This window comes from Shinella sedimenti, assembly GCF_022601905.1.
GTDB classification, from domain to species: Bacteria; Pseudomonadota; Alphaproteobacteria; order Rhizobiales; family Rhizobiaceae; genus Shinella; species Shinella sedimenti.
This window is the reverse complement of record NZ_JAKVIN010000004.1, coordinates 1-228,316: the sequence shown is the minus strand read 5'-3', so window position 1 is coordinate 228,316 and position 228,316 is coordinate 1. Positions and strand designations below refer to the sequence as shown.

The 228,316-nt window shown below is 63.8% G+C and carries 206 protein-coding genes, 1 tRNA gene, 3 pseudogenes and 1 riboswitch (1 of these 211 cut by a window edge); of the genes and pseudogenes, 100 read left to right on the top strand and 110 right to left on the bottom strand.

Annotated features, from left to right (window positions below; all coding sequences use genetic code 11):
* The 4 genes from MKI86_RS11260 to ispG form a co-directional block, all read left to right on the top strand.
* A protein-coding gene (locus MKI86_RS11260; protein WP_241600989.1) for a Bax inhibitor-1/YccA family protein crosses the window boundary here: on the top strand, positions 1-415 show its 3' portion. The gene continues 329 nt to the left of window position 1, outside the view; 415 of the gene's 744 nt are visible here — the last part of the coding sequence; its start codon lies off the left edge, out of view; it ends in the stop codon at positions 413-415.
* Positions 416-574: 159 nt separating this feature from the next.
* A complete protein-coding gene (locus tag MKI86_RS11255) occupies positions 575-1,345 on the top strand; it encodes a DeoR/GlpR family DNA-binding transcription regulator (RefSeq protein ID WP_241600988.1) in 771 nt (256 codons plus the stop codon).
* Positions 1,346-1,375: 30 nt separating this feature from the next.
* The gene (locus MKI86_RS11250; RefSeq protein WP_241600987.1) at positions 1,376-2,569 is read left to right on the top strand and encodes an MFS transporter; all 1,194 of its coding nucleotides are present in this window, start codon (positions 1,376-1,378) and stop codon (positions 2,567-2,569) included.
* 138 nt (positions 2,570-2,707) lie between these two features.
* Entirely contained in the window at positions 2,708-3,961 is a 1,254-nt protein-coding gene (gene ispG / locus MKI86_RS11245; RefSeq protein WP_241600986.1) for a flavodoxin-dependent (E)-4-hydroxy-3-methylbut-2-enyl-diphosphate synthase, read from the top strand.
* A 15-nt stretch (positions 3,962-3,976) separates the two neighbouring features.
* On the opposite strand, the gene MKI86_RS11240 is transcribed toward ispG, so the two are convergent.
* The 3 genes from MKI86_RS11240 to MKI86_RS11230 all read right to left on the bottom strand — a co-directional run bounded on the left by MKI86_RS11240 (position 3,977) and on the right by MKI86_RS11230 (position 6,746).
* Complete coding sequence (locus MKI86_RS11240; RefSeq protein WP_241600985.1) at positions 3,977-4,621, bottom strand: LysE family translocator; 645 nt, start codon at positions 4,619-4,621, stop codon at positions 3,977-3,979.
* Positions 4,622-4,768: 147 nt separating this feature from the next.
* A complete protein-coding gene (gene hisC / locus MKI86_RS11235; protein WP_241600984.1) occupies positions 4,769-5,824 on the bottom strand; it encodes a histidinol-phosphate transaminase in 1,056 nt (351 codons plus the stop codon).
* Between the two features lie 4 nt (positions 5,825-5,828).
* The gene (locus MKI86_RS11230) at positions 5,829-6,746 is read right to left on the bottom strand and encodes a polyprenyl synthetase family protein (protein ID WP_241600983.1); all 918 of its coding nucleotides are present in this window, start codon (positions 6,744-6,746) and stop codon (positions 5,829-5,831) included.
* Positions 6,747-6,882: 136 nt separating this feature from the next.
* Here MKI86_RS11230 and mtgA point away from each other — a divergent pair, with 136 nt between their 5' ends.
* The 4 genes from mtgA (at position 6,883) to MKI86_RS11210 (ending at position 9,268) form a co-directional block, all read left to right on the top strand.
* Positions 6,883-7,638 (top strand): monofunctional biosynthetic peptidoglycan transglycosylase, encoded by a 756-nt coding sequence (gene mtgA / locus MKI86_RS11225; RefSeq protein WP_241600982.1) that lies wholly within the window; start codon positions 6,883-6,885, stop codon positions 7,636-7,638.
* Positions 7,639-7,708: 70 nt separating this feature from the next.
* Positions 7,709-8,356 carry a glutathione S-transferase family protein gene (locus tag MKI86_RS11220; protein ID WP_241600981.1) on the top strand — a complete coding sequence of 216 codons (648 nt, stop codon included), beginning with the start codon at positions 7,709-7,711 and terminating at the stop codon, positions 8,354-8,356.
* A 147-nt stretch (positions 8,357-8,503) separates the two neighbouring features.
* Entirely contained in the window at positions 8,504-8,689 is a 186-nt protein-coding gene (gene rpmF / locus MKI86_RS11215; RefSeq protein ID WP_134648268.1) for a 50S ribosomal protein L32, read from the top strand.
* Positions 8,690-8,860: 171 nt separating this feature from the next.
* Positions 8,861-9,268: a hypothetical protein gene (locus MKI86_RS11210; RefSeq protein ID WP_241600980.1), complete on the top strand. Its 408-nt coding sequence runs from the start codon at positions 8,861-8,863 to the stop codon at positions 9,266-9,268.
* Positions 9,269-9,303: 35 nt separating this feature from the next.
* On the opposite strand, the gene phaR is transcribed toward MKI86_RS11210, so the two are convergent.
* Positions 9,304-9,882 (bottom strand): polyhydroxyalkanoate synthesis repressor PhaR, encoded by a 579-nt coding sequence (gene phaR, locus MKI86_RS11205; RefSeq protein ID WP_241600979.1) that lies wholly within the window; start codon positions 9,880-9,882, stop codon positions 9,304-9,306.
* Between the two features lie 294 nt (positions 9,883-10,176).
* Here phaR and MKI86_RS11200 point away from each other — a divergent pair, with 294 nt between their 5' ends.
* From MKI86_RS11200 to MKI86_RS11180, 5 genes are all read left to right on the top strand, one after another.
* Positions 10,177-11,358: an acetyl-CoA C-acetyltransferase gene (locus tag MKI86_RS11200; RefSeq protein WP_241600978.1), complete on the top strand. Its 1,182-nt coding sequence runs from the start codon at positions 10,177-10,179 to the stop codon at positions 11,356-11,358.
* Between the two features lie 86 nt (positions 11,359-11,444).
* A complete protein-coding gene (locus tag MKI86_RS11195) occupies positions 11,445-12,170 on the top strand; it encodes a beta-ketoacyl-ACP reductase (protein ID WP_241600977.1) in 726 nt (241 codons plus the stop codon).
* A 72-nt stretch (positions 12,171-12,242) separates the two neighbouring features.
* Positions 12,243-12,551, top strand: a complete 309-nt coding sequence (locus MKI86_RS11190) for a 4a-hydroxytetrahydrobiopterin dehydratase (RefSeq protein WP_241600976.1) — start codon at positions 12,243-12,245, stop codon at positions 12,549-12,551.
* A gap of 71 nt (positions 12,552-12,622) precedes the next feature.
* Entirely contained in the window at positions 12,623-13,012 is a 390-nt protein-coding gene (locus tag MKI86_RS11185; protein ID WP_241600975.1) for a YkvA family protein, read from the top strand.
* 315 nt (positions 13,013-13,327) lie between these two features.
* Entirely contained in the window at positions 13,328-13,831 is a 504-nt protein-coding gene (locus MKI86_RS11180) for an invasion associated locus B family protein (RefSeq protein ID WP_241601205.1), read from the top strand.
* A gap of 53 nt (positions 13,832-13,884) precedes the next feature.
* Here the strand turns inward: MKI86_RS11180 and MKI86_RS11175 are convergent, their stop codons facing one another.
* On the bottom strand, positions 13,885-15,297 hold the full coding sequence (locus tag MKI86_RS11175; protein ID WP_241600974.1) for an MFS transporter: 1,413 nt from the start codon (positions 15,295-15,297) through the stop codon (positions 13,885-13,887).
* 126 nt (positions 15,298-15,423) lie between these two features.
* Here MKI86_RS11175 and MKI86_RS11170 point away from each other — a divergent pair, with 126 nt between their 5' ends.
* Both MKI86_RS11170 and rlmN read left to right on the top strand, forming a co-directional pair.
* A complete protein-coding gene (locus MKI86_RS11170) occupies positions 15,424-16,344 on the top strand; it encodes a LysR family transcriptional regulator (protein ID WP_241600973.1) in 921 nt (306 codons plus the stop codon).
* 138 nt (positions 16,345-16,482) lie between these two features.
* Positions 16,483-17,712, top strand: a complete 1,230-nt coding sequence (rlmN, locus tag MKI86_RS11165) for a dual-specificity RNA methyltransferase RlmN (RefSeq protein ID WP_370879957.1) — start codon at positions 16,483-16,485, stop codon at positions 17,710-17,712.
* 49 nt (positions 17,713-17,761) lie between these two features.
* On the opposite strand, the gene MKI86_RS11160 is transcribed toward rlmN, so the two are convergent.
* From MKI86_RS11160 to ccmA, 5 genes are all read right to left on the bottom strand, one after another.
* Positions 17,762-18,376: a DsbE family thiol:disulfide interchange protein gene (locus MKI86_RS11160; RefSeq protein WP_241600971.1), complete on the bottom strand. Its 615-nt coding sequence runs from the start codon at positions 18,374-18,376 to the stop codon at positions 17,762-17,764.
* Entirely contained in the window at positions 18,373-18,540 is a 168-nt protein-coding gene (gene ccmD / locus MKI86_RS11155) for a heme exporter protein CcmD (RefSeq protein ID WP_241600970.1), read from the bottom strand. The genes MKI86_RS11160 and ccmD overlap by 4 nt, the downstream gene beginning before the upstream one ends.
* On the bottom strand, positions 18,537-19,298 hold the full coding sequence (locus MKI86_RS11150) for a heme ABC transporter permease (protein WP_134648294.1): 762 nt from the start codon (positions 19,296-19,298) through the stop codon (positions 18,537-18,539). The genes ccmD and MKI86_RS11150 overlap by 4 nt, the downstream gene beginning before the upstream one ends.
* Positions 19,299-19,371: 73 nt before the next feature.
* Positions 19,372-20,031, bottom strand: a complete 660-nt coding sequence (gene ccmB, locus MKI86_RS11145) for a heme exporter protein CcmB (RefSeq protein ID WP_241600969.1) — start codon at positions 20,029-20,031, stop codon at positions 19,372-19,374.
* A 205-nt stretch (positions 20,032-20,236) separates the two neighbouring features.
* Positions 20,237-20,878 carry a heme ABC exporter ATP-binding protein CcmA gene (ccmA, locus tag MKI86_RS11140; protein WP_241600968.1) on the bottom strand — a complete coding sequence of 214 codons (642 nt, stop codon included), beginning with the start codon at positions 20,876-20,878 and terminating at the stop codon, positions 20,237-20,239.
* A 267-nt stretch (positions 20,879-21,145) separates the two neighbouring features.
* On the opposite strand from ccmA, the gene acnA reads away from it, so the two are divergent.
* The 3 genes from acnA (at position 21,146) to MKI86_RS11125 (ending at position 25,523) form a co-directional block, all read left to right on the top strand.
* On the top strand, positions 21,146-23,839 hold the full coding sequence (gene acnA, locus MKI86_RS11135; RefSeq protein WP_241600967.1) for an aconitate hydratase AcnA: 2,694 nt from the start codon (positions 21,146-21,148) through the stop codon (positions 23,837-23,839).
* 266 nt (positions 23,840-24,105) lie between these two features.
* Positions 24,106-24,819, top strand: a complete 714-nt coding sequence (locus MKI86_RS11130) for a DUF1223 domain-containing protein (RefSeq protein WP_241601204.1) — start codon at positions 24,106-24,108, stop codon at positions 24,817-24,819.
* A gap of 329 nt (positions 24,820-25,148) precedes the next feature.
* On the top strand, positions 25,149-25,523 hold the full coding sequence (locus tag MKI86_RS11125) for a DUF2794 domain-containing protein (RefSeq protein ID WP_241600966.1): 375 nt from the start codon (positions 25,149-25,151) through the stop codon (positions 25,521-25,523).
* 27 nt (positions 25,524-25,550) lie between these two features.
* Here MKI86_RS11125 and MKI86_RS11120 read toward each other — a convergent pair whose 3' ends face one another.
* The 3 genes from MKI86_RS11120 to MKI86_RS11110 all read right to left on the bottom strand — a co-directional run bounded on the left by MKI86_RS11120 (position 25,551) and on the right by MKI86_RS11110 (position 30,563).
* A complete protein-coding gene (locus MKI86_RS11120) occupies positions 25,551-26,102 on the bottom strand; it encodes a GNAT family N-acetyltransferase (protein ID WP_241600965.1) in 552 nt (183 codons plus the stop codon).
* Positions 26,103-26,248: 146 nt separating this feature from the next.
* The gene (gene pyc / locus MKI86_RS11115) at positions 26,249-29,707 is read right to left on the bottom strand and encodes a pyruvate carboxylase (protein WP_241600964.1); all 3,459 of its coding nucleotides are present in this window, start codon (positions 29,705-29,707) and stop codon (positions 26,249-26,251) included.
* A 115-nt stretch (positions 29,708-29,822) separates the two neighbouring features.
* A complete protein-coding gene (locus MKI86_RS11110) occupies positions 29,823-30,563 on the bottom strand; it encodes a helix-turn-helix transcriptional regulator (protein ID WP_241600963.1) in 741 nt (246 codons plus the stop codon).
* 304 nt (positions 30,564-30,867) lie between these two features.
* On the opposite strand from MKI86_RS11110, the gene MKI86_RS11105 reads away from it, so the two are divergent.
* Positions 30,868-32,628, top strand: a complete 1,761-nt coding sequence (locus MKI86_RS11105; RefSeq protein ID WP_241600962.1) for a glucan ABC transporter ATP-binding protein/ permease — start codon at positions 30,868-30,870, stop codon at positions 32,626-32,628.
* Between the two features lie 6 nt (positions 32,629-32,634).
* On the opposite strand, the gene MKI86_RS11100 is transcribed toward MKI86_RS11105, so the two are convergent.
* Together MKI86_RS11100 and MKI86_RS11095 are read right to left on the bottom strand one after the other, a co-directional pair.
* On the bottom strand, positions 32,635-33,807 hold the full coding sequence (locus MKI86_RS11100; protein WP_241600961.1) for an OpgC family protein: 1,173 nt from the start codon (positions 33,805-33,807) through the stop codon (positions 32,635-32,637).
* Positions 33,808-33,831: 24 nt separating this feature from the next.
* Complete coding sequence (locus tag MKI86_RS11095) at positions 33,832-42,345, bottom strand: glycoside hydrolase family 94 protein (RefSeq protein ID WP_241600960.1); 8,514 nt, start codon at positions 42,343-42,345, stop codon at positions 33,832-33,834.
* 405 nt (positions 42,346-42,750) lie between these two features.
* Positions 42,751-42,978: riboswitch (cobalamin riboswitch) on the top strand.
* A 96-nt stretch (positions 42,979-43,074) separates the two neighbouring features.
* On the opposite strand from MKI86_RS11095, the gene MKI86_RS11090 reads away from it, so the two are divergent.
* Positions 43,075-43,290: a hypothetical protein gene (locus MKI86_RS11090; RefSeq protein ID WP_241600959.1), complete on the top strand. Its 216-nt coding sequence runs from the start codon at positions 43,075-43,077 to the stop codon at positions 43,288-43,290.
* 82 nt (positions 43,291-43,372) lie between these two features.
* Entirely contained in the window at positions 43,373-47,164 is a 3,792-nt protein-coding gene (gene metH, locus MKI86_RS11085; RefSeq protein WP_241600958.1) for a methionine synthase, read from the top strand.
* Between the two features lie 6 nt (positions 47,165-47,170).
* Here metH and MKI86_RS11080 read toward each other — a convergent pair whose 3' ends face one another.
* On the bottom strand, positions 47,171-48,205 hold the full coding sequence (locus MKI86_RS11080) for a YeiH family protein (protein WP_241600957.1): 1,035 nt from the start codon (positions 48,203-48,205) through the stop codon (positions 47,171-47,173).
* A 78-nt stretch (positions 48,206-48,283) separates the two neighbouring features.
* Here MKI86_RS11080 and MKI86_RS11075 point away from each other — a divergent pair, with 78 nt between their 5' ends.
* Entirely contained in the window at positions 48,284-49,138 is an 855-nt protein-coding gene (locus MKI86_RS11075; RefSeq protein ID WP_241601203.1) for a LysR substrate-binding domain-containing protein, read from the top strand.
* Here MKI86_RS11075 and cobM read toward each other — a convergent pair.
* Both cobM and cbiE read right to left on the bottom strand, forming a co-directional pair.
* A complete protein-coding gene (cobM, locus tag MKI86_RS11070; RefSeq protein ID WP_241600956.1) occupies positions 49,135-49,896 on the bottom strand; it encodes a precorrin-4 C(11)-methyltransferase in 762 nt (253 codons plus the stop codon). The two genes, MKI86_RS11075 and cobM, sit on opposite strands and share 4 nt — an antisense overlap.
* Before the next feature lie 3 nt (positions 49,897-49,899).
* Positions 49,900-51,165, bottom strand: a complete 1,266-nt coding sequence (gene cbiE, locus MKI86_RS11065; RefSeq protein ID WP_370879949.1) for a precorrin-6y C5,15-methyltransferase (decarboxylating) subunit CbiE — start codon at positions 51,163-51,165, stop codon at positions 49,900-49,902.
* On the opposite strand from cbiE, the gene MKI86_RS11060 reads away from it, so the two are divergent.
* Complete coding sequence (locus MKI86_RS11060) at positions 51,149-51,919, top strand: cobalt-precorrin-6A reductase (RefSeq protein ID WP_241600954.1); 771 nt, start codon at positions 51,149-51,151, stop codon at positions 51,917-51,919. The two genes, cbiE and MKI86_RS11060, sit on opposite strands and share 17 nt — an antisense overlap.
* Here the strand turns inward: MKI86_RS11060 and MKI86_RS11055 are convergent.
* From MKI86_RS11055 to MKI86_RS11030, 6 genes are all read right to left on the bottom strand, one after another.
* On the bottom strand, positions 51,883-52,647 hold the full coding sequence (locus MKI86_RS11055; protein ID WP_241600953.1) for a precorrin-3B C(17)-methyltransferase: 765 nt from the start codon (positions 52,645-52,647) through the stop codon (positions 51,883-51,885). The genes MKI86_RS11060 and MKI86_RS11055 overlap by 37 nt on opposite strands.
* Positions 52,644-53,378, bottom strand: a complete 735-nt coding sequence (locus MKI86_RS11050) for a precorrin-2 C(20)-methyltransferase (protein WP_241600952.1) — start codon at positions 53,376-53,378, stop codon at positions 52,644-52,646. The genes MKI86_RS11055 and MKI86_RS11050 overlap by 4 nt, the downstream gene beginning before the upstream one ends.
* Positions 53,375-54,007: a precorrin-8X methylmutase gene (locus MKI86_RS11045; protein WP_241600951.1), complete on the bottom strand. Its 633-nt coding sequence runs from the start codon at positions 54,005-54,007 to the stop codon at positions 53,375-53,377. The genes MKI86_RS11050 and MKI86_RS11045 overlap by 4 nt, the downstream gene beginning before the upstream one ends.
* Positions 54,004-55,359: a precorrin-3B synthase gene (gene cobG, locus MKI86_RS11040; RefSeq protein WP_241600950.1), complete on the bottom strand. Its 1,356-nt coding sequence runs from the start codon at positions 55,357-55,359 to the stop codon at positions 54,004-54,006. Before cobG ends, MKI86_RS11045 begins: the two co-directional genes overlap by 4 nt.
* A complete protein-coding gene (gene cobF / locus MKI86_RS11035; RefSeq protein WP_241600949.1) occupies positions 55,356-56,135 on the bottom strand; it encodes a precorrin-6A synthase (deacetylating) in 780 nt (259 codons plus the stop codon). Before cobF ends, cobG begins: the two co-directional genes overlap by 4 nt.
* A 127-nt stretch (positions 56,136-56,262) precedes the next feature.
* Positions 56,263-57,084 (bottom strand): AraC family transcriptional regulator, encoded by an 822-nt coding sequence (locus MKI86_RS11030; protein ID WP_241600948.1) that lies wholly within the window; start codon positions 57,082-57,084, stop codon positions 56,263-56,265.
* A 108-nt stretch (positions 57,085-57,192) separates the two neighbouring features.
* On the opposite strand from MKI86_RS11030, the gene MKI86_RS11025 reads away from it, so the two are divergent.
* Positions 57,193-58,395, top strand: a complete 1,203-nt coding sequence (locus MKI86_RS11025) for an MFS transporter (RefSeq protein ID WP_241600947.1) — start codon at positions 57,193-57,195, stop codon at positions 58,393-58,395.
* Positions 58,396-58,454: 59 nt separating this feature from the next.
* On the opposite strand, the gene MKI86_RS11020 is transcribed toward MKI86_RS11025, so the two are convergent.
* Together MKI86_RS11020 and MKI86_RS11015 are read right to left on the bottom strand one after the other, a co-directional pair.
* Complete coding sequence (locus MKI86_RS11020) at positions 58,455-59,738, bottom strand: NAD(P)/FAD-dependent oxidoreductase (protein WP_241600946.1); 1,284 nt, start codon at positions 59,736-59,738, stop codon at positions 58,455-58,457.
* A gap of 117 nt (positions 59,739-59,855) precedes the next feature.
* Complete coding sequence (locus MKI86_RS11015; RefSeq protein ID WP_241600945.1) at positions 59,856-60,752, bottom strand: LysR family transcriptional regulator; 897 nt, start codon at positions 60,750-60,752, stop codon at positions 59,856-59,858.
* Positions 60,753-60,920: 168 nt separating this feature from the next.
* Here MKI86_RS11015 and hglS point away from each other — a divergent pair, with 168 nt between their 5' ends.
* The 5 genes from hglS to MKI86_RS10990 all read left to right on the top strand — a co-directional run bounded on the left by hglS (position 60,921) and on the right by MKI86_RS10990 (position 67,649).
* On the top strand, positions 60,921-62,318 hold the full coding sequence (gene hglS / locus MKI86_RS11010) for a 2-oxoadipate dioxygenase/decarboxylase HglS (RefSeq protein WP_241600944.1): 1,398 nt from the start codon (positions 60,921-60,923) through the stop codon (positions 62,316-62,318).
* 11 nt (positions 62,319-62,329) lie between these two features.
* Positions 62,330-63,748 (top strand): FAD-binding oxidoreductase, encoded by a 1,419-nt coding sequence (locus MKI86_RS11005; RefSeq protein ID WP_241600943.1) that lies wholly within the window; start codon positions 62,330-62,332, stop codon positions 63,746-63,748.
* Positions 63,749-63,768: 20 nt separating this feature from the next.
* On the top strand, positions 63,769-65,292 hold the full coding sequence (gene amaB / locus MKI86_RS11000) for an L-piperidine-6-carboxylate dehydrogenase (RefSeq protein WP_241600942.1): 1,524 nt from the start codon (positions 63,769-63,771) through the stop codon (positions 65,290-65,292).
* A gap of 6 nt (positions 65,293-65,298) precedes the next feature.
* Complete coding sequence (locus tag MKI86_RS10995) at positions 65,299-66,531, top strand: pyridoxal phosphate-dependent aminotransferase (RefSeq protein WP_241600941.1); 1,233 nt, start codon at positions 65,299-65,301, stop codon at positions 66,529-66,531.
* Positions 66,532-66,662: 131 nt separating this feature from the next.
* Positions 66,663-67,649 carry a MerR family transcriptional regulator gene (locus MKI86_RS10990; protein WP_241600940.1) on the top strand — a complete coding sequence of 329 codons (987 nt, stop codon included), beginning with the start codon at positions 66,663-66,665 and terminating at the stop codon, positions 67,647-67,649.
* A gap of 138 nt (positions 67,650-67,787) precedes the next feature.
* Here MKI86_RS10990 and MKI86_RS10985 read toward each other — a convergent pair whose 3' ends face one another.
* Positions 67,788-68,888 carry a saccharopine dehydrogenase family protein gene (locus MKI86_RS10985; protein WP_241600939.1) on the bottom strand — a complete coding sequence of 367 codons (1,101 nt, stop codon included), beginning with the start codon at positions 68,886-68,888 and terminating at the stop codon, positions 67,788-67,790.
* 112 nt (positions 68,889-69,000) lie between these two features.
* Between MKI86_RS10985 and MKI86_RS10980 the strand changes: the two genes are divergently transcribed.
* Positions 69,001-69,441, top strand: coding sequence for an Lrp/AsnC family transcriptional regulator (locus tag MKI86_RS10980; RefSeq protein ID WP_241600938.1), 441 nt, complete (start codon positions 69,001-69,003; stop codon positions 69,439-69,441).
* A 6-nt stretch (positions 69,442-69,447) separates the two neighbouring features.
* Here MKI86_RS10980 and MKI86_RS10975 read toward each other — a convergent pair whose 3' ends face one another.
* Both MKI86_RS10975 and MKI86_RS10970 read right to left on the bottom strand, forming a co-directional pair.
* Positions 69,448-70,701 carry an NAD(P)/FAD-dependent oxidoreductase gene (locus MKI86_RS10975; protein WP_241600937.1) on the bottom strand — a complete coding sequence of 418 codons (1,254 nt, stop codon included), beginning with the start codon at positions 70,699-70,701 and terminating at the stop codon, positions 69,448-69,450.
* Between the two features lie 38 nt (positions 70,702-70,739).
* Entirely contained in the window at positions 70,740-71,435 is a 696-nt protein-coding gene (locus MKI86_RS10970; protein WP_134648363.1) for a GntR family transcriptional regulator, read from the bottom strand.
* Between the two features lie 138 nt (positions 71,436-71,573).
* On the opposite strand from MKI86_RS10970, the gene MKI86_RS10965 reads away from it, so the two are divergent.
* Together MKI86_RS10965 and MKI86_RS10960 are read left to right on the top strand one after the other, a co-directional pair.
* Positions 71,574-72,923: a glutamine synthetase family protein gene (locus MKI86_RS10965; protein WP_241600936.1), complete on the top strand. Its 1,350-nt coding sequence runs from the start codon at positions 71,574-71,576 to the stop codon at positions 72,921-72,923.
* Positions 72,923-74,227, top strand: coding sequence for an NAD(P)/FAD-dependent oxidoreductase (locus MKI86_RS10960; RefSeq protein WP_241600935.1), 1,305 nt, complete (start codon positions 72,923-72,925; stop codon positions 74,225-74,227). Before MKI86_RS10965 ends, MKI86_RS10960 begins: the two co-directional genes overlap by 1 nt.
* A 54-nt stretch (positions 74,228-74,281) precedes the next feature.
* Here MKI86_RS10960 and purU read toward each other — a convergent pair whose 3' ends face one another.
* Entirely contained in the window at positions 74,282-75,166 is an 885-nt protein-coding gene (gene purU / locus MKI86_RS10955; RefSeq protein ID WP_241600934.1) for a formyltetrahydrofolate deformylase, read from the bottom strand.
* A 212-nt stretch (positions 75,167-75,378) separates the two neighbouring features.
* Positions 75,379-76,614: a TIGR03862 family flavoprotein gene (locus MKI86_RS10950; protein WP_241600933.1), complete on the bottom strand. Its 1,236-nt coding sequence runs from the start codon at positions 76,612-76,614 to the stop codon at positions 75,379-75,381.
* A 112-nt stretch (positions 76,615-76,726) separates the two neighbouring features.
* Here MKI86_RS10950 and MKI86_RS10945 point away from each other — a divergent pair, with 112 nt between their 5' ends.
* Complete coding sequence (locus MKI86_RS10945) at positions 76,727-77,131, top strand: (R)-mandelonitrile lyase (RefSeq protein ID WP_241600932.1); 405 nt, start codon at positions 76,727-76,729, stop codon at positions 77,129-77,131.
* Positions 77,132-77,158: 27 nt separating this feature from the next.
* On the opposite strand, the gene MKI86_RS10940 is transcribed toward MKI86_RS10945, so the two are convergent.
* From MKI86_RS10940 to lsrA, 10 genes are all read right to left on the bottom strand, one after another.
* Entirely contained in the window at positions 77,159-78,781 is a 1,623-nt protein-coding gene (locus tag MKI86_RS10940) for an ABC-F family ATP-binding cassette domain-containing protein (protein ID WP_241600931.1), read from the bottom strand.
* A 98-nt stretch (positions 78,782-78,879) separates the two neighbouring features.
* Positions 78,880-79,506: a class I SAM-dependent methyltransferase gene (locus MKI86_RS10935; RefSeq protein WP_241600930.1), complete on the bottom strand. Its 627-nt coding sequence runs from the start codon at positions 79,504-79,506 to the stop codon at positions 78,880-78,882.
* A gap of 10 nt (positions 79,507-79,516) precedes the next feature.
* Complete coding sequence (locus MKI86_RS10930; RefSeq protein WP_241600929.1) at positions 79,517-80,185, bottom strand: RluA family pseudouridine synthase; 669 nt, start codon at positions 80,183-80,185, stop codon at positions 79,517-79,519.
* Between the two features lie 63 nt (positions 80,186-80,248).
* The gene (locus MKI86_RS10925; protein WP_241600928.1) at positions 80,249-80,533 is read right to left on the bottom strand and encodes a YciI family protein; all 285 of its coding nucleotides are present in this window, start codon (positions 80,531-80,533) and stop codon (positions 80,249-80,251) included.
* Positions 80,534-80,543: 10 nt separating this feature from the next.
* On the bottom strand, positions 80,544-81,134 hold the full coding sequence (locus tag MKI86_RS10920; protein ID WP_241600927.1) for a TetR/AcrR family transcriptional regulator: 591 nt from the start codon (positions 81,132-81,134) through the stop codon (positions 80,544-80,546).
* A gap of 134 nt (positions 81,135-81,268) precedes the next feature.
* Positions 81,269-82,522, bottom strand: coding sequence for a class II aldolase (locus tag MKI86_RS10915; protein ID WP_241600926.1), 1,254 nt, complete (start codon positions 82,520-82,522; stop codon positions 81,269-81,271).
* Positions 82,523-82,588: 66 nt separating this feature from the next.
* On the bottom strand, positions 82,589-83,620 hold the full coding sequence (lsrB, locus tag MKI86_RS10910; RefSeq protein WP_241600925.1) for an autoinducer 2 ABC transporter substrate-binding protein LsrB: 1,032 nt from the start codon (positions 83,618-83,620) through the stop codon (positions 82,589-82,591).
* 2 nt (positions 83,621-83,622) lie between these two features.
* The gene (locus MKI86_RS10905) at positions 83,623-84,636 is read right to left on the bottom strand and encodes an ABC transporter permease subunit (RefSeq protein WP_241600924.1); all 1,014 of its coding nucleotides are present in this window, start codon (positions 84,634-84,636) and stop codon (positions 83,623-83,625) included.
* Positions 84,633-85,664: an autoinducer 2 ABC transporter permease LsrC gene (lsrC, locus tag MKI86_RS10900; RefSeq protein WP_241600923.1), complete on the bottom strand. Its 1,032-nt coding sequence runs from the start codon at positions 85,662-85,664 to the stop codon at positions 84,633-84,635. The genes MKI86_RS10905 and lsrC overlap by 4 nt, the downstream gene beginning before the upstream one ends.
* Complete coding sequence (gene lsrA / locus MKI86_RS10895) at positions 85,657-87,159, bottom strand: autoinducer 2 ABC transporter ATP-binding protein LsrA (protein ID WP_241600922.1); 1,503 nt, start codon at positions 87,157-87,159, stop codon at positions 85,657-85,659. The genes lsrC and lsrA overlap by 8 nt, the downstream gene beginning before the upstream one ends.
* A 237-nt stretch (positions 87,160-87,396) precedes the next feature.
* On the opposite strand from lsrA, the gene MKI86_RS10890 reads away from it, so the two are divergent.
* Genes MKI86_RS10890 through MKI86_RS10880 form a run of 3 tightly spaced genes read left to right on the top strand, consistent with a single transcriptional unit; the run spans position 87,397 to position 90,257 of the window.
* Positions 87,397-88,344, top strand: coding sequence for a sugar-binding transcriptional regulator (locus tag MKI86_RS10890; RefSeq protein ID WP_241600921.1), 948 nt, complete (start codon positions 87,397-87,399; stop codon positions 88,342-88,344).
* A 3-nt stretch (positions 88,345-88,347) separates the two neighbouring features.
* Entirely contained in the window at positions 88,348-89,910 is a 1,563-nt protein-coding gene (lsrK, locus tag MKI86_RS10885) for an autoinducer-2 kinase (protein WP_241600920.1), read from the top strand.
* 41 nt (positions 89,911-89,951) lie between these two features.
* Complete coding sequence (locus tag MKI86_RS10880) at positions 89,952-90,257, top strand: antibiotic biosynthesis monooxygenase (RefSeq protein WP_241600919.1); 306 nt, start codon at positions 89,952-89,954, stop codon at positions 90,255-90,257.
* Between the two features lie 38 nt (positions 90,258-90,295).
* Here MKI86_RS10880 and MKI86_RS10875 read toward each other — a convergent pair whose 3' ends face one another.
* Both MKI86_RS10875 and MKI86_RS10870 read right to left on the bottom strand, forming a co-directional pair.
* Complete coding sequence (locus tag MKI86_RS10875; RefSeq protein WP_241600918.1) at positions 90,296-90,886, bottom strand: alpha/beta hydrolase; 591 nt, start codon at positions 90,884-90,886, stop codon at positions 90,296-90,298.
* Positions 90,887-90,950: 64 nt separating this feature from the next.
* Positions 90,951-91,907, bottom strand: coding sequence for a VOC family protein (locus tag MKI86_RS10870; RefSeq protein ID WP_241600917.1), 957 nt, complete (start codon positions 91,905-91,907; stop codon positions 90,951-90,953).
* 164 nt (positions 91,908-92,071) lie between these two features.
* Here MKI86_RS10870 and MKI86_RS10865 point away from each other — a divergent pair, with 164 nt between their 5' ends.
* Positions 92,072-93,064, top strand: coding sequence for a LysR family transcriptional regulator (locus MKI86_RS10865; protein ID WP_241600916.1), 993 nt, complete (start codon positions 92,072-92,074; stop codon positions 93,062-93,064).
* Positions 93,065-93,135: 71 nt separating this feature from the next.
* Here MKI86_RS10865 and MKI86_RS10860 read toward each other — a convergent pair whose 3' ends face one another.
* Genes MKI86_RS10860 through MKI86_RS10820 form a run of 9 tightly spaced genes read right to left on the bottom strand, consistent with a single transcriptional unit; the run spans position 93,136 to position 102,385 of the window.
* Complete coding sequence (locus MKI86_RS10860) at positions 93,136-94,020, bottom strand: intradiol ring-cleavage dioxygenase (protein ID WP_241600915.1); 885 nt, start codon at positions 94,018-94,020, stop codon at positions 93,136-93,138.
* 7 nt (positions 94,021-94,027) lie between these two features.
* Positions 94,028-95,782 (bottom strand): FAD-dependent oxidoreductase, encoded by a 1,755-nt coding sequence (locus MKI86_RS10855; RefSeq protein ID WP_241600914.1) that lies wholly within the window; start codon positions 95,780-95,782, stop codon positions 94,028-94,030.
* Positions 95,782-96,867: a branched-chain amino acid ABC transporter permease gene (locus MKI86_RS10850; protein WP_241600913.1), complete on the bottom strand. Its 1,086-nt coding sequence runs from the start codon at positions 96,865-96,867 to the stop codon at positions 95,782-95,784. The genes MKI86_RS10855 and MKI86_RS10850 overlap by 1 nt, the downstream gene beginning before the upstream one ends.
* A gap of 1 nt (position 96,868) precedes the next feature.
* Positions 96,869-97,732 (bottom strand): branched-chain amino acid ABC transporter permease, encoded by an 864-nt coding sequence (locus MKI86_RS10845; RefSeq protein WP_241600912.1) that lies wholly within the window; start codon positions 97,730-97,732, stop codon positions 96,869-96,871.
* Entirely contained in the window at positions 97,729-98,439 is a 711-nt protein-coding gene (locus tag MKI86_RS10840; RefSeq protein WP_241600911.1) for an ABC transporter ATP-binding protein, read from the bottom strand. Before MKI86_RS10840 ends, MKI86_RS10845 begins: the two co-directional genes overlap by 4 nt.
* The gene (locus MKI86_RS10835; RefSeq protein ID WP_241600910.1) at positions 98,439-99,158 is read right to left on the bottom strand and encodes an ABC transporter ATP-binding protein; all 720 of its coding nucleotides are present in this window, start codon (positions 99,156-99,158) and stop codon (positions 98,439-98,441) included. The genes MKI86_RS10840 and MKI86_RS10835 overlap by 1 nt, the downstream gene beginning before the upstream one ends.
* A gap of 3 nt (positions 99,159-99,161) precedes the next feature.
* Positions 99,162-100,439, bottom strand: a complete 1,278-nt coding sequence (locus tag MKI86_RS10830) for an ABC transporter substrate-binding protein (RefSeq protein WP_241600909.1) — start codon at positions 100,437-100,439, stop codon at positions 99,162-99,164.
* 24 nt (positions 100,440-100,463) lie between these two features.
* Entirely contained in the window at positions 100,464-101,528 is a 1,065-nt protein-coding gene (locus tag MKI86_RS10825) for a maleylacetate reductase (RefSeq protein ID WP_241600908.1), read from the bottom strand.
* Complete coding sequence (locus tag MKI86_RS10820; protein WP_241600907.1) at positions 101,525-102,385, bottom strand: dioxygenase family protein; 861 nt, start codon at positions 102,383-102,385, stop codon at positions 101,525-101,527. The genes MKI86_RS10825 and MKI86_RS10820 overlap by 4 nt, the downstream gene beginning before the upstream one ends.
* A gap of 80 nt (positions 102,386-102,465) precedes the next feature.
* Here MKI86_RS10820 and MKI86_RS10815 point away from each other — a divergent pair, with 80 nt between their 5' ends.
* Entirely contained in the window at positions 102,466-103,416 is a 951-nt protein-coding gene (locus MKI86_RS10815) for a LysR family transcriptional regulator (protein WP_241600906.1), read from the top strand.
* 36 nt (positions 103,417-103,452) lie between these two features.
* Here MKI86_RS10815 and MKI86_RS10810 read toward each other — a convergent pair whose 3' ends face one another.
* From MKI86_RS10810 to MKI86_RS10765, 10 genes are all read right to left on the bottom strand, one after another.
* A complete protein-coding gene (locus MKI86_RS10810; RefSeq protein WP_241600905.1) occupies positions 103,453-104,067 on the bottom strand; it encodes a flavin reductase family protein in 615 nt (204 codons plus the stop codon).
* The gene (locus tag MKI86_RS10805; RefSeq protein ID WP_241600904.1) at positions 104,064-105,290 is read right to left on the bottom strand and encodes an acyl-CoA dehydrogenase family protein; all 1,227 of its coding nucleotides are present in this window, start codon (positions 105,288-105,290) and stop codon (positions 104,064-104,066) included. The genes MKI86_RS10810 and MKI86_RS10805 overlap by 4 nt, the downstream gene beginning before the upstream one ends.
* A gap of 59 nt (positions 105,291-105,349) precedes the next feature.
* Positions 105,350-106,129, bottom strand: a complete 780-nt coding sequence (locus MKI86_RS10800) for an alpha/beta fold hydrolase (protein ID WP_241600903.1) — start codon at positions 106,127-106,129, stop codon at positions 105,350-105,352.
* A 24-nt stretch (positions 106,130-106,153) separates the two neighbouring features.
* Entirely contained in the window at positions 106,154-107,167 is a 1,014-nt protein-coding gene (locus MKI86_RS10795) for a zinc-dependent alcohol dehydrogenase (protein ID WP_241600902.1), read from the bottom strand.
* Positions 107,164-108,207: a branched-chain amino acid ABC transporter permease gene (locus MKI86_RS10790; RefSeq protein WP_241600901.1), complete on the bottom strand. Its 1,044-nt coding sequence runs from the start codon at positions 108,205-108,207 to the stop codon at positions 107,164-107,166. Before MKI86_RS10790 ends, MKI86_RS10795 begins: the two co-directional genes overlap by 4 nt.
* Before the next feature lie 4 nt (positions 108,208-108,211).
* The gene (locus MKI86_RS10785) at positions 108,212-109,069 is read right to left on the bottom strand and encodes a branched-chain amino acid ABC transporter permease (protein ID WP_241600900.1); all 858 of its coding nucleotides are present in this window, start codon (positions 109,067-109,069) and stop codon (positions 108,212-108,214) included.
* Positions 109,056-109,787, bottom strand: coding sequence for an ABC transporter ATP-binding protein (locus MKI86_RS10780; protein ID WP_241600899.1), 732 nt, complete (start codon positions 109,785-109,787; stop codon positions 109,056-109,058). Before MKI86_RS10780 ends, MKI86_RS10785 begins: the two co-directional genes overlap by 14 nt.
* On the bottom strand, positions 109,784-110,479 hold the full coding sequence (locus tag MKI86_RS10775; RefSeq protein WP_241600898.1) for an ABC transporter ATP-binding protein: 696 nt from the start codon (positions 110,477-110,479) through the stop codon (positions 109,784-109,786). Before MKI86_RS10775 ends, MKI86_RS10780 begins: the two co-directional genes overlap by 4 nt.
* A 157-nt stretch (positions 110,480-110,636) precedes the next feature.
* A complete protein-coding gene (locus tag MKI86_RS10770) occupies positions 110,637-111,935 on the bottom strand; it encodes an ABC transporter substrate-binding protein (protein ID WP_241600897.1) in 1,299 nt (432 codons plus the stop codon).
* Between the two features lie 79 nt (positions 111,936-112,014).
* The gene (locus tag MKI86_RS10765; protein WP_241600896.1) at positions 112,015-112,833 is read right to left on the bottom strand and encodes an SDR family NAD(P)-dependent oxidoreductase; all 819 of its coding nucleotides are present in this window, start codon (positions 112,831-112,833) and stop codon (positions 112,015-112,017) included.
* 222 nt (positions 112,834-113,055) lie between these two features.
* Between MKI86_RS10765 and MKI86_RS10760 the strand changes: the two genes are divergently transcribed.
* Positions 113,056-113,856: an endonuclease/exonuclease/phosphatase family protein gene (locus tag MKI86_RS10760; RefSeq protein WP_241601202.1), complete on the top strand. Its 801-nt coding sequence runs from the start codon at positions 113,056-113,058 to the stop codon at positions 113,854-113,856.
* Positions 113,857-113,928: 72 nt separating this feature from the next.
* On the opposite strand, the gene MKI86_RS10755 is transcribed toward MKI86_RS10760, so the two are convergent.
* A tRNA-Ser gene (locus tag MKI86_RS10755) sits at positions 113,929-114,018 on the bottom strand.
* Positions 114,019-114,357: 339 nt separating this feature from the next.
* Here MKI86_RS10755 and rplU point away from each other — a divergent pair.
* The 4 genes and pseudogenes from rplU to MKI86_RS10735 form a co-directional block, all read left to right on the top strand.
* Positions 114,358-114,669 (top strand): annotated as a pseudogene (rplU, locus tag MKI86_RS10750) (50S ribosomal protein L21); the annotation flags it as partial.
* Between the two features lie 88 nt (positions 114,670-114,757).
* Entirely contained in the window at positions 114,758-115,027 is a 270-nt protein-coding gene (rpmA, locus tag MKI86_RS10745; protein ID WP_134648437.1) for a 50S ribosomal protein L27, read from the top strand.
* Between the two features lie 126 nt (positions 115,028-115,153).
* Positions 115,154-115,786, top strand: coding sequence for a GNAT family N-acetyltransferase (locus tag MKI86_RS10740; RefSeq protein ID WP_241600895.1), 633 nt, complete (start codon positions 115,154-115,156; stop codon positions 115,784-115,786).
* Positions 115,783-116,373 (top strand): GNAT family N-acetyltransferase, encoded by a 591-nt coding sequence (locus tag MKI86_RS10735; RefSeq protein ID WP_241600894.1) that lies wholly within the window; start codon positions 115,783-115,785, stop codon positions 116,371-116,373. Before MKI86_RS10740 ends, MKI86_RS10735 begins: the two co-directional genes overlap by 4 nt.
* Positions 116,374-116,404: 31 nt before the next feature.
* Here MKI86_RS10735 and MKI86_RS10730 read toward each other — a convergent pair whose 3' ends face one another.
* The gene (locus MKI86_RS10730) at positions 116,405-117,265 is read right to left on the bottom strand and encodes an endonuclease/exonuclease/phosphatase family protein (protein ID WP_241600893.1); all 861 of its coding nucleotides are present in this window, start codon (positions 117,263-117,265) and stop codon (positions 116,405-116,407) included.
* 85 nt (positions 117,266-117,350) lie between these two features.
* On the opposite strand from MKI86_RS10730, the gene obgE reads away from it, so the two are divergent.
* The 10 genes from obgE (at position 117,351) to MKI86_RS10680 (ending at position 127,248) form a co-directional block, all read left to right on the top strand.
* Positions 117,351-118,361 carry a GTPase ObgE gene (gene obgE, locus MKI86_RS10725; RefSeq protein WP_134648445.1) on the top strand — a complete coding sequence of 337 codons (1,011 nt, stop codon included), beginning with the start codon at positions 117,351-117,353 and terminating at the stop codon, positions 118,359-118,361.
* Position 118,362: 1 nt separating this feature from the next.
* On the top strand, positions 118,363-119,535 hold the full coding sequence (gene proB, locus MKI86_RS10720) for a glutamate 5-kinase (protein ID WP_241600892.1): 1,173 nt from the start codon (positions 118,363-118,365) through the stop codon (positions 119,533-119,535).
* Positions 119,528-120,805 carry a glutamate-5-semialdehyde dehydrogenase gene (locus tag MKI86_RS10715; protein WP_241600891.1) on the top strand — a complete coding sequence of 426 codons (1,278 nt, stop codon included), beginning with the start codon at positions 119,528-119,530 and terminating at the stop codon, positions 120,803-120,805. Before proB ends, MKI86_RS10715 begins: the two co-directional genes overlap by 8 nt.
* Positions 120,806-120,842: 37 nt before the next feature.
* Positions 120,843-121,451, top strand: a complete 609-nt coding sequence (locus tag MKI86_RS10710; RefSeq protein ID WP_241601201.1) for a nicotinate-nucleotide adenylyltransferase — start codon at positions 120,843-120,845, stop codon at positions 121,449-121,451.
* A 23-nt stretch (positions 121,452-121,474) separates the two neighbouring features.
* Complete coding sequence (rsfS, locus tag MKI86_RS10705; RefSeq protein ID WP_241600890.1) at positions 121,475-121,963, top strand: ribosome silencing factor; 489 nt, start codon at positions 121,475-121,477, stop codon at positions 121,961-121,963.
* A gap of 136 nt (positions 121,964-122,099) precedes the next feature.
* Entirely contained in the window at positions 122,100-122,582 is a 483-nt protein-coding gene (rlmH, locus tag MKI86_RS10700) for a 23S rRNA (pseudouridine(1915)-N(3))-methyltransferase RlmH (protein WP_241600889.1), read from the top strand.
* Between the two features lie 122 nt (positions 122,583-122,704).
* Positions 122,705-124,135, top strand: coding sequence for a murein hydrolase activator EnvC family protein (locus MKI86_RS10695; protein ID WP_241600888.1), 1,431 nt, complete (start codon positions 122,705-122,707; stop codon positions 124,133-124,135).
* Positions 124,125-125,447, top strand: coding sequence for a S41 family peptidase (locus MKI86_RS10690; RefSeq protein WP_241600887.1), 1,323 nt, complete (start codon positions 124,125-124,127; stop codon positions 125,445-125,447). Before MKI86_RS10695 ends, MKI86_RS10690 begins: the two co-directional genes overlap by 11 nt.
* A 70-nt stretch (positions 125,448-125,517) precedes the next feature.
* Positions 125,518-126,711, top strand: a complete 1,194-nt coding sequence (locus MKI86_RS10685) for a divergent polysaccharide deacetylase family protein (protein ID WP_241600886.1) — start codon at positions 125,518-125,520, stop codon at positions 126,709-126,711.
* Between the two features lie 9 nt (positions 126,712-126,720).
* On the top strand, positions 126,721-127,248 hold the full coding sequence (locus MKI86_RS10680; protein WP_241600885.1) for an RNA pyrophosphohydrolase: 528 nt from the start codon (positions 126,721-126,723) through the stop codon (positions 127,246-127,248).
* A gap of 60 nt (positions 127,249-127,308) precedes the next feature.
* Here MKI86_RS10680 and bfr read toward each other — a convergent pair whose 3' ends face one another.
* Together bfr and MKI86_RS10670 are read right to left on the bottom strand one after the other, a co-directional pair.
* A complete protein-coding gene (bfr, locus tag MKI86_RS10675; RefSeq protein ID WP_241600884.1) occupies positions 127,309-127,794 on the bottom strand; it encodes a bacterioferritin in 486 nt (161 codons plus the stop codon).
* On the bottom strand, positions 127,760-128,071 hold the full coding sequence (locus tag MKI86_RS10670; protein WP_241601200.1) for a (2Fe-2S)-binding protein: 312 nt from the start codon (positions 128,069-128,071) through the stop codon (positions 127,760-127,762). Before MKI86_RS10670 ends, bfr begins: the two co-directional genes overlap by 35 nt.
* A 366-nt stretch (positions 128,072-128,437) precedes the next feature.
* Between MKI86_RS10670 and MKI86_RS10665 the strand changes: the two genes are divergently transcribed.
* Positions 128,438-128,881 (top strand): metallopeptidase family protein, encoded by a 444-nt coding sequence (locus MKI86_RS10665; RefSeq protein ID WP_134648461.1) that lies wholly within the window; start codon positions 128,438-128,440, stop codon positions 128,879-128,881.
* A 93-nt stretch (positions 128,882-128,974) separates the two neighbouring features.
* On the opposite strand, the gene MKI86_RS10660 is transcribed toward MKI86_RS10665, so the two are convergent.
* Positions 128,975-129,181 carry a DUF1737 domain-containing protein gene (locus MKI86_RS10660; protein WP_241600883.1) on the bottom strand — a complete coding sequence of 69 codons (207 nt, stop codon included), beginning with the start codon at positions 129,179-129,181 and terminating at the stop codon, positions 128,975-128,977.
* The gene (locus MKI86_RS10655; protein ID WP_241600882.1) at positions 129,178-130,086 is read right to left on the bottom strand and encodes an HpcH/HpaI aldolase/citrate lyase family protein; all 909 of its coding nucleotides are present in this window, start codon (positions 130,084-130,086) and stop codon (positions 129,178-129,180) included. The genes MKI86_RS10660 and MKI86_RS10655 overlap by 4 nt, the downstream gene beginning before the upstream one ends.
* 109 nt (positions 130,087-130,195) lie before the next feature.
* Here MKI86_RS10655 and MKI86_RS10650 point away from each other — a divergent pair, with 109 nt between their 5' ends.
* The 6 genes from MKI86_RS10650 (at position 130,196) to MKI86_RS10625 (ending at position 134,021) form a co-directional block, all read left to right on the top strand.
* Positions 130,196-130,450: a hypothetical protein gene (locus tag MKI86_RS10650; protein WP_241600881.1), complete on the top strand. Its 255-nt coding sequence runs from the start codon at positions 130,196-130,198 to the stop codon at positions 130,448-130,450.
* 150 nt (positions 130,451-130,600) lie between these two features.
* The gene (gene leuD / locus MKI86_RS10645) at positions 130,601-131,206 is read left to right on the top strand and encodes a 3-isopropylmalate dehydratase small subunit (protein WP_241600880.1); all 606 of its coding nucleotides are present in this window, start codon (positions 130,601-130,603) and stop codon (positions 131,204-131,206) included.
* A gap of 4 nt (positions 131,207-131,210) precedes the next feature.
* The gene (locus MKI86_RS10640; RefSeq protein ID WP_241600879.1) at positions 131,211-131,591 is read left to right on the top strand and encodes a RidA family protein; all 381 of its coding nucleotides are present in this window, start codon (positions 131,211-131,213) and stop codon (positions 131,589-131,591) included.
* A gap of 108 nt (positions 131,592-131,699) precedes the next feature.
* Positions 131,700-132,809, top strand: a complete 1,110-nt coding sequence (leuB, locus tag MKI86_RS10635; RefSeq protein WP_241600878.1) for a 3-isopropylmalate dehydrogenase — start codon at positions 131,700-131,702, stop codon at positions 132,807-132,809.
* 119 nt (positions 132,810-132,928) lie between these two features.
* Positions 132,929-133,642, top strand: a complete 714-nt coding sequence (locus MKI86_RS10630; RefSeq protein ID WP_241601199.1) for a phosphatase PAP2 family protein — start codon at positions 132,929-132,931, stop codon at positions 133,640-133,642.
* Positions 133,643-133,736: 94 nt separating this feature from the next.
* Positions 133,737-134,021 (top strand): hypothetical protein, encoded by a 285-nt coding sequence (locus tag MKI86_RS10625; protein WP_241600877.1) that lies wholly within the window; start codon positions 133,737-133,739, stop codon positions 134,019-134,021.
* A 148-nt stretch (positions 134,022-134,169) separates the two neighbouring features.
* On the opposite strand, the gene MKI86_RS10620 is transcribed toward MKI86_RS10625, so the two are convergent.
* Positions 134,170-136,050: an MFS transporter gene (locus MKI86_RS10620; protein WP_241601198.1), complete on the bottom strand. Its 1,881-nt coding sequence runs from the start codon at positions 136,048-136,050 to the stop codon at positions 134,170-134,172.
* A 626-nt stretch (positions 136,051-136,676) separates the two neighbouring features.
* On the opposite strand from MKI86_RS10620, the gene MKI86_RS10615 reads away from it, so the two are divergent.
* Positions 136,677-137,711, top strand: a complete 1,035-nt coding sequence (locus tag MKI86_RS10615) for an aspartate-semialdehyde dehydrogenase (protein WP_241600876.1) — start codon at positions 136,677-136,679, stop codon at positions 137,709-137,711.
* A 207-nt stretch (positions 137,712-137,918) separates the two neighbouring features.
* On the top strand, positions 137,919-138,740 hold the full coding sequence (locus MKI86_RS10610) for a lytic murein transglycosylase (protein ID WP_241601197.1): 822 nt from the start codon (positions 137,919-137,921) through the stop codon (positions 138,738-138,740).
* A gap of 88 nt (positions 138,741-138,828) precedes the next feature.
* Here MKI86_RS10610 and MKI86_RS10605 read toward each other — a convergent pair whose 3' ends face one another.
* Both MKI86_RS10605 and pdxY read right to left on the bottom strand, forming a co-directional pair.
* Entirely contained in the window at positions 138,829-139,470 is a 642-nt protein-coding gene (locus MKI86_RS10605) for a carbonic anhydrase (RefSeq protein ID WP_241600875.1), read from the bottom strand.
* 92 nt (positions 139,471-139,562) lie between these two features.
* The gene (pdxY, locus tag MKI86_RS10600; RefSeq protein WP_241600874.1) at positions 139,563-140,438 is read right to left on the bottom strand and encodes a pyridoxal kinase PdxY; all 876 of its coding nucleotides are present in this window, start codon (positions 140,436-140,438) and stop codon (positions 139,563-139,565) included.
* A gap of 288 nt (positions 140,439-140,726) precedes the next feature.
* Here pdxY and MKI86_RS10595 point away from each other — a divergent pair, with 288 nt between their 5' ends.
* Both MKI86_RS10595 and MKI86_RS10590 read left to right on the top strand, forming a co-directional pair.
* Entirely contained in the window at positions 140,727-145,496 is a 4,770-nt protein-coding gene (locus MKI86_RS10595) for an NAD-glutamate dehydrogenase (protein WP_241600873.1), read from the top strand.
* Between the two features lie 89 nt (positions 145,497-145,585).
* Positions 145,586-146,965: an MFS transporter gene (locus tag MKI86_RS10590; protein ID WP_241600872.1), complete on the top strand. Its 1,380-nt coding sequence runs from the start codon at positions 145,586-145,588 to the stop codon at positions 146,963-146,965.
* Positions 146,966-147,022: 57 nt separating this feature from the next.
* Here MKI86_RS10590 and purH read toward each other — a convergent pair whose 3' ends face one another.
* From purH to htpX, 4 genes are all read right to left on the bottom strand, one after another.
* Positions 147,023-148,633 carry a bifunctional phosphoribosylaminoimidazolecarboxamide formyltransferase/IMP cyclohydrolase gene (purH, locus tag MKI86_RS10585; RefSeq protein WP_241600871.1) on the bottom strand — a complete coding sequence of 537 codons (1,611 nt, stop codon included), beginning with the start codon at positions 148,631-148,633 and terminating at the stop codon, positions 147,023-147,025.
* A 97-nt stretch (positions 148,634-148,730) separates the two neighbouring features.
* Positions 148,731-150,413 (bottom strand): heparinase II/III family protein, encoded by a 1,683-nt coding sequence (locus MKI86_RS10580; protein WP_241600870.1) that lies wholly within the window; start codon positions 150,411-150,413, stop codon positions 148,731-148,733.
* 103 nt (positions 150,414-150,516) lie between these two features.
* Positions 150,517-151,929 (bottom strand): RsmB/NOP family class I SAM-dependent RNA methyltransferase, encoded by a 1,413-nt coding sequence (locus MKI86_RS10575; protein ID WP_241601196.1) that lies wholly within the window; start codon positions 151,927-151,929, stop codon positions 150,517-150,519.
* On the bottom strand, positions 151,920-152,885 hold the full coding sequence (gene htpX, locus MKI86_RS10570) for a zinc metalloprotease HtpX (RefSeq protein ID WP_241600869.1): 966 nt from the start codon (positions 152,883-152,885) through the stop codon (positions 151,920-151,922). Before htpX ends, MKI86_RS10575 begins: the two co-directional genes overlap by 10 nt.
* 158 nt (positions 152,886-153,043) lie before the next feature.
* On the opposite strand from htpX, the gene MKI86_RS10565 reads away from it, so the two are divergent.
* On the top strand, positions 153,044-153,241 hold the full coding sequence (locus MKI86_RS10565) for a DUF1674 domain-containing protein (protein WP_241600868.1): 198 nt from the start codon (positions 153,044-153,046) through the stop codon (positions 153,239-153,241).
* Positions 153,242-153,441: 200 nt separating this feature from the next.
* Here MKI86_RS10565 and acs read toward each other — a convergent pair whose 3' ends face one another.
* Complete coding sequence (gene acs, locus MKI86_RS10560) at positions 153,442-155,397, bottom strand: acetate--CoA ligase (protein WP_241600867.1); 1,956 nt, start codon at positions 155,395-155,397, stop codon at positions 153,442-153,444.
* Positions 155,398-155,628: 231 nt separating this feature from the next.
* On the opposite strand from acs, the gene MKI86_RS10555 reads away from it, so the two are divergent.
* A complete protein-coding gene (locus MKI86_RS10555) occupies positions 155,629-156,330 on the top strand; it encodes a DUF1013 domain-containing protein (RefSeq protein ID WP_241600866.1) in 702 nt (233 codons plus the stop codon).
* 109 nt (positions 156,331-156,439) lie between these two features.
* Here MKI86_RS10555 and MKI86_RS10550 read toward each other — a convergent pair whose 3' ends face one another.
* Positions 156,440-158,338, bottom strand: a complete 1,899-nt coding sequence (locus tag MKI86_RS10550; protein WP_241600865.1) for a propionyl-CoA synthetase — start codon at positions 158,336-158,338, stop codon at positions 156,440-156,442.
* A gap of 133 nt (positions 158,339-158,471) precedes the next feature.
* Positions 158,472-159,131 carry a YggS family pyridoxal phosphate-dependent enzyme gene (locus tag MKI86_RS10545; protein WP_241600864.1) on the bottom strand — a complete coding sequence of 220 codons (660 nt, stop codon included), beginning with the start codon at positions 159,129-159,131 and terminating at the stop codon, positions 158,472-158,474.
* A gap of 232 nt (positions 159,132-159,363) precedes the next feature.
* On the opposite strand from MKI86_RS10545, the gene leuS reads away from it, so the two are divergent.
* From leuS to holA, 3 genes are read left to right on the top strand one after another with little or no spacing between them, the layout of a single operon-like run.
* Positions 159,364-162,021, top strand: coding sequence for a leucine--tRNA ligase (gene leuS / locus MKI86_RS10540; RefSeq protein WP_241600863.1), 2,658 nt, complete (start codon positions 159,364-159,366; stop codon positions 162,019-162,021).
* Positions 162,008-162,532, top strand: a complete 525-nt coding sequence (gene lptE / locus MKI86_RS10535; RefSeq protein WP_241600862.1) for an LPS assembly lipoprotein LptE — start codon at positions 162,008-162,010, stop codon at positions 162,530-162,532. The genes leuS and lptE overlap by 14 nt, the downstream gene beginning before the upstream one ends.
* A 7-nt stretch (positions 162,533-162,539) precedes the next feature.
* The gene (holA, locus tag MKI86_RS10530; protein WP_241600861.1) at positions 162,540-163,574 is read left to right on the top strand and encodes a DNA polymerase III subunit delta; all 1,035 of its coding nucleotides are present in this window, start codon (positions 162,540-162,542) and stop codon (positions 163,572-163,574) included.
* A gap of 15 nt (positions 163,575-163,589) precedes the next feature.
* On the opposite strand, the gene MKI86_RS10525 is transcribed toward holA, so the two are convergent.
* The 8 genes from MKI86_RS10525 to hemE all read right to left on the bottom strand — a co-directional run bounded on the left by MKI86_RS10525 (position 163,590) and on the right by hemE (position 172,367).
* A complete protein-coding gene (locus MKI86_RS10525; protein WP_241600860.1) occupies positions 163,590-164,480 on the bottom strand; it encodes a ParB/RepB/Spo0J family partition protein in 891 nt (296 codons plus the stop codon).
* 24 nt (positions 164,481-164,504) lie between these two features.
* The gene (locus MKI86_RS10520) at positions 164,505-165,299 is read right to left on the bottom strand and encodes a ParA family protein (RefSeq protein ID WP_241600859.1); all 795 of its coding nucleotides are present in this window, start codon (positions 165,297-165,299) and stop codon (positions 164,505-164,507) included.
* A gap of 14 nt (positions 165,300-165,313) precedes the next feature.
* Entirely contained in the window at positions 165,314-165,949 is a 636-nt protein-coding gene (gene rsmG / locus MKI86_RS10515; RefSeq protein WP_241600858.1) for a 16S rRNA (guanine(527)-N(7))-methyltransferase RsmG, read from the bottom strand.
* Positions 165,946-167,835 (bottom strand): tRNA uridine-5-carboxymethylaminomethyl(34) synthesis enzyme MnmG, encoded by a 1,890-nt coding sequence (gene mnmG / locus MKI86_RS10510; protein WP_241600857.1) that lies wholly within the window; start codon positions 167,833-167,835, stop codon positions 165,946-165,948. Before mnmG ends, rsmG begins: the two co-directional genes overlap by 4 nt.
* 67 nt (positions 167,836-167,902) lie before the next feature.
* Positions 167,903-169,225: a tRNA uridine-5-carboxymethylaminomethyl(34) synthesis GTPase MnmE gene (mnmE, locus tag MKI86_RS10505; protein ID WP_241600856.1), complete on the bottom strand. Its 1,323-nt coding sequence runs from the start codon at positions 169,223-169,225 to the stop codon at positions 167,903-167,905.
* 119 nt (positions 169,226-169,344) lie between these two features.
* The gene (gene rho, locus MKI86_RS10500; RefSeq protein ID WP_134648524.1) at positions 169,345-170,610 is read right to left on the bottom strand and encodes a transcription termination factor Rho; all 1,266 of its coding nucleotides are present in this window, start codon (positions 170,608-170,610) and stop codon (positions 169,345-169,347) included.
* 186 nt (positions 170,611-170,796) lie between these two features.
* Complete coding sequence (gene hemJ, locus MKI86_RS10495) at positions 170,797-171,336, bottom strand: protoporphyrinogen oxidase HemJ (protein WP_241600855.1); 540 nt, start codon at positions 171,334-171,336, stop codon at positions 170,797-170,799.
* Positions 171,333-172,367 (bottom strand): uroporphyrinogen decarboxylase, encoded by a 1,035-nt coding sequence (hemE, locus tag MKI86_RS10490; protein ID WP_241600854.1) that lies wholly within the window; start codon positions 172,365-172,367, stop codon positions 171,333-171,335. Before hemE ends, hemJ begins: the two co-directional genes overlap by 4 nt.
* 406 nt (positions 172,368-172,773) lie before the next feature.
* On the opposite strand from hemE, the gene MKI86_RS10485 reads away from it, so the two are divergent.
* From MKI86_RS10485 to dnaQ, 5 genes are read left to right on the top strand one after another with little or no spacing between them, the layout of a single operon-like run.
* Complete coding sequence (locus MKI86_RS10485; RefSeq protein ID WP_241600853.1) at positions 172,774-173,595, top strand: pyruvate, water dikinase regulatory protein; 822 nt, start codon at positions 172,774-172,776, stop codon at positions 173,593-173,595.
* Between the two features lie 25 nt (positions 173,596-173,620).
* Positions 173,621-174,220: a Maf-like protein gene (locus MKI86_RS10480; RefSeq protein ID WP_241600852.1), complete on the top strand. Its 600-nt coding sequence runs from the start codon at positions 173,621-173,623 to the stop codon at positions 174,218-174,220.
* The gene (locus tag MKI86_RS10475; protein WP_241600851.1) at positions 174,213-175,070 is read left to right on the top strand and encodes a shikimate dehydrogenase; all 858 of its coding nucleotides are present in this window, start codon (positions 174,213-174,215) and stop codon (positions 175,068-175,070) included. Before MKI86_RS10480 ends, MKI86_RS10475 begins: the two co-directional genes overlap by 8 nt.
* Complete coding sequence (gene coaE, locus MKI86_RS10470) at positions 175,070-175,651, top strand: dephospho-CoA kinase (protein WP_241600850.1); 582 nt, start codon at positions 175,070-175,072, stop codon at positions 175,649-175,651. The genes MKI86_RS10475 and coaE overlap by 1 nt, the downstream gene beginning before the upstream one ends.
* Before the next feature lie 60 nt (positions 175,652-175,711).
* Complete coding sequence (gene dnaQ / locus MKI86_RS10465) at positions 175,712-176,416, top strand: DNA polymerase III subunit epsilon (RefSeq protein WP_241600849.1); 705 nt, start codon at positions 175,712-175,714, stop codon at positions 176,414-176,416.
* Between the two features lie 77 nt (positions 176,417-176,493).
* Here the strand turns inward: dnaQ and secB are convergent, their stop codons facing one another.
* Entirely contained in the window at positions 176,494-176,970 is a 477-nt protein-coding gene (gene secB / locus MKI86_RS10460; protein ID WP_241600848.1) for a protein-export chaperone SecB, read from the bottom strand.
* A gap of 70 nt (positions 176,971-177,040) precedes the next feature.
* Positions 177,041-177,499, bottom strand: a complete 459-nt coding sequence (locus MKI86_RS10455) for an FxsA family protein (protein ID WP_370879945.1) — start codon at positions 177,497-177,499, stop codon at positions 177,041-177,043.
* A 143-nt stretch (positions 177,500-177,642) separates the two neighbouring features.
* On the opposite strand from MKI86_RS10455, the gene MKI86_RS10450 reads away from it, so the two are divergent.
* The 6 genes and pseudogenes from MKI86_RS10450 to gyrB all read left to right on the top strand — a co-directional run bounded on the left by MKI86_RS10450 (position 177,643) and on the right by gyrB (position 182,964).
* Positions 177,643-178,344 (top strand): Tim44/TimA family putative adaptor protein, encoded by a 702-nt coding sequence (locus MKI86_RS10450; protein WP_241600846.1) that lies wholly within the window; start codon positions 177,643-177,645, stop codon positions 178,342-178,344.
* Between the two features lie 9 nt (positions 178,345-178,353).
* A complete protein-coding gene (mltA, locus tag MKI86_RS10445) occupies positions 178,354-179,469 on the top strand; it encodes a murein transglycosylase A (RefSeq protein ID WP_241600845.1) in 1,116 nt (371 codons plus the stop codon).
* Positions 179,456-179,558: pseudogene (locus MKI86_RS23875) on the top strand (Smr/MutS family protein); the annotation flags it as partial. The gene mltA and the pseudogene MKI86_RS23875, both read left to right, overlap by 14 nt.
* Positions 179,559-179,677: 119 nt before the next feature.
* Positions 179,678-180,022 (top strand): annotated as a pseudogene (locus MKI86_RS23870) (Smr/MutS family protein); the annotation flags it as partial.
* Positions 180,019-180,396 (top strand): helix-turn-helix domain-containing protein, encoded by a 378-nt coding sequence (locus MKI86_RS10435; RefSeq protein ID WP_241600843.1) that lies wholly within the window; start codon positions 180,019-180,021, stop codon positions 180,394-180,396. The pseudogene MKI86_RS23870 and the gene MKI86_RS10435, both read left to right, overlap by 4 nt.
* Before the next feature lie 135 nt (positions 180,397-180,531).
* A complete protein-coding gene (gyrB, locus tag MKI86_RS10430) occupies positions 180,532-182,964 on the top strand; it encodes a DNA topoisomerase (ATP-hydrolyzing) subunit B (protein WP_241600842.1) in 2,433 nt (810 codons plus the stop codon).
* A 58-nt stretch (positions 182,965-183,022) separates the two neighbouring features.
* On the opposite strand, the gene MKI86_RS10425 is transcribed toward gyrB, so the two are convergent.
* The gene (locus MKI86_RS10425; RefSeq protein WP_241600841.1) at positions 183,023-183,616 is read right to left on the bottom strand and encodes a nitroreductase family protein; all 594 of its coding nucleotides are present in this window, start codon (positions 183,614-183,616) and stop codon (positions 183,023-183,025) included.
* 159 nt (positions 183,617-183,775) lie between these two features.
* Between MKI86_RS10425 and gabD the strand changes: the two genes are divergently transcribed.
* Both gabD and MKI86_RS10415 read left to right on the top strand, forming a co-directional pair.
* A complete protein-coding gene (gene gabD / locus MKI86_RS10420; RefSeq protein ID WP_241600840.1) occupies positions 183,776-185,227 on the top strand; it encodes an NADP-dependent succinate-semialdehyde dehydrogenase in 1,452 nt (483 codons plus the stop codon).
* Positions 185,228-185,297: 70 nt separating this feature from the next.
* On the top strand, positions 185,298-186,098 hold the full coding sequence (locus MKI86_RS10415) for an aldolase/citrate lyase family protein (RefSeq protein ID WP_241600839.1): 801 nt from the start codon (positions 185,298-185,300) through the stop codon (positions 186,096-186,098).
* Between the two features lie 131 nt (positions 186,099-186,229).
* Here the strand turns inward: MKI86_RS10415 and MKI86_RS10410 are convergent, their stop codons facing one another.
* Complete coding sequence (locus tag MKI86_RS10410) at positions 186,230-187,108, bottom strand: GntR family transcriptional regulator (protein ID WP_241600838.1); 879 nt, start codon at positions 187,106-187,108, stop codon at positions 186,230-186,232.
* 181 nt (positions 187,109-187,289) lie between these two features.
* Between MKI86_RS10410 and MKI86_RS10405 the strand changes: the two genes are divergently transcribed.
* From MKI86_RS10405 to MKI86_RS10365, 9 genes are all read left to right on the top strand, one after another.
* The gene (locus tag MKI86_RS10405; RefSeq protein ID WP_241600837.1) at positions 187,290-188,309 is read left to right on the top strand and encodes an aldo/keto reductase; all 1,020 of its coding nucleotides are present in this window, start codon (positions 187,290-187,292) and stop codon (positions 188,307-188,309) included.
* An 18-nt stretch (positions 188,310-188,327) separates the two neighbouring features.
* Entirely contained in the window at positions 188,328-188,774 is a 447-nt protein-coding gene (locus tag MKI86_RS10400) for an RbsD/FucU family protein (RefSeq protein ID WP_241600836.1), read from the top strand.
* Positions 188,775-188,983: 209 nt separating this feature from the next.
* Positions 188,984-189,973 carry an ABC transporter substrate-binding protein gene (locus tag MKI86_RS10395; RefSeq protein ID WP_241600835.1) on the top strand — a complete coding sequence of 330 codons (990 nt, stop codon included), beginning with the start codon at positions 188,984-188,986 and terminating at the stop codon, positions 189,971-189,973.
* Between the two features lie 84 nt (positions 189,974-190,057).
* Complete coding sequence (locus MKI86_RS10390; protein WP_241600834.1) at positions 190,058-191,611, top strand: sugar ABC transporter ATP-binding protein; 1,554 nt, start codon at positions 190,058-190,060, stop codon at positions 191,609-191,611.
* Positions 191,612-191,695: 84 nt separating this feature from the next.
* Positions 191,696-192,670 carry an ABC transporter permease gene (locus tag MKI86_RS10385; RefSeq protein ID WP_241600833.1) on the top strand — a complete coding sequence of 325 codons (975 nt, stop codon included), beginning with the start codon at positions 191,696-191,698 and terminating at the stop codon, positions 192,668-192,670.
* Between the two features lies 1 nt (position 192,671).
* A complete protein-coding gene (locus tag MKI86_RS10380; RefSeq protein ID WP_241600832.1) occupies positions 192,672-193,688 on the top strand; it encodes a zinc-binding alcohol dehydrogenase family protein in 1,017 nt (338 codons plus the stop codon).
* 182 nt (positions 193,689-193,870) lie between these two features.
* Entirely contained in the window at positions 193,871-195,169 is a 1,299-nt protein-coding gene (phaZ, locus tag MKI86_RS10375) for a polyhydroxyalkanoate depolymerase (RefSeq protein ID WP_241600831.1), read from the top strand.
* A 128-nt stretch (positions 195,170-195,297) separates the two neighbouring features.
* On the top strand, positions 195,298-195,732 hold the full coding sequence (locus MKI86_RS10370; RefSeq protein ID WP_241600830.1) for a DUF2852 domain-containing protein: 435 nt from the start codon (positions 195,298-195,300) through the stop codon (positions 195,730-195,732).
* Positions 195,733-195,876: 144 nt separating this feature from the next.
* Complete coding sequence (locus tag MKI86_RS10365; RefSeq protein ID WP_241600829.1) at positions 195,877-196,638, top strand: M48 family metallopeptidase; 762 nt, start codon at positions 195,877-195,879, stop codon at positions 196,636-196,638.
* Between the two features lie 22 nt (positions 196,639-196,660).
* Here the strand turns inward: MKI86_RS10365 and MKI86_RS10360 are convergent, their stop codons facing one another.
* Positions 196,661-196,855, bottom strand: a complete 195-nt coding sequence (locus tag MKI86_RS10360) for a YqaE/Pmp3 family membrane protein (protein WP_241600828.1) — start codon at positions 196,853-196,855, stop codon at positions 196,661-196,663.
* A 129-nt stretch (positions 196,856-196,984) separates the two neighbouring features.
* Here MKI86_RS10360 and MKI86_RS10355 point away from each other — a divergent pair, with 129 nt between their 5' ends.
* From MKI86_RS10355 to MKI86_RS10335, 5 genes are all read left to right on the top strand, one after another.
* A complete protein-coding gene (locus tag MKI86_RS10355) occupies positions 196,985-197,659 on the top strand; it encodes a phosphoribosylanthranilate isomerase (protein ID WP_241600827.1) in 675 nt (224 codons plus the stop codon).
* Positions 197,656-198,876: a tryptophan synthase subunit beta gene (gene trpB / locus MKI86_RS10350; RefSeq protein WP_241600826.1), complete on the top strand. Its 1,221-nt coding sequence runs from the start codon at positions 197,656-197,658 to the stop codon at positions 198,874-198,876. Before MKI86_RS10355 ends, trpB begins: the two co-directional genes overlap by 4 nt.
* Before the next feature lies 1 nt (position 198,877).
* A complete protein-coding gene (gene trpA, locus MKI86_RS10345; RefSeq protein ID WP_241600825.1) occupies positions 198,878-199,717 on the top strand; it encodes a tryptophan synthase subunit alpha in 840 nt (279 codons plus the stop codon).
* 87 nt (positions 199,718-199,804) lie between these two features.
* Positions 199,805-200,713: an acetyl-CoA carboxylase, carboxyltransferase subunit beta gene (gene accD, locus MKI86_RS10340; RefSeq protein WP_241600824.1), complete on the top strand. Its 909-nt coding sequence runs from the start codon at positions 199,805-199,807 to the stop codon at positions 200,711-200,713.
* Position 200,714: 1 nt separating this feature from the next.
* A complete protein-coding gene (locus MKI86_RS10335) occupies positions 200,715-202,058 on the top strand; it encodes a bifunctional folylpolyglutamate synthase/dihydrofolate synthase (protein ID WP_241600823.1) in 1,344 nt (447 codons plus the stop codon).
* 54 nt (positions 202,059-202,112) lie between these two features.
* On the opposite strand, the gene trxA is transcribed toward MKI86_RS10335, so the two are convergent.
* The 12 genes from trxA to MKI86_RS10275 form a co-directional block, all read right to left on the bottom strand.
* Positions 202,113-202,433, bottom strand: a complete 321-nt coding sequence (gene trxA / locus MKI86_RS10330) for a thioredoxin (RefSeq protein WP_134648592.1) — start codon at positions 202,431-202,433, stop codon at positions 202,113-202,115.
* A gap of 108 nt (positions 202,434-202,541) precedes the next feature.
* Positions 202,542-206,102, bottom strand: a complete 3,561-nt coding sequence (gene addA, locus MKI86_RS10325) for a double-strand break repair helicase AddA (protein WP_241600822.1) — start codon at positions 206,100-206,102, stop codon at positions 202,542-202,544.
* Positions 206,095-209,283 carry a double-strand break repair protein AddB gene (gene addB / locus MKI86_RS10320; protein ID WP_241600821.1) on the bottom strand — a complete coding sequence of 1,063 codons (3,189 nt, stop codon included), beginning with the start codon at positions 209,281-209,283 and terminating at the stop codon, positions 206,095-206,097. Before addB ends, addA begins: the two co-directional genes overlap by 8 nt.
* Complete coding sequence (locus MKI86_RS10315; RefSeq protein WP_241600820.1) at positions 209,280-210,014, bottom strand: nucleotidyltransferase family protein; 735 nt, start codon at positions 210,012-210,014, stop codon at positions 209,280-209,282. The genes addB and MKI86_RS10315 overlap by 4 nt, the downstream gene beginning before the upstream one ends.
* A gap of 13 nt (positions 210,015-210,027) precedes the next feature.
* Positions 210,028-211,524 carry a tRNA (adenosine(37)-N6)-threonylcarbamoyltransferase complex ATPase subunit type 1 TsaE gene (gene tsaE, locus MKI86_RS10310; RefSeq protein ID WP_241600819.1) on the bottom strand — a complete coding sequence of 499 codons (1,497 nt, stop codon included), beginning with the start codon at positions 211,522-211,524 and terminating at the stop codon, positions 210,028-210,030.
* A 1-nt stretch (position 211,525) separates the two neighbouring features.
* Positions 211,526-214,072, bottom strand: coding sequence for an ATP-binding protein (locus tag MKI86_RS10305; protein WP_370879944.1), 2,547 nt, complete (start codon positions 214,070-214,072; stop codon positions 211,526-211,528).
* A 203-nt stretch (positions 214,073-214,275) separates the two neighbouring features.
* Entirely contained in the window at positions 214,276-215,676 is a 1,401-nt protein-coding gene (ahcY, locus tag MKI86_RS10300; RefSeq protein ID WP_241600817.1) for an adenosylhomocysteinase, read from the bottom strand.
* A gap of 109 nt (positions 215,677-215,785) precedes the next feature.
* Positions 215,786-216,058, bottom strand: coding sequence for an HPr family phosphocarrier protein (locus tag MKI86_RS10295; RefSeq protein ID WP_241600814.1), 273 nt, complete (start codon positions 216,056-216,058; stop codon positions 215,786-215,788).
* A gap of 15 nt (positions 216,059-216,073) precedes the next feature.
* The gene (locus MKI86_RS10290) at positions 216,074-216,475 is read right to left on the bottom strand and encodes a PTS sugar transporter subunit IIA (RefSeq protein ID WP_241600812.1); all 402 of its coding nucleotides are present in this window, start codon (positions 216,473-216,475) and stop codon (positions 216,074-216,076) included.
* 150 nt (positions 216,476-216,625) lie between these two features.
* Positions 216,626-217,093 (bottom strand): HPr kinase/phosphorylase, encoded by a 468-nt coding sequence (locus MKI86_RS10285; protein ID WP_241600810.1) that lies wholly within the window; start codon positions 217,091-217,093, stop codon positions 216,626-216,628.
* The gene (locus tag MKI86_RS10280; protein WP_241601195.1) at positions 217,090-218,835 is read right to left on the bottom strand and encodes a sensor histidine kinase; all 1,746 of its coding nucleotides are present in this window, start codon (positions 218,833-218,835) and stop codon (positions 217,090-217,092) included. The genes MKI86_RS10285 and MKI86_RS10280 overlap by 4 nt, the downstream gene beginning before the upstream one ends.
* 132 nt (positions 218,836-218,967) lie before the next feature.
* On the bottom strand, positions 218,968-219,699 hold the full coding sequence (locus MKI86_RS10275) for a response regulator transcription factor (protein WP_241600808.1): 732 nt from the start codon (positions 219,697-219,699) through the stop codon (positions 218,968-218,970).
* 314 nt (positions 219,700-220,013) lie between these two features.
* Here MKI86_RS10275 and MKI86_RS10270 point away from each other — a divergent pair, with 314 nt between their 5' ends.
* The 4 genes from MKI86_RS10270 (at position 220,014) to MKI86_RS10255 (ending at position 223,356) form a co-directional block, all read left to right on the top strand.
* The gene (locus tag MKI86_RS10270; RefSeq protein ID WP_241600807.1) at positions 220,014-221,624 is read left to right on the top strand and encodes a phosphoenolpyruvate carboxykinase; all 1,611 of its coding nucleotides are present in this window, start codon (positions 220,014-220,016) and stop codon (positions 221,622-221,624) included.
* Positions 221,625-221,741: 117 nt separating this feature from the next.
* A complete protein-coding gene (gene arfB, locus MKI86_RS10265) occupies positions 221,742-222,176 on the top strand; it encodes an alternative ribosome rescue aminoacyl-tRNA hydrolase ArfB (RefSeq protein ID WP_241600798.1) in 435 nt (144 codons plus the stop codon).
* A gap of 96 nt (positions 222,177-222,272) precedes the next feature.
* Positions 222,273-222,731, top strand: a complete 459-nt coding sequence (lysM, locus tag MKI86_RS10260) for a peptidoglycan-binding protein LysM (protein ID WP_241600796.1) — start codon at positions 222,273-222,275, stop codon at positions 222,729-222,731.
* A gap of 1 nt (position 222,732) precedes the next feature.
* Positions 222,733-223,356 (top strand): alpha-ketoglutarate-dependent dioxygenase AlkB family protein, encoded by a 624-nt coding sequence (locus MKI86_RS10255; protein ID WP_241600794.1) that lies wholly within the window; start codon positions 222,733-222,735, stop codon positions 223,354-223,356.
* Positions 223,357-223,375: 19 nt separating this feature from the next.
* Here MKI86_RS10255 and coaA read toward each other — a convergent pair whose 3' ends face one another.
* From coaA to hisB, 7 genes are all read right to left on the bottom strand, one after another.
* Entirely contained in the window at positions 223,376-224,371 is a 996-nt protein-coding gene (gene coaA, locus MKI86_RS10250; protein ID WP_241600792.1) for a type I pantothenate kinase, read from the bottom strand.
* Positions 224,371-224,691, bottom strand: coding sequence for a phosphoribosyl-ATP diphosphatase (locus tag MKI86_RS10245; RefSeq protein ID WP_241600790.1), 321 nt, complete (start codon positions 224,689-224,691; stop codon positions 224,371-224,373). Before MKI86_RS10245 ends, coaA begins: the two co-directional genes overlap by 1 nt.
* A 10-nt stretch (positions 224,692-224,701) precedes the next feature.
* On the bottom strand, positions 224,702-225,478 hold the full coding sequence (hisF, locus tag MKI86_RS10240) for an imidazole glycerol phosphate synthase subunit HisF (protein ID WP_241600788.1): 777 nt from the start codon (positions 225,476-225,478) through the stop codon (positions 224,702-224,704).
* A 106-nt stretch (positions 225,479-225,584) separates the two neighbouring features.
* A complete protein-coding gene (gene hisA, locus MKI86_RS10235) occupies positions 225,585-226,328 on the bottom strand; it encodes a 1-(5-phosphoribosyl)-5-[(5-phosphoribosylamino)methylideneamino]imidazole-4-carboxamide isomerase (protein ID WP_241600765.1) in 744 nt (247 codons plus the stop codon).
* A 13-nt stretch (positions 226,329-226,341) separates the two neighbouring features.
* Complete coding sequence (hisH, locus tag MKI86_RS10230) at positions 226,342-226,983, bottom strand: imidazole glycerol phosphate synthase subunit HisH (RefSeq protein ID WP_241600763.1); 642 nt, start codon at positions 226,981-226,983, stop codon at positions 226,342-226,344.
* A 1-nt stretch (position 226,984) separates the two neighbouring features.
* Positions 226,985-227,455: a DUF2628 domain-containing protein gene (locus MKI86_RS10225; protein ID WP_241600753.1), complete on the bottom strand. Its 471-nt coding sequence runs from the start codon at positions 227,453-227,455 to the stop codon at positions 226,985-226,987.
* A gap of 72 nt (positions 227,456-227,527) precedes the next feature.
* Entirely contained in the window at positions 227,528-228,121 is a 594-nt protein-coding gene (gene hisB / locus MKI86_RS10220) for an imidazoleglycerol-phosphate dehydratase HisB (RefSeq protein WP_241600751.1), read from the bottom strand.
* Positions 228,122-228,316 lie beyond the last annotated feature (195 nt).

The window sequence follows — 228,316 nt, the reverse complement described above, 5'->3', positions numbered from 1 at the left end:
GATGGGCCTGTCGCTCTCGTCGATCTTCCTGGTCTACACGGGCGCCAGCATCGCGCAGACCTTCTTCGTCTCGGCCGCCGCCTTCGGCGCCCTGTCGCTGTTCGGCTACACGACGAAGCGTGATCTCTCCGCGATGGGTTCGTTCCTGATCATGGGCCTCTTCGGCCTGATCATCGCCTCGCTCGTCAACCTGTTCCTGCAGTCTTCGGCTCTCGACTTCGCCATCTCCGCGATCGGCGTTCTCGTCTTCGCCGGCCTGACCGCCTGGGACACGCAGAAGATCAAGGAAATGTACTTCGAAGCCGACGACGTCGCCGTGGCCGGCCGCAAGGCCATCATGGGTGCGCTGACGCTCTACCTCGACTTCATCAACCTCTTCCTCTTCCTGCTGCGCTTCCTCGGTAACCGCGATTAAGCACGGCAGCCGAAGGGCTGGTCATGGAAACCCCGCTGGAAACGGCGGGGTTTTTGTTTGTCCGCATGGCAACCGGACCGGAACCAGATCGCTGCAACCATTGACGGCTTTGCCGAATCATGCATATTCTCACGCGATTATGCATGATTGGTAAAGATGATGTCGATACAAGACCTATTGCTGGGCGAGCGACAGGCGCTGATCCGGACACGGCTCGATCTGTCGGGGCGGGTGATCGCGGCGGATCTGGCTCAGGAACTTGGCGTGTCCGAAGACACGATCCGGCGGGACTTGCGCGAGATGGCATCCGCCGGGCTGTGCCGCCGCGTCTATGGCGGGGCGCTGCGCCTCTCCCCGTCGACGACCTCGATGAACGAGCGGATCGGCATTGCCGGTGAGAGCAAGGCCGCGCTGGCGCGCACGGCGGCGGGGCTACTGCCAGCTGGCGCGACCGTCTTCCTTGATGCGGGCAGCACCAATCTCGCGCTCGCGCGCGCCTTGCCGACGGGTGCAGACCTGACGGTCGCGACCAATGCGCCGGCCATCGCCGCCGCGCTGCTCGAGCGCGACATCGCCACGATCCAGCTCGGCGGCATGGTCGATGCGCGCGTCGGCGGCGTGATCGGCACCAGCGCGATCCGCGATGCAGAGGCGCTGAGACCGGATATCCTCGTGCTTGGCGTCTGCGGCATCGACCAGGACGCCGGGGTGACCTGCTATTCCTTCGAGGACGCTGAATTCAAGCGCTTCGTCGCCCAGCGCAGCAGGAGCGTGCTGATCTCGGTGACCAACGACAAGCTTTCCATTGCCGCGCCCTATTCGGTGCTGCCGCTGTCGCGCGTTTCGCGCGCGATCATCGAGGCGGATGCGGACGTAACACAGGCGGCGGCGCTGGCCGCTGCCGGCATCGATATCCTGCGCGCCGTCTAGGCACGTACTTTCCGCAATGATGGACCTTCCATGACGACGCCCGACCAAGCTCTTGCCGCCAGATCCTTCTTCGGCAGCTATTTCCCGCCAACCCGGCGCGCCATTTCCGGCCTGTTCCTGCTGAACGGGCTCTATGCGGGTGCCTGGGCGCCGAAGATCCCCGAATTCGCCGGCCGACTCGACATTTCCGAAATGCAGCTCGGCCTGATGATCATGTGCTTCGGCATCGGCTCGCTGATCCTCATGCCGATTGCCGGCGTGCTGATCGCCCATTTCGGCTCGGCGCGCACGGTGAAGGGCGCAGCGCTGTTGTTTCTGCCGACGCTTCTCCTGCTGTCGTTGGCGCCGAACATAGCGCTCGGCGTCGCCGCGATCTCGCTGTTCGGCGGCCTGCTCGGCACGATGGACGTGGCCATGAACGGCAATGCCGTGGAGGTGGAGAAATCCATGCGCCGCGCGATCATGTCTTCCTGCCACGCCTTCTGGAGCCTCGGCGCCTTCATCGGCGCCACGACCGGCGGCTATCTCATCGAGACCATCGGCGTCATTGGCCACGCGGCCCTGCTCACCGTTTTCGCCGCCGTCGCGCTCGCCTTCATCTGGCCTTTCGTGCTGCGCGACGCACCGCACCGGACCGAGGAGCGCGAGAAGGTGGGTCTTCCCATCACGCCGCTGCCCTGGCTGATCGGCCTGATGGCATTGTTCTGCATGGTGCCGGAAGGCGCGATCCTCGACTGGAGCGCGCTCTACATGCGCAATGAGCTTGGCGCGCCGCTGGCACTCTCCGGCTTCGCCTTCGGCACCTTCTCGCTGACCATGGCGGCGATGCGCTTTGCCGGCGACCATGTGCGCGACCGCTTCGGCGCTGTGAAGACGTTGCGCTATTGCACGGTCATCGCGATGGCCGGCATGATCATCGCGGGCACCGCGCCGCACGGCTATGTGGCGGTGCTGGGCTTTGCGCTGTGCGGCGTGGGCATTTCCAACATGGTGCCCATCGCCTTTTCCGCCGCCGGCAACCTGCCGGGCTATGCGCAGGGCGTGGCGCTGTCTGTTGCGACCGTCATGGGCTATTCCGGCTCGCTCTTCGCGCCTTCCGTCATCGGCTTCATCGCCGAGCATACGGGCTTTGCCATCATCTTCGCGCTGCTGCCGGTGCTTTTCATCGTCGTTCTCCTGCTCTCGCACCACGCGGTCCATGCGGATGTGCGCGAGCGGCACTGACAGCCATGGGCGGTAAGGGCGATCAAATCGTCGCGCCTGCCCGCGCCTGCGGTTGACAAGCCCCTTTTCCTGCGCCACCTGAGGGCAAAGGCCGCGCTGCAAGCCCCGCGCGGCCGCGTTCGCGCAAGAGGCCCCAAGATGTCCTTCTCCTTCGACTTTGAACCGAAGCCGCGGCGTCAGTCCGTCGGTGTCGATGTCGGCGGCGTGCTGGTGGGCGGCGGTGCGCCTGTCGTCGTCCAGTCGATGACCAATACAGACACGGCCGATATCGACGGTACCGTGGCGCAGGTCGCAGCCCTGCACCGCGCCGGTTCGGAAATCGTGCGCATCACCGTCGACCGCGACGAGAGTGCCGCCGCCGTGCCGAAGATCCGCGAGCGCCTCGAGCGTCTGGGTCTCGACGTGCCTTTGGTCGGCGACTTCCACTATATCGGCCACAAGCTGCTGGCCGATCACCCGGCCTGCGCCGAAGCGCTTGCGAAGTACCGCATCAATCCGGGCAATGTCGGCTTCAAGGACAAGAAGGACAAGCAGTTCTCGGCCATCGTTGAGACCGCCATCCGCTATGACAAGCCGGTGCGCATCGGCGTCAACTGGGGCTCGCTCGACCAGGAGCTCCTGACCCGGCTGATGGACGAGAACCAGGACAGGGGCTCGCCGCTCACCGCCCAGCAGGTGATGCGCGAGGCGATCTGCCAGTCGGCGCTGCTTTCGGCTGAGATGGCCGAGGAAATCGGCCTGCCGCGCAGCCGCATCATCCTCTCGGCCAAGGTGTCCGCCGTGCAGGATCTCATCGCCGTCTACGCCATGCTTTCCTCGCGCTCCGACCATGCGCTGCATCTCGGCCTCACCGAAGCCGGCATGGGCACCAAGGGAGTCGTGGCCTCCTCCGCCTCGCTCGGCATTCTCATGCAGCAGGGCATCGGCGATACGATCCGTATCTCGCTGACACCCGAGCCCGGCGGAGACCGCACCCGCGAGGTGCAGGTGGCGCAGGAACTGCTGCAGGTCATGGGCTTCCGCCAGTTCATTCCCGTGGTCGCCGCCTGTCCGGGATGCGGCCGCACCACCTCCACGGTGTTTCAGGAACTGGCGCAGAAGATCCAGGACGACATCCGCAAGAACATGCCGGTGTGGCGCGAGAAATATCCCGGCGTCGAGGGCCTCAAGGTCGCCGTCATGGGCTGCATCGTCAACGGGCCGGGCGAGAGCAAGCACGCCGATATCGGCATCTCGCTGCCCGGCACCGGCGAACTGCCGATCGCGCCCGTCTATGTCGACGGCAAGAAGGCCATGACGCTGCGCGGCACCAACATCGCCGGCGAATTCGAGACGCTGGTCAACGATTACATCGAGAAACGCTACGGTCAGGGCCAGGCTGCGGCGGAATAGGCGTTCCGGCGCGGCTCAGAGCCGCGTCGTCAGGAGCTTGAAGCCGGCAAAGGCGAAGAAGGCGGCCATGACGCCCTCGATGGCGCGGCGTGACTTGAGATAGGCGCGATGCACCGGGCCAAGCGAAAAGACCAGCGCGAAGCCGAGGAACACGCAAACGCCTATAATCATGCAGCCGGCGATGAAGGTTGCCATGACCCCGCCGGGCGCGCCCGGCGGCATGCCGAGCGATGTCAGCATGATCCAGGCAAAGATCGCCTTGGGATTGGTCAGGTGGATGCCGAGGCCCTTGAGATACTGCCGCCGCAGCGACAGCGCCGGCATGGCGATCATGCGCGCACGGTGGCTCTCATCGCTCCGGCACGCGGAACGCCAAGCGTTCCAGGCAAGGTATAGCAGATAGCAGCCGCCGACGATCTTCAGCACGATGATCGCCTCGCCATAGGTGCGGATGAGGGCGGAAAGGCCAGAGGCGGTGAGGATCGCCCAGATATACGAGCCGGTGAGGACTCCAAGCGCAAGTGCCACGCCCGCCTGCCGGCCGCGGCTGACCGAGGTCGCGATGATGGCGAGGATCGCCGGCCCCGGCGAGGCCGTCGCGATGAAATAGGCCGTCCAGGCGACGGCAAGCTGCGGCAGATAGGGCGTAAGATCGGTCATGGGGTCACCGGATGGATTTCCGGAAACGATATCCGATCCTTTCGCCGTCTCACAGCCGGAGAATTGCACCACATGTCCCTGTCGGGCCGCGGTTGACGCATCCCCTCATCCGACTGCCGGCAGGCGGATGAGGGGGCTTGCGAAAATTCAGAGGATCTCTTCGAGCGCCGCGATCAGGCGGTCGCATTCTTCCGGCGTGCCGATGGTGATGCGCAGGAAATCCGAGATGCGGGGCTTGGCGAAGTGGCGCACGAGCACCGCCCGCTCGCGCAGGCCGCTGGCGAGCGCCTCGCCGCTGTGATCGGGATGGCGGGCGAAGACGAAATTGGCCTGCGAGGGCAGCACCTCGAAGCCGCGCTGGCGTAGCGCGCCGGTCACGCGCTCGCGGCTCTCGATGACCTTGCCGCGCGTCTCGTCGAACCATGCGCGGTCGTCGATGGAGGCGGTCGCGCCAGCCTGGGCGATACGGTCGAGCGGATAGGAGTTGAAGCTGTCCTTGACGCGCTCCAGCGCATCGATCAGCGGGCGCTGGCCGATGGCGTAGCCGACGCGCAGGCCGGCAAGCGAGCGCGACTTGGACAGCGTGTGCACCACGAGCAGGTTATCGTACTTCTTTGTCAGCGGGATCGCGCTTTCGCCGCCGAAATCGATATAGGCCTCGTCGATCACCACCGGCTGGTCGGGATGGGCGGCGACCAGCGCCTCGATGGCGGAAAGCGGCAGGCCGATGCCCGTCGGCGCGTTCGGATTGGCGATGATGATGGCGCCGCAGGGGCGCTCGTAATCCTTCAGGTCGACGGTGAAATCGTCCTTCAGCGCGACCTCCTCCGCCTCGATGCCGAACAGGCGGCAATAGGTCGGGTAGAAGCTGTAGGTGATGTCGGGGTAGAGGAGCGGCTTCTCGTGCTTGAGCAGGGCGGCGAAGACATGCGCCAGCACCTCGTCGGAACCGTTGCCGACAAAGACCTCGTCCTCCGCCACGTTATAAAAGCGGGCGATCGACCGGCGCAACGCCAGCGCCGACGGGTCGGGATAGAGCCTCAGGCTGTCGGCGACGACCGCCTGCATGGCGGCGATGGCCTTGGGCGACGGCCCGTAGGGATTTTCATTGGTGTTGAGCTTGATGAGGTTTTGAATGCGCGGCTGTTCGCCCGCGACATAGGGCTTGAGCGTGGCGACGATCGGCGACCAGAATTTGCTCATGGCGTCAGTTCCTGCGATTGGCGATGAAGTGGGCGGTTTCGACGAGGATTCCGGCCCGATGGTTGAACGGCGCAAGAAGCGCCTCGGCCTCCTTCACAAGCGCCTGGAGGCGATCTTCCGCCCAGGCCTGTCCGCGGCGCGCCACCAGCGTCGCCTTGCCGCGCTCCGGATCCTTGCCCGTCGCCTTGCCCATGGTGGCGGCATCGGCGGTGAGATCGAGCAGGTCGTCGGCGATCTGGAACGCCAGACCGACGGTTTCGCCGTAGCGGCGCAACGTCTCGCGATCGGCCTGCGACGCGCCCGCGATGATCGCGCCGGCCTCGCAGGCAAAGCGCAGGAGCGCGCCTGTTTTCATCGCCTGCAATGTGACGATGCCGGCCTCGTCCGGCGCCGCCTTTTCCGCATCGAGATCGAGCGCCTGGCCGCCGGCCATGCCGCCGATGCCGGCCGCGCGTGAAAGTGCCAGCACAAGCGCCGTTTTCGTGGCGTCGGGCAGCCGCGTCTTGGGCGACGCCACGATATCGAAGGCAAGCGTCAGCAGGCTGTCGCCGGCAAGGATCGCGGCGGCTTCGTCGAAGGCGATGTGCACGGTGGGCTGGCCGCGGCGCAGGTCGTCGTCGTCCATGGCCGGCAGGTCGTCATGCACCAGCGAATAGCAGTGGATGCACTCCAGAGCGGCACCGACGCGCACCGCCGTTTCGCGCTCGACCCCGTCGAACAGCGCGGCCGCCTCGATGACGAGGAACGGGCGCAGGCGCTTGCCGCCGTTCAGCACGCCGTGGCGCATGGCGGCGAGAAGCCGCGCAGGGCGCGCGATCTCGCCCGGCTGCACATCCGCAGAGAGCAGCGTGGCCAGGACGGTCTCCACCGCCTCGCCGTTGCTCTTCAAGAGGGACAGAAATTCCTGATGACGCTCGCTCATGGCCGCTCTTTGGCATGGCCCCCCGGCCGAAGCAACGGGAAGGACGGGATGGCGACAAAGAATCGCGGCGCAGTGCTGGTTTTTGGCGCGCCGGAACGGTATGAAGTCGCAACACTGGAAGGACGGGCGCCGACACTTGGACATCGTACCTGAGACGCGGGAAGACACGATCGAAAGAAAGGCTGAGCCCGATGCCAGGGATGGCTGGATGACCCGCCTCCGCAGGAACTGGCGTCGCCTCTGTCTGGCGCTCCTAGCCTTCATTGCCCTGCCCTATGTGCTGATCGTGCTCTACACCGTGGAATTCGTCCGCCCGGTTTCCACCCTCATGCTGCGCGACGTCGTGCTGCTGCGCGGCTATGACCGGCAATGGGTGGATTTCGAGGACATCTCGCCCAATGTGGTGCGCGCCGTGATGATGTCGGAGGACGGGCAATATTGCCGTCATGCCGGCGTCGACTGGGGTGCCATGCGCGAGGTCGTCAATGAGGCGCTGGCCGGTGAACAGACGCGCGGCGCAAGCACCATCCCTATGCAAACCGCCAAGAACCTCTTCCTGTGGAACGGCCGTTCCTTCGTGCGCAAGGCGATGGAGGTGCCACTTGCCGTGGTCGCCGATTTCGTCTGGAGCAAGCGCCGCTTGATGGAAATCTATCTCAACGTCGCCGAATGGGGGCCGGGCATCTACGGAATCGAGGCGGCGGCGCAGTACCATTTTAACGTTTCCGCCGGCAAGCTCTCGCGCCGCCAGGCAGCGCTGCTCGCGGTTTCGCTGCCCAATCCCTATACCCGCAATGCCGGCAAGCCCGGTCCCGGCCTGCAAAGCCTCGCACGGCTGATCGACCGGCGGGCGGGCCGCTCCGGCGATTACATCAAATGCCTTTATGACTGACGTCACGGCTTTTCATTGGTGCCGGCACCGCTGAGCGCGTTACCATGCGGCCTCTCACGGAGCCCATGCCATGTCCGACCTCATCCTCTATATCGGCAACAAGAACTACTCGTCCTGGTCGCTGCGGCCGTGGATCGCCATGGAGGCAGCCGGCGTGCCCTTCACCGACCATGTGATCCCCTTCGATTTCCCGGCGGGCAACCCGAAGTTCAAGCCGATTTCGCCGACGGGGCGCGTGCCGGTGCTGCATCACGGCGATGTGCGCGTGTGGGAATCGCTCGCCATCATCGAATATGTCGCCGAGCTGTTTCCCGATGCCGGCATCTGGCCCAGGGATGCGGGCGCCCGCGCCCAGGCCCGCGCGATTTCAATGGAAATGCTGTCCGGCTTCCGCGCGCTGCGCAATGCCTGCCCGATGAACATTCGCCGCCAACCGCGCGCCATTGCGCTTCCCGAAGGCGTGATGGACGACGTGGCGCGCATCGAGACGATCTGGAAGGAAACGCTGGCGCGCTCGGGCGGGCCGTTCCTGTTCGGCGCCTTCTCGGCGGCGGATGCGATGTATGCGCCGGTGGTCAACCGGCTGGAAACCTACCGCCTCACGCAGGACGATGCCGTGCTCGCCTATATCGCGCGCGTGAAGGCGCATCCGGCATGGCAGACGTGGCAGACGGCCGCGCTGGCCGAACCGTGGATCGTACCGGAGGACGAGGCATAGGCGGCTTATTCGAAAAAAACCGGCCGGGGACTGGTCAAGCAGGGTTTTGCTGTGTATAAGCCGGCCCAATTTCCGAGATAACGACATGTTCTTGTCAGCCATTCGGTGGCGCGAGAATGTGTTTGCCTGATAAGTGGAGTTAGTCAAATGGCTGTACCGAAAAGAAAAGTGAGCCCGTCCAAGCGCGGTATGCGCCGTTCGGCAGATGCTCTGAAGGGTTCGACCTACGTCGAAGACAAGAATTCGGGCGAACTGCGCCGTCCGCACCACATCGACCTGAAGACCGGCATGTACCGCGGGCGCCAGGTTCTGACGCCGAAGGAAAGCGCGTAATCCGCGTTTCCAGCGTCAGCTGAGATCAGGGGCCGGGCGACCGGCCCTTTTCTTTTGCCGGCTTTTTCTGGCCTGCCTGCCCATTCCGGCACGTCGCCGTTTCCTTGCGGCCGAACTTCGGCTAAGAGGGCCCGGACGCCGCCATGACGCGCGGCCACCGGGAGTTTGCCGATGCTGCTGGCCATACCGCTGCTGATCCTGCCCTTCGCGCTCTACAACCTCGCCATGACGGGCCTGTTCGGCACCGGCGGCACCGCCGTTCTCGACAGCGAGGTCATATCGGTCAACATGCTCTCAGGCGCGACCTGGACGCTGGCCTTCGGCGACCTCATCATCCTCATCGCGCTGGCACTGCTGTTCGTGGAAATCCTGAAAGCCACGCGGCCCGGCTCGCGGGCGCTGCTCGATCACATGCTGTCGATGGTGCTGTTCGTCGTCGCACTCGTCGAATTCCTGCTGGTGCAGGGCGCGGCGACGCAGATCTTCTTCATCCTGATGACCATCATCTTCATCGATGTGGTCGCCGGTTTCGCGGTTTCGATCCGCACGGCAAGCCGCGATCTTTCCATCGGGCTTTGACGGCGCGGGTCAGACCCGCGCCCTTCTCTTCTGCTTCAGCCGAGATTGTCGAGCTTCGTCTGGAGCGCGCGCAGCTGCTCCTTCAGCTCATCGATATCCTTGGCCTCGGCCTTGCGCGTTTCCTTGGCCGGCGCGGCATTGGCGAAGGGCGAGAACATCTTCATCGCCTGCTGGAACATCTCCGTGTTGCGCCGCACCGTTTCCTCGACGAGCGCTATCGGCACCTGAAGATTCTTGCCGAGCGGCGTATCGCCGAAGGTCTTGTTGATCTGCTCGCGCATCTGCACCTGCTGGTCGGTGAAGGCCTGCATGGAATGCTCGAGATAGCTCGGCACGACCATCTGCATCTGGTCGCCGTAATAGGAGATCAGCTGGCGGAGGAAGGAAATCGGCAGAAGCGTGTTGCCCGTCTTCGATTCCTGCTCGAAGATGATCTGCGTCAGCACCGAATGGGTGATGTCGTCACCCGACTTGGCGTCCTGCACGGTGAAGTCCTCGCCCTTCTTCACCATGACCGCGAGATCGTCGAGCGTCACATAGGTGCTCGTGCCCGTGTTGTAGAGCCGGCGGTTCGCATATTTCTTGATGACGATCTGACCGTCGTTTCTGGCCATTAGGGTCTCCTCATCCCCGTCTTCCCATTTTCTTTTTGGTCGTTTCGAGTATCGGCAAAAACACCTCGCCTGACAATCGAATTGTGCGATGCGGCGAGGAATGCTGCGCAACATGAATTTTCATGCTGCATGTCGTGCCGATGAAATTTTAGCGAGGCCAGATATCGGGTTTGACTCTCCCCCTCCGCTTTGCCAGTTTTGACATCGGGAGAACCGCCGGGCCTGCGTCCTTCGCGCGCTGGGGCCCGGTTCCAAGGCCGCAAGCCCGGTCGCAGACCTGAGGAAGAACACACCATGAGCACCTCGTCCATCGTCATCGCCAGTGCCGCCCGTACAGCGGTCGGTGCATTCAACGGCGCCTTCGCCAACACGCCCGCCCACGAACTCGGAGCCGCGGCGATCTCGGCGGTGCTGGAGCGCGCGGGCGTGGAGGCCGGCGAGGTGAATGAAGTGATTCTCGGCCAGGTTCTGCCGGCCGGCGAAGGCCAGAACCCGGCTCGCCAGGCCGCCATGAAGGCCGGCGTGCCGCAGGAGGCGACCGCCTGGGGCCTGAACCAGCTCTGCGGCTCGGGCCTGCGCGCCGTCGCGCTCGGCATGCAGCAGATCGCCACCGGCGACGCCGACATCATCGTGGCCGGCGGCATGGAATCCATGTCCATGGCGCCGCACTGCGCGCATCTGCGCGGCGGCGTGAAGATGGGCGACTTCAAGATGATCGACACGATGATCAAGGACGGCCTGACCGACGCCTTCTACGGCTACCATATGGGCATCACGGCCGAGAACGTCGCCCGGCAGTGGCAGCTGTCGCGCGACGAGCAGGACGCCTTTGCCGTCGCCTCGCAGAACAAGGCCGAGGCCGCCCAGACGCAAGGCCGTTTCAAGGACGAGATCGTTCCCTTCATCGTCAAGGGCCGCAAGGGCGACGTGACCGTCGATGCCGACGAATATATCCGCCATGGCGCCACGCTCGATTCCATGACGAAGCTGCGCCCCGCCTTCGACAAGGAAGGCACGGTGACGGCCGGCAACGCCTCCGGCATCAATGACGGCGCGGCCGCAGCACTGCTGATGAGCGAGGCGGAAGCCTCGCGTCGCGGCATCCAGCCGCTTGCCCGCATCGTTTCCTGGGCGACCGCCGGCGTCGACCCCAAGATCATGGGCACCGGACCCATCCCGGCCTCGCGCAAGGCGCTGGAGCGCGCCGGCTGGTCGACCGGCGACCTCGATCTCGTGGAGGCCAACGAGGCCTTCGCCGCCCAGGCCTGCGCGGTCAACAAGGACCTCGGCTGGGATCCAGCGATCGTCAACGTCAATGGCGGCGCCATCGCCATCGGTCATCCGATCGGCGCTTCGGGCGCCCGCATCCTCAATACGCTGCTCTTCGAAATGAAGCGCCGCGGCGCATCCAAGGGCCTTGCCACGCTCTGCATCGGCGGTGGCATGGGCGTGGCGATGTGCGTCGAGCGCCTGTAAGCGCCGGCTTGCACGCTGCTTTGTAATGACCCGCCGCCAGCGGGGCGTCGGGTCTCACTGAAAAAAACACAAGGGGAGTGAGCCAAATGAGCAGGGTAGCACTGGTAACGGGCGGATCGCGGGGCATCGGCGCGGCCATTTCGGTGGCGCTGAAGGCAGCCGGATACAGGGTGGCCGCCAACTATGCCGGCAATGACGAGGCTGCCGAAGCTTTCAAGGCCGAGACCGGAATTGCGGTCTACAAGTGGGACGTCTCGAGCTACGAGGCCTGCGTCGAGGGCATCGGCAGGGTAGAGGCGGACCTCGGCCCGGTCGACGTTCTCGTCAACAATGCGGGCATCACGCGCGATGCCATGTTCCACAAGATGACGCCTGAGCAATGGGGTGCGGTGGTCGGCACCAACCTGACCGGCCTCTTCAACATGACTCATCCGATCTGGTCGGGCATGCGCGACCGCAATTTCGGCCGCGTCATCAACATCTCCTCGATCAATGGCCAGAAGGGCCAGATGGGCCAGGCGAACTATTCGGCCGCCAAGGCCGGCGATCTCGGCTTCACCAAGGCGCTGGCGCAGGAAGGGGCTGCAAAGGGCATCACCGTCAACGCCATCTGCCCCGGCTATATCGGCACGGAGATGGTGCGCGCCATCCCGGAAAAGGTGCTGAACGAGCGGATCATCCCGCTTATCCCCGTCGGGCGTCTTGGAGAACCCGAGGAGATCGCACGCGTGGTGGTCTTCCTCGCCTCCGACGATGCCGGCTTCATCACCGGCTCGACCATCTCGGCCAATGGCGGTCAGTTCTTCGTCTGACGCCGACACCATATGTAACGGAACACGGCGCCTTCCGGCGCCGTTCTCCATGGCGAGAGAAAGCGAGGGCCCATGAAACAGGAAAAACTCGACGAAGCCGCCATCACCGAGGCGCTCGGTGGCGTGGAGGGCTGGGCCCGTTCAGACGACGGCATCGCCATCGAAAAGACCTTCCGGTTCAAGTCCTTCCGCGAGGCCTTCGGCTTCATGACCGAGGGCGCGCTCGCCGCGGAGAAATTCAACCATCACCCCGAATGGTTCAACGTTTATAACCGCGTGGACGTGCGGCTGACCAACCATGATGCGGGCGGCCTGACCGCGCTCGACTTCAAGCTGGCAGCGGCGATGGACGGTGCAGCGGCCCTGCGCACGAAGAGTTGAAGCGACGTGACTGCATTCCCATATGATGAACGCCGGACGATACCGGCATCGCCACCTGAAGGAGGCCGTGCATGGATGATGTGAAGATCGGCGAGATACTTCTGCCGGGAGACGAAACCGAACAGGAGCGTCAGCGCGAGCGCGTGCAGAAGCGGTTCTGGCCGGTTCTCAAGCGTGCCGTACGGCAAATCCCGTTCTCGCGCGACCTTATCGCGTCCTACTATTGCGCGCTCGACCCCCGCACGCCGCGGCGTGTACGGGGCACGCTGCTCGGCGCTCTCGCCTATTTCGTGATGCCCGTGGACATCATCCCGGACTTCCTGGCGATGGTGGGTTTCACCGACGACATTGCCGTGCTGACGGCGGCATTCGCCGCGGTTCGCGGCCATGTGCGCGACGACCACTATGTCGCCGCAGACAAGGCGCTTGCGGACGAGCCGGACCTGCAACCGACGCGATAGGCCGCCGGTCACAGGGCTGACACGATCCGGGTCAAAATCTTGCCCTATTCCTTGTGCCTTTAAGGGGTTCGACGGGTTCTATCTCACCAAATGGGGACTGGGGACGCCCGCCTTTCTTCCAGAAGGCAGCGGCGCGGTTCGACGCAATCACGTCCCGGTGCGGCGCGGATGGCCTTCGTAAAATGCGTGCATGTTGACGGTTTGGTAACCTGAATTAAGTCAAAATAAATCAAATCGTCATCATGCATGGCCGACACCGGCAGGACAGGCATCGCCTTCGGCCGCAACCACTGGCAAGACAACCGGCAGGAAAACATGTTTGTAAGAAAGCTCGCAACCGCACTCGCCCTCGTTCTCACGACCGCCGGCGTTGCCTCGGCCCAGTCGCCGACGCGCATTCAGCAGTTCAATGCCTGGGGTGCCTATTCCTACCAGGCCAATGGCGGCAAGGTATGCTACGTCCTCTCCGTTCCCAAGGAAAAGAACCCGGCCGGCGTCGACCACGGCGACATCTTCTTCCTCGTCTCGCAGCGCCCGGGCCAGAACATCTCCTACGAGCCGCAGGCCATGATGGGCTATCCGCTGAAGGAAGGCTCGAAGGTCAACGTCAACATCGATGGCCGCAACTTCGTGATGTTCGTCAAGGGCAATTCGGCCTGGGTCGAAAACGCCGCCGAAGAGCCGGCGCTTGTTGCCGCGATGCGCGGCGGCCGCGACATGAAGGTTCAGGCGACCTCGCGCCGCGGCACCGGCACCAACTATGCCTATTCGCTCTCGGGCATCTCGGCGGCGCTGAAGCAGATCGAAACCTGCCGCTGAGGCACGGACCCCCAATCCAAGCAAAGGCCGGCATCACGCCGGCCTTTGTCGTTTCAGGCAGTGCCTGACCTGTTCGTCCTGAAACGGACGGCCATCAGCATAAGCGCGCCAAGCAGAAGGGCGGCCGCCACGGCGAAGGTGATGTGAAGGCCGGTCGCGACGGCCGCGCCGCCGGCATTGGCCACGTCTCTGGTTCCGACCGCCAGCGTGAAGATCGCACCCATCAGGGAGGCCCCGGTGATCAGGCCCAGATTGCGCGACAGGTTCAGGAGCGCCGACGTGACACCGCGCTCGTCCGACGGCACGCCGGACATGACGGCTGCATTGTTTGCCGCCTGGAAAAGCTGGTAGCCGGGCGTCAGCACGACGATGGCGGCGATATAGCCGGAAAGGCCGAACAGGCTGGAAAGCACGGGCAGTGCGCCGGCGCCGGCCGCCATGGTGGCAAGTCCAGCCAGCGTCATCCTGACGGCGCCGAAGCGATCGACCATGCGCCCCGCCAACACCCCGGTCAGCACGGAAACCAATGGACCCGTCGCCAGAACGAAGCCGACATGGGCAGGACCGAGGCCGAGCGTGCGCGACAGGTAGAAGGGCCCGACGACCAGCGTCACCATGATGACCGTCGCCACCTGCATGCTGGCAACGAGGCTGGCGGCAAAGCCCGGGCGGCGAAACGCCGCAGGGCGGATGAGCGGAAAGGCCGCCCTGCGCTGCCGGATGACGAAGAGCGCCGCTGCCACCGCCGCCGCGGCCAGCAGGCCAGTGTTCCAGGCGTCGATTCCGCCCGCGCCCACCGTCATGGCCAGCGCATAGGCGCCGAGTGCTGCGGCAAGCAGCGTGGCCCCGGCAAGATCGAAGCGACCTGAACCTTTCACCCCCTGCCCGGCTGGCAGGAAGCGCCACACAAGGGCGAAAGCCAGGATGCCGAAAGGGACCGCGACGAGGAAGATCGACGGCCAGCCGAAGGTGGCAATGAGCAGACCGCCCAGCGACGGACCAAGCGCCGTGCCGACGGCGGAGGTTGTGCCGAAGAGACCCATGACACTGCCGATACGCTCCTGCGGCACGGTTTCGCTGACAAAGGCCATGGCAAGCGCCATCATGGCGGCGGCCCCCGCGCCCTGGAATGCACGGGCGACAATCAGCACCGTCAGAGACGGTGCGGCAGCGGCCAACAGCGAGGCGGCGGAAAACAGCGCAAGCCCGCACAGCAGCAGGAGACGCCGGCCGAGGAGATCGCCGAGACGGCCGATGCCGGCGATCAGCACCGTACTGGCCAGCAGATAGGCCAACACGACCCACTGGACCTGCTGGAAGCTCGCCGAAAACACATGGCCGAGCGTCGGCAGGGCGACATTGGCGATACTGGTGCCGAGCGACGAGAGCAGAATGGCGAGCGACAGGCCCGCCAGCGCGCCCAGCGGGTGCGGTCTATCCGTTGCGATGACATGCATGTGGTTCATGGCCTTATCCTCTGGTTTCCACCGAGAGATAGGCCGGCAGAATATAGGGCGGAAGACGCAGCATTTGCACTTCATTCGTGCGTTTGGCGCCATATCATGTTTCCGCAAGCATGCTAGATTGCCTTCATGGCCAGACCCGACCTCAACCTTCTCGTCACGCTTGACGTGCTGCTTGCCGAAGGCAATGTCGCGCGCGCCGCCCAACGCCTGAGGCTTAGCCCCTCCGCCATGAGCCGGGCACTGGCGCGCCTGCGCGATGTCACGGGCGATCCGCTGCTCGTGCGGGCCGGGCGCGGCCTCGTGCCCACACCGCGGGCGCTGGAACTACGCGGCATGGTGGGCCAGGTGGTCGACGACGCCGAGGCCCTGCTGCGCCCGGCGCGCAGCCTCGATCTCAAAACCCTCGAACGAACCTTCACGCTGCGCAATCGCGAGGGCTTCGTCGACACGTTCGGCCCTGCACTCGTTGCCCGCATCGCCAGCGAAGCGCCAAACGTTTCGCTGCGCTTCGTGGCAAAGCCCGACAAGGAAAGCACGCCGCTGCGCGACGGCACAGTGGATCTCGAAACCGGCGTGATCGGCGACGCGACCGGGCCGGAGGTGCGCGCGCAGGCACTGTTTCGCGACCGCTTCATCGGCATCGTGCGCGCGGGTCATCCGCTGCTCGCCGGCCCCTTGGATGCGGCGGGCTATGCCGGGGGCAACCATATCCTTGTCTCGCGCGGACGCCGCGAGCGCGGGCCCGTCGACGAGGCGCTGGAGCGGATGGGGCTGAAGCGCCGCATCGCCGTGACGGTCGCCAGCTTTTCCGAAGCCGTGGCGCTTGCCCGCAGCTCCGACCTCATCGCGCAGGTTTCCGACCGTGCGACGGCCGCCTTCCGCGACGGCGTGGTAAGCTTCGCGCTACCGGTGGACCTGCCCGGCTTCACGATTTCCATGCTCTGGCATCCGCGTATGGATGCCGATCCGGCACATCGCTGGCTGCGGACCTGCTTCCGCGAGGTGTGTGCCGGCAAGACTGGTGACTTTCAGCCGGAACAGTGCTAAAGGGCCCGGCAACTGGGCCGCAAGCCGCACTCGCATGCGCTGTTTGGCCCGTCGTAACTTCTGTCGAGCATGGACCGCTTGTGGCGCAACAGCCTGCGCCGGGGCAGCCTGTTCCTGGGGAATGACCCGATGGCAAGCATGGATTTTCTCAATACGGCCGAGCCGGTGAAGGCACCCGTCGTCCGCAATATCCCGGCCGCCGAAAAGCCGAGCCTGATCGGTCTTTCTCGCGAAGACATGGGCCGCGCGCTGGTCGAAAAGGGCGTCAACGAGCGCCAGGTGAAGATGCGCGTCAGCCAGCTCTGGCACTGGCTCTATGTGCGCGGCGTCTCCGATTTCGACGACATGACCAATGTCTCCAAGGACATGCGCGAAATGCTCAAGACGCATTTCACCATCGCGCGCCCCGAGATCGTCGACGAGCAGATTTCCAGCGACGGAACCCGCAAATGGCTGCTGCGCTTTCCCGCGCGCGGCGCCGGCCGCCCCGTCGAAATCGAGACCGTCTACATTCCCGAGGAAGGCCGCGGGACGCTGTGCATTTCCAGCCAGGTCGGCTGCACGCTCACCTGCTCCTTCTGTCACACCGGCACGCAGAAGCTGGTGCGCAACCTGACGGCGGAGGAAATTCTCTCGCAGCTCCTGCTGGCCCGCGACCGGCTCGGCGATTTCCCGGATCGCGATACGCCGGCGGGCATGATTGCGCCCGCCGAAGGCCGCAAGGTTTCCAACGTCGTCATGATGGGCATGGGCGAGCCGCTCTATAATTTCGAGAGCGTCAAGACGGCCCTGCTGATCGCGACCGATGGCGACGGCCTGTCGCTTTCCAAGCGCCGCGTCACGCTGTCGACGTCTGGCATCGTGCCGGAAATCTACCGCACCGGCTCCGAGATCGGCGTCATGCTGGCGATCTCGCTGCATGCGGTGCGCGACGAACTGCGCGACATGCTGGTGCCGATCAACAAGAAGTATCCGCTGAAGGAACTGCTGGACGCCTGCCGCGCCTATCCGAGCCTGTCGAACGCCCGCCGCATTACCTTCGAATATGTGATGCTGAAGGACGTGAACGACAGTCTAGAGGACGCCAAGCTGCTCATCCAGCTGCTGAAGGGCATTCCGGCGAAGATCAACCTCATTCCCTTCAACCCCTGGCCGGGCACGAACTACCAGTGTTCGGACTGGGAGCAGATCGAGCGTTTCGCCGATTTCATCAACCAGGCCGGCTATGCCTCGCCGATCCGCACGCCGCGCGGCCGCGACATCCTCGCCGCCTGCGGCCAGCTGAAATCGGAATCCGAGCGCATGCGCAAGGTCGAGCGCATGGCCTTCGAGGCCATGATGATCGTTGGCCACGGCGAGGACGACTGAGGCCTTCACCCTCGGCCATTGCCTAATATTTTGAGGTGACAACCGGCCGTCAGCCGGCCTGCGCGGGCGTGCCCAAAGCCTTCTCGATGGCCGGGAACAGGCCTTCCTTCAGGCTCCTGTCGTCGAACGGACCGACCCGCTTGTAAAGGATCGTGCCGTCGGGGCCGACGAGATAGCTTTCCGGAATGCCGTAGACGCCCCAGTCGATCGCCATCTTGCCGACGGGATCGAGACCGATGGCCGAGAACGGATTGCCGAGCTCGCCGAGGAAGCCGAGCGCACCCTCCGCACGGTCCTTGTAGTTGACGCCGACGACGTTGAGCCGCGGGTCCTGCGACAAGGCGAGAATGATCGGGTGCTCCTGCCGGCAGGGCACGCACCAGGAGGCCCAGAAATTCACCAGCGTCAGCTTGCCCTTGCCCGTTTCGGTGGTAAGCGCCGGCACCGGCGCGCCGTTCCTGATGGCGCCGGCCAGCGGCTCCAGATCACGGTAGGGCGCCTTGGTGCCGATGAGCGCCGAGGGGATTTCGGACGTGCTGCGGCCGGAGGTGAGCTGCGTCCAGAAGATCAGCGCGAGGCCGACGAAGATCGCGAGCGGCAGGGCGGCCAGGATGACGCGCATGCGCTTGCCGCCGGCTCCCGCATTGCCATCGGTCTCGCTCATCCCGCGTTCTCCTGCCGCGCGGAGCGGCGGCGGATGCCGGCGGCTTCGAGACGCGCAAGCTCGCGGTGGCGCGCGCGATGGTCGAGCCAGACCCACAGCGCGAGGCCGAAGACGACGGCGAAGGCGGCGATATAGGACGCCGTGACGTAGAAGGCGTGGCTCATGCAGCCTCTCCGGCGGAACGGGCGGCATGGCGGCGCAGCACGGCGATGCGGCGGCGCAGGATCTCGTTGCGCATGGCAAGGATATGCAGCGTGAAGAACAGCATGGTGAAGGCGACGGCCATGATCAGCAGCGGCCACAGGAAGGCCGGGTCGATGGTCGGCCCATCCATGCGCATCACGCTGGCCGGCTGGTGGAGCGTGTTCCACCATTCGACCGAGAACTTGATGATCGGGATATTGACGAAGCCGACCAGGATGAGGATGGCGCTGGCCTTGGCGGCGCGCGTCGGATCGTCCATGGCACGGTTGAGCGCGATGAGGCCGAGATACATCAGGAACAGCACGAAGACGGAAGTGAGCCGCGCATCCCACACCCACCAGGTGCCCCACATCGGCTTGCCCCACAGCGAGCCGGTGATGAGGGCGACGAGGGTGAAGCCGGCGCCGAGCGGGGCTGCGGCCTTGGCCGAGACATCGGCCAGCGGATGGCGCCAGACGAGCGTGCCGAGCGCCGACAGCGCCATGACCGTGTAGCACATCATCGAAAGCCAGGCCGCCGGCACATGCACATACATGATGCGCACCGTCTGGCCCTGCTGATAATCATCCACCGATGCGAAGGAGAGGTAGAGCCCGACGGCGAACAGACAGACCGTCAGCGCGGCAAGCCACGGCCAGACGATGGCGACCAGCGCCAGGAACCGCGTCGGGTTGGCAAGGTCGCTGAATTTTCGGATGGCAAGGCTCGGTTCGCTCATGATGGTTCTTTAACGCGTCAGCCCCGTCTCTTCAATTGATCTGCCGCAATCACATTCCTGTCAATTCAGCCTGTCAATCGCTGGACAGGCGAAGTGCGGCCGCCGCCGCCACGGGGCCGATCACCGCGAAGAACAGGTTGAGCGCCACGAGGATGAGGAAGGGCGGCAGGAAGGGCGCGGGATCCTGGATCGCCGCATAGACGGCGGAGACGCCGAAGATCAGCACGGGAATGGCGAGCGGCAGCACCAGGATGGAGACGAGCAACCCGCCGCGCGGCAAGGCAACGGCGATGCCGGCCCCGGCCGCGCCGATGAAGGTGATCGCCGGCGTGCCGACCAGAAGCGTCAGCGTCGTGGCACCGATCGCCACCTCGTCCATATTCATGAAGAGGCCAAGCAATGGCGAGGCGATGACCAGCGGCAGGCCGGTCGCGAGCCAGTGCGCCAGGCATTTGACGAAGACGGTGAGAACCAGCGGCGTCTCCTGCATGAGCAGAAGGTCGAGCGAACCATCCTCGCGCTCCGCCTGGAACAGACGGTCGAGCCCGAGCAGCGAGGCGAGCAGCGCACCGATCCACAGAATGGCGGGGCCGATGCGGGCGAGAAGATTGAGGTCCGGCCCCACGCCGAAGGGAATGACGGCAACGACCGTCATGAAGAACAGCACGCCGATCAAGGCACCGCCGCCGGCACGCATGGAGAGTTTCAGGTCGCGGGCGAGGAGGGCAATCATGCCGTGGTCTCCGGGCAAGGCGGGTGGGTGCTACCCCCCCCTGCCCTGCCGGGCATCTCCCCCACAAGGGGGGAGATCCAATCGCTGCCAAGTCTCGCCAAACGCAAACGATGGAGATGAGGCGGCGTCAGCGCCACCAGCCAATCTCCCCCCCTGTGGGGGAGATGCCCGGCAGGGCAGAGGGGGGTGGCCACAAGCTCGCCCATCACCACACCGTCTCCGCCACGCCCGTAAACCCGGTCATTCGCAACTCCCTCAAACCTTCCAGCCCCAGCGGCTGGTGCGTTGCGGCGATCGCGATGCCGCCGCGGGACAGATGGGCCGTCACCAGCCCGGCAAACATGCTTTCGGCTGCCACGTCCAGCGCGGCCGTCGGCTCGTCGAGGATCCAGACCGGGCGCCAGGCGACCAAAAGCTTGGCCATGGCCATGCGGCGCTGCTGGCCGGCGGAGAGATAGCCGAAGGGCAGATGGGCGATGCCGCCGAGCCCGACTCTATCGACCGCCTCGTCGACACAGACACCCGCGCCGCCGGCGAAATCACCGAAGAAGGCTTTCCAGAAGGTCAGGTTCTCCTCGACGGTCAGTTCCCGCTTCATGGCATTGCGGTGGCCGAGATAGTGGGCGGCCTCACCGAGACGCTCCACCGGTTGCGTTGCAGCAAGAAGACGCACCGTGCCGGCCTCCGCAGCCAGCAGTCCGGCCAGCACGCGCAACAGCGTGGACTTGCCGGAGCCGTTCGCACCCTTGACGACGAGCGCCTCGCCGCCGGCGATTTCGAAGGAAATATCCCGGAAAATCAGGTCTTCGCCGCGCCTGGCGCTCAATCCTTCGGCGACGAGCCGCATGGTGCTTCACTTTCCCTTTACGACCTCGGTCGCAATGCAAAAAAATTGTGCCGTTTTACCGTTCGGCGCTCTGGATCGTTCCTTAGAAATTATCTATAACGCCCGCAACACGCCAGCGGTCGGCGTGAATATCATCCAAGCGCCGAACACGGGAATGATTTCCGCGTACGGACAGCGGAAATGACCGCACCCGCATCCCATTCGCGCGTCACACGCGCACGGGCGTTCGTACGTCAGATTTCTGGCGCCAGACGAGACGGGGTATCAATGTCCAAATCCCTAGACAGTTTCAATTGTCGTTCGGTCCTTACGGTCAACGGCACCGACTATGTATATTACAGCCTCCCGAAGGCTGAAGCGAACGGCCTCGCCGGCATCTCCAAGCTGCCTTACTCCATGAAGGTGCTGCTGGAGAACCTGCTGCGCTTCGAGGACGGCCGCTCGGTTACCAAGGAGCAGATCCTCTCCGTCGTCGAATGGCTCAAGAACAAGGGCACGGTCGAAAACGAGATCGCCTATCGCCCCGCGCGCGTTCTGATGCAGGACTTCACCGGCGTTCCCGCCGTCGTCGACCTGGCGGCGATGCGCGACGCGATGGTTTCGCTGGGCGGCGACCCGGAGAAGATCAACCCGCTCGTTCCCGTCGATCTCGTCATCGACCACTCCGTCATCGTTGACGAATTCGGCACGCCGACCGCCTTCGCCCGCAACGTCGAGCTCGAATATGAGCGCAACGGCGAGCGTTACCGCTTCCTCAAGTGGGGTCAGCAGGCCTTCAAGAACTTCCGCGTCGTTCCTCCGGGCACGGGCATCTGTCATCAGGTCAATCTGGAATATCTGGGCCAGACGGTCTGGACCAAGGAAGAAGACGGCGAGATCGTCGCCTACCCGGATACCTGCGTCGGCACCGACAGCCACACGACCATGATCAACGGTCTCGGCGTTCTGGGCTGGGGCGTGGGCGGTATCGAAGCCGAAGCGGCCATGCTCGGCCAGCCGGTCTCCATGCTGCTGCCCGAGGTCATCGGTTTCAAGCTGACCGGCAAGCTCAAGGAGGGCGTCACCGCGACCGACCTCGTGCTGATGGTCGTGCAGATGCTGCGCAAGAAGGGCGTGGTCTCCAAGTTCGTCGAATTCTTCGGCCCCGGCCTCGACAACATGACGCTGGCCGACCGCGCGACAATCGGCAATATGGGCCCGGAATACGGCGCGACCTGCGGCTTCTTCCCGGTCGACAGCGAAACCGTCAACTACCTCACCATGTCCGGCCGCGAAGAACAGCGCATCGCGCTGGTCGAAGCCTATTCGAAGGCCCAGGGCATGTGGCGTGACGGCGACGGCGCCGACCTCGTCTTCACCGACACGCTCGAGCTCGACCTCGGCGACGTCGTTCCGGCCATGGCCGGCCCGAAGCGTCCGGAAGGCCGCATCCCGCTCGAAAACATCGCATCGGGCTTCGCCACGTCGCTTGAAAGCGACTACAAGAAGCCCGGCCAGCTTTCCACCCGCTATGCGGTCGAAGGCACCGACTACGATCTCGGCCATGGCGACGTCGCCATCGCGGCCATCACGTCGTGCACCAACACGTCCAACCCGTCGGTCCTCATCGCAGCCGGCCTGCTCGCCCGCAACGCCGTCGCCAAGGGCCTGAAGACCAAGCCGTGGGTGAAGACGTCGCTGGCACCCGGATCGCAGGTGGTCGGCGAATACCTCGCCAAGTCCGGCCTCCAGGCCGATCTCGACACGCTCGGCTTCAACCTCGTCGGCTTCGGCTGCACGACCTGCATCGGCAACTCCGGCCCGCTGCCGGCGCCGATCTCCAAGACGATCAACGACAAGGGCCTGATCGCCGCCGGCGTCCTGTCGGGCAACCGCAACTTCGAAGGCCGCATCTCGCCGGATGTGCAGGCGAACTACCTCGCCTCGCCGCCGCTCGTCGTGGCCTACGCGCTTGCCGGCACGGTCCAGAAGGACCTGACGACGGAGCCGCTCGGTGAAGACCGTGACGGCAACCCCGTCTACCTCAAGGATATCTGGCCGACCTCGCAAGAGATTCAGGAATTCATCCTGAAATACGTCACCCGCGCGCTCTATGCCACGAAGTATGCCGACGTCTTCAAGGGCGACGCCAACTGGCAGGCCGTTCAGGTGCCCGATGGACAGACCTATGCATGGGACGACCAGTCGACCTATGTGCAGAACCCGCCCTATTTCGTGGGCATGGGCAAGACCGGCTCGGGCCTGAAGAACATCAAGGGCGCGCGCGTCCTGGGTCTCTTCGGCGACAAGATCACGACCGACCACATCTCGCCGGCCGGTTCGATCAAGGCGGCCTCGCCTGCCGGTGCGTATCTCACGGACAACGGCGTCGCCGTCGCGGACTTCAACCAGTACGGCACGCGACGCGGCAACCATGAAGTCATGATGCGCGGCACCTTCGCCAACATCCGCATCCGCAACCACATGCTCGGCCCGAACGGCAAGGAAGGTGGCTACACCATCCACTATCCGACGAAGGAAGAGCTTTCGATCTATGATGCGGCCATGAAGTACAAGGCCGAGGGCGTTCCGCTCGTCATCTTTGCCGGCGTCGAATACGGCAACGGCTCGTCGCGAGACTGGGCGGCCAAGGGCACGAACCTGCTCGGCGTCAAGGCCGTGATCGCGCAGTCCTTCGAGCGTATCCACCGCTCCAACCTCGTCGGCATGGGCGTCGTGCCCTTCGTCTTCGAGGACGGCACGAGCTGGGCATCGCTCGATCTCAAGGGCGACGAGATCGTCACGATCGAGGGCCTGGAAGGCGACATCAAGCCGCGCGAGAAGAAGATCGCCAAGATCACCTACTCCGACGGCACGGTGAAGGACGTACCGCTGCTTTGCCGCATCGATACGGTCGACGAGGTCATGTACATGAACAACGGCGGCATCCTGCAGACCGTTCTTCGCGATCTCGCCGCCTGAGCGATTTCGGATTGAAAAGGATGATGCCGGGGCAAAAGCCCCGGCATTTTCCGTTGTGGCAGCCGCTTTCGTGTCTTTTCGCAGTTCAGGACGCAGAACCGCTGCACATTTTCTGGAATTGCTTCCCAAAAATCTCACTCCATCGTGACTTCCTGTTGAAGCCGCAACGGCGTATGACGGGCTCGAAAAAGCCGGCCTGTGCCGGCTCTCCATTGGGAATGATCATGCCGAGACCGCATTTTCCGGAATGTCTGGCGATCCTGCTGATGCTCGCCGCCGGCGCCGCCCACGCGCAGGAGGCCGTCGCGCCCAAGGGTGTGGTCGAACTCTTCACCAGCCAGGGCTGCTCGTCCTGTCCGCCGGCCGACAAGGCGCTGGAAACGCTGGTGCGCGAAGGCGATGTCGTCGCGCTCGCCTATCATGTCGACTACTGGAACTATCTCGGCTGGGCCGACACGCTCGCCTCCAAGGACAATACGGACCGGCAATATGCCTATGCCCGCATGTTCGGACGCAACGGCGTCTACACGCCCCAGGCTGTGCTCAACGGCCGCGAGCATATCAACGGCGCCAATATTTCCGGCATCCGTGACCGCATCGGCGCGCTCTCCACCGAGGGCAAGGGCCTGAAGGTGCCGGTCAACGTGGCCGTGACGAACGACGAGTTGCGCATCCGCGTCGGCGCCGGTGAAGGCAAGGCCAACATCGTCATCGCCTATTTCGAGCGCGAGCGCACGATCAACATCGACAAGGGCGAGAACCGCGGCAAGACGGTCAACTACTGGCACGCCGTGACGTCGATGGAAACGATTGGCATGTGGGAAGGCAAGGAAACCAATCTCGTGCTTCCGGCCGACATGCTGAAGAAGAAAAAGAAGGCCGGCGGCTGCGCCGTGCTGGTTCAGCGCATGAAGACCGCGGACACGCCCGGCGCCATTCTGGGCGCCACCGTGCTGACTGGCGAAAAGGCTTCCCGATAAGGTTTTGAGGGAGGTCCGGCCCGGCTTCCTCGAGGGGCTGGGGCTTGAGGGTTCGAAGAGAGACGGACCGGACCTGGACGAAGCTGCCGGCAACGGAATACAAGGCAGCTCCGAATGACGCACTCCGACCGAACCGCTTTCTGCACAAGGCAGCAGGCTGGCATGAGCTGCGACAGCGGGACTGTCTTCTCAAATTTGGGCGTCTGTTTGTCTGAAATGCGGCGGGACCTTTTTTTTGCGAAAAGGTAAGTCCCGGCGCTCCAGCTTGCATTTCAAGTCCACTCAGGCAAACTGTCACCGTGCCGTCATACAGCAGGTACGGAGATTCGATGACAGATCAGCCGGATTTGCACGCATCCAATGTCGTGGTCGACCTCAGGGAATACCGCAGCAGCAAGGACCCGCTGCCGGTGACATTCGATCGAAGGGAGCTCGATGCAATCCTCTGGGTCTATGGCCGCATGGTCGGCGAGGGCGCCTGGCGCGATTACGCAATCGACCATATGCGCGACAGGGCGGTGTTCTCCATCTTCAAGCGCTCCGGCGAAATGCCGCTCTACCGCATCGAGAAAGATCCCAAGCTCGCCGCCAAGCAGGGCGCCTACAGCGTCATCAACCAGCACGGCACGATCCTGAAGCGCGGCCATGAGTTGAAGCAGGTGCTGAAGGTCTTCGACAAGGTGCTCCGCCTCGTCGAGACATAGAAAACGCTCCGCGGTTTCCCTTACACTTTACACCATCGTGCCCGGATAGTCCGTCGCCGACGGTTCGGTCTCCGCGCCGTCGCCGAGCGCGCGCTGCATGAACACCGTATCCAGCCAGCGGCCATGCTTGAAGCCCGTCGCCTTCATGTGGCCGTTGTGCTCGAAGCCTGCAGCGGCATGAACAGCGATGGAGGCAGGATGCGCTCCGCCGATGACGGCCACCATCTGGCGGAAACCAAGCGCCGTACAACGGCGTATAAGTTCTGCCAGAAGCGCTCTGCCGACACCCTTTCCGCGCGCCTCCGGCGCCAGATACACAGAATCCTCGACGAGCCAGCGATAGGCCGGGCGCGTGCGGAAGGCGGAAGCATAGGCATAGCCGAGGATGAGGCCGGTCTGCTCGACCGCCACGATATAGGGATAGCCTTTGCCCGTGATCGCCGCAAAGCGCGCCGCCATCTCGTCGGGCGAGGGCGGATCGATCTCGTAGCTTGCCACGCCGTTCAGCACGGATTCGCGATAGATTTCGGTGAAGGCGGCGATATCGCCGGAAACCGCGGTGCGGATGATGAAGTTCATGGGCGCCGGCATCTGTTGAATTGATCTTGTCGCCTTTTGCGTCCGGGCCGGTCGGAAATCAAGACGAAGACGGGGATGAGGTTAACCCTCATCCCCGCACCGGTTCATTGCCTTGGGACGCGCGGCGTCCCCGCCACAGATGGCGATCAGGCGCCGTAGACGATCAGGAGGTCCTTGGCGTCGATCTGGTCGCCGGCCTTGACCAGCACCTCGGAGATCGTGCCGTCCTTCTCGGCGTGCAGCGCCGTTTCCATCTTCATCGCTTCGATCGAGAGCAGCACGTCGCCGGCCTTGACCGCTTGACCGGCCGAGACGGAAACCGTCGAGATGACACCCGGCATCGGGGCACCGAGATGGGCGGCATTGCCGATATCCGCCTTGCGGCGCACGGCAGAGCTGGCCGCGCGGTTGCGGTCCGGCACCTTGATCAGGCGCGGCTGGCCGTTCAGCTCGAAGAACACCTTCACCATGCCCTGCGTATCCGGCTCGCTGGTCGCCTGATGCAGGATGACGAGGGAGACGCCCTTTTCCAGCTCCGGCTGAAGTTCTTCGCCGGCCGACAGGCCGTAGAAATAGGCCGGTGTCGGCAGCACGCTGACCGGGCCGTACAGGTCGGCGGCCAGCGCATAGTCGGTGAAGACCTTGGGATACATCAGGTAGGACGCGAATTCGAAATCGTCGACCTTGCGCTCCAGCTTGTCCTCGATCGCCTTGCGCTCGGCATCCAGATCGGCAGGCGGCAGAAGCGAGCCCGGCACCTCGGTATAGGCGGCCTCGCCCTTCAGCGCCTTCTTCTGGAGGCCTTCCGGCCAGCCGCCCGGAGGCTGGCCGAGATCACCGCGCAACATGGAGACGACCGATTCCGGGAAAGAGACGTCCTTGGCCGGGTTTTCGACATCGGCAACGGTGAGATCCTGGCTGACCATCATCAGCGCCATGTCGCCGACGACCTTGGAGGACGGCGTAACCTTCACGATATCGCCGAACATCTGGTTGGCATCGGCATAGGCCTGGGCGACCTTGTGCCACTTGGTCTCAAGCCCAAGCGAGCGGGCCTGTTCCTTCAGGTTGGTGAACTGGCCGCCCGGCATTTCATGCAGATAGACCTCGGAGGCAGGCCCCTTGAGGTCGCTTTCGAAGGCGGCGTACTGGAAGCGCACGGCCTCCCAGTAGAAGGAGATGCGGCGGATCCATTCGGGGTCGAGGCCCGGATCACGCTCCGACCCCTTCAGGGCCTCGACGATGGAGCCAAGGCAGGGCTGGGAGGTGTTGCCCGACAGCGCGTCCATTGCCGCATCGACGACGTCGACACCGGATTCGACGGCCGCGAGCACCGTGGCGGCCGCAATGCCCGACGTATCATGCGTGTGGAAATGGATCGGCAGGTCGGTCGCCTCGCGCAACGCGTTGAACAGCACGCGCGCGGCCGCGGGCTTCAGGAGACCTGCCATGTCCTTGACCGCGATCATATGCGCGCCGGCCTTTTCGAGGTCAGCGGCAAGGGCGGTGTAGTATTTCAGATCGTATTTCGGGCGCGCCGAGTTCAGGAGATCGCCGGTATAGCAGATCGCCGCTTCGCAGATGCGGTTCTCTTCGACGACCGCATCCATCGAGACGCGCATGTTGTCGACCCAGTTCAGGCAGTCGAAGACGCGGAACACGTCGATGCCGCCCTTGGCCGCCTGGCGCACGAAGTACTTCACGACATTGTCGGGATAGTTCTTGTAGCCCACGCCGTTGGCGCCGCGCAGCAGCATCTGCAACAGCAGGTTCGGCGCGTCCTCGCGGATGCGGGCGAGACGATCCCACGGGTCTTCCGTCAGGAAGCGCATGGAGACGTCGAAGGTCGCCCCACCCCAGCATTCCAGCGAGAAGAGCTGCGGCAGCGCGCGCGCATAGGTGCCGGCGACGCGGGCGATATCATGGGTGCGCATGCGGGTAGCGAGCAGCGACTGATGGCCGTCGCGCATCGTCGTGTCCGTCATCAGCACACGCTTTTCACCGCGCACCCATTCGGCGAACTTCTTCGGACCGAGTTCATCCAGCTTCTGCTTGGTGCCAGAAAGGATGTCGCCCTCGATGAATGGCACGACGGGCTTGGCCACATCGGCCGGCGGCTTCGGCCGGCCCTTCGCCTCGGGATGACCGTTGACCGTGACATCGGCGAGATAGGTGAGCAGCTTGGTGGCGCGGTCCTGACGCTTCACCTGCTGGAACAGCTCCGGCGTCGTGTCGATGAACCGGGTCGTATAGGTGTTGTTGCGGAATGCCTCGTGCGTGATGATCGCCTCAAGGAAGGTGAGATTGGTCGCCACGCCGCGAATACGGAATTCACGCAGCGCCCGGTCCATGCGGTCGATCGCCTCGACCGGGTTCGGCGCCCAGGCCGTGACCTTGACGAGCAGCGGATCGTAGAAGCGGGTGATGACCGCGCCCGGATAGGCCGTGCCGCCATCGAGGCGGATGCCGAAACCCGACGCCGAGCGGTAGCCGGTGATGCGGCCATAGTCCGGGATGAAGTTCTGCTCGGGGTCTTCGGTGGTGATGCGGCACTGCAGCGCGTGACCGTTGAGGCGAATGTCCGCCTGTGCGGGAACGCCGGATGCTGCGGTACCGATCGCCTCGCCGTCGAGGATATGAATCTGTGCCTTCACGATGTCGATGCCGGTCACGACTTCCGTGACGGTATGCTCGACCTGGATGCGCGGATTGACCTCGATGAAGTAGAACTTGCCGCTGTCGGCATCCATCAGATACTCGACCGTGCCGGCGCCGATATAGTTTGTCGCGCGGGCGATCTTCAGCGAATAGTCGGCCAGTTCCTGGCGCTGCGCATCCGAAAGATAGGGCGCCGGTGCGCGTTCCACGACCTTCTGGTTACGGCGCTGGATGGAGCAGTCGCGCTCGAAGAGATGCACGACATTGCCATGCGTATCGCCGAGGATCTGACTTTCGACGTGGCGGGCGCGCTCGACGAGCTTTTCCAGATAGACCTCGTCCTTGCCGAAGGCGGCCTTGGCCTCGCGCTTGGCCTCGCGCACCTCGCGGATCAGATCCTTGGGATCGCGGATGGCACGCATGCCGCGCCCGCCGCCGCCCCAAGAGGCCTTGAGCATGACGGGGTAACCGATCTCTTCGGCGAGGCGGTGGATCTCGCCATCGTCGTCCGGCAGAGGCTCGGTCGCCGGCACCACCGGCACGCCGACGGAAATGGCGAGATTGCGCGCGGCGACCTTGTTGCCGAGCTGGCGCATGGTCTGTGGCCGCGGGCCGATGAAGGTGATGCCGGCGGCGTCACAGGCATCGACGAATTCCGGGCTTTCCGACAAGAGGCCGTAGCCGGGATGAATGGCATCGGCGCCCGAGAGCTTGGCGACGCGGATCACCTCCTCGATCGAAAGATAGCTTTCGATCGGTCCGAGATCGCGCTCGAGATGCGGGCCCCGGCCGATCTGGTAGCTCTCGTCCGCCTTGAAACGATGCAGCGCGAGCTTGTCCTCTTCCGCCCAGATCGCGACCGTTTTTATGCCGAGCTCATTGGCTGCGCGGAACACGCGGATGGCGATTTCGGAACGGTTGGCGACAAGGATCTTGGAAATGGGCAAGTCGAACTCCTCAATGACTTGGAAGCGGGAAATGCTGCACCCGCGAAGAGAATTATTAGCGGCTAATTTGCAAAGTGCAATTTCGGACTCGTCATGAGACGCAAGATTTGCGTCGTCAGGAAATGAGCCCCAGCCGGAAAGCAAGCGCAATGGCATGGTGCCGGTTTCGCGCGCCGAGCTTCTCCTGGATACCGTTCATGTACCAGTCGACGGTATGGCTGGAAATACCCAGTTCGCGGGCGATCTCAGGTGAGGTCATGCCGGCGCCCAGCAATGTCAGCGCCTCCATTTCGCGGCGCGTCAGTTCGAAATCGACGGCGGCGGTGGAGCGCGCGGCCATTTCGGGATCGATCTCGTGGATCAGCTTCCAGAAGAGACGCCGGGCGATGCCGTCAAACAGGCTCATCTCGATTCTTTCGAGATCCACCGGCCTTCCGCCGAGGCTGAGGCTGCCAAGAAGGCCGCGCCGGCCGTGGACCGGAAAGATATAGCCGTCCTCGAGCCCGTTCTGGCGGGCATCCACCATCATGCGCTCCATGCGCTTGCGGTGCGGGCTGGTGCGGTAGACGTCGAGCGTATCGCGCCAGCGGAACCCTTCCCGCGCATGACCGAGATATCTTACGGTCGGATCGATCTGCATATAGCGCTTGCGCACATAAGTCTCGGGCCAGCCCTTCGGCCAGCGTCCTGCCAGCAACAGCCCGTCCGGGCCTTCGACCGGCAGCGGCCTGCGGATCACGGCATAATAGTCGAAACCGTAGAATTCGAGCAGGCGCTGGAACTCGGATGTCGTCTCCGCGCGGCCGCGCATCTCCTCAAGCAGTGCAAGAAATTGCACCAGCAAACTGACTTTCATGTACCCCGCGCCGGAAGCGCCCCGTTCAAATTCCAAGCGATGCCTGACCTGTCCTCCAAGTCAGTCATGTCCCATTCATGTTGCCCCACATACAATTGGCAGGATCGAGTGATGAAAATCAATCGGATAAGGAACATACGCCATGCAAAAGAAAGTCATCGTGCAAGTTCTGAGTTGCATCATGAGATTCTTACAAGCGTGACGAACTTCGCACCCCCTCTTGTGTTACCCGAACACAGGAGCGAAGGGATCGAGGTGCTACCACCGCACCGCACAACAGGTTTTGCCGGAAAGGCCCGAATTCGTGTCTTTGTTTCAGGTTTATGCAAGAGCTCTCAGCTACTTGAATGTCTACAAGCTGCGCGTCGGATCGGTCGTTGTCGCCAACGTCGTGCTCGCGGTCATCGCCATTGCCGAACCCATCCTGTTCGGTCGTATCATTGATGCCATTTCCAGCGCTGACGGGCATGTCACGCCCCTGCTGCTGATGTGGGCCGGCTTCGGCCTTTTCAACACCATCGCCTTCGTTCTCGTCGCCCGCGAGGCCGACCGGCTGGCCCATGGCCGCCGCGCGAGCCTGCTGACGGAAGCGTTCGGCCGCATCATTTCCATGCCGCTCGCCTGGCACAGCCAGCGCGGCACCTCCAATGCCCTGCACACGCTGCTGCGCGCCTGTGAGACGCTGTTCGGCCTGTGGCTGGAATTCATGCGCACGCATCTGGCGACCGCGGTGGCCCTCGTCCTGCTCGTGCCCACTGCCTTCGCGATGGACTACCGTCTCTCGATGGTCCTCGTCGTGCTCGGCGCGCTCTATGTGCTGATCGGCAAGGTGGTGATGAACCGCACCCGCGAAGGCCAGGCCTCGGTGGAGAACCACTATCACACCGTGTTCTCCCACGTGTCGGATTCCATCAGCAACGTCTCGGTGGTGCACAGCTACAACCGCATCGAAGCCGAAACGCGCGAACTGAAGCGCTTTGCCGAACGCCTGATCAACGCCCAGTATCCCGTGCTCGACTGGTGGGCTCTGGCAAGCGCTCTCAACCGCATCGCCTCCACCCTCTCGATGATGGTCATTCTCGTCATCGGCACGGTTCTGGTACAGCGCGGCGAAATCAGGGTGGGCGATGTCATTGCGTTCATCGGCTTTGCCGGCCTGCTGATCGGCCGTCTTGACCAGATGAAGGCCTTTGTCGAACAGATCTTCGAGGCCCGGGCCAAGCTGGAGGACTTCTTCACGCTGGAAGACGCCGTCAAGGATCGCGAGGAACCGAGCGACGCCGGCGACCTCGGCGACGTCAAGGGCAAGGTCGAATTCCGCGACATCACCTTCGACTTCGCCAACACGACGCAGGGCGTTCGCAACATCTCGTTCACCGTGGAAGCCGGCCAGACCGTCGCCATCGTCGGCCCGACCGGTGCGGGCAAGACGACGCTCGTCAACCTGCTCCAGCGGGTCTACGAGCCGCAGTCGGGCCAGATCCTCATTGACGGTGTCGATATCTCGAAGGTGACGCGCAAGTCGCTGCGCCGCTCGATTGCCACCGTGTTCCAGGATGCGGGCCTGCTCAACCGCTCGATCTCCGACAATATCCGTCTCGGCCGCGAGGGCGCGACGGACGAAGAGATCATGGCGGCAGCCGAAGCGGCGGCAGCGAACGACTTCATCACCTCGCGCCAGAGCGGTTACGAAACCCATGTCGGAGAGCGCGGCAACCGTCTTTCAGGCGGCGAGCGCCAGCGCATCGCCATTGCCCGCGCGATCCTGAAGAACGCGCCGATCCTCGTTCTCGACGAGGCCACGAGCGCGCTCGACGTGGAAACGGAAGCCCGGGTAAAGGCCGCGATCGATTCTCTGCGCAAGAACCGCACGACCTTCATCATTGCGCACCGCCTCTCCACCGTGCGCGAGGCCGACAAGGTGATCTTCCTGGATCGTGGCCAGATCGCCGAGATGGGCACGTTCAACGAGCTCAGCCAGAGCAACGGCCGCTTTGCCGCCCTGCTGCGCGCCAGCGGCATCCTGACGGACGACGATGTGCGCAAGAGCCACACCGCCGCCTGATCGGCGTCAGCGCTTCGGGCCGTCGCGCCCCTTGACCGGCAGGGCTCGCATGCCCTGCCGTTTTGCGTGGTCGGCAATCACCTCCGCCTGCCAGTCGAGATAGCGCGCATAGGCGAAATGCAGCGCGATGCCGGCGAGCACGTAGAGCGTGCCGAAGAACGGGTTCTTCCCAGTTACGAACATCAGGACCTGCCCTGCCATGGCCAGGATGGTGCCGAAGATGAAGATGGCCAGCGAATGGCGCCCGATCGCGACGAGCGGATGGGAGAGCGGTAGTGCCGCCCAGTTCGACAGGACCGGGATCGTGGCGATGAGATAGGCGCCCGCCAGCACATGCAGGAGGCGCGTTGCCGACAGGTAGGTCTTGTCGAAGCCGGTCAGAACCGCCGGCAGGCCGTAGGAAAAGTCGATGTGCCACCAGCCGAGCACGACCCAGAGCATCGAGACCGCCAGATAGATGGCGCTCAGCGCAAACAGCAGCGCATTGCGCGGGATGCCCTTCGACCTTGCCCGCAGCACCCCGACGAAACCGATGGCAAACAGGAACTGCCAGGACAGCGGATTGAGGAACCACTTGCCGTCGTCGAGGAAATTCGACGGGGCGATGCGCCAGATGCCGGCGCAAAGCCAGATCGTGCCCGAAACGGCGAGCAGCAGACGCGGCCCGCGCTGATAGAGCCAGAGAAAGCCGGGCAGCATGAGGAACAGCACGGCATACATGGACAGGATGTTGTTATAGCCGAACTGGTGGCCGAGCAGCACCATGCTGACCACACCCTGCTCCGTGCGGTCGACGACGGCACGCAGATTGATTTCCGACAGGAGATCCGGCCGGCTGAACCACAGCGCCCCGCCCGCGAAGATGGCGAAGGTGATGATGCTGGTCATGATGTGGGCGACATAGAGCGTCAGCGCGCGGCGCAGTATGCGCAGCGTGACGGCGAGCCGCTCCCCGACGGCAAAGCGCGATCCATAGGCAAGGCCCACCGACATGCCTGAGATCAGCACGAAGGCCTCCGCCGAATCCGAGAAGCCGAAATTCTTGTGCGTGAGATGTTCCAGATACTGGCCCGGAACGTGGTTGACGAAGATCGTCAGGAGGGCGAGGGCCCGGAAGACGTCGAGGCGCGTGTCGCGTTGCCGCGGCACGGCGCCCACCGGTCCAGATTTATCTGTCATGGTACTCTGATCCACATGCGTGGATCAGAGCAAATAGCCCTCTTTTGAAGATTTGATGACAGAGCCGTTTATTGTTGCCTGCCATCCGCCGTCATCCCCGCGATCCACACGCAGCGTCAGCTTGCGGCCATCGAGCACCAGCGTCGCGCTGTAGCCGTTCCAGGCTTCCGGCAGGACGGGTTCGACGAAGAGGCGGCCGCCTTCCTTGCGGATGCCGAGAATGCCCTCGACGGCGGCACGGTAAAGCCAGCCGGCCGAGCCGGTGTACCAGGACCATCCGCCACGCCCCGCACGCTCGCCTTCGCCATAGACATCGGCGGCCACGACATAGGGCTCGACGCGGTAGCGTTCCGCCGCCTGTGCATCGAGCGCATGCTTGACCGGATTGAGCAGGTCGAGGCAGGCGAAGGCCTCATCCCCCCGGCCGAGACGCGCCAGCGCCATCACCACCCAGGTCGCCGCATGGGTATATTGCCCGCCATTCTCGCGCACGCCGGGCGGATAGGCCTTGATATAGCCCGGGTCTTCCGTGGTTTCGACAAGCGGCGGCGTGAACAGGCGGATAATCCCGTTCTGCCGGTCGACCAGTTCGGCCATGACCGCGTCCATCGCCTGCCGCGAGCGCTCGGCGTCCCCCTCGCCGGACAGAACGCTCCAGCTCTGCGCGATGGAATCGATACGGCATTCATCACTGTCGGACGTGCCGAGCGGCGCGCCGTCGTCATAATAGCCGCGCCGGTAGTAGGCGCCGTCCCACCCTGCCGTTTCCAGTGCCTGCTTGAGGCGATCGAGGTGGATTTCCCAAGCCTCGGCATGAATGCCGTCGCCCCGTTCGCGCGCGAGCGGGATGAAGGCGCGCAGCGTGCCGGCAAGGAACCAGCCCAGCCAGACGCTCGTGCCGCGGCCGGCTTCACCGACGCGGTTCATGCCGTCATTCCAGTCCCCGCCGAGAATGAGCGGCAGGCCGTTTTCGCCGGTTCTGGCAAGCGCCAGATCAAGCGCACGGGCGCAATGCTCGTAAAGCGATGCATCCTCGGCCGAACGGCCCGGCTTGAAGAAGGAATCGTGCTGTCCCTCGGCAAGCGGCGGGCCTTCGATGAAGGCAAGCCGTTCGTCGAGCACGCCACGGTCGCCGGTGACGCGGCAATAATATTCGACCGCGTGGGCAAGCCACACCACATCATCCGAGATCATGGTGCGTACACCCGCCCCGGTGTCCGGCAACCACCAGTGCTGCACGTCGCCCTCGACGAACTGTCGCGCGGCAGCGTTCAGGATCTGCGCACGCGCGAGGTCCGGCTGGTGCAGGATAAAGGCCAGCGTGTCCTGCAACTGATCACGGAAACCGTAGGCGCCGCTGGCCTGATAGAAGGCCGTGCGGGCCATGATGCGGCAGCCGAGCGCCTGGTAGGGCAGCCAGTCGTTGAGCATGCGGTCGAGCGCCGGGTCGGGCGTCTTGACCTGCAGCGTGCCGGTGAAGCCTTCCCAGAACGAACGCACCGACGCCATGACGGAATCGAAATCGGCCTTGCGGCTCTTCCCGGCAAGCGCGCGTGCACCATCAGCATCGGCAGAATCGCCCAGCACGAAGAGCAGTTCGCGCTTTTCGCCGGGTTTCAGAACGAGATCGACGGAGAGCGCCGCGCATGGATCGCTAATGCCGTCGGCTGCGCCCGACAGGGGCTCGCCGGTGAGCAGCGCTACCGGAGACACGATGTCGCCGGTGCGGCCGATAAAGTCCCGCCGCCATGTCGTGAAGCCGGACAACGGCGCATCGACGCCGAAGAAGCTGGTCCGACCGGCGAAGTCGAGACTGTAGGGATTGGTCGCGAAGAGCGCGCCACTTTCCTCGTCATGGCTAGTCAGCACGAAGGGTGCGGTCTTGGTGGGGTTGTTACCCAGCACCCATTCGACATAGCCGTAGACGGAGAGACGGCGTTCGGTCTCGCCGGTGTTCTTCACGACGAGACGTGAATATTTCACCGGGTCTTCCGGATCAACCGTCTGCACGAGGTCGAGCTCGATGCCGTCCTCCCAGCTGCGGAAGGCGGTATAGCCGAGGCCGTGCCAGGTCTCGAACTTGACCGAGGCCTTGCGCGACAGCGCGGCAAATGGCGTCATGACCGTGCCGCGGTCGCGATCGCGCACGTAGAAGGCCTCGCCGGGACGGTTGATGACAGGATCGTTGGTCCAGGGCGTGAGCTGGTAATCGCGCGAATTGCGGCTCCAGGTGAAACCACCGCCTTCAGCCGGAACATGGAAGCCGAATTCGCGGTTTGCAATCACGTTGATCCACGGTTGCGGCGTTGCCTCACCACCACGCAGGCGCACGGCATATTCGCGGCGGTCGGCATTGAAGCCGCCGAAACCGTTCCAGAAGGACAGGCCGCTTCCATCGATCGCGACCGGAGCGGGGAGCGAAGCGGTAACGGCAGCCGGCGACGGCTTGGCCGTGGCCGGCAGAGCCTCGGTCTTCGTTTCGTCGTCGCCGCGCGGGGGCGATGAGAAGAGGGAGACCGTGCGGGCAATCTGGTCGGCAAGCGAGCCGTTGCGGGCGTGGAAGACGGCGCGGGCCGCTGCCAGCAGGGCCTGCCAGGTCGTGACATCCATCAGGTCGCGGCGCACCGTGAAGACGTGCTGGCGCACGCCGTCCGACTGGCCGCGCATGCGCAGGTTCTCGCACATCTGATCGAGCGTGTGCTGCATGTCCTGCGCATAGGACGCCGCGCGCTCGTTGAGGATGACGAGGTCCGCCGTGACGCCGCGATGACGCAGATATTCCTGCGCGCGCAGCGCCTCGCGGGCGACATCGAGATCGATCTCGTCGTTGATGCGCAGCACGAAGATCGGGAAATCGCCCGAAATCGCCATGGGCCAGAGCGCCGACTGGGACGTCAGGCCGGTCTGGATCGTGCCGGTATCGGCACGCAGGTGCAGGTCGGGATAGGTGAGATAGCGGCCGAGCATCTGGAAGCTCGCCGCCTCCTGCGAGGTCACGCCCACATGGCGCATATGCACCTGCGAGCGCGTCCAGGCATGGATCATTTCATGGTTGAAGCTATCCGGGTGGCGATAACGGTCGATGGCCGCATCCACATCAGCGCGGGTCGGCGCGGCGATAGTCCAGAAGATAACCTTGACCTTCTTGCCGGCGGGAACGCGCACGACGCGGCGCAGGGCCATGATCGGATCGAGCGTGAAGCCATCGGTGCCGGACAGCTGCGCGCCTGCATCGAAGGCTGCCGCGGTCGCAAGCGAACGGCCACGGCCGATGAAGCGTCGGCGATCCGTCTCGATCTCGGTGCGGCGCGATGGGCCGGCATTATCGACGATGAGATGGGCGATTGCCATGTCTGGCTCGTTCGGATGACGCTTCTGGCGCTCGGCACGGATCGCGTCGCCGCGCTGGTCGATCTCGGTGCGGATGAACATCTTCGAGAAGAGCGGATGCGCGCTGTCGGCATCGTCGGTCGCAATGACCGGCTCCAGATAGGACGTTACCTCGATGAAGCGGTCCTCCGTACCCGTGTTGACGAGTGTCAGGCGGCGGCCTTCGGCATCATGCTCGGTGGCGACGATGACCTCGACCTCGCTGGTCAGCGTGCCGATGGTCTTGAGGAATTCCGCCTTGTCGTCGCCGAACTGGGTCTTCGTCTCCTCGTCCTCGGCTCGCTTCAGTTCGGCGGTGGCAGACCACCATTCGTTCGTCACGGTATCGCGAAGGAACAGGAAGGAGCCCCAGCGATCTTCCGTGGGATCGGGCTTCCAGCGCGTGACGGACTGGCCGTTCCAGCGCGAATAGCCGGCACCGGTTGCCGTCAGCATCACGGAGTAATGGCCGTTCGACAGGAAGACGGTCTCGCGCTCGCGGTTGATCGGGTCCTTGAAGATGCGGATTTCCGGGCGGAGCAAGTCGGCCCGCGTGCTGCCGACGGTTTCCGGCTCGCGCTTGGCGTTGATGACGGGAATGTCGCGCGGCGCCTTCTCCTGCAGGAGCAGTTCGGCCGCCTCGATGACCGGATCGGCATGAAAACGTTCGCGCAGCGCGCCGTTGAAAACGACGTTGGCAACGGCGGCGATGGACATGCCGTGGTGGTGGGCCATGTAGTTGCGCACCACCGCGCAGGTCTTGCCCTCCGGCACGCGGGTCGGCGTGAAGTCGACAGCATCGTGGAAACCGTAGATGCCGAGCGCGCCGAGCTTGCGCAGCCGCTCGAGGTTCTCGAGCGCTTCCTTCGGCGCATATTGCGCGGCGAGCAGCGAGGCATAGGGCGCGATGACGGCATTCTGGCCGAGGCCGCGCTTCAGGCCGAGCGTCGGCACGCCGAAATTGGTGTACTGGTAGGTCAGTTCGTGGTCGCGGGCGTTGAAGGCCGCTTCCGAAATGCCCCAGGGCGTGCCCAGCCGTCGGCCGTGGTTCATCTGTTCGACCACGACGAGATTGTTCGTCTGGTTGAGGATGCCGCCCTGGCGCTCCTGCATGACGAGCGGCGGCATCAGATATTCGAACATCGAGCCGGACCAGGAGATCAGCGCGCCGCGCGAACCGACCGGCACGACCGGACGGCCGAGCTTGTACCAGTGCTCGGTGGGCAGATCGCCCTTGGCAATAGCGAACAGGCTCGTCAGGCGCGCTTCCGAGGCCAGCAGGTCGTAACAGGCCTCGTCCAGCTCGTTGGTCTCAACACGGTAGCCGATCGACAGGAGACGCCGTTCCGGACGGAACAGGAAGCCGAAATCCATGGAAAACGCGATGTCGCGTGCACGGTCGCGCAGAACGCCGAGCCGCGCACGCAGCGGCTCGATGCTGCCGAGGTCGAAGACGCTGTCGGCGATATGGGCCTCGCAGGTCGCGACCAACGCGCCCGCCCAATGCACCACCTCGCCGGTCTGCGGCGACTTCACCTCGTGGTCGAGATTGACGATGAGCTTGTTGATGTCACGCGCCAGGACCGCGAGGTTGATGACGCGGATGGAAGCGAATTCGTGCTCGCGCTTGACGGCGGCGAGCGCGTTGTGGAAGCCGGCGATGCGCTCCTCCACGAGACGGCGCAGCGGGCGCACCGTCTTGCGGTCGTCAGGCAGCTGCTTGAGCGCCTCCGACAGGATGGCGGCGACATCGCCGATGCCGTCAAGGCTGCCTTGCAGATGCGCCGAGGGCGCCTCCGCCCATTCGCGGCACATGGAGGATACGGCAATGAGGTGGCCGGCAAGGTTGCCGCTGTCGACCGCCGAGACATACCGTGGTCCGAGCGTTTCCAGCGTGTTGGTGCGATACCAGTTGAACAGGTGCCCGCGGTATTTCGGCATGCCGTCGATGGTAGCGATGGTCTGCTCCATCCGGCGCACCGTTTCCTCGAAGCTGATCCAGCCGAAATCGCGCGCCGAAATCACCGAGAGCAGATAGACGCCAATATTGGTCGGCGAGGTGCGCTCGGCCAGGACCGGATTGGGCGTTTCCTGGAAATTGTCCGGCGGCAGGAAGTGCTGCTCGGCGGTGACGAAGGTCTCGAAATAGCGCCAGGTGCGCCTTGCGATCTTGCGCAGTTCGCTGGCGACATGATCGGACACGACGAGCTGGTCTTCCGTCTCCGCCGTCTGGCTGACGGACCAGGCGATCATCGGCGACAGCATCCAGACGAGGGCGAAGGGCACGCCGATAAAGGGCAGGCCAGTCTTGGAGATCATGGCAAGCGCGACGGAAACCACCGCCAGCGCCGGGGCCTGCCACATCGCCTTGTAGTGATCGAGGATACCGCCACGCGCCGCGCTATCGGCCTGGGCGGCGGTGCGCCACTCCAGCATCATCTTGCGGCTGACGAAAGTACGGTAGAGCGAGCGCACGATGGCGTCGCCCATCAGTGCGGCGGAATGCGCGATGAAGGCGATGCGCAGCGCCACCTGCGCGTTGGCCGCGCGGATATCGGAGAACACGCGATGCACATGGGCGCGCGCCACGATATCGCTGCTGCGCGGCATGAGGCCCGAAATGAGCGAGAGCGTTGGTGCAACAAAGAGCAGGAAGATAAGCACCAGCTGCCAGATCAGCGCCTGGCGCGGCTCCATATAGTACCAGCCCATGACCGAGGCGACGAGCCAGGCGATGGGGATGAGGCTGCGCCGCAGGTTGTCGTACATCTTCCAGCGGCCGAGCATGGAAATGCCGCTCGACGGGCCGAAAAGATAGGGCAGGAGCTGCCAGTCGCCGCGGGCCCAGCGATGCTGGCGCGAGGTCTCCACGCCGTAGCGGGTCGGGAAGTCCTCGACGAGCTCCACGTCGGTCACCAGCGCACAGTGCGACAGCGAGCCTTCGAGCAGGTCGTGGCTGAGCACCGAGTTCTCCTCGATGCGGCCCTTCACGGCGGCCTCGAAGGCATCGACGTGGTAGAGCCCCTTGCCGGTGAACGTGCCTTCGCCGGCCAGATCCTGATAGACGTCGGAAACGGTGAAGACGTAGGGGTCGACGCCGCGGTCGGCGGAGAAGATGCGCTGGAAAGTCGAGGCTTCCTTGCCAGTCGTAAGCGACGGCGTGACGCGCGGCTGAAGGATCGAGTAGCCGGCGGTGATCTCGCCGGTCGCCTCGTCGATGACGGGACGGTTGATCGGGTGGTGCATCTTGCCAACGAGCTTGGTCACGGCATCGCGCATCAGGCGCGTGTCGGAATCGAGCGTCATGACGTATTTCACGTCCGACGGAACGACATTGGCGCCCGGCAGGAAAGTGGTGTCGCCATCGCCGCGCAGCAGCAGGTTCAGTTCGTGCAGCTTGCCGCGCTTGCGCTCCCAGCCCATCCACGCGCCTTCCGACGGATTGTAGAGGCGGCGGCGGTGCAGCAGGTAGAAGCGGGTGCGCCCGTCAAAGGCGTAGCGCGCCGACAGTTCGGCGATCTCGCGCTTGGCATATTCGAGAACATCGAGATCGGCGGGCGTTTCCTCGTTCTGGCTGTCGGCCCAGTCGCTGAGCAGCGCGAAATAGATCTCGCCGCGCGGATTGGCGAGGTAATGCACCTCGAGATTGCGCACCAGTTCATCGACATGGTCGCGTTTCGAGATGAGGCAGGGCACGACGAGCAGCGTGCGCGCATCCTCTGGTATGCCGTCCTTGAACTCGTAACCGACCAGCCTTGATGGCGTGACAAAGAAGGTCACGAGCGTGTTGAACAGACCCGTCGCCCCCTCCGAGGCCGGCAGCGCGAACAGGACGAGCATGATCAGCCAGGCGCCGTTCGGGATGTCGAGCTGGTCGAGGAAATAATAGACCGCGATCATCGCCAGAAGCGTGAGGATGATGTTGGGACCGGCAATGGCGAGCCAGTCGAGCTTGCGTGTCACGCGGACAGTCCGTTGCACGAGCGTAGGACGGTACCCGATGCGCTTTTCGAGCAGCTTGCGCTTCTTGCCCACGAGAAACGCGCCGACATTGGCGCGATAGTCGGGATCGCTCGCGTTGGCCGCGGCGTCTTCCTCGGTCATGGCGAGCGCGGTTTCGGTGACCTCCAGCTCGCTCTTACCGGAACGGCGGGCAAAACGCTCGATGGTGTTGCGGTACTTGTTGCGCGAACCGAAATCGAGATCGCTATAGTCCGACCGCTGGCGAAGCGCCTCGTCGAGGCGGCTGACGCTCTCGAACCAGACCGGCCACTCCGCATCGTCCACCGAGCGCAGGCTCTTGATGAGCGAACTCATGGTCACGTTGCCGGAGGACAGGCGGTTGTTCTCCGCCACGATCAGTTCCTCGAGATCGCTGCCCCGGCTCTCGATCTTCCGCTCCAGCCACTGGATTACTGCACCCGATGTCTGAAGGCCATCGCGCAGGCGGTAGAGAAGCTGGACGACGAAGGTATTGTCCTCGGTCAGGCTCTCTATGGTGCGCAGATGCGCGATGGACTTCTCCGGATCGTTGAGACGCACCAGCTCGTCGGCCACGTCATTGGCCTTGAAGCGCATCTTGCGGGAGCGCTCGACGCGGCTGGAAATGCGCCGCAGGTTCTCCAAGAGCACGAAACGTACGAAGGACGGCAGCGCCCAGAGCTCGCCGATCTTCAGCGGATCGACCGACTGGAAGCCCTGCACGAAAGCGGTCAGGCTTTCCTGCGAGACACTGCTGTGCGTATGGGCGACATAAAGCCATGCCAGTGCCAGCGTACGCGGCAGCGACTGACCGTCGATCTCGACAGTCGGGAGCTGCCGGTAGAAGCGGCGGGGGAAGTCGCGGCGGACCTCCTGGATCGCTTCCTCGATCACATAGAAGTTGTCGAGCAGCCACTCGGCCGCCGGCGTGATCTGCGCGCCGGCCTCCACATCCTTGGCCGTGACCTGATAGACGCGGAAGATTTCCTTCTCGTTTTCCTTGTGCCGTGCACGGAAATCGAAGGGATGGAAGCCCGGAAGCACCGCCGCCTTGTCGCGGGCGAGCGCTTCGCCGCACGCGGCGAGCTCCTCCAGCGTCAGATAGGTGGCGCGGATCGAATCGTTATAGTCGATCTGCCGGATATCGGTATCGCGCGAGGAGGCTTGCGGCGGAGTATGAAGGGACATGTTTCTGATTCTGGAACCGGCCATGTTGAGCCACCCGGCAACGGCCGTTGCGCCGGATTGTCTTTCGCGGGCGGGCTTCATTCTGCTGTCGCGATCAGCCATGGCACCCGACCTCGCCCTCATGGCGTTCCGGATGCGATTTTGGCTGAAGCGACACGCTGTTTAACATCCATGCCGCGTGGTGCATGAAAACGGCATTTTTTAGCCGTAAGGACAGAGACTTGCAACCTGTCAACAGGGCGGGATGGCGCAGCATGGACCCTCATTTGCGGTTTTGGTGAATCGCTCATCCTGAACATGAGGCGAGCCCGCGCGAGGTGCAGGCGGACCAACAATGCGCGGGGGATAAAAAAGGTTCCCGCCCGAATGCAAACCGCCCGCCATTGACTCGAGACCCGGGGAGCGCGAGGTTGCCGGCGTCAGGGTCTTCCGAATCGGAAACGGTCGGAGGCTAAGAGGGAAGCCGGTGCGAAGCCGCAGGGAACAAAGACCTGCGCATCAAGACCGGCGCTGCCCCCGCAACTGTGAACGGCGAGCGTCTGTCGCTCCGCGCCACTGGTGTCACGCACCGGGAAGGCCAGACAGACGCAACGACCCGCAAGCCAGGAGACCTGCCCTGATACCTGTAACGACCTGGGCGGGGTGTCCCAAGGGTGCGCTTGCAATGGCACACAGTGGCCACCAACAGCGTGCGTCCGGCCATCCCCCAATTATCCGATTGGGGAAGACATGTTTCAACTCACCGAAAATCAGGCGTCGGGCACCGGCAAGCCGGAATCCGTGTTCATTTCCTGGCTTCTCTGGCAGCCGCGCGGCGCGGACCTCCCGGCCGAAGCGCTGAAGGAAGTGCAGAAACTCGCACGGCTGGACAATGCCGATCCCGACATCGCACGGCTGAAGGCCTTGTTTACATCGCTGGCCGGCGCGGCCGGACCGCTGCACTAGGCAAGCACACGAAACATATGTTGACATAAAGATATCTTTATGTGATCTCCGGTACTAAATGAAAGTACCGGAGGGTTCTCCCATGGCCAATTCCCACCTGGACGACCTGTTCGGCCCCGAGCAGCCGCCGCGCGACGGAAGCGAAGTCCTTGCTGCCCTCAAGGCTGCCGCCCGCGAACGCATTCTCGTGCTCGACGGCGCGATGGGCACGGAAATCCAGACGCTCAAGCTGATCGAAGATGATTTCCGCGGCGATCGCTTCGGCGACTGCGCCTGCCACCAGCAGGGCAACAACGACCTCCTGACGCTGACCCAGCCGGGCGCCATCGAGGACATCCATTACCGCTATGCGCTCGCCGGCGCCGATATCCTCGAGACAAACACGTTTTCCTCCACCACCATCGCCCAGGCCGATTACGGCATGGAGGACATGGTCTATGAGTTGAACCGCGACGGCGCCCGCCTTGCCCGCCGCGCGGGCCTGCGCGCCGAGCAGAAGGACGGCAAGCGCCGTTTCGTCGCCGGCGCGCTGGGGCCGACCAACCGTACAGCCTCGATCTCGCCCGACGTCAACAATCCCGGCTACCGCGCCGTGACCTTCGACGATCTGCGCATCGCCTATGCCGAGCAGGTGCGCGGCCTCATCGATGGCGGCGCCGACATCATCCTGATCGAGACGATCTTCGACACGCTGAACGCCAAGGCCGCGATCTTCGCCACCCGCGAGGTTTATGAGGAAAAGGGCATCCACCTGCCTGTCATGATATCGGGCACGATCACCGATCTTTCCGGCCGCACGCTCTCCGGCCAGACGCCGGAGGCCTTCTGGAACTCCGTGCGCCACGCCGATCCTTTCTCCATCGGCTTGAACTGCGCGCTCGGCGCCAATGCCATGCGCGCCCATCTCGCCGAGATTTCCGTCGTCGCGCAGACCTTCGTCTGCGCCTATCCCAATGCCGGCCTGCCCAACGCCTTCGGCCAGTATGACGAAAGCCCGGAGGAAATGGCCGCCCAGATCGAAGACTTCATGCGTGACGGGCTGGTCAACATCGTTGGCGGCTGCTGCGGCTCGACGCCGGACCATATCCGCGCCATTGCCGCTGCCGCCGCGCGCCATGCGCCCCGCGAAATCCCGGATATCCCGCGCCACATGCGGCTGTCCGGCCTCGAACCCTTTACGCTGACCGACGCCATCCCCTTCGTGAATGTCGGCGAGCGCACCAACGTCACCGGTTCGGCGAAATTCCGCAAGCTGATTACCGCCGGCGACTATGCCAGCGCCCTTGATGTTGCGCGCGATCAGGTCGCGAACGGTGCCCAGATCATCGACATCAACATGGACGAGGGCCTGATCGATTCCGCCCGCGCCATGACGGAATATGTAAACCTCATCGCCGCCGAGCCGGATATCGCCCGCGTTCCCCTGATGATCGACAGTTCGAAATGGGAGGTGATCGAGGCCGGCCTGAAATGCGTGCAGGGCAAGCCGCTGGTCAATTCCATCTCGCTGAAGGAAGGCGAAGAGGCCTTCCTGCACCACGCCAAGCTCGTGCGCGCCTATGGTGCGGCCGTCGTCGTGATGGCCTTCGACGAGACCGGGCAGGCCGATACCAAGGCACGCAAGGTGGAAATCTGCACGCGCGCCTACAGGCTGCTGACGGAGGTTGCCGGGCTCGCACCCGAGGATATCGTCTTCGACCCCAACATCTTCGCGGTGGCGACGGGCATCGAGGAACACGACAATTACGGCGTCGACTTCATCGAGGCGACCGCCGAGATCACCCGCACGCTGCCCCATGTTCATATCTCGGGCGGCGTCTCCAACCTCTCCTTCTCGTTCCGCGGCAACGAGCCGGTGCGCGAAGCGATGCACGCGGTCTTCCTCTACCACGCCATCCAGGCGGGCATGGATATGGGCATCGTGAACGCCGGCCAGCTCGCCGTCTACGACACGATCGAAGCCGATCTGCGCGAAGCCTGCGAGGATGTGGTGCTGAACCGTCAGCCGAAGGCCGGCGGCACCGCCACCGAGCGGCTGCTCGACATCGCCGAACGTTTCAAGGGCGCGGCCGGCAAGGAAGCCAAGGAGCGCGATCTCGCCTGGCGCGAATGGCCGGTCGAGAAGCGGCTGGAACATGCGCTGGTCAACGGCATCACCGAATTCGTCGAAGAAGATACCGAAGAGGCGCGCCAGAATGCCGAGCGCCCGCTGCATGTCATCGAGGGCCCGCTGATGGCCGGCATGAACGTTGTCGGCGACCTGTTCGGCGCAGGCAAGATGTTCCTGCCACAGGTCGTGAAGTCCGCCCGCGTGATGAAGCAGGCCGTCGCCGTGCTGCTGCCATACATGGAGGCCGAAAAACTGGCAAACGGCGGCAGCGGCGAGCGCCAGAGTGCCGGAAAAATCCTGATGGCAACCGTCAAGGGCGATGTGCACGACATCGGCAAGAACATCGTCGGCGTCGTGCTCGCCTGCAACAATTACGAGATCATCGATCTCGGCGTCATGGTGCCGGCGACGAAGATCCTCGAGACGGCAAAGGCCGAGAAGGTCGATATCATCGGCCTCTCCGGCCTGATCACCCCCTCGCTCGACGAGATGGTGCATGTCGCCGCCGAAATGGAGCGCGAGGGCTTCGACATCCCCCTCCTTATCGGCGGGGCGACGACGAGCCGCGTGCACACCGCCGTCAAGATCCACCCGCGCTACGACCGCGGCCAGACCGTCTACGTCACCGATGCCAGCCGCGCCGTCGGTGTCGTCGGCAGCCTGCTCTCGGCCGACATGAAGCCGGGTTACGTCGAGACGCTGAAGGCGGAGTACCGCAAGGTCGCAGACGCCCATGCACGCAACGAAGCCGAAAAGCAGCGCCTGCCGATCGGCAAGGCGCGCGACAACGCCTTCAGGACCGACTGGCCGGCCTACCAGCCAAAAACGCCCTCCTTCCTCGGTACGCGCGTCTGGCAGGATTGGGACCTGGCGGACCTCGCCCGCTACATCGACTGGACGCCGTTCTTCCAGACCTGGGAGCTGAAGGGCGTCTATCCGAAAATCCTCGACGACGAGAAGCAGGGCCCGGCCGCCCGTCAGCTGTTTGCGGATGCGCAGGCGATGCTGGAAAAGATCATCGCGGAAAAGTGGTTCACGCCGAAGGCCGTCGTCGGCTTCTGGCCGGCCGGCGCCGTGGGCGACGACATCAGGCTCTTCACGAACGAGGCGCGCGACGAGGAGCTCGCGACCTTCTTCACGCTGCGCCAGCAGCTTTCCAAGCGTGATGGCCGGCCGAACGTGGCGCTCTCCGATTTCGTCGCCCCCGTCGACAGCGGTAAGCCCGACTATCTCGGCGGCTTTGTCGTGACGGCCGGCATAGGTGAGATCGCCATTGCCGAGCGTTTCGAGCGGGCAAACGACGATTACAACTCGATCCTCGTCAAGGCGCTGGCCGACCGCTTTGCCGAGGCCTTCGCCGAGCGCATGCACGAGGTGGTGCGCAAGGAACTCTGGGGCTATGCGCCGGACGAGACCTTTGCGCCCACGGACCTCATCGGCGAGCCCTATGCGGGTATCCGCCCGGCGCCGGGCTATCCCGCCCAGCCGGACCACACCGAAAAGACGACGCTCTTCCGCCTTCTCGATGCGGAAAAGCAGATCGGTGTCGAGCTGACGGAAAGCTACGCCATGTGGCCAGGCTCCTCCGTCTCGGGCCTCTACATCGCGTCGCCCGAAAGCTACTATTTCGGCGTCGCCAAGGTAGAGCGCGACCAGGTGGAGGACTACGCCCGCCGCAAGGACATGGCGGTTTCCGAGGTGGAACGCTGGCTTGGTCCGGTGCTGAACTACGTGCCGGTGGCTGCCCGCGACAACGCGGCCTGACGCCGCTCAGGCCGTCGCGAGGTTCAGGAGAAGCACCATCACGTAGCTGGCAACAACCAGAACGGCGAGCGACAGGACGACCGCCGCCGTCACACGCGGGCCGGCGCGCATGACGCGCCGGAGATCGATGCCGAGCCCGAGTGCCGCCATAGACAGGATGGTCAACACGGTTGCGGCAAGACCCATGGCCTCTGCCAGCCCGGCATCGATGAAACCGAGGCTGCGGGCGGCCAGCATCGCCAGAAAACCCAGGATGAACCACGGCACCAGCCGGTGAACCACCAGCCGCCCGCCCATCGCCCTGCCCGCGACGAGCGACAACAGGAAAATGACGGGACCGAGCATCAGAACCCGCACGAGCTTGACGAAGGTGCCGATCTGGATGCTGAGCGCGGAAACCGGCGCCGTGGCGGCAAGAACCTGCGGCACGGCATAGACCGTCATGCCCGCCATCACGCCGTATCCGGTCGCCGACAGGCCGAGCAGCGGCACCAGCACGGGCAGCAGCAGCACCGTCACCATGCCGAGCACGGCGGTGAAGGCGATGGAGGAAGCGACCTCCTCCGCATCGGCCCGGATGACCGGCGCCGTCGCCGCGATGGCGGAGTTACCGCAGATCGAGTTGCCGCAGGCAACCAGCAGCGCCACACGTTTGGGCAGCCCCAGCCCGCGGCCGATTCCATAGCTCGCGATCAACGCCACGCCCACAACGGCCGCGATGGCACCGATCAGCATCCATCCCATGCCGGCAATCGCAGCGGCACTGACACTTGCGCCGAGCAGCACGATGGCCACTTCAAGAAAATACTTCGCCGTAAAGGCAATGCCGGGTTCGAAGACATCCGGCCGCCGCAGAAAAAGACGACCGACCGCGCCGATCAGAATCGCCAACACGAGCGCCTCGACCCAGGCTCCGCCCGTCAGCTGAAGTTCCACCCTCTCGGCAAGCACGGCAAGCGCCGACACGACGACCGACATCACCACGCCCGGCACGATCGTCTTTATTCCAATCCGCTGCCGTTTGTTGGGTTTATTTTCCATAGTTGAACGATGCGCTTGCGCAAGCGTTCGATCCATCGATAAATATTGCATGTTTCATTCGATTGGATCGAACAGATGATGACGCTGGAGCAGCTGCGCATTTTCGTCGCCGTAGCGGAGCGCGAACATCTCACGCAGGCCGCCGAGGCGCTGCATCTGACGCCCTCGGCCGTCAGCTCGGCGATCCGCGGGCTGGAAGAGCGTTATGGCATCGGGCTGTTTCACCGGACCGGTCGGCGCATCGAGCTGACCGATACCGGCCGCGCTTTTCTGCCGGAAGCGATCGACACGCTGGCGCGCGCCGAAAGCACGCAGCTTTTCCTGCGCGAGGTCGGCGAATTGAAGCGCGGCGCGCTCGCTTTGTCAGCCAGCCAGACGGTCGGCGGCTACTGGCTGCCGCCGATCCTGATGCGCTTCCACGCGACCTATCCGGCCATAGGCCTGCAGATCGGCAGCGGAAACACGCAGCAGGTGGCGGATGCGGTTCTCGACGGACGGGCGGAACTGGGCCTGATCGAAGGCGAAGTGGATCACCCGGCCCTCTCGCAACGTATCGTGGCGCGCGACCGGATGTTCATCGTCGCGCCGGCCGGTCATCCGCTGGCTGGCAAGGCCGTCGAGGCACAGGATCTGGAAAAGGCCCGCTGGGTGCTGCGCGAACCCGGCTCCGGCACACGCAGCGCATTCACCTCCGTAATCGACGAGGCAGCACTCGATATAGCGCTGTCGCTTCCGTCCAACGAGGCGGTGCGCGCCGCCGTTCTGGCCGGCGGGGTGCTGACGGCGGTGTCGGAGTTCGTCGTGCAGGACGATCTGAGGGCGGGACGGCTCGTGCGGATCGCCTTCGACCTGCCCGAGCGCGCTTTCCGTCTTCTGCGGCATAAAGAGCGCTATCGCTCCAAGGCCTCCCTCGCCTTCGAGGGCATGCTTTAATCCCCGCGGCCACGGAACCGGCGCTGGTAGGCCGGATCGTAGAGCGAACTTTCGCGGAAATCCTCCGCGCCGAGCGACCGGCCGACGAAGATGAGTGCCGTGCGTTCGATCGGTTCCTGCGCCACCTTGGCGGCGATGTCGGCAAGCGTGCCGCGCACCACGCGCTCATCCGGCCAGGAGGCCTTCACCACGATCGCCACCGGGCAATCGGCACCGTAGAGCGGCGTCAGTTCCGTCACCACCTGGTCGAGCGCGTGGATGGCAAGGTGAATGGCGAGTGTCGCGCCGGTCGCGCCGAAACCCTGCAACGTCTCGCGGTTCGGCATGGGCGATGCGCGGCCCGAAACGCGGGTGAGCACCAGGCTCTGGGCGACGGCGGGAATGGTGAGCTCGCGGCCGAGTGCAGCCGCAGCCGCCGCGAAGGACGGCACGCCGGGCGTCATCGTATAGGCAAGCCCGTGCTTCTCCAGCCGGCGGATCTGCTCGGCGACCGCGCTCCAGACGGAAAGGTCGCCGGAATGGAGCCGCGCCACGTCCTCACCGGCCTCCGCCGCCTTGAGATATTCCGCCTCGATCTCGTCCAGCGACATCGGTGCGGTATCGACGATGCGCGCGCCGGGCGGGCAGTATTGCAGCAGCTCCGGCGACACGATGGAGCCGGCATAGAGGCAAACAGGACATTTGCCGATGAGATCGCGGCCGCGCACGGTGATGAGGTCGGCGGCACCCGGTCCGGCGCCGATGAAGTGAACGGTCATGTCCTAGTCCTCGGATTGTTCGGCCGGTTTTACCCAGCGCCATTGCGTGACCGGCATGGCCGGCCGCCAGCCCGTCATCTGCCCGACGGGCGACGCGCGCGCGATATCGATGCGGATGAGCGATCCGCCGCGCCGGGCATGCTGCGCAAGCAGCACCGCCTCCATTTCCGTCGTCACCGCATTGGCGACAAGCCGCCCGCCCGGCTTCAGCCCTGCAATCGCCGCATCCATAACCACGGCCTCACTGCCGCCGCCGCCGATGAAAACGGCATCCGGCGCGGTGAGCCCGGCCAGCGCATCCGGCGCCATGCCTTCGACGACGGTAAGCCCCGGCACGCCGAATTTGCCGGCGTTGCGACGGATGCGGGCGGCGCGCTCGGCATGGCCTTCAATGGCGATGGCGCGGAGCGACGGATCGGCCAGCATCCATTCGATGCCGATCGAGCCCGATCCTGCGCCGATATCCCACAGAAGTTCACGCCGCCGCGGCGCCAGCGCCGACAACGTCAGCGCGCGAACCTCATGCTTGGTGATCTGCCCGTCATGCTCGAAGAGCGCGTCGTCCAGCCCGGGCGTATAAGGCAGAATGCGCGCATCGCGGGCTGCCACGATTTCGACTGCGCAGACATTGAGCATATCCGCGCCCGCGAGCGCGAACTGCCCGGCCATGTGATGGCTGACACGTTCGCGCGTCCCGCCAAGCGCCTCCAGAACCGTGAATGCCGATCCGCCAAAGCCGCTCCCGGCAAGGAGGGCGGCCAGCGCGGCCGGCCCGTCGCTGTCCGACGTCAGCGCCAGGATGCGTGCGCCCGGATGCAGATGGGGGCGAATGAGGTCGACGGGGCGGCCGTGCAGGGAAACGCACACCGTGTCCTGCAAGGCCCAGCCCATGCGCGAGGCCGCCAGGCTGAAGGCGGAAGGCGCGGGGAAGACCCGCATTTCCGCGCGCGGAATGCGGCGCGACAGCGTGACGCCGACGCCGTAGAAGAAGGGATCGCCTGAAGCGAGCACGACGACCGGGCGGCCGCGCGCGGCAAGCACGGCCTCGACCGACCGTTCGAACGGGCTGAGCCAGCTCTGCCGCTCGCCGCTGATGGCGCTGCCGGCGAGTTCCAGATGCCGCGCACCGCCGAAAACCACTGTCGCGGTCGAGATGGCGGCCTTGGCCTCGTCGCCCAGACCCGCTAGACCATCCTCGCCGATCCCGACGATGGAAAGCCACGGGGCGGCCGTCGAAAGGGTTGGATCAGGCGTGGACAAGAGACGCATCCTCATACTGGGTGGAACGGCCGAAGCCCGCGAGCTTGCGGCGCGCCTGGTAACACGCAACGATCTCACCGTGACGCTCTCGCTTGCCGGCCGCACGATCGATCCCGCCCGGCAGCCCGTACCGGTGCGCAGCGGTGGCTTCGGCGGCGTTGCCGGCCTCATCGACTATCTCAGCGCGAAGGCGATCGATCTCCTGATCGACGCCACGCATCCCTTCGCCCGGCAGATTTCCGCCAATGCCCACGCCGCAAGCCGCCAGACCGGCATTCCGCTGCTGCGTCTGGAGCGACGTGGCTGGGACGAAACGGATGGCGACCGCTGGACGCGTGTCGCCACGATGGCGGACGCTGTCACCGCGCTCGGAAAAGACCCCCGCCGCGTGTTCCTCGCCATTGGACGGCAGGAAGCCAAGGTTTTCGATACCGCGCCGCAGCACCGCTATCTCGTGCGCAGCGTCGATCCCGTCGATCCGCCGCTCGATGCGCCGCAGGTCGAATACCTGCTGGCCCGCGGTCCTTTCGCGGTGGAAGACGAGGTCGCTCTTCTTCGCGAACACCGGATCGAGGTGATCGTCAGCAAGAATTCCGGCGGCGAGGCCACCCACGGCAAGATCGTCGCCGCGCGCATTCTGGGCCTGCCCGTCGTGCTCGTGGAGCGGGCGGCGGGCGATGACGGGCATCGCGCCGGAACGGCCGAGGAAGCGGAGCGGCTGGCCGATCATCTGCTCTCGTCCCTGAGGAAACGCGGCGTATAGACGAGATCCGGCAGGCCGGGACGGGCGATGACGCGCGTCTCCGGCGAGCCGATGACCACGCAGGTCGCCATGTCGGCGCGATCGGCCTCGGCTTCCCCCAGCGGCATGACCAGCATGCGCTCGTCGGGACGGCCGGCCGCACGGCCGAAGACGACGGGCGTTTCGGCCGGCAGCGTCTCGCGCAGGATTTCGAAGGCCTTGCCCAGCTGCCACGGCCGCGCCTTGCTGATCGGATTGTAGAGCGCGATGACGAGGCCCGCCTCACTGACCAGCCTGAGCCGCTTCTCGATAATCTCCCACGGCTTGAGATTGTCGGACAGCGAGATCGCACAGAAATCATGCCCGAGCGGCGCGCCGATGCGGGCGGCGACCGCCAGCATGGCCGTGACGCCGGGAACGACGACGAGGTCGACCGTCTTCCATTCCGCCGGCCCGGCATCGATCGCCTCGCAGACCGCCGCCGCCATGGCGAAGACGCCGGGATCGCCGCCGGAGACGACGCAGACATTCACGCCGTCGGCTGCCCGCATGAGCGCCGCCTGCGCGCGGTTCAGCTCCTCGCGGTTGTCGGACGCGACCTTGATCTGGTCCGGCCTGAGGTTCAGGCGGTCGATATACGGAAAATAACCGAAGAATTCACTGGAGGCCTCCACCGCTCGCAGCGCTTCCGGCGTCATCTGGTCGGGATTGCCAGGCCCCGTGCCGATCACGAAGAGCTTGCCTGTCATGCCCGGCCGCCCCAGCCGGGCACGAGCACCAGCGAAAAATAGGGCGCGGTGTCGTCGAGTTTTTCCGAAAGGCGAATGGACATGCTCGACGGCGTGGTGCCGCGCTCGACGTAGACGGCCTCGGCGAGGCGTCCGGCACTCGCCAGCGCGCGGCGGATTTTTGGGAGGTTGCGGCCGACCTTCATGATGACGGCGGCCTGCGTATCGACCAGCCGGCGCTCCAGCTCGCCCTCCGCCATCGTGCCCGGCAGAACGGACAGCACGTCGTCGCCCTGCACGATCGGCAGGCCGGACAGCGACCAGCAGCCGGACATGGCCGTGATGCCGGGAATGACCTCCGTCGGGAAACGATGGGCCAGCCGCACATGCAGATGCATGTAGGAGCCGTAGAACATCGGGTCACCCTCCGAGAGGATCGCGACCGTGCGGCCCGCCGCAAGATGCGTCGCCACCGCTTCGGCCGATGCATCGTAGAACCCGGTGATCTGGCCCTTGTAGTCGTCGTGGTCCTTGTGGATTTCCGTCGTCACGGGATAGTAGAGCGGCAGCTCCGTCATGCCCGGCTTCAGCATCCCCTCGACGATGGCGCGCCCGTTGCCGGACCGGCCGGCCTTGGCGAAATAGGCGAGAACATCCGCCTCGCCGATCGCCCGCACCGCTTTCAGCGTCAGCAGTTCCGGGTCACCCGGTCCCGTGCCCACGCCATACAGTCGTCCGGTCATGGTGCTCATAGGCCCGGCCTCGCCAGCGAATTGAGGGCGGCGGCCGTCATTGCGCTGCCGCCGAGGCGACCGCGCACGATTGCGAAGGGCACGCCGTAGGAGTTTTCAGCAAGCGCATCCTTCGATTCCGCCGCGCCGACGAAGCCGACCGGCATGCCGAGAATGGCCGCCGGCTTCGGCGCGCCGTCGCGCAGCAGTTCCAGCAGGTAGAACAGCGCCGTGGGCGCATTGCCGATGGCAACGACCGAGCCGGCCATGCGCTCCAGCCAGAGCCGTATGGCGGCGGCCGAGCGCGTGTTGCCGGTCTCGCTTGCCAGTTCGGGCGTGCGCGGATCGCGAAGGGTGCAGATGACGTCGTTGCCGGCCGGCAGGCGGGCGGCGGTCACGCCGCGCGCCACCATTTCGGCATCGCAGAAGATCGGGGCGCCGGCCTGAAGGGCGGCCCGTGCGGAAGACACGAAATCCGGCGAAAAGACGAAATGCTGCGCCGCCTCGACGAGGCCGGCGGCATGGATCATGCGCACCGCGACATCGGCCTCCACCTCGGAAAAGCGTGCAAGATCAGCCTCCGAACGGATGATCGCAAAGGATTTCTCATAGATGGCCGTGCCATCCTTGATGTAGTCATACTCAGTCATTGGTGGCCTTGATATGCGGAAACGATAGTATCGGGCGCCGTGCGATCGAGAAGGCTTTTCGCCGTCTCGCTTTCGGCACGGCGATTGCGCAACAGGGCGCCGAGACGCTGGATCGCCGGCACGAAGCCGTCAGCGGGAACGGTTGCCAGCGCCGGATCGGATGCCTTGCCGTTGAGGACAAGGCCGACGCCATCGGCCGTGCCGCACAGCGTGACGGCAGCGCGCGCCGGATGAGCGCAACCCTTGGGGCAGCCGGAAATATGGATATCGACGGAGCCATCGAGCAGGCCGGCGGCGTGGGCCACCACGGCATCGGCAGCGGCATGTGTATCGAAGCTTGCGGATGCGCAGCCCGCAGCTCCGGCGCAGATCGAGACGGAACGCCCCGGCGCCTTGTCCGTGCACCAGAAGCCTTCGCGCTCGGCTGCCCCTTGTGCGGCGGACAGCCCTTCTTCCGAAAGCCCGCACACCAGAAGCGTGCGGTGCGTCGCAAGACGAAATTCCATGGCGCCGCAGGCCGACAGGCTTTGGACAAGAGCTGCGAGGCGATCCGCATGCACCTGCCCATAGGCGGGCGCGACACCCAGAACCAGACGACTGCCGATATGGTGTTTGCCGACCGGATGCCGCGGGCCGGATTTGAACCAGGAAATCGCCTCCTGCCCGTTGTCCCCCTCGGAAAGATTGGCGCTCAGGGTCGGCACGTCCAGATCGCGGCCACGGGTCGCCGGACCGGCGGCAGCCAGCGCCGAAACGACGGCCATCGTGCCGTCGACAACGGCATCCGAAGGCAGAAGAGCAACAGAACGCGCCGTTTCGCGATCACCGCCGATGGCCAGACGCCAGAGGGCGCCTTCATTTGTCTCGATAGCGTCGAGCCGGATATCGGCGACCATATCGGAAAGCGACAGCACGCCGCCGCCATCCACGACGATGGCAAGCTTGGGCGCAAGTGTGAGCGCAGCAGCCGCGATAGCGTTGCGCAAGGCATCCGCTATCGGCGTGGCATCGGCGATTTCGGACGGGTCCACGCCGGAAAGCGGCGGGATCTCGATGGCGACGCCGGTTCGGGTCTCGATACCGGCGGCGGCAAGGTCGGCGGCAAGGCGCGGCACCGATGCATCGATGAGGCCGCGCAATTGGATATTGCCCCGTGCCGTGATTTCGATAAGCCCGTTGCCATGCCGGCGGGCAATGTCCGCAAGCGCAAGAAGGTCCTGCGCGCTCAGCGCCGCTGAGACCGGGCGAAGGCGTACCAGAAGGCCGTCGCCGGTCTGCATGGGCGCGGTAATCGAGGGGCATGCACCGCGGCGCAGCGTATTGGTGTCGATGCGGTGGGACGCGACCGTCATACTGCGTCCTCCCCGGCATCGGTGACCGGCCGGCGGATCAGGTAGGTATCCATGATCCAGCCGTGTTCGGCACGCGCCCTGGTCCTAGTCTGCGTGATCGTCTCGGCCATGTCGGCGAGCCGGCCTGACAGCAGGATCTCGTGCGGCGTGCCGAGATAGGCGCCCCACCAGATTTCCGCCTCGGGGTCATTCACCGTGTTGAAGGCCTGCACGCCATCCAGCATGACGAGCGCATCGCGCGTCGCCGCCGGCCAACCCTCCGCCAGACGGCGGCCGGTGGTGATCTCGACGGGCAGGCCGATGCGGTTGAGCGCGATGCCGTGGCCGGCACAGAGCGCCTGCACGCTGGTGATGCCCGGAATGACCTCCATCTCGAAGGCGACGCGGCCGGCGGCGCGCACATGATCGACAATGCGCAGCGTGCTGTCGTAAAGCATCGGATCGCCCCAGACGAGCAGGCCAAGGGTCTCATCGTCGCCGAGTTCGTTCAGGAGGGTGCGCTCGTAGATGGCGGCGATGGCATGATGCCAGTCGCGCACGCCGTCTTCATAGGCGCCGTCGGCATTGCGCACCGGTACGGCATAATCCAGGATGCGGCAGGCGGAATTGGTCAGGAAACGCGCGCAGATGTCGCGGCGCGCATCGGCCAGGAAGGCCTTCTCATCTCCCTTCAGCGGGATGAGCAACACATCTGCCCGGTTCAGCGCATTGATGGCCTGAATGGTCATGTGCTCGGGGTTGCCCGCGCCGATGCCGATGACCGATATCTTTTTCATTCACCGTCCCCCGTGCGGCCAGCGCTCCCGGTTTGCGGCCCGGTTTGGGTCCCGCAGCCCTTCCTAATCCCAAAAGCCCGCGGAAAACAGCCCCCCGATCACGTCCTTTGTCAGTCTTTTTGAGACGCTAGGCCGCCTCGCGGCTCGTCAGATAGGCGCGGGGCGCGGCCCCCAGCATGCGCCTGAACATGGTGGTGAAGGCCGGCACGCTTTCATAGCCTGCATCGAGCGCCACCCGAGTTACCGGCTCGCCGGCGGCAAGGCGCGGCAGGCAGGCAAAAAGGCAGGCCTGCTGGCGCCAGGTCACGAAGCTTATGCCCATCTCCTGCCGGAAGAAGCGCGTGAAAGTGCGCCGGCTCATGTTGAGACGACGCGCCCAGTCGTCGATCTTGGCAGCGGGCGAGGGCTGCGTGACGAAATCGCGGCAAAGTCCGGCAAGCCGGCCGCTCGCCGGAAAGGGCAGGCCAAGCCGGCGTTCCTGAAGGCGCCCGATCTCATCGACCAGCAAGGCCATCACCAGTTCGCCCCGCCTGCGATCTTCCGCCACCGCCCCCTTGCGCAACGCTTCGGCGATGAGCTGGCGGGCAAGATCGGTCACCTCCAGTACGACGGGTTCGCGCGCCGCCGCGCGGCCCTCCGGCGAGTAGATGTAGACCGAGCGCATGCTGACATCCGAATACATCTCGACGGAATGCTCCAGCCCGCGCGGGATGAGCAGCGCATGGCCCGGCGGGATCATCCAGCGGCCGCGATCCGTCGCAACCAGCACGACACCCGAGAAGACGCACAGGAACTGCGTGCGGCGATGATGATGCGGCGGAACCGTGTAGCCGCCCGGAACATCGGTGCTGTGCACCAGAACGTCCTCGTTCGACTGCTCCATGCGGGCAAGGTTGCGAACATGTTCTTCATGCAGCGTCTTGAGACGGGATTCCGTGAGTTTTTCCATCTTTGGCCCAATCGCGTAAGAAATGGACCTCAGCACGAAAGCAGGCCGCAGGCAATACTTGTAATTCAGCAAGAAAAAGCCTGTCCGGGTCGAAACTTCGAGGAAAAAATGTCGACTGTCGTCCCCGCGGCGCCCCGCAGCGTCGCCACCACGTCCTATTCCATCATCATTGCCGTCAGCGCCTGCCACATGCTGAACGACATCATGCAGTCGCTCCTTACGTCGCTCTACCCGCTCCTGAAGGCGAACTATGCGCTCGACTTCATGCAGATCGGCCTTCTCACGCTCGCCTTCCAGGTCACCGCCTCGCTCCTGCAGCCGGCCGTCGGAATCGTGACGGACCGCTGGCCGATGCCGTTCTCGCTGCCGGTCGGCATGGGCAGCACCTTCTGCGGCCTGATCATGCTGGCCTATGCGCATTCCTTCCCCGTGCTGGTCTTCGGCGCCTGCCTGATCGGGCTCGGTTCCGCGATCTTCCATCCGGAATCCTCGCGTGTCGCGCGCCTCGCATCGGGCGGTCGCCACGGATTGGCGCAGTCGATGTTCCAGGTCGGCGGCAATGCCGGCACGGCACTGGGCCCGTTGCTCGCCGCCTTCATCGTGCTGCCCTTCGGCCAGTCCAGCGTTGCGTGGTTCTCGGTCGTCGCCCTGCTCGGCATGGCGATCCTGACCTGGGTCGGCAACTGGTACGCCGGGGAGCGCCGCCTTGCGGCGGGCCGTCCTGCCGCCAGCCGCGAACTGCCGCTGCCGCGCGGACGCGTCGCCTGGGCGCTTGCCGTCCTCGTGCTGCTGACCACCACGAAGAACGCCTATCTCGCCAGCATTTCGAGCTACTTCACCTTCTACACGATCGGCCGTTTCGGTCTCGACGTGCAGCAGGCGCAGCTGATGCTGTTCCTGTTCCTCGGTGCCTCTGCGCTGGGCGTCTTCATGGGCGGGCCGATCGGCGACCGCTTCGGCACGCGCTTCGTGATCTGGTTCTCGATCCTCGGCGTCATCCCTTTCGCGCTGATGCTGCCCTATGCCAATCTGTTCTGGACGGGCGCGCTGACGGTGCTGATCGGCCTGATCTTCTCCTCGGCCTTCTCGAACATCGTCGTCTTCGCGCAGGAACTGGTGCCGGGCCGGGTCGGCATGATCGCCGGCATCTTCTTCGGCTTCGCCTTCGGCGCGGGCGGCCTGGGTGCGGCCCTGCTCGGCGGCGTCGCCGACAGCCACGGCATCAACTTCGTCTACCAGATCTGCTCGTATCTGCCGCTTCTCGGCATCCTGACGATCTTCCTGCCGCGCCTTCCGGCAAAGCAGCACTGAGGCCAGCTCAAGAATGCAAAACGCCCGGCTTCGGCCGGGCGTTTTGTCTTGAGGTGTCTCTAGAACCGTGCACTAGCAAAATGCGCAATCTGGGCGCCGAGTTCGTAATAACCCTCGCGCACTGACCGGAAGGACTGGGCCTGCGGGTCGGTGACCGGTAGCGGCAGGTCGGCCTCCGCAATGCGGCCGGACACGAGCTCGGCCAGCGTGCGGCCGAAAACGGTGCCCGGCGCGATACCGCGGCCGTTATAACCGGAGAAGCCGACGACATTTTCGGCCAACCGGTGGAAGCGCGGCAGGTTGTCGGCGGTCATGCCGATCTTGCCGTACCACTCCGCCTCGAAGGCGACGTCACCGATGTCAGGAAACAGCTTCTTCAGCGACCGGCGCGCCCAAGCCTTGTGGATGCCGAGCCCGGCACCACGCAGTGCGCCGACGCTGCCGAAAACCAGGCGGCCGCGCTTGTCGAACCGGAAGGAGGAGAGCACCTCCTTGGTATCCCAGGCGCCCTGGCGTTCCGGCAGGATCTTCGCCTGCATTTCGGCTGACAGCGGCACCGTGGCGAAGTTGAAGTAGGGAAGATGCACGAGTTCCGTGCGCACGACGTTCCAGGGGGAGGCGGTGTAGGCATTGGTCGCCACGATCACCCAGTCAGCCGTCACGTCGCCGCGCGGCGTCTTCACCGTCCAGCGCGTGCCGTTGCGCTCCGCGCCTGTCACCGGACTGCCGGTAAACACCTGCGCGCCGGCCGCGATGGCGGCGCGGGCGAGGCCGCGGGCATAGGCAAGCGGCTGGATCGTGCCCGCGCGCATGTCGAGCAGGGCGCCGGCATAGGCGCCGGTGCCGACCTTTGTCGCCGTCTCCGCCGCATCGAGCAGCCGCACCGGCGCGCCGCGCCGCGCCCACTGTTCGGCGCGCTGCTTCAGCTCGTCGAGGCCGGACTGGCCGACGGCACAGTGCAGCGTGCCGGCCGGATTGATCTCGCAGTCGATCCCATGCTTTTCGACGAGATCGAAAACCAGGCGCGGCGCGTTGCCGAGCACGTCCAGCAGGCGGCTGCCGTAGAGATCGCCGAGCACGCCCGGCAGCTCGTCGGGCATCACCCACATGCCGGCATTGACGAGGCCGACATTGCGGCCCGACCCGCCATAACCGACCTCCGCGCCTTCCAGCAGGATGACCCGTGTGCCGCGTTCAGCGAGATGAAGTGCTGCGGAAAACCCGGTATAGCCGCCACCGACGATAACGACATCCGCTTCCGCCTTTCCCGAGAAGGCGACGGTGTCGGGGGCGGGCGGGGCGGTCATCTCCCAGAGGCCATGGGAGCGCGGATCATTGAGCATTGGTGGTGTGTCTTTTCACAAGGAGGATTTTGCGCACAGCATCGACCATGCGGCTCCGTCACTAAAGCAAAAATTGCGAACCGGGTCATGCTCCCGCCGCATGATGCCGGCGGGTTCTCAGGCCGGCACCTGCCCGGCGATCCAGGCCCGGAAAGCCTGGCTGAGCGGGTTTTCCAGCTTGCCCTCCGGCACGACGAGATAATAGCTGTTCTCCGTCTCCATCGGTCGGTCGAAGACGACGGCGAGGCGTCCGCTCGCAAGCTCCTGTTCGATCAGGTATTTAGGCAGGAGTGCGAAACCGAGGCCAGCGACCGCGGATTCGATCACCATGGAGAACTGGTCGAAGCGGTGGCCCCGATAGGCCGTATCAGCCGATCCGCCGTTCAGCTCGAACCATTGCGCCCACAGCTTCGGCCGGGTTGCGAGATGCATCAGCGGCGCCGTTTCCAGATCCTTCGGCTCCGACGGAGCCCAGGACTTCAGGAGATCGGGACTTGCCGCCGGCAAAATGATCTCGCTGCACAGATAGGAGCAGGAGGCGCGCGCCCAGACGGGCTGGCCGTAATGGATCGCGAGGTCGAAATTCTCCTCGTCGAAATCGAACGGCGCCGAGCGCGAGGCGATGTTGATGATCGTGCCGGGATGCTGGGCAAGGAAACCGGGAATGCGCGGCGTCAGCCAGCGGCTGCCAAAGGTGGGCAGGGTCGCGATGGCGAGGCTGTGTTCCGACGACGCGGACGCCATGGCGCGCAGCATGGTCTCTTCCGTCTGGTGGAGCAGCTTGCGCACCTCCGGCAGGAAGCGCCGCCCGTCGTCCGACAGCACCACGCGCTGGCGCACGCGCTCGAAGAGCAGCACGCCGAGCTGCTCTTCCAGATCCTTGATCTGGCGGCTGACGGCGCTCTGGGTGAGGTTCAGCTCGTGTGCGGCCTGCGTGAAGGAGCCATGGCGCGCGGCACATTCGAACGCCTGCAGCGTGGTGACGTCAGGGATCAGCCTTCGACTGAGCTTCATTCATTCCTCGCATCAACATAGTCAGAACGGTCGCAATCACTCAAGGAAACGATCCGGTATGATCCGTTTTGAGAATGAACAGGGCCTCCCACCTTGTACAGCAATTCCAGGAAAAGTGTGAAACGGTTTTCCGTCCGGAATCGCGTCAAACAGATGAGACAGCTTCCCATGAAGGCAAATTCGATCCTTTCCGCGGACTCGATCCGCTCGGACTTCTCCGCCGCCATGTCGGCCATGTATCGTGACGAGGTGCCGGCCTATGGCACGCTGATGGCGCTGGTCGCCAAGGTCAACGACGAAACGCTCGCCGCCGATCCGCATCTGAGGGATCGCCTGGAGGCGACCGATTCGCTCGAGCGCATCTCCGAGGAACGCCACGGCGCCATCCGCCTCGGTACGCCGGAAGAGCTTTCCATGATGCGCCGCGTCTTTGCCGTCATGGGCATGTTCCCGGTCGGCTACTACGACCTGTCGACGGCCGGCGTGCCGGTTCACTCCACCGCCTTCCGGCCGGTCGGCGCAGAAAGCCTGAGCCGCAATCCGTTCCGCGTCTTCACTTCGCTTCTGCGTCTCGACCTGATCGCCGACGAGGCCTTGCGCCGGGAAGCGGCCAACGTGCTCGCCGCGCGCAGGATTTTCACCGACGAAGCCGTCCGGCTGGTCGAAAAGGCCGAGCGTGACGGGGGCCTAGATACAGCCGACGCCGCTCGTTTCGTGGCTGAAGTGCTGGAAACCTTCCGCTGGCACGACCATGCCATCGTCAGCACCGACATGTACAAGCGGCTGCATGATGCGCATCGCCTGATCGCCGACGTCGTCTCCTTCAAGGGCCCGCATATCAATCACCTCACGCCGCGCACGCTGGATATCGACAAGGTACAGGCCCGCATGCCGCAAGAAGGCATCGCGCCCAAGGCCATCGTCGAGGGCCCGCCGACCCGCAACTGCTCGATCCTGCTGCGCCAGACTTCCTTCAAGGCGCTTGAAGAGGCCGTCTCCTTCATCGGCGCCGATGGCGGCTGGCAGGAGGGCTCGCACACCGCCCGCTTCGGCGAGATCGAACAGCGCGGCGTGGCGCTGACCCCGAAGGGCCGCGCGCTCTATGACAAGCTCCTGAACGACACCCGCGCCCGCGTGCGCCCGGCCGCCGACGGCTCCAATGCCGCCGAATACGAAGCTGCCCTTGCCGATGTCTTCAAGGCGTTCCCGGATACCTGGGACGGTATCCGCAAGGCCGGCCTCGGCTATTTCCGTTACGCGCTGACGAAGAAGGGCCAGTCCGTTACCGGCCGCAGCGCCGACCTAGAAACCGCGATCGAGGCGGGGCTTATCCAGTTCGATCCGATCGTTTACGAGGACTTCCTGCCGGTCAGCGCCGCGGGCATCTTCCAGTCCAACCTCGGCGACGACGCGACGCAGGATTTCGTCGCAAGCCCCAACCAGGTGATGTTCGAGCGCGATCTGGGCGCGACCGTCCTCGACGAGTTCGCACACTATGCCGGCATCGAGCGCGCCTCGCTTGAAAAGTGCCTCGGCATCGTCAACATGGCGACCGCTGCGGAGTGACGGACACCAGCATGATCGAGGCACGCCATATCGAGGCCCTGACAAACCTGCTCGGCGAGAAGGGCCTTCTCACCGCGCCTGGCGATAGGGCGGCCTATGAGACCGGCGCGCGCTACGACAAGGGACGCGCCGCCTTTGTCGCCCGCCCCGCCTCGACCGCCGAGACCTCCGCCGTGGTGGCCTATTGCGTGCAGAACGGCATCGCGCTTGTCCCGCAATCCGGCAATACCGGCCTTGTCTCCGGCTCGACACCCGATGACAGCGGCCGCCAGGGCGTGCTGAGCCTGGACCGCCTGACGGCACCCTTCGAGCTCGACCGGGTGAACCGTTCCGTAAAGGCAGGTGCGGGCCTTCGCCTCTCCGACCTCAACGGCAAGATCGAGGATACCGGTCTATTCTTCCCGATCGACCTCGGCGCCGATCCCCGCCTCGGCGGCATGATCGCGACGAATACCGGCGGCTCGCGTTTCCTGCGCTATGGTGACGTGCGCCGCAACACGCTCGGCCTCACGGTCGTCCTCGCCGATGAGGCCGGCACCGTGCTCGACCTTTCATCAGACCTGCGCAAGAACAATACGGGCGTGGACTGGAAGCAGCTCTTCATCGGCACCTCGGGCGCCTTCGGCATTGTCACCGAATGCGTCTTGAACCTTGAGCCCGCGCCGAAGCAGTCGGCAACCGCCCTGCTGGTGCCCTCCTCGCCCGAGCAGGTCGCGACGCTGCTGGTGGCCATGGAAGACGCGCTCGGCGGCTACCTCTCGGCCTTCGAGGGCATGTCCGGCAACGCGATCAGCGCGGCACTCGATCACGTCCCCTCGCTGCGCAATCCCTTCCAGGGCGGCATCGTACCGGATTTCGTGATCCTCGCTGAAATCTCCCGCTCAACCCCGCCGCGCGAGGGCGAACAGCCGCTCGATGCGGTGCTGGAAGAGGTGCTTGCTACCATCTGGGAGCGCGACGACGCGCCGCTCGCAGATGCCTTTGTCGGCCCGCCACACGAAATATGGGCGTTGCGCCACGCGCTGTCGGAAGGTGTGAAACATAGCGGACGATTGATCGCCTTCGATCTGTCCTTCCGCCGGGGTGACATCATGCCGTTCCTTGCCCATATGAAGGTGGGAATGCCCGAGCATTTCGAGGACGTCACCATCTGCGATTTCGGCCATATCGGCGATGGCGGCGTGCACTTCAACCTCGTCGTCGCGAAGAACGATCCGCGGATTGCCGATCCCGATTTCGAGGCGGATTTGCGCGCCTGGGTCTTCTCAGTCGCTGTGGAGCAGTTCGGCGGCAGCTTCAGCGCGGAACACGCCATCGGCCGCAAGAACCAGGTATTTTACGACCAATACACCCCGGAAAAGATCCGCGAACTTGCGGCCGGTCTGAAAACAATCACCTCGCCGGCAACGCTCGGCGCTATCACCTTCTAAGAAACTCAGGGAGATACCCCATGACGACAGTCGACGTGAAAAAGGAAACCGAAGCCCTTCTCGACAAGCTGGGCGTTGCCCGCAGCGCCTGGCAGGGTGGCGACATGGCCTCCTACAGCCCGGTCAGCGGCGAAGAGATCGGCAAGCTGAAGACGGTTTCGGGCGCAGAGACCGACAAGGCCATCGACGCCGCCCACGAAGCCTTCAAGGAATGGCGCCTCGTGCCGGCCCCCAAGCGCGGCGAACTAGTGCGCCTGCTTGGCGAAGAGCTGCGTGCCGCCAAGGCCGACCTCGGCCGCCTCGTTTCCATCGAAGCCGGCAAGATCACGTCCGAAGGCCTCGGCGAAGTGCAGGAAATGATCGACATCTGCGATTTCGCCGTCGGTCTTTCCCGCCAGCTCTATGGCCTCACCATAGCCACCGAGCGCCCCGGCCATCGCATGATGGAGACCTGGCACCCGCTCGGCGTCGTCGGGATCATCTCGGCCTTCAACTTCCCGGTCGCTGTCTGGTCGTGGAACGCCGCTCTGGCGCTCGTCGCCGGTAATGCCATCGTCTGGAAGCCCTCTGAAAAGACGCCGCTGACGGCACTCGCCAGCCAGGCCATCCTCGAGCGTGCTCTCGCCCGCTTCGGTGACGCACCGGCGAACCTCAGCCAGGTTCTCATTGGCGACCGCGCCATCGGTGAAGCCCTCGTCGACAACCACAAGGTCGCGCTCGTCTCGGCTACCGGCTCCACCCGCATGGGCAAGGAAGTCGGCCCACGCCTCGCCAAGCGTTTCGCCCGCTCGATCCTCGAACTCGGCGGCAACAATGCCGGCATCGTCTGCCCCTCGGCCGATCTCGACATGGCGCTGCGCGCCATTGCCTTCGGTGCGATGGGCACCGCCGGTCAGCGCTGCACGACGCTGCGCCGCCTCTTCGTGCATGACAGCGTCTACGACCAGCTCGTGCCGCGTCTGAAGAAGGCCTATACCAGCGTTTCCGTCGGCAACCCGCTGGAAACCTCCGCCCTCGTCGGTCCGCTCGTCGACAAGCAGGCCTTCGACAACATGCAGAAGGCGCTGGAAGCGGCCAAGGCCGAAGGCGGTTCCGTTACCGGTGGTGAACGCGTTGGCGATGCCGGCAAGGACACGGCCTACTATGTGAAGCCCGCCATCGTCGAAATGCCCAAGCAGGCCGGCCCGGTTCTCGAAGAGACCTTCGCGCCGATCCTCTACGTCATGAAGTATTCCGACTTCGATGCCGTGCTGGATGACCACAACGCCGTCTCGGCCGGTCTCTCCTCGTCGATCTTCACGCTCAACGTCCAGGAAGCCGAGCGCTTCCTCTCGGCCGACGGCTCGGATTGCGGCATCGCCAATGTCAACATCGGCACCTCGGGCGCCGAGATCGGCGGCGCATTCGGCGGCGAGAAGGAAACCGGGGGCGGCCGCGAATCCGGCTCGGACGCGTGGAAGGCCTATATGCGCCGCGCCACCAACACGGTGAACTATTCGAAGGCCCTGCCGCTCGCCCAGGGCGTCTCCTTCGATATCGAGTAAGCCGCCATGACCGCCGCAAGCAACATCGAGGAGGCGGGCTTTCAGCCCGCCTCGCGCATCGCCGCCATCGGCGTCTCGAAAATCCTGCAGATCGGCGCACGCGCCGCTGCCATGAAGAAGGAAGGCCTGCCGGTCATCATTCTCGGCGCCGGCGAGCCTGATTTCGATACGCCCGATAACGTCAAGGAAGCTGCCAAGGCCGCCATCGACCGCGGCGAGACCAAGTACACCGCGCTTGACGGCACGCCGGCGCTGAAACAGGCGATCGTCGAAAAATTCCGCCGCGAAAACAACGTCGACTACGCTGTGGACGAAGTCACCGTCGCGACGGGCGCCAAGCAGATCCTGTTCAATGCCTTCATGGCGAGCGTCAATCCGGGCGACGAGGTGATCATCCCGACGCCCTATTGGACCTCCTATTCCGACATCGTGGAAATCTGCGGCGGCGTGCCGGTGCTGATCCCCTGCGACGCGGAAGCCGGCTTCCGCCTCAAGGCTGAACAGCTGGAGAAGGCCATCACCCCGAAGACCCGCTGGGTGCTGCTCAATTCGCCGTCGAACCCTTCGGGCGCCGCCTACAGCGAGGCCGACTACCGCCCGCTGCTCGACGTGCTCTTGAAGCACCCGCATGTCTGGCTGATGGTCGACGACATGTACGAACACATCGTCTACGATGGATTCACGTTCGTGACGCCCGTCGCCATCGAGCCGCGCCTGAAAAACCGCACGCTGACCATCAACGGCGTCTCGAAGGCCTATGCGATGACGGGCTGGCGCATCGGTTATGCCGGCGGCCCGAAGGCGCTGATCAAGGCCATGGCGGTGATCCAGAGCCAGGCGACCTCCTGCCCCTCCTCCGTCAGCCAAGCAGCTTCGGTGGAAGCGTTGAACGGTCCTCAAGCGTTTTTGAAGGACCGCCAAGCCAGCTTCAAGCACCGTCGTGACCTCGTCGTCTCGGCGCTGAACGCCATGCCCGGCCTCGCCTGCCGCACGCCCGAAGGCGCCTTCTACACCTTCTCCGGCTGCGCCGGCATGATCGGCAAGACAACGCCCAAGGGCAAGCGCATCGACGCCGACAGCGACTTCACGGATTACCTCCTCGAAGACGCGCATGTCGCCGTCGTGCCGGGCTCTGCCTTCGGCCTCTCACCCTATTTCCGCATCTCCTACGCCACGTCGGAAGCGGAACTCAAGGAAGCCCTGAAACGCATCGCGGACGCCTGCGCACGTCTTTCCTGAATCGCATTCATCGAATTTCTGAGACCCGCCGCAGCCCGTCTGCGGCGGGTTTTTCTTTCCCGGCAGTGCAGCTTGACCCGGCCCCAAGGGCCGGCCTCATAAGAAGGCCTAGGGCGAAAAGGAGGCGATTCGTGCACAAGCCAGACCTTCATCTGAGCGCCGCAGAGGCGGCACGGGAACTCGGTGTCTCCGCCAAGGCCCTGCGGCTTTATGAGCGACGGGGCCTTCTGGCGCCGCGCCGCAGCGCAGCCGGCTGGCGGATATATGGCCCCGCCGAGATGGATCGCGCGCGAAAGATCGTAGCCTTGCGCCAGCTCGGCATGGGCCTTGCCCGGATTACTGATGTAATGGCTGGTAATGGAGATGACCTCTCCACAGCGCTCGCCGCGCACCATGCGGATCTCGCGCAGCAGCTCGACCGAATGACCGAGACCTTTCAATCCGTCGAAGCTGCGCGGCGAGGCGTGATGTCGGCGGCGGAAGCCGATGAGGGTGCGGCCGTGTCGCTGCAGCTGCCATGGCCGTGGGGCGGCGAGCGCTTCGATCTCCCGGTAATCAAGCCTATCACCTACATCACAGGCCCGCTTGGCAGCGGCAAGACACGTCTGGCGCGAGCGATCGCCGAAGCAATCCCGAACGCCACCTTTATCGGACTGGAGCGGCTGACCGGCGATGACAAAGCAGTGGAGTCGCAGTTGAAGGCAAGGATAGACGCGCATCTCAGGCAATTCGCCGGACAAGGCGTGGCTCCGCCGCCGCCCGCTCTGTCAGCGCTGGTTCGCGCCATCGAAGCCTGTGATGCCACAGTCCTCGTGATAGACATGATCGAGCAAGGGCTGGATCACGAGACACAACAGATTTTGCGGCGGTATTTGCGCAACCGATCGTTTGGCGGGAGACCTCTTTTCCTGCTCACATGCTCCTCCTCAATCCTCGACTGTAGCGACGTTTCAACCGGGGAAAGCATAATTTACTGCCCGGCCAACCATGATGTTCCGATCGTCGTTAAACCCCGGAAAGGGGCGCGGGGATACGAAGCGGTCGCCACCTGCCTCGCCACACCGGCCGTCCGCGCGCGGACGGAGGGTGTGATCGCACGGCGGCCGAACGTCGTCTGAAGCACAAAGAAAAGGGCCTCGCGAGAGGCCCCATTTTTGTTGTTTCGCGCCTTTGCGGCGTCTCTCTTCCCCGCGGCCGAGCCACGATCGTGAAAACGCCCCGGCCTTTCGGTCGGGGCGTTCAATGGATTTTATCGGTCAGGCCGCGCGGGCGCCGTGCTGCTCCTGCCCGTAATGATGGCCGAAGCGGTTGGCGAGGAAGGCGTCGAGTGCGATTTCTTCCTGGCGGACAAAGCCCTCGGCGCGCAACGTTCCGTCGGCGAGCATGTCGAGCACGGCGCAGATCGAGCCGGCCGTGGTGATCTGGATGGCGGAATGCAGGACACCGGCGATGGGGGCGCTGTAGACCTTGTTGGCATAGGTTTCCTGGATCAGGCGGCCGCCCTTGCGGCCGGAAACCGTTACGAAGATGATGACGACATCCTGCGTGGTGGTCGGCAGTGCATTCTCGAAGATATCCTTGAGGACTTCGCGGCGGTGGCGCAGGCCGAGGTCGTTCAGGAGCGCCTTCATGATGGCGGCATGACCGGGATAGCGGATCGTCTTGTAGTTCAGCGTGCGCACCTTGCCCTTCAGCGTCTCGCAGAGCGTGCCGAGGCCGCCCGACGTGTTGAAGGCTTCGTAGGTCACGCCGTCGAGCGAGAATTCCTCGCGCTCTTCCAGCGCCGGAACTTCGATCAGCGCGCTTTCGACGATGGCCTCGCAGGGCTCGATATATTCGTTGATGACCCCGTCCGTGCTCCAGGTCAGGTTATAGTTCAGCGCGTTGGACGGGTATTGCGGCAGAGCGCCGACGCGCATGCGCACGCTTTCGAGCGTGTCGAAGCGGCTGGCGAGATCGTTGGCGACGATGGAGATGAAGCCAGGTGCGAGACCGCACTGCGGAATGAAGGCCGTCTTGGCGTTTTCGGCGATGCGCTTCACCTGGCGGGTGGATTCGACATCCTCGGTGAGGTCGAGATAGTGCACGCCGGCAGCGGCGGCAGCTTCGGCAATCGCGACCGTCAGGTGATAGGGGGCAGCCGAGAGAACGGCAAACTTGCCGGCCAGAAGGGCTTTCATGGCGGCCGCGTCGGCGATGTCGGCAACGGCGGTCGATACGGCGGAATGCCGCTCGATGGCGGCAAGCTGCTCTTCGGACCGATCCGCGACGGTAACGCGGTAATCGCCGCTGTGAGCCAGCATGCGCGCGATGGTGGAGCCGATCTTGCCTGCGCCGATGACGACGATGTCCTTCATGTGATTTCCCTCCGGCATGAACTGATGCACGCATTTTGGAGGTGAGACCTGTCGATTTAAAGCGCCAGATATGACATAATACATGACCAGTATCGGCAAAATGACGGTAAAAATGAGCATTTCGACGCTAGGCGCCAAGGACCGCGAACTCCTCGCCATCCTCAGCGAGAACGCCCGCGAGCAGACCGCGACCATCGCCCGCAGGCTCGGCCTTTCGCGCACCACCGTACAGGCGAAGATCGACCGCCTCGAACGGGACGGCGTGATCGCCGGCTATGGGGTTAAACTCTCCGACGCCTATGAGAGCGGCATGGTGAAGGCCCATGTGCTCATCACCATCGCGCCGAAGACGCTGGCGCGCATCACGACGGAACTGCACGCCATCTCCGCCGTTCGCACGCTGCACTCGGTCAGCGGCAGCTTCGACCTCATCGCTGTCGTGGAGGCGGCATCGATTGCCGAACTCGACCACCTGATCGACCGGATCGGTGAAATCGAGGGTGTGGAGCGCACGCTGTCGTCGATCATCCTGTCGACGCGGATCAGGCGGTAGACACCCTCAGGCGATGAATCGCTCTGGCCGGTAGGGGCCGATATTGATGACCGTGCGCTCGCCCAGCATCTTCTCGGCCAGCACGCGGCCGGTAATCGGCCCCAGCGTCATGCCGTGATGGGCGTGGCCGAAGGCGAACCACAGGCCGGAATGGCGCGGAGCCTTGCCGATGACGGGCATCATGTCGGGAGTGCAGGGACGCGAACCCATCCACGGCTCCTCATCGCGACGTTCGGCAAGCGGAAAGAACTCGCGCGCAACCTTTTCGGCCCGGCGCAGCTGTACCGGCGTCTTGCGCGTGTCACGCCGCGCGAATTCCGCACCCGTGGTGAGGCGAATGCCTTGGTTCATCGGCGCAAGGAAATAGCCGCGCTCGGCATCCAGCACCCAGTTGTTGAGCGTAGCCCCCTCCTGCGCGCCGTAATGCATGTGATAACCACGCTTGACGGCGAACGGGAAGCGATAGCCGAGCTTGCGTGTTACCGTATCGGCCCACGGGCCGAGCGCCACGACGACCTCCCTGCCTTCCAGAGGCCCGTCCGGTGTGGCGATGCGCCAGCCTTCGCCTTCCAGCACATGTTCGATGGTCGCGGCGTCGCCCGCCTTCAGCTGCCCGCCCAGGGATTGGAAATAGGCGAGATAGCGCTTCAGAAGAGCTTGCGGATCGAGGATCGACCATGGATCGGTCCAGCGCAGGCCGCCTGTGAGATCGGCGCGGATGGACGGTTCGGCCGCCGCCACTTCCGCCGTCGTCAGCTTCTGATGGTTGACGCCGAAATTCGCGGAGAGCTTTTCCGCATCCGCATAGGCCTTGTCGCGCTCCTTCTCCGAACGGAACACCTTCATCCACCCGTCCTTGCGGATGAGGTCGTCCGCACCGGATGCGGCAATAAGGTCGGCATGTTCGGAAATCGAGTTCTCGATCAACGGCGCATAGAGATGGGCGATGCTCTGGTGTTGGCGGAAGCCGGAATGCCACCAATAACGGGCGAGAAACGGAATGATGCCCGGAATGGCCGAGAGATGGTAATGCGCGTCGATCGTGTTGTTCAGCGCATAGCGGAACAGCGCGCCGAAATCGTGCGGGAAGCCGTAGGGGAACACACCCTCGCGCTGGATGAGCCCGGCATTGCCATAGGAGGTCTCTTCCGCCGCGCCGCGCCGGTCGACCAGCACCACGGACTTGCCGCGCCGCGCCAGATGGATCGCGGTCGAAATGCCAACCACGCCCGCACCGAGAACGATGACATCCGTCTTCATGCGTCAGCCCTTCTTAAGGATAGCCCCGATACAAATGCTCACTGCCCGGCAAGGCGAAGAAGGTTTTCGATCGCGGAACGCTCGAAACCGCCGATGCCCTCGGAAATATCCGCCTTGATAGCCGCAGCCACGCCGTCGGCATCGCGCTTGCGCAGGGCCGCGATCGCCTCCTGGTGACGATCGACGAAATAAAGCTGCGCGACATGCTCCATGGCGATGCCGAGGAAGGGGCCGAGTTGCAGCCAGACGCTTTCCACCATCGGCATGATCACCTGCTCGGGATTGGCCGTGTAGAGCGTGCGGTGGAATTCCTGGTTCAGCAGCAGCGCGGTGCCGTTGTCCTTGCGGGCGATCGCCTCGTCCTGAGCCTTGTCGATCTCCTCCAGCCGGTCGATGCGGCGTTCGGTGATGTGCGGCACAGCGCGGCGGGCGGCATGCTGCTCGAGCACCGCGCGCAGCGAGACGAGTTCGCTGAACCGGTCCGCTGTCATGCGCGGCACCATGATGCGCCGGTTGTCGAGCACCCGCAGCGCCCCCTCCGAGGACAGCCGGCGCAGCGCCTCGCGCACGGGCGTGGGGCTCGATTCCATGGCCTCGGCGATGCCCCGTATCGTCAGCGATTCGCCGGGCCGGATGGAGCCGACCATAATCGCCTGGCGCAGGCGCCGGTGCGCATATTCATGCGTTGTCATGCCGTCCGGCCGGTCCAGCGGCTCAAGCGCCAAGTTGCCCAATCCATTCCTCCTGTGCCAGGCTGCCGGGTGCTGTTCGATCCCTTGTCACAGTTTCTAGCAGCTTGACCCGTGACAAGAAAGTGTGCATATTTTGGAAATGTGATCACAAAAATAATTATGTGATATGGAAGGGGAACCATGATCTTGAACGAAGATTCCGCATGGCTGATCAATGCCGATGGCGTGGAAAGCATCCAGGCCGTCGTCTGCGACCTCAACGGCATTCTGCGTGGCAAGCGTGTTCCCGTCGGACAGGCCGAGAAGGTGCTGAAGGGCGGCATCCGCATGCCGCTTTCCATCGTCGGCGTCGATGTCTGGGGCGAGGATATCGTAGGCTCGAGCCACGTCTTCGCCTCCGGCGACATGGATGGCATCTGTGCGGCGACCGGTCGCGGCGCGCTGCCGGTAAGCTGGACGCTAAAGCCGTCCGCCGTCGTGCCCCTGTGGCTGTTCAAGGAAAACGGCGAGCCCTTCCTCGCCGATCCGCGCCAGGCGCTCGCCAATATCGTGCGCCAGTACCATGACCTCGGCCTCAAGCCCGTTGTCGCCTCAGAAATGGAATTCTACCTGATCGACGCCGAGCCCGACCATGCCGAGCCGCCGATCTCGCCCTATACCGGCAAGCGGCTCGATTCCGATGCGATCCTGTCCATCGACGAGCTCGACGATTTCGGCCAGTTCTTCTCCGATGTCTATGCGGAATGCGAGCGGCAGAACGTGCCGGCGGATTCGGCCGTCGCCGAAAACGGCATCGGCCAGTTCGAGATCAACCTCATCCATTCCGACGATCCGCTGAAGGCCGCCGACGACGCGCTGTTCTTCAAGCGCATCATCAAGGGCGTGGCGCGCAAGCACGGCTTTGCCGCCACGTTCATGGCCAAGCCCTACGGTATGCGCTCGGGTAGCGGCATGCACATGCATTTCAGCCTCGTCGATGCCGACGGCAACAACGTCTTCGACGACGGCACGCCAGAGGGATCCGACATCATGAAGCACGCCGTGGCGGGTCTGACGCGCGGCATGGCGGAATCAACGCTGCTCTTTGCGCCGCACTTCAACTCCTATCGCCGCCTCCGGCCCGACACGCACGCGCCGACCTCCATCTCATGGGGCTACGAGAACCGCACCGCCGCCATCCGCATTCCCGGCGGCAACAACAAGGCGCGGCGTATCGAGCACCGCGTGGCCGGCGCCGACGCCAATCCCTATCTCGTCATGGCCGGCATTCTCGGCGCTGCCTTGGTCGGCATCCGCAACAAGTGGGAACCGCCGGCACCCGTCTCGGGGCGGGCCTACCAGTCGCAGCTGCCGCGCATTCCCTCCGAATGGGGTTCGGCCGTCACCGCCTTCGAGAACGGCTCGATCGTCTCGGAAATCTTCGACCAGGATCTCCGTTCCATGCTGATTGCCTGCAAGAGGCAGGAAATCGCCGGTTTCGCCGAACAGGTGACCGACTTCGAATTCAGCGCCTACCTGGAAATCGTCTGATGGCAAACACCCAGTCCTATGCCGGCAACGGCGCCTACCCCGACAGCTACTACGCCGCCTCGCGCAACATCATCCGCACGCCGAAAGTGCTTGAAGGCGCCGTCACCGCCGACGTCGCCGTGCTGGGCGCCGGCTATTCCGGCCTGTCCACCGCCATCCACCTTGCCGAAAAGGGCTACAAGGTCGTTGTCGTGGAAGGTGCCGGTATCGGCTGGGGCGCATCCGGCCGCAACGGCGGCCAGATCGTCAACGGCCTGAATGCCAGTCTCGACACGATCAAGCGGCGCTACGGCGATCAGGCCGGCGCCTTCGTCGGCAGCCTCGTGCAGGAGGGCGGCAAGATCATCCGCCGCATCGTCTCGCAATACGGCATCGAGTGCGACCTGAAGAACGGCAACATCTACGCCGCCTATACGCCCGCCCACATGAAGGAGCTGGAGCACAAGAAGGCGCTGTGGGCGAGCTACGGCATGAATGCCCATCAGATGCTCGACAAGGCAGCGATGCGCAAGCTCGTCAACACCGACGCCTATATCGGCGGCATGCTGGACACGACGGGCGGCCACATGCATCCGCTCAACCTTACCCTCGGCGAGGCGGCGGCACTCGAATCGCTTGGCGGCGTGATCTACGAACAGTCGCCGGTCGTGCGCGTCGAGCACGACGCGGAAAAGCCGTTCATCCATACGGCCAGGGGCAGCGTGACGGCCAACACCGCCGTGCTGTGCGGCAATGCCTATCTCGGCCATGTCGTGCCGAAGCTCGTCTCGCGCGTCATGCCCGTCTCGACGCAGATGATCGCGACCGAACCGCTTGGCGAGCGCGCCGATGCGCTCATCCCCTCAGACATGTGCGTGGAGGATGTTCGCTACATCCTCGATTATTTCCGCCTGTCCGCCGACAAGCGCATGATCTTCGGCGGCGGCACCGTCTATGGCGGCACCGATCCCGCCGACGTGCGCGCGAAGATCCGCCCGAACCTGGAAAAGGTCTTCCCGTCGCTCAAGGGCGTGAAGATCGATTATGCCTGGAGCGGCAACTTCGCGCTGTCCTTCTCGCGCGTGCCGCAAATGGGCAAGATCGGCAAGAACACCTATTTCGCCCACGGCTACAGCGGCCACGGCGTCACCGGCTCGCATCTCTTCGGCAAGATCCTGAGCGAAGCGATCCATGGCGACCTGTCGCGCTTCAACCAGTTCGAGAAGCTGCCCTGGGTCCCCTTCCCCGGCGGGCGCATGTTCCGCGCGCAATATTCCACCATCGGTTCCTGGTGGTACCAGTTCAAGGATGCCTTCGGCCTTTGAGCCCAACAAAAAAGCCGGCGTTTCCGCCGGCTTTTTCGTGTTTGATGGTTTCGATCACCCCATGCGCTCGGAAGCGTAGGAACCGGGGCTCGGCGGGAAGACGATGGTCTTGTTGCCGTTCATGAAGACGCGGTGATGGATATGGGCGTGCACGGCGCGCGCCAGAACCTGGCTCTCCACGTCACGGCCGATCGAGACATAATCCTCCGCCGACTGCGCGTGGGTGATGCGCGCGACGTCCTGCTCGATGATCGGACCTTCGTCGAGATCCTCGGTGACGTAGTGCGCCGTCGCACCGATCAGCTTCACGCCGCGCTCGAAGGCCTGCTTGTAGGGATTGGCGCCCTTGAACGACGGCAGGAACGAGTGGTGGATGTTGATGATGCGGCCCGACATCTTCTTGCACACGGCATCCGACAGGACCTGCATGTAGCGGGCGAGAACGATGAGCTCGGCGCCGGACTGCTCGACCACTTCCATGAGGCGGGCTTCGGCCTGCGGCTTGTTCTCCTTCGTCACCTTGATGTGGTAGAAAGGCAGGTCGTGATTGACGATGACCTTCTGGTAATCGAAGTGGTTGGAGACGACACCGACGATGTCGATCGGCAGCGCGCCGATCTTCCAGCGGTAAAGCAGGTCGTTGAGGCAGTGGCCGAAGCGCGAGACCATGAGCAGCACCTTCATGCGCTCCTCGCTCGAATGGAACTGGTAGTTCATGTCGAAGGGCTTGGCGACCGGCGCGAAACCCGCCGTGATGTCTTCTTCCGTCGTATCGCCCTCGTTGGTGAAGGTGAGGCGCATGAAGAACAAGCCGGTCTCCAGATCGTCGAACTGCGAACTGTCGACGATGTTGCATTCCTTCTCGGCGAGATAGCCGGTGATCGCAGCGACGATGCCGCGGGTCGAGTTGCAGGAAACGGTCAGGACGTGGCTGGTCATCGGTTCTTTTCTCATGTTCGGCCGGCGCGCGAGGCCCCGGCAATCCCCTGTCTGAGGCCGCAACGACGGCTTGGCGCATATTTCAGGTGGTTGGCGACAGCGCAAGCCCCTGGAATGGCCAGAAGCTACGCCGCCTCCGTTCAGGAATCCCTCCGGTTCGCGACATCCAATGCGTCGAAATTGCCACGAGGCGGCCCGAAACCCTCCCGCTATCAGGCAGGAACACCCTCCGGCAAGGTCTGAAGGTCCGAAAGCCAGCGATCCAAGCCATTTGCCGCCGCACGCCCGCTTGCCAGGCAGGCGGTCAGCAGATAGCCGCCCGTCGGCGCCTCCCAGTCCAGCATCTCGCCTGCGACGAAAACACCCGGCAGCGCCCTGAGCATGAAGGCTGCGTCGATTGCATCGAATGCGACACCGCCGGCCGACGAGATCGCCTCGGCAATCGGGCGCGGCCGTCTCAGCTTGACCGGCGCCGCCTTGATGGCGGCCGCCAGCGCGGCGGGCGGTAGCGTGGCGATATCGGCAAAGCCTTCGCGCAAAAGCGCGGCCTTCACGCCGTCCAGCCCCGCCGCCTTGCGCAACCGGCTGGAGAAGCTCGCCTTGGCGCCTTGCCGCGCGAGATCGCCCTCAAGCCGCTCAGCGCTGCGGCCGGGCGCCAGATCGAGCATCAGCGTTGCAGCCCCTGTCTCCTCCAGTGCATCGCGCAGCACCGCCGCATGTGCATAGATCAGGCTGCCCTCGACGCCCGTCTTCGAAATCACGAACTCACCCGGGATCGTGCCGGCCGCCGACTGCGCCGTCACGCCCTTGACCGGCGCGCCGGCGAATTTCTCGGTGAAGAAGGCCGACCAGTCCACGTCGAAACCGCAATTGGCCGGGCGGAACGGCGCCATCGCCACGCCCTTCGCGGCAAGCATGTTGACCCAGCCGGCATCCGAACCGAGCCGCGGCCAGCTTGCCCCGCCAAGTGCCAGAAGGACCGCATTGAAGGCCATGGCCCGCGGCCCCTCTGGTGTCTCGACCGAGAGCCCGCCTGGCGCGAAACCCGTCCAGCGATGGCGCACACGGATTGCAACGCCGTGCGCCTCCAGACGCGCGCGCCAGGCGCGCAGCAGCGGCGAGGCCTTCATCACGTTCGGAAAGACACGGCCGGACGTGCCCACGAAGGTTTCCGTGCCGAGATCCTGCGCCCAGACCCGCACGTCCTCAGGCGTAAAGCCATCGAGCGCCGGCCGTAGCCGCTCATTGGCGGCACCGAAACGGGTGGCGAAGCGATCGTAGGGCTCCGAGTGGGTGAGATTCAGGCCGGATTTGCCGGCAAGCAGGAATTTGCGCCCGATGGTGGGCATGGCCTCCAGCACGGTGACGGCGTGGCCGCGCGCCGACAGCACCTCCGCCGCCATCAATCCGGCCGGCCCGCCGCCGACGATCCCGATCCGCTTGCCCATTGCACGTCCACCTCTAAACTGTCGCCGTCCTCATAGAGCCTCTGCGACGGCCGCGCCAGTGATCGCGAAACGTCGGGCCTGTAGGATCGCTGCAAACGAATCGGAGACGGTCATGGATATCAGACGCAACGGCACCAGCCCCTCGACATCGGGCCCGGCGGATTACTTCACCGGCAATGTGCGCCTCGACACGCCCTTCAAGGCGGAAGCGCCGGGCCGCACCGGCGGCGCGATCGTAACATTCGAACCCGGCGCGCGCACCGCCTGGCACACCCATCCCCTTGGCCAGATCGTCATCGTTACCGCCGGCCTCGGCTGGGCGCAGCGCGAGGGCGGGCCCATCGAGGAAATCCGCCCGGGCGATGTCGTGTGGTTTCCGCCGGGTGAAAAACACTGGCACGGCGCCACTGACAGGACCGCCATGACCCATGTCGCCATCGCCGAAGCCGAGAACGGCTCACCGGTGACATGGCTGGAGAAGGTGACGGACGAGCAGTATCACGGCAAGACCGCCTGAAAGGCAGGCGCCCCGCCAGCCGATGCCTCACGCGTGCAGACCCGGCGCCTCCTGGCCAGTCTGCGCGACATATTCCGTATAGCCGCCGGGATATTGATGCACGTCGTCGCCGTTGATTTCCAGAACACGGTTCGACAAAGCGCCGAGGAAGTGACGATCATGCGACACGAAGAGCATGGTGCCCTCATAGTCCGAGAGCGCCTTGATCAGCATTTCCTTCGTGTCGAGGTCCAGGTGGTTGGTCGGCTCGTCGAGGATGAGGAAGTTCGGCGGATCGAACAGCATCGCCGCCATGACGAGGCGCGCTTTCTCGCCGCCTGACAGCACCCGGCACTTCTTTTCGACATCGTCACCGGAAAAGCCGAAGCAGCCGGCCAGCGTGCGCAACGGCCCCTGGCCCGCCCGCGGGAACTCCGCTTCCAGCCATTCGAACACCGTCAGGTCACCATCGAGCAGATCCATCGCATGCTGTGCAAAATAGCCGACCTTGACGCTCGCGCCCACGGTCACGCTGCCGCTGTCAGGTTCGGCCGCACCCGCGACGAGCTTGAGAAGCGTCGACTTGCCCGCTCCGTTGACGCCCATCACGCACCAGCGTTCGCGCCGGCGGATGAGAAAGCTGAAATCCCGGTAGATCGCCCGGCTGCCATAGCTCTTGTCGATGTTGCGGATATTGACGACGTCTTCACCGGAGCGCGGGGCCGGCTGGAACTCGAACATCACGGTCTGGCGCCGCCGCGGCGGCTCCACGCGCTCGATCTTGTCGAGCTTCTTCACGCGGCTCTGCACCTGCGCGGCATGGGAAGCGCGCGCCTTGAAGCGCTCGATGAACTTGATTTCCTTGGCAAGCATTGCCTGCTGGCGCTCGAACTGCGCCTGCTGCTGCTTTTCGTTCTGCGCGCGCTGCTGTTCGTAGAAACCGTAATCGCCCGAATAGGTGTTGAGCGAGCCAGCATCGATCTCGATGATCTTCGTCACGATGCGGTTCATGAATTCGCGGTCGTGCGAGGTCATGAGAAGCGCGCCGTCGTAGTTTTTCAGGAACTGCTCCAGCCAGATCAGGCTTTCCAGATCGAGGTGGTTGCTCGGCTCGTCGAGCAGCATGACGTCAGGCCGCATCAGAAGAATGCGGGCAAGCGCCACGCGCATCTTCCAGCCGCCGGAGAGCTTGCCGACATCGCCGTCCATCATCTCCTCGCTGAAGCTCAGGCCCGCCAGAACCTCGCGCGCCCGGCTTTCCAGCCCGTAGCCGTCGAGTTCCTCGTAGCGCGCCTGGACCTCGCCGTAGCGCTCGATAATCTCGTCCATCTCGTCGAGCCGGTCAGGATCGACCATGGCGGCCTCGAGTTCGCGCAGTTCGGCGGCGACGGAACTGACCGGCCCTGCCCCGTCCATGACCTCAGTGACAGCGCTGCGCCCTGCCATCTCACCGACATCCTGGCTGAAATAGCCGATCGAGACGTTCTTCTCGACGGAGACCTGCCCCTCGTCCGGCTGCTCCTGTCCGGTGATCATGCGAAACAGCGTCGTCTTGCCGGCGCCGTTCGGCCCGACAAGTCCGATCTTCTCTCCGCGATTGAGCGCGGCTGCGGCCTCGATGAACAGAATGCGGTGGCTGTTGGACTTGCTGATATTCTCGATGCGGATCATGGAAACGGGCCTCGTCGTGTGCCAGCCCTATGCCATGACGCAGCGCAAAAAGTCCACGCATTCATCGCGGTGAACAGCACAATCCGGCCGAAGCCGACCTAGCCTGCCGGCGCGGCGATCTTCGCCTTGACGAACACGTCGTAGCGCGTGCTCTTTCCAATGATCTGGTGGGAGGGCTTGCGTATGCCCGCCATGGGCTCGGCCCGCAGGGGCCATTTCAGCACAACGCGGTTTTGCGCGGCTTCCAGCGCGGCCTGCATCAGCTCCACCGCATCAGGATCGGCGCCGACGATATCGCGGATCAGCCGCATCTCCTTCTTCACCAGCGCCGTCTTGTCACGCGGCGGATGCATCGGGTCGATCAGTACGACCTGCGGCGCAAGTCCCGCCAGCAATTCACGGGAATCGCCGTGGATCAACGTCATGCGCGCGACCGTCTCGGCATAGCGCCCGCCTTCCGCCCGCGCGCGCTCGATACCCTCGGCAAGAAGGGCATGCATCTGTTCGGACCGCTCGATGAGCGTCACCCGCGCGCCGAGCGACGCCAGCAAAAACGCGTCCCGCCCCAGACCCGCCGTCGCATCCACGATATCGGGCGTCACGCCGGCGGAAAAGCCCGCGGCCTTCGCCAGCCCCTGCCCGCGCCCCTCGCCCGAGCGGAAGCGGTGGCCGACGGCCCCACCGACGAAGTCGACAATCAATGGCGATTTTTCGAGTTTCTGCACGGTGTCGATCTCAGAAGGGAGCGGGAGCCCGGTAGGTGACCTCGGAGCCATCGGGATGGCGGAAGCCCAGTTCCTCCGCATGCAGATGCAAGCGGTTCACGGTCGAAAGCGCAAGACCGTCAGCATAGAATTCATCGCCGAGAATGACATGGCCGAGCGCTTTCATGTGCACGCGCAGCTGGTGCGTGCGGCCGGTCAGCGGAAAAAGCCGCAGCCGCGTCGTGGTCTCGCCGCGCGCAATGACCTGCCAGCGCGTGCGGGCCGGCTTGCCGTTTTCGAAATCCACCCGGTGCCGCGGCTTGTTATCGGGATCGATCGCCAGCGGCAGGTCGATCTCGCCCGCCTCGTCCGCCACCCGCCCCCAGACAACAGCCACATAGGACTTGCGCGTGGTGCGCGCCTCGAATTGCGAAGCCACGAAGGCATGGGCCTTGCGGTTTCGCGAAAAGACGACGATGCCGGACGTGTCCTTGTCCAGCCGATGCACGATCAGCGCCTGCGGCGACGATGCCTGCACCCTTGTCAGCAGGCTGTCATGCAGCGCGGGATGGCGCCCGGGCACCGAAAGCAACCCGCTCGGCTTGTCATAGACAAGCAGAGCGGTATCGCGGTGAAGCAACGACAGATAGGGCTCCAGCGGCGGGTGATAGACCGGCGCATCTTCCGAATACGAATTCATGGCGCGCCATTATCACATTTCGCATGCACGACGACACCTCATGGGATTATTCCCGTTCGGGTGTCAGGCTTTCAGAAAGGCGAGCCGCTCATCAAGGCGACCGGGCGTAACCTCCAGGATTTCGGCCTGGACAACGCCTTCTGCAACGAATGGATCCTCCTGCAAGCGGGTCTCGATCTCAGCCCGCGAGGCATTATGCGCGAGGATCGCGCCGCCCGCAGCCGGCTGGAGGCTGCCGACGAGCAGAAAGACGCCGTCGCCGAAGCCCCGGCTGATCCAGGCATTGTGGCTCTCCATCAGCGGCCCGGCCCTGGTCTTGTCGGCAAATCGAAGCGTTATGACAAACATGATGTCTCCATCAGTTGGAACGTGGGGCGGTGGCGGCCGGGCATTGCGCAAGCAGCCAGGCCTCCATGTCTGCGACCTCACGGCGGATGAAATTCTCGTCACGGAAAGCCGTGGCGAGTGCGGCGACCCCCTGGCTGCGCATCAGAAGGTGAAGGGCCAGAGCATCGGCATCCGCCGCGCGCCCGAGACCGGAGAACTGCCGTGCCAACCAATCCCGGAACAGCGTGAAAAGTTCGGCGGCATCGTTTTGTGCGGCGTGGTCGAGCTTTGCCAATTCGGTGCAGAGCGTGCCGACAGGGCATCCATGCTCCATGATCTTGGACCGGTTCGCGATGAGGATGTCGACGAAGCGAAGGATACGCTCCGCAGGAGCGTCCGAATCCTGCTCCCAATGCTCCAACAGGGTGCGCGTGTTCTCCATGCGCCGGCCGATCACGGCCTCGAGAATCTCGTCCTTGGTCCTGAAGTGATAATAGAAATTCCCCCGCGACAGGCCGACGTCCTCGGCGATATCGGCAAAGGACGTGGCCTCATAGCCCCGCTCGTAGAAGAGCCGATCGGCTGCGGCCACGATCAGACTGCGTGTTTCACCAGCCGCCAACGATCTTCCCTCCAGGCCATGGCGCCATCGGGCAACTCCGAAAACGCATTAGGACAATCGACCTAATTATCTTTAGGTCGATTGTCCTAGAAGGTCAAGGCCATATGCGCAAAGCGTTCGACAGGCTTGCGATGTTACTTCGCGCCGACTATCAGCTTGGCCTGCTCCAGCGACCAGTACTCCATATCGAACAGGTCGGCCTCTCCGATGGGTGTGAAGCGTCCATAGGCTTCGGCCGCGTTGATGGCGCGTGTCGCCTGCTCGCAGAGATCGCCGCAGATCGCTGCGGCCTTGGCGCTGGCACCCAACGCGTAGACCCCCTCGTTCTTGACGAGGACAACCCGCGGAGTGACGTCGAGCATCTGCTTGGGCTCGCTGGTACGCGTGGCGTTGCGCGCGAAATAAGCCTTGTAGCGCTCGGCATAGGCGGCAAGAGCCGCGTCTATCGCGGTTGCGTCCGCATCGGCGTCGATGACCATCGGCCACGGTTTGATGCGGATGACATGATCGGGCGTCACGGTGCCGCGCAGGCCGATCTCCTCCACATCAGCCTTGCCGGCATGGGCGCGGATGGCGGCGGTGGAGCGATAATCCAGGAAGACGCCCTTTGCGAAAGGCGAGCCGTCACGGACAAGCGCCGTCTCCAGCCGCGCCCTCAACGCCACGTCCTCCGGACCGTCGCTGGGCTGCGGGCCGGAGAGCGCCACGCCCTTCCGGGCAAGCCCCTGCTCGGCCATGGTGACGAATTCGATCATCAGTTCATAGGAGGCGCGGGCATCGTCGGCGAAGGTGAAGAGGCCGTGGTTCTCCAGCCAGAGGCCCTCGCAGCCGGGATGCTCACGATAGATGCGGTCGGCGACGATGGAAAGGTCGAAGCCTGGCATGACGTAGGGCACATAGGCGAGCCGATCGCCATAGATGCGCCGGACCGTCTCGCGCATGTCCGGCTGGTCCGCCAGCGCCAGGATGGCCGTCGCGTGCGTATGGTCGACGAAGGCGAAGGGCAGGAACGCGTGCAGCAGCGCCTCGACGGAGGGGTTGGGCGCATCCGCATCGATCAGGCTGGCCCGCAGCAGCGATACCATGTCGGGATCCGACAGCTTGGGGCCATTGCGGGTTTCCAGGAGCGGTTCGAGACGCACGGCCGGCAGTCCCGGCGCCTCGATCGTGTCAAGATCCCAGCCGCTGCCCTTGATATGCATCAGCGCCTCGCCCGTCGCCGACGCGACCTTGACGGAGGTGTTTCCGCCGCCGTGCAGCACGAGATCGGGATCGCCGCCGATGATTCGGGAGGTATAGATGCGAAGGCCGAGCGCCTCGCTCTGTCCTGCCGCCAGCGCGGCCTCCACGTAGCGGGCTGCGGTCTCGTCGTTCCAGCGGCTTTTCATGCGTATCGTCCTGTTTTTCAAAATGGATACGGCGGGCAGCCGGAGCCGCCCGCCGCTTAAGCGTGATCAGAAGTCGAAGTTGGCAATGTTGTCCTTCGTGAAGACCGTGCGCTCGGGAAGCAGGATGATGCCGTTGCCGTCGGCTTCGTGGTCATAGCCCTGCACCTTGTTGGCCGAGACTTCGACGGTGCCGACGCCAGGGATTTCCAGCTTGTCGCCGACCTTCATCGGGCCGTTCTTCAGGACGTGATCGGCGACATAGACCGAGATCTTGCCCTGCTGGGTGACATCCCACAGGCCGAAGCGCTGGATGGTGCCGCGCTCGATATAGGGACGCATGACGTTCGGCGTGGAGAAGCCGACGATGGTGACGCCTTCGGCACGCTTCAGGTTCTCCGCGGCCTGCGCGGCAGCCGGCAGGGCGTTGGCATCTGGCGCGATGATCGCGTCGAGATCCGGATAGGTCTGCAGGATGCTTTCGGCCGTCTGCAGCGACTTCTGCGCGTCGTTATAGCCGTACTGCGTGGTGACGATTTCCCAGCCCGGATGCTCCTTGGCGATCTTCGCCTTGGCGGCTTCGGCCCAGGCGTTCTGGTCGGTCACGGTCGGGCTGGAATAGAAGAAGGCGACCTTGGCCTTTTCCTTCGTCACGCCTTCGGCCGCCATATCGACCAGCAGGCCGCCGAGCTGCTCGGGCGTGCCCTGGTTGATGTAGTAGCTGCGGCACTCCGGGTTGACGTCGCTGTCCCAGGTCATGACGAGCACGCCGCGGTCCATGGCGCGCTTCAGCGCCGGGCACAGTCCGTCCGGCGAGACGGAGGAGACGATCAGCGCATTGTAGCCCTGGTTGACGAAGTTGTTGATGAACTGCACCTGGCCGGAAACGCTGGGTTCGGTCGGACCGTCATAGGTGACTTTCACGCCGAGTTCCTCGCCCGCCTTCGTCGCGCCGGCGCCGCCGGAGGTGAAGAAGCCGACACCCACCAGCTTGGGGATGAAGGCGATCTGGTTTTCGGCATGGGCCGTGCCCGAGGCGAGCATGGTGCCGGCAACGAGAGCGGCGGCCAGAGCGCCGGATTTCAACATGGACTTGATCATTCTCATTCTCCTCCTGAAGTGACTGCCGCCCGGTTTTTTTTCTGTTGCCGGGCGACGGCGATGAAATCGGCCAGCATGGCGCTTCCGTGGCGCAATGCGACCGCGACAACCAGCAACCCTCCCGAAAGTGCGCTGGAAATCTGGCTGGGCACACCGGTGGCCTGCAGGCCCTGCTGCAGGTAGCCGATGACGAAGGTGGCAATCAGCGTGCCGAGGATGGACCCCTGGCCGCCATAGATGGAGGCGCCGCCGAGTACGGCGGCCGTCACCGCCGGCAAAAGCGTCGCCGAACCGAGATCGACGCGGGCCGAACCGAAATAGGCCGACATGACGAGGCCTGCGATGGCGGCCGAAACGCCGGTAATGACATAGGTGATGGTCTGCACGCGCCCGACCGGGATGCCGGCGAAGCGTGCCGCGCTTTCCGACTGGCCGGACAGGAAGACGGCACGGCCGAAACGCGTGAAATGCAAAAGCACGATCAGCACGAGCGCGAGCGCCAGGAACAGTGCCAGCGGAGCCGGCAGACCGAGGACCTGGGCATAGCCGAAGGCATTGAAGACCTCCGGGAAGTTGCCGATGCCCTCGTAACCGCCCGCGCCGACAAGACCCGACGCGACCGTCGCGGTGCCCTGGAAGAGATAGAGGCTACCGAGTGTCACGACGAGCGGCTGAATCTTCGAAAGGTGGATGACGGTGGCGTTGAGAAGCCCGCACAGCGCACCGGCAACGAGCGCCAGCGCAATCGAGAGCGGCAGCGGCACGCCGTAGAAGGTGGCGACGCCGAAGACGATGGCAGCAAGGCCGATAACCGAGGCGAAGGACACATCGATGCCGCCAGCGATGATGACGAGGGTGAGTGGCAGGGCAACGATGCCGATCTGCACGAAATCCGACGTGCCGTAGATCAGGTTCGCGACATTGAGGAAACGCGGATTGATGATGCCGAAGATGACAAGTTCGGCGACCAGCATGGCAAGGAGCGCGGTCTCCCAGCGGAAGATCAGCTTTTTCATCGGCCCGCCTCCACGGTGTTCGCCGTTGTCTTTTCATCAGATGGGACCGGACCACGCTCGTGAACGGCATAGCGGCGCGCACGGATGCGCCGGTCGATGATCTGGCGGATGCGTCCGTCAAGCAAAAGCACCGAAAGCAGGATGGCGCCGGCAATGAAGTCGTTCCAGTAGGCCGGGATCTTCAGGAAGACGAGCGCGCTGTCGATGGAGGTGATGAAGATGACGGCGGAAAACACGCCCGCGACCGAACCGGTGCCGCCGAGCAGGCTGACACCCCCGAGCACGTTGACGGCGATCGCCTTCAGCTCGACGCCGTTGCCGGCCTGGTTAGGAATGAAGCCGATCTGCGCGGCAAAGACGAGGCCGGCAAGTGCGGCGCAAAGGCCCGTCGCGACAAAGGCCGTGAACTGAACGCGCCGGACCGGCACGCCGAGATGGTGCGCGGCGGCACGGTTGTCGCCGACCGCATAGAAGTAGCGGCCGAAGCGTGTCTTGCGCAGGACATACCAGGCGAGCGCGACGAGAAGAAGCACGACGACGGTCAGCGCCGAGAAACCGAAGCCGAGATTTCCGGCGAGCGCCTTCAAGCCCTGCGGCAGGTCTTCGATCCACCGCCCGCCCGTCAGCACCAGCATGATGCCGCGATAGAGACCGAGCGTACCCAGCGTGGCGACGATGGAGGGTATGCCGAGATAGGCGACCATCAGCCCATTGAAGGCGCCGGCGGCGGCCCCCGTTGCAAGGCAGAAGACGATGGCGAGCGGCAGGCCGGCGCCGGCATTGAGCGACAGGCCCAGCACGGCGGCGCTGAGGCCCAGCACCGAGCCGCTGGAGACATCGATATTGCGGGTCAGGATGACGATCATCGTGCCGAGCGAGATCAGCATCAGCACGAGGCTGTTGGAGATGACGACGGAGGCTGTGGCGCCCGAGAGATAGCCGGGTGCGGCCGCGCCGATGGCGGCATAGGCGACGGCGAGAACGACGATGAGCGTTGCGACGCGGTTGCGCGCGAAAAGATCAAGCATGGCGGGCCTCCGAGGCGCCGAAGGCGAGGCGGGCGATGGCATCCACCGAAATATTGTCGGTGAGCTCGCCGCCGGACTGGCCGAAAGCCATGACCTCGACGCGGTCGGCAAGCTGCTCGATCTCGTCGAAGTCCGAGGAGATGAGGATGATGGCGACGCCCTCGGCGGCAAGCTTGCGGATGAGGTCGTAGATATCGTTGCGCGCCGCCACGTCGACGCCGCGCGTCGGCTCATCGAGGATCAGCACCTTCGGCCGGGCCGACAGGCACTTCGCCAGCAGAACCTTCTGCTGGTTGCCGCCCGAAAGGCCGCGGGCTTCCTGGCCGGGGCCGGTGCACTTGATGCCCATCGAGGACCGGAACGTTTCGAACACCTTCCGCTCAGCGCCCAGGCGCAGGAAGAAGGGCAGGCGATGCACGAGATAGGAAGAGACGTTCCAGAACAGTGGCGCCTCGAGGAAGAGGCCGTGCTGCTGGCGGTCCTCCGGCAGATAGACAAGGCCGCGGTCGATGCAGATGCGCGGCGAGCGCTTCTTCATCTCCGCGCCGTCGAAGATAACGCTGCCCGCCGTCTGAGGACGCAGGCCAAAGAGCGTTTCGGCGAATTCCGTGCGGCCTGCGCCGACGACGCCGGCAAGGCCGAGGATCTCGCCCGCCCGGACATCGAGGCTGATATTGCGGAAGCCCTCGCCGCTCAGTCCCCGCACGCTGAGGCGCGGCTGGCCGATCTGCGAGACCTTGCGGCCGGTGCGGTCCTTGCCGGAGGCCTCGGTGATCTGCACCCGGCTCATCGCGTCGATGATTTCGGCATCGCTGTAGCTGTCGAGCGGGCCGGACAGCACGATGACACCGTCGCGCAGAACACTGATCGTGCGGCAGATTTCGCGGATTTCCCGCAGCTTGTGCGAAATGAAGAAGATGCCGACGCCCTGGGCCTGCAACTTGCGCACCCGCTGGAACAGCGCATTCGTCTCGAAAGGCGTTAGTGCCGATGTGGGCTCGTCGAGGATCAGCACGCGCGCATCGCGTACGAGGCCGCGCAGGATTTCGACGATCTGCCGCTCGGCGATTTCGAGGGCTGCGGCCTGTGCGTCGAGATCAAGCGACACCGCAAGCTCGGCGACCAGATGCTCGACGCGCGGGCGCAGCGCCCGCGGCGAGGCGGCAAGCCCAAGGCAGATGTTTTCCAGAACGCTCTGGTTGGGCAGGATATGTGCTTCCTGCGGCACCAGATAGAGGCCGAGCTCCTGCGCATGGGCCGGCGAGGCCTGGGTGAGCGGCCGCCCGTTGATTTCGATAGCGCCGGAATTGGCCGGGATGACGCCCGACATGATCTTCATGAGGCTCGACTTGCCCGCACCGTTGCCACCGAGAAGCGCATGCACCTCCCCTGCCTGCAAGGCGAGCGAAACGCCTTTCAGCACCGGTACGGCACCGTAAGACTTCCAGATATCCGTCAGCTGCGCGACCCTCCCGGTCGCCGCCTGATCCGTCATTCTGCACCTGTTCATATGTAACTTATACCAATCATGTGATCATAGTGATTTGCTGCCGTCAATATGCTCACCTCGCCATGTACAGTTCCGAATGCCCGATATTGCACTGCAAAATATGATTTATTGGCGAAAATCAAGGCATTGAAGGCATAAAGAATTTTTCGCGGCGCGGACGCGTTGACGTATCAAAAGTTTTTTTGCTATTCAAATGATCAGAAATGACCGAAGGGGCGCTTTATGGCGACGGATAACGGGGAATGGAGCTATGCCGATACGGACGAGGAAATCCTCACCCGCATCGCCTGGTATTATTACAACGACGGGCTGACGCAGAACGAGATCGGCGAAAAGCTGAACATGTCGCGCATCAAGGTGTCGCGCCTGCTCGAAAGCGGCCGTCGCTCGGGTATCATCCAGGTGCGCATCAACTCGCGTTATCAGGGCTGCCTCACCCTCGAGCGGCAGATCAAGGAACGCTACGGGCTGCTTGAGGCTTACGTGGTGCCACAGCTTCCCGATCAGGATCCGAGCGACCGGCTGGGACAGGCCGCCGCGCAGTTCCTGATGCAGCGCCTTCAGACCGATGACCTGCTGGCAGTCGGCTGGGGGGCCACCGTCTCCAACACCATCCAGCGCCTCGGCCATCTCGCCAACGAGCGCAACATTGGCCTCGTCAGCCTCACTGGCGGCGTCAGCACCTATGTCGACGGCATGCGCACGGCCAACTGGGGCAGCGGTGTGCATCTGGTGCCGGCACCCCTCGTCGTGCGCGACCCGGACGTGGCGCGCAACCTGTCCTCCGAACCCGCCGTCGCGAACCTGCTCGACATGGCGCTCAACGCCACCTACCAGCTCGTCGGCATCGGCGAGCTTTCCGCCGCCTCGACGGTGGTGCGCGCCGGCTATGTCAGCCCCGACGAGGTGGAGCCGCTGCGCCGCAAGGGTGCTGTCGGCGACATCCTCTGCCAGTTCTACAACGAGCGCGGCGAGGCGCTCGACCTTCCCCTGCACGACCGGGTGATCGGCGTGAAGCTTGCAGCGTTGTCCCGAGCCGAAAAGGTCGTCGCGGCGGCCGGCGGCATCCAGAAGGTGCAGGCCATTCACGCCGCACTGCGCGGAAAGTTCGTCGGCATCCTCATCACGGACGAAACAACGGCCGCTGGCCTCATCGAGATCAAGGACTGAGCCATGACGACGACATATCTGCTGGCGGTCGACGCCGGCACCGGCAGCGGCCGGGCAGTGATCTTCGATGAAAACGGCAATCAGATCGCCAGCGCACAGCACGAATGGTGGCACAAGACCGATCCCAGGTTCCCCGGCTCGATGGATTTCGACGTCGAGGGCAACTGGGCGCTTCTTTCGCGCGCCATCCGGCAGGCGATCGCCGAGGCCGGCATAACGGCCGCCGATATCCGCGCCGTCAGCGCCACCAGCATGCGCGAGGCCATCGTCGCCTATGACCGCGCCGGCAAGGAAATCTGGGCCTGCGCCAATGTCGACAGCCGCGCCGTCAGCGAAGTACGCGACCTCAAGCGCGATTTTCCAGGCCTCGAACGCGAGCTCTATGCGCAAAGCGGCCAGACCTTCGCGCTCGGCGCACTGCCCCGCCTGCTCTGGCTCAAGCGCAATCTACCTGAGGTCTATGCCCGTATCGATCGGATCAGCATGCTGTCCGACTGGGTTCTGGCGCGCCTGTCCGGCGTCATTGCCAGCGATCCGTCCAACGCCGGAACGACCGGCCTCTACAGCCTTGCGAAACGCGACTGGCTGCCGGAAGCCATGGCCAGGGCCGGCATGCGCGACGATATCTTCCCCGAAAGCGTCGAGCCCGGCACGGTCATCGGCCACGTGACGGAAAGGGCGGCTGACGAGACCGGCCTTGCCCCGGGCACGCCCGTCGTCATGGGCGGTGGCGACTGCCAAAGCGGCGCTGCGGCCATCGGCGTCGTCAACGAGGGCGACTGCGCCGTGCTCGGCGGCACCTTCTGGCAACAGGTGGTGAATGTCGGCCCTGATGTCTCCGACCCGTCCATGGACCTGCGCATCAATCCGCATGTCGTGACCGGCCTCAACCAGGCCGAGGCGATCAGCTTCTTCGTCGGCATCGTCATGCGCTGGTTCCGCGACAGTTTCGGCGCCGAGGAAGTGGCGGCGGCCGGCCCCGGCGGCGATGCCTACCGTCTGCTGGAGGAAAAGGCGGCGAACGTACCCGTCGGCGCGCACGGCATCATCCCGGTCTTTTCCGACGTCATGCACTACGGCAACTGGTATCACGCAGCCCCCTCGCTGCTGAACCTGTCCATCGATCCGGAAAAATCCGGCAAGGCCGCCATCTTCCGCGCATTGCAGGAGAATGCGGCAATCGTCGCAGCGCGCAATCTCGCGGCCATCTTCAAGCTGTCGGGCAAGACGCCGGACAAGATCGTCTTTGCCGCCGGCGCTTCGAAATCCGCCCATTGGTCGCAGATCCTGTCGAGCGCCACCGGCCTTCCGGTCGTTACCCCCGTCGTGAAGGAAGCGACGGCGCTCGGCTGCGCGGCCGCCGCGGCCATCGGTATCGGCCTGCGCCGCAATTTCGTCGAGGTGGCGGACGGCTGGGTGCGCTGGGACAGGCACTTCGAGCCGGATTTCACGCACAAGGCCATCTATGACGAGGCGGGCGATCGCTGGGCACGGGCCTATGCGCTGCAGCGCCAGCTCGTTGACGAAGGCGTCACCACCGCCATGTGGAAAGCGCCGGGCCTTTGACCCTTTCATCCAGGACTTCAACATATAACAGGGAATAAGACATGCTCATCCAGATGGTCAGCATCAACGTCAAGCCGGGCCATGCCGCGGAGTTTCTCGAGGCGTTCCGCATCAATTACGAGGGCACCCGGCAGGAGCCGGGCAATGTGCGCTTCGACGTGCTTCGCAATCCCGAAGACGAAAACAGCTTCACGATCTACGAAGTGTTCACCTCGCCGGAAGCCGTCGACGAGCACCGCAAGACCGCGCACTATCAGGAATGCGTGCGCCGCATCGACCCGATCCTCTCCGGACCGCGCACCAAGACCTTCTATCAGGTCGAAATGGCGGATTTTCTAGGCGAATGAGCAAGGCACCGGGCGCAACCAGCGCCCGGTTCAAGCACTTACCACCAGCTTTGGTGCGAAAGCCCGCGCAGCATCTTCTCGAACTGCGCGATCTCGGTTGCCGAGACCTCGTGCGACCTGTCGGGCAGAACATCGCAGTGAAGGCTCGCCCGCGCGCGGGCGAGCGCAGCAGCCGCCTGAGCAAAGGCATCGACCGGAATCCAGGGATCCTTGTCGGACCCGGTGAGATAGGCCGGCAGACGATCCAGATCGGCAAAGGGGCGGTCGCAATCCGGCGTGCCCACACGGCACCCCGTAAGGCTTGCAAGCGCGCCGCTCCAGGGGCCGTGACGCATCGCATATTCGATCGCAAGGCACGCTCCCTGGCTGAAGCCGCCAATGAGAAGCGGCCTGGCGTGATCTCTCGTGCCGGGAAGATCGCCGACAAGCTGCCTGACATAGGCAACCGACTGCTCCAGCTGTTTGCGGGTGCGTTCCGTAAGTACGTCGGTGGCGCGCGCGTCATACCAGCTGTTGCCCCGCGCCCGCGGCAGCACGAAGGCAACGCCCGGCACATTGAGCTTGGAGATCACCTGCTCGACCATATCCTCGGGCGACTGGGTACGCCCGTGGATGAAGACGCAGTGCACCAGGGCCTCCCCGGAGCTGGCACCGAGGAGGAGTGGCGTGTCGTGGTTCGACATGGCGCCGGGCTCAGAATTTTGCGGGTTCGAGACCTGCAATCAGCTCCTGCCGGCGATCTTCGAACCATGGCGGGAAGACCAGCGTCGTGCCGATCTGGTCCGCAGGCTCGTCCAGCGCCCAACCACCTTCGACCGACCAGGCGATCTCGAACAGCGCGCCGCCGGGCGAGCGGACATAGCAGGACTTGAAGTAGTTGCGGTCCTTCTGGTCCGACACGTCGGTGAAGCCGAGACCTTCCAGATGCGCCTTGAGCTTGAGCTGGTTTTCCTCGTTGCCGGTGTTCAGCGCGAGGTGATGGATCGTGCCGCCGGCCAGCGTCCAAGTGCCCTGCGGGCCACTGGATTCATGCAGCACTTCGACGATGCTGTTCGGCCCGCCGGCATTCGGCACCGAGAACATCAGGCCCTCGTCGCTGTCGGCTTCCTTCGTCATCGACATGCCGACGCCGAGGAAATCGTCCATCGCGGTGCGGTCGAAGACGGCGATGGCCGCGCCGTAGATGCCCTTGATGCCGTGCTCGGCCTTCACGCCCTGCGCCTCGTTGACGATCGACGGACGATTGTCGGCCGGGCTTTCGACAAGCTCATGCGGAATGCCGCACGGATGCTTGAAGGCTACCCGCGTGATGCCGAATCGCGACGTCTTGGCGGCTTCGACGCCCTTTTCGTTCAGCCGGTCGATCCAGTAATCGGCCGAGCCGACCGGAATGGCCTGCTGGATGATCTTCGACTGGTTGGTGCCGCGCTTGCCGAAAACCGCCGGCTTGCGGAAGGGGAAGGTGGTGATGATGGTCGAGGCATCGCCGTTCCGCGAGCCGTAATAGAGGTGATAGACGGGGATGGTCCCGTCGAACAGCACGGTGCGCTTGACCGAATAGAGCCCGAGCACCTTCGTATAGAAGTCGTAATCCTCCTGCACGCCGTCGGTGCAGAGCGTCAGGTGATGATAGCCGCTGACAAGGGCCATGGTGTCCTCCTCCAAAGACATTGCAATTCCGGATGCGGTTCCTCCACCGCTTCGGGAACCACGGCTGGAGCCCGCCTGTCGCAAGCCGTCCGTGATTGTCCCCAATATAGCCAATCAAGCCCGCCGGTGATTGACTTTGTTCATGCAAGCTATAGCAATTTGCTATGAAGATCGTCGAAGCCCACCTTGTTCAGCTTGCGGCCGTCATCGAGACAGGCGGCGTGACCGAAGCGGCCGCCATGCTCGGCATGACGCAGTCGGCGGTGTCGCGCACCCTTTCGATTCTGGAAAAGCGTATCGGCGAACCGCTCTTCGTGTCCGGCCGGCGGCCGATGCAGCCGACACCGCTCGGCGAGCAGCTCGGCCAGCAGGGCAAGGCCATTCTGGCATCGTCGCGCAAGGCGATGGAAATCGTCCGCAGCTTCAAGTCTGGCTCTTCGGGGCGGGTACGGATCGGCGGTGTGCCCTTCTTCATGGATGCGGTGGTGTCGCCGATGATCGCCTCGTTCCAGCGCGGCGAGCCGGGCATCATGGTCTACCAGTCCTACGGCAACTATCCCGACCTCGTGGCGGAACTGGATTCCGGCCAGATCGACCTTGCGGTGACCCCGACGGGTTCCGTCGACCTGCGCGCCGACCTGCATTTCGAGCCGATCCTGACGGCGCGCAACGTGCTGACCTGCGGCGCCGGCCATCCCCTGGTGCGTAAGCGCACCCTCGCGACCGAGGACATCGTCAACTATCCCTGGATCGCGCCGCTGCCGGGCTCGCCGCTGGTACTTGACCTGCACAATATCCTGCTGACGCTGGGGCTGGCGGAGGTGTCGCTGCGCTATGCCGGCGGCTCGCTCCTGAGTGTCGTGAATTATCTTGCCGGCACGGACGCGCTGGCGATCCTGCCGCATTCCGTCGTCCACGCCTTCCGCGGCGAAAACAAGATCAGCATCATTCCGCTCGATATTCCCCAGCCTGAGCGCGTGCTCGGCGTCATGACGCGCAAGAAACCCTATTCGAACCCCGCCGGCCGCAAGTTTCTCGGCCATATGCGCCGCGAGTTCGCCGAACTTCGCCGCGCGGTGGAGAAGCACGAAAAGACGATCCAGTGGGTGCAGGGACCGTTCATGGGCGAGCGCGAGCGCATCCATTCGGGGGAATGACAACGGCAGAACGAAAACGGGGGCGAATGCAACCCGCGCATCCGCCCCCGCTTCCTGCAAAAATGCCTCTGTCAGGCGTGGTCGCGCGCCAGCACGAAGTCGTGTTTGACTTCCCAGAATTCGCCGTCGAATTCGTAGGCCTTCGCGCGTGCCGGGTCATTCACCCGGTCGAATTTCGCCAGCAGGCTTTCCTTGACCCCGAACACCGCATCCGAATGGATATAGGGATCATCAGGGTCGAAGATATGTGTCGTCAGCGTTTCGAAGCCATCGGCGCTGATGATGTAGTGCAGATGCGCCGGGCGGTAAGGGTGGCGGCCGAGATGGCCGAGCAGCTGCCCGACGGGCCCGTCATCGGGGATCGGATAGTATTTCGGCTTCACGGCACGAAACCAGTAATGTCCGTCCGGACCCGTGCGGAACATGCCGCGCAGATTGAAATCGGGCTGGATGCCCTTCTGCTGCACGTCGTAAAAGCCCTCGTCATTGGCCTGCCAGACATCGATGACGGCGTCGGCGATCGGCTTGCCCTCGGTATCGAGGATACGCCCCTCGATGACCATGTCCTCGCCCTTGCTGTCGAGGCAGATATTGGCGCCCATCGGCAGTTCCGGGGCGTCCGCGACGTGGAACGGGCCAAGCACCGTGCTCTCCGACGCACCGGAGGGCTTGCGGTTGTTGATCGCGTCCACCAGCATCGACACACCCAGCACGTCCGACAGCAGGATGAATTCTTGCCGCCATTCGTTGCACATCTGTCCGGTGCGGGTGAGGAAGAGGATCGCCTCCATCCACTCCTCCTGCGTCGGCTCCAGTTCCTTCACCGCCTCATGCAGCTTGCGGGTGATGACTTCCATCACCTCCTTCAGGCGCGCGTCCTTGGCGCCGGCATTGCGGCCGGTCACGACCTCGACGGAGTTCTCCTCGGTGAAATAACCCTTCTCATGCGCTTCCATCGTCGCCTCACAGATCCAGAATTGTCTTCAGTACACGGCGCAGTTCGCCAGCGGGGTCAGCCGCCAACCCTTCCGAGCGCCATGCGACGTGATGATCGGGCCGGACCAGCACCACGCCGGCATCGCCCACCTCGCGGGCCCGCGCCCAGTCGCCGTAATGATCCTGCCAGGTCTGCCGCGGCCCGATGACGTGGGCCACAAGCGGCAGGCCGAGTTCCGCCGACAGTATCTCGGCCGCATCGACCCACGCCTGCCCGCCGATACCGGTCAGGAGCGTAAACTTCCCATGGCCGCACAGATCGAGCGTGGAGGCCTTGCGGTTGCCCTCGCCGAACAACCAGGCATGCGGCAGCCGCGCACCCGGCCAGGTGGTCTGTTCGAAATGCAATTCCGGGTTGCAGGTGAACGCCGGCTCGGGCTGGCCGTCGGTCTCAACGCCTGTCGATTTGTAACGGTGGTTCATCTCCACGCCATGGGCGTCGAACTCATAGACCTTGAAGGCAATGGCCTCGCGCAACGCCGCGCGCTGATTTTCGGCAGCGCTTCCGTCGTCACAGCGGCGATCCATGTTCTCCTGCATCTTCACCGGATCGATGGAATCGAGCAGACCGAGCGCGCCGAAGATCGGCCCGAACTCCTCGATCGACTGGTTGGCGCGCGTGACGATCTGCGTGGCGATGGGCGCGCGCTCCTCGCTATACGTTTCAAGCAGGCCGGGTCCGGCCTGGCCCTTCAGCACCATGGCGAGTTTCCAGGCGAGGTTGAAACCGTCCTGGATCGAGGTGTTGGAACCGAGCCCGTTCGACGGCGGATGACGGTGGATCGCATCGCCCATGCAGAAGACGCGGCCCTTCTGTGTGCGCGTGGCGTAACAGTTGTTGACCGTCCAGGTGGAGACCGAGGTGATCTCGATGTCGATATCGGGATCGCCGATCAGGTCGCGGGCCACGCCCTCGGCAAAGGCATTGTCGACATCGGGCACGCCCTGGCTGATGTCATAGCCCCAGTTGATGAGCCACTCGTTCCATGGACGGATCATGCGCACCAGACCCATGCCGATGCCGCCGACATTCGAGCCCGGCTGCAGCACCCAGTAGAGTACCGAGGGACGATGGGCGACGTAGCGGGCGAGATCGGCCTTGAACAGGATGTTCATCGAGCCGGCGACACCCATCTTGCCCTCGAAGGGCAGGCCGAGATGCTGCGCCACCAGGGAATTGCCGCCGTCGGCACCGACAAGATATTTCGAGCGGACGGTGAAATCCTTGCCGGTCAGGCGGTCGCGGCAGGTCGTCGTCACGCCCTCGGCATCCTGCACGTGGCTTACATATTCCGTCGACATGCGCGCCTGCGTGCCACGCGCGCACGCCGTTTTGAAGAGAAGCGGCTCCATGAAGGTCTGCGGCAGGTCGTTCATCTCGCTCGGCGAGGAGAGCAGATGCTCGGCCTTCGACGTCGGATGCGTGCCCCAGGTCTTGAGACGGCCGAGTTCTTCGCCGGCGATCGCAGTGCAGAACACATTCTCGCCCATGATCTCCTGCGGGCTGGCGTGGAGGTAGCCTTCCGCCTCGACCTCGCGGCCGAGATCGCGCAGCACCTCCATCGTGCGCTGGTTCGTAATGTGGGCGCGCGGCGTATTGGCCAGCCAGCGGTAGCGGTTGATCGCCATGTTCTCGACGCCGTAGCTCGCAAGCAGCGCGGCGGTCGCCGAGCCGGCGGGGCCGGTTCCAATGATCAGGACGTCGGTTTCGATATCGGCCATCAGTCACTCCCTCTGATGTCTTTGGGTTTGGGCTGGCCCGCCAGGATGCGGCGGACGGGAAAGAGCTGGATTCCGGTGCGGTCGGCAAACAGACCCCACAGGCCGCGCGGCGCAAACAGCATGACCAGGATGCCGATGAGGCCGAGAATCAGCAGATACCAGGAGCCGTAATCGGCCAGCAGGTTCTGCAGGATGTAGAACACGATCACGCCGATGATCGGCCCCTCGATCGTACCGATGCCGCCGATCACCACGATGAAGATCACATAGGCGGTCCAGTCGGGAACGGAGAAGGCGGCGTCCGGCGAAATACGCGCCTTCTGCACATAGATCAGCGCACCGGCGAGCCCGGTGGCAAGCGCCGCCACCAGATAGACGAAGGATTTCGTCCAGGTCGGGTCGACGCCGACGGAGCGCGCCGCCTCGCGGTTGTCGCGCACGGCCGCAAGCCCCAGGCCCTGCTTCGAGCGCAGCAGCTTGTAGATCGAACCGATGGTAACGACCGCCAGTAGCAGCGCCAGCCAGTAGCAGACGATATCGGTGGCCTGCGGCCCGCGCACGCCAAGCAGATCCGCGACGAAGCGCACCCCGACCATGTCACGTGTGGCACCCGACGGCAGCGATGTGCCGGTACCGCCGCCGAGCGCCTTCCACTGCGCCAGCGAAAGCCGCACGATCTCGGCGATGACCCAGGTGCCGATGGCGAAATAGGCGCCCTGCAGGCGGAAGACGAAGAAGGCTGTGGGCACCGACAGTGCCAGCGCCGCGAGCCCGCCGAGCAGGATGGCGGCCATCGGGTCCATGCCGAGCAGGCTGACGCCGGCAAACATCGCATAGGCGCCGAAGCCGACAAAGGCCTGCTGGCCGACGGAAACGAGGCCCGCATAGCCGGCAAGCAGGTTCCAGCATTGCGCCAGCACCAGCATGGTCAGGATGAAAAACAGGTCCTGCACCACCGAACGCGAGACGAACAGCGGGGCGGTAAAGGCGAGCGCCACAAGCGCGAGGATCGCCAGCATAGAAAAGGCGGAGCCGCGCGTGCGGGTCGAAACGGTCCAGGAGGATGAGGAAATATGATCGCTCATGTCAGTCCACCGCCCGTGGGAAAAGGCCGCGCGGCCGCACCAGCAGCACCAGCAGGAAGGCGATATGGCCCGCAAGAATCTGCCATTCCGGATTGATCGCCGCGCCCACGGTCTGTGCCACGCCGATGATGATGCCGCCGGCGAGCGTGCCCCAAAAGGAGCCGAGCCCGCCGATGATGACGGCCTCGAAGGCATAGATCAGCCGGGCCGGTCCCATGGTCGGATCGAAATTGGCGCGCGTGCCGAGATAGAGTGCTGCAATCGTCACCACCATCATGGCAAGGCCGGTGGCGGTGGCGAAGATGCGCTCGGCGCGGATACCCATCAGGCCGGCCGTTGCGCTGTCATCCGAGGTGGCGCGGAAGGCCCGGCCAAGCGACGTGCGATAGAAGATGAGGTTGAGCGCGACGATGACGCCCACCGCCGACAGGAAGGTCAGAAGCGGCATGGTGCCGATGCTGATAGGGCCGATCTGGAGCGACGCCGTTTCCAGAGCGCCTGCCGAGATCCGGCGGCTATCGGCCGAAAAGCCCTCGAGCAGGCCGTTCTGGATCACCACCGAAAGGCCGAAGGTCACCAGCAGTGGCGGCAGGATGTCGTTGCCGAGCGTGCGGTTGAGCACGAGGAATTGCATCGCCCAGCCGAGCACGAACATCACCGGCAGCGCGGCCGCGGCGGCAATGAAAGGATTGAGGCCGAGCGCCGAAACCAGCAAAAGGATCAGGAAGGCGGCAAGCACGATGAGGTCGCCATGCGCGAGATTGACCAGCCGCATGATGCCGAAGACAAGGGCGAGGCCCGCCGCAAAAAGCGCATACAGGCCGCCGAGCAGAATGCCCTGAATGATGGTGTCGATCCAGTTCATCGCGCATGCGCTCCGAAATAGGCGGCGTGGATATCCTCGCGGCTCAGCGTTGCCGGCGTGCCCGAAAGCGTCACCCGTCCCTCCATCATGCAATAGACCCGATCGGCAACCTTCAGTGCCTGGCCGATGTCCTGTTCGATGATGACGATGGATGCGCCAGTCGCGCGGATTTTCGGAAAAGCCGCGTAGATGTCCCGGACGACCACCGGGGCAAGGCCCAGGCTTACCTCGTCGCAGAGCAGCACACGCGGATTGGACATCAGTCCGCGGCCGATCGCTACCATCTGCTGCTGCCCGCCCGAGAGAGCCGTGCCGGGCTGGTGGCGGCGCTCCTTCAGCACGGGAAAGAGGTCATAAATTGCATCGAGCGACCACGCGCCGTTGCCGACGCGGCCGTATCTGCCGATCAGCAGGTTTTCCTCGACGGAGAGCGACGGAAAGAGCCGGCGCCCTTCCGGCACCATGGCGATACCCAGTTGGAGGACATCGGGTGCGGCAAGCCCGCCGATCTCCCGGCCATCGAAACGGATTTGCCCGGGCACATTGCGGATGAGGCCGGAAATCGACCGCAGCAGGGTCGACTTGCCCGCACCGTTGGCGCCGATCACGGCGACCGTTTCGCCTTCGTCGAGCGCGATATCGACGCCGAACAACGCCTGGAAGTCGCCATAAAAGGCCGTCAGGCCACGGGTCTCGAGCAGCGCCATCACACATCGATCCCGAGATAGATTTCGCGTACGTCCTTCGATGCCATGATCGTCTCGGTATCGCCGTCGCCGATCACCCGGCCGAAATGCAGGACAACAAGACGGCTGACCACCGAATTCAGCGCATGCAGCACATGCTCGACCCAGATGATGGAAACGCCGCGCCGGTGGATGTTGCGGATCGTTTCCACCAGTTCCTGGCATTCCCCTTCGGTCAAGCCGCCGGCGATCTCGTCGAGCAGCAGGATTTTCGGGTCGGTCGCAAGTGCCCGGGCAAGCTCAAGACGCTTGCGCTGCAACAGCCCTAGGCTTCCGGCGAGCTGGTTTGCCTTGGGGTAGAGCCCGGTCTCGACGAGAATATCGGCGCAGCGCTCACCGACATCCTTCTCGGCCTTGCGCGACCCGAAGGCGCCGCCAACCAGCAGGTTCTCGAACACCGTCAGCTTTTCGAAGGGCTGCGGAATCTGGAACGTCCGCCCGACCCCGGCCAGGCACCGCGCCATCGGCGGCTGGCGCGTCACATCCTCGCCGTCGAAGCGGATCGTGCCAGCATCGACGCGGATATTGCCGGTAATGAGATTGAACAGCGTCGACTTGCCGGCGCCGTTCGGCCCGATGACGCCCAGCGCCTCGCCCTTTTCCAGCGCAAACGAAATCTGGTCGGCGACCTTGAGGGCGCCGAAGCTTTTCGAGACCTGGTCGAGGGCGAGGATGGGCATGGCTCAGCCGATCGCTTCCATCTTGCCGCCAGTCGGAATGTTCGGCGCCGTCTGGTTGTCGACGATGACGAGGTCGTAGCCCCCGCCGTCCTTGAGGCGCCACTGACCACCGACCAGCGGGGTCTTGGCGACATTCTTGGCGGCAAAGGGCGGCAGATTGGCGCCATCCCAGGCCACCTTGCCGACGATTGTCTCGATATTGGAGGCGGCGATGGCGGCAATCACCGCTTCGCTATCGGTCGGATCGGCGCGCTTCATCACGTCGGCAGCGACCTCGAACAGGGCATGGACGAAGCCGATGGGCTGGGTCCAGGGCCGGCCGGTGGCCTTGGTGAAGCCCTCGGCGAGCTCGCCGGCGCTCTGGCCGGTCAGCGACGACTTGAAGGGATGGCTTGCCGACCACCAGACTTCGCACGACAGGTTGTGGCCGTTCTTTCCGAGCGCCTCGACCGCCTGCGGAAACAGGATCGCCTTGCCGATGGACGCGACCTTGGGCTTGAAGCCCTGCTGCTGCGCCTGGTTCCAGAAGGTGGTGAAGTCGGGCGGGATCATCACACCGGTGATGATGTCGCTGCCATCAGACTTGAAGGCATTGATCTGGGCGGAAAAGTCGTCGGTCAGATTCTGGTAGCGGCCGGGATCATTGAGGCTGAAGCCCAGCTTCTCCAGAACCGGCGGGAAGCCCACGGCCTTGTCGCCCCAGGCATTGCCGTCGCCGTCGTTCGGAAACAGACCGCCGACCTTCTTGTTGGTCTCCAGCTGGCCCCACATGTTGGTATAAACAGCGATGACGTCTTCCAGCCCCCAGAAGAAGTGGAAGGCACTGTTGAACGGCTTCCACGACGCCGGTTCGCCCGGATTGGACTGCTGGCCGATGAACCAGGGCTGCCAGGGCGCCGCCGTCGAGATGCAGGGCACCTCCTCCGCCTCGCAGGTCGTGGCCACGGGGTTGGTCGTCTCGGGCGTCGAGGCCACGAGGACGAGATTGACCTCGTCGCTGACGATCAGCTCTTTGGCGACTTCGGCGGCGCGGTTCGGGTTGGACTGGCTGTCCTTCACCACCACTTCGTAGTTCAGCCCGGCCGCCTTGGTGGCGGCCATGAAGCCATCGATGATGAACTTGTCGGCCTCGGCGAAAGCGGCAAGCGGGCCGGTCTGCGGGCTGACATAGCCGAGCTTGATCGGCGCGCCCTGGGCGAGGGCCGGCATGGCAAGGCCGGATGTCGCAGCCAATGCGCCCGTCGCGGCTGCGGATTTCAGCAAGTCCCGTCTCGTGAGCATATTCATTCCTCCTCCCAAAAGAATTCAATATGGCGGTCGTGTTCCGCTCCAGGCGTCCTGTAACAGTGCGCGGATCGCCGTACGGTCGATCGGGCGCGGATTGGAATAGGGGTTCCTGGTGGCGATATCGGCGGCCCGGTCGAGATCGGCCTCGCTAAGGCCGAAATCCTTCAGCGCCATCGGCGAACCGATCGATTTGGCGAAATCGTAGAGCGCCTGTCCGGGTGTGGCGCCACCGAAAATATCGGAGATCGGCGTCATCAGCTCCGGCACCGCGGAGGCGTTGAAGCCGATCGTGTGCGGCAGCATGATGGAATGAGTCTCGGCATGCGGCGTGTCGAAGCTGCCGCCCAGCGTGTGGCAGATCTTGTGATGCAGCGACATCGAGATCTGGCCCAGCACCGTGCCGCAAAGCCATGCACCGTAAAGCGCCTTTTCACGCGCCGCGCCGTCGCGCGGGCTGTCGATCAGGGCCGGCAGGGCCTCTTTCAGCGCCCGGATGCCGTCGATGCTCATCATCGTCGTGATGGGATTGCGGTCGGGCGCATAGAGCCCTTCGGCCGCATGCGCGATGGCGTTCAGGCCGCTGGTGACGCTCATGCCAACAGGCAGGCCGAGCGTCAGTTGCGGATCGTAGATCACCACTTCCGGCGTGATTTTCGGGCTGCGAACAGTGGTTTTGACGCCGTTTTCCGTCTGGCCGAGGATCGGCGTGACTTCGGAGCCGGCATAGGTGGTGGGTATTACGATCTGCTGGATGTCCGTGCGATACGCCATGGCCTTGCCGAGCCCCGTCGTCGAGCCGCCACCGAGCGAGACAACGCAATCCACGCCGAGCTCGGCCGCACGCGCGACGGCACGCTCGGTCACATCGACGGGTGTATGCATGGTGGCTTCGGTGAAGGTGCCGACCGAAAGAGGCCCAAGCCGGTTTGACAGCGCTTGCGCATCGGCGGCCTGATGCGGCGTCGACAGCACGAGCGCACGCCGGCAATCCAACGCCTCCACCCATTTGACGACATCGCCGCTCGCCCCGTTGCCGAAGACGATGCGTGCCGCACTTGCCTGATAGGTAAAGTCGAGTGTCATGTCGTGCCGCGTCCCTTCTTCGCCCGAACCATGGTGAAGGTGAAGTCGAGCGTCGACGCATCCCCCTTCCCGGTCGGCGTGAATTCCCCGATCAGCTCGTCCTTCACGCCGAACAGCGCGTCCTGACCGAGATGCGGATCGCTGCCGTCGTAGACATGCGTGCTGATCGTCTCGAAGCCATCCGCCTTGATCAGGAAGTGAAGATGGGCCGGACGGCGCATGGCAAAGCCCAGCCCGCCCAGCATCTGCCCGACAGGGCCGTCGCTGGGAACGGCATAGCCGCCCGGACGCACGGTCTTGTAACGGAAGCACCCCTGGCCGTCGGTCGTGAAGATGCCGCGAAGGTTGAATTCCGGCTGCTGGTCCGGCTGCTGGTTCTCGTAGAAGCCCTCGCTGTTAGCCTGCCAGGTCTCGACCGTGGCGCTGGCAATGGGCTTGCCGTCGAGATCCCGCACATGGCCGCTGACGGACAGCACGGGACCGACACCGTCGAGCGATATGCTGGCATCAAGCGGCAGCCGGGGCGCATCGGCCCGGTAGAAGGGGCCGCGCACCGTGTTGGGCGTCGCGCCCTTCGGCCGGTTCGTGTTGATCTCCTCGACCAACGCGGTCACGCCGAGCAGGTCGGAAAGCAGCACCCATTCCTGCCGGCGACCATCGCTGGCATGGCCGACATCCGTCAGGAATTCCATCGCGCGCCGCCAGTCGGCCTGCGAGGGACGTGTCTCCCTGATCAGCTTGTGCAGGTGCTCGATGAAGGGAACCATGAAGGCTTGCAGCGGTCCGGCGGCGTGCTTGTCGAGCCGCTCGGCAACGCGCTGCGCAGAGGTGCGCTCACTGAACGATATGTCTGGCATGACTTCTCCCATAACGAGAACCTAACAGGCCGAAATTGCGTGCTTGATAATTTTTTCGGCGATTTATATTCGTTATTGTTATGAAGATTGACGAAAGGCACCTTGCGCAGCTTGCAGCGGTCGTCCAGGCGGGTGGCGTGACCGAGGGCGCGACCCTGCTCGGCCTCAGCCAGCCGGCCGTGTCGCGCACGCTTGCGATGCTGGAAAAGCGCCTCGGCGAGCCGCTTTTCCTGAAGGGACGCCGGCCGTTGCAACCCACGCCGCTTGGCCGCGCGCTGGCCGATCACGGCCAGGCCATTCTGACCTCCGCGCGCAAGGCATCGAGCCTGGTGGAAGGTTTTCGCCATGGCCGCACCGGGCTGGTGCGCGTCGGTGGCACGCCCTTCTTCATGGATGCGCTGATCGCCGGCATGGTCGCGGGCTTTCAGAATGCCTCCCCTGACGTGCGCGTCGAGCAGAGCTACGGCTATCTCTCGGAACTGCGCGCCGCCATCGTCGCCGACCGGATCGATCTCGCGATCTGCCCGATCGACATGCTCGAGGAGGGGTCTGGCATGCATTTCCAGGAGCTGCTGCCCGGCCGTAACGTCGTCGCGTGCCGCGTCACGCATCCGCTGCTGCTCAAACGCAAGCTGTCGGGCCCCGAACTGCTCGACTTTCCATGGATCGCGCCGCCACCCGGCAGTCCGCTGCTGGCCGATCTTCGCAGCCTCGTCCTCTCGCTCGGCGCCACCGAGACGAAAATCCGCTATGCCGGCGGTTCGCTGACCAGCGCGATCAACTACATGAAGGAAAGCGACGCGTTGACGATCCTGCCGCACAGCGTCGTCTTCGCCTATCGCAACGACAGGGCGATCACCGCGCTGCCGGTCGAAATTCCCCATCCGGAGCGGGCGCTTGGCCTGCTCCGGCGCTCGGGCGATCTCGGGGCACCCGCCATCGAGGCGTTTTCGGCGCATTTGCGCAAGAGTTTCGAGAATCTGCGGCATCTCATCAAGCGCCACGAACAGTCCGTCATCTGGGGTATGTAAGGGGAAAGCCGGCGGCATATCTCGCCGGCTCTTGACTCAGAAGGTCGCCGAATCGTCCGGCCACAACAGAACCGGCGCCGAGGCCGTATCGACCACCGGTCCCAGCGCGTGCCAGGCGCGGTTGGAATAGACCAGCGCCTCGGCCTGCCGTGTCGCGTGCGCTCCGGATGAAACGGCTGTCAGCTCCGCGGTCACAAGGCAGGCGCCCGGCGTTTCCAGCCGGCCGCGCAGCTCTGCGCGAAACCACAGCTCGACCTGCGGATAGTAGGGCTCACCGCTATCGAGCCGTGACCAGCGCACATCCGGCCCGAAGCGATCCTTGCCTGACGTGGCGCAGAGCCGGGCAAGCTGCATGTCGGCGCGGCGCACGAAATGCACAACGACGGATGCGGCACGCTCGACCACCTTCGCGCTGGAGGACGATGTCGAGAGCGAGAAGGCGACCATGGGTGGAGACGCACTGATCGAGATCAGCGAGCTCACCGTCAGCGCGACAGGCCCCTCCGCCCCTTCCGCCGTGATGATGGCGACGCCGGATGGGTGATGCCTGAAGGCGGCGAGAAACGCCTCTGTGAGGCCGGACCCAGCGGAGGCGGCGCCCGTTTCAGGCGTAGCCCCCTTGCCCGGCATGTCTTTCGCCGGGGCGCTCATTTCTTCTCGATCAGGTCGTAGAACTGCCATGTGCGGTCGCTCCACAGGCCGGCAAGGTCGCGGCCGGCGGCACCGACGATGTTCGGGTTGATCGTGAAATGGTTCGCTGCCGTCAGCATCTCGCGATAGATCCGCTGCATCACGCCGTAGCGCAGCGAGGCCCCGCCGAGCGAACGATAGACGAAATGGCAGGCGTCGACGCCGGCCTCATGCACTTCGGATTTGGCGAGATGCACAAGGCTGATCTGGCGCGTGGTCATGCGATTGCCGGCCTCGATGGAGGACTCGACGTCGCGCCAAACCTCGAACAGGAAAGCGCGGGCGGCGCGGACACGAGCCTCCGCCCGGCCGAAATCGTACCAGAACTTGTCGCTCTCGCCGAGCAGCCCTGCGCGGCCCGTCTTGGTCTTGGCATATTTCGCGGCCTCGTCGAGCATGCGGCGCGAGGCACCGATGGCCCAGCCGGAATGGCCGATGGCGGCAAGCCCCACCACGCCAAGGCTGAAGAATTCCTGCATGCGCTGCGGCTCGGCCGTCAGGATCGGGAAGACCATGTCGTCAGGAATGAAGACGTCGTTGGCGGCGTAATCGATGCTGCCGGTGGCCTGAAGGCCAAGGACGTTCCAGTTGCCGAGCAGTTCGTGCTCGTCTACCGGCGCATGGGCGCAAAGAACGATCACATCGCCCTTCTCGTCCTTGGCCGGCTGGCCGTTGCCATCGTCGAGCAGGGCGGCGGTGTGCGTGTAGGTCGCGTGGTAGATGCCGCTCGCATAGGCCCACTTGCCGTTCAGGCGATAACCGCCATCGACTTTCTTCAGCATGCCGGTTGGCGTGCCCTGACCGGAGAACCGGTTGTCGGTCTTGCCGTCATAGAGACGGCTGATGGCCGTGTCGGGCAGGAAGGCCGCCGACATCGCGCCGATGCAGGCGTGGACCATCGATACCCAGCCGGCCGCGCCGCTGTGATAGGTGATGGCCTCGATAAGCTGCAGACCCTGCGTCGGCGAGAGCTGCGCGCCGCCGATATCCTCGCCGGCGAAGATATGGCTCATGCGGACAGGCTTGAGCGCCTCGAAGGTCTCCTCGTTGAGGCGGCCGAGTTTTTCATTCGCCTCGGAATTCCTGTCGAGGATCGGGCCGACCTTCTCGATATGCGCCATGAGGGATGCGAAGTCCGTCTTCGTACCCCAGTAACCGGATGCATGCTTGAGTGGTGCGTTCATGACAATTCCTCCTTGATAGTCCTGTCGTCGCGGATCGCTGGAAGCGCCGCGCTCGGGTTTCACGTGGCCAGGAAGTCGCCGATGGCCGTGACGGTGCGCGGATCTTCCTGCATGGCGAAATGGCCGGCCTCCTCGATGATCAGCGTCCGGGCATTGGGAATGGCGGCCTGCCAGAGCGGCGCCTGCGAGGCGGGCAGAATGCGGTCCCTGTCGCCCCAGACGATCAGCGTCTCGTTGGGAATCCGGCTCAGCCAGCGGCCGAGATTGGGATGCCCCATGCCGTGCACCTTGAGAATGTTGCCGAGTGCGGGCCCTTCCTTCTCGCGCGCTGCCACGAAGGCCTCTGCCGAGGGGCACTCCGACCCACCCGGAAAGTAGCGCGCCGCGACCGCGACATTGTGCGCGAGATAGGCGGGAAACTCTTGCGGCGGGATCTGGCTCAGGTCGGCGCCGGGGTGATCGGGATGATTGAGCCCGGCCGGCGCATTCAGCACCAGCCTGCCGAAACGTTCGCCGGCAACGGCAGCGATCTCCGCCGCCATCCAGCCACCCATGGAATGACCGACGAGATGCGGACGCTCGAGGCCGAGCGCGTCAACGAGACGGAGATTGTGGACCACCATGTCCTGCATGCCGGCAATATGCGGCGCTTCGGCGCTCTCGCCGAAACCGGGATGGAAGGGCAGGTAGACACGGAAGCGGTCTGCAAGGCCCCGCGCCCAGTCGTAACCCTCGATTGTTGCCGCGCCATGCAGGGCGATCACGGCCGGTCCATTGCCGATCGCCTTGACGACCGTGCGCACACCGTCGATCTCCTCAGTCAGCGTTTCGAATTCCATAACCTGCCCTCCTCGTCCATTTGCTCACGCCGCATCGGCGGCAATCAGCACCTTGCATTGCGTTGTCCGGCGCCTGAGCCCCTCGAAGGTCTCGGGCACTTCGTCGAAACCGATCCGCCCCGTAATCAGCGCCTGCGGCCGGTAGCGGCCGGGACCGAGCGCGCCCAGCGCCGTCTCGAATTCGGCCATGTTGAAGAACACCGCGAAAACGAGCCGGATTTCCTTTGACAGGGCCGCGAAGGGATCCCACTCGTCACCGCCCACGCAGAGCCCGACGCCGACCACCGTTCCGTGCGTGCGCACGAGCCTGCAGGCGAAGTCGATGAGCCCGCGCTTGCCGACGCATTCGAAGACGATATCGGGTTGACCGCCCGACCGGGCCTGAAAGTCCTCGGCAAGGCCGGGACCGGAAAGGGCAAAGCCGGTCGCACCGACGGCGCTCGCGCGCTCCTCCTGATGCCGGTTGATATCGGCGACGATGACATCGCGCGCACCATGGCGCCGCGCCCAGAAGGCGACCAGCAGGCCGATTGGCCCGGCGCCAAGAATCAACACGCGATCGCCCGGCTTCAGTCCTGATCGCATGACGCAATGCAGCGCCACGGCGACCGGCTCAGCCAACGCGCCTTCCTCAATGGGCAGATCGTCGGGCAGGATGCGGCACTGGCGGGCGGCGACGGTGGTGAATTCGGCATAACCGCCGCCGATCAGCTTCATCTCGGCGCACCAGGCCGGCTCGCCTTTTCGGCAAAAGGCGCAGGCGCCGCAGCCACGCATCGGCGCCACCGCCACCCGGTCGCCCGGCTTGAGATCGGAGACGGCGCTGCCGCAGCGGACCACCTCGCCGGCGAATTCGTGGCCGAGAACGTCATGGCGCTTGAGCCCGAACGTCTTGGGGTCCTCGGTCATGTGCAGGTCGGAACCGCAAATGCCACAGGCGGCAATCTTCAGCAGGACCTCATCCTGTGCAGGCTCGGGAATGGGGCGTTCGCCCACCGTCAGCGGCAATCCGACAGCATCGAACAGAACGGCCTTCATGTCGGGTCCTCCATCAATCGTCGGCGTGTCGGGAACCAGGGGGCATCGACGACCTTGCAGATCAGGCCCCAGAGGCCGCCGCGCGCGAAAAGCGCCATGAAAACAGTGAGCAGACCGAGCACCACCATGTATGTCGCGCCATACTCACCGAACCAGCGCTCGGCGAAGAAGTAGATCAGCGCCCCGATCAGCACACCCTCCAGCGAGCCCAGCCCGCCGACCATGACGATGAAGATCGCGATATTGGCCCAGCTCGGATCATAGGCGGAGGGCGGTGTGATGCGCAGTTGCGCCATGAAATAGATGGCGCCGGCAAGGCCCGTGCCGACCGCTGCCGCGACCCAGATGAGGAAGCGCAGCCGGCCGACATTCACCCCCTGGCTGGCGGCGGCAACCGGATTGTCCCGCATGGCGATGAGCGCCAGCCCATAGCGCGAGCGCAGGAGCCAATAACTGCCGCCGACCGTAACGAGCAGCATCAGCGCGCAGAGCAGCGAGACGCCGATGGCGCGTTCCATGGGCGAATAGCCGGTCATGACGCGCAGGCTCATGCCCGCCCCGCCGTTGACATAGCCGAAGACCGATGTCCCAAGCCGCAGCACCTCTGCGATGACCCAGGTGCCGATCGCGAAATAGGGACCGTCGAGCCTGTGCAGCAGGCCGTAGGTGGGAATGGCGAGCAGGGCCGGCGCGATCATCGCGAGCACGACGGCGATGAAGGGATTGATGCCCCACAGCTGCGCCATCACGAACATCATGTAGGCGGACACACCGATAAACGCCTGCTGGCCGACCGATACCAGCCCAGCATAGCCCGCAAGCAAGTTCCACATCTGCGCGACGGCGATGTAGCAGCAGAGCTCGACAACATCGCGGATCAGGCCCTGGCTCGCCCAGAACGGCATCGAGGCAATGGCGATGAGCGCGACGACGCCGAGCCCCATGGCAACGACGCCGGATAGGGTCTGGCGCTGAACGCGCACCGGCGGGAAATCCATAGTGCCGGCTGGTCCTGATACGGTTGCGAACGCTTGGGTCACGGTCTCAGCCCTTTCCGAGAATGCCCTGCGGCCGCAGTGCGAGAATGGTGAGGAAGACGAGGTGGCCGGCAAGGATGCCGAAGCCGGGATCGATGCGGAACCCGATCGACTGGCTGATGCCGAGCACCATGGCCCCGATGAAGGCACCCCAGATCGAACCCATGCCGCCGATGATGACGGCCTCGAAGGCATAGATGAGCTGGAAGGCACCATCGGCCGGCGAAACCGTGGAGCGCATCGACTGGAAGACCGCGGCAAAGCCCAGGATGCCGACGGCAAGCGCCGTGGCGCCGGCATAGACGGCCTTCGGATCGATGCCGGTCATCGCAGCCGCCTCGACATCGGCGGCGGCCGCACGCAGCGAACGCCCGAACCGGGTATACTGCATGGTGGCTGCAAGCGCCGCCGTCAGCACCGTGGCCGTGAACAGCACGATCACCGGCAGCACACCGACGAAGAGCGGGCCGAGCTGGAAGGAGGCCTGGGCGAGGCCGTCGCTCGGCAGCGAGCGCGTATCGGCCGACCAGACCTGCAGCATCGCGTTCTGGAGCGCGATCGACAGGCCGAAGGTAGCGATCAGCGACGGCAGCGGGTCGGCCCCCACGACACGGTTGAGGATCAGCCGCTGCAAGATGATGCCGATGATGCCGCCGAGCGCGACAAGCACCACCAGCACCGACCAGGGGCCAAGACTGAAGGTGGAGGCAAGGCTGATGCCGACCAGCGCCAGCAGGATCATCAGGTCGCCATGGGTGATGTTGACGACACGCATCACCCCGAACATCAGCGCCATGCCGAGAGCATATTGTGCATAGAGGCCGCCCAGAAGAACGCCCTGGACCAGTCCGTCAAGCCACTGCATGGGATGCTCCAAAATAGGCTTCGCCGATCGCCTCGCGTGACAGTTCCGCGGAGCGGCCGGTCAAGGTCACCCGGCCCTCCAGCATGCAGTAGAGCCGGTCCGAGGCGGACTTGGCGAGGCCGACATCCTGCTCCACCAGCACGATGGCCGTGCCGTTCGCCGAAATCGACGGAATGGATTGATAGATTTCCTTGACCACCTTCGGCGCCAGACCGAGGCTGATCTCGTCGCACAAAAGCAGGCGTGGCTGGTTGAGTAGCGCGCGGCCGATCGCCACCATCTGCTGCTGGCCGCCGGAGAGCGACTGGACCGGCACCGCCTGCTTTTCCTTCAGGATCGGAAACAGCGCATGGATGCGCTCGATCGTCCAGGCATCGCCACGGCCGGGTGCGGCGTGATCGACGGCGACGCGCAGATTGTCGAGCACGGACATGCCGGCAAACAGCCGACGCCCCTCGGGTACGATCGCCACGCCGTCGGCCACCATGTGGTGCGGCTTGCTGCCGCCCACCGGCCGGCCGTCGAGACGCACCATGTCGGCCCCGACCCTGATCAGGCCCATGATCGACTTCAGCAGCGTGGATTTGCCCGCACCGTTGGCACCAATCAGGGCGACCACCTCGCCCTCCGCAATGTCGAGATCGACGCCGTAAAGGGCCTGAAAATCACCGTAGCGGGCCTTGAGGTCGTGGGTGGAGAGAAGCGTCTTCGCCGTCATGCCTCGATCCCCATATAGACACGCCGGACTTCCGGGTCCTTGATGACGTCATCCGGCTGGCCCTCAGCGATCTTCTCGCCGAAGTTCAGCACCATGATCCGGTCGGCCACCGCCAGCAGGGCGTGCAGCACATGTTCGATCCACACAATGGTCACGCCACGGTCGCGGATGCGGCGGATCAGCTGCACCAGCGCCTTGCCTTCTTCGTCCGTCAGACCGCCGGCGATTTCGTCGAGCAGCAGCAGGCTTGGGCCCGAAGCCAGCGCGCGGGCCAGCTCCAGCCGCTTGCGATCGAGCAGCGTCAGCGATCCGGCGGAGCGATTGGCCTTGTCCGCCAGCTCGCAGTCACGCAGGATCTGCGCGCAGAAGGCGTAACTCTGCGCCTCGGTGCGCCCGCCCCCGAAGGTGGCCGCCACGAGCAGGTTCTCGAAGGTCGACATGCCCACATAGGGCCGGGGGATCTGGTAGGTGCGGCCGATGCCGATCTTGCAGCGCGCATAGGGCGGCTGGCCGACGAGCCGTTCGCCCGCGAAGACAAGCTCGCCGGCATCGTTGTGCAGGTCGCCGCTGATCAGGTTGAACAGCGTGGTCTTGCCGGCGCCGTTGGGGCCGAGAATACCCAGCACCTCGCCGCGCCGGACATCGAAACTGATGTCATGCAGGACGCGGAGCGCACCGAAGGATTTGCTCAATCCCCTCGCTTCTAGCAATACGCCGTTCAATAAATCCTCCGCTCCGGGCCGCGGCAGGCGTTTTCAAACGCCGCCCGCCCGGTCCTCCTGCACTCGGATGGTTCTGTCTGTAGCCGGGCGCATTGCCGCCCGGCAGCCATGTCCAGCATGCCCGGGCTCAGCCCGCCCAGGGGAGCACCTTCATCTTCTGCTCGGGTTCGAACAGCGTGTTGACGGTGTTGTCTACGATCTTCAGGTCGTAGGGCCACTTCTCGCCCTTCACCCACTGGCCGCCGAAGATCGGCGTCGTCGAGACATTCTTGTGCGGCCCGCTGGAGAAATCGACCTTACCGATCAGCGTCTCCATCTTGGTTTCGACCATCGCGTCGCGGATCGAGGTGCGGTCGAGCGGGTTGGAAGCGCGCTTGAGGATATCGAGCGCCACTTCCCAGATCGCGTGACTGTAGCCGAGCGGCTGCGTCCACTGCTTCTTGGTCTCGCTCTCCCACTGATCGGCGATCTCGCGGCTCACCTGGCCCGTCAGCGTCGACTTGAACGGGAAGGCGGGCGTCCACCAGACCTCCGAGGACATGCCGTCGCCAAGTGGCCCGAGCGCCTGCACGCCGCCCGGGAAGAGCAGCGCTGCCGCGACCGTGACGGCCTTGGGCTTGTAGCCCTGCTGGGCGCACTGGTTGACGAAGGTCTTGAGGTCGTCGGGATAGGTGATGCCGCCGACGATTTCGCAGCCGGCATTCTTGAAGGCGGCGATCTGCGCCGAGTAGTCATTGGTGCGCGGCTGGAAGAAGCCGGGAACGGTAATCTCGAAGCCGGCTTTCTGCGTCGGTGCGGGCAGGCCGTAGTCGTTGTTGCCCCAGGTCTCGCCGTCGGCGTTTTGCGGAAACAGCATGCCGACCTTGCGGTTCGTGTCGAGCGTGTTCCATAGGCCGACGAAGGTGTTCAGCGCCTCGTCGAGGCCCCAGAAGAAGTGATAGGTCCAGTTGAAGGGCTCGTTCTGGCCGCCGCGCGGAAAGATGACGGCCTGCCAGGGCGCGCCGGTCGACAGGCACGGGCATTCGTTGAGTTCCGCCTGGTCGGCAGCCGGGCTGACGGTATCGGTCGTCGAGGCCGGCAGAAGCAGATGGACGCCATCATTGAGGATAAGGTCGCCGGCGACTTCTGCGGCACGGTTCGGGTCGGACTGGCTGTCGCGGATCAGGATCTCGACATCGAACTTGCCGGCCGCGGTCTCCAGCCCGTCCTTCAGCATCTCCTTGACCTTCTGGGCCGCCCAGCCGTCAGTCTCGCCAAAAAGCGCGAGCGGGCCGGTGGTGGGCGTCACGAAGCCGAGCTTGATCGTGCCGGCCGATTGCGCCCGTGCGATCATCGGCGCGCCGAGCGTGGCGGCGGCAAGGCCGGCACCCATGCCTTTCAGCACGGTGCGGCGGGATGGCTGCGCAAATTTCGTCTTCAGGTCCACCTTGGTCTCCTCCCTCGGGTGTTCTTGTCGTCTTGACGCGCATGCAGTGGCGGTCGGCCCTCCCAGACCGGCAATCGCCTTACCTGATGCGGTTCATCGAACCGCCGTCGATTACGATCTGGCTGCCTGTGACATAGGATGAGCAAGGCGATGCGAGATAGAGCGCCAGCCCCTTGATATCCTCGGTGTCGCCGATCCTGCCGATCAGCGACTGCTCCTCGAAGGCCTTGCGGTCGGCGGGGATCTTCAGCCGGCCGCCGGCAATATTGGTCATGAAGGGACCGGGCGAGATGCAGTTGACCAGGATGCCGAACATGCCCAGCTCCATCGCCATCTGCCGGACGAAGTGGTCCACGCCCGCCTTCGCGGGCATGTAAGGCGTGCCGACGATCGCTTCGTTGATCTGCGCGGCGATGGAGGACGTGACGATGATGCGGCCGCCGCCCGTCGCCTTCATGTGGCGCGCCGAATGTTTCACGGTCGTATAGACGGACGAGAGATTGACCTCGATGACCCGGTCCCAATGGTGGTCGTCGAGCACGTCGATCGCCCCATCGGGGATGCGCTCGCCCGTCGTCGACAGGAAACCCGGCCCGGCATCGATGCCCGCATTGGCGAAGACCACGTCGATCCGGCCATGGCGCTCGGCCACCGCATCGAAGGCTTCTTTCATGCGGGCACGGTCCGCCACGTCGACCACCTGCCCCCAGACGTCGCCGCCGCCGGCCTTGAGTTCGGCCACGACGCAGTCGAGCTGCGTTGGATTGAGATCAAAAATACAGACCCGCGCGCCGTTATCCGCCATGACCTCGGCGTAAGCACGCCCGATACCACTGGCGCCGCCGGTAACAATGACCGACTTGCCGCGAACGTCGAACATCTCCTGCAATGTCGCCATTCTTCTCCTCCCGATTACAAGGAGGCTAACAGCGGCCAACACCCGTTTTAATGATTTTTTTCAACTTTAATATGCCGGATCGTTATGCTCGGGAACCTTGTCGATCCGGCTTAAACTGCGCCGCTGATACGATAACCCCATTCGCCTTGACCCGACTTGCAGGCGCTTCTCAAAGCATCCAAAGTCGTGTTTGCGAGACTCCGAGGCCTGAAGGATAGATTCGTGAAAGTGATGTGCCTGAACGGCTGGGGCGGCAAGCTGCACGAAAAACTGTTGCCCTATCTCAAAAACAGCGATCCCGACGTCCTTTGCTTGCAGGAAGTCATTCACAGTCCGGAAACCGGCAAGGATTGGCTGACCTATCGCGATGGTGACCACGTCCTGGCGCAGCGCGCCAACTTCTTTCGCGACGTCTCGAACGCCTTGCCCGATCATGCCGCCATCTTCTGCCCGGCGGCACAGGGCGTCCTCTGGGATCAGGACCAACCCGTCCCGTCGCAATGGGGGCTGGCGACGTTCGTGCGCCGGTCTCTACCCATCATCGGCCAGGTACAGGGCTTTGTTCACAAGGGCTTTTCACCGGCCGGCTATGGCGACCATCCGCGGTCTCGCAGCGCCCATGGCGTCAGGGTCTATGATAACAGAGCGGGGCGGTGCGTCAGCATCACGCATATGCACGGGCTGCGCGATCTGAACGGCAAGATGGACACACCCGAACGCGCCGCGCAGGCACGAAGGTTGCTCGATCTTTCCCGACAGATTTCAGAGCCGGGTGACGTCGTGGTGGTCTGCGGTGACTTTAACGTCGACCCCGGCAGTGAAACGCTCGCCATCCTCGCCGATGCCGGACTGCATGAGCTGGTGACGGGGCGCGGCATTGAGAGCACCCGAACCACGCACTACAAGAAACCGGGCCGGTTCGCCGACTATATGCTTGTGAACCGCGCGGAAGCCGTAAAGTCGTTCGACGTCATCCACGACCCGGAAGTCTCGGATCACTGCCCTCTCGTTCTGCAGTTATAGCCAATACTGCAGCGGGGATCACAGTACGTCTGTGAAGACAATTTTTCGGGAATGCCATCATTCAGCGAGGAATGGCGGAGAGGGTGGGATTCGAACCCACGATACCCTTGCAGGTATGCCGCATTTCGAGTGCGGTGCATTCGACCACTCTGCCACCTCTCCGGATGTCGGTCGGCACCTTTGAGGCGCGGGCGGTACATAGCGGGTGTGGCGCGGGCTTGCAAGAGGGCTTGAGCGTTGAAAGTTCATCTATTTGTCATGGTGACGGAAATTCCCTTGACAGTTTTCCGCGCCTCACCTATTGCGCAAGGTGCAGTGGCATGGGTCTTACCTGTGCCGCGACACTGGTTCTTTGTGCCGAGCGGCCTGAATTTTCGGCGCCGCACCTTGCAGTAACCACCCGAGCCGGCGATGCGCCAATGCATCGCCATCCCTGTCGACTGATAAAAAGACGGCCGTGCCCCAGGGCGCAGAGCCGGCACGAACATGAAAGGATACAAAATGTTCGCAGTCATCAAGACCGGCGGTAAGCAGTACCGCGTGGCCGCCAACGACGTTCTGACAATCGAAAAGCTGTCGGGCGACGCTGGTGCAAAGATCGAATTCACCGAAGTGCTGATGGTCGGCGTCGGCGCCGATGCGACGATCGGTGCGCCCTTCGTCGAAGGCGCGATCGTGACCGCAGAAGTCGTCGAGCACGGCCGCGCCAAGAAGGTCATCGCCTTCAAGAAGCGTCGTCGCCAGAACTCGAAGCGTTCGCGCGGTCATCGTCAGCACAACACGACTGTCCGTATCATCGACATCGCAGCCGCCGGCGGCAAGGCAAAGAAGGCTTCCAAGAAGTCTGAAGCCGAAACCGTTGCAGCAGCCGAATAATCCGGACGGGTAAAGGAGAACTCCCATGGCACACAAAAAAGCTGGCGGTTCCTCGCGCAACGGTCGCGATTCCGAGTCCAAGCGTCTTGGCGTGAAGAAGTTCGGCGGCGAAGCCGTCCTCGCAGGCAACATTATCGTGCGTCAGCGCGGTACGCAGTGGCATCCCGGTGCCAATGTCGGTCTCGGCAAGGATCACACGATCTTCGCTCTTACGGCTGGCAATGTGAATTTCCGTACCAAGGCCAACGGTCGCGTTTACGTGTCTGTAGCCCCGAAAGCGGAAGCAGCGGAATAAGCCGGTAGCGCTCTAAAACAGCCGGCGTCTCATCGACCCGGCTGACGCGACAGGTTTCAGGCCTGAAGAAGAAAAAGGGAGATGAGGCAAGACCTTATCTCCCTTTTTCGTTCTGGAGGACTGAACATGCAAACCGAACTGTTGCGGGAAGACCAATCAAGGTCTCCCCAGGAAAGGCCAAGGCCTGAACGGTCGAGGACCGATTGCCCGATCTTGCTGTCGCCGCGGCTCGTCATGAGAGCCCCGCACGAAGACGACATCGACGCCCTTGCCCATCTCGCCAACAACGCCAATATCGCCAACATGGTCGCCCGCATGCCGCACCCCTACACGGTTGCGGATGCCGCCGATTTTGTGCGACGCACGCGCGACGGCGCGATTGGCAAGTGCGTCTATGCCATTACGAAAGCCGACAACGGAGCGTTCCTCGGTTGCTGCGGTATCGAGCCGCATGAGGACGGACGCACGGTCGAGCTGGGCTACTGGCTGGGTGAGCCCTACTGGAACCAGGGCTATGTCACGGAAGCGGCCCATGCGCTGATCGACATGGTCTTCCGCACCCGCGATATCGAACAGATCGATGCGCGCTGCCGGGTCATGAACATCCCCTCGCGGCGGGTCATCCAGAAGTGCGGCTTCCAGTTCCAGGCGACCGGCATGGTACAGAGCCTTGCCGTCGGCGGCATGGTTCCCGTCGAATGGTACAGGCTCGACCGCAAGACCTGGGTTTCGCTGAAGAGCTGGGGGGGCATGCGATGAACGCCATGCAGAACTCCGTCGAACGGGCCCGCATCACCGGTCCCGGCCCCTGCCCGACCATCACGACGGCGCGTCTGACGCTGCGTCCGCACCGCATGTCCGATGCGGACGCCATCGCCCAGTCGCTTGCCGATTTCCAGGTCTCGCGCATGCTGGCGCGGGTTCCCGCCCCCTATGATCGCCAGGACGCCAGCGAGTGGCTTGCCGTCGCGACCACGGACCTCAACGACGGCTGGGCCTTCGCCATCACCGCCGGCGACGACGTGCATATTGGATGCGTTTCGTTCGAGAGGCGGTCCAGCGGCTGGGAAATCGGCTATTGGCTGAACCGCTTCTACTGGCGGCGCGGCTATATGAGCGAGGCCGTGCATGCGGCCATTTCCCGCTTCCTGATGCGCATGCCGGGCACGGAAATCCACTCCGGCATCTTCGCCGACAACCTTGCGTCTCTGCGCGTGCAGGAAAAGGCGGGATTCCGCATCACCGGCTGCAGCGAGGTCTTCAGCGTCGCGCGCGCCGCCATGGTGCCGCATCTCGAGACCGTACTGGCGCCGGGCGATTTTCGCCCGGCCTCACCGCGGCACTGATATCGGGCGGGGCGGAGAAATCCGCCCCGGTCTACGACAATTCGAACCAGACGGGCATATGGTCGGAGCCGAAGGCCGTTTCGTCGACCCAGGCATCTGTCAGGCGCTCCACGAGGCCGTGGCTGAGAAAACAGTAGTCGAGGAACATGCGGTCGGCATGGTCCTGAGGATTGATCCAGCTGAAGCTTGCGGCATGGCGCTTGCCGAGGCCGGCGATCGCATCGACCGGATTGCCGGCGCGGATCTGGCGGCCGTAAAGGGGATCGACGCCGCCGACCATTTCGCAATATTCGGGCGATTCCGGCACCATGTTGAAATCGCCCATCAGGACATAATCCTCGGGCACCGGCGGTTCGGGCAGGCCGAATTCATGGGCGCCGGAAATCGCGCCTCCCTCGAAGCCGTAGAGCTGGGCGCGGTCCTTGAGATACCGGATCTGGGCGATGCGCTCGTCGCGATGCACATGGTCGAGATGCACGGAATAGACGCGGAGCGCGCCACCCGGTGTGGCGATCACCGCTTCGGTGGCACCGCGTTGCAGGTTCAGCTTGTCGAGCGTGCGGGTGCGCGGCAGCGGGATGAGACGACTGGAGAGGATCGGCCAGCGGGAGAAGATCATGTTGCCGAACTGGAAGCGGCGATTGACCACGCGCCCCTTTTCGATGGCCGATCCCGCATCGAGATCGCAGGCCGGCCAGAAGACCGAGTAGTGGTTCGCCAGCAGCGTCTGCAATTCCGCCACCATGTCGATGCCGCCATTGCGGTGGAAGTTGCGCGTCACTTCCTGCAACGCGATGATGTCGGCGCCATGGATCGAGGAGACGATGCGCGGCAGGTCGAGACGATCGTCGAGACCGATACCGTACTGGATGTTATAGCTGACGAATTTCACGATAGTCTTTGACCTCTGCGGGAAGCGGCTATATCGAAGACGGCAAAATGACCATATTGATCAAAGTAAAGCGAACGGCGAGCCGATGAAGTTCCTGGACGAAGCAAAAGTCTATATCCGGTCCGGCGACGGCGGGGCAGGGGCTGTCTCGTTCCGCCGCGAAAAATTCATCGAATTCGGCGGCCCCGACGGCGGCGACGGCGGACGCGGCGGCGACGTGTGGGTGGAGGCCGTCAACGGCCTCAACACGCTGATCGACTTCCGTTACCAGCAGCACTTCAAGGCGACGATCGGCACGCACGGCATGGGCCGCAACCGCACCGGTGCGAACGGCGCAAGCGTGACGTTGAAGGTTCCCGTCGGCACGCAGATCTTCGAAGAAGACAACGAAACGCTGATTGTCGACCTCGTGCAGGAAGGGCAGCGCTTCAAGCTGGCCGCCGGCGGCAATGGCGGCTTCGGCAACGCGCATTTCAAATCCTCGACCAATCAGGCGCCGAACTGGGCAAATCCCGGTCTGGAAGGCGAAGAAAAGACCATCTGGCTGCGGCTGAAGCTGATTGCCGATGCCGGCCTCGTCGGCCTGCCCAATGCCGGCAAGTCGACCTTCCTCGCGACCTGCACGCGCGCTCGGCCGAAGATCGCCAACTATCCGTTCACGACCCTGCATCCCAATCTGGGCGTGGCGACCATCGACGGCGGCGAGTTCATTCTGGCGGACATTCCCGGCCTCATCGAAGGCGCCCATGATGGTGTAGGCCTCGGCGATCGTTTCCTCGGCCATGTCGAACGCACCCGCGTGCTGCTGCACCTCGTCTCCGCGCAGGAGGAGGATGTTGCCAAGGCCTACAAGACGGTGAAGCACGAGCTTGAAGCCTATGGCGGCGGCATCACCGATAAGCCGGAGATTGTGGCGCTCTCGCAGATCGACCTGCTCGACGAGGACGAACTGAAGAAGAAGTCCAAGGCGCTGCAGAAGGCCTGCGGCCAGCCCGTTCTGCAGCTTTCCGCCGTCGCCAATGTCGGCATGGTCGGCACGCTGCGCGCCCTTCGCGACGTCATCGTTCAATCGAAGAATGCCGGATCCGACGACTGAGATGACCAGAAACCGCAAACCGCTCGGAAAGTACCGCCGGATTGTGATCAAGATCGGCTCGGCGCTGCTTGTCGACCGCGCGAGCGGCCTCAAGAAGGCCTGGCTCGATGCGATGTGCGCGGATATCGCCGCGCTCAAGTCCGGCGGCACCGAGGTTCTCGTCGTCTCCTCCGGCGCCATCGCGCTCGGCCGCTCCGTGCTGAAAGTGCCGGCCGGCACCCTGAAGCTGGAGGAAAGCCAGGCCGCCGCCGCCGTGGGCCAGATCGCGCTGGCCCGCGCATGGTCGCAGAGCCTGTCGGCCGACGATATCGTCGCCGGCCAGATCCTGTTGACGCTCGGCGATACCGAGGAGCGCCGCCGCTATCTCAATGCGCGCGCGACGATCAACCAGCTCCTGAAACTGGGTGCCGTGCCGATCATCAATGAGAACGACACGGTCGCCACGACGGAAATCCGCTATGGTGACAACGACCGGCTGGCCGCACGCGTCGCCACCATGACGGGCGCCGATCTGCTGGTGCTGCTGTCGGACATCGACGGGCTCTATACGGCGCCTCCGCATCTCGATCCCGACGCGCGTTTCCTCGAGACGATCCCTGCCATCACGCCCGAAATCGAGGCGATGGCCGGTGGCGCGGCCTCGGAACTCTCGCGCGGCGGCATGCGCACCAAGATCGACGCCGGCAAGATCGCGACGGGCGCGGGCTGCGCCATGATCATCGCCTCGGGCAAGGTCGACCATCCGCTGCGCGCCATCGAGGACGGTGCGCGGTCCTCATGGTTTGCGCCGTCGGGTTCGCCAGTCACCGCACGGAAAACCTGGATTGCCGGGCAGTTGCAGCCGGCTGGCCGGCTTGAGATCGATGCGGGCGCCGAAACCGCGCTCAGCGCGGGCAAAAGCCTGCTGCCCGCCGGTGTGCGCGGCGTGTGGGGTTCGTTTTCGCGTGGCGACACGGTTTCGATCTACGGGACGAACGGTCGCGAGATCGCCCGCGGCCTCGCGGGCTACGATGCCGACGAGGCGCGGCTGATCGTCGGCAAGAAATCGGCGGATATCGCCGCCATTCTGGGCTATGCCGGCCGCACCGCCATGGTGCACCGGGACGATCTCGTTGTGACCGGCCTTGCCGCGCCGGCCCCCGCCGAGACAGGGAAGGATTTGAGCCATGCTTGATCAGGTCAAGACCGATATCGACGCCCTGATGGACAGGATCGGCCGCAATGCCCGCGCCGCCGCCCGTCCGCTTTCCATCGCCAGCGCGGAAGAGAAGAATCGCGCGCTGGAGGCCATGGCCGCCGAGATCCTGGCCAACCGTGACGCGATCCTCGCCGCCAATGCGATCGACCTCGCCAATGCGAAGGAAAGCGGCGTCGCCGCATCCTTCCTAGACCGGCTGACATTGACGCCCGAGCGCATCGAGGGCATCGCCTCTGCCATCCGCGACATTGCCGGCCTCAAGGATCCGGTGGGCGACGTCATTGCGGAATGGGACCGCCCGAATGGCCTGCATATAGAACGCGTGCGTACGCCGCTCGGCGTCATCGGCGTGATCTACGAGAGCCGCCCGAACGTGACGGCCGATGCCGGTGCGCTGTGCCTGAAAGCCGGCAATACCGTGATCCTGCGCGGCGGGTCGGACAGCGTGAATTCATCGCAGGCTATCCATTCCTGCCTGGTGGCCGGCCTCAAGGCCGCCGGCCTGCCGGAGCATGCCATCCAGTACGTGCCGGTCACGGATCGCGCAGCCGTCGGCGCCATGCTTTCGGGCCTCGGCGGCGCCATCGACGTCATCGTGCCGCGCGGCGGCAAGAGCCTCGTCGCGCGCGTGCAGAGCGAGGCCCGCGTGCCCGTCTTCGCGCATCTCGAAGGGCTCTGCCATATCTATGTCGACAGGTCGGCCGATCTGGAGATGGCAAAGAAAATCGTCGTCAACGCCAAGATGCGCCGTACAGGCATTTGCGGCGCTGCCGAAACGCTGTTGATCGACCGCGCCGTCGCCGATACGCATCTTGCGCCGCTTGTTGAGGGCCTGCTGGCCGCCGGCTGCGAGATCCGCGCGACGGATGAGATCCGCGCCCGCATTCCCGATCTTGTACCGGCAACCGACGCGGACTGGTCGACCGAATATCTCGACGCGATCATCGCTGTTTCGCTGGTAGACGGTATCTCGGGCGCCATCGACCATATCAACCGATGGTCGTCTGCCCACACGGAAGCCGTCATCGCCGAAGACCCCGACGTCGTCGCACGCTTCTTTAACGAGATCGATTCGGCGATCCTCGTGCATAATGCTTCCACGCAGTTCGCCGATGGCGGAGAATTCGGCATGGGCGGTGAGATCGGCATCGCCACGGGCAAGATGCATGCGCGCGGCCCCGTCGGTGTCGAGCAGCTCACCTCCTTCAAGTACCGAGTGCGCGGCACCGGACAGGTGCGGCCCTGAGGTGACGTCGGACAGGGTCGAAGAGCGCTATCTGAGAATGCCCCATGTCGAGAAAGGCATGGCGGTCGGCCTGTTCGGCGGCTCCTTCAATCCGCCGCACCAGGGCCATGCACTCGTGGCCGAAACGGCGCTGCGCCGCCTCGGGCTCGACCAGCTCTGGTGGATGGTGACGCCCGGCAACCCGCTCAAGGACCACAAGCAGCTCGCACCGCTCGCAGAACGCATCCGCATGAGCGAGGCCATCGCGCCCGGACCGCGCATAAAGGTGACGGCCTTCGAGAAACGGCTCGGCCAGAGCTATACCGCCAAAACGCTGGAGCGCGTGCAGGCGCTGAATCGAGGCGTGAACTTCGTCTGGATCATGGGCGCGGATAATCTGGCGACGTTCCACAAATGGCAGAACTGGCGTAAGATCGCCTGCACCTTCCCCATCGCCGTCATCGACCGGCCGGGCTCGACCCTCGCCTATCTCTCCTCGCGCATGGCCAAGACCTTCGACTATGCCCGCGTCGACGAGGAAGACGCCATGACCCTGCCGGGGCGGCGCGCACCCGCCTGGACCTTCATTCACGGGCCGCGCTCGGCGCTCAGTTCCACGGCCCTGCGCACGCGCACGGACCTAGATAAAACCATCCCTCAGAAGTGACGTCTTGAAACTGGTACCCATTGGTGCCTACATTCGGCAGGTATCGGCGCGCTTTTGCCGATACGGGACGTGCTGTTCTGATCCAGAAAGGAACGAACCTGACAACAGTGCACGCAAAGGGGAACGTCTACGGCGTTTTCTCCAAGAGCGCGGGACGCAGCGACGATGCAGCCGACCGTGCCCTTCAACTGGTCCTCGCCAGCCTTGAGGACTCGAAAGCAGAAGATATCGTCTCCATCAACATTGCCGGGAAATCGGCGCTGGGCGACTACATGGTGGTCGTGTCCGGACGCTCGAACCGTCATGTGATGGCGATTGCCGATCACCTCATCTCCGATCTCAAGGACGAAGGCCTGGGCAATGCCCGCGTCGAGGGCCTTGAAGCGGGCGACTGGGTGCTGATCGACACGGGCGATATCATCATCCATGTGTTCCGGCCGGAAATCCGGGAGTTCTACAACATCGAAAGGATGTGGGCGGCTCCCGAAATCGAGGACGGCACGGTTCACTGAGCGGATCCGGCAAGACCGCGACGCGGTTTTGCGTGAGGAGCTGCGCTTTGACAAAACGCCGGGCACCTGTCCGGCGAGGATAAGGGGTGCGTGCGCCGAGATCGCCGCGCCACGACAAACGGACAGGGCTTAGGCGATGCGAGTGGGACTTTTTGCGGTTGGACGGCTCAAGGCCGGCCCTGAGAAGGATCTTGCGGCCCGCTATATCGACCGTTTCGCCAAGGCCGGTCCCGCCATCGGCCTCGAACTCGGCAAGATGACGGAGGTCGGCGAAAGCCGCGCCGGCAACGCCGATACGCGCAAGCGCGAGGAAGCGGTGATGCTGGAGAAGGCGCTGCCGGATAGCGCCGTGTTGATCCTGCTCGACGAGCGCGGCAAGTCGCTCGATTCTCCCGGCTTCGCCAATCTACTCGGCGGCTTCCGCGATGCCGGAAAGCGCGAGCTGATGATTGCGATCGGCGGCGCCGATGGGCTCGATCCCGCCCTCTACGACCGCGCGGATGCCACGCTCTGCCTCGGCAAGATGACCTGGCCGCACCAACTCGTGCGTATCCTTTTGGCCGAACAGCTCTACCGAGCCGTCACCATTCTCTCAGGCCACCCCTATCACCGCAGCTGACACGCGCGCCATTGCCGCGCAAGCCTGAGCGTGCACTCTGACACCAGCCCTATTTTTGGCGCTCTTTCTTGGCGAAGTCCGCAAATCAGCATAGAGCGAAGGGAACGGATGTTCGGAAGACGATGAGGAAAACCGGCACAGCCCATTCCGGTGAAGGTGTCAGCCGCCTGCTGCGGCCGGCAATGCTGTCGGCCGCGCTCTTCGTGGCCACACTAACCCATCCTGTCTTCGCTGAACCCGACGAAACGGTCGTCACGACCGAAAAGACCGGTTCGCTGCCCCGTGTCGAGGCGGATCCCGCCGCAGCCCTTGCCCTTCGCCGCGACAGCACGCGCCGGGAACTCGAATCGCTCTCCCAATCCATCAGCGTTTCCGAGGAGAAGACGAAAGAGCTGGAGGCGGAAATTGCCCGGCTCGACAAGTCCCGCCAGACGCTGCGCGACGCTATCGTCCAGTCCGCCGCCCTGCGCAAGCAGATGGAAGAGAAGATTCTCGCCGGCGAAAAGCGTCTGGAAGGCATGCGTGAGCAGGAGGCCGGCGTGCGCGCCTCGCTGCACGAGCGGCGCGGCGTGCTGGCCGAGGTGCTCGCCGCCCTCCAGCGCATGGGCCGCAATCCTCCGCCCGCCCTGCTGGTAACGCCCGACGACGCGCTGGGCTCGGTGCGCAGCGCCATCCTGCTCGGCGCCGTCGTGCCCGGCATCCGCAAGGAAACCGATGCCCTGATCGACGATCTGGCCGCGCTGATGGACATCAAGAGCGACATCGATCGCGAAAAGACCGAGCTGACCGACGCCATGCAAATCCGCCTGGACGAGGAGAAGCGCTCGGAATTGCTGGTCGCCCAGAACGAGGCGCTGACGGAAACCAGCAGCCGCACCCTTGCCGCCGAACGGCGGCGCGCGGAGGAACTCGCCGGCCGCGCGACGAGCCTGGAGGGACTGATCGGAAGCCTGGAAAAGGAGATCGGTTCGGTGCGTGACGCCGCCGCACTCGCCCGCGCCAAGGGAGAAGAACGGCGCGGCCAGAGCGAGGCCGAACGCGAGAAGGCGAGGGCGCTGGCGCGCGACAGCGTGCCCGACAAAAACCGCATTGCTCCCGCATATGAATTCTCACAGTTGCAGGCAAAACTCGATTATCCCGTGGCAGGCGACCCGCTGCGCCAGTTCGGCGACGCTGACGGAACCGGCCACGATTCCCAGGGGCTGACGCTCGCCACCAATCCCGGCGCGCTCGTTACAGCCCCTGCCGACGGATGGATCGTCTTTGCCGGAACTTTTCGCAGTTACGGACGCATGATCATTCTGAACGCGGGGGAGGGCTACCACCTCGTCCTGTCCGGCATGGACAAGGTGAACGTGCGCGAAGGTCAGTTCGTTGTGGCTGGAGAGCCGCTCGCCGTGATGGGCGAAAAGAGGATCGCAAGTGTGAACGCTTTGACGCTGGAAACGGACAAGCCGACACTTTACATTGAATTTCGAAAGAACGGAAAACCGGTTGATTCCCGGCCGTGGTGGTCCGCCAAAATTTCTGGAAAGGCACGCAATGATACGTAGGGCTTCACTTGTTATCGTCGGTGCACTCATGGGTGCCACGGCCATGAGCGTCATCAACACGGTTACGCTGCCCGCGGAAGCCGCCGGCTCGTCAACCTATCGCGAGCTTTCCATTTTCGGGGATGTCTTCGAACGCGTGCGCGCCCAGTATGTGACGCCGCCGAAGGAAGACCAGCTCATCGAAAATGCCATCAATGGCATGCTGACCTCGCTCGACCCGCATTCGTCCTACATGAATGCCAAGGATGCCGAGGACATGCGCACCCAGACCAAGGGTGAATTCGGCGGCCTTGGTATCGAGGTCACGATGGAAGACGAACTCGTCAAGGTCATCACGCCGATCGACGACACACCGGCTTCGCGTGCGGGCGTCCTGGCCGGCGACTTCATTTCCAAGATCGACGGACAGGACGTGCGCGGCCTCAAGCTCGAGGAAGCGGTCGAGAAGATGCGCGGCGCGGTCAACACGCCGATCAAGCTCACGCTGATCCGCAAGGGCGCCGACAAGCCGATCGAACTGACGATCAAGCGCGACATCATCGCTGTCAGGGCCGTCAAGTCACGTGTCGAGGACAATGTCGGCTATCTGCGCGTCATCTCCTTCACCGAGAAGACCTATGACGATCTCGAAGCCGCGATCACCAAGATCAAGGAAGAGGTTCCGGCCGACAAGCTGAAGGGTTACGTGCTCGACCTGCGCCTCAATCCGGGCGGCCTGCTCGACCAGGCGATCAACGTCTCCGACGCCTTCCTGGAGCGCGGCGAGGTCGTTTCGACGCGCGGCCGCAACGATGACGAGACCCGCCGCTTCAATGCGACCCCGGGCGACATCACCGATGGCAAGCCGGTCGTCGTGCTGATCAACGGCGGCTCGGCCTCGGCTTCCGAAATCGTCGCCGGCGCGCTGCAGGACCTGCGCCGCGCAACCGTCCTCGGCACGCGTTCGTTCGGCAAGGGCTCGGTCCAGACCATCATCCCGATGGGCGAAGCCGGTGCGTTGCGTCTGACGACCGCGCTCTACTACACGCCGTCGGGCAAATCGATCCAGGGCACGGGCATCACGCCCGACATCACCGTCGAGCAGCCCCTGCCGCCCGAATTGCAGGGTAAGATCGAGAACGCGGCCGAATCCAGCCTGCGCGGCCATATCCAGGGCCAGAGCGAGACGGAAGCGGGCTCCGGCTCCTCCGCCTATGTGCCGCCGGAAGCCAAGGACGACGTCCAGCTTCAATACGCACTCGAACTGCTGCGTGGCCAGAAGTCCGACCCGTCCTTCCCGGCCAATCCGGAAAAGGCCGAGCTGAAGCAGTAAGACGCATCCGCAGGGCCCGTCACCGCACGGGCCCTGTTTTTACGCACCTTCCGGCCAGCGCGGACTGACCTTGGGCACAGACATTCACGCACCTCTCGGCCAGGACCGCAAGGCAAGGCCAGGACGGACGGGACCGTCACGGTTCTCCGCCGGCATGGTCGTGTCTGCCCTGGCCGTCGTCGGCTTGCTCGGGCTGTCCGGCTGGACGGCCCTGGCGCCAAGCGGCCTGCGCACCGAACCATTCCCCACCGCGGCTGAAACCGTCGAAACCGCAGACGCCAGACCCGATCAAAAGGCCGCGGAAGCTGGCGACGGCGTACGCCGGGCCAACGGCCTTTCCGGCGCACGCGTCGAAGAAACCGTCAATGACGACGGAAGCGTCGTGCGCAAATATGCGCCCGGCGCGCGCGACGGCACCGGCCCCGTCATTCTCGAGGCAAACCGCGTCGGCCAGGATGCACGCACTGCGGCTTTTCCGAACGAAGATCTCCTGGAAGACACCTCAGACGGCAAGATCCCAATCATCGGTCTCGACGGGACGCGCCCGATGGACCAGTATGCCCGTCCGTGGTCCGGTGCACGCGGCACACGCATCGCCATCGTGGTGGGCGGCCTCGGCCTCAGCCAGACGGGCACACAGCGCGCCATTCGCGAACTGCCAGGAGAGGTGACGTTGGCCTTTGCCGCGAGCGGCAACAGCCTTCAGCGCTGGATGCAGGAGGCGCGGCGGGCCGGACACGAGATCCTGCTGCAATTGCCGCTCGAACCCTTCGACTATCCGCAGAACGACCCGGGCCCCTATACGCTGCGCACCGACATGACCGAGGCGCAGAACCTCGCTGAACTGCACCGCGCCATGGCACGGATTACCAACTATACCGGCGTCGTGAACTTCATGGGCGGCCGCTTCCTCTCCAGTGCCGATGCGCTGGAGCCGGTCATGCGCGACGTGGCAAGCCGCGGCCTGCTTTTCCTGGACGACGCCAGCTCCGCCCAGTCGCTTTCGGGCACCATTGCCGGCGCGGTCTCCGCTCCGCATGCCTTTGCCGACCTCCAGCTCGACGCCGATCTCTCGCGCACGGCGGTGCTCAAGAAGCTCGATGAGCTGGAACGCATTGCGCGGCGCAACGGCACCGCGATCGGCATCGCCTCGGCCTTCGACGAAAGTGTGGACGCCATCCGCGAATGGTGCGAGGAAGCCAGCACACGCGGCATCGAGATCGTCGGCGTCGCATCGCTCGCAGACATTCCCGCCAAACGATAGGAACTCCCGATGGGCAAGGAAAAGGACAAGGTGGTCGGGGCCGAGGACCTGCCCTACCGCCCCTGTGTCGGCATCATGGTGCTGAACGCCGAAAACAAGGTCTGGGCCGGCCATCGGCTCGCGGTCGGCAATTCGGAATATGACGGCTCGCCGCAGCTCTGGCAAATGCCGCAAGGCGGCATCGACAAGGGCGAGGAGCCGCTGGAAGCCGCCTATCGCGAACTCTACGAAGAGACCGGCATGAAAAGCGTGTCGCTGATCGCAGATGCGGGCCGCTGGATCAATTATGACCTGCCGGCGCATCTGATCGGCATCGGTCTGAAAGGCAAATATCGCGGCCAGACGCAGCGGTGGTTCGCCTTCCGCTTCGAAGGCGATGAAGGCGAGATCGCCATCAACCCGCCGCCGGGCGGCCATACGGCGGAATTCGACGAATGGGCGTGGAAACCCATGCGCGAACTGCCTGATCTCATCGTGCCTTTCAAGCGCAAGGTTTACGAAGAGGTCGTGGCGACCTTCGCCCATCTCGCGCCCTGACAAACAAAAATCCCCGGCAAGGCCGGGGATTTTCGTATTCGTGATGGTGGAACGACCGCCTTATTCGGCTTCGTTTGCCGGCGCTGCGTTCAGCTGGCCGTACTTTTCCTCGCCCAGCTTGCCGAGCAGCTCCAGCTGGGTCTCCAGGAAGTCGATATGGCCTTCCTCGTCGATCAGCAGCTCTTCGAACAGCTTCATGGTGACGTAGTCACCGGCGTCGTGACAGATGTCACGCGACTTCTTGTAGGCCGTGCGGGCATCGTATTCACCAGCAAGGTCGGCTTCCAGAACTTCCTTGACGTTCTGGCCGATGCGCAGCGGTGCGACGGTCTGCAGGTTCGGGTGGCCTTCAAGGAAGATGATGCGGGCGACGAGCTTGTCGGCGTGTTGCATTTCTTCGATGGACTCGGCACGTTCCTTCTTGGCGAGAAGCGTGTAACCCCAGTCCTCGAGAAGGCGGTAGTGGAGCCAGTACTGGTTGACAGCACCCAGCTCGAGATAGAGCGCTTCGTTAAGCTGCTCGATGACTCTTTTGTCGCCTTTCAAGATCCGCTCTCCTGTTTTCTTCATGGAATTGTTTGAGGCGGGTCATGAAATCAAAAATCTCGGCATCCGTCGAGTCACCGCGGGCGTGGTATTGCTCCGTCGTGCGAATGATGATGTCCACGACGTTCGGAAAACAGCCGCAGCAACGGCCACGCTTCTGCATCGCGTGATAGACTTTCGCAGGCACGATGAGCTGCCAACAGTCCTCGTCGAGGAGGCCGTTGATCACGTCCACGATGTCTTTTTCGGTGATGAAATTGCAGCTGCAAACCAGCATTTCGACTTGCCCGTCATACGCAAAGCACTGAGTTTCCGGGATTAAGCAAAAGAGGACATTGACTGTCAAGAATGATTGCGTCGTTCGCCGCCGCCAGAAAACTTAGAGTCATTCTAATCTTGATTAAAAGTATCGTCTTTTCATGTGCTTATGATGCGAAGAGGCGGACGAAATTGACGATAAAGTGCGACAAACTGACCGATCACGTTTTATTGCATAACTGGCGTTTTGGCGCCTTCGTCTTGTGCATGGCGACATGAATCGACCTGCCCGCCATCGAGAAACGCCGGGCGCGCATGCCCGGCCTGCAAATTCAGCCCTCGAAAACCGCTGGAAATCGTCTATATGACGATCAAAGGAGACTACATGGCCCGAATTGACCAGACCGAGGATTGGCGCAACCGCCACGCCCCGACCATCAGCACATTTGAATCCCTTGCGCTGGAGGCCTATGGCCACCTGCCGGAGGAGTTCCGTGCGCTGACGGGCAACCTGATCATCGAGATCTCCGAATTCCCCAGCGACGATGTCTTCGAGGACATGGCACTGGAAACGCCCTTCGACCTGCTCGGCCTCTTCGAGGGCCGCGGCATCACCGAGCGTTTTACGGTCGAGACCGGCGAGATGCCGAACCGCATCACGCTCTATCGCCGCCCTATTCTCGATTACTGGGCGGAGAACGAGGAAACGCTGGGCGACATCGTCACCCATGTCCTCATCCACGAGATCGGCCATCATTTCGGCCTGTCCGACGACGATATGGAACGCATCGAGGCGAGCGCGGAGATCGCGGCGGAGCAATCCTCCTGAAGCACATCGGTAAAGCCCGATACATGACCACAGGCATGTCTTCGGGCTTGAAGGGATTCCACGGTGTGCGGACCCGCCGCTTTTATACTGCGCTCACTGCTCGGAGAGCTTGATGTCGGGCGTGTAGTCCTTGCCGGGCACATCCTTCACCACAGCCTGGCCGCAATGCATCAGCCTGGCTTCGCCGTTATAGGCGTAGGTCGGCGAGCCATGCAGCTCCCAGCCCTTGTTCAGCGCCAGCGTGACCTTGTGGCAGAAGGAAGCGTCATCAGGGCCGGTGAGGAATCGATAGACTTTCATGTTTTCTTTCTCTCGTTGATCAGATCGGCCTTGCTCAGGAGACGCTCTGCCTGATCGGCATGCAGCTTCTCCACCATGCGACCGGCAATATTGACGACAGCCTTGCCGGCATTCTCGGGCGCCGAAAAGGCAGCGACGATGGCAATCGCCTCGGCGGCCTCCGCCTCCGTCACGCCGAAGGCATCATGGGCGGCGGCTATCTGCGCGGGATGGATCAGCATCTTGCCGTCGAACCCCATCTGGCGGCCCTGACGGCATTCGGCGGCAAGGCCGTCGCTGTCGGCAAAATCGTTGAAGACGCTGTCGACGACATCGAGGCCGCAGGCGCGCGCGGCAACGACCACCTGAAGCAGCAGGGGTACGAGAAAGGGCCGGCCGGCGATGTCGGCGATCCCCGTTTCCTTGCGCAGATCGTTCAGCCCGACGACGAAGCAATCCAGCCGTCCGCCCTGCGTACGGCCGGTCTCGGCGATGGAGGAAAGGTTGAGAAGCGCGGCGGCCGTCTCGATCATTGCCCAGAGGCGCGGCCCGTCATCGGCGCCGGCTTCGGAAAACCAGTCGGCGGCCGTGAGGATATCCTGCGGCGCTGACACCTTTGGCAAAAGCACGGCATCGGGCATGCACTGAAGCGCGGCCTCCAGATCGCGCAGGCCGTCCGGCCCGTCGGGCGGATTGATCCGCATCACGTGCTCGCGCCCGTCGCTGCGGTCGAGCGCGGCGAAATGCGCGATGAGCGCAGCGCGCGCCTCGGCCTTCTTCTCCGGCAGGACCGAGTCTTCGAGATCATAGATGATCGCGTCGCAATCGAGCGTCACGGATTTCGCGAGTGCCCGCGCATTGACCGCCGGAACGCTCAACAGGGAGCGGCGCAGGCGAAGCGGATGGTGATGCGGTGTCCTGTTCATCTTCCCTTTGTGACGCGCTTTGTCGCAACCCGCAAGCACGACGAGATTCGGCCTTGCAATGGACAAATTCGCCCCCCACATTGTTCATCAGAGAAAAGGGCAAATCAAAATGCAGCGCATTCGCTCCATCATCTTCACCGTCTTCGCCATGCTTGTTGCCGGCGCAACGCTCGTGTTCGCCGCGTCGGTCGGCCTTGCCATCGTCGGCATTACCGCCGTGCTGATGCTCGGCTCCCTGCTTGCTGCGAAATTCCAGCCGACTCCAGTTCGTGCAACCGCGCGTGCTCGCAACGAGCGCGCGGCCACAGGCCAGCGCGAGCCGCGCATCTGGAACGACGGCCGCGGCACGATCATCGACCTCTGACAGAGGCTACCTCCCGAGAGAGGATATCCGGGCGCCTGCCTCCGCGCCCGGTGCCGTCCTTGCGGCCCGAGCAAGATTTTCCTTCAAATCCCGGGAAAACTGATTTAAACGCTTGGCGAAATCGACTTCACGTATTCCGAGGGTTTCCGCATGGACAAGTTCGTCAAGCTGACCGGCGTCGCCGCGCCGCTCCCCGTCGTCAATATCGACACGGACATGATCATTCCGAAGGACTACCTCAAGACCATCAAGCGCACCGGCCTGGGCAAGGGCCTCTTCGCCGAAGCGCGCTACAATGAGGACGGCAGCCTCAACGAAACGTTCGTGCTGAACAAGCCCGCCTATCAGAACGCCTCGATCCTCGTCGCCGGGGACAATTTCGGTTGCGGCTCCTCGCGCGAGCATGCGCCGTGGGCCCTGCTCGACTTCGGTATCCGCTGCGTCATCTCCACGAGCTTCGCCGACATCTTTTACAACAACTGTTTCAAGAACGGCATTCTGCCAATCGTCGTCAGCCAGGAAGACCTGGACAAGCTGATGGACGACGCCAGCCGCGGCTCCAACGCTATCCTGACCGTCGACCTGGAAGCTCAGGAAATCACCGGTCCCGACGGCGGCCGCATCGGCTTCGAAATCGATGCCTTCCGCCGCCACTGCCTGCTGAACGGCCTCGACGATATCGGCCTGACGCTGGAAAAAGCGACGGCGATCGACAGCTACGAGAAGCAGACCGCGTCTTCGCGCCCCTGGGCGTGATGCAATGCGCCGGCTGATCTCGTCCGGCTCCCCATTCGAAGCGACGGCGGGCTATTCGCGCGCCGTCGTGCAGGGCGACTGGTGCTTTGTGTCCGGCACGACCGGCTACGACTACGCCACCATGATCATGCCCGACAGCGTCGAGGACCAGACTCGCAACTGCCTTGCGACGATTGGCAGGGTCCTGACTGAGTCCGGCTTTTCCTTCGAAGATGTCGTGCGCTGCCACTATTATGTGACGGACGCCGCCTTTGCCGACCGCGTCTTCCCCATTCTCGGCGAAACCTTCGGCACGATCCGGCCCGCCGCGACCATGGTCGTCTGCGATCTGATCAGGCCCGAAATGCTGATCGAGATCGAAGTGACGGCGCTGCGCCGGACCTAGCCGAAAGGCCGAGGCAATCGCGCAAAATTCTTTCTTTTCGGCGATTTTCCTTGAACGGAAGTTGCGCTAAGAAGCGCGCGACCATTCCGTGACATCAAGGACAATCCCATGACAGCGCGTAACCTCCTCCTTCTGCCCGGCGACGGCATCGGCCCGGAAGCCATGGCGGAAGTCCGCAAGATCATCGCCTATATGAACGCTGAACTCGGCGCGGGCTTTACCACCGACGAAGGCCTCGTCGGCGGCTGCGCCTACGACGCCCATGGCGCGGCGATCTCGGAAGGCGACATGGAGAAGGCGCTTGCGGCCGACGCCGTTCTGTTCGGCGCCGTCGGCGGCCCGAAGTGGGATGCCGTGCCCTATGAAGTCCGCCCTGAAGCCGGCCTTCTGCGCCTGCGCAAGGACCTCCAGCTCTTCGCGAACCTGCGCCCGGCCATCTGCTACCCGGCGCTTGCCAATGCCTCCTCGCTGAAACCCGAGCTGGTGGAAGGCCTCGACATTCTCATCGTGCGCGAACTGACCGGTGGCGTCTATTTCGGCGAGCCGAAGGAAATCATCGATCTCGGCAACGGCCAGAAGCGCGGCATCGATACGCAGGTCTACGACACCTACGAAATCGAGCGCATCGCGGGCGTCGCCTTCGAACTGGCCCGCACACGCAACAATCGCGTCTGCTCGATGGAAAAGCGCAACGTCATGAAGTCCGGCGTTCTGTGGAACCAGGTGGTCACGGAAACGCACAAGCGCAGCTATTCCGACGTGCAGCTGGAACACATGCTGGCCGATGCCGGCGGCATGCAGCTGGTGCGTGCGCCCAAGCAGTTCGACGTCATCGTGACGGACAACCTGTTCGGCGACATGCTCTCCGACGTCGCCGCCATGCTGACGGGCTCGCTCGGCATGCTGCCGTCGGCCTCGCTCGGCGCGCCTGACGTCAAGGGCCAGCGCAAGGCGCTCTATGAGCCGGTCCACGGCTCGGCACCTGACATTGCCGGCAAGGGCATTGCCAACCCGATCGCCATGATCGCCTCGTTCGCCATGTGCCTGCGCTACTCGTTCAACATGGTTGCCGAGGCCGACAATCTGGAGAAGGCCATCGCCGAGGTCCTCGACAGCGGCGTGCGCACCGGTGACATCATGGCCGAAGGCTGCCGCCAGGTCGGCACCGTCGAAATAGGCGACGCCATCCTCGCCGCCTTCAAGACGCTCTCGGCCTGAGCCGATACGCATTGTGGAGGGCTCCCGGCGGGACTATTCCGGGAGCCTTTTTCATGCCGGTCCCTTGAAAAGCCGCGTCGCGCCAGCACATGGAAGCAACGCTGATTTTAGGGATACACATGAACCGACCGCTCGCGACCTCCTCGCTCTGGCTCCTCGTCGCCGCTTCCCTGCTTGTTGCAGCCCTCCTGCCGTTCGACGGGACGATCTCGCAATGGGCTCAGGGGTTGCCGGGCGGGGTGGTGACGTTCAATGAGAGGATCACCGATTTCGGCACGTTCAGCTGGATGATCTATGGGTCCGGCTCGATCGTTATCATCGCCTATATCCTGAATCGGGTGGCGAGCTCAGAGACCTGGTCATCCAAGACCAAGACCGCCTGGCGGCTGGCGCTGTATTTCCTGGTGACGATCGGCAGCGCCAGCGCTGTCGTGCATCTGGCGAAACTGGTGATCGGCCGCGCGCGGCCGGAACTGTTTGCCGAACATGGGCCGCATAGCATCTCATTCTTCGCCGGTCACGATTGGGTGTTCCAGAGTTTTCCCTCTGGCCATTCCGCGGCCGTCGGTTCGTTTTTCGGCGCGTTCTCGATGCTGGCGCCACGTCTGCGTATCCTGTTTGCGCTGGGGGCGTTGGCGATCGGCATCAGCCGCGTCGTGGTAGGTGCACACTATCCGAGCGACGTCGCGGCAGGGCTTCTCGTCGGACTGTGGACGGCGGTGATGACGGCTTTCCTGTTCGCAGGCAGGAACTGGCTGTTTCGGCTGGATGACAAGGGCTGGCCACGCCCCAAATCCTCAACAAGCGGCGGAGCAGGCTCAAAAGAGCCCTGAGAGAAACTCTCGCGAAGACGTATGATTCTTTCGTTTGCTTGCTCGTACCCGTTCTTTGTGGAACCATGAGAGCACTGCAAACGGAGGATCTAAAATGTTGGAAACACTTGTCTCTCAGCTTCTGGATCCGTTCCGCATCGGATTGATTGTTTTTCTTTTCCTGACGGCATTGCGCACACGCGCGGCAATGGGCCTCGCAAGCCCACTGGCTCTCGGCGTCATCTTCGTGGCCGTCTTGCTGCCGCTGACGACGGGAGCAAGTACCGCGACCGATAACGCGGCGAAACTCACCGCAATGGCCTGTGGGATAGTCTCGAATGCCATTATTCTTGGTTGTTTCGTCTCGGCATGGGCGGTTTGGACAAGGGTTCGTCAATAGAAGAGATGACGCCGACCGCGCCGCGTTCATCCAAGACATAGACGAAAAAAGCACGACGCCCGGGCGTCGTGCTTCTGAAAGTTGCTATTCGCTTCCGAAGACATCGAGATTGCAGGCTGGCCCGAAGACCAGCCTGCCCGCACGACACTTATTTCGCGTCATCTGCGAAGATGTCTTTCTTGTGCGTGTTGCCAGGTACCAGGAGAGCCCCGATGACGACAGTCGCTGCTGCGATGACGATCGGATACCAGAGCCCGCCATAGACGTTGCCGGTCTGCGCCGAGATGGCGAAGGCCGTCGCCGGCATCAGGCCGCCGAACCAGCCATTGCCGATATGGTACGGCAGGGACAGGCCGGAGTAGCGGATGCGGGTCGGGAACAGTTCGACGAGCATCGCCGCGATCGGTCCGTAGACCATCGTCACGAGCAGGATCAGATAGGTCAGGATCAGGATGATCGCGATCTTCTGACCGGTGAAGATGTCGAAGAAGTTCTGCGCCCGCGCAACCGTCGTGTTGGCATCTGCCGAGATCGGATAACCCGCAGCCGTCAGCGCATCGTTGACACTCTTTGTGAACGCGGCGGTGGCGGCCTTGAGATCGTCGCCGGTCAACGCAGCAGCGTCATACGCCGGAATGACCGTTTCACCGATCTTGACCTGAGCGACGGTTGCAGCAGCATCCTCGACGCTCTCGTAATTCACCGACGTACGGGCAAGCGTCGCTTTGGCGATATCGCAGGAGGAGGTGAACTTTGCCGTTCCGGTCGGGTTGAACTGGAACGAGCAGTCTTCCGGCGATGCGGTGACTGTGATCGGGGTCTGTTGCGCTGCATGAAGAGCCGGATTGGCGGTCTTGGTGAGCAGCGGGAAGACGAACTGATAGGTAACGGCGGCGATGAGGCAGCCTGCGAGGATGATCGGCTTGCGGCCGATACGGTCAGAAAGGCTACCGAAGAAGATAAAGCCGCCGGTGCCGAGAATCAGCGACCAGGCCACGAAGACGTTGGCCGAGAAGCTGTCGACCTTGATCACGTTCTGCATGAAGAAAAGAGCGTAGAACTGGCCGGAGTACCAGACAACAGCCTGGCCGGCGACGAGGCCGAGCAGGGCGATGGTAGCGATCTTGGCGTTGCGCCAGCCCCAGATGACGGAAATCACTGCAAAAGCGATGCCGAGGATCATGGCGATCGAGGAGCTTAACGTGCCGGTCATGATGGTGCCGACGAACAGGATCGGGACGATGAGCAGCACAAGAGCGTTGCGGCCGGGACCGAAAGCTTCACGCAGCGGCGCCTTGGAAGCGGCACCCTCTTCCTTCATCTTCTTGAAGGCCGGGGATTCATTCATCTGCATGCGGATATAGAGCGAGATCAGCAGCAGGACGATCGAGCCCAAGAACGGAATACGCCAGCCCCAGAGATCGAATGCCTTGATCATCTTCGGCGTGCCATCGGGATTCATCACGGCTGCACCTGCAGCATCCAGAACTGGCGACGGGTCCCAGTTACCGTTGACGTAACCCTGAACCGCCAGGATGACGACCAGGGATAGGAGAAGGCCGAGGGTTGCCGTCGTCTGGATGAAGGCCGTGAAATAGCCGCGCCGGTTTGCGGGGGCGTGTTCCGCCACATACACCGCCGCACCACCATATTCACCGCCGAGGGCCAAACCCTGCAACATGCGAAGAACGATCAGGATGATCGGCGCCGCAGCACCCCAGCTGGCGTAACCCGGCAGAAGACCCACGAGGAAGGTCGAAAGACCCATGATCATGATGGTCATCAGGAAGGTGTATTTGCGGCCGATCAGATCGCCCAAGGCGCCGAAAACCAGCGCACCGAACGGACGAACGAGGAAGCCCGCCGCGAAAGCCAGAAGCGCGAATACGTTGCGGGTGGCCTCGGGGAAGGCCGTAAAGAATTGCGCCCCGATGATCGCGGCGAGTGAACCGTATAGATAAAAGTCATACCACTCAAAGATGGTTCCGGCGGACGAGGCCATGATGACCTTCCGCTCCTCTCCCGTCATCGGACGTGAGCGATCCCCAGCGTTCACCTCAGCTACTGCCATTTGCGCCTCCTCCTTGTTCGCCGACCTTGCGATCGGCCAAATAGGTGCCATTGATGAGACAACCGCTCCTCAAAGACACACTTCCTCCACCTACACAGCAGAGTAGTTTACAGGCGTCATGTGCCAAGCCCACGAATGGTCGTAAGACCAAAGTCTTACCCGCAAGGCGCTGTCTCAACGCTCCGGCCGGCGCTCTCTTCGCACCAGCGAAGATGCCTTCAAACGCTCAGCTTCCGCAGGAGCGCGTCCGCAAGAAAAGTCACGCCTCGCTGAAAGTGCGTCGTGACTGTCCTTGATGTATTGACTCGGGGACAGAAACGCGTCAGAGCAACTGCGGAAAAGGAACCGCTCCATGCACCGTTTTGGGTTTGCCATCGCTGCACTGATTGCCCCGGCATTCTCTGCCGGACGGGTTCGTTCTTTCCCGATTTTTTCTAAAACAATGGCCAAAACGACGACGAAAACCGTCTGACGTCTCTGGCCACCGCTCTCTCCCCGGTCTGGCCGGGGACCGAAACCCGCGTCATGGCCGACGGGTTTCCCCTCCTGACCCCGCGGAGAGACAGAGAAAGAGAGCTTTAGACATGGGTTTTAAGATCGCAGTCGCCGGCGCGACCGGCAATGTCGGCCGTGAAATGCTGAACATCCTTTCCGAGCGCGGTTTCCCGGCCGATGAGGTCGTGGCACTCGCGTCCGCCCGTTCGCAGGGCACCGAGGTCTCCTTCGGCGACAAGACACTGAAGGTTCAGAACCTCGAGAACTACGATTTTTCCGACACGGATATCTGCCTGATGTCGGCCGGCGGCACCGTTTCGCAGAAGTATTCGCCCAAGATCGGCGCCCAGGGCTGCGTCGTCATCGACAACTCCTCGGCCTGGCGCTACGATTCCGAGGTTCCGCTGATCGTTCCCGAAGTGAACCCGGACGCGATTGCAGGCTTCCGCAAGAAGAACATCATCGCCAACCCGAATTGCTCGACCGCCCAGCTCGTCGTCACGCTGAAGCCGCTGCATGACCGCGCCACCATCAAGCGCGTCGTCGTCTCGACCTACCAGTCGGTCTCCGGCGCCGGCAAGGAAGGCATGGACGAACTCTTCCAGCAGACCCGCGCCGTCTTCGTCGCCGATCCCGTCGAATCGAAGAAGTTCACCAAGCGCATCGCTTTCAACGTCATCCCGCACATCGATAGCTTCATGGAAGACGGCTACACGAAGGAAGAGTGGAAGGTTCTGGCCGAAACCAAGAAGATGCTCGACCCGAAGATCAAGGTGACCTGCACGGCCGTGCGCGTTCCCGTCTTCATCGGCCATTCGGAATCGGTCAACATCGAGTTCGAGAAGGAAATCACCGCCGACGAGGCCCGCGAGATCCTGCGCGAGGCGCCGGGTTGCCAGGTGATCGACAAGCACGAGAACGGCGGCTACATCACGCCTTACGAGTCTGCCGGCGAAGATGCCACCTACATCTCGCGCATCCGCGAGGACGCAACCGTCGAAAACGGCCTGAACATGTGGGTCGTTTCCGACAACCTGCGCAAGGGTGCCGCCCTCAATGCCATCCAGATCGCGGAACTGCTCGTCGCCCGCGGCCTGATCAAGGCGAAGAAGCAGGCCGCCTGACAAGGCACAGGGACGCATCTGCCGGCTTTCTCAAAAAATGGCAACGTTCTCTTAATGATGTTTCAATAAAAGTCCCGGTTGTTCCGTTAAAGAACAGTCGGGGCTTTGTTTTGAGGCCGTCGGCCGGTTCACGCCGAGTTGCGATGACAGGAACAGGGGAGCATGGCATGCTCCCGCAGCGGTATTGACGAGATCACGGGGTTCTTGATGGGCATGAAAAAGAGCGCGGGCAAGGTTCTGGCCGCAATGATCGCCATCGCGGCGATGCCGGCGGCGGCACACGCTGCCAAGTGTGGCAACGACGCGGGCGGTTTCCCCGCCTGGATCGACGCCTTCAAGGGCGAGGCGGCAAGCCGCGGCATCAGCCGTTCGACACTGGACAAGGCCTTCTCCAATGTCAGCTACGCTCGCGCAACGATCCGCGCGGACCGCGGACAGAAGAGCTTCAAGCTCTCCCTCGAACAGTTCATGCAGAAGCGCGGCGGCCAGGCGATCATTCGCCGCGGCAAGAGCCTGAAGCAGCAGAACGCGGCCCTCTTCAACCGCATCGAAGCCCGCTACGGCGTTCCCGCTGGCCCGCTTCTGGCGATCTGGGGCATGGAAACCGGCTTCGGCAGCTTCCTCGGCAAGGAGCACACCATTTCCGCCGTCGCGACGCTCGCCTATGATTGCCGCCGCTCGGAATACTTCACCAACCAGCTCTACGCGACGCTGCAGCTCGTGCAGAACGGCACGCTTTCGACCACGGCCCGCGGCGCGGCGCATGGCGAGATCGGCCAGACGCAGTTCCTGCCGGCAAACGTGCTGAAATACGGCGTCGACGGCGACGGCAACGGCCGCATCGACCTCGTCGGCTCCAAGGCCGATGCGCTGGCCTCGACGGCCAACTTCCTGCGCGGCCACGGCTGGAGCGCAGGCGCGGGCTACCAGCCCGGCCAGCCGAACTTCGGCGCGCTTCAGGGCTGGAACGCCGCAAGCGTCTACCAGCGCGCGATCGCCATCATCGGCGCTGAAATCGACGGCAACTGAGAAACGTCTTGCTGCGCGGCGCATCGCGCCGCCGCAGGGCTACCAACTCATGGACACGAAACCGGCGTGGGCAACCACGCCGGTTTTTTCATGCGCTCGGGCGCCGAAAATCGCCGGTGGCCGCATCCATGATCCACAGCTCGCCCGTCGAGATGTCGAACCAGGCGCCATGCAGCTGGAGGCGACCCTTCTCCTCCAGGATGCGCACACAGGGGAAGGTCCTGAGATTGGCGATGGAATTGCGGATGGAAACCCGCTCCAGTGCACGCTGGCGTTCGCCTTGCGTCAGCATTTCCGCGCCCTGGATCTGCTCGGCGACCGGCTTGAGCATGCCCATCCACTTGCCGATGAAGTCGCCTGGCGACAACGGTTCGGCTTCCGGATCGAGCGCGGCCGAGATACCGCCACAGCGGCCATGGCCCATGACAAGGATGTCGGTGACCTTCAACGACTGAACCGCGAATTCGAGCGCGGCCGACGTGGCGTGGAACTGCCCGTCAGGCTCGTAGGGCGGCACGAGGTTGGCCACGTTGCGGACGACGAAGAGTTCACCCGGGCCGCTGTCGAAGATCGTCTCCGGTGCGGCGCGGGAGTCGCAGCAGGCGACCACGAGTGTCTTGGGTTTCTGGCCGGTCTCTGCCAGTGCGCGGTAACGCGCCGACTGCTCGGCATAACGCCCGGACATGAAATTGCGGTAGCCGTTCAGGAGGCGATCGGGAAAGCGGTTCATGGTGTCGGAATACCCCGTGTGCGATCTGGCGGATGGCCTCATCCGGTTTTGCATAAACCATCCCGAGGGCCACCGCGCAAGGCCAGATCGCGTCAGGTCTTGCGTGTCTGCGCCGGATGCATGAGGCGGCGCATATGCACCATCGCCATCGGCGTGGAGATGCTGGACGCATCCTGCTCCAGCGTGAGCTCGTCGGCACCGCGCTTGGCCGTGCGCGCAACGATCTCGAAGACGCTGGCCGTCGCCGTCATCAGGCGCCGCTCCTCCGTCAGATCCTCCATAAAGCGCGACAGGAAGATGGCGGCCAGCAGGTCGCCGGTGCCGTTCGGCGGGTTCGGCACGAGCCGGTGCTCGGCCAAAAGTGCGTTGCGACCTGACAGATAGAGATTGCCCGTGCTGCCGGCCATCAGCGGCATCGCCGAGGTGACCAGCATGCGCGACGGACCGAGCGCCAGCGCTGCCTCCATGATCTGCCCATTCGTCTCCAGCGGCGCGCCGGCGAGCCAGGCGAGTTCGAACCGGTTGGGTGTCGCGATCGACGCCAGCGGGATGAGGCTGTCGCGAATGGCGACCGCCGTCTCTTCGGCGATGTAGAGACCCTTCTCGTCGCCGCAGACCGGATCGCACATATAAAGCAGATCAGGGTTGTCGCCCCTGAGGCTTTCGACCAGACGCGCCACGGAGCGCACCTGCGCGGCACTGCCGAGATAGCCGGTCAGGACGGCCTTGATCTCACCGCGCCAGGGCGCGTGGATCAGGTCGAAGATCATCGCGTCGAAGTCCTCCGGCGACAGCACCACCCGTGTGGATTTTCCATGGCCGGGGTGCCACGGCAAAATGACCGTCGGCAGCGCCCAGACTGGATGGCCAAGTGTCTCCAGCGCGAACACGGCCGCACGATTGCCCACCGTGCCGCGCACGACATGGCTCGAAATGACGATGACGGCGCCCTTGTCGCTCTCACCCATGGCCTGGTCCCCTTCTGTGCAAAAGTGATGGCAAACAGCGCCACACCCTGTCAACGCCGGTGCGTCCCAAAGCCACCGCGCAGACCGATGTCCGACACCAGTTGTGTCGGCTTCTTGCGACATTTCGACGAAAATCCATGAATTTCCCGTCAAAACGACAGTATAACTGACCCATTCTGGACAAAATCGATTGAATTTTCTCAAGAAAACACAAATTTCATCGCGCCGTTTTTTTCTTCTGGTAACGTCCCGGCATCGGATTCGAGGGTAATTTCCAGGGGTTCCAGGATGAGCATGAAAAGAGAGAAGCATATCGAGGCCGCCAAGGCCGCTGCCGCAGCCCTCGGCGCGAAAACACTGAACCCGGACATCCTCTTTGGACGCGCCAGCAAGGACGATCTTGACCATTATACCGGCGCGATGCTGGCCGTTGCTTCCGCCCATGCCATGGGCGAGCTGGAAGCCTGGGACGGCACTGCCCCGCGCGTGACCGTCACCACCTTGCCAGACGTGAAGCCGCAGGGCCAGCCGGTTTCCGTTCTTGCCGTCACCGACCGCAACCAGCCGTTCCTGTACGATTCGGTGATGGGCGAGGTGACCAGCAGCTATCGCGACATTCTTCTGGCGATCCACCCCATTCTCGTTGTGGCACCCGGTGCCGCGCCGAAGCTGTTTTCACCGGACGAGCCGAGCGAGCCCGGCCAGCGCGTCAGCCATATTGAGATTCACCTGCCGGAAATGTCGCCGGCGGAAGCCGCGGCCCTTACAGAGCGGGTGAGGCATGTTCTCAATCAGGTTCACCTCGCAGTGGACGACTGGCCGGCCATGCTGGAAAAGCTCGACGGCATGAGAAGCGACCTGGAGCGCTTTGCCAGGGAAAAACCTGGAAAGAGCGAAGCGCTCGCTTTCCTCGACTGGCTGCGCGGCAACAACTTCACCTTCCTCGGCATGCGGGAATACAGCTATTCCGGCAAGGGTGCGGATGCGACCGTGGAGCGGGGCGGCGAAGGCCTCGGCATTCTGGCCGATCCCGATGTGCGCGTGCTGCGCCTCGGCAAGGATGCCGTGACGACGACACCGGAGATCCTCGAATTCCTCGAAGGACCGGACTTCCTCATCGTCACCAAGGCCAACGCCAAGTCCGTCGTGCACCGGCGCGCCTACATGGACTATATCGGCCTCAAGCGCTTCGATGAGAAGGGGAAGGTCATCGGCGAGCTGCGCATCGTCGGCCTGTTCACATCCACGGCCTATACCCACGCCGCCAGCCAGATCCCGCTGCTGCGCTCCAAGGTCGAGCATGTCGTCGAGCATTTCGGCTACGACCCTAAGAGCCATTCCGGCAAGATGCTGATGAACACGCTGGAATCCTATCCGCGCGATGATCTCTTCCAGATCGATACCGGCCTGCTCGCCACCTTCTGCGAGCAGATCAACGAACTGTCCGACCGGCCGCGCATCCGTGTCCTGCCACGCATCGATCGCTTCGACCGTTTCGTCTCTGTCATCGTCTATGTGCCGCGCGAGCAATATGATTCGGATGTGCGCGAAAAGATCGGCAATTATCTGAAGTCGGCTTACGATGGCCGTGTCTCCGCCTATTATCCGGCGTTTCCGGAAGGCGGTCTCGCGCGCGTGCATTTCATCATCGGCCGTTCCGGCGGCAAGACGCCGCGCATCCCGCAGAACAAGCTCGAACAGGCCGTGCGCGAGATCGCGACGCGCTGGACCGATCGCTTCGAGGCACTGTCCAATAGGGACGGTCTCAGGCTCATCGCCGATCGTGGCTACCAGGAAGATTTCACCCCCGCCGAAGCCCATGCCGATCTGGCGCTCATCACCACCGCGACCGCCGAAAATCCGATCAGCATCGCCTTCTACCGCAAGGCCTGGAACACCGATCTCAGCTCCGTCGAGCTGAAGATCTTCCATGCCGACGAGCCGGTCTCACTCTCCCGTCGCGTGCCGCTTCTCGAAAATCTCGGTTTCAACGTCATCAGCGAGCAGACCCATGACCTGACCGTCGTCGGTCTCGACGGTGAGCAGCGCCGCGTGCTGCTGCATGACATGGAGCTGAAGCACCGCGACGGCATCGAGATCAATCTCGCCAAGCTGCGTCCGATGCTGGAGGAGGCCTTCCTCGCCGCCTGGCACGGCGAGGTTGACGACGACGCGTTGAACCGCCTCATCATCACCGCCGGTCTTTCCGCTCGCGAAATCATGGCGCTCCGGACCTATTCGCGCTACCTGCGCCAGACGGGCATCGCCTATTCGCAGGGCTACATTGCCGATACGCTCAACAAGTACCCGGCAATCGCCGCGAGCCTCTTCCGCCTGTTCGACGCGCGTCTCGACCCGAAACTGTCCGAACGCCAGCGCGACAAGAAATCCACGGACGCCGCAGCGACAATCGAGGATGCGTTGGCCAACGTGCCGAGCCTCGACGAGGACCGGATCCTGCGCCGCTACGTCAATGCGCTGCAGGCGACGCTGCGCACCAACTACTTCCAGCACGATGCGGACGGAAAGCCGCGCAAGACCCTGGCGATCAAGCTCGATCCGAAGGCGCTTGACGGCCTGCCGGAACCACGGCCGTTCCGCGAAATCTTCGTCTATGGTGCCGAGGTCGAAGGCGTGCATCTGCGCTTCGGCAAGGTCGCCCGTGGCGGCCTGCGCTGGTCCGACCGCGCGCAGGATTACCGCACCGAAGTGCTGGGCCTCGTTAAGGCGCAGCAAGTGAAAAATGCTGTCATCGTGCCCGTCGGCGCCAAGGGCGGCTTCTATCCCAAGCAGCTTCCGGCCGGCGGCAGCCGTGATGCGGTCTTCAAGGCCGGCACCGAGGCTTACAAGACCTATATCCGCACGCTGCTCTCCGTCACCGACAACATTGTCGGTCAGGACGTCGTGCCCCCGGCCGATACGGTTCGTCTCGATGGCGACGATCCCTATTTCGTCGTCGCGGCCGACAAGGGTACGGCCACCTTCTCAGACACCGCCAACGGCCTTGCCCAGGAAGCCGGCTTCTGGCTCGACGATGCCTTTGCCTCCGGCGGTTCTGCCGGTTACGACCACAAGAAGATGGGCATCACCGCACGCGGCGCCTGGGAAACCGTCAAGCGCCACTTCCGCGAGATGAACATCGACATCCAGAAGACGCCGTTCACGGTGGCCGGCGTCGGTGACATGTCGGGCGACGTTTTCGGCAACGGCATGCTGCTATCGCGCAAGATCCGCCTCGTCGCTGCCTTCGATCATCGCGACATCTTCATCGATCCGACCCCGGACACCGATACGTCCTTCGCCGAGCGGCGCCGCATGTTCAACCTGCCGCGCTCCAGCTGGCAGGATTACGACCGCTCCGTGCTCTCCAAGGGCGCGATGATCATTCCACGCACGGAAAAATCCGTGACGCTGACCCCGGAGGCCATGGCGGTCATCGGCATCGACAAGGCCAAGGCAACGCCGTTCGAGATCATGACGGCGATCCTGAAAGCCCCCGTCGACCTCCTGTGGTTCGGCGGCATCGGCACCTATATCCGCGGCCAGAACGAGACGGATGCGGAAGTTGGCGACCGCGCCAACGACGCTATCCGTATCGTGGGCGAGGATGTACGCGCCAAGGTGATCGGCGAGGGCGCCAATCTCGGCGTCACCCAGCGCGGCCGCATCGCCTTCGGCCTGAAGGGTGGGCGCAGCAACTCCGACGCCATCGACAACTCCGCGGGCGTCAACTCCTCCGACGTCGAGGTCAACATCAAGATCGCGCTCGCCTCGGCCATGCATGACGAGCGGCTCGCACGCGCCAAGCGCAACGTGCTGCTCGCCTCGATGACCGACGAGGTCGCCGAACTCGTCCTGCGCAACAACTACCTGCAATCGCTGGCGATCTCGCTCACGGAACGGCAGGGTACAGCCAACCGCGCGTCGCTGACCCGCCTGATGGATCGTCTGGAGGCCGCCGGCCATCTCAACCGCAAGGTCGAGACGCTGCCGGACGACCGAACACTGGCCGAACGCTACCAGGCCGGCAAGCCGCTGACGCGGCCGGAGATCGGCGTGCTGCTTTCCTATGCAAAGCTGGTGCTGTTCGACGAACTCATCCATACCGGCCTGCCGGACGATCCCTATTTCGAGCCGACACTGGCGGGCTACTTCCCCGCCAAGATGCAGAAGGCCTATGCCGACGACATCCGCTCGCACCGGCTGCGCCGCGAGATCGTCGCAACCATACTCGCGAACGAGGTGATCAACCGCGGCGGCCCGGCCTTCATCAACGGCCTCACTGACGGCACCGGCTTCGGCCCGGCTGATGCGGTCAAGGCCGCCGTCATCGCGCGCGACGGTTACGGTCTCGCCGCGCTCTATGCCGGCGTGGACACCCTGGATAACCAGGTTTCCGGGGAAGTCCAGAACGAGCTCTATGAGGAGATCGGCCGCATCTATGCGACGCTCACCAGCCTGCTCCTGACCACCGGTGCCGTGTCCGGCCCGCTCGACCAGGCGATCCACAAGCTCAAGCAGGCGCTGAAGCAGCTGCGGCCGCATCTCTCCACTCTGGTGTCGGATGCCGCCGGCGACGAGGCCCGTCGCAGGGCCCATGCCTACGAGGACGAAGGCGTGCCGGCAGACCTGGCCGCCGAGATCACGACGCTCTCGATGCTGACCTTCGTGCCAGAGGTCATGCTGATCGCAACGGCGACCGGCGATACGCTGAGCAAGACGGCGCAGGCCTTCGCGGGTATCAGCGGCACGCTGAACATCGGCCGGCTGCTGGCCGCAGCCGCCCGCATACCGACCGGTGATCTCTACGAGGCTCTGGCCCTCCAGCGCAGCCTTACGGATATCGCCAATGCCCGCCGCGACCTGACCAGCGCTGTGCTGACGCGCCACAAGGGCGACAAGGCTCCGCTTGCCGCGTGGCAGCAAAGCGAGAAGGAGCGGCTGGCCCGTGTGACGGCCAACCTTTCCGCGCTGACGGAGACCGGCGAGGCGACCCTCGCCAAGGTCAGCGTGGCCGCCGGCATCCTGAGCGACCTTGCGCAGGAAAGGGTGAAATGACACAGTCCCGTGCCGGCTGGCGGACGAGGCTCCGTTAGCCGGCTTGAAGACGGGCGCATCATCGCCCCGGCATAGGAGGGGCGATGAGCATGGACACGAAAGCCGCGGCGCCACGCGCAAGCCGTCTGGGCATTACGGGCTGGATGCTGTTCGATTGGGCGGCGCAGCCGTTCTTCACGGTCATCACCACTTTCATCTTCGGTCCCTATCTCGTCGCGCGCCTGACGGACGATCCGGTCGCGGGACAGGCGGCCTGGAGCTACACACTGACCATTGCGGGCATTGTGATCGCCCTGCTGGCGCCCGTCATGGGCTCGATCGCGGATGCGTCCGGTGCACGAAAACCCTGGATCGCCGCCTTTGCAGTGGTGAAGATCCTGGCGCTCATGGCGCTCTGGTATGCCACGCCGGGCAGCAGTCTGGTCTTCGCCATGGCGATGATCGTGCTTGCCACCGTCGCGGCGGAGTTTTCCATCGTCTTCAACGATTCCATGATGCCGCGGCTGGTGAGCCCGGCCGATACCGGACGCATCTCCAACATTGCCTGGGGCCTCGGCTATCTCGGCGGCATGATCGTGCTGATCGCCGTCGTGGCGCTTCTTGCCGCCAACCCGCAGACCGGCAAGACCGCCATCGGCATCAGCCCGCTTTTCGGGCTTGATCCGGCAACGGGCGAGGATGCCCGCATCACCGGGCCGATCTCTGCGATCTGGTATCTTGTCTTCATCCTGCCGATGTTCTTCTTCACCCCGGACCAGAGCAAGGGCCTGCCCACCGCACAGGCCGTTCGCGCAGGCTTCGCGGATCTTTCCGCAGCCTTGCGCGATCTTCGCGGCAAGCCGGGCATCATGCGTTTTCTCATCGCGCGCATGGTGTACCAGGACGGCGTCAACGGTCTCATCGCGCTCGGCGGCACCTTCGCGGCCGGCATGTTCGCCTGGCAGACCTTCGAGCTCGGCATCTACGGCATCATCCTCAATGTCGTGGCCATTGGCGGCTGCCTTTATGCCAGCCGGCTGGATAAGCGCCTCGGCTCGAAGGCGGTCGTCGTCGGAAGCCTCGTCTGCCTGACCATCGCGACCATCGGCATCGTCTCGACGGGTCCGGGCTTCACCCTCTTCGGCCTCATCCTGTTGCCGGGGGAGGATACCGGGGCCCTGTTCGGCACTGCCGCTGAAAAGGCCTACATTCTCTATGGCCTGCTGATCGGCCTTGCGTTCGGCCCCGTGCAGGCCTCCGCGCGCTCCTACCTTGCCCAGAGCATCCACCCGGACGAGGCAGGCCGCTATTTCGGGCTCTATGCACTTTCGGGCCGCGCCACATCCTTCCTGGCGCCGCTCTCCGTGGCCCTCGTCACCACGGCGACGGGCTCGGCGCGCCTGGGCATGATGGCGCTGATCGTCTTCCTGGTTGTCGGTTTCCTGCTTTTGCTGCGGACACCTTATCCCGCTGCCAAAGTCACCCGCTGAAACGCAAAACGCCCCGCAAGCGGGGCGTTTCTATAAGCGCAAGAATCCGGGTAAGGATCAGTGGCGAAAGTGTCGCATGCCGGTGAACACCATGGCGACGCCCGCCTCGTCGGCCGCGGCGATGACTTCGGCATCGCGCATCGAGCCACCGGGCTGAATAACCGCCGTGGCACCGGCGGCAATCGCGGAGAGCAAGCCGTCTGCGAAAGGCAGAAACGCTTCCGACGCAACGGCCGAACCGCGCGTCAGCGGCTCGGCAAGGCCCATGGCCTTGGCGGCTTCCTCGGCCTTCAGGCCGGCGATGCGGGCGGAATCGACGCGGCTCATCTGGCCGGCGCCGATACCCGCCGTCTGGCCATCCTTGGCATAGACCACGGCATTCGACTTTACGTGCTTGGCGACCTTGAAGGCGAACTTCATGTCGATCAGTTCCTGCTCGGTCGGCGCCCGCTTGGTGACGACCTTCAGTTCCAGATCCTCGACCACGCCGTTGTCGCGGCTTTGCACCAAAAGGCCGCCCGATACGGTCTTGGCGGAGAGGCCGGGCGCGCGCGGATCGGGCAGGCCGCCCGTCACGAGAAGACGCAGATTGGGCTTGCTGGCGATCACCGCACGGGCCTTTTCATCGGCATCCGGCGCGATGATGACCTCGGTGAACAGCTTGACGATCTCTTCCGCCGTCTCGCCGTCCAGTGTCGAGTTGAGCGCGATGATGCCGCCGAAGGCCGAGACCGGGTCGCAGGCCAGCGCCCTGGCATAGGCGTCCTTCAACGTTTTTCCGGTGGCAACGCCGCAGGGGTTGGCGTGCTTGATGATCGCACAGGCCGGACCGTTTTCCGGCAGGAACTCGGCGACCAGCTCGAAGGCGGCATCCGTGTCGTTGATGTTGTTGTAGGAGAGCTGTTTTCCCTGCAGGAGCGTTGCGGTGGCAACGCCGGGGCGGTTTTCGCCGGTCACATAGAAGCCCGCCTTCTGGTGCGGGTTCTCGCCGTAGCGCATCTCTTCCTTCAGCGCGCCGCCGATCACGCGGTGGCGCGGCATGGCGATGTCGAGGGCCTCGGCAAACCAGTTGGAGATCGCGGCATCATAAGCGGCGGTGCGTGCATAGGCCTTCGCCGCCATGCGCTGGCGGAAGGCATAGGACGTCGTGCCGTCAGCCAGTTCAGCGATCAGCGCCTCGTAGTCGGCGGGATCAGTGACGATGGTGACATAGGCATGGTTCTTGGCCGAGGCGCGGATCATCGCCGGGCCTCCGATATCGATGTTCTCGACGGTCGTCGGATAGTCGCCGCCCTTGGCGCGGACATCCTCGAACGGATAGAGATTGATAACAGCAAGGTCGATGGCGCCGATGCCGTGCGCCTTCATGGCCTCGACATGCTCGGCATCGTCACGGATCGCCAGCAGCCCGCCATGCACGGAAGGATGCAGCGTCTTCACGCGACCATCCATGATTTCCGGGAAACCCGTCACTTCGGACACGTCGGTAACGGCAAGTCCGGCATCGCTGAGCGCCTTGTAGGTGCCGCCGGTCGACAGCAGCCGCACGCCCTTTTCGGCAAGCGCCCTGGCAAGCTCGACCACACCGGTCTTGTCGGAAACGGACAGGAGCGCGGTGCGCACGGCAACACGGTCGGGGGCGGGGATCTTCTTGGAAACAACGGCCATTGGGCGCTCCGTTCTGACGGCCCGGGAGGAGGGGCCGGATGGTCATGCGCCCCGTTAACACAGGCGCCGCCCGGAGAAAACCTCGAATGAGAAAAGCTCAGCGCCGGCGCACCAGAGACCACTGGACTTCCGACGTGTCCGCAAGCGGCATGGTCAGCGTCAGCTGGCGCGACGCGCGCACGCCGGAGGGATCGGCGAAGAACACATCCTCCTCCTCCTCGATGCCGATATCGAGGCAGGTCAGGGCCCAGGCCTCGCCATCGGGTGCGACCAGCCGCACCTCATTGTCGGAAGCCGGATAGAGCTGAATGCTCGGATGGATATGGAAGCGCACGACGGCCGTGCCCTTGTCGACTGCGGCGCCGGGCGTGCCCGGCTTGAAGAAACGCTCGCGGCCGCGAATTTCCGTGCCCGAGGCGGAAACGAAGATATCGCGCTCGTAGATCAGGCCGAAGCGCTGGAGATAGCCGTCATGGCTTGCCGTGATGCCATCCGCGCCGGACTCCCGCTCGGCCCTTGCCACATTCACCTTGCTGACACCGCCAATGATGATCGGCCCCAGGAAACGCGAGGTAGAAATGCGCGACGAAGAGGTGTCGTTGACGGTGGCGACAGAATGCGCCGCCGTCATACGCGCCATCTGCCGCATCGCATCGCCGGCAAAGCGCGGCCGGCCGGAATTGACGATGAAGCGGTTCTTGCCCGACGACATCTCGATGGAAAGGGTGCCGGCCGAATGCGTCGCGGAGAGATCGATGGATTTCGGCATGCCGGTATCCATCAGCACCACCGTCTCCTTCACCGCGAGCCGGTCGTAATTGATCGAGGGCAGGGCCTTGAAAGGCGCGCCGCCGGTCTCGTCGTAACGCAGCACGGACATCAGTTCGTTGGCCAGCGTATAGGTCGCCCCGTTGAACAGGGCGAGCTCGCCGCCCTGATGGCGGAAGAAGCGCAGGGCAGGATAGATGCGGTCGATGCTCGGGATGAGCTGCAGGGGCATATCGTGGCCGAGATTGACATAGGTCTGGCGCAGCGGCAGCAGGTCGAGCAGCAGGTCGAGTGCGGCCCGCGGATTGCGCGAGCAATGGCCGCCATCCGGCAGGATCTGCCTATCCAGCTCCGCATCGAGATTGCGGGCGGCGCTGCGCATCTTGGACACGGTCGCGGGCATGGCGATCGAGGCCATGGCCAGCGCGATGCGCACACGAAGCCTTGGTTCGCCGTCCCGCGTCGTATCGGCGACATGGCGCAGATAGCGCACCTGGAAGGCAAGGCTCTTGAGGAAGCGCCGGTAGAACGGATAATCCGCGTCTTTCAGCACGACGGGCGAATGGGACAGCCAGGCGATGATGCGTTGCGCCGCGACATCCGGGCGCCAGGCAAGCCCGCCGATGACACGGCCATGGCTTTGCAGCCAGTCGTCGACGATGAAGCGGGCCGTATGCGCCGCCTTGTCGGGATCGACGAGCCGCAGATGGCGCAGCCAGCCGAAGGAATGCAGGCGGACGGCAAATTCCTCGGACGGAAGCTCCAGTGCGAAGGGTGATTCGCCCTCGCAATCCAGCACGCGACCGGCAAGCGGGAAACGGCCGGCGGTAATCTCTTCGCCGGCGAAGGAATCGGCGGGGTGCAGGTCCGTCGGCGCCACGATCAGGCGGTCGGGCGCGCTGCCGGAAAATCGCACGGCGCTGATCTTGCCCAGGGCAAGCCTTCGCGAGAAGCGGCGCCAACCCTCACGCAGATACAGATAGAGAAGCCGTTGGCGGTCGGAAAGCTGCATGGTTAACAAATGCCTCCAAGCCTATAGGTAGGCCGAGGAGATGAGCGGCGTCAATTCATCACCTGCTGATGGACTGTTGATGACAGTGGGAATGCGGAAGGGATCAACCGCTTCTGCGCAGCCGGACCGCATAAAACCCGTCGACGCCACCGGCATGGCCGGCTGTTGCGGGCAGCATGGCGGGCGTGGTGCGGAATTCGCCGCGCGGCGAAACCGCTTCTTCAAGGCCCGGCCAGTCCGCCGGATCGACGGGAATGAGCCGCCAGTCCGGGTTGTCGGCCAGAACCCGGTCGACCATGTCCTCACCCTCGGTGGGATCGAGCGAGCAGTTGGAGAACACCAGATCGCCGCCCGGCTTCACCAGCGTCAGCGCATGGCGCAGCAGGCGCTCCTGCAGGCGCGCGAGCTTTTCGATATCTTCCGGCCCCTTCGTCCAGAGCACGTCGGGATGCTTGCGGATCGTGCCCGTGGAGGAGCAGGGCGCGTCGAGCAGAACGGCATCGAACAGCGTCTCGGGGCGGAAATCCGCCATATTGGCTTCGAGCGTCGTCGCCGAAAGACCGAGCCTTTCCAGATTGCTTTCAAGCCGCCGGAGCCGATTGCCCGACTGGTCGAGCGCCGTCACCAAGCCGCCAGCCAGCACAAGCTGCGCGGTCTTGCCGCCGGGCGCGGCGCACAGGTCCGCGACATGCTTGCCCGCGAGATTACCGAAAAGTCTGGCCGGCAGGCTGGCTGCGGCGTCCTGCACCCACCATTCACCCGCCTCGAAACCCTCAAGCGCCGGAATGGTGCCGGAGGATGCGGGCAGGCGGACGGAGCCGGTCGGCAGGACGAGCCCACCCAGCTTGGCGGCCCAACCCTCTGGATCGGATTTGACGGTGAGGTCGATGGCCGAGGGTTCCAGCACGGCCTCTGCGATGCTTGCCGCGTGCGCCTTGCCGTAGACTGTAATCAGCCGCTCGTAGAACCACCCTGGAATGGCCGGCAGCGCCTGCGTGTTCGAAAGATGCGTGGCCTTCTCGCGCGACAGGCGGCGCAGCACGGCGTTGGTGAGACTGGCGAAACGACGGTTGCGCGGATCGAGCTGCGCCTGCTCGACCGCAAGGTCGACGGCCGAATGATCGGGCACGTCGAGATAGAGGATCTGCGCCGCGGCCACGGTCAGCACATGGTGCAATGCACGGGCACCCTCCGGCAACGGCGTGCCGACGAGCGTGTCGAGGATCGCTTCGATGCGGGGGAGGTGGCGCAGCGCCGTATTAAGAATGGCGCGAACCAGCGCGCGGTCGGCATCGTTCAGCTGGCGGTAGGCCGGATTGCCGTTTTCGAGATCCAGCATCCCGTCGAGCGGCGTCCTGCGGTCGACCACCGCGGCAAGGATCTTGGCCGCCGCCTGCCGGGCACGTAGGCCCGGCTTTTCGACGTGATCGGCAGCCGGCGCGGGCTTCGGCGGGCGAGCGCCACGATGCCGGTTGGAATGCGGTTTGTTTCTGCGATTTTCGTCGTTCAAGACCAGGGACCTTTGGGTGGTTCGGAACCACCGCGTCCCCAGCCGGTGGTCGGGACGGAACGCGATTTGCGCGAGGCATTATCAGTCCGAACCGGTTCCGTCGAGCGTGCCTGCATGCCGCGAGCCATTTCCTGCAGCGCGGCGATGCGGTTTTCCGTGTTCGGATGCGTTGAAAACAGGTTGTCCATGCGCTCGCCCGACAGCGGATTGATGATGAACATATGCGCCGTCGCCGGGTTATGCTCGGCCGCATCGTTCGGAATACGCCCGGCGGCCATGGCGATCTTCTTCAGCGCCGAGGCGAGCCACAGCGGGTTGCCGCAGATTTCCGCGCCGCGTTTGTCGGCGGAATATTCGCGCGTGCGGCTGATTGCCATCTGCACCAGCATGGCGGCAAAGGGCGCGACGATCATGGCGATGAGAATACCGATGAAGCCGAGCGGATTGTTGTTCTCGCGGTTGCCGCTGCCGCCGAAGAACATCGCGAAATTGGCGAGCATGGAAATCGCGCCGGCAATCGTTGCCGTCAGCGTCATGGTCAGCGTATCGCGGTTCTGGATATGCGCGAGTTCGTGCGCCATCACGCCAGCCACCTCTTCGTAGCTCAACGCCTGAAGAAGGCCCGTCGATGCGGCAACGGCAGCGTTCTGCGGGTTCCGGCCGGTCGCAAAGGCGTTTGGCTGATCGCTGTTGATGACGAAGACGCGGGGCGTGGGCAGGCCGGCCCGTTTGGCGAGATCGCGCACGATGCCGTAATATTCCGGCGCCGATCGTTCATCCACCTCCTTGGCGCCATACATGGACAGCACCATCTTGTCGGAATTCCAATAGGAGAAGAAGTTCATGGCAATCGCGACGAGCAGCGCGATCATCATGCCGCCCTTACCGCCTATGAGCAGACCCACGCCCATGAAAAGCGCCGTCATGAAGGCGAGCAGCATGGCTGTGCGAAGGATGTTCATGCGTTTTCGGCTCCCGTAAAAATCTTGTGCCTGCCTGCGAGTTCCCGGTGTCAAGGGAATGTTTCACGTGAATCAACGCTTTCCACAGCGCGCTCACGCTCCTATATGATGGTGAACCAACTGCACGTCTTCAATATCCAAGAAGGATGCCGGTTTTCATGGAAAGCGACAACGACAATCATTCTGACGGCCGCAAGGTGCTTTCGCCGGCGGCGCAGCGCGCCCTGAAGGAAGCAGAGGAACGGCGCAAGGCGGCCGCTCCGGTCGAGCGGGCCCCGGAGATCGGCGGTCGTGGCGGCGAAGACCCCGCCCGCTTCGGTGATTGGGAAATCAAAGGCCGCGCCATCGATTTCTGAGCGGGTGGAATCCGGCTCAGGAGTTCACCCCGCCCTTGCGCATGCGTCCCGCCATCAGTCCTTTTTCATCCTCAGGTTTGAGGCGAACATCGCGGCCAAAGCCCAAGGATGAAGATAGGCGCTGCATAAGTCGAGCACGATCCCAAACGAAAACGGCGGCCATTTGGCCGCCGTTTCGCTTTATATAATTCAGTCGTCTCTTAGCCGCCGGCCTTGTTCTGGCGATTGGCGATCAGATCATCGACGACGGCGGGATCGGCGAGCGTCGAGGTGTCGCCCAGCGAACCAAAATCGTCCTCGGCGATCTTGCGCAGGATGCGGCGCATGATCTTGCCAGAACGGGTCTTCGGCAGGCCGGGCGCGAACTGGATTTTATCAGGCGTCGCGATAGGGCCGATCTCCTTTCGGACATGCTTGACCAGGTCCTGACGCAGCGCATCGTTGCCTTCCTCGCCGGCCATCAGCGACACGTAGCAATAAATGCCCTGGCCCTTGAGACTGTGCGGGTAGCCGACGACGGCGGCTTCCGACACCAGATGGTGCGATACGAGCGCTGATTCGATTTCCGCCGTGCCGAGGCGGTGACCGGAAATGTTGAGCACGTCATCGACGCGGCCGGTGATCCAGTAGTAGCCGTCCTCGTCGCGGCGGCAGCCGTCGCCGGTGAAATACTTGCCCTTATAGGTGGAGAAGTAGGTTTCGACGAAGCGCTTGTGATCGCCATAGACCGAGCGCATCTGGCCGGGCCAGCTGTCGGTGATGCAAAGGTTTCCGTCGGCGACGCCCTCCAGAACACGGCCCTCATTGTCGACCAGTTCCGGCTTGACGCCGAAGAAGGGCCGGGTCGCCGAGCCGGGCTTCAGCTCCGTGGCACCGGGAAGGGGGGTGATGAGGATACCGCCGGTCTCCGTCTGCCACCAGGTATCGACGATCGGCGAACGGCCTTCGCCAACCACGTTATAATACCACTCCCAGGCCTCGGGATTGATGGGCTCGCCGACCGAGCCGAGCAGGCGTAGCGACGAACGCGATGAACGCTTCACGAAATCGTCGCCTGCGCCCATCAGCGCACGGATCGCCGTCGGCGCGGTGTAGAAGATGTTGACCTTGTGCTTGTCGACCACTTCCCAGAAGCGGCCGGCGTCCGGGAAGTTCGGCACGCCTTCGAACATCACGGTCGTCGCGCGGTTGGCGAGCGGCCCGTAGACGATATAGGAATGGCCGGTGACCCAGCCCACATCGGCAGTGCACCAGTAGATATCACCGTCCTGGTAATCGAAGACATATTTGTGCGTCATCGAGGCATAGACGAGGTAGCCGCCGGTGGTGTGCAGCACGCCCTTCGGTTTGCCGGTCGAGCCCGACGTATAGAGGATGAACAGCGGATCTTCCGCCTTCATCTTGGCCGGCGGACAATCGCGCGGCACGGTCAGAACTTCCTTGTGGTACCAGATGTCGCGGCCGGGCGCCCAGCCGGTCTTGCCGCCGGTGCGGCGCACGACGAGAACCTTGTTGACGATGACATGGTTCTTCGCGGCAATATCGATGGCCGTGTCGGTGTTTTCCTTGAGCGGGATCGGCTTGCCGCCGCGCACGCCCTCGTCGCAGGTCACGACAAAGGTCGATTCGCAGTCGACGATGCGGCCGGCCAAAGCGTCCGGCGAGAAGCCGCCGAAGACCACCGAATGAATGGCGCCGATGCGCGCGCAGGCGAGCATCGCATAGGCCGCTTCCGGGATCATCGGCATGTAGATGGTGACGCGATCGCCCTTCTTCACGCCGTGCTTCTTCATCACGTTCGCCATGCGGCAGACATGCTCGTGAAGCTCGTTATAGGTGATCTTCTTGTCGATATATGGGTTGTCGCCTTCCCAGATGATGGCGATGTCGTCGCCATGCGCCTTCAGGTGGCGGTCGATACAGTTGTAGGAGACGTTGGTAATGCCGTCCTCGAACCACTTGATCGAGACCTTGCCGGTAAACGAGGTGTTCTTGACCTTCGTATAGGGCTTGAACCAGTCGATCCGCATGCCGTGCTTGTCCCAGAAACGCTCCGGGTTCTCGATGCTTTCGCGATACCATTTCTGGTAGGTGTCATTATCGATCAGCGTGCGGCTTTTCGCGGATTTCAGGACCGGATAGGTCTTTGCGGACATGGATTCCTCCTCACTGCGCATGCGCGGGACACCGCTTTTCCTCCGGCCCCGGCAATTCCGGCAACATACATATCAGGTCAAATCCTTCCGGCAATTAGACAAAAGGTCATTTGTGCTTGAAGAATTGCATTTCTGAGACAGTGAGGTTATAGAGGGCCGAATTCCCGGAACATTGTGGTTTACGACCCACGGCCCGCGACCCCGGCGCGGACGGACAGAAGGACTATATGCATGGCTCAGCAGCTCCTCATGCCAAAAGCAACCGCGGTCTGGTTGGTCGACAACACGGCGCTGTCTTTCGAACAGATCGCGACATTCTGCAAACTGCACCCGCTCGAAGTGAAGGCCATCGCCGACGGCGAATCGGCCCAGGGCATCAAGGGTCTCGACCCGATCGCGACCGGCCAGCTCTCGCGCGACGAAATCGCCCGCGCGGAGGCCAATCCCGCCCACAAGCTGAAGCTTTCCGACCCGAAGGTGCGCGTTCCCGAATCCAAGCGCAAGGGCCCGCGCTACACACCGGTCTCCAAGCGCCAGGATCGCCCGAACGCCATTCTCTGGCTGGTGCGCAACCATCCGGAATTGAAGGACGCCCAGATCTCGCGTCTCGTCGGCACCACCAAGTCGACGATCGAGCAGATCCGCGACCGCACTCACTGGAACTCGGCCAACCTGGCGCCGATGGATCCGGTCACGCTGGGCCTTTGCTCGCAGATCGATCTCGACCTTGAAGTCGAGCGCGCCTCCAAGGGCCGGCCGCTGCCGACCGCTGCCGAACTCGGCGCCACCCTCGAATCGGCTCAGGAAACGGAAAAGCTTCCCTACAGCACTGATCGCGAGGACGAGCAGGAAATCAACGCCGATGCCGTCTTTGCCAAGCTCAAATCGCTGAAGTCGTCTACGCCGGACGAGGACGAAGACGACAAGTTCTGAGCATTCCGTCATGTCGGAGTGATAGAACCGGTCGCCACAAGCGGCCGGTTTTTTTGTCTCTGGATGCGGCGCTTGAAGACCGCCTCCGGCCTCCAGCCGGTTTTGTGCCTCAGCAGATCCTGCGCCCCGACAAAGCCTCGGCGATTTCGTCCAGGATTGCCGGATCATCGATGGTCGCGGGCATCTTCCAGTCCTGCCCGTCTGCGATCTTCTGCATGGTGCCGCGCAGGATCTTGCCCGAACGGGTTTTCGGCAGCCGCTTCACGCAGATTGCCGTCTTGAAGGCGGCAACCGGGCCGATCTGTTCACGCACCATGGCAACGACCTCCTGCTCCACATCCGATGATTCACGTGAAACACCGCTCTTCAAAACAAGGAAGCCGGCGGGGATCTGTCCCTTCACGGCGTCGGCGACGCCGATGACCGCGCACTCGGCAACGTCGCGATGGCTGGCGCAAATCTCCTCCATCGCCCCCGTGGAAAGGCGATGGCCGGCGACATTGATGATGTCGTCGGTGCGCGACATGATGAAGACGTAGCCGTCCTCATCGACATAGCCGGCATCCGCCGTCTTGTAGTAACCGGGAAATTCTGAAAGGCAGGCATCGCGAAACCGCGTATCCGCATTCCAGAAGGACGGGAGACAGCCCGGGGGCAGGGGCAGTTTGATGGCGATATTGCCAAGCGTGCCTGCCGCCACCTCGTGGCCGGCGTCGTCGAGGACATGCAGCTCGTAGCCAGGCATCGGCACGGTGGGCGAGCCATGTTTCACGGGCAACCGGTCGAGCCCGAGCGGATTTCCGACGATGGCCCAGCCCGTTTCCGTCTGCCACCAGTGATCGATGACGGGAACGCCGAGCACGGTCTCGGCCCAACGCACCGTATCGGGATCGGCCCGCTCGCCTGCCAGAAACAGCGCCCGCAGGCTGGAGAGGTCGTACCGTTTGACGAGAACGCCGTCGGGGTCTTCCTTGCGGATGGCGCGAAAGGCGGTGGGCGCGGTGAATAGCACTGAGACCTTGTACTCTTCGACCACGCGCCAGAAGGCGCCGGCATCCGGCGTACCGACCGGCTTTCCCTCGTAGAGCAACGTCGTGCTGCCGTTCAGCAGTGGCGCATAGACGATATAGGAATGGCCGACGACCCAGCCGATATCCGAAGCCGCCCAATAGACCTCGCCAGGTTCGACGCCGTAAAGCGCCCGCATCGTCCAGGCGAGCGCCACCATGTGGCCGCCATTGTCGCGGATGACGCCCTTCGGCTGGCCAGTCGTGCCCGACGTGTAGAGAATATAGAGCGGATCGGTCGCGGCAAGATTCGCGCAAGGCACCGCCCGGCCGCTTGCCGCCGCCAGCGCCGAACCAAGATCGACATCGCGCGCGGGATCGAGGTCAGCAATAAGTTCCGGCCGTTGCAGGACAAGGCATCGCGCGGGCTTGTGCTTGGCCAGCCTGACGGCGGTATCCAGCAAGGGTTTATACGCCACCACCCGGTTCGGCTCGATGCCGCAGCTTGCGGAGACGACGACCTTGGCCGACGAATCGTCGATGCGCGTTGCAAGCTCGCTCGCCGCAAAGCCGCCGAAGACCACCGAATGGATGGCGCCGATCCGCGCGCAGGCCAGCATGGCGAACACCGCCTCCGGGATCATCGGCATGTAGAGAATGACGCGATCGCCCTTTTCCACGCCGTGATCGACAAGAACGGCCGCCATTGCGCTGACATTCGAAAGCAGGTCGTTATAGCTGTAGATCACCTTTCGGCCGGTCACCGGGCTGTCATAGATCAGCGCCGCTTGGTCGCCGCGGCCGGCCGCGACATGGCGATCCACGCAATTGTGGCAGGTATTGCCGGTCGCATCGGGAAACCAGCGGCCATAGACGCCCTGCCGGTCGTCGAAAATCTCATCTGGTGGTGTGAACCAGTCTATCGCCTGCGCGGCGTCGGCCCAGTGGCGCTTGTGATCGTCCTTCCACGCACGATAGATCTCGGCATAGGTCTTTTGCATCGTCTCCTCCACATGCCCGGCCATGGCCGGGTCCTCCGACAGGAAGAATAGGGGAGGGCGGCACCGCCGCAAAGCCAGACCAAAGCCTGAGATGGATGGCCGGACCTTGCGGTTTGTCAGAACGCGGCGTGTCTCAGCGTGTGCCGAAGATCGCCGAACCGACGCGCACGCTGGTCGCGCCGAAACCGATAGCGACCTCGTAGTCGCCCGACATGCCCATCGACAGCCGGTCGAGGCTGCAACGGGCGGCGAGCTTGGCGAGAAGCGCAAAATGCGGGCCGGGATTTTCATCCGCCGGCGGAATGCACATCAGGCCCTCGATGGTCAGGCCCAGTTCTTCTCGGCAGAAGGTCACGAAGGAAAGGGTCTCATCAGGCGCGATGCCGGCCTTCTGGGGCTCGAGCCCCGTATTGACCTGCACATAGAGCCGTAGCGCCCGTCCCTGCCGCTTCATCTCGTCGGCGATGCTGCGCGCGATCTTCTCCCGGTCGACCGTCTCGATCACGTCGAACAGGGCAACGGCATCCGCGGCCTTGTTCGATTGCAAGGGGCCGATCAGGTGCAGCTCGATGCCGGCGGTATGCGCGCGCAGTTCCGGCCACTTGCCTTGCGCTTCCTGCACGCGGTTTTCGCCGAACACACGCTGTCCGGCGGCAATGGCCGGCCGGATCGCCTCGGCATCGAAGGTCTTCGACACGGCAACGAGCGTAACCTGCTCGGGCTTGCGGCCAGCCTCGCTCGCAGCCTTTTGCACGCGGCTGCGCACGTCTTCGAGACGGTCCTGAAGTTCCATGATCACTCTCCATCGGCGAAGGCAGGCCGCGCAGACGCAATGGGCAAATCTGCGGAAACGGCATGCACGGGCATACAGACCCCGGACCTAACGAAAACGGCACGCCTTGCCAAGCGCCGCAAGCCCGGAAAACTTGACGCTTCGGTGGTTTCATGATGAAGGTCTCGACACCATATTCGCAGGGGCGAACCGCCCTCCAAGACTCCCAAAAGACTTCCGGAACATCAAAGACATGGCCACCGAACGTTACAACCCGCGCGATGCCGAACCCCGCTGGCAGGCAAAATGGAACGATGAAAACGTCTTCCTGACCGACAACAACGACCCGCGCGAGAAGTACTACGTCCTCGAGATGTTCCCCTATCCCTCGGGCCGCATCCATATGGGCCATGTGCGCAATTACGCCATGGGCGATGTGGTTGCCCGCTACAAGCGCGCGCGCGGCTACAACGTGCTGCATCCGATGGGCTGGGACGCCTTCGGCATGCCGGCCGAAAACGCCGCCATGCAGAATAAGGTCCACCCCAAGGGCTGGACCTACGAAAACATCGCGACGATGCGCGGCCAGCTGAAATCGATGGGCCTGTCGCTGGACTGGTCCCGCGAATTCGCCACCTGCGACGTCGAATACTATCAGCGCCAGCAGCACCTGTTCCTGGACTTCCTGGAAAAGGGTCTGGTCTACCGCAAGCAGTCCAAGGTGAATTGGGATCCGGTCGATCATACCGTTCTCGCCAACGAGCAGGTCATCGACGGCCGCGGCTGGCGTTCCGGCGCGCTCGTCGAACAGCGCGAGCTGACGCAGTGGTTTTTCCGCATCACCGATTTCAGCCAGGATCTGCTTGATTCGCTGGAGACGCTCGACCAGTGGCCGGAGAAGGTCCGGCTCATGCAGAGCAACTGGATCGGCCGCTCGGAAGGCATGCTGGTCCGCTGGGAAGTGGTGAAGGATGCCAAGCTCGCCGCCGCGGCGCTGAGCGCCGAAGAGCAGCTTTCCGCCGAAATCACCGTCTATACGACCCGCCCGGATACGCTTTTCGGTGCATCCTTCATCGCGATCGCCGCAGACCATCCCTGGGCCAAGGCCGCCGCCGCGCAGAATCCGGCTATCGAAGAGTTCGCCGAGGAGTGCCGACGTGCCGGCACGTCGCTTGCCGCGCTCGAAACGGCGGAGAAGAAGGGCATCGACACCGGCATTCGCGTGCGTCATCCCTTCGACCCCGAATGGGAGCTGCCGGTCTACATCGCCAATTTCGTGCTGATGGACTACGGCACGGGCGCCATTTTCGGCTGCCCGTCCGGCGACCAGCGCGACCTGGATTTCGCCCGCAAATACGATCTGCCCGTCGTACCGGTGGTCATGCCGAAGGACGCGGACGCCGCCAGCTTCACCATTGGTGACGAAGCCTATGTCGGCGACGGCATCATGATCAATTCGCGCTTCCTCGATGGTCTCGGCACGAAGGAAGCCTTCGACGAAGTCGCCAACCGCCTCAGCGCCGCCACTCTCGGCAATCGCCCGGTTGGCGAGCGCAAGGTGAATTTCCGCCTGCGCGACTGGGGCATTTCGCGCCAGCGCTATTGGGGTTGCCCGATCCCGGTTATCCACTGCGAAGACTGCGGCGTGGTGCCCGTGCCGAAGGCCGACCTGCCGGTGAAGCTGCCTGATGACGTCACCTTCGACAAGCCGGGTAACCCTCTCGACCGCCACCCGACCTGGCGCCATGTCGCCTGCCCGAATTGCGGCAAGAACGCACGCCGCGAGACGGACACGATGGATACGTTCGTCGATTCGTCCTGGTACTTCGCCCGCTTCACCGCGCCGTGGGAAAACAACCCGACCGATCCGGCTGCCGCCAATGCTTGGCTGCCGGTCGACCAGTATATCGGCGGCATCGAGCATGCGATCCTGCACCTGCTCTATTCGCGCTTCTTCACCCGTGCCATGCAGGCGACCGGCCATCTGGACCTCAAGGAGCCTTTCAAGGGTCTCTTCACGCAGGGCATGGTCGTGCATGAAACCTATAGCCGCGGCGACGGCGCCAAGCGCGAATGGGTGACCCCGGCCGAAATCCGCATCGAGGATATCGACGGCAAGCGGCGCGCGGTTCACGTTGAATCCGGCGAAGAAATCGCAATCGGTTCCATCGAAAAGATGTCGAAGTCCAAGAAGAACGTGGTCGATCCGGACGACATCATCGCCTCCTACGGCGCCGATACCGCCCGCTTCTTCATGCTGTCCGATTCCCCGCCGGACCGTGACGTGATCTGGTCGGAAGCCGGCGTCGAAGGCGCGCACCGTTTCGTACAGCGCGTCTGGCGCCTGCTCTCGGAAGCCGCTCCGGCCCTGACGGCCGCGCAAGGTCGCCCGGGCATGGAAGGAGAGGCGCTGGCCGTCTCTCAGGTCGCACATCGCACGTTGAAGGCCGTACAGGGCGATTATGACAAGCTCGCCTTCAACAAGGCCGTGGCCCGCATCTACGAGTTCGTCAATGCCCTGGCTTCCCCGTTGACGGCTGCTGCTGCCGGCAAGGCCTCGGACGATCTCATCTCCGCCCTGCGTGACGCGGTCGATATCCTGATCCGCATCGTCGCTCCGATGACGCCGCACCTTGCGGAGGAATGCTGGCGTGCGATCGGCGGTGAGGGCCTCATCGCCATGAGCCCATGGCCCAGCTACGAAGAGCGCCTCGTCGCCGAAAACGAAATCACGCTGCCCGTACAGATCAATGGCAAGAAGCGCGCGGATTTGACAATCGGTCGCGACGCAGACCAGAGTGCGGTCGAGGCAGCCGTTCTCGCCATAGAGGCCGTTCAGGCTGCTCTTGCCGGTCAGCGCCCGAAGAAAATCATCGTCGTACCGCAGAGGATCGTGAATGTTGTTGTCTAACGGAACCGGTTTCTCGCGGCTTGGAAAGACCCTCGCCGGCATCCTGCTTCTGGCCGCCGTCGCGGGCTGCCAGGTGCGTCCCCTCTATTCCACGGCGAGCGACATGGAAGGCAAGCTTGCATCCGTGTCGATACCGGAAATCAACAACCGCGTCGGCCAGCAGGTTCGCAACGACCTGATCTTCCTCTTCGCCGGTGGCGCGGGCGAGGCGCAGAACGCCGCCTACCGGCTCGACCTGACCGTCAGCGCCGGAACCGGCGGTGTGCTCAACGATCCCGCGACCGACACCATGCGCGCGGGCCGCACGACCGTTTTGGGAACCTTCACCCTGGTGAGGGTCGATACGGGCGAAACGGTGACATCAGGAAAGCGCTCTGCGATTGCACTCGTGGACTTCCCGAAGCAGGAATTCGCCAAGCTCAGGGCCATTCGCGACGCGGAAAACCGCGCCGCCCGCGAACTTGCCGAGCTGATCCGCGCCGACGTCGCCACCGCGCTGAGCCGTCGCTGAGCCTGTCATGGCAGAGGTCAAGTCGCACGAATTCGATGCCTTCCTGAAACGGAAGCCGTTGCCCGCGCGGCTTTTTCTGATCTACGGCCCGGACAGGGGCCTTGTTTCCGAGCGTGCGGCGGCAATCGCCGCGGCCAGCGGCGTCGATCTCGACGACGCCTTTTCGGTCGTCAAACTCGATGCAGGCGAAATCGGCAGCCACCCAGGACGCCTGATCGACGAGATGAACGCCATCGGCCTTTTCGGCGGTGAACGTCTGGTCTGGGTCCGCAATGCCGCAAGCGAGAAGGGCATCGCCGACGCCATAGATATCCTCGCAAGCCAATCCCCGGGCCCGTCGACGCTCGTCATCGAGGCAGGTGACCTCAAAAAGGGTTCGGCCCTGCGGAAGGTAGTGGAAACCACGTCCCAAGCCGTTGCAATCCCCTGTTATGCCGACGATGGACGTGCACTCCAATCTTTGATCGATCAGGAGCTTGCCGCAGAGGGCTTGCGCATCTCGCCTGCAGCGCGCCAGCGCCTCGTGGAAACAATCGGCGGCGACCGGTTGGCTTCCCGCAACGAACTGCGCAAACTCGCTCTCTATTGCCGTGGCCGTGAGCTCATCGAAGAGCAGGATATCGAGGAAATCGTGGGAGACGCCAGCGCCATCTCCACGGATGACGCGATCGACGCCATTCTGAAGGGCGACAAGGATGGCTTTCTGCATGCAATCCAGAAGATCGTTTCGTCGAAGACGCCGGTCTTCCTCGTGCTGCAGGGATGTCTCAGGCAGTTTCAGCTGCTCGAGTTGATGCGCGCGGAGATGGACGAGAAGCGCGCACCGGCCGCCCAGGCCATGGCAACGCTCGGCCGCCATCTGCATTTCCGGCGCAAACCCATCGTGGAGAACGCGTTGAAGACATGGGCTTCGCCCGCGATCCGTCGTGAAACGCAGCGTTTGCAGGCAGCCATCCTGCAAAGCCGTCAGCGGCCGGCGCTGGAAGACACCATTGCCATGCAGACTTTGCTGGCAACGGTGCTGCAATCAGCGCGGCGATGAATCCGGCTAAGAAAGTTACCGTCGCTCCAGAAGCCGGCAGATTTCCTCGAGCTGTTCCAATGTCTTGTAGGAAATCTTCAAATGCCCGCCGCTGCCCTTGTGGTTGACTGTTACGTCAAGACCCAGAACGTCCGACAGCGTACGCTCCAGCGCGAGCGTATCGGCGTCCTTCTCGTCCTTGCGCGGCGCCTGGCCGTGGTTCGGATCGTTCTGCGATTTGATGTCGTTCTGCGCCAGACGCTCGGCATCGCGAACCGACATTCCCTTCGCGACAATGGCACGGGCCAGTGCAATGGGGTCGGAGGTTGGCACTAGAGCGCGCGCGTGACCGGCTGAAAGCGTGCCGGACGCCAGCATTTCCCGGACAGGGTCGGGAAGCTTCAGCAAGCGGAGGCTATTTGCCACATGGCTGCGGCTCTTGCCGATGATTTCACCGAGATCGTTCTGCGTATAACCGTGATCAGCGATCAGCAGCTCGTATCCCATCGCCTCCTCAAGCGGGTTGAGATCGGAGCGCTGCACGTTCTCCACGATGGCGATTTCCAGCGCCGTGCGGTCATCGACATCGCGGATGATGACGGGAATGTCGGTTAGGCCTGCAAGCTGCGCCGCGCGCCAGCGTCGTTCACCGGCTATGATTTCATAACGGTTGTCCGACGTGGTGCGCACGACAACCGGCTGGACGATGCCGTGCTGTCGGATCGAGGACGCAAGATCCTGAAGTTCCGACTCATCGAAGTAGCGCCGAGGATTGCGCGGATTGCGTCCGACAAACTCGATAGGGACAAGCCGATCCGGGTTAACCGCAGGTGCCGCGCCGATTTCGGCGGCCGGGATCTGGTCCATCTCGCCGATCAGGGCGGCTAGTCCGCGGCCGAGCCGCCTCTTTGAGTTGTCTTCATTCATCGATTCTACTCACAGATACGAATGTCAGGCCGCCTTGCGCTGCCTTTCACGCTGAATGACCTCGGAAGCCAGCTGAAGATAGGCCTGACTTCCGGCACATTTGAGATCGTACAAAATGGCCGGCTTGCCGTACGACGGCGCCTCCGATACCCGCACATTGCGGGGAATAAGCGTATGATACACCTTCTCGCCGAGATGTGTGCGAACGTCGTTGACGACCTGTTGGGCGAGATTGTTACGCGAGTCGAACATGGTCAGCACGATACCCTGGATATCCAAGCGCGGATTGACAGTGCGACGCACCTGATCGACAGTTTCCAGCAACTGGCTCAAACCTTCCAGCGCGAAGAACTCGCACTGCAGCGGCACAAGAACCGAATGCGCTGCCGCCAGCGCGTTCATCGTCAACAGATTGAAGGACGGCGGGCAGTCGACCAGTACGTAAGAGTAAGACATCGCATCGGCCGATGCGAGCGCGCGCTTGAGTCGAAACACGCGATCGCTCTGCTGCGCGATCTCCATTTCGATGCCGAGCAGATCCATCGTTGATGGAATGATCGACAGGTTCGGCACGGCCGTCGCCAGCGCTGTTTCCGCCACACCATGGCTGCCGACCAAAAGATCGTAGGACGACAGCTCGCGATTGCGTCGGTCGATACCAAGACCCGTGCTGGCATTGCCTTGCGGATCGAGGTCGACGATCAGGACGCGTTCGCCGATAGCGGCGAGGGCGGTGGCCAGGTTGATGGCCGTCGTCGTCTTGCCGACGCCACCCTTCTGGTTTGCAATGGTGATGATCCGGTTCTTCTCGCCTATCATGGACGCTGCCAGTCTCACTGAGGTTGTCGCGAAAGCTTTGAAATTTCGAGCACGACAGAATCCCGCTCGACCACACTGGCATGTTTTACCAGATCGAATCTCCAGCGACCATGCGCTTTATCGATCTCGCGTTGGTAATCCCGCCCTTTGTGCAGGAAAAAGGTGAGGTCTGGGTTTCGCTCAGCCCACGGCAGACCGAATTGCAATAGCAGATCGAGATCAGCCAGCGCCCGCGCCGAGATCGCGTCGCAGTCTTCTATAGTAGCGGGCGCATCCTCGATTCGGATGGCATGAACCGACGCACGAGCGCCGGTTTCCAGGATCGCCGTGCGCAGAAATGCCGCCTTCTTGTTATTGCTTTCAACCAGATGAACCCATCCATCACCGATTCCGGCCAACAAGATGCCCGTGACAATCCCTGGAAATCCACCTCCGCTCCCAAGATCGGCCCAGGTTTGCTCTCCCGGGCGAAGGGCGTAGATCTGCGCACTGTCGACGATATGCCGGTTCCAGACTTCGGACAGGGTGGAGGGCGCAACGAGATTGATCGTCTTCACCCATTTCTGGAACAGCGCGACAAAGATCGTCAATCGCTCTTCAGTTTCACGTGAAACATTGAGGTCGCGTAGAAGTCGGGGAAGTGCACTCATATCTTTACAGTTCTTTGCGCCAAATCGTTGTCCAGACGCTTTAGATAGGCCAGGAGAAGGGTCAGGGCGGCCGGCGTAACGCCATCTACGCGCGCTGCCTGCGCAAGATTCGCAGGTCGCGCCACGGTCAATTTCTGCCGCAGTTCAATGGAGAGGCCCGGGAGCGTGTTGAAATCGAAATCCTGGGGAATCTGCCGCTGTTCTTCCCGACGGGCCTCCGAAATGTCCGCTTCCTGCCGATTCATATAAACCGCATAAGCTGCCTCGATCTCAACCGCCTGGGAGACCCGGCCGGGCACATTTCCAAGAATTTCAGGCCATACGGCTGCGAGACGCTTATAGTCGATGTCGGGATAGGCCAGCAGTTCATAGGCGCTCCGACGGACACCGTCCTGATTGAGACGAATGCCATGGGATGCTGCTTCGTTCGGAGACAGCTTCAATGAGTGTAACTTCTCACGCGTTATCCGCATGTCGTCAGACCAGGATGAAAAACGTACCTCACGCTCCCGGCCGACAATACCAAGCTCGATACCCGAAGGTGTTAGGCGAACATCCGCATTATCCGCGCGCAGCGACAGGCGATATTCCGCGCGCGAGGTGAACATGCGGTAGGGCTCGGTAACGCCGCGTGATGTCAGGTCGTCAATCATCACGCCGATATAGCTGTCCGTCCGGCTGAAGACGTGGCCCTCTCGGCCGGCGGCGCGGCGCGCAGCGTTCAGGCCGGCAACGAGTCCCTGCGCCGCGGCTTCCTCATAGCCCGTGGTCCCATTGATCTGCCCGGCAAGGAAAAGCCCCTCCTGCCGCTTCACTTCAAGTGTCGGGGAAAGTTCGCGCGGATCGACATGATCATATTCGATGGCGTAACCAGGCTGCGAAATCGTAACTGCCTCCAGCCCGGGGATTGTGTGGATGAAAGCAGCCTGCACGTCTGCGGGCAGCGAGGTCGAAATGCCATTGGGATACACCGTGGGATCATCCAGTCCTTCCGGCTCAAGGAAGATCTGATGCCCGTCTCGCTCACCGAACTTGACGATCTTGTCCTCTATGGATGGGCAATAGCGTGGACCGACGCCCTCGATCTGTCCGGAATACATGGCGGATTTGCCGATGTTCTCTTCGATGATCCGATGTGTCGCTGGCGTCGTTCGCGTGACGCCGCACTCGATCTGCCGTGTGGTGATACGGTCCGTCATGAACGAGAAAGGCACAGGATCCTCATCGGCCGCCTGTCGGCCAATCGAAGCCCAGTCAATGGTGCGGCCATCCAGTCGCGCCGGTGTTCCGGTCTTCAGCCGTCCCAACGCCAGGCCAAGGCGTTCGAAGGTCGCTGAGAGTCCGAGAGAAGGGGATTCGCCCACTCGCCCGGCAGGAATCTTTTCGTTGCCGATATGAATGAGGCCGCGCAGGAACGTCCCGGTCGTCACGACAACGGCGCGACACAACAGCGATCGGCCATCCTTAAGCGTCAATCCGGCGACGCTTCCCTGATCGATAACAAGATCGAAGGCATCGCCTTCGATGATGTCCAAATTCGCGATGAGGCGTGCCTCATCCTGCATCGCCTCGCGATAAAGCTTTCGGTCCGCTTGGGTGCGGGGACCTCGCACCGCTGGGCCTTTCCGACGGTTCAACAGGCGGAACTGGATTCCGGCCTTGTCTGCAACACGTCCCATCAGCCCATCGAGTGCATCAACCTCCCTGACAAGGTGACCCTTGCCAAGGCCGCCAATAGCAGGGTTGCAGGACATAACACCAATCGTAGTCGCTTTGTGGGTGACAAGAGCCGTCGAAGCGCCAAAACGGGCAGCGGCGGCGGCGGCTTCCATACCCGCGTGACCACCACCGATGACGATGACATCATATGTATCTTTTATAGTCATAGTGCGCCCACCTGTTTCACGTGAAACGCCCGTCGCGACTCGCACACGTTGTACTGTTTCACGTGAATCATTTTCCTATGCAGAATTCCGAAAAGATAACGTCTAGCAGATTCTCGACATCGACCCGACCTGTGATCCTTCCAAGCGCGTGACCTGCCAGACGGAGATGCTCCGCCTGGATATCCAGCCCCGCTGCCGCATTATCCAATGCCGCCTGAATGTGCTGCCGGCACGTCTCAAGGCCAATCCGGTGACGCTCGCGGGTCGGGAGCGCCAACGAGCCGCCTACGTCAAGAGAAGGTAGATGCTCGCTCATCCGATCGATGAGTTGATCGATACCAACACCAGATTTCGTCGAGATCATAACATTGACCGGGCTATTCGGCAAAGTCTCATCGGAAAGGTCGGATTTGGTCCGGACCCGGAGAATGGGACCGGTAAAGTTCCCCAACAGTCCAATCCAGTCCGTTGTGTCATTCTCCGACAGCAGAAGAACCAAGTCGGCTTGTTCAAGCGACAGATGGGTCCGGCGAATCCCTTCCCGTTCAACCACGTCATCGGTTTCCCGCAGACCAGCTGTGTCATAGAGACGGACGACGTAACCACCAATATCGAGATCGACGTGCAAAACGTCGCGGGTCGTACCGGGCACATCCGTCACGATCGCTACATCCCGCTGCGCCAAATAGTTGAGAAGGCTGGATTTCCCAGAGTTAGGAGGACCGGCGATGACCACCTTCAACCCGTCGCGGACAATTTCGCCGGCGCGCGCTCCATCGATATGGTTAAAAATGTCTTCCGCCAGTGTATGCATATCGGCCCAAATAGACGCGGAAACTGAACCTGGGACATCGTCTTCATCCGCAAAATCGAGCTCCGCCTCGATCATGGCGCGCGCATGGGTTAATCGTTTCGCCCACGAATCGTATAAGCGGGATAGGCCACCAGAGGTCTGTTCGGCTGCCAGCCGGCGCTGCATCTCGGTTTCTGCCGCGATGAGATCAGCCAGGCCTTCCACCTCGACCAGATCCATGCGCCCATTGAGAAAGGCCCGACGGGAGAACTCGCCGGCCTCGGCCATGCGTAAGTCGCCTATGGAGCCCAGCTCAGCGAGCACGGCGGCAACGGTTGCACGCCCACCGTGAATTTGCAGTTCTGCGCAGTCCTCGCCAGTAAAGGAGTTTGGCGCCGGGAAGAACAGCACAAGACCTTGGTCGATTGCTTCACTGTTGCGGTTTCGAATCGATCGCAAGGACGCGTGGCGGGGAGCAGGTATGGCGCCACAGAGTTGCGTCACCGCGGCGCTGCATTCCGGTCCGCTGATCCGGATCACCGCGACGCCCGAAGGCAAGCCTCCGCTTGATAGGGCAAAAATGGTTCCAGTGCTCATCTAGACTATTCCGGATACGAATCGACAGAATTCGTTTCGGTCGAGAATCGATATGGCTCTCAAATAAAAATGGTCCCACCATCGGGCGGGACCATTGGACACAGTCACCTGCGAACGGATCAGGTGTTCATCGAGTCGAAGAAGTCGCCATTGTTCTTCGTCTGCTTCAGCTTGTCGATCAGGAACTCGATGGCATCGGTGGTTCCCATCGGCGCAAGGATGCGGCGCAGAACAAAGATCTTTTGGAGATCCTGGCGTGGAACCAGCAGGTCTTCCTTGCGGGTACCGGACTTGAGGATGTCCATGGCCGGGAAGATGCGCTTGTCGGCCACCTTGCGGTCGAGCACGATTTCCGAGTTGCCGGTACCCTTGAACTCTTCGAAGATGACTTCGTCCATGCGGCTGCCGGTATCGATAAGGGCCGTGGCAATGATCGTCAGCGAGCCGCCTTCCTCGATATTACGCGCAGCACCGAAGAAGCGCTTCGGACGCTGCAGGGCGTTGGCATCCACACCACCCGTCAGGACCTTGCCGGACGACGGAACGACAGTGTTATAGGCGCGGCCGAGGCGGGTGATCGAATCGAGCAGGATCACGACGTCGCGGCCGTGCTCGACGAGACGCTTCGCCTTCTCGATGACCATTTCGGCGACCTGCACGTGACGCGTCGCGGGTTCGTCGAAGGTCGAGGAAACGACTTCGCCCTTCACCGAGCGCTGCATGTCCGTCACTTCTTCCGGACGCTCGTCGATCAGAAGAACAATGAGATAACATTCCGGATGGTTGGCGGTGATCGAATGGGCGATGTTCTGGAGCAGAACGGTCTTACCCGTGCGCGGAGGCGCCACGATCAGGCCGCGCTGGCCCTTGCCGAGCGGCGCCACGAGGTCGATGACGCGGGGCGAAAGGTCCTTGGACGTGGGAATGTCCAGTTCCATCTTGAAGCGCTCGTTCGGATAGAGCGGCGTCAGGTTGTCGAAATGGACCTTGTGACGGATCTTTTCCGGGTCGTCGAAATTGATCGTATTGACCTTGAGCAGCGCGAAATAGCGCTCGCCTTCCTTGGGTCCGCGGATCGGTCCCTCGACAGTATCGCCGGTCTTCAGCGAGAAACGGCGGATCTGGGAGGGTGAGATGTAGATATCGTCAGGGCCCGGCAGGTAATTCGCATTGGCAGACCGAAGGAAGCCAAAACCGTCCTGCAGCACTTCGACGACGCCTTCGCCGATGATTTCCACATCCTGAGACGCCAGCATCTTGAGGATGGCAAACATCAGTTCCTGCTTGCGCATCGTGCTCGCGTTCTCGACCTCGAGCGATTCGGCAAAAGCAAGGAGGTCGGTCGGAGTCTTGTTCTTGAGGTCTTGTAGCTTCATTTCGGCCATGAATGGTCCATGCTGCGGGTCATCGGGATGGAAAAAGGCGTGCGGGTCAAGGACGAACTGCGAGGGGAAGAATGCAGTTCACTGAACGAATACACATGCCACGAAAGATGAGATGCGCGGAAAATAGCGGTTCCGGCGCCTGCTCGCAAGGGGGCTTTGGAATTTCGTCCGATTTGTCGCGGACGCTCACAAAGGTTTGACGACGACCATGATCACGATGAGGACCATCAGCAGCGCCGGCGCCTCGTTCCAGAGACGCCACTGACGGCCGGTCCTGCGGTTCCTGTCCTCGGCGAAGGCCTGGACGGCACGGCCGTAAAATTCGTGCACACCGCTCAAAATCACCACGAAAGCGAGCTTGGCGTGCAGCCAGCCGCCCTGGAAACCGTAGACCGACCACGCGAGATAGAGGCCAAGCAGCCAGGAAAGCGCCATGGCTGGCCGCATGATCGTGCCGAAAAGCCGTTTTTCCATCACCTTGAAGGTTTCCGACTGCGCGGAACCCACGGGCGCATCCGTGTGATAGACGAACAGACGCGGCAGGTAGAGCAGACCCGCCATCCAGGAAATAACCGCCACGATGTGCAGCGCCTTGATCCAGAGATAGAGATCGTCGGGCGGAAAAAGCACGAGCAGACCCGCCACGACGGCGAAGACGGCTAGGGCCGCTGCGGCACGAAGCCGTGCTCGGCGTCCGGCACCTTCGCCTGTCTGCCTCTCGGTCACTGCGCTTCTCCCCGTACCCGCGCCACAAGCCGCGTCACATTTTCCGGGTCGGCCTGCGGCGTGATGCCGTGACCCAGATTGAAGATCAGGGGGCCGTTGCCGAGCGCCTGGAGAATGGCATCGATGCCTTCGTCGAGCGCATTTCCACCCGCCACGACCCGCATCGGATCGAGGTTGCCCTGTACCGGCCCGTCCTTCTGCAATTCTGCCGCAAAGGACAGCGGCACGGACCAGTCGAGACCGATTGCATCCGCCAGCGTCTGTTGCCGATACGTTTTCAGGAGCAGGCCGGCTCCCTTGGCAAAGGCGATGATCTTGGCCTGCGGCCGCCGCGCCCTGACCGACTGGATGATACGCCGCACAGGCCGGATGGCATAGTCGTCAAATTCCTTTTCGCCGAGAACTCCCGCCCAGGAATCGAAGATCTGCACGGCATCGGCACCGGCGTCGATCTGCGCCACCAGATAATCGGCTGAGAGATCGGCAAGCAGATCGAGCAGATGTGCGAAGGCCTTCGGCTCGCGATAGGCAAACAGCCGCGCCGGCGCCTGGTCCGGCGTCCCGTGTCCGGCGATCATGTAGGTCGCAACCGTCCAGGGCGCGCCGCAGAAGCCAAGCAGGGCGGTTTCTTCGGGAAGGGCCTGCCGGATGCGGCTCACCGCTTCGATGACGGGCGTCAGGTGCTGCTGCACGCCGTCCTGCTTCAGGGCGAAGATGCCGTCGGGATCGATCGGATCGAGACGGGGTCCATGGCCTTCCTCGAAGCGAACATTCCGATCGAGCGCATCGGGAATGACGAGGATATCGGAAAACAGGATCGCTGCGTCAAAACCGTAACGACGGATCGGTTGGAGCGTAACTTCCGTCGCCAGCTCCGGCGAATAACAGAGATCGAGGAAACTTCCTGCCGCAGCGCGCGTTGCACGGTATTCCGGCAGATAACGGCCGGCCTGACGCATGAGCCACAGGGGAGGGGGGGAGATCGTCTTCCCATTCAGGACTTCGACGATCTTCCGGTTTTTCGCAGACACCTGAGGGGTTCTCCCAATAAAGAAATAATCTCTTTGAAGAGGTTTCTATTTCTTAGAGTCGGTGACTATCAAGGATTAAATCCCGTCCACACAAAGCCAGCGTCTGCCGTTTTCATTCCGAAAACCCGAAGCAATGGCGCGAAATGTGACGGGAAAACCGGGAAAAGCGGATTCGTTCTTTGGAATCAAAAGGATTGCTCGTGCCCCGAAAAACGGCTGCCTGTGGATAGGCTGTGGGAAATCGCGACACTATGCCATGGCCATGAGTCTTATCCACATGCTGCCTCGATCTGTCTCCCGCTGACCGCCAATTGTGGAAAAGTCGGCACTTATCCCCTTGCCTCCGTCCGCCTGCCGTTCTTAGCTCCGTTTTGTCCCGCGTCATCAACAGGGGGCGGAGGATAATGTGGACAGCAGCAAGAACTACTTTCATTTGCACCTGATTTCGGACTCGACGGGTGAAACGCTGATTGCTGCCGGCCGGGCGGCGGCGGCGCAATTCCAGTCGTCCCAGGCGCTGGAGCATGTCTATCCGCTGATTCGAAATCGCAAGCAGCTCATGCCGGTGCTCGAGGCCATCGATGGCGCGCCCGGCATCGTGCTCTACACCGTCGTCGACCGCGAGCTTTCCGAGATTATCGACCAACGCTGCCGGGAGATGGGCGTGCCGTGCGTTTCCGTGCTGGAACCGGTGATCGATCTCTTTCAGTCCTATCTCGGCGCGCCGTCGCGCCGTCGTGTCGGGGCGCAGCATGTGATGAATGCGGATTATTTCGCACGGATCGATGCGCTGAACTTCACGATGGACCATGACGACGGACAGTTGCCGCTCGATCTGGAGGAGGCTGATGTCATCCTCATAGGCATCAGCCGAACGTCGAAGACGCCGACCAGCATCTATCTGGCCAACAGGGGCATCAAGACGGCGAATGTACCGATCGTGCTCGGCGTGCCCCTGCCCGAACGCCTGTCGGAGGCGAAGCGCCCGCTGATCGTCGGTCTCATTGCCACCACCGACCGGATCGCCCAGGTGCGGCAGAACCGGGTTCTCGGCCAAACCCAGGATTTTCGGGGCGACGACTATATCGACCGCGCGCAGATTTCCGAGGAGCTGAAATATGCCCGCGCGATCTGCGCGCGAAATAACTGGCCGATCATCGACGTCACCCGCCGCTCGATCGAGGAAACGGCCGCTGCCATCGTTGCTCTTCGCCCCAAGCTTCGGTAACGCGGAAGAGTAACGGGAGATTGTCATGACGCCGCCCCTCATCCTTGCTTCGCAAAGTCCCTTTCGCCGCATGCTGATGGAGAATGCCGGCCTTGCCTTCACGGCCGAGGCTGCGACCATCGATGAGCGCGCCGCAGAAGCAGCGCTTGCTGCAAGCAATCCGACGCCGCAGGCGATCGCGGAGGCGCTTGCCATTGAAAAGGCGTGCGACGTGTCCGGCCGCAATCCCGGTGCGCTGGTCATCGGCTCGGACCAGACCCTTTCGCTGGAAGGTCGCGTGTTTCACAAGCCTGCCGACATGGGGGAAGCAAAGTCGCATCTTTCCGCCATGTCCGGCCATACCCATTCGCTCAACTGCGGCATTGCCCTTGTGCGGGATGGGACAGTGCTGTGGCGCCATGTTTCCGTCGCGCACCTGACGATGCGGCCGCTGTCGTCCGATTTCATCGACCGCCATCTCGCCCGCGTCGGAACCCGTGTTCTGGCCAGTGTCGGCGCTTATCAGCTGGAAGGCGAGGGTGTGCAGCTCTTCGAGCGCATAGAGGGCGATTACTTTACGATCCTCGGCCTGCCGTTGCTTCCGTTGCTGGCTAAACTTCGCGATCTGGATGCCATCGATGCATGATTCACGTGAAACATTTCCCCGCCGCGCCTTCGTCACGGGCTATCCGGTCAAACACTCGCGATCGCCTCTGATCCACCGTCACTGGCTGGAAAAGCTTGGTCTTGCAGGAAACTATACGCGCCAGGAAGTCGAGCCTAATGAGTTCGCCGGCTTTATATCGAAGCTGAAGAGCGGTGAATCCGGCTTCATAGGGGGGAATGTCACCATCCCGCACAAGGAGCTGGCCTTCCAGCTGGCCGACAGGCCGGATGCGCTGAGCGAGGAGCTCGGCGCGGCCAATACGCTGTGGCTCGACGATGGCCAGCTGCACGCCACCAATACGGATGGCTACGGTTTCCTCGCCAATCTTGATGCGCTGGCGCCGGGTTGGGACAGGACGGACCGCGCCGTGGTTCTGGGTGCCGGCGGTGCCAGCCGGGCGATCATCCAGGCGGTGCGCGATCGCGGCGTGGCGGAAATCCATGTGCTGAACCGCACCGTGCCCCGCGCCCGCGAACTGGCCGACCGGTTCGGGCCGCGGGTTCATGCCCATGCCATGGAAGCGCTGACCGAGGCCTTGCGCGAGGCAGGGCTTTTCATCAACACCACGTCGCTTGGAATGGAAGGAGAGCCGGCGCCGGATTTCGATTTCTCGCCGCTGGCGGCCGGCGCGGTGGTGACGGATATCGTCTATGTGCCGCTTGTGACGCCGATCCTGCGGCAGGCGCAGCAGCAGGGGTTTGCGACCGTCGACGGGCTCGGCATGCTGTTGCATCAGGCAGTCCCGGGTTTCGAAAAGTGGTTCGGCGTGCGTCCTGAGGTGGACGAGACGCTGCGCAATATCGTGCTCGCCGATATGGACGCGCATTGATGATCGTTCTGGGGCTGACCGGATCGATCGGTACGGGAAAGTCGACGACGGCTGCGATGTTCCGCGAACTGGGCGTTCCCGTGCATGACGCGGACGCGACCGTGCACGACCTTTATATGGGGGAGGCCGTGCAGCCGGTGGCGGCGCGTTTTCCCGGTGCGCTGAACGATGGTGTGATAGACCGCAAGGCGCTGTCGGCCATTCTTGCCGGGGCGCCGGAAGGGTTTCGCGATCTGGAGGCGATCATTCATCCGCTTGTGCGGGCACGCGAGACGGCATTTCTGGCCACCGAGCGGGCGAAGGGATCAGCCCTGGTGGTACTCGATATCCCGCTGCTTTATGAAACCGGTGGCGAAGCGCGGGTGGACAAGGTTGTCGTCGTAACCTGCGATCCGCAGACGCAGCGCGCACGTGTCCTTGCCCGCCCGGGCATGACCGAGGAAAAATTCCAGCTCATTCTGTCGCGCCAGATGCCTGATTTAGAGAAGCGCCGGCGGGCCGATTTCATTATCGATACGGGCCGGGGGCTTGAAGCGGCACACAAACAGGTGGAAGAGGTGATTGCGGAAATCACATCCTAGATGTGAAACCGCCTGCGTGCCGGATGGCACGGCCAAGACTTTGAAAGGACGACGGGACGGATGCGCGAGATCATCTTCGATACGGAAACCACCGGCCTCGACAACAAGCTCGACCGCATCATCGAAATCGGCGGCGTGGAATTGGAGAACCATTTCCCGACCGGCCGCACGCTTCACATCTTCATCAATCCGGGCGACCGCAAGGTTCATCCCGATGCGCTTGCCGTGCACGGCATCACCGACGAGTTTCTGAAAGACAAGAAGCCGTTCGCCGAGGTTGCGGAGGAGATCACCACGTTCTTCGCCGGCGCCCGCTGGGTGGCGCACAATGCCAACTTCGACATGGGCTTCGTCAACGCCGAGTTCGAACGGCTCGGCATGCCGCCCATCTCCATGGAATATGTGACGGATACGCTGGCGCTCGCTCGCCGCAAGCATCCGATGGGCCCGAACTCGCTGGATGCGCTTTGCCGACGCTACGGCATCGACAATTCGCACCGCACGAAGCACGGCGCGCTTCTAGACTCCGAGCTTCTCGCCGAAGTCTATATCGAGATGATCGGGGGCCGGCAGGCAGCACTCGGTCTCGGTAGCGCAGAGAACGGCCGAAAGACCCTGGTCGAAGCGGACGATGACATCATCCAGCCGCTCGGCGTGCGGCCCAACCCGCTTGCCCCCCGCCTTTCGGATGAAGAACGCGCCGCCCATGCCGCCATGGTGCAAAAGATGGGCGACAAGGCCATCTGGGCGAAATACGGCGATTGAATCCGGCTCACGACAGATAAAAGAAAACGCCCGGCCACATCGTGACCGGGCGTTTGTGTCTGTATGGTCTGGCCGGATTAGTTCGGCTGGACTTTTGCCTTGACCTGTTCTTCGGCCATGCGCTGGGCGAACATCTGCGCGAAATCGATCGGGTCGATCATCAGGGGCGGGAAGCCGCCGTTGCGGGTGGCGTCGGAGATGATCTGGCGGGCGAACGGGAACAGCAGGCGCGGGCACTCGATGAAAAGAACCGGCAGCATGTGCTCCTGCGGGAAGCCCGTGATGCGGAACACGCCGCCATAGGAGAGTTCGGCGTTGAAGAGCACCTTGTCGCCCTCCTTTGCTTCTGCATTCAGCGAAAGCACGACGTCGAAATCGGATTCGGCCAGCGGGTTGGCGTTGACATTGACGCTGATGTTGATCGCCGGGGCCTTGTCACGGGCCTGGAGCGAGCGCGGGGCACCCGGATTTTCGAAGGAGAAGTCCTTCACATACTGCGCAAGGATGTTGAGCGAGGGGTTCGCGGCGTCGTTCTGGGTGGCTGCGTCAGTCATGGAAATATCCTCGGGGACTCTGGAAAGTCAGGCCATCTAGCATTTCGGCCATGGCCTTACAACCCTCGGCTCAGGGCCGGCCGTCGCGATGGAAGTCGCCCTGATCGAGGTCGATGGTGCGGTCCGGCTCGGTTTGCGGCCGTGCGCCGCCCTGCATATTGCCGATATCCACGACAACCATGTTGCGCATCAGTCTGTTCCATAGAAAGGTCCGCACGGGCGGAAGAAACAGCGCCAGCCCGACGATATCGGTGAGAAAGCCGGGAATGATGAAGAGGATGCCGGCAATCAGGATCATCGCGGCATCGAGCAGTTCCTTGCCGGGCGCGCGGCCCTGCTGGCCGGACTGGCGAATGCGGGTCAGCACGCCGAACCCCTGGATACGCATCAGCAGGATTCCGACCACTGCGGAGAGCACGACGAGCCCGAGTGTCGGCATCAGCCCGATGCGCCGTCCGACCAGAATGAAGCAGGCGATTTCCGCCAGCGGCAAGAGAAGAAAGAAGAATGCAAAGAGAAGTCTCAACATGGTCTCCAGTGTCGCATAGATTTCCGCCAGCCGATACCGCGCGCAAATGGCTCGCGCATTCACGTCATCGCCATTTGAATGATCCGCCGTTGCGGACTATATGGGGAAGATAACTAAAAACAGGAACCGGCAGCGGATCGATAATGGGCTCATTCGACTTTGTAACGATTTTCTTCCTCGTGGCTGCGGTGGTGATCTTTCTCCAGTTGCGCAGTGTGCTTGGCCGCCGCACCGGTAGCGAGCGCCCGCCGTTCGATCCGTATAGCAAGCGGGAAGGCGTGGAGCCGGCAGATTCGGCCGATCGCGGCAAGGTCGTGACCCTGCCGCGACGGGATCTCGACGAGGATGAAAACCCCTACGCCGCCATCGATGCCTATGCCGCACCGGGCACGCCGCTCAACGAGCCGCTGCGGGCACTCGCCAAGACCGACCCGTCCTTCGAGCCGAAGAAATTCGTCGATGGCGCGCGCATGGCCTACGAGATGATTGTCGTCGCTTTCGCCGATGGCGACCGCAAGACGCTGAAGAACCTTCTCTCCCGCGAGGTCTATGAAGGCTTCGATGCTGCGATCTCCGAGCGTGAGAGCAAGGGCGAGGTCGTTCGGTCCTCGTTTGTCGGCATCGAGAAGGCCGATATCGTCGGCGCCGAGGTCAAGGACAGCGAAGCCAACATCACGCTGCGCATCATCAGCCAGCTGATTTCCGCCACCTATGACAAGGACGGCAAGCTGGTCGAGGGCGATGCGGACACGGTGGCCGAGGTCAACGACCTCTGGACCTTCGCCCGCGATACCCGCTCGCGCGATCCGAACTGGAAACTGATTGCCACCGAATCGGAAGGCTGAGCACGCGTCATGGACTACCGTCTGGTTCCGGCCCGGTTTTCCGCGATTCCCGGCTGGGGCGAGGACGATCCGACACCGCTGATGGCGGCCATGCGCCGCTGTCGCGACCATATCCGCGACATCAAGCCCTACAAGACAGGCTCGCTCGGCATAACCGCCGGCGAGCTTTTGTCCTTGCTGGATGCGGCGGTCGCTGAAGACCCGCAGGGCGCCGACGCCGTGCGGGCCTTTTTCGAGGCACACACCGTTCCCTTCCTCATCGAGAAGGTGGATGGCACGCCCGGCTTTGTCACCGCCTTTTATGAGCCGGAAGTGGCCGTGCGCGCCGCGCCGGACGCGGAGTATCGCTATCCGTTCTATCGCCGGCCGTCCGATCTGGTCGATATCGATGACAACAATCGTCCCGCGGGATTTCCGGCCGGCTACGCCTTCGGCCTTCGGACCGACGACGGGATCGTCGAGCATCCGGATCGTGGCGAGATCGAGCGCGGTTTTCTCTCGCGACGCGGGCTGGAAATCGCCTATGCCCGCTCCAGGGTCGATGTGTTCTTCGCGCATGTGCAGGGCGCAGCACGGCTCGTCTATCCCGATGGGACGCTCAAGCGCATCACCTACGCCGGCAAGTCGGGCCATCCCTTTTCACCGATCGGCAAGCTTCTGATCGATCGCGGCGAGATCGATGCGGCAACTGTCTCGATGGCTTCGATCCGTAATTGGCTCGCCCGCAACGAAGATCAGGTCGATGCGGTTTTATGGCACAATCGCTCCTTCATCTTCTTCAAGGAGGCCGCAGTCGACGATGTCGAACTCGGGCCGATCGCCGCGGCCAAGGTGCCGCTGGTCGCTGGCCGCTCGCTTGCGGTCGACCGGATGATTCATACCTTCGGCCTGCCCTTCTTCATCTCGAGCGACAGCCTCACCCATATGGACGGCGGCAAGCCGTTCCGGCGACTGATGCTGGCGCTGGATACCGGCACGGCGATCGTTGGGGCGGCGCGCGGTGATATCTTTACGGGATCGGGCGATGCGGCGGGTGCGCTGGCGGGCCATGTGCGCAACGCGGCGACCTTCCATATTCTCCTCCCCCAGGCGGCAGCGGAGCGCTACCTGCATGCCGAAGGATAAGAACCTTTCCAGCGAGGATCGCATCCTGTGGGGCAAGGTGGCGCGCAGCACGCGCGCCATGCCTGGCAAGCTCGATGCGTTGAGCGAATTCGAGGCCGCCTTCATCGAGACGGTCGAAGAGAATCCGGTCTCCAAACCGAAAAAGGCGAAAGCCGAGAAGCCTGCCGCCGAAGGTATCACGCTCAGCATCGGCCGCGGCAAGGAGACGAGGCACCATCCGCTGGAGCTTCCCGTCAAGCGCAAGATCGCCAAGGGCCGCCTGGCGCTGGAGGCACGCATCGACCTGCACGGCATGGTCCAGAGCGAGGCGCACGGCTTTCTGCTCGGCTTCCTCATCCGGGCGCATGAGCGCGGGATGCGCCATGTGCTCGTCATCACCGGCAAGGGCACGTCGCTGGGCAGCGACGGCGCGCTGAAGCGGGCGGTGCCGCTCTGGTTCTCCCTGCCGGAATTCCGGCCGCTCATCTCGTCCTATGAGCCCGCCGCCCGCAACCATGGCGGCGATGGCGCGCTCTATGTCCGGCTCGCCCGCCAGCCGGGAGAGAAGCGATGACCACGCCGTTCGGCAAGGCCGTGCGCCACCTGCGTGACCGCAAGGGCGTCTCGCAGAAAGAAATGGCGGCAGCACTCGGCGTGAGCCCCGCCTACCTTTCGGCGCTGGAACACGGCAAGCGCGGCACGCCGAGCTTCGATTTCCTCCAGCGCGTCGCCGGCTACTTCAACGTCATCTGGGATGAGGCGGAAGAACTGTTCCGCATTGCGCAGATTTCCGACCCCCGTGTAGTGGTGGATACATCGGGTCTTCCGCCCGAATACACCGCCCTTGCCAACCGGCTTTCTGCCGAGATCCGCGATCTGCCGCCTGCGACTGTCCGCCGTCTGGCGGGTATTCTCGAAAAAGCGTGCAATTCCCGGGTAAAACCCTGAAGATACCCTGAATTCTGCCGGTTTTCGGCGCTCTCAGATTTGGAACTTGCATTCAAAATCCCTATATTCAGGACTTGGAAAACGGTGATTCGCCGCGCCTCCCGCGTTTCGCGAAACCTCTGGAAAGACGTTTGTATGACTGACACACCCGAGACCGAAAACGGCCCGGCCGAGTATGGCGCAGATTCGATCAAGGTTCTGAAGGGACTCGATGCGGTGCGCAAGCGCCCCGGTATGTATATCGGTGACACCGATGACGGCTCGGGGCTGCACCACATGGTCTACGAGGTCGTCGACAACGCGATCGACGAGGCGCTGGCGGGACACGCGGATATCGTGACGGTCACCCTCAATGCGGACGGTTCCGTCACCGTGACGGACAATGGCCGCGGCATTCCGACCGACATCCACAAGGAAGAGGGCGTGTCGGCGGCCGAGGTCATCATGACCCAGCTCCATGCCGGCGGTAAGTTCGACCAGAACTCCTACAAGGTCTCCGGCGGCCTGCACGGCGTGGGTGTGTCGGTGGTGAACGCGCTGTCCGTCAAGCTCAAGCTCAAGATCCGCCGCAGCGGCAAGATCCATGAAATGTCCTTCACCCACGGCGTTGCGGACGGACCGCTGACCGTGACGGGTGACGCCGGCAACGAGACCGGCACGGAAGTCACCTTCCTGCCCTCGACCGAGACGTTCTCGAACATCGAATTCGTCTATTCCACGCTGGAACACCGCCTGCGCGAGCTCGCCTTCCTCAATTCCGGCGTGCGCATTCTCCTGACGGATCGCCGGCATTCGGATATCAAGCAGGACGAACTGATGTACGAAGGCGGCCTCGAAGCCTTCGTGACCTTCCTCGACCGTGCGAAGAAGCCGCTGGTCGACAAGCCTATCTCCATCCGCGGCGAGAAGGACGGCATCACCGTCGAAGTCGCCATGTGGTGGAACGACAGCTACCACGAGAACGTGCTCTGCTTCACCAACAACATTCCCCAGCGCGATGGCGGCACGCATATGGCGGGCTTCCGCGGCGCGCTGACGCGCCAGGTCGTCTCCTATGCCGAAAGCTCCGGCATCATGAAGAAGGAAAAGGTCACGCTGACCGGCGATGACTGCCGCGAAGGCCTGACCGCCGTGCTTTCGGTGAAGGTGCCCGACCCGAAATTCTCCTCGCAGACCAAGGACAAGCTGGTGTCTTCTGAGGTTCGTCCGGTCGTGGAAAGCCTTGTCAACGAGGCGCTCAGCATCTGGATGGAAGAGCATCCGACCGATGCCAAGACGCTCATTGGCAAGGTCGTCGAGGCCGCTGCTGCGCGCGAAGCCGCCCGCAAGGCGCGCGAACTGACGCGCCGCAAGGGCGCACTCGACATCTCATCATTGCCCGGCAAGCTCGCCGACTGCTCGGAGCGCGATCCGGCAAAGTCCGAAGTCTTCCTCGTCGAGGGCGATTCGGCCGGTGGCTCGGCCAAGCAGGGCCGCTCGCGCGAGAACCAGGCGATCCTGCCGCTGCGCGGCAAGATCCTCAATGTGGAGCGCGCGCGCTTCGACAAGATGCTGTCCAGCCAGGAGATCGGCACGCTGATCACCGCGCTCGGCACGTCGATCGGCAAGGACGAGTTCAACGCCGACAAGCTGCGCTACCACAAGATCATCATCATGACGGACGCCGACGTCGACGGCGCCCATATTCGCACGCTGCTGCTCACCTTCTTCTTCCGCCAGATGCCGGAGCTGATCGAGCGCGGCCATCTCTATATCGCCCAGCCGCCGCTCTATAAGGTATCGCGCGGTAAATCGAGCCAGTACCTGAAGAACGAAAAGGCGCTGGAAGACTACCTGATCGGCACCGGCCTCGATGATGCGGCGCTTGAGCTTTCGACCGGCGAAGTGCGTGTCGGGCAGGACGTCCTCGAGCTCATCCAGGATGCCTTGCGCCTGCGAACGCTGCTCGACGGCCTGCATTCGCGCTACAGCCGTGACATCGTCGAGCAGGCGGCCATTGCCGGCGGGCTGAACCTCGAACTCAGCCATGACCGCGACGCCTACGCCGCCATGGCAACGGAAGTCGCCCGACGCCTCGACCTCATCGCCGAGGAGACGGAGCGCGGCTGGGAGGGTTCGGTCGCAACCGATGGCGGCCTGCGTTTCGAGCGCATGGTGCGCGGCGTCAAGGAATTCGCCCATATCGACATGGCCCTGATCGGCTCCGCCGATGCGCGCCATATCGATCAGCTCTCCGCGCGCCTGAAGGAAACCTATTCGGTGCCGCCGGTGCTGCGCCGCAAGGATGGCCAGACCGAGATCACCGGTCCCCGCGCCCTTCTGGACGCCGTCTTCGCCGCCGGCCGCAAGGGCTTGTCCATGCAGCGCTACAAGGGGCTTGGTGAAATGAACGCCGAACAGCTGTGGGAAACGACGCTCGATCCGAACGTCCGCTCGCTGCTGCAGGTCAAGGTGAATGACGCCACCGACGCCGATGGCCTGTTTGCCCGGCTGATGGGCGACGAGGTGGAGCCGCGGCGCGACTTCATCCAGGAAAACGCCCTGAGCGTCGCCAACCTCGATATCTGATCGTCCCGATATCTGAATTGCAAGGAGCCGCCCCTGGGGCGGCTCTTTTCTATTGCGCTCAGGCGGAGAACTTGCCTTCGGAAATGAAGGCGGTAACGGGTTTGCGCGTGCTCGGCACCTCGCGCTGCATCAGGTCTTCCGGCAGCGTTTCCTTCGGCGCGATCCTGCCGATGGCAAGTGCCGCTTCCACCCGGAAATTGTCGGGGATACCCAGAATCTCTTTCAGTGCCTCGCGGTCGACACCGCCCATGGCATGGGCGTGATAGCCCGCGCGCGTTGCTTCCAGCGCAAGGTAGGCCCAGGCCGCGCCGGTATCGAACGCATGGGTAAAGGCCGGGCGCAATTCGCCCTCGGCATTGGGAATGTGGGTCTGTGAGACAATGGCAACGAGCGCCGAAGCCTTGTCAGCCCAGCGGCGGTTGCCCTCGAAAAGCGTGTTAAAGATCGTGTCGAAAGCCTCCGTACCGCGGTGTCCGTAGACGAAACGCCAGGGCTGGCTGTTGGCGGCCGACGGCGCCCAGCGCGCGGCTTCGAACAGCGAGAGTAGCGTTTCCTGTGGCATGGCCTCGCCGGTAAAGGCGCGGGGCGACCAGCGGTCGAGAAAGATCGGATCGATGGTGTGGTCGGCCTTGCGGCCGGTCGGATGGGTCATTGCGAGCCTCGAATGTCAGAATGTGCGCCGCAACATTAGACCTGCGCCCGGCCGCTGCGAAGCGCCAAAATTGCATGTCTGTCGCATTGTCGAAGGGGTGGCTGACGCCCTATAACACTGGTCGAAGACCGGATGGCATCGTGAAATGGGAGAATACCGATGAGCCTGAAAGATCCGAGCCTGCTTCGCCAGGCAGCCCTTGTCGGCACGCGCTGGATCGAAGCGGATGGTAGCGGCATTGCGGTGAAGAACCCGGCGACGGGCGAGCTTGTCGGCTATGTTCCCAAGCTTGGTGCCAAGGAGACGAAGGAAGCCATCGACGCCGCGGCGGCGGCGCAGAAGGGCTGGGCCGCACGTACCGCGAAGGAACGCTCGGCGGTGCTGCGCAAGTGGTTCGACCTGATGATCGAGAACAAGGACGATCTCGGCCGCATCCTCACCATGGAACAGGGCAAGCCGCTTGCCGAGGCGACCGGCGAGATCGTCTATGGCGCAAGCTTCATCGAGTGGTTTGCCGAGGAAGCCCGCCGTCTCTACGGCGATATCGTGCCCGGTCACCAGAAGGACAAGCGCATCCTCGTGATGAAGCAGCCGATCGGTGTGGTCGCGGCCATCACGCCGTGGAACTTCCCCAACGCCATGATCACACGCAAGGCCGGTCCGGCCTTCGCCGCCGGGTGCGCCATGGTGCTGAAGCCGGCCTCACAGACGCCGTTCTCGGCGATTGCCATTGCCGTGCTGGCCGAGCGCGCCGGCCTGCCCGCAGGCCTGTTCTCGGTCGTCACGGGCTCTGCCCGCGAGATCGGCGCGGAACTGACCGCCAATCCCGTTGTGCGCAAGCTCACCTTCACCGGTTCGACGGAAATCGGTGCCGAGCTCTACAAGCAGTGCGCGCCGACCATCAAGAAGCTCGGCCTGGAGCTCGGCGGCAATGCGCCCTTCATCGTTTTCGACGATGCCGATCTGGATGCGGCGGTCGAGGGCGCGATGATCGCCAAGTTCCGCAACAACGGCCAGACCTGCGTGTGCGCCAACCGGCTCTATGTGCAGGATGGCGTCTATGACGCCTTCTCGGAAAAGCTTGCGGCCGCCGTCGGCAAGCTCAAGACCGGCAACGGCTTCGACGAGGGCGTGATCCTCGGGCCGCTGATCGACGAGGCTGCCCTCGAGAAGGTCGAGGAACATGTGGCCGATGCCGTGAGGAAGGGCGGCAAGGTCATCCAGGGCGGCAAGCGCCATGAATTGGGCGGCACCTTTTACCAAGCGACGGTCATTGCCGGCGTGACGCCTGACATGGCGGTGGCGCGCGAGGAGACCTTCGGCCCGGTCGCGCCGCTCTTCCGCTTCAAGGACGAGGACGATGTCATCGCGCAGGCGAACGACACGGAGTTCGGCCTTGCCTCCTATTTCTACGCCAAAGAGCTTTCGCGGGTGTTCCGTGTGGCCGAAGCGCTGGAATACGGCATGGTGGGCGTCAATACTGGCCTTATCTCGACGGCCGAAGCGCCATTCGGTGGCGTGAAACTCTCCGGCCTCGGTCGCGAGGGCTCGCGCTACGGCATCGAGGAGTTCACCGAAATCAAATATGTCTGCCTCGGCGGCATCGGCTGAGAACAAGGCAGGGTTTCGTGTGTCCGGCCGGCCTTTGCCGGCCGGTTTGCGTTTGAAGAAAGGGTATACCGTGGCTGCTCCGAAAAACACCTTCAAGGCCGCGCTTGGCGAGGGCCGGTTCCAGCTGGGGCTCTGGGTAGCACTCGGCAGCGCCTATGCGGCCGAAATCCTCGCGACCAGTGGTTATGACTGGCTGCTGATCGACGGCGAGCATGGTCCGAATGACGTTCCGCTGATGGGCGCGCAGCTTGGTGCGCTGCGTCACACGCCCACGCATGCCATGGTTCGCCCGCCGATGGGTGAAGCCTGGATCCTCAAGCAACTGCTCGATCAGGGCGCCCAGACCTTCCTCATTCCCATGGTCGAATCCGCCGAACAGGCACAGGCGCTGGTGCGCGCCCTGCGCTATCCGCCCCATGGCATCCGCGGAGTTGGCGCGGGCCTCGGCCGCGCGAGCGATTTCAACCGCGTGCCGGATTACGTGACGACCGCCAATGACGAGATCTGCCTCATCGTGCAGGTGGAAAACCGCGCAGGCCTTGCCGCCATAGACGAGATCGCGGCGGTTGAGGGTGTCGACGGCATTTTCATCGGCCCGTCTGACCTTGCCGCCGATATGGGTCATCTCGGCAATCCCGGCGCGCCGGAGGTGCTGGCCGCCATTACCCATGCCTTTAGCCGGATCAAGGCCCATGGCAAGGGCCGTGGCATCATGACGGTCTCGCTGCCGCAGGCTGAGGTCTATCGTAATCTCGGGGCGGATTTCATGGCGATCGGCACCGACGTGAATTGCCTTGTTGGGGCTGTGGGCGATCTGCGCCGCCAGTTTCTCGGCGAAGCCGCCCCGGAGACACGCGGCGGAGGTTACTGACCGCCCGCGTTCGTTGCCGGGAGCTGCGAGCGCGTCGCCCTTTCTCAGGGCCTCGTCGTTGAAAAGGTTCGTATGCGCCTGGAGGAAGCGGCTGGTTCAGAACTGCAGGATCGGCGTGGCCGGCGGCTCCGTCAGTTGATGGACTGAAGCAGGGTTTCGCGGGCGGATTTCAGGTGTTGACGGCAGGCCAGCTCGATCTCGATGGGATCGCGCGAACGCAATGCCGCGATATAGGCGAGGTGTTCCTCCAGCGCGCGGGCGTTGCGCTGGCGGGCGTTCGTCTTGTTCCACTGGTAGTGATAGTGGAAGACGATGGCGATCACGTCGTAGAAATCCACGATAAAGCGGTTGCGCGAGGCGCGGTGCACCAGAAGATGGAAGCGCTCGTCGAGCTCGGAGAAATCCAGGTAACGATTGTCGATATCGGCGAGGATTTCGCGATGCACGGCCTCGATGGCGTCCAGCTCCTGCCAGGCCGCGTGATCCTTCGGCAGATGGGCGAAGGCGGCCGCCGAGCGCAGCTCGAAGATTTCACGCACTTCCGTCAGTTCAAGCGCGAATTCACGCGTAAAGCCTTTCAACACCCAATGGCTGTTCGGCCGCTTCTCGATCAGACCGAAGCGGCTGAAACGGATCAGGAATTCGCGCACGCCCGTCGTGCCGATGCCGATCTCTCGTGCCAGTTCCAGTTCGTTGATCTGCATGCCGGGCTGCGCGCCGCCGTCGAGAATCCGGCGCATGAAGCTGCGCTCGATGATTTCGGACAGCGAATCCGTCTCTTCCGTCGGAAAATAGTCGGCTGCCACGGGCTTTCTGAGCACGATCTTGCGCCGCTTGTCCCAGGTCAGCAGGCCGACTTCCTCCAGCCGCCCGAGGATTGCGCGGACGGTGGTTCGGCTCACGCCGAGCGTAGCGCCCAGTTCCGGTTCCGAGGGCAGGCTTGCCGTCTGTTCCAGAAGCTTGAGGCAGCGATTGAAGGCGTCCTTGAAGACTGTGTTCTGCTTGGCCATGGTGCTGCCGTTCGTTGTGTCCTGCGCCCCTTAACGGCTGAACGGGCGAATGGCCAGATGCCCTGGCGGAAGTGCGCGCCGTCCTGTTGCGTTCGGGACGTCATATTACCCATTGACGATAATCTGTCTATTGTCGATAAAAGACAGGTAGCCGGCGGGAGGACGCCGGCCGGGAGGATCCATGAAGACACGCACCATCGCGGGGACCGACCTTGCCGTGACCGAATTCAGTTTCGGCACGGCAGCGCTTGGCGGCCTGTACCGGGCCTGCCCGCGCGATGCGGCGATGGAAACGCTGGACGCGGCCTGGGACGAGGGGATCCGCTATTTCGATACCGCCCCCTGGTACGGTTTTGGCCTGGCGGAGCGCCGCACCGGCGATTTCCTGCGTGACAAGCCGTCGGCAAGCTATGTGCTATCCAGCAAGGTCGGGCGCATCATGGTTCCCGTCACCGACGACAAGGTGCCCAACTACGGCTATGTCGATCCGCTGCCCTTCGATGTGCGCTACGATTACAGCTATGACGGCATCATGCGCTCGGTGGAACTCAGCCATGCCCGCCTTGGCCTGAACCGTATCGATATGCTCTATGTACACGATATCGGCGTCTATACGCACGGTGCCGAACGCAATGCCTTCCATCTACGCCAGCTGCTCGATTCCGGCCTGAAGGCCCTGTCGGAACTGAAATCGTCGGGAGCGATCAAGGCCTACGGGCTCGGCGTCAACGAGGTGCCGGTCTGCCTCGATGTCATGCCCCATGCCGATCTCGACTGCATCCTGCTCGCCGGACGCTACACATTGCTGGACCGCACGGCAGAGAGCAAGCTTCTGCCGCTTTGCGCGGCGCGGGGAACGTCGCTGGTGGTGGGCGGTGTTTTCAATTCCGGCATTCTTGCAACCGGCCCGGTCGAGGGCGCGCATTTTGATTACATGCCGGCAACATCAGACGTCGCCGCCAAGGTGGGCGCGATGATGGAGATCGCGGAGAAGAACGGCGTGCCGCTTGCCGCGCCGGCGCTGAGGTTCCCGCTGGAAAACCCTTCCGTCGCCTCCATCCTCATCGGCACCGCGCGGCCCGAGAGCCTGCGCCGAAACATGCAGCTTGCGCGCGCGCCGCTGCCCGATACCATTTACCCGGCTTTCGAGCCGTATACGCTGGTCGCGCCCGAACTCGGGCGTGAGGCCGTGCGACAATAGCGTGGAAGGTCGAAACCCATGTTGAAAGGCATCCATCCCCTGCTTGGTCCCGACCTGCTGCACGTCCTGCGGTCGATGGGCCACGGCGATGACATCGTGATCGCCGACGCGAATTTCCCGGTGACGTTCCTCGGTCCACGGGTCGTGCGCGCGGATGGCGTGGACGCCGTTGCGATGGCCGAGGCGATCCTGACCCATATGCCGCTCGACACCTTCGTGCCGGAAGCGGCGTGGCGCATGGAGGTCGTGGGCGATCCCGGTGCGGTGCCGGAGGTCTGCGCGACCTTCCAGGAGATCGTGCACCGGCACGCAGGCGATTTCACGATCCATTCGGTCGAGCGTTTTGCCTTCTATGAGATGGCCCGCAAGGCGGCCTGCATTGTGGCCACGACGGAAGCGCGTCTTTATGGCAATCTGATCTTGAAGATGGGTGTCGTGCACCCGCATGAATCCGCCCGGATCTAGGATCCGACGCCGTCGTTTGGGAGGACGAGGGCATGGACTGGAGTGCTGAAAAACACGGTTTCCGAGGGAGGAATACCCCGCTTGCCAAGGCGTAGAGGCGGGTGTAGCTTGCAACGATAATTGTTTTTTATCGATAAAAGATCGAGTTGTTCGCTTCCTGCAACCCGATCCGGCAAGGAGGACAGGAAGCACCTGAGAGGAGAACCCAGATGAGCATTGTAAGATCGCTTCTGACCCGCCGCGCCTTCACCGCGCTTGCGGGTGCCGCAGTCCTCGCCACCATGACGCCTGCGCCGTCTTTCGCGCAGGAAGTCACCATTCCCATCATCGTGAAGGACACCACCTCCTTCTACTGGCAGATCGTGCTGGCCGGCGCGCGTCAGGCCGGCAAGGATCTCGGCGTCAAGGTGCCGGAACTCGGCGCCCAGTCGGAAGCCGACATCAACGGCCAGATCACCATTCTCGAAAACGCGGTGGCCGGCGCCCCGGCCGCCGTGGTCATCTCACCCACGGAGTTCAAGGCGCTCGGCAAGCCGATCGATGAGGCGGCGAAGTCCGTTCCGATCATCGGCATCGACTCGTCGGCGGATTCCAAGGCCTTCACCTCGTTCCTGACGACCGATAACGTCCAGGGTGGCCGCATCGCCGCCGAAGGGCTCGCTGCCGCCATCAAGGCCGCGACGGGCAAGGACGAGGGCGACATCGCCATCATCACCAGCCTTCCGGGTGTCGGCTCGCTCGACCAGCGCCGCGAAGGCTTCCTGGATGAGGTGAAGACCAAGTATCCGGGCCTCAAGGTCGTCGCGGACAAATATGCTGACGGCCAGGCCACGACCGGCCTCAACATCATGACCGACCTCATCACTGCCAACCCGGACCTGGTCGGCGTCTTCGCCTCCAACCTCATCATGGCGCAGGGCGTTGGTCAGGCGATCGCGGAAAACAAGCTCGGCGACAAGATCAAGGTCATCGGCTTCGACAGCGACGAAAAGACTGTCGGTTTCCTCAAGGAAGGCGTGCTGGCCGGCCTCGTCGTGCAGGATCCATACCGAATGGGCTATGATGGCGTGAAGACGGCGCTCGCCGTCTCCAAGGGCGAGAAGGTCGAAACCTTCGTCGATACCGGCGCCAATCTCGTGACCAAGGACAATATGGCCGATCCCAAGATCGATGCCCTCCTGAACCCGAAGGTCAACTGATCGGCCGGGCCTTCACGGCCCCGCCACGTCCCGCCCGGGCGCGTGCTTCGGGCGGGATGCTTTCCCCATCAGGGAGGAAACGCCATGAGCAGCCTCGAAGAACTCAGCCGCCGGCATGAAGACCAGGCTGAACTTGCCGAATCCGATACCGTGCCGCGCGGCGAGTCCATCCTCGAATTGCGTGGCCTGCAGAAGAAATACGGTCTCGTCGAGGCCCTGAAACCGGTGTCGCTCACCTTCCTGGCGGGCGAGATCCACGCCATCGTCGGTGAGAACGGTGCCGGAAAGTCCACCCTGATCAAGCTTTTGACCGGCGTTATCCGGCGCACCGCCGGCGAGGTCTTCTGGTGCGGCAAGCCCGTGCAACTCGCCACCCCCACCGAAGCCATATCCCGCGGCATCAATGCAGTGCATCAGGAAGTCGTGTTGTGCCCGCACCTGTCGGTGGCCGCCAACATGTTCCTCGGCGACGAGATGAACCGCAATGGCCTGATGCGCAAGGGTGCCATGGAAAAGGCCGCGCAGGCGGTGCTTGACGATCTCGGCTTCCATCTGCCGGCCGGGGCAATGCTGGAGAGCCTCACCATCGGCCAGCAGCAGCTGGTCGCCACCGCCAAGGCCGCCATGCGCGGCATCCGCTTCATCATCTTCGACGAGCCGACGGCCTATCTGACGCGTCAGGAATCCGCCCAGCTCTTCCGCCTCATCCGCCGCCTGCGCGATCAAGGTGTCACGGTCGTCTATATCAGCCACCGCATGGAGGAGGTCTTCGAGCTGGCCGACCGCGTGTCGGTGCTGCGTGACGGCACCCATGTCGGCACGCGCCTGATCGGCGAGACCAACGAGAACGAGCTGATCGCCTTGATGATCAACCGCTCGATCGAGCAGATCTACCACAAGGAACAGGTGCCGGCCGGCGATGTCATCGTCGAGACGAAAGGTCTGTCAGGCCCGGGTTTCGAGGATGTCTCGCTGACGGTTCGCGCCGGTGAGATCGTCGGTCTCTACGGCCTCATCGGGGCAGGGCGCAGCGAGTTTGCGCTCGGCCTCTACGGCCGTCAGCCCGTGACCGCCGGAGAGATTTTCTGGGAGGGCCGCAAGGTATCGATCCCCAATGAGCGGGTCGCCATGGCGCTCGGCATTGCGCTTGCGCCGGAAAGCCGGCGCGACCAGGGCCTTTGCCTCAACCTGCCCATCGGGCTCAACATCAACCTCCCGGTCCTCAAGCGGCTGAGTTCAGGCCTGACGATTAGGCGGGGCGATGCCGCGCGCAATGCCGAGCGCCAGATCGCCGATCTGCGCATCAAGACGCCGTCGCGCCATGTGCTCGCCTCGGCCATGTCCGGCGGCAACCAGCAGAAGATCGTTATCGGCAAGTGGCTGAGCCACGGCGCGCGGCTCTTCATCTTCGACGAACCGACCGTCGGCGTCGATGTCGGCACCAAGGCGGAAATCTACCGGCTGTTTGGCGAGCTGCTCAAGCAGGGGGCCGGCATCATCCTGATCTCGTCCTACCTGCCGGAAGTTTACGAGCTCGCCGACCGGCTGCACGTCTTCCGCGGCGGCCGGCTTGTCGCCAGTCACGACCACCGGACGGCCTCGCATGAGGACGTCCTGACCCAGGCCATCGGCAGTTAGAGCGGTGCCGGCAAGAATGTGCAGCGGTCCAGCGTGTGAAATCGCGCAAGGCTGGCTGAGCGTCGCGCAGAAAGGGAGAAGAACATGAGCGTTGAGACGACGACGGAAAGCGCACCGGCACCCCGGAAGGGCACGAATATCCTGCTCGGCCTGACGCTGCTCGGGCTCCTGCTGGCGCTCTGGGTGGCGCTGGGATTCGCAACGAATGCCTTCTGGTCGCCCAACAACATCTCGAACCTTTTGCGTCAGGGCGCGATGACGGCGATCCTTGCCGTCGGCCAGACCTTCGTGATCATCACCGCCGGCATCGACCTGTCAGTGGGGGCCATTGTCGGCTTCACCAGCGTCATCGTTGCCTGGCTGCTTCAGGCCGGCGTCCCGCTCTGGGCCTCGATCATCCTGACATTGCTCATCGGCGTGGCGATCGGCGCGTTCCACGGCTTCGGCATCGTGCGCATGGGCCTGCCGCCCTTCATCATCACGCTGGCGACGCTCACCTCTCTGCGCGGCATCGGCCTCCTGATCACCAACGGCTCGACCATCTCGATTTCGCACGAGGGTTTCACCAATTTCTCGCGCGCGGATTTCCTGGGCATCCCCAGCCTGTTCTGGATGGTCATCCTGGTCGGCATCCCGGCCTTCATATTTCTCCATCTCTCGCGCTTCGGCCGCTATCTCTTCGCCGTCGGCTCCAACAAGGAGGCAGCGCGGCTTTCCGGCGTGAATGTCGATCGGACGATCTATCTCGCCTATATCCTGTCGGCCACCTGCGCGGCCTTCGTCGGCCTTTTGCTCGCCTCGCGCATCGGCATCGGCAACGCCACGCAGGCGGAAGGCTGGGAACTCCAGGCGATCGCCTCGTCGGTTATCGGCGGCACCAGCCTGTTCGGTGCGGTCGGTTCCGTGCATGGTCCGCTGCTCGGCGCCTTTATCCTCGCGACGATCAACAACGGCGCCAACCTGCTCAACGTCAACTCGTTCTGGCAGCGCATCATCACCGGCCTGCTGATCATCATCATCGTCTATTTCGACCAGTTGCGTCGCCGCGGAAGCCGCTGAGATGAGAGCTGTCATCTGCCTAGAACCCGGCCGCCTTGCGCTGGTCGAACGGGAGCCGCCGGCCAGCGTGCCGCCGGGCTGGGCGCGCGTCGCCGTCAGCCATGTCGGCATCTGCGGCACCGACTATCATATCTTCCAGGGCAAGCACCCATTCCTCGAATATCCCCGCATCATGGGCCACGAAATCTCCGGCACCGTGGTCGAACCAGGCGAAAGCGGGCTTGCCACCGGCATGACGGTGGTGGTTAACCCCTACATTTCCTGCGGTACCTGCATCGCCTGCCGCAAGGACAAGCCCAATTGCTGCACGGCTATCCGCGTGCTCGGCGTGCACACGGACGGGGCGTTCTGCGAGGAAATCGTCGTGCCCGGTGACAACCTTTATCCGGCCGAAGGACTGTCTCCCGAGGCCGCGGCGATGGTCGAGTTCCTCGCCATCGGCGCCCATGCTGTGCGCCGCTCGCTGGCGCCGGAAGGATCGCGGGCGCTTGTCATCGGTGCCGGGCCGATCGGTCTCGGCACCGCGATCTTTTCGCGCATCGCCGGCCATACGGTCACGATGATGGATACCTCCGCCGAACGGCTGGCCATGGCCGATACGCATTTCGGCTTTGGCGACGGCCTGCTTGCCAGCGCGTCGGCGGCGACGGATGTCGCGCGAATGACGGGTGGCGAGGGCTTCGACGTGGTGTTCGACGCCACCGGCCACGCCGGCTCGATGGAGGGCGCCTTCGCCCATGTCGCCCACGGCGGCACGCTGGTGCTGGTGAGCGTGGTGAAGGACGACATCCGGTTTTCCGACCCGGAATTCCACAAGCGCGAGATGATGCTGGTCGGCAGCCGCAATGCGCTGCGTGTCGATTTCGATCATGTCATGGCCAGCATGCGGGCGGGCCGGGTGCCCGTCGAGGCACTCGTCACCCACCGCACCACGCTGGAGCGCGCGCCGGAGGATCTTGCCCGATGGGCAACGCAGAAGTCCGGGCTCATAAAAGCCATCGTGCACGTTGCGGCCTGAGCCAGCGCGGCGCGGAGCCACGCCGCAACCGTTCATTTCCCCGAAAGGATCGCGCGTCTAGGATGCCGGTGTGGCGTGTTGCCACGCAGCGAAAACCTGTTAGTGTTTTCGCAACTGCGGAAACCGGGTGAGACGATGCGGCGGGCCACGGCCCCGCATCGGGAAATGGGATAACGCGTCCGATGTATTATCAGCTCTACGAACTCAACCATGCGATGATGGCGCCCTGGCGCGCTGCGGCGGACCAGATGCGGATCGCCTTCCGCAATCCGCTCAATCCGCTCGCGCACACCTATTTCGGCCGCACGATGGCGGCGGGCTTCGAGGTTCTCGAGCGCAGCACCCGCCGCTACGGCAAACCCGATTTCGACCTGCCGCAGACCACCATCGACGGCAAGAGCGTGTCCGTCCACGAGAAGATCGTGTGGAAGCGGCCCTTCTGCAATCTCATCCATTTCGAGCGCTGTCTGCCGGCCGGCCATCCAAAGGACCCGAAGATCCTGATCGTCGCGCCGATGTCCGGCCACTATGCGACCCTGCTCCGCGGTACCGTGGAAGCGCTGCTGCCGCATGCCGAAGTGCACATCACCGATTGGGTGGATGCGCGCATGGTGCCGCTGTCCGACGGCGGCTTCGACCTTGACGATTACATCGATTACGTCATCCAGATGCTGCATGCGCTGGGACCGGATACCCATGTCGTGGCGGTCTGCCAGCCGGCGGTGCCGGTGCTGGCCGCGGTCGCGGTGATGGAGGCTGACAACGATCCGCTCTCGCCCTCCACCATGACGCTGATGGGCGGGCCGATCGATACGCGTATCAATCCCACGGCGGTCAACAAGCTCGCCGAGGAAAAGCCCATCGAGTGGTTCCGCGACAATGTCATCATGCCCGTGCCGTGGCCGCAGCCGGGCTTCATGCGCATGGTCTATCCCGGTTTCCTGCAACTGTCGGGCTTCATGTCGATGAACCTCGACCGCCATGTCGTCGCGCACAAGGAGTTCTTCGCCCATCTGGTGAAGAACGACGGCGACGCGGCCGAAAAGCACCGTGACTTCTACGACGAATATCTCGCGGTCATGGACCTCACGGCCGAGTTCTATCTCCAGACCGTGGAAACCGTGTTCATGAAGCACGCCCTGCCGAAGGGTGAGATGATGCACCGCGCGCGTCCAGTCGATACGACGGCCATCCGCAACGTGGCGCTGCTGACGGTCGAGGGGGAGAACGACGACATCTCGGGCGTCGGTCAGACGAAGGCGGCGCAGACGATCTGCACCAACATCCCCGACGACATGCGCATGCACTACATGCAGCCCGATGTCGGCCATTACGGCGTCTTCAACGGCTCGCGCTTCCGCAAGGAGATCGCGCCGCGCATCGTGTCCTTCGTGCAGGCACACGGCAAGGCGTCCAGGGCCAAGCCGTCCAAACCTGTAACTCGGGTCATCAAGGGCGGAAAATCCGAGGGCGCGGCCTGATTTTTCGGGCCGTTTACAGGCACTTGCCCGAATTAACCTTGTGCCGTCTTGAACGCGACCGGCGGTCTAACCACATCGGATTCACCGGAAACCGAGGTGGTTTCCGGCGATCGTGAGGAAGATTGCACATGAATCAGTCAGCCCTGATCCGTCCCGACTGGACCCCCGCGACCATCGCCCTGATGGTGCTCGGCTTCGTGGTGTTCTGGCCGCTCGGCCTTGCCATGCTGGCCTACATCATCTTCGGCGACCGCCTGAAGTCCTTCAGGAAGGACGCCAATGATACCGTCGATGGCATGTTCGCCTCCTGCCGCAGCGCCTTCGGCCGCGGCAAGGGCCCTGCCTTCCGCCGCGCCACCGGCAATGTCGCCTTCGACGACTGGCGCGACGCCGAACTGTCGCGCCTCGATGAGGAACGCCGCAAGCTCGACGAGATGCGTGAAGAGTTCGATTCCTATGTCCGCGAGCTTCGCCGCGCCAAGGACCAGGAAGAGTTCGACCGCTTCATGCGCGAACGCCGCAGCGAAGGCAAAGGCGACGTGCCCGGTTTTCCGGCAACGTAAGTCGCCTTGGCTCTATGGTCGTGGTCGGGCTGATCCCGGCCATGCCGGCGGAGACTAGACAAGCACTGAAATCAACCGGCGCCGCGAGCGCCGGTTTTTTGTTGGGCCGTTTCAGACGGTCTCGAATCGGCTAAGAAGAGCAGCATGTTTCCCTCGTTCCGCAAGCCCAGAAAGGCCCTGAAGTCACCGCCTCCGCCGGAGCGGCGGGAGATCGACGTCAATGGTCGCCAGTTGCCGCTCACCATACGGCGGGACCTGCGCGCGACACGCCTGACGCTGCGCATCGAACCCGGCGGACGGGCGCTGCGCATGACGGTGCCGTCGGGCATTGCCGAGCGCGACATCAGGGATTTTCTCGATCGTCATCAGGGCTGGCTGATGACCAAGCTCGCGAAGTTCCGCACCACCAACGAACTGGCCGATGGCGGCTATGTCATGATCCGCGGCGTGCCCCATCGCATCGAGGCGACGGGCCGCCTGCGCGGGATCACGGAAGCGGTGCTGGTGGACGACGAAGCGGTGCTGCGTGTCGGCGGCATGGAGGAAAGCATTCCCCGCCGCATTTCCGATTTTCTGAAGAAGGAGGCACGGCTGGATCTCGACCGGCTTGTTGCCGTCCACGCCGGCCGCATCGGGCGCAAGGTCAAGTCGATGACGTTGCGCGATACCCGCAGCCGCTGGGGCTCCTGCTCGGCGGACGGCGCACTCAGCTTCTCCTGGCGCATCGCCATGGCGCCGCCCCATGTCATCGATTATCTCGCCGCCCATGAGGTGGCGCATCTCCAGGAGATGAACCACAGCGCTGCCTTCTGGGCACTGTGCGAAAGGCTATGCCCTGCAACGGAGGAGGCAAAGCGCTGGCTGAAGCGCAACGGAAGCCTGCTGCACGCCGTCGATTTCGGCTGATCCATCCCGGGAGCGCGAAAGACTAGCGCCGGTTGCCGAGCGCTTCGCTGATCTTCTTGTCGGTGTTGTATTGGCCAAGTGCATAGACGGCCCAGATCGCGGCCGGCAGCCAGCCGATCAGCGTTACTTGCAAGATGAGGCAGATGATGCCGGCAATCGGCCGTCCGATGGTGAAAAATGCGAGAAAGGGCAGGAGGATGGCAATGATGAGCCGCATGATGGTCTCCGGTCGTTCGTTTCCTTCCATATGGGCCCGGCAACGCGGCGTACAAGGGCGTCGCAGCAAGCCCTATTGCCGCCGTCTTTCGGCTCGACTCTTCCGGTGATTCGTGCGACTTCGTCCCCCATGACACTCGATATCAAGATCTGCGGTTTGAAGACCGAGGAGGCCGTCGACAAGGCGGTGGCGCTCGGCGCGACCCATATCGGCTTCATCTTCTTTCCCAAGAGCCCCCGCAACATCGAGCCGGCCGATGCCGGCAGTCTTGCCGATCGCGTGCGCGGCCGTGTGAAGATCGTCGCGGTGACGGTCGATGCCGACAGCGATACACTGGACGAGATCGTCGACCAGCTTTCGCCTGATATTCTCCAGCTGCACGGCAAGGAGAGCCCGGAACGGGTTCTCACCGTCAAGGCGGTCTATGGCCTGCCTGTCATCAAGGCCTTTTCGGTGCGCGAAGCAGACGACCTCAGGAAGATCGATCCCTATGTCGGCATCGCCGACCGGTTCCTCTTCGATGCCAAGCCGCCGGCAGGCTCTGAGCTTCCGGGCGGCAACGGGGTTTCCTTCGACTGGAACCTCATGCATTTGCTTGACGCAAGCGTGGATTACATGCTTTCGGGTGGGCTGAACAAGGATAACCTCGCCGAGGCGATCCAGCTGACCGGCGCGCCCGGCATCGACGCCAGTTCAGGCGTCGAGAGTGCGCCCGGCGTCAAGGATCTCGGCCTGATCGAAGCGTTTTTTGAAGCGGCACGAAACGCGCAAAGCGAAACCGCCGTCGCAGGGAGAGGCAAGTGAACCAGTCACCCAACCTGAATTCGTTCCGCGAGGGTCCGGATGAAGACGGACGCTTCGGCATCTTCGGCGGCCGTTTCGTTGCCGAAACCCTGATGCCGCTGATCCTCGATCTTCAGGACGAGTGGAACAAGGCCAAGACCGATCCGGCCTTTCAGGCCGAACTCAAGGACCTCGGCGCCCATTACATCGGCCGTCCGAGCCCGCTCTATTATGCCGAGCGGCTGACGCAGCATCTCGGCGGCGCGAAGATCTACTTCAAGCGCGAGGAGCTGAACCACACCGGCTCGCACAAGATCAACAACTGTATCGGCCAGATCCTGCTTGCCAAGCGCATGGGCAAGACGCGCATCATCGCCGAAACGGGTGCCGGCCAGCACGGCGTGGCCTCCGCCACGGTCGCCGCGCGCTTCGGCCTGCCTTGCGTCGTCTATATGGGCGCCACCGATGTCGAGCGTCAGGCGCCGAACGTCTTCCGCATGAAGCTGCTCGGTGCGGAGGTGAAGCCCGTCACCGCCGGCAGCGGCACGCTCAAGGACGCCATGAACGAGGCGCTGCGCGACTGGGTCACCAATGTCGACGACACCTATTACCTCATCGGCACAGCGGCCGGCCCGCATCCCTATCCCGAGCTGGTGCGCGATTTCCAGTCGGTCATCGGCACGGAAGCGCGCGAACAGATCCTCGCCGCCGAAGGCCGCCTGCCGGATATGGTGATCGCTGCCGTCGGCGGCGGTTCGAACGCCATCGGCATCTTCCATCCGTTCCTGGACGACAAGGACGTTCAGATCGTCGGCGTCGAGGCCGGCGGTCGGGGGCTCGAGGGTGAGGAGCATTGCGCATCGCTGACCGCGGGTTCCCCGGGCGTGCTGCACGGCAACCGCACCTATCTGCTGCAGGACGAGGACGGCCAGATCAAGGAAGGCCATTCCATTTCGGCCGGCCTCGATTATCCCGGCATCGGTCCGGAACATGCCTGGCTGCACGATATCGGCCGCGCCGAATATGTGCCGATCATGGATGACGAGGCGCTGGAGGCTTTCCAGCTGCTGACCAAGCTCGAGGGTATCATTCCCGCGCTGGAGCCGAGCCATGCCATCGCCGAGGTGATCAAGCGCGCCCCGAAGATGGGCAAGGACCAGATCATTCTGATGAACCTCTCGGGCCGCGGCGACAAGGATATCTTCACCGTCGGCAAGATCCTCGGCATGGAGCTCTAAGATGACCGCACGCATGGACAAACGTTTTGCGGATCTCGCGGCCGAAGGCCGCCCGGCGCTCGTCACCTATTTCATGGGCGGCGATCCGGATTATGCGAGCTCGCTTGAGATCATGAAGGCACTGCCGAAGGCAGGCTCCGACGTCATCGAACTGGGCATGCCGTTCTCCGATCCGATGGCCGACGGCCCGGCGATCCAGGTGGCCGGCCAGCGCGCGCTGAAGGCGGGCCAGACGCTTGCCAAGACCATCCAGATGGCGCGCGATTTCCGCCGCGAGGACGATGCAACGCCGATCGTCATGATGGGTTACTACAACCCCATCTATATCTACGGCGTCGAGCGCTTCCTCGATGACGCCGTGGAAGCCGGCATCGACGGCCTTATCGTCGTGGACCTGCCGCCGGAAATGGACGACGAGCTGTGCATCCCGGCGCTCGCGCGCGGCATCAACTTCATCCGCCTGGCCACGCCGACGACGGATGAGAAGCGCCTGCCGACCGTTCTGAAAAACACGTCGGGCTTCGTCTATTATGTCTCGATGAACGGCATCACCGGTTCAGCCTTGCCGGACCCGTCGCTGATCGGCGATGCGGTCGGCCGCATCAAGGCGCATACCAACCTGCCGGTCTGCGTCGGCTTCGGCGTCAAGACGGCCGAACATGCCCGCGCCATCGGGGCTTCGGCGGATGGTGTCGTCGTCGGCACCACCATCGTCAACCAGATCGCCTCCAGCCTGACGGCGGACGGCAAGGCGAGCGCTGCCACCGTTCCCGGTGTCGAGACGCTCGTCAGGAGCCTCGCATCGGGCGTGCGCGCGTCGCGCCTTGCGGCGGCGGAGTAAAATTCCCACATGGGATCGGAAAAGCAATTCCAGGAAAAGTGTGAAGCGGTTTTCCTGGAATTGCACAGATTAACGGGAGTCTAGACCGTGAACTGGATCACGAATTACGTTCGGCCGAAGATCAACTCGATGCTCGGCCGCCCTGACCGGGATGTGCCGGAAAATCTCTGGATCAAGTGCCCGGAAACCGGCGAGATGGTGTTCCATCGCGATCTCGAGGAAAACAAGTGGGTCATCCCGGCTTCGGGCTACCACATGAAGATGCCGGCGAAGGCCCGTCTCAAGGACCTGTTCGACGATGGCGTCTTTGAATCCCTGCAGCAGCCCAAGGTGGCGCAGGATCCGCTGAAATTCCGTGATTCCAAGAAGTACATCGATCGCCTGAAAGACAGCCGCATCAAGACCGACCTTGAGGACACGATCCTTGCCGGTGTCGGAAAGGTGCGCGGCGTCAAGCTCGTCGCTGTCGTGCATGAGTTCAGCTTCATGGGCGGCTCGCTCGGCATCGCCGCGGGCGAGGCCATCATCAAGGCTTTCGAGCGCGCCATCGCCGAAAAATGCCCGCTCGTCATGTTCCCCGCCTCCGGCGGAGCGCGCATGCAGGAAGGTATCCTCTCGCTGATGCAGCTTCCGCGCACCACGGTTGCCGTGGAAATGCTCAAGGAAGCGGGCCTGCCCTATATCGTCGTGCTCACCAACCCGACGACCGGCGGCGTGACGGCCTCCTATGCCATGCTGGGTGATATCCACCTCGCGGAGCCTGGCGCTGAAATCTGCTTTGCCGGCAAGCGCGTCATCGAGCAGACCATCCGCGAAAAGCTGCCCGAGGGCTTCCAGACGTCGGAGTACCTTCTCGAGCACGGCATGGTCGACATGGTCGTGAAGCGTCACGATATTCCCGCCACGCTTGCCCGCCTCCTGAAGATCCTGATGAAGAAGCCGGCCGCTTCCGCACCGGTGGTGGAAACCGGCGCTGTCGCCATCGCGGCGCAGTGATATGACGGGCGTCGCGGTAAGCGAAGCGGCGCTGGAGATCGAGAAGCTTCTCGGTCTTCACCCCAAGGGCTTCGACCTTTCGTTGGACCGCATCACGCGGCTTCTCGCGGCGCTTGACAATCCGCACCTGAAACTGCCGCCCGTCATCCACGTGGCCGGCACCAACGGCAAGGGGTCGGTTACGGCGTTCTGCCGTGCGATCCTCGAGGCTCAGGGCCTCAGCGTCCATGTCCACACCTCTCCCCATCTCGTCAACTGGCACGAGCGCTATCGTCTTGGCGTCGCCGGCGGTCGAGGGCAGTTCGTGGAGGACGCGGTTCTCGCTGATGCGGTGCGCCGTGTGGCGGATGCCAATGGCGGCGAGAAGATCACCGTTTTCGAAATCCTGACGGCCGTCACCTTTTTGCTGTTTGCCGAGCATCCGGCGGATGTGGCCATCATCGAGGTCGGCCTTGGCGGACGCTTCGATGCCACGAATGTCATGCCGCGACCGGCCGCATGCGTCATCATGCCGATTTCGCTGGATCATCAGGCCTATCTCGGCGATCGGGTCGAACTCATCGCCGCCGAGAAGGCGGGCATCATGAAGCGTGGCGTGCCCGTCGTCATCGGCTACCAGTCGGAAGAGGCGGCCCGCGACGTGCTGATCGAGACCGCCGAGCGGCTCGGATGCCCGCACGCCGTCTACGGCCAGGATTTTCTCGCCCATGAGGAATTCGGCCGCCTCGTCTACCAGGACGAATTCGGCCTTGCCGATCTGCCCCTGCCGCGCTTGCCGGGTCGGCATCAATATGCCAATGCCGCCGCCGCCATCCGCGCTGTCAAGGCGGCAGGTTTCGCCGTCGGTGAGCCGGCGATCGAGACGGGGCTGTCACGCGTCGAATGGCCGGGCCGTCTGCAAAGGCTCCCAGACGGCGCGCTCTTGCGCCTCGCCCCGCCCGCAAGCGAGATCTGGGTCGACGGCGGTCACAATCCAGGTGCTGGACAGGTCATTGCCGAGACCATGGCGAATTTCGAGGAGCGCGAGGCGCGTCCGCTCTTCCTCGTCACGGGCATGATCAACACCAAGGATCCCGTCGGCTATTTCGAGCCGTTCCGCGGCCTTGCGGAGCGGGTCTTCACCGTGCCGATCCGCGGCTCCGATGCCGGGCTCGACCCCGCCGCACTCGCCGAGGATGCCGCGCGGGCGGGTCTCGAGGCCGCACCGCTCGCGACGGTGGGCGAGGCGCTGGTTGAGATCGTGCGCATCACGGCTCAGGATTCGGTGCCGCCGCGCATCCTGATCGGCGGTTCACTCTATCTCGTCGGCGATGTGCTTGCCGACAACGGCACGCCCCCGACCTGACAACAAAAAAGCCCGGCTTCAAGCCGGGCTTTTCAGTAGGACCGGTCGGGCCGATCAGGCGGCGCCGGAAATCCACGACGACAGGGCCGTCTTCGGTGCGGCACCGACCTTGATGTCGGCCACTTCGCCGCCCTTGAACATGGCGAGCGTCGGGATCGAGCGCACGCCGAACTGGGCGGCCAGTTCCGGGTTCTCGTCGATGTTGAGCTTGGCGACCTTCACCTTGCCGGCGAGTTCCGTCGAAATTTCTTCCAGCGCAGGCGCGATCATCTTGCACGGGCCGCACCATTCGGCCCAAAAATCCACGACGACCGGCTCTGCGGACTTCAGAACTTCGGCTTCGAAATTGGACTGGTCGACTTTAACGGTAGCCATAAGGGCTGCTCCTTGAATGGTGAGTGTTGCACAAGATGTGATGCCGCCGGGCTGCGTTTTCAAGCCCGCAAGGGGTCGCACCGTGAGCGAAACGTCCTGTCCCGTATCTCACTTTGCCGTGAGTTCGGCAAGGCTCGCCTCCATCAGCGCCGCATCCAGCCAGAAGGTTTTCGCCGTCTCGGTGTAGATCAGCCCGCAGCGGATCACCCGGCCGGGATAGAGCGGCGCGAGGATCGCGCGGTAGATGGCAAGCTGCGCCCGGTGCTCGAACGGAATGGCCTCGATAGTCGCCGGCGGCACGCGGTTGGTCTTGAAGTCCACGATCTCGACCGCGTTCTCCGTCACCACCATGCGGTCGATGCGCCCGGACACCGCGAAGTCCCGGCTGCCGAGCGTCAGCGTGCCCATGATGGAGACCTCCGCCCGCGCGGCGGGAGAAAAGATTGCACGCAGGCTTTCGTCTTCGATGACCTGGAGGGCGGCCGCAACGAGCCCCCCCCGCGCGCTCTGAGGCCAATGGGCGGCGGCGCGCTCCAGATAGCGTCTTGCCGCGGCGGGCCGCTCGGCTGGGTCGAAGCCCGGCAGAACCTGGAGGAAGCGGTGCAGGATGCGCCCGCGTTCCAGTGCAAGCCCTGCGCCGGGTGCGCCGCCTTTGCCCTTGCCGAACAGGGCGGAAGGCACGAGCAGGTCGGCCGCATCCGTCTCGATCACCGCTGCCACGCCCGAAGGACTGAGCGGCCGTGGTAGCGATGTCTGCGGCGGCAGTGGTTTTGCAAGCGCTTCCGGAAGCGGGATGGTCGGCTTTTCCTCCACGCTCGCCATCGTCACATCGTCGATCGTCGCCGCCCCCGCCTCGCGCCAGGACAATCCCTCCCAGCTTTCGCTGTGGGTGGAGAAGGTCGTTTCCACGCAACGCTCCGTGTCGGCGGCGAGTGCCGTCGCGATCATCGTGTGCCAGGTGTCCTTGTTTTCCTGCCGCCCGCGATAACCGCACACGATCAGCCGGTCTGCCGCGCGCGTCATCGCCACATAGAGCAGGCGGCGATATTCCTCCTCGGCGCTGTCCTTGATGCGATCCGCATCCACCTCTGTCAGCGTGTTGGCGAGATCCTTGAGCGGCAGCCAGGCCGGCAGGCCCCCGGCAGGATCGGTGGTGGAAAGAAAGCGCAGCTGCGGCATGTGGCTGTGGCTGAAGGGCTTGGCGCCGCCGTCCACGAGAAAGACGACCGGCGCCTCCAGCCCCTTGGCGGCATGCACGGTCATGATGCGGATTTCGCCGCGCGCCTTGTCCTGCTCGCGCTTGACCGTCGGCGCCTCCAGTTCCAGCGTGGAAACGAAGGCCTGCAGGCCTGGCAGGCCGTTGTCCTCCTGCTCCAGCGCGAAGGTCAGGAATTCGTCGATGATCTCGCCGGCTTCGACGCCGAGCCGCGCAAGGAACGCCCGCCGCCCGCCGCCGGCCCCGAGGATGCGTGCATAGAAATCGTGCACGGACTGCGTGCCCGCATCGGCGATCAGCCGCTCCAGCCGCACGACGATGGGCGCAAGGCGTTCATCCGATGCGGCCGCGCTGCGCAGACGCGCCCAGAGATCCTCTTTCTCGCCGCGCCGGGCGGCAAGCTCGAAGAGCGTCTCCTCGCCCAGCCCGTAGAGCGGGCTTTTCAGAAGGGCAGCCAGCGAAAGATCGTCCTGCGGCAGCACGGCGAAACGCCCCAGCGCCATCAGGTCCTGCACGGCGATGTGCTTCGTCAGCACCAGCCGGTCGGCACCCGCAACCGGCAGGTCGTGGCGTTGTTTCAGCGTGCGTGTCAGCGCGTTCACGAAGGCGTCGCGCTTTCGCACCAGCACGATGATGTCGCCGGGCGCCATGGGCCGCGCCTTGCCCTTTTCCGTTACCGTCTCGTTGCCGATCCAGCCGGCAAGCGTATCGGCAATGCGCCGTGCCAGCACGTTGATCGGCGCTTCCTCGGCCACCGCGTCGAAGGGCGCGGTCCAGTCCTCTTCGTCAAGGCCGGGCGGCGCGGCGATCACGCTCCAGACGTCGACGGCCCCCGGTTCACGCCCGCGATTGGAGGCATGCACGATATCGCCGCCGTCGGGTGTGAGGCCGCGCGCATTGGCGGGGTCGAGAAACACCTGGTCGACAGCCGAAAGCACATCCCGCGTGGAACGGAAGGACAGGAGCAGGCGGATCGGGCTGAAGGCGGTTTCCGCCAGCTGCGTGCGTCGGGCGACTGCGCGGCCCTCCTCGGCAAACCGTTCCGGTCGCGCTCCCTGGAAGGAGTAGATCGACTGTTTCTCGTCGCCCACGGCAAAGATCGTGCGGCCGGCGATGCGGGCCGTTTCGCCGGCGAAGAAATCGTCCGTCAGCGCTTTCACGATCTGCCACTGACGCGGACTGGTATCCTGCGCCTCGTCGACGAGGATGTGGTCGATGCCCTGGTCGAGCTTGTAATGCACCCAGGCGCTCACCCGGTCGCGGGTCAGAAGGGTCGCCGTGCGGTCGATCAGGTCGTCGAAATCGAGCAGGCTGCGCGCCCGCTTCAGGTCCTCGTAGTCGCCGGTCAGCCGCTCGGCGATCACGAGCGCCGCCTTCGTCGCCTCATACATGCGAAAGCGCCGCAGGCGGTCGTCGCAGGCAATGACATGCGCCTGCGCCGCCAGCAGGGCCGCCTCGAAATGCGGCGCGCTGTCGCGCACCTTTTTCGAGAGGAAGGACCGGTCGATGCTGCGCGGCGAGCCGGTGCCCGTAAAGAACAGATCGTGCAACGCCGCCCGGCGCGCCTCCGCGTCGGTGAGACGCAAAACGCCGCGCAAACCGGCGGCGGAGGTCTTCACCGTTTCGCTGCCGAGGCTTTCCGCCGCTGAAAGATAGGCTTCCAGTACCGCACCGTTCAGCCCGTCGAGCGGCCAGAAGGCAGCGAGAATATCGTCAGCCGTTTCCTCCGGGCCGAGACCCGTTTCCCGGCGAAGGACCGTCTCGATGCCGCCGGCCGCGTCCGCCCGCTCGAGGAAGTCGCGAATTGCCCCGCGGCTGGCGACGATATCGGAGATCAGCCGCTCCAGGCCGGTGTCGTCGGCAATGTCGAGCACGGTGGCGAAGGCATCCGCCAGTGCCTGGTCGTCCTCGCTCGCCGTTGCCGTCAGCAAGGTGCGCCGTGCATCCGCCAGCAGCACGGCGGCCGCACGGTCGTCGAGCACGGAGAAGTGGCCGGCGACATTGGCCTCGAGCGGAAACTGGTGCAGCAGCGCTTCGCAGAAAGCGTGGATGGTCTGGATCTTAAGGCCGCCCGGTGTTTCGAGCGCACGCGCGAAAAGCCGCCGCGCCTCGGCGAGCTTGAAGACTTCGGGCCGGGCGCCCTCGATCGCCGCCACCCGGTCGGACAGGTCCGCATCGGAGAGCGTCGCCCATTCAGCCAGCCGCTCGAAGACGCGGTTCGACATTTCGGAGGCGGCGGCCTTGGTATAGGTCAGGCAGAGGATGGCGGACGGGCGGCAGCCGGCGAGAAGCAGCCGGATCACCCGTTGCGTCAGCACATGAGTCTTGCCCGAGCCGGCATTGGCCGAAACCCAGGCCGAGCGGCCGGGATCGGAGGCTGCCGCCTGTTTCTGCGTGGTCCAGCTCAGCCAGGCGGCCGGGTCCGTCGATGCGGGACGGTCGTCTTCAAGCATCGTCGTTCTCCCCGCCGTTTTCGGCAGATGACCATTCCGCGACGCGCGCCAGATGGTCGTACTCTCCGCCATAGTCCCGCTCCTGTTCGGGGATGAGTCGCGAGGCGAAGCCGAAGCGCCCTTCGATCAGCCCGGTCAGCAGTTTTTCCAACTCCGTCAGCGCTTCCTCGCCAAGGTCCAAAGCGGATTTCGGCGTCGTGGTGGCGGATTTCGTATGTTCGTTGTTGACCTGCTCGACCTTGAAGCGCTCGCCAGGCTTCAGGCGCACATAGAGAAGGTTAGCCGGATCGTGGCGTCCCGGCCTGCGAAAGGCGCCGCGGCGCATTGCCGCCGCCTCCAGCGCCAGCTGCGGATCGAGCAGCGCGCGCGCCACCTTGAGCGAGGGCGTGCTTCCGGTTTTGTAGTCGACAATGTCGGCGCTGCCGTCGGGCAGGATGTCGATGCGGTCGGCAATGCCGGTGAGGCGGATGTCGCCAACCGAAAGATCGAGCGACGCCGGCACCTCCGTCAGGCTTTCGCGCACGCTGTCGGCGCGCTCGCCATGCCAGGCGACGAAGGCGCGGGCGACGGCGGCGAAGCGCGGCCGCCAGACGGCATCGATATGCGGCGGCAGCACCACCGCGTCGAATTCCTCGTGAAGGATACGGTCGATGAGGGAGAGCGGTTCGCTAGTCTTCTCCTCACGCACGAACCGATCGACGATACGGTGATAGAGCGAACCGCGCTCGGCCGGCCCCGGATCGAGATTGAAGGGCGCGATGGGGTCGAGCCGCAGGATGTGCCGCGCATAGATCGCATAGGGGTCGCGGCGCAGTCGCCCGACCTCGCTGAAAGAATATTTTTTGGGTTGCAGCTCGGCCGGCGGTTTGGGCGATGGGCGCGGCGCGTTCGGCACGCTTTGGCCCTGATCGATCCGCCCGGCCCAGTCGATCAGGTCGCGGCCGCGGCTACGCAGATCGTTTGCCAGCGAAGGACCGCCCACGGCGAGCAGCCGTTGCAGCCAGCGCGAGGCGACGGTGGGCGCGGTGCCGTTGCGCAGCGCCCGCGTGAAGATCAGCTTGCGCGTGCCTGCCGCCATCTGCAGGTCATGGCCGAGCTGGCCGATGCGGCGCTCGGGCGGCTCCAGGCCGATCTCCACCTTCATGATGCGGGAGAGAAAGGCGTCGTTGGCCGCCTGGCCGGGCCAGGTGCCCTCGTTGAGCCCACCTATGACGACGGTATGGACGCTTTGCAGGCGGGATTCGAGTGCGCCGAAGATGAAGACCCGCGGATGGCGCATCGAGCGCGGCTTGACGCTTTCGCTGGCCGCCAGTGCCTCTATGATGTCGCACCATTGCGGCCCGTCGGCCTCGATCTGCCCATCGGTCTCCATGACGCTCTTGAGCAGGTTGGCGAGGCTGTCGCCCGCCTCGCCGGACCACAGCGCGGCCAGGTCGTCGCGCTCGTCGATGGCGACGGCCTCCAGCGCGCGACCAGTGCGTTCCGCCCAGTCCGAAACGGCAAGCCTGGAAGAGAAGCGCCGCCCGGTGCGGCTCTGCTGCACGAGCACGCCGGCGAGCGGCTCGACCGCCTCTGCCACGCGTTGTGCAAGCGCGCGCGCCAGGGGAAGGGCGGTCTCGGGCAGCGCGCTGCGCCAGCGCGGCGGGTGGCGGTCGTCGGCCTGCCGCGCCAGAGCAGCGTCGAGCAGCGGTTCCAGCGTGGAAATGTCGATTTCCGCCGTGCCCCCACGCAATGCCGTCAGCTCCAGCGCCGTCACGGCGTCGCGCCGGTCGTCGGCGGAAAGCCCGAAGCGGGCAAGCGGGTGTTTCAGCAGCGCCACGAGCGCCACGGGATCACCGGGGCGAAGCGCTGCCTCGGCGAGCAGCCGCAGCAGCGTACCCTGTGTTGTGGAGAGAAGCGGCGTGCCGGCGGAATCGTCCGCCTCGATGCCGAAACGGGCAAGTTCGGAAGCCACGCGCCGGCCGAGCTTGCGATCCGGCGTGATCAGCGCGGCCTGCGCGTCCGGGCCGTCCTCCAGCGCGAGCCGCAGCGCGATGGCGATCGCCACGGCCTCCTCGCGCTCGTTGGCCGCCTCCACAAGGGCGACATCTCGGAAGGCGACGGTCACGCGCTCGGCATCGAGCGTTGAGCGCACGTCGCCCCAGCCCGCCGTCGCCTGCGTCGGCAGAAATGCGCTGGAGAGGATGTGCGCGCGGTATTCCAGCGCCTCCGGCGGCATACCCAGCGGCTCGACATCGCTGCGCGTGCAGCCCATGCGGGCGAGCAGGCGGTGGAGCCCGTATTGCGGATGGCTGCGCGAGGCCGCATCCGGCTTGCGCGCCGTATCTGCCGCGCCGCCCTGATGACCGACGAGCAGCCAGTCTGTATCGGTCATGAAGCGGTCGAGGCCGGGCAGGATGACGACACCGTTCGGCAGGTTTGCCACTGCCGCAATCAGCCCGGCGGTGGCTGGAATGGAGCCCGTCGAGCCGGCGATGATCACGGGGCCGGCGGGCGGCGCCTGGCGATAGCGTTCCGTCTCGGCATGCAGCGTCGCATTGCGCCGCAGTGAAGGGGAGGAGCGGCCGAGTTCGGCGAGCCGCGCTGGCCAGAAATCGCTGGCGATCTTCAGGAATTCGGCCGTCAGCTGCCACCACAGGGCATGGTTGGAGGTATCGAGCGCATCGAGCGCCGCCCAGTCCAGCTCCTCCGTCTCCATCGCATCGATGATGTCGGCGAGATTGCGCGCGAGCCATACGGCATCCGCCGGGCTCGCCGGGGCGACGAGCGGGCTCTCCGCATGAACGGCCGTTACGGCGGCCGGCAGCTGGTTGCGCCAGGCCAGCACGAGGCGGGCAAGTTCCAGAAGCCGCGTCGGGCCGGAGAGCGGTTCGGCCATGTCGAGCAATGCCGGCGCCACCTCGTCGAAGAAGCCGCTGTCGTCCTCCGTCTCGCCCAGCGCTCGGATGGTGGGCAGGATGGCCGAGCGCCCGCCAAACAGGTCGACGAATTCCGAGCGCAGCACGCGCGCCGAGCGGCGCGTCGGCACATAGATGGTGACGTCGGCCAGAGCCAGCGGATCGGCGGGATCGTAGGTGAAGCCGGGCACGAGGCGGCCGTCGATAAGCGTTTCGGCAACCGTCTTCAGAAAGGGCAGGCTTGCCGGGATCGAATAGATCCGGCCGCCCGGTGCGCCGCTCATGCCGCCGCCTCGCCGAATGTGGCGATCACCGCCTCCGCCGCGCCGATCGCCTCGGGCGTGCCGACGGTGATCCAGTGCCCGTCGAGCAGCGTGCCGGCGAGCCGCCCTTTCTCGATGGCCCGGTCGAAATAGATGTTGAGGTTGAAGGCGTCGTCGGGCGCGTCGTCCAGCAGGCCCGGCATCAGCGCCAGCGCGCCGGCATAGACGACCGGTGTGCCGGAACCTTCGCGATAGCGGGTGAGGCGGCCCGCGCCGTCGAGCGAGAAATCGATCTTGCCGTTATGGCCCGTCGTGTCCTCCAGCCGCACGCATAGCATCAGCATGTCCATGGTTTCGGGGTCGAACCGTTCGGCAAGCCGCTGGAGATTGGTTCTTTCGCCGGCTTTTTCGCCGATCCAGAAGAGATCCGCATTCATCACCATGACCGGCCCGCGGCCGAGCAGCTTCAGGCCCTTGGCCAGCCCGCCGCCGGAATTCATCAGCCGGTCGGTCTCGTCGGAGAGAAGGATTTCCGGCACCGCGCGGCCGGCGAGATGCGCGCGCATCTGGTCGGCGAAGTGATGCACGTTGACGACGGCGCGGCTGATGCCAGCCGCCGCCAGCGCATCGAGCCCGTAGTCGATCATCGGCTTTCCGGCGATCGGCACCAGCGGCTTCGGCATCGTCTCGGTAATGGGGCGCAGGCGCGTTCCAAGGCCGGCGGCCAGCACCATGGCGTCTTCGATCTTCATCGTTATCCCGCGATTATGATTCGGTCGCGAGGATTCCAGCCTTTTCGCACCAGTCGCGCAAGGGGGCGAGGTCGGGATGGGAAAGCGCCCGCGTGAGATTGCGGAAGGTGCGCGGCATGTGGCGCATATAGGCCGGCTTGCCGTCGCGCTGCATGAGGCGCACCCACAGGCCGATGAGCTTGCAGTTGCGCTGCGCGGCCATGACATGCCAGTCGCGCAGGAAGCGTGTCCGGTCGAAGCCGCCTTGTGCCGCGCGCTGCGAAAGGTAATGGTCGAGCACGCCTTGCGCGACGTCGTCCGGCATGTCGACGCGCGCATCCTGCACCAGCGAGGCGACGTCGTAGGCCGAAGGACCGATCATCGCGTCCTGGAAGTCGATGATGCCGACCCGGTCCGTACCGAGGGCATCCGGCCGCCAGATGATGTTGGGCGAATGGAAGTCGCGCAGCAGCAGATTGTGTTCCCCGGCGCCAAGGCTTTCGATCAGCGCGTCCCAGATGGCGACATAGTCGCGGCGTTCGGCGTTGCTTGCCGGCGTGCCACGCTTGAAGGGCAGATACCAGTCGGTAAGCAGGCTCACCTCGATCTGCATGGCGTCCCGGTCGAAATCCGGCACGCGGTGCACGATGCCGTCGGTTACCGGCAGGTCGCGCGCGAAACCCTGACCGTGCAGATGTGCAAGGCAGGCAGCGCTTTCGCGGTAGCGCTCGGCTATCGGCGCACCCGCGGCATCGAGCACACCCTCGCTGCCGAGGTCCTCGATCAGCAGGATGCCCTGCGCGATATCCATGGCATGGATTTCCGGCGCACGCAGGCCGCGGGAAACGAGATAGCGGCCGACCGCGATGAACGGTTTCACGTCCTCGGCGATATGGGCGATCTGTTGGTAGTACTTGCCCTGCGCGAGGATCGGCCCGGGCATATGGGCCGGCGAATCCATCAGCACGAAGCGGGTCTCGCCGGTATGGATATGTTCATAGGCGCGAATGGAGGCGTCACCCGTCAGGTGGCGGCGCGTCGCGTTGCCGTAGCCGGCTTCGTCAAGAAAGGCGCGGATCGCGAGCGACCGGCGGATGCGGGCCAGCGCCGGTGCCGGGCCGTCGATGAAGACGCGCCGGCCATCGCCTTCATGCAGGAAGGTCAGGCTTATGCCGTCCGCCGGCAGCGCGCCGTCGGCCTTTTCCGGCCATTCCACCAGGCAGATGCCGTCCGATAGCGCCTCGTCGAAACCCAGTTCGTCGATCTCCGCGGCATCGGCGATGCGGTAGAGGTCGAAATGCGCGACGGGGATGCGCAGGTCATAGGTCTGGACGAGCGTGAAGGTCGGGCTCGGCACCTCGAGAAAGGCGTCATCGGCGATGGCGCGGATCAGCGCGCGGGAGAAGGTGGATTTTCCGGCACCCAGATCGCCTGATAGTGCGACATAGTCGCCGCGCTTCAGCGCGAGCGCCATGTCCTCGCCGAAGCGGATGGTGGCGGCTTCATCGGCGAGGACGACGTCGAGCGCCATGCTATTCCGCCGCAGCGAACGAGGTCATCGTCGCGGAAGGAATACGCACGGTGACCTTCGTGCCGCGGCCTTCCTGGCTGTCGATGGTGACGGTGCCATGGTGCAGGCTGACGAAGCTTTCGACGATGGATAGGCCAAGGCCTGGACCTCCTTGGCGGCCATGGCTTTCGAAGCGGTTGAACACCGTGGTCAGCACGTCCTGCGGAATGCCGGGGCCGCGGTCGGTCACGGTCAGCACGAGGTCGGCGCCCTCGCGCCAGCAGCGCAGGCCGATGGCGCTGCCTTCCGGCGCGAAATTGGCGGCATTGCTGAGGAGCTTGATAAGGATCTGCTTGAGGCGCTGCTGGTCGGCGACGATGGTGCCGAGACTGTCGGGCGCGGTGATCTCGAGCGTCACCTGCGCCTCGTGCAGCCGGTCGGCGAACTGCATGGACACGTCGTCGAGCAGGTCCGTCAGATTGATCTCGGTATAGTCGAGCTCCATGATGCCGGCATCGACGGTCGCAAGGTCGAGAATGTCGTTGACGATGGTCAGCAGCACCGCCGAGGAGGTGGCGATATGGTCGACATATTCGGCCTGCCGGTCGTTCAGCTCGCCCATGGTCGGCGTCTTCAGGAGGTCGGCGAAACCGATGATGTTGGTCAACGGCGAGCGCAGCTCGTAGGAAACGTGCTGCACGAAATCGTTCTTCAGCGCGTCCGCCTTGCGCAGCGCCTCGTTCTTTTCCGTGAGCGCCCGGCTCACCCGCACGCTGTCGGTGATGTTGACGAAGGTCAGCATCGTCTGGGCGTTGGAAAGCGGGATGACGGCGTAATCGAGCACGAGGCCCGTGCGCAGCTCCAGCATGCCCTGCGAGGAGGGCCGTTCGTCGTCGAAGCTGGTGATCATCTGGCCGAAGCGCTTCCAGCCGTCCGGCTTGTCGTAGGATGGCGCGCAAGCCTGCTCGATGGCGCGGATATGCGTGCCGGACTTCGCCTCGGCCTCGCTGATGCCCCAGATGGCGCGGAAGGCCGGGTTGGACAGGCGGATGCGCCCGTCGGGGCTGAACACCGCGACACCCTCGGCCAAGTGGTCGATGGTCTCGTCCTGAACCAGCATCAGCGTGTTGTAGCGCGTTTCGAGATCGACCTTCTCGGTCAGGTTCTCGAAGACCCAGGTGGCGCCGCCCTGCGGGCGGGCGGTCGCGAAGACGCGCAGCGTCTGGCCGTTCGGCAGATGCCAGAGGTCGCTCTGGGTGTCGATGGCGCGGTAGACGGAAAGTGCTGTGTCCTTCCACTGCTTCCAGTTCAGCTGTTCGGGCAGCTTGCCGGCGGCGCGCAGCCGGTCGAGCAGTTCGCCGTTGCCGGGCTTGCTCTCCAGGAACGCCGTGTCGAACTCCCACATGCGCTGGAAGGCCTGGTTGTAGAATTGCAGGCGCTGCTCGCCGTCGAAAGTGGCGACTGGCGTGGCGAGGTGATCTAGCGTCTCGGCATGGCTTTTCAGCGTGCGCGTCAGTTCCTCACGCACCGCTTCGACATCCGAAACGTCGATCGCGATGCCGGCCGAGCCATTGGGCGTGCGGGCATCCACCACGTCGAAGAAGCTGCGATTGCCGCGAACGACGGTCGAGACCTTGTCGCGGAATGGGGTGTCATAGGTGCTGGTCGCGCGGATCTTTTCGCGTGCCACGGTCGGCAGAAGCTCGCGCGCCTCGCGCACGGCAGCGGCGGCATCCTTCGCCTCGACGGCCTCGGCATAGGCCTCGTTCACCCAGGCGAGCGAGCCGTCGGGCGCGCGTTGCCAGACGGGAAGGTCGATCTGGTCGATGAGGCATTGCAGCGTGCTCAGCGCGGCGACGAGCCGTTCGCGTTCCAGCTTCAGCTCGGCGGCTTCCGCTCGCAGGTTGTTGAGCGCCACGAAGCGCACGAAGGCCTGGCCGCCGGAAACGCGACCCTGCGCCTCCAGCACCTGCTCGCGGCTCGTTTCGAGTATGAGATCGAAGCTCTGCGCCTGCGTGCGCAGCCGTTCGACGGCGCGCTCGATCTCGGCGGCGGAGGTCGGTTTCAGCCAGCGGCCGAAGGCGAGGAAATCGCGGTCGGCGACCGGCGCGCCGGTTTCCGGCGCGAGCTGGCCGAGGAATTCTGGCTTGCCCGACATGCCGTCCCACATGACGATGCGGCGGTCCTTGTCGCCGATCAGCGCCTGCAGGCGCGATACGTTGTGGCGGGCGTCGGAGAGGTGGGCGCGCAGCTCGCGGTTTTCGGCTTCCATGCGGCCGCGCTGGCGGATCATCCAGATGGCGGAGACCATGGCCGCCGACATCACGCCGAGCAGCATCGATACGGTGACGATTTCCGTGGTGGCGAGATAGGGGCCGGCGGCATGGGCCGGTCCGGCGAACATCGTGAGGGCCGATCCAGCCGCCAGCACGGATGCCAGGCGGCGCGCCACGGGGCGCATGAACCGTCCGTTAACCATAAATCCATTTTGCGGTGCAACCGAATGCGCCATGTCCCGCTCCGGCATGGCAAAAGCCTGCCCGGAACGGCCTCGTTTCAGTTCCGACATCATCCCCGGTATGTCTCCGTCCGTTTGCCGCCTGATCGACAAGACATCCCAATCCGGCGCGAAGGGTCCGCATCTGCACGCCGAATCAACGCGTTAACGATACTTGTTTACCGAATCGTCGGGAAGGGATGGGCCCAAAAAAGAGGCGGCGCGCCTGTGTCAAGCGCGCCGCCTCTAGATGTTGTGGATAATCCGGGTAAGGATCAGTACCTGTAGTGTTCGGCCTTGAACGGACCCTGCACGGTCACGCCGATATAGCCGGCCTGTTCGTTGGAAAGTTCCGTCAGCTTCGCGCCGAGCTTGGCGAGGTGCAGGCGTGCGACCTTCTCGTCGAGCTGCTTGGGCAGAACATAGACTTCGTTCTTGTAGGCGTCGCCCTTGGTGAAGAGCTCGATCTGCGCCAGCACCTGGTTGGAGAACGAGGCAGACATCACGAAGGACGGGTGACCGGTGGCGTTGCCGAGGTTGAGCAGACGACCCTCCGAGAGCAGGATCATGCGGTTACCCTTGGGGAACTCGATCATGTCGACCTGCGGCTTGATGTTGGTCCACTTGAAGTTCTTGAGCGCAGCGACCTGGATCTCGTTATCGAAGTGGCCGATATTGCCGACGATCGCCATGTCCTTCATCTCGCGCATATGCTCCACGCGGATGACGTCCTTGTTGCCGGTCGTGGTGATGAAGATGTCGGCGGAGGAAACGACGTCCTCGAGCTGCACGACTTCAAAACCGTCCATGGCGGCCTGCAGGGCGCAGATCGGGTCGATTTCCGTGACCTTGACGCGGGCACCGGCACCGCGCAGCGAAGCGGAAGAGCCCTTGCCGACGTCGCCGTAGCCGCAGACCACGGCGACCTTGCCGGCCATCATGACGTCGGTGCCGCGGCGGATGCCGTCGACCAGCGATTCCTTGCAGCCGTACTTGTTGTCGAACTTCGACTTGGTGACCGAGTCGTTCACGTTGATCGCCGGGAAGGGCAGGAGCCCCTTCTGCTGCAGCTGGTAGAGACGGTTGACGCCGGTCGTGGTCTCTTCGGTCACGCCCTTGATGGCATCGCGCTGCTTGGTGAACCAGCCCGGGGAAAGAGCAAGACGCTTCTTGATCTGGGCGAAGAGAATCTCTTCTTCTTCCGAGCCCGGATTGGACAGTACGTTCTCGCCGGCTTCGGCGCGTGCGCCGAGCAGGATGTACATGGTGGCGTCGCCGCCGTCGTCCAGGATCATGTTGGAGAGACCGCCATCGGTCCACTGGAAGATCTTGTCGGTGTATTCCCAGTATTCCGTCAGCGACTCGCCCTTCACGGCGTAGACCGGGATGCCGGCGGCCGCGATGGCTGCGGCGGCGTGGTCCTGCGTGGAGAAGATGTTGCACGAGGCCCAGCGAACGTCCGCACCCAGCGCCACCAGCGTCTCGATGAGCACGGCGGTCTGGATGGTCATGTGCAGCGAGCCGGTGATGCGCGCGCCCTTGAGCGGCTTGGAAGCGCCGAACTCTTCGCGGCAGGCCATCAGGCCCGGCATTTCCGTCTCGGCGATCTCGATTTCCTTGCGGCCGAAATCGGCAAGCGCGATGTCGGCGACGTGGTAGTCATGCGTTGTGGTCATGAAATACTCCAGCCTTCTGGCTCTGGTTGATGCCGCTTCCTATCAGGAAACGGCGGCTGGAGCAACCAAGACATAAAGAAGTCTTTATGTCCTTATGTCTGACGGAGGATTACATCTCCTCGCCGAACCTGTCGGCGATCAGCGCGTCGAGCGCGGCGAGAACCTCCTGGGCCTGCGCGCCCGTGGCGGTGACATGCACGCTGCATCCGGGGCTGGCGGCCAGCATCATCAGGCCCATGATGGAGGTGCCGCCGACGGTCATGCCGTCCTTGGAGACGGTAACATCCGCGTCGTAGCCCTCGACCGTCTGGACGAATTTTGCCGAAGCGCGGGCGTGCAGGCCGCGCTTGTTGATGATGAGAAGCTCTTTCGAGGCGGTCATGGAGGGCGGGAGACCTTACTTGCCGCTGAGAACGCGGCTGGCGACGTTGATATATTTCCGGCCGGCTTCCGATGCGTCGATCAGCGCCTTTTCCATATTGTTTTCGCCGCGGATGCCGGCGAGCTTGATCAGCATCGGCAGGTTGACGCCGGCAATCACCTCGATGCCTTCGCCGTTCATCACGGAGATGGCGAGGTTGGACGGCGTGCCGCCGAACATGTCGGTGAGGATGATGACGCCGTTGCCCTGATCTGCCTCCTGGACCGCCTGCAGGATATCCTGGCGACGCTGGTCCATGTCATCATCGGGGCCGATACAGACGGTCTCGATCGCCTTCTGCGGACCGACAACGTGTTCAAGGGCGTGCCGGAATTCCTCCGCCAGCTTGCCATGGGTGACAAGCACCAGTCCGATCATCAGCAGTCGCTCCCGTTTCCCAATTCGAACGGACGGCGGAATATCGCAATGCAACAATTCCGTCCACCATTGGGGTGGCCATCATGTCAATGAAAAGTCCGAAGGCAAGCCTAAAATGGCCATTTTTCCCTTTTGGCGCGGCTTTCGCGATCAAGTCCCGGTAATTTCCGGGTGAATTGCGGCGAGCAGTGAAAAAGCGGTGCAACCGCCGGCAAGCGGCAACCGTGTCAGCGGCAGGAGGTGGCCGGGTAGGACCTCCACGGTTTCGCCCTCCGGCGCCAGCCGTTCGGCGAATGGCGGTGCGATCGGCCGGATGGCGCGATGCAGCACCGCGGCCTCGATGGTCTCGACGGAGACGATGCCCGCACCGCGCAGCTCGGCGAGACCGGCGATGGAAGCGGGCGCCCGGGCGACGACCCGGCCGCCTTCGATGCTGACCATGACCTGGTCGTCGCTGACGAGCGCGGAAAACAACCCGCGCGACCGCGCCTCCGTCATGCAATGCAGCGCAACCATGCTCTTGCCGGCGCCGGAGGGGCCGGTGAAGAGAAGCCCGGTCGTGCCGATCACGATGGCCGTTCCATGCACATTGACCGGGACGGGGGCAGGGGCCGTCATTTCTGCTTGTCGGCGGGCAGCGAGAGGGTGAAGCGCGCGCCGGCAATCTCGCCCGTCGCCTTGTCGATGATGTTGTCGGCCTTCAGCGTGCCGCCGTGCGCCTCGGCGATCTGCCGCGAGATAGACAGGCCAAGGCCGGAATTCTGGCCGAAGGCCTCGCCGGCCGGCCGGTCGGTATAGAAGCGCTCGAAGATGCGGTCGATATTCTCGGCCTGGATACCGGGGCCGTTGTCCTCGATCTGCACGAGGCAGCGGTCGCCGCGCCCGCGCGACAGACGCACCACGATGCGTCCGCCCGGATCGGGCACGAAGGATCGGGCGTTTTCGATGAGATTGGTGACGATCTGGCCGATGCGCAGCTCGTAGCCGGAGACCTCGAACCGGGCCTTCGGATTGTCCTTGCGGTCGACGACGAAATCGAGCGTCACGGGCTTCTTGCGCGTATTGATCTGGCGCGAGACGTCGATGAGGTCGCCGAGCAGCTTTTCGAGATCCACCGTACGGGCATCGCTGCGTGCAAGCTCGGCGTCGAGGCGCGAGGCGTCGGAAATGTCGCTGATCAGGCGGTCGAGGCGGCGCACGTCGTGCTGGATGACATCCAGCAACCGCTTTTTCGATTCGTCCGTGCGCGCGAGCGGCAGGGTCTCGACGGCGCTGCGAAGCGAGGTCAGCGGGTTCTTCAGTTCATGGCTCACATCGGCCGCGAAGCTTTCGATCGCGTCGATGCGGTCATAGAGCGCCGTGGTCATCTGTCTGAGCGCGATGGAAAGATTGCCGATCTCGTCCTGACGGACGGAGAAATCGGGAATTTCCTCGCGCTCCTTCGCGCCGCCACGCCGCACGCGGATCGCCGCGGCGGAAAGGCGGCGCAGCGGATTGGCGATGGTGCTGGACAGCAGCAGCGACAGTGCGATGTTGACGAGGCCTGCCACGCCCGCGACGCGCATGATGGCGAGACGCTCGGCATGCACGATCTTGTCGATGTCGCCGGCCTGCGTCGACAGAAGCAGCACGCCCAGCACCGCGCGGAAGCGCTGCACCGGCACCGCGACCGAGACGATGACCTCGCCCTTGTCGTTGACGCGTTCCACGGCGCCGCGCACGCCCGTCAGCGCATTCATCACTTCGGGATAGATCGAGCCGTCGCCGCCCGGCGCTTCCTTGTAGAGCGGCAGCCTGCTCGGCTGCAGCATCCGGTTGAACCAGATGTTCATGCGCTCGAAAATGCCGGCGTTTTCCTGCTCGACGGGCGGCAGGTCGAAGCGCAGCACCTGGCCCTGTGTGTAGAGATGGCGCGAATCGAGCAGCAGGTTGGCGTCGGTATCGTAGATGCGGGCGCGGGTGCGCGTCGGCGAAATGAGCCGCCGGAGCACGGGCGCCACGCGTTCGGGATTTATCGGGAATTCCAGGTCCTCGTCGTTTGGCAGCGGCGTGATGCTCTGGCCGGCCTGCAGTTCGAGCAGTTTTTCCGGGTCGATGGTGATCGAGTTGGTGTCGACGGAGGCGGAGGCGGAAATCGCGCCGGCGATGATCTCGCCCTGCGTCAGCAGGCTTTCGACGCGCGCGTCGATCAGCCCCTCGCGGAACTGGTTGAGATAGAGGATGCCCGCCACGAGCACGACAAGCGCGACGAGATTGAAGAACAGGATGCGGCGTGTGAGGCTGGAAAAGACGGCATTGCCGAAGATGCGGCGCGCCAGCGTGAAAGGATGGGTCCAGCGGCGGCGCAGCGAACGCGGCATTGGCCGGCCTTCGGCATCCTCACCAGTCCTCTCCTGCACCTCCTGCAACACGCGCATCCATCCTTTCGAGCCATTTCGCAGCCGACCGCGGCATGCCATTGCCGCCGCGGTTCATGCAAGCGAAATCGCGCCTTACGCTGCCTCGCGGAAGCGGTAGCCGACGCCGTACAGCGTCTCGATCATGTCGAAGTCGGTGTCGACCATCTTGAACTTCTTGCGAAGTCGCTTGATGTGGCTGTCGATGGTGCGGTCGTCGACATAGACCTGCTCGTCATAGGCGGCGTCCATCAGCGAATCGCGGCTCTTCACCACGCCGGGGCGCTGGGCAAGCGAATGCAGGATGAGGAATTCCGTGACGGTCAGCGTCACCGGCTCGCCCTTCCAGGTGCAGGTGTGGCGCTCCTGGTCCATGACCAGCTGGCCGCGCTCCAGAGAACGGGCGGCGATCTCGCCAGCCTTGGCGGCATTGCCGGCTGCGCCGGCCGATGCGGCGGCCTCGCGGTTGGAGGAGCGGCGCAGGATCGCCTTGACGCGCTCGACCAGCAGGCGCTGGGAGAACGGCTTGGTAATGAAGTCGTCCGCGCCCATCTTGAGACCGAACAGCTCGTCGATCTCCTCATCCTTGGAGGTGAGGAAGATCACCGGGATGTCGGATTTCTGGCGCAGCCGGCGCAGAAGCTCCATGCCGTCCATGCGGGGCATCTTGATGTCGAAGATTGCAAGCTGCGGCGGGCGGGCGAGAAGGCCGTCGAGCGCGGAGGCGCCGTCCGTATAGGTCTCAACCTTGTATCCTTCCGCTTCAAGCGCGATCGACACGGATGTCAGAATATTCCGGTCGTCATCGACGAGTGCGATCGTTTGCATCTTGCTGGTCTCCATAGTCATGAGCGCCTTTCCCGACCTCGGATCGAGTTCCTGTCCTGGTAAGTGATGCGCCTCTGTGAGGATAAAGGTGGAACAAATTGTGGCAAAGATAAAGGGTGACGTTCGGCGGCGGCTTTTCGAATCATTTTTAAATCGATTATTCAAACGATTAAAAAAGTAGTACAAAGATTTAAATCGATTAATTGTTTGATATCATTGCCTAATTTCGATTCACTGCTTGCCTTTGTGACAGTCGCATATTAGGTTCCGCCCAGATTGACCTTGCGTCTTCGTCCACGGAGGAAAGCTGGACCATGCAGGAACTTGGCGTTCGCAACCCCGCGCTGGGGCTTACCGCGATGGGTATCCATACAAACGGCACGGTCCGGTACAACTTTGCAGCCGAAGCGCTTTATGAGGAAGCGCTTGGCCGTGGCGAGGCGGTCAAGACCGCCCACGGCGCGTTGCGCGCGCTGACCGGCCAGCACACCGGCCGTTCGCCCAAGGACAAGTTCGTCGTGCGCGACGAAAACACCGAAGGCGCCATCTGGTGGGATAACAACAAGGCCGTGTCGCGTGAGCATTTCGATGCGCTTCACGCCGACATGCTGGCCCATGCGAGCGGTCGCGATCTCTTCGTGCAGGATCTGATCGGCGGTGCCGATGCCGATTACGCGCTGCCGACCCGCGTTGTGACGGAATTGGCCTGGCATTCGCTGTTTATCCGTAACCTGCTCATCCGTCCGGAAGAGAAGGATCTGTCGGGTTTCGCGCCGAAGCTGACCATCATCGACCTGCCGACCTTCAAGGCAGACCCGGCCCGCCACGGCGCGCGCACGGAAACCATGATCGCCTGCGACCTGACGCGCGGCATCGTTCTGATCGCGGGCACCTATTATGCCGGCGAAATGAAGAAGTCGGTCTTCACGGTGCTCAACTGGCTGCTGCCGTCGGAAAAAGTCATGCCGATGCATTGCTCGGCCAATGTCGGCCCCGATGGCGACGCTGCCGTCTTCTTCGGCCTGTCGGGCACCGGCAAGACCACGCTTTCCGCCGACCCGAATCGCACGCTGGTCGGCGATGATGAGCACGGCTGGGGCGAGAACGGCATCTTCAACTTCGAAGGTGGCTGCTACGCCAAGACCATCCGCCTGTCGGCAGAAGCCGAGCCGGAGATTCATGCGACGACGCAGCGTTTCGGCACCGTTCTGGAAAACGTCGTGCTCGATGCCAACGGCGTGCCTGACTTCAACGACGGTTCGCTGACGGAAAACACGCGCTGCGCCTACCCGCTGCATTTCATCCCGAATGCCAGCGATACCGGCCGTGCGCCGCATCCGAAGACGATCATCATGCTGACGGCCGATGCCTTCGGCGTGATGCCGCCGATCGCCCGTCTGACGCCCGATCAGGCCATGTACCACTTCCTGTCCGGCTACACCGCCAAGGTTGCCGGCACGGAGCGTGGCGTGACCGAGCCGGAAGCCACCTTCTCGACCTGCTTCGGTGCGCCCTTCATGCCGCGTCATCCCACGGTCTACGGCAACCTGCTCAAGGAACTGATCGCCGAGCACGGTGTCGATTGCTGGCTGGTCAATACCGGCTGGACCGGCGGTGCCTATGGCGAAGGCCGTCGCATGCCGATCAAGGCGACCCGCACGCTGCTCGCCGCTGCCCTCGACGGCTCGCTGAAGGATGCCCTCTTCCGCCGCGACGACAATTTCGGCTTCCAGGTGCCCGTGTCGGTGCCCGGCGTCGACACCAAGATCCTTGATCCGCGCTCGACCTGGTCGAACGGCCCCGCCTACGACAAGCAGGCCCAGAAGCTGGTCGACATGTTCGTGGCGAACTTCGAGAAATTCGAGGATCAGGTCGATGGCAGCGTGCGCGATGCCGCTCCAGGCCTGAAGGTCGCCGCCGAATAGGTCTGCGACAATCGATGATTCACGTGAAACCCGGCCCGCAAGGCCGGGTTTTTCGTTGCCGCAAATGGCTTTCCGTTTCCCGGTCCCGCCGTTACAACAGCGTGGAAAGGAACTCTTATGGCCAGCGAACCCCTCTATATCAGCAATACGATCACCATTGCGGGCTGGGAACTGACCGAGCAGTTCGTGCTGGCTGGCGGCCCGGGCGGGCAGAATGTCAACAAGGTCTCGACCGCCGTACAGCTGTTCTACGACCTGCGCAACTCGCCCGCGCTCAATGAACGGGTGAAGGCCAATGCGCTGAAGCTCGCCGGCCGCAGGGTGTCCAAGGACGGCGTTCTGATGATCGAGGCCAGCCGCTTTCGCAGCCAGGAGCGCAATCGTGAGGATGCGCGCGAACGGCTGAAGGAACTGATTCTCAAGGCCGCCGAACCGCCGCCGCCGCCGCGGCGCAAGACGAAGCCGACGAAAGGCTCGATCGAGCGCCGTCTCAAGGCAAAATCGGGCCGCTCCGACGTCAAGCGCATGCGCGCCCGGCCGGATGGCGAGTGATGGCCGCAACTTGGCCGTTTATCGGTTTGAAGAAAACAATTCCTTCCCTTTGCCGGAAGGGTCTGCTTAATTCGGCTGAAAACGGGAGGTAAGCACATGGGTCTTTTCAGCTTTATCAAGAACGCGGGCAAGAAGCTGGGCATCGGCGGTGACGACGATGCGCCGGACGCCGAAGCGGTCAAGAAGGAACTGGAATCGCACGGTCTTGGCACCGACGCGGTGCAGGTCGAGGTTGTCGACGACAAGGTCGTCCTCAAGGGCAGCGTCGCCGACCAGGCCGTGTTCGAGAAGGCTATCGTTGCCGTCGGCAACACGCTGGGCGTCTCCAAGGTCGATACGGAAGGCCTTGCCGTGGCCGCCGCGACCGCTAGGGAGCCGGTGTTCTACACGGTAAAGAAGGGCGACAACCTCTGGAAGATCGCCGAAGCCCAGTACGGCAAGGGCAAGGGCGCCAAGCACACCGTCATCTTCGATGCCAACCGGCCGATGCTGTCCCATCCGGACAAGATCTATCCCGGCCAGGTGCTGCGCATCCCGGACCTGTCGGAGACCTGATTTGACGGAGACGGGGCACGACCTCGCACCGGGGTTGCGCTATTTCCCTGATTATTTCGATCGCCCGGCGCAGGAAGCCCTCGTGGCCGCCATCCGGCAGGTCGTTGCCGATGCACCGCTTTACGTGCCGCGCATGCCGAAGACCGGCAAGGCGATGTCCGTCCGCATGACCAATTGCGGCGCGCTTGGCTGGGTGACGGACAAGGACAACGGCTACCGCTACCAGTCCACCCACCCGGAAACGGGCCGTCCCTGGCCGGCCATTCCGGAGACGCTTCTGGCCCTGTGGGATGCGGTTTCCGGCTTCGCAAAGCCGCCCGAGGCCTGCCTCGTCAATTTCTATGACCCGGAGGCGAAGATGGGCCTGCATCAGGATCGCGACGAGACGGATTTTGCCGCACCCGTCGTCTCCGTTTCGCTCGGCGACCAGTGCCTGTTTCGCATCGGCGGCACCTCCCGCAGCGATCCCACGCGCTCGTTCCGGCTATCGAGCGGCGACGTCTTCGCGTTCGGTGGCGAAAGCCGGCTGATCTTCCATGGTGTCGACCGGATCTATCCCGGCACGTCCACGCTCCTGAGAAATCCAGGGCGTATCAACTTGACGCTGCGTCGCGTTAATCCTTGAGAGCAATGCTTGAATCCGGCTAAAGTTTGCGCAGCGCAACCGTCTCGATGAGGTGGTTCTCGCCCTTCTGCAGGATGAGGTCGGCACGCGGGCGCGTCGGCAGGATGTTCTGGTGCAGGTTCTTCAGGTTGATGTTGTGCCAGAGCCCTTCGGCGATGGCGAGCGCATCCGCCTCGCTGATCCGCGCATAGCGGTGGAAGTAGGAATCCGGGTTCTGGAAGGCGGTGTCGCGCAGCCGCATGAAGCGCTCGACATACCAGCTGTGGATCAGGCTTTCCTCCGCATCGATATAGATCGAGAAGTCGAAGAAGTCGGAGACCATCGGCACGACCTTGCCATCGGCCGGCAGGTTGCGCGATTGCAGGACATTGATGCCCTCGAAGATCAGGATATCCGGCCGGTCGACGGCGCGGAAGGCGTTCGGAAGGACGTCGTAGGTGAGGTGCGAATACATCGGCGCCGGCACGTTCGGCTTGCCGGCCTTGATCGCCGACAGGAAGCGCAGGAGCGCGCCGGTATCGTAGCTCTCCGGAAAACCCTTGCGCTCCATCAGGTTTTCACGGCTCAGCACGGCGTTCGGATAGAGAAAGCCGTCCGTGGTCACGAGATCGACCTTCGGGCTCGACGGCCAGCGCGACAGCAGTTCCTTCAGGATACGCGCTGTGGTCGATTTGCCGACTGCGACCGAGCCGGCAATGCCGATGACGAACGGCGTCTTGGCCTCGTTCGACAGTGCCAGGAACCGCTTGCGCTGTTCGAACAGCATCTGCGAGGATTCGACATGGGCCGACAGGAGGCGCGACAGCGAGAGATAGATGCGCCGGACTTCATCGAGATCGATCGGGTCGTTCAGCGACCGCAGGCGCTGGACTTCGTCGGCCGTCAGCGTCAGCGGTGTATCGGCACGGAACCGTGCCCATTCCTCCACCGGGAAGAACCGATACGGCGAATAATTCCGGTTGCCGAAATCATCCGGAATATCCGGCTGGTCCTTGTCGCGCGCTGCCTGGATCATCAATTCTTCCGGCTGGCCTTTTCCGCTAGGCCGGACTGGCCTGTGCGCCTCTCCAGCTCCCCCAGCACATCTTGTAGCGCCACGCCGCCGATTTTCAAGACGACGAGCAGGTGATAGAGCAGATCGGCCGCCTCGCTGGTCAGCGCGGCCTTGTCGCCCTCGATCGCCGCAATCACGGTCTCGACCGCCTCTTCGCCAAGTTTTTTCGCCGCTTTCGGTTGCCCGGCTGCCACGAGCTTGGCGGTCCAGCTTTCCGATGGATCGGCCTTGGCACGGGCATCGACGATCTCGACGAGATCGGCAAGGGTGAAGCTGCTCATCGGGACCTCCTCAGTCTAGCCGCATGGCGATGCCATGCTCGGCCATGTAGCGCTTGGCTTCGCCGACCGTATAGGTGCCGAAGTGGAAGATGGATGCGGCGAGCACCGCCGTCGCATGGCCGTCGCGCACGCCCTCGACGAGATGATCCAGCGTGCCGACGCCGCCCGAAGCGATGACCGGAACGGAAACGCGGTCGGCGATGGTGCGGGTCAGCGCGATGTCATAGCCACCCTTTTGGCCGTCGCGGTCCATGGAGGTCAGCAGCAGCTCGCCCGCGCCGCGCTCCACCATCTTTTCCGCAAAGGCCACGGCGTCGATGCCGGTCGGCTGGCGGCCGCCATGGGTGAAGATCTCCCAGCGGTCTTCCTCGCCCTCGGCCGAGACCTTCTTCGAATCGATGGAGACGACGATGCACTGGTTGCCGAACTTGTCGGCGGCCTCGGCCACGAAATCCGGATTGGAGACGGCGGCCGAGTTGATCGAGACCTTGTCTGCGCCGGCCAGCAGAAGCTTGCGGATATCGGCGACCAAGCGCACGCCGCCGCCGACGGTGAGCGGCATGAAACAATGATCGGCCGTGCGGGCCACGACATCGAAGATCGTGTCGCGGTTGTCTGAGGAGGCCGTGATGTCGAGGAAGCACAGCTCGTCTGCGCCGGCGGCATCATAGACCTTGGCCGATTCGACGGGATCGCCGGCATCGACCAGATTGAGGAAGCTGACGCCCTTGACGACGCGGCCGTCCTTTACATCCAGGCAGGGAATAACGCGGGCCTTGAGGGTCAAAGGACGGCCTCCATCTTTTCGTTTTGCGTGTCCTCGCCGCTCAGCGGCTGCGGGCGTCGCGGGCTGTCCTTTACATCCAGGCAGGGAATAACGCGGGCCTTGAGGGTCATGCGGCTTCTCCCCGTGCTGCGCGGATCGTTGCCAGCGCTTCGGCCGGATCGATGCGGCCGTCATAGAGCGCGCGGCCGGAAATCGCGCCTTCCAGCTTGCGGGCGTCGGGGGCGACGAGGCGGCGGATGTCGTCCATCGAGGCAAGGCCGCCCGAGGCGATGACGGGGATGGAGACGGCGTCGGCCAGTTCCAGCGTGGAGGCCCAGTTGATGCCGGTCAGGATGCCGTCGCGATCGATGTCGGTATAGATGATCGCGGCAACGCCGGCGCCCTCGAACTTCCTGGCAAGCTCGATGACGCCGAGTTCGGAGGCTTCCGCCCAGCCCTCGACCGCCACCTTGCCGCCCTTGGCGTCGATGCCGACGGCGACCTTGCCCGGAAACGCCTTGCAAGCCGCGATGACGAGCGCGGGATCGCGCACGGCCACGGTGCCGAGGATGACGCGGGAGAGCCCGCGCGACAACCAGCTTTCGATATGGTCGAGCGTGCGGATGCCGCCGCCGAGCTGTACGGGGTTCTTCGTCGCCTTCAGGATGGCATCGACGGCCGCGCCGTTGACGCTCTCACCAGCAAAGGCGCCGTTGAGGTCGACCACGTGCAGCCATTCGAAGCCCTGGTCCTCGAAAGCTTTGGCCTGCGCGGCCGGGTCGGGATTGTAGACGGTGGCCTGTTCCATGTCGCCGAGTTTCAGGCGAACGCACTGGCCGTCTTTCAGGTCGATGGCGGGAAAGAGGATCATGGCGTTTTCCAGTTCAGGGCTTCCAGCGGAGGAAATTGGTGAGGAGGGCCAGGCCGAGCGCCTGGCTCTTTTCCGGGTGGAACTGCGCGCCGGCCTTGTTCCCGTTGGCGACGAAGGCGGTCATCGGGCCGCCGTAGTCGACGGTCGCGACCACGTCGTCAGGGTTTTCGGCAGCGAGGTGATAGGAGTGCACGAAGTAAGCGTGCAGCGTTTCCGGGATGCCTTCGAACAGTGGATGCGCGCGTTTGCGGTCCAGCGTGTTCCAGCCGATCTGCGGGATCTTGAGGTCGGGGTCGCGCGGCGTCATCAGCACCACATCGCCCTTGACCCAGCCGAGGCCTTGCGTTGTGGTCTTTTCCAGCCCACGCGACGACATGAGCTGCATGCCCACGCAGATGCCGAGGAAGGGGCGGGCCTTGGCCTCCACCGTCTCGCGCAGCGCTTCGACCATGCCGGGCACGGCATCGAGGCCGCGGCGGCAATCGGCATAGGCGCCAACGCCGGGCAGCACGATGCGGTCGGCGGACGCCACACGATCGGCCTTGTCGGTGAGGTCGATCTCGGCGTCGATGCCGGCCTCGCGGGCGGCGCGCTCGAAGGCCTTGGTGGCCGAGCGCAGGTTGCCCGAGCCGTAATCGATGATTGCTACGCGCATTCTAGCGTCCTTCCTTGAAACCGACGAGGCCGAGCATGGGAGCGTGCGGGCGCGTCGCGGTTCCGGAGGCCGGCAGGGACACGCCGTCGCGCGCCTCCGTCTCGCCGGCCGGGGTTTCCATGTCGTAGATTTCTTCCGTCGTCGCGCGGTCCTCGGCCGAGATCACCGCATCGATCGTCCAGCCTTTGCGCTCAAGGCCGGCGACGACCATCGAGGGGCCTTCAAGCGCGACGACGAGGCTAGTGGCAAGGCAGATGCCAAGCCCGGCGAGCCCGAAGACGGGGTGGTCCGAGATGGCCGAGCCGAGCGTCTGCACGGCGAAGGCAAGAGCTGCGGCAAGCCATGAGCGATGCCAGGCAAGCCAGAGGAACGGCAGGAAGAAGGCGACCCAGGAGAAACGGTCGCGCACGAACGTGGCCTTTTCATCGCCCCTGCGGGCACCCGGCGGTATCAGAACGAGGAATGTGGCCATGACGGCCTCCGGCTTTTGTTAGCTTCGCAATTCCGGACGCAAAACCGCTTCACACTTTTGCTGGAATTGCTTTCAGGCGAGCGAACCCTTCGTCGAGGGAACGCGGCCCGCCTGGCGGGGATCGATCTCGGTCGCGGTGCGCAGCACGCGCGCGACGGCCTTGAAGCACGTCTCCGAGATATGATGGTTGTTTGCGCCGTAGATGTTCTGGATATGCAGCGTGATGCCGGCATGCTGGGCAAGCGCATTGAAGAATTCGCGCACCAGCTCGGTGTCGAAGGTGCCGATCTTGGGCGCCGAGAAATCGACGTTCCAGACGAGGAATGGACGGCCGGAGACATCCACCGCGGCGCGCGTCATCGTCTCGTCCATGGCAAGGTCGAGCGAGGCGTAGCGGGTGATGCCGCGACGGTCGCCAAGCGCTTTCGCAATGGCCTGGCCGATGGCAATGCCGGTGTCCTCGACGGTGTGATGATCGTCGACATGCAGGTCGCCCTCGGTCTTGATCTCCATGTCGATGAGCGAATGGCGCGACAGCTGGTCGAGCATATGATCGAAGAAACCGACGCCCGTCGAAATGGTCGACGTGCCGGTGCCGTCGATATTGACGGTGACCGATACGGAGGTCTCGTTCGTCTTGCGCGAAACGCTGGCGGTGCGGCTCATTGCAGTCTCCGGTAAAGTATTGGCGCTCCTTAACAGGGCTCTTCATAAAACGCCAGTCTTTCGAGGGTTTCCGGCGCATGCGGCAACGATCCCGCGCGGAGGCCGCCGGGAGGGGAAAGGCATTCGGCAATCCGGAGAACCGCGCGAAAGCGTTGCCTCTGGAAAGGGGTTGTATGGTTGGCTTCGCCTTCGCGC

What these genes read in the sequence shown, in the direction of transcription:
- MKI86_RS11255 (WP_241600988.1), top strand. Translation starts at nt 575, where the DNA reads ATGTCGATACAAGACCTATTGCTGGGCGAGCGACAGGCGCTGATCCGG.
- MKI86_RS11250 (WP_241600987.1), top strand. Translation starts at nt 1,376, where the DNA reads ATGACGACGCCCGACCAAGCTCTTGCCGCCAGATCCTTCTTCGGCAGC.
- ispG (WP_241600986.1), top strand. Translation starts at nt 2,708, where the DNA reads ATGTCCTTCTCCTTCGACTTTGAACCGAAGCCGCGGCGTCAGTCCGTC.
- MKI86_RS11240 (WP_241600985.1), bottom strand. Translation starts at nt 4,621, where the DNA reads ATGACCGATCTTACGCCCTATCTGCCGCAGCTTGCCGTCGCCTGGACG.
- hisC (WP_241600984.1), bottom strand. Translation starts at nt 5,824, where the DNA reads ATGAGCAAATTCTGGTCGCCGATCGTCGCCACGCTCAAGCCCTATGTC.
- MKI86_RS11230 (WP_241600983.1), bottom strand. Translation starts at nt 6,746, where the DNA reads ATGAGCGAGCGTCATCAGGAATTTCTGTCCCTCTTGAAGAGCAACGGC.
- MKI86_RS11220 (WP_241600981.1), top strand. Translation starts at nt 7,709, where the DNA reads ATGTCCGACCTCATCCTCTATATCGGCAACAAGAACTACTCGTCCTGG.
- rpmF (WP_134648268.1), top strand. Translation starts at nt 8,504, where the DNA reads ATGGCTGTACCGAAAAGAAAAGTGAGCCCGTCCAAGCGCGGTATGCGC.
- MKI86_RS11210 (WP_241600980.1), top strand. Translation starts at nt 8,861, where the DNA reads ATGCTGCTGGCCATACCGCTGCTGATCCTGCCCTTCGCGCTCTACAAC.
- phaR (WP_241600979.1), bottom strand. Translation starts at nt 9,882, where the DNA reads ATGGCCAGAAACGACGGTCAGATCGTCATCAAGAAATATGCGAACCGC.
- MKI86_RS11200 (WP_241600978.1), top strand. Translation starts at nt 10,177, where the DNA reads ATGAGCACCTCGTCCATCGTCATCGCCAGTGCCGCCCGTACAGCGGTC.
- MKI86_RS11195 (WP_241600977.1), top strand. Translation starts at nt 11,445, where the DNA reads ATGAGCAGGGTAGCACTGGTAACGGGCGGATCGCGGGGCATCGGCGCG.
- MKI86_RS11190 (WP_241600976.1), top strand. Translation starts at nt 12,243, where the DNA reads ATGAAACAGGAAAAACTCGACGAAGCCGCCATCACCGAGGCGCTCGGT.
- MKI86_RS11185 (WP_241600975.1), top strand. Translation starts at nt 12,623, where the DNA reads ATGGATGATGTGAAGATCGGCGAGATACTTCTGCCGGGAGACGAAACC.
- MKI86_RS11180 (WP_241601205.1), top strand. Translation starts at nt 13,328, where the DNA reads ATGTTTGTAAGAAAGCTCGCAACCGCACTCGCCCTCGTTCTCACGACC.
- MKI86_RS11175 (WP_241600974.1), bottom strand. Translation starts at nt 15,297, where the DNA reads ATGAACCACATGCATGTCATCGCAACGGATAGACCGCACCCGCTGGGC.
- MKI86_RS11170 (WP_241600973.1), top strand. Translation starts at nt 15,424, where the DNA reads ATGGCCAGACCCGACCTCAACCTTCTCGTCACGCTTGACGTGCTGCTT.
- rlmN (WP_370879957.1), top strand. Translation starts at nt 16,483, where the DNA reads ATGGATTTTCTCAATACGGCCGAGCCGGTGAAGGCACCCGTCGTCCGC.
- MKI86_RS11160 (WP_241600971.1), bottom strand. Translation starts at nt 18,376, where the DNA reads ATGAGCGAGACCGATGGCAATGCGGGAGCCGGCGGCAAGCGCATGCGC.
- ccmD (WP_241600970.1), bottom strand. Translation starts at nt 18,540, where the DNA reads ATGAGCCACGCCTTCTACGTCACGGCGTCCTATATCGCCGCCTTCGCC.
- MKI86_RS11150 (WP_134648294.1), bottom strand. Translation starts at nt 19,298, where the DNA reads ATGAGCGAACCGAGCCTTGCCATCCGAAAATTCAGCGACCTTGCCAAC.
- ccmB (WP_241600969.1), bottom strand. Translation starts at nt 20,031, where the DNA reads ATGATTGCCCTCCTCGCCCGCGACCTGAAACTCTCCATGCGTGCCGGC.
- ccmA (WP_241600968.1), bottom strand. Translation starts at nt 20,878, where the DNA reads ATGCGGCTCGTCGCCGAAGGATTGAGCGCCAGGCGCGGCGAAGACCTG.
- acnA (WP_241600967.1), top strand. Translation starts at nt 21,146, where the DNA reads ATGTCCAAATCCCTAGACAGTTTCAATTGTCGTTCGGTCCTTACGGTC.
- MKI86_RS11130 (WP_241601204.1), top strand. Translation starts at nt 24,106, where the DNA reads ATGCTCGCCGCCGGCGCCGCCCACGCGCAGGAGGCCGTCGCGCCCAAG.
- MKI86_RS11125 (WP_241600966.1), top strand. Translation starts at nt 25,149, where the DNA reads ATGACAGATCAGCCGGATTTGCACGCATCCAATGTCGTGGTCGACCTC.
- MKI86_RS11120 (WP_241600965.1), bottom strand. Translation starts at nt 26,102, where the DNA reads ATGAACTTCATCATCCGCACCGCGGTTTCCGGCGATATCGCCGCCTTC.
- MKI86_RS11110 (WP_241600963.1), bottom strand. Translation starts at nt 30,563, where the DNA reads ATGAAAGTCAGTTTGCTGGTGCAATTTCTTGCACTGCTTGAGGAGATG.
- MKI86_RS11100 (WP_241600961.1), bottom strand. Translation starts at nt 33,807, where the DNA reads ATGACAGATAAATCTGGACCGGTGGGCGCCGTGCCGCGGCAACGCGAC.
- MKI86_RS11095 (WP_241600960.1), bottom strand. Translation starts at nt 42,345, where the DNA reads ATGTCCCTTCATACTCCGCCGCAAGCCTCCTCGCGCGATACCGATATC.
- MKI86_RS11090 (WP_241600959.1), top strand. Translation starts at nt 43,075, where the DNA reads ATGTTTCAACTCACCGAAAATCAGGCGTCGGGCACCGGCAAGCCGGAA.
- metH (WP_241600958.1), top strand. Translation starts at nt 43,373, where the DNA reads ATGGCCAATTCCCACCTGGACGACCTGTTCGGCCCCGAGCAGCCGCCG.
- MKI86_RS11080 (WP_241600957.1), bottom strand. Translation starts at nt 48,205, where the DNA reads ATGGAAAATAAACCCAACAAACGGCAGCGGATTGGAATAAAGACGATC.
- MKI86_RS11075 (WP_241601203.1), top strand. Translation starts at nt 48,284, where the DNA reads ATGACGCTGGAGCAGCTGCGCATTTTCGTCGCCGTAGCGGAGCGCGAA.
- cobM (WP_241600956.1), bottom strand. Translation starts at nt 49,896, where the DNA reads ATGACCGTTCACTTCATCGGCGCCGGACCGGGTGCCGCCGACCTCATC.
- cbiE (WP_370879949.1), bottom strand. Translation starts at nt 51,165, where the DNA reads ATGCGTCTCTTGTCCACGCCTGATCCAACCCTTTCGACGGCCGCCCCG.
- MKI86_RS11055 (WP_241600953.1), bottom strand. Translation starts at nt 52,647, where the DNA reads ATGACAGGCAAGCTCTTCGTGATCGGCACGGGGCCTGGCAATCCCGAC.
- MKI86_RS11050 (WP_241600952.1), bottom strand. Translation starts at nt 53,378, where the DNA reads ATGAGCACCATGACCGGACGACTGTATGGCGTGGGCACGGGACCGGGT.
- MKI86_RS11045 (WP_241600951.1), bottom strand. Translation starts at nt 54,007, where the DNA reads ATGACTGAGTATGACTACATCAAGGATGGCACGGCCATCTATGAGAAA.
- cobG (WP_241600950.1), bottom strand. Translation starts at nt 55,359, where the DNA reads ATGACGGTCGCGTCCCACCGCATCGACACCAATACGCTGCGCCGCGGT.
- cobF (WP_241600949.1), bottom strand. Translation starts at nt 56,135, where the DNA reads ATGAAAAAGATATCGGTCATCGGCATCGGCGCGGGCAACCCCGAGCAC.
- MKI86_RS11030 (WP_241600948.1), bottom strand. Translation starts at nt 57,084, where the DNA reads ATGGAAAAACTCACGGAATCCCGTCTCAAGACGCTGCATGAAGAACAT.
- MKI86_RS11025 (WP_241600947.1), top strand. Translation starts at nt 57,193, where the DNA reads ATGTCGACTGTCGTCCCCGCGGCGCCCCGCAGCGTCGCCACCACGTCC.
- MKI86_RS11020 (WP_241600946.1), bottom strand. Translation starts at nt 59,738, where the DNA reads ATGCTCAATGATCCGCGCTCCCATGGCCTCTGGGAGATGACCGCCCCG.
- MKI86_RS11015 (WP_241600945.1), bottom strand. Translation starts at nt 60,752, where the DNA reads ATGAAGCTCAGTCGAAGGCTGATCCCTGACGTCACCACGCTGCAGGCG.
- hglS (WP_241600944.1), top strand. Translation starts at nt 60,921, where the DNA reads ATGAAGGCAAATTCGATCCTTTCCGCGGACTCGATCCGCTCGGACTTC.
- MKI86_RS11005 (WP_241600943.1), top strand. Translation starts at nt 62,330, where the DNA reads ATGATCGAGGCACGCCATATCGAGGCCCTGACAAACCTGCTCGGCGAG.
- amaB (WP_241600942.1), top strand. Translation starts at nt 63,769, where the DNA reads ATGACGACAGTCGACGTGAAAAAGGAAACCGAAGCCCTTCTCGACAAG.
- MKI86_RS10995 (WP_241600941.1), top strand. Translation starts at nt 65,299, where the DNA reads ATGACCGCCGCAAGCAACATCGAGGAGGCGGGCTTTCAGCCCGCCTCG.
- MKI86_RS10985 (WP_241600939.1), bottom strand. Translation starts at nt 68,888, where the DNA reads ATGAAGGACATCGTCGTCATCGGCGCAGGCAAGATCGGCTCCACCATC.
- MKI86_RS10980 (WP_241600938.1), top strand. Translation starts at nt 69,001, where the DNA reads ATGAGCATTTCGACGCTAGGCGCCAAGGACCGCGAACTCCTCGCCATC.
- MKI86_RS10975 (WP_241600937.1), bottom strand. Translation starts at nt 70,701, where the DNA reads ATGAAGACGGATGTCATCGTTCTCGGTGCGGGCGTGGTTGGCATTTCG.
- MKI86_RS10965 (WP_241600936.1), top strand. Translation starts at nt 71,574, where the DNA reads ATGATCTTGAACGAAGATTCCGCATGGCTGATCAATGCCGATGGCGTG.
- MKI86_RS10960 (WP_241600935.1), top strand. Translation starts at nt 72,923, where the DNA reads ATGGCAAACACCCAGTCCTATGCCGGCAACGGCGCCTACCCCGACAGC.
- purU (WP_241600934.1), bottom strand. Translation starts at nt 75,166, where the DNA reads ATGACCAGCCACGTCCTGACCGTTTCCTGCAACTCGACCCGCGGCATC.
- MKI86_RS10950 (WP_241600933.1), bottom strand. Translation starts at nt 76,614, where the DNA reads ATGGGCAAGCGGATCGGGATCGTCGGCGGCGGGCCGGCCGGATTGATG.
- MKI86_RS10945 (WP_241600932.1), top strand. Translation starts at nt 76,727, where the DNA reads ATGGATATCAGACGCAACGGCACCAGCCCCTCGACATCGGGCCCGGCG.
- MKI86_RS10940 (WP_241600931.1), bottom strand. Translation starts at nt 78,781, where the DNA reads ATGATCCGCATCGAGAATATCAGCAAGTCCAACAGCCACCGCATTCTG.
- MKI86_RS10930 (WP_241600929.1), bottom strand. Translation starts at nt 80,185, where the DNA reads ATGAATTCGTATTCGGAAGATGCGCCGGTCTATCACCCGCCGCTGGAG.
- MKI86_RS10925 (WP_241600928.1), bottom strand. Translation starts at nt 80,533, where the DNA reads ATGTTTGTCATAACGCTTCGATTTGCCGACAAGACCAGGGCCGGGCCG.
- MKI86_RS10915 (WP_241600926.1), bottom strand. Translation starts at nt 82,522, where the DNA reads ATGAAAAGCCGCTGGAACGACGAGACCGCAGCCCGCTACGTGGAGGCC.
- lsrB (WP_241600925.1), bottom strand. Translation starts at nt 83,620, where the DNA reads ATGATCAAGTCCATGTTGAAATCCGGCGCTCTGGCCGCCGCTCTCGTT.
- MKI86_RS10905 (WP_241600924.1), bottom strand. Translation starts at nt 84,636, where the DNA reads ATGAAAAAGCTGATCTTCCGCTGGGAGACCGCGCTCCTTGCCATGCTG.
- lsrC (WP_241600923.1), bottom strand. Translation starts at nt 85,664, where the DNA reads ATGCTTGATCTTTTCGCGCGCAACCGCGTCGCAACGCTCATCGTCGTT.
- lsrA (WP_241600922.1), bottom strand. Translation starts at nt 87,159, where the DNA reads ATGACGGATCAGGCGGCGACCGGGAGGGTCGCGCAGCTGACGGATATC.
- MKI86_RS10890 (WP_241600921.1), top strand. Translation starts at nt 87,397, where the DNA reads ATGGCGACGGATAACGGGGAATGGAGCTATGCCGATACGGACGAGGAA.
- lsrK (WP_241600920.1), top strand. Translation starts at nt 88,348, where the DNA reads ATGACGACGACATATCTGCTGGCGGTCGACGCCGGCACCGGCAGCGGC.
- MKI86_RS10880 (WP_241600919.1), top strand. Translation starts at nt 89,952, where the DNA reads ATGCTCATCCAGATGGTCAGCATCAACGTCAAGCCGGGCCATGCCGCG.
- MKI86_RS10870 (WP_241600917.1), bottom strand. Translation starts at nt 91,907, where the DNA reads ATGGCCCTTGTCAGCGGCTATCATCACCTGACGCTCTGCACCGACGGC.
- MKI86_RS10865 (WP_241600916.1), top strand. Translation starts at nt 92,072, where the DNA reads ATGAAGATCGTCGAAGCCCACCTTGTTCAGCTTGCGGCCGTCATCGAG.
- MKI86_RS10860 (WP_241600915.1), bottom strand. Translation starts at nt 94,020, where the DNA reads ATGGAAGCGCATGAGAAGGGTTATTTCACCGAGGAGAACTCCGTCGAG.
- MKI86_RS10855 (WP_241600914.1), bottom strand. Translation starts at nt 95,782, where the DNA reads ATGGCCGATATCGAAACCGACGTCCTGATCATTGGAACCGGCCCCGCC.
- MKI86_RS10850 (WP_241600913.1), bottom strand. Translation starts at nt 96,867, where the DNA reads ATGAGCGATCATATTTCCTCATCCTCCTGGACCGTTTCGACCCGCACG.
- MKI86_RS10845 (WP_241600912.1), bottom strand. Translation starts at nt 97,732, where the DNA reads ATGAACTGGATCGACACCATCATTCAGGGCATTCTGCTCGGCGGCCTG.
- MKI86_RS10840 (WP_241600911.1), bottom strand. Translation starts at nt 98,439, where the DNA reads ATGGCGCTGCTCGAGACCCGTGGCCTGACGGCCTTTTATGGCGACTTC.
- MKI86_RS10835 (WP_241600910.1), bottom strand. Translation starts at nt 99,158, where the DNA reads ATGCCCATCCTCGCCCTCGACCAGGTCTCGAAAAGCTTCGGCGCCCTC.
- MKI86_RS10830 (WP_241600909.1), bottom strand. Translation starts at nt 100,439, where the DNA reads ATGCTCACGAGACGGGACTTGCTGAAATCCGCAGCCGCGACGGGCGCA.
- MKI86_RS10825 (WP_241600908.1), bottom strand. Translation starts at nt 101,528, where the DNA reads ATGACACTCGACTTTACCTATCAGGCAAGTGCGGCACGCATCGTCTTC.
- MKI86_RS10820 (WP_241600907.1), bottom strand. Translation starts at nt 102,385, where the DNA reads ATGCCAGACATATCGTTCAGTGAGCGCACCTCTGCGCAGCGCGTTGCC.
- MKI86_RS10815 (WP_241600906.1), top strand. Translation starts at nt 102,466, where the DNA reads ATGAAGATTGACGAAAGGCACCTTGCGCAGCTTGCAGCGGTCGTCCAG.
- MKI86_RS10810 (WP_241600905.1), bottom strand. Translation starts at nt 104,067, where the DNA reads ATGAGCGCCCCGGCGAAAGACATGCCGGGCAAGGGGGCTACGCCTGAA.
- MKI86_RS10805 (WP_241600904.1), bottom strand. Translation starts at nt 105,290, where the DNA reads ATGAACGCACCACTCAAGCATGCATCCGGTTACTGGGGTACGAAGACG.
- MKI86_RS10800 (WP_241600903.1), bottom strand. Translation starts at nt 106,129, where the DNA reads ATGGAATTCGAAACGCTGACTGAGGAGATCGACGGTGTGCGCACGGTC.
- MKI86_RS10795 (WP_241600902.1), bottom strand. Translation starts at nt 107,167, where the DNA reads ATGAAGGCCGTTCTGTTCGATGCTGTCGGATTGCCGCTGACGGTGGGC.
- MKI86_RS10785 (WP_241600900.1), bottom strand. Translation starts at nt 109,069, where the DNA reads ATGCAGTGGCTTGACGGACTGGTCCAGGGCGTTCTTCTGGGCGGCCTC.
- MKI86_RS10780 (WP_241600899.1), bottom strand. Translation starts at nt 109,787, where the DNA reads ATGACGGCGAAGACGCTTCTCTCCACCCACGACCTCAAGGCCCGCTAC.
- MKI86_RS10765 (WP_241600896.1), bottom strand. Translation starts at nt 112,833, where the DNA reads ATGGCGACATTGCAGGAGATGTTCGACGTTCGCGGCAAGTCGGTCATT.
- rpmA (WP_134648437.1), top strand. Translation starts at nt 114,758, where the DNA reads ATGGCACACAAAAAAGCTGGCGGTTCCTCGCGCAACGGTCGCGATTCC.
- MKI86_RS10740 (WP_241600895.1), top strand. Translation starts at nt 115,154, where the DNA reads ATGCAAACCGAACTGTTGCGGGAAGACCAATCAAGGTCTCCCCAGGAA.
- MKI86_RS10735 (WP_241600894.1), top strand. Translation starts at nt 115,783, where the DNA reads ATGAACGCCATGCAGAACTCCGTCGAACGGGCCCGCATCACCGGTCCC.
- obgE (WP_134648445.1), top strand. Translation starts at nt 117,351, where the DNA reads ATGAAGTTCCTGGACGAAGCAAAAGTCTATATCCGGTCCGGCGACGGC.
- proB (WP_241600892.1), top strand. Translation starts at nt 118,363, where the DNA reads ATGACCAGAAACCGCAAACCGCTCGGAAAGTACCGCCGGATTGTGATC.
- MKI86_RS10715 (WP_241600891.1), top strand. Translation starts at nt 119,528, where the DNA reads ATGCTTGATCAGGTCAAGACCGATATCGACGCCCTGATGGACAGGATC.
- MKI86_RS10710 (WP_241601201.1), top strand. Translation starts at nt 120,843, where the DNA reads ATGCCCCATGTCGAGAAAGGCATGGCGGTCGGCCTGTTCGGCGGCTCC.
- rlmH (WP_241600889.1), top strand. Translation starts at nt 122,100, where the DNA reads ATGCGAGTGGGACTTTTTGCGGTTGGACGGCTCAAGGCCGGCCCTGAG.
- MKI86_RS10695 (WP_241600888.1), top strand. Translation starts at nt 122,705, where the DNA reads ATGAGGAAAACCGGCACAGCCCATTCCGGTGAAGGTGTCAGCCGCCTG.
- MKI86_RS10690 (WP_241600887.1), top strand. Translation starts at nt 124,125, where the DNA reads ATGATACGTAGGGCTTCACTTGTTATCGTCGGTGCACTCATGGGTGCC.
- MKI86_RS10680 (WP_241600885.1), top strand. Translation starts at nt 126,721, where the DNA reads ATGGGCAAGGAAAAGGACAAGGTGGTCGGGGCCGAGGACCTGCCCTAC.
- MKI86_RS10670 (WP_241601200.1), bottom strand. Translation starts at nt 128,071, where the DNA reads ATGCTGGTTTGCAGCTGCAATTTCATCACCGAAAAAGACATCGTGGAC.
- MKI86_RS10665 (WP_134648461.1), top strand. Translation starts at nt 128,438, where the DNA reads ATGGCCCGAATTGACCAGACCGAGGATTGGCGCAACCGCCACGCCCCG.
- MKI86_RS10660 (WP_241600883.1), bottom strand. Translation starts at nt 129,181, where the DNA reads ATGAAAGTCTATCGATTCCTCACCGGCCCTGATGACGCTTCCTTCTGC.
- MKI86_RS10655 (WP_241600882.1), bottom strand. Translation starts at nt 130,086, where the DNA reads ATGAACAGGACACCGCATCACCATCCGCTTCGCCTGCGCCGCTCCCTG.
- MKI86_RS10650 (WP_241600881.1), top strand. Translation starts at nt 130,196, where the DNA reads ATGCAGCGCATTCGCTCCATCATCTTCACCGTCTTCGCCATGCTTGTT.
- leuD (WP_241600880.1), top strand. Translation starts at nt 130,601, where the DNA reads ATGGACAAGTTCGTCAAGCTGACCGGCGTCGCCGCGCCGCTCCCCGTC.
- MKI86_RS10640 (WP_241600879.1), top strand. Translation starts at nt 131,211, where the DNA reads ATGCGCCGGCTGATCTCGTCCGGCTCCCCATTCGAAGCGACGGCGGGC.
- leuB (WP_241600878.1), top strand. Translation starts at nt 131,700, where the DNA reads ATGACAGCGCGTAACCTCCTCCTTCTGCCCGGCGACGGCATCGGCCCG.
- MKI86_RS10630 (WP_241601199.1), top strand. Translation starts at nt 132,929, where the DNA reads ATGAACCGACCGCTCGCGACCTCCTCGCTCTGGCTCCTCGTCGCCGCT.
- MKI86_RS10625 (WP_241600877.1), top strand. Translation starts at nt 133,737, where the DNA reads ATGTTGGAAACACTTGTCTCTCAGCTTCTGGATCCGTTCCGCATCGGA.
- MKI86_RS10620 (WP_241601198.1), bottom strand. Translation starts at nt 136,050, where the DNA reads ATGACGGGAGAGGAGCGGAAGGTCATCATGGCCTCGTCCGCCGGAACC.
- MKI86_RS10615 (WP_241600876.1), top strand. Translation starts at nt 136,677, where the DNA reads ATGGGTTTTAAGATCGCAGTCGCCGGCGCGACCGGCAATGTCGGCCGT.
- MKI86_RS10610 (WP_241601197.1), top strand. Translation starts at nt 137,919, where the DNA reads ATGGGCATGAAAAAGAGCGCGGGCAAGGTTCTGGCCGCAATGATCGCC.
- MKI86_RS10605 (WP_241600875.1), bottom strand. Translation starts at nt 139,470, where the DNA reads ATGAACCGCTTTCCCGATCGCCTCCTGAACGGCTACCGCAATTTCATG.
- pdxY (WP_241600874.1), bottom strand. Translation starts at nt 140,438, where the DNA reads ATGGGTGAGAGCGACAAGGGCGCCGTCATCGTCATTTCGAGCCATGTC.
- MKI86_RS10595 (WP_241600873.1), top strand. Translation starts at nt 140,727, where the DNA reads ATGAGCATGAAAAGAGAGAAGCATATCGAGGCCGCCAAGGCCGCTGCC.
- MKI86_RS10590 (WP_241600872.1), top strand. Translation starts at nt 145,586, where the DNA reads ATGGACACGAAAGCCGCGGCGCCACGCGCAAGCCGTCTGGGCATTACG.
- purH (WP_241600871.1), bottom strand. Translation starts at nt 148,633, where the DNA reads ATGGCCGTTGTTTCCAAGAAGATCCCCGCCCCCGACCGTGTTGCCGTG.
- MKI86_RS10580 (WP_241600870.1), bottom strand. Translation starts at nt 150,413, where the DNA reads ATGCAGCTTTCCGACCGCCAACGGCTTCTCTATCTGTATCTGCGTGAG.
- htpX (WP_241600869.1), bottom strand. Translation starts at nt 152,885, where the DNA reads ATGAACATCCTTCGCACAGCCATGCTGCTCGCCTTCATGACGGCGCTT.
- MKI86_RS10565 (WP_241600868.1), top strand. Translation starts at nt 153,044, where the DNA reads ATGGAAAGCGACAACGACAATCATTCTGACGGCCGCAAGGTGCTTTCG.
- acs (WP_241600867.1), bottom strand. Translation starts at nt 155,397, where the DNA reads ATGTCCGCAAAGACCTATCCGGTCCTGAAATCCGCGAAAAGCCGCACG.
- MKI86_RS10555 (WP_241600866.1), top strand. Translation starts at nt 155,629, where the DNA reads ATGGCTCAGCAGCTCCTCATGCCAAAAGCAACCGCGGTCTGGTTGGTC.
- MKI86_RS10550 (WP_241600865.1), bottom strand. Translation starts at nt 158,338, where the DNA reads ATGCAAAAGACCTATGCCGAGATCTATCGTGCGTGGAAGGACGATCAC.
- MKI86_RS10545 (WP_241600864.1), bottom strand. Translation starts at nt 159,131, where the DNA reads ATGGAACTTCAGGACCGTCTCGAAGACGTGCGCAGCCGCGTGCAAAAG.
- leuS (WP_241600863.1), top strand. Translation starts at nt 159,364, where the DNA reads ATGGCCACCGAACGTTACAACCCGCGCGATGCCGAACCCCGCTGGCAG.
- lptE (WP_241600862.1), top strand. Translation starts at nt 162,008, where the DNA reads ATGTTGTTGTCTAACGGAACCGGTTTCTCGCGGCTTGGAAAGACCCTC.
- holA (WP_241600861.1), top strand. Translation starts at nt 162,540, where the DNA reads ATGGCAGAGGTCAAGTCGCACGAATTCGATGCCTTCCTGAAACGGAAG.
- MKI86_RS10525 (WP_241600860.1), bottom strand. Translation starts at nt 164,480, where the DNA reads ATGAATGAAGACAACTCAAAGAGGCGGCTCGGCCGCGGACTAGCCGCC.
- MKI86_RS10520 (WP_241600859.1), bottom strand. Translation starts at nt 165,299, where the DNA reads ATGATAGGCGAGAAGAACCGGATCATCACCATTGCAAACCAGAAGGGT.
- rsmG (WP_241600858.1), bottom strand. Translation starts at nt 165,949, where the DNA reads ATGAGTGCACTTCCCCGACTTCTACGCGACCTCAATGTTTCACGTGAA.
- mnmG (WP_241600857.1), bottom strand. Translation starts at nt 167,835, where the DNA reads ATGACTATAAAAGATACATATGATGTCATCGTCATCGGTGGTGGTCAC.
- mnmE (WP_241600856.1), bottom strand. Translation starts at nt 169,225, where the DNA reads ATGAGCACTGGAACCATTTTTGCCCTATCAAGCGGAGGCTTGCCTTCG.
- rho (WP_134648524.1), bottom strand. Translation starts at nt 170,610, where the DNA reads ATGGCCGAAATGAAGCTACAAGACCTCAAGAACAAGACTCCGACCGAC.
- MKI86_RS10480 (WP_241600852.1), top strand. Translation starts at nt 173,621, where the DNA reads ATGACGCCGCCCCTCATCCTTGCTTCGCAAAGTCCCTTTCGCCGCATG.
- MKI86_RS10475 (WP_241600851.1), top strand. Translation starts at nt 174,213, where the DNA reads ATGCATGATTCACGTGAAACATTTCCCCGCCGCGCCTTCGTCACGGGC.
- coaE (WP_241600850.1), top strand. Translation starts at nt 175,070, where the DNA reads ATGATCGTTCTGGGGCTGACCGGATCGATCGGTACGGGAAAGTCGACG.
- dnaQ (WP_241600849.1), top strand. Translation starts at nt 175,712, where the DNA reads ATGCGCGAGATCATCTTCGATACGGAAACCACCGGCCTCGACAACAAG.
- secB (WP_241600848.1), bottom strand. Translation starts at nt 176,970, where the DNA reads ATGACTGACGCAGCCACCCAGAACGACGCCGCGAACCCCTCGCTCAAC.
- MKI86_RS10455 (WP_370879945.1), bottom strand. Translation starts at nt 177,499, where the DNA reads ATGTTGAGACTTCTCTTTGCATTCTTCTTTCTTCTCTTGCCGCTGGCG.
- MKI86_RS10450 (WP_241600846.1), top strand. Translation starts at nt 177,643, where the DNA reads ATGGGCTCATTCGACTTTGTAACGATTTTCTTCCTCGTGGCTGCGGTG.
- mltA (WP_241600845.1), top strand. Translation starts at nt 178,354, where the DNA reads ATGGACTACCGTCTGGTTCCGGCCCGGTTTTCCGCGATTCCCGGCTGG.
- MKI86_RS10435 (WP_241600843.1), top strand. Translation starts at nt 180,019, where the DNA reads ATGACCACGCCGTTCGGCAAGGCCGTGCGCCACCTGCGTGACCGCAAG.
- gyrB (WP_241600842.1), top strand. Translation starts at nt 180,532, where the DNA reads ATGACTGACACACCCGAGACCGAAAACGGCCCGGCCGAGTATGGCGCA.
- MKI86_RS10425 (WP_241600841.1), bottom strand. Translation starts at nt 183,616, where the DNA reads ATGACCCATCCGACCGGCCGCAAGGCCGACCACACCATCGATCCGATC.
- gabD (WP_241600840.1), top strand. Translation starts at nt 183,776, where the DNA reads ATGAGCCTGAAAGATCCGAGCCTGCTTCGCCAGGCAGCCCTTGTCGGC.
- MKI86_RS10410 (WP_241600838.1), bottom strand. Translation starts at nt 187,108, where the DNA reads ATGGCCAAGCAGAACACAGTCTTCAAGGACGCCTTCAATCGCTGCCTC.
- MKI86_RS10405 (WP_241600837.1), top strand. Translation starts at nt 187,290, where the DNA reads ATGAAGACACGCACCATCGCGGGGACCGACCTTGCCGTGACCGAATTC.
- MKI86_RS10400 (WP_241600836.1), top strand. Translation starts at nt 188,328, where the DNA reads ATGTTGAAAGGCATCCATCCCCTGCTTGGTCCCGACCTGCTGCACGTC.
- MKI86_RS10395 (WP_241600835.1), top strand. Translation starts at nt 188,984, where the DNA reads ATGAGCATTGTAAGATCGCTTCTGACCCGCCGCGCCTTCACCGCGCTT.
- MKI86_RS10390 (WP_241600834.1), top strand. Translation starts at nt 190,058, where the DNA reads ATGAGCAGCCTCGAAGAACTCAGCCGCCGGCATGAAGACCAGGCTGAA.
- MKI86_RS10385 (WP_241600833.1), top strand. Translation starts at nt 191,696, where the DNA reads ATGAGCGTTGAGACGACGACGGAAAGCGCACCGGCACCCCGGAAGGGC.
- MKI86_RS10380 (WP_241600832.1), top strand. Translation starts at nt 192,672, where the DNA reads ATGAGAGCTGTCATCTGCCTAGAACCCGGCCGCCTTGCGCTGGTCGAA.
- phaZ (WP_241600831.1), top strand. Translation starts at nt 193,871, where the DNA reads ATGTATTATCAGCTCTACGAACTCAACCATGCGATGATGGCGCCCTGG.
- MKI86_RS10370 (WP_241600830.1), top strand. Translation starts at nt 195,298, where the DNA reads ATGAATCAGTCAGCCCTGATCCGTCCCGACTGGACCCCCGCGACCATC.
- MKI86_RS10365 (WP_241600829.1), top strand. Translation starts at nt 195,877, where the DNA reads ATGTTTCCCTCGTTCCGCAAGCCCAGAAAGGCCCTGAAGTCACCGCCT.
- MKI86_RS10360 (WP_241600828.1), bottom strand. Translation starts at nt 196,855, where the DNA reads ATGCGGCTCATCATTGCCATCCTCCTGCCCTTTCTCGCATTTTTCACC.
- MKI86_RS10355 (WP_241600827.1), top strand. Translation starts at nt 196,985, where the DNA reads ATGACACTCGATATCAAGATCTGCGGTTTGAAGACCGAGGAGGCCGTC.
- trpA (WP_241600825.1), top strand. Translation starts at nt 198,878, where the DNA reads ATGACCGCACGCATGGACAAACGTTTTGCGGATCTCGCGGCCGAAGGC.
- MKI86_RS10335 (WP_241600823.1), top strand. Translation starts at nt 200,715, where the DNA reads ATGACGGGCGTCGCGGTAAGCGAAGCGGCGCTGGAGATCGAGAAGCTT.
- trxA (WP_134648592.1), bottom strand. Translation starts at nt 202,433, where the DNA reads ATGGCTACCGTTAAAGTCGACCAGTCCAATTTCGAAGCCGAAGTTCTG.
- addA (WP_241600822.1), bottom strand. Translation starts at nt 206,102, where the DNA reads ATGCTTGAAGACGACCGTCCCGCATCGACGGACCCGGCCGCCTGGCTG.
- addB (WP_241600821.1), bottom strand. Translation starts at nt 209,283, where the DNA reads ATGAGCGGCGCACCGGGCGGCCGGATCTATTCGATCCCGGCAAGCCTG.
- MKI86_RS10315 (WP_241600820.1), bottom strand. Translation starts at nt 210,014, where the DNA reads ATGAAGATCGAAGACGCCATGGTGCTGGCCGCCGGCCTTGGAACGCGC.
- tsaE (WP_241600819.1), bottom strand. Translation starts at nt 211,524, where the DNA reads ATGGCGCTCGACGTCGTCCTCGCCGATGAAGCCGCCACCATCCGCTTC.
- MKI86_RS10305 (WP_370879944.1), bottom strand. Translation starts at nt 214,072, where the DNA reads ATGTCGGAACTGAAACGAGGCCGTTCCGGGCAGGCTTTTGCCATGCCG.
- ahcY (WP_241600817.1), bottom strand. Translation starts at nt 215,676, where the DNA reads ATGACCACAACGCATGACTACCACGTCGCCGACATCGCGCTTGCCGAT.
- MKI86_RS10295 (WP_241600814.1), bottom strand. Translation starts at nt 216,058, where the DNA reads ATGACCGCCTCGAAAGAGCTTCTCATCATCAACAAGCGCGGCCTGCAC.
- MKI86_RS10290 (WP_241600812.1), bottom strand. Translation starts at nt 216,475, where the DNA reads ATGATCGGACTGGTGCTTGTCACCCATGGCAAGCTGGCGGAGGAATTC.
- MKI86_RS10285 (WP_241600810.1), bottom strand. Translation starts at nt 217,093, where the DNA reads ATGACGGCCCCTGCCCCCGTCCCGGTCAATGTGCATGGAACGGCCATC.
- MKI86_RS10280 (WP_241601195.1), bottom strand. Translation starts at nt 218,835, where the DNA reads ATGCCGCGTTCGCTGCGCCGCCGCTGGACCCATCCTTTCACGCTGGCG.
- MKI86_RS10275 (WP_241600808.1), bottom strand. Translation starts at nt 219,699, where the DNA reads ATGCAAACGATCGCACTCGTCGATGACGACCGGAATATTCTGACATCC.
- MKI86_RS10270 (WP_241600807.1), top strand. Translation starts at nt 220,014, where the DNA reads ATGCAGGAACTTGGCGTTCGCAACCCCGCGCTGGGGCTTACCGCGATG.
- arfB (WP_241600798.1), top strand. Translation starts at nt 221,742, where the DNA reads ATGGCCAGCGAACCCCTCTATATCAGCAATACGATCACCATTGCGGGC.
- lysM (WP_241600796.1), top strand. Translation starts at nt 222,273, where the DNA reads ATGGGTCTTTTCAGCTTTATCAAGAACGCGGGCAAGAAGCTGGGCATC.
- coaA (WP_241600792.1), bottom strand. Translation starts at nt 224,371, where the DNA reads ATGATCCAGGCAGCGCGCGACAAGGACCAGCCGGATATTCCGGATGAT.
- MKI86_RS10245 (WP_241600790.1), bottom strand. Translation starts at nt 224,691, where the DNA reads ATGAGCAGCTTCACCCTTGCCGATCTCGTCGAGATCGTCGATGCCCGT.
- hisA (WP_241600765.1), bottom strand. Translation starts at nt 226,328, where the DNA reads ATGATCCTCTTTCCCGCCATCGACCTGAAAGACGGCCAGTGCGTTCGC.
- hisH (WP_241600763.1), bottom strand. Translation starts at nt 226,983, where the DNA reads ATGCGCGTAGCAATCATCGATTACGGCTCGGGCAACCTGCGCTCGGCC.
- MKI86_RS10225 (WP_241600753.1), bottom strand. Translation starts at nt 227,455, where the DNA reads ATGGCCACATTCCTCGTTCTGATACCGCCGGGTGCCCGCAGGGGCGAT.
- hisB (WP_241600751.1), bottom strand. Translation starts at nt 228,121, where the DNA reads ATGAGCCGCACCGCCAGCGTTTCGCGCAAGACGAACGAGACCTCCGTA.